We start from the raw sequence: 230686 nt of genomic DNA, 5'->3' as shown, positions 1-230686 counted from the left end.
CCTTCTGTAGGCTGTCAAATTTCTGGTTAAAATCCTGTTGCAAGGTATCAAATTTCTGGTTAAAATCCTTCTGTAGGCTGTCAAATTTCTGGTTAACATCCTGTTGGAAGGTATCGATTTTTTGGTTAACTTCCTTGATGCTGTCTTTGATTTCCTTGAGGACGGATTCAAGACTATAAGTAACGGTTTCGTTAGACATTTTGGTAAAATCCCTGGGAGTAATGATAGTACAATAATTTTATTTTAATCCTAAATCCGGTTATTAAAGACTGATTACCTAGCATTTAGTATTATGGCAATATTTCTAAGGATTACCAGAAAAGAAAGAGCGCCACGCTGCCGTGCCGATGGCCCCTCCTAAAAGAATAATTAACGTCCAAACTTGATTTTTTTGGGTTCCTTCCACCTTTTCTAGTCTTCTATCCATCCCATCGACTTTCTCAGTTAGTTTTGCCTGTCCTACCTCTAGCTTAGTTAGCCGTTCGTCGATTTTGTCAAATTTCTGGTTAAAATCCTTCTGTAGGCTGTCAAATTTCTGGTTAACATCTTTCTGTAGGCTGTCTTTGATTTCCTTGAGGACAGATTCAAGACTATAAGTAACGGTTTCGTTAGACATTTTGGTAAAATCCCTGGGAGTAATGATAGTACAATAATTTTATTTTAATCCTAAATCCGGTTATTAAAGACTGATTACCTAGCATTTAGTATTATGGCAATATTTCTAAGGATTACCAGAAAAGAAAGAGCGCCACGCTGCCGTGCCGATGGCCCCTCCTAAAAGAATAATTAACGTCCAAACTTGATTTTTTTGGGTTCCTTCCAGCTTTTCTAGTCTTCTATCCATCCCATCGACTTTCTCAGTTAGTTTTGCCTGTCCTACCTCTAGCTTAGTTAGCCGTTCGTCGATTTTGTCAAATTTCTGGTTAAAATCCTTCTGTAGGCTGTCAAATTTCTGGTTAACATCTTTCTGTAGGCTGTCAAATTTCTGGTTAAAATCCTTCTGTAGGCTGTCAAATTTCTGGTTAACATCCTGTTGGAAGGTATCGATTTTTTGGTTAACTTCCTTGATGCTGTCTTTGATTTCCTTGAGGACGGATTCAAGACTATAAGTAACGGTTTCGTTAGACATTTTGGTAACATCCCTGGGAGTAATGATAGTACAATAATTTTATTTTAATCCTAAATCTGGTTATTAAAAACTGATTATCTATTGCCTCTCCTGATATGTAGCCTATACTCAACGGATTTAGTATAACTATCTCTGCCATTACTTTTGAAAAATGCTATAAATTTCCTCGGCAATATTTCTGCTACCTCCGGACTCTCCCACTCTAATTTTGCCATTTTCTAAACATCTGTGTAAATAACGAGAATCTACCAAAATATCAATAATTTTAACCGCGGCATTTTTAAATAAATTTACCTCCGTGGGTTTCTGTCCAATAGTTATCACCGATTCCCCTAATAAGCGCATTTGTGCCTCGGCAAAAGGGTAGGTAAATTGGGGACCAAATCCAGGTATTTGTAGGACGGGTTTTCCTAATCCCACCGCTTGTTCTACTGCTGTACCCGCCATGGCTAAACAAGCGTCACAATGGTGTAGAATATCGGCAAAAGCATCACGATAACAGCACAATAAAGCCCCATTTTTCTCTAATTTTCCCGCTCCTAAATAATGCCATCCCTCTTGTTTAGCTAAATTTTCTAAGTCGGTTTCTCTGATACTAGGAACGATGGCAGCCCGAAACTGCATCGGTTTAATTTTAACTATTTCCTCACAGACTTGTAACTGTAAAGCCAAATTACTCAAAGCTTCGGGTAAACGACTCCCCGCTAATAAAGCAATCATGGGAATTTGACGATCTAATTCTAAATCTTTACCCGTTGGTGTTAAGACATCCATAATCGGATAACCGGCAAAAATCGCTTTTTTAATACCCCGATTTTCTAGGTCTATTGCTGTATATTTATCCCTGGTAAAAACTCTTAAACAATTCTTCGATCTTAAACATAATTCCGTGAGTAAAGGTAATTTAATTGTGCCTTCGTAATAACTGGAAGTAGAAACAATAAAAGCCACAAAAGGACGACCGGTTAAACTAGCGATCGCAATCGGCACGATATCCCCCACTGCTATCAATAAATCACAATCCTTGCTAACTTTAAAAGCTGCCTGAATTTGTTTAATAGTTAGACTAATTAATCCCGCACCAATATCCTTAATCCAATTCAAAGGATTGGTATAAATAATTCCCCCCGATGGCATAGTGGCAGTGGGGGCAATAATTGGTACTGACAATTTTTGATAAGCTTTTCCCTCTCCCACTAAAGGCAAAGCAGCTATAGATAATTGGGGCTGAATTTTTTGTAATTCCCCCAGAATTAAACTAGCATTTAAATCCTCACCATGACCATTACTAAGAAATAAAACCTGTTTAAGCATCGATTTGTTATCCTCTATATTCCCTTGCTGCCAAAGAAACCGCCACCGTCACCGATTTTGCTTCTATTTGCTTGCTGACTAGCAAAGTATCGCCCATTTTTAAAGCGGCAGCTTCAGCGACGCTAGGGGTTCCTTCTTTCTTGTTGACAATAGCCGAGGGATTGGGGACATTAATATCTCTCAACTCCTCGGCAGTAAAGGTTTTTAGTGGCAATCCCTTCTCCTGACAGTAGGCAATTAAACCCTGTTCATCAGCTTTGATGTCAAGGGTGGCGATACCGGCAATAGCGGCTAAAGAGAGGTGATAACGCTTAAAAACAGCCCTAATTGCCCTATCTATGACTGCTTTCTCCGTCCCACGGATGCAACCTATTCCTAACCATAATAATCGTCCATGGCACTGCACTTTTGCCAGGGAAGGATCGGGGGAAAAACGAGGTTGGCTAAAACCTGTCCACAGGGGACCTATCCCGATTAAATCGATTGCGGGTGAGTGGAAAGCGGGGGAAGCGCTAGTCATACAAGACTATAATATTTTTACCGGTTGAAATTGTTCGCCTTCGTCCAGTTGCCAAGCTTGTAAATCGATCGCTTGTCCTGAAACTACGGAGACAATTAAATAAGTATATCCTGACCAGGCTAATTGGCGATCAATTTCCGAGGGAATGGCGGCATGATCGGGATGGGAATGATAGATACCAATAATTTCTAGCTGGTTTTCCCGCGCCGATTTTTGAGCTTGTAAAAGCACTTCTGGAGCAATACTAAAGCGGTTTTTCCTATTACCTGACCAGTTATTTTCTGTGGTTTGCACGGTGATCACTTGGGCTGCTGTTTCGGTAATTTTTCCCAAGAGTAACCCACAACATTCTTCGGGATAGGTGGATTCTGCGTGGGTGAAAATACGCTGGGAAATTTGGTCTGTAATCAGGATCATAAGGGAAAATTTTCAAAACCTATTGATGTTAGTTTGCTTTGGCTATAGGGAACTTGAAAACTGGGTGCATCTCAATTTGGTCGAAATATCTATAGGACATTTTGTCCGTACGCGATGCGCCCTTACCATTGGCGCAATAATATTATTGTAGGGACTAATTGCCTTCGCTCTCTTTTAGTAACTTCTGCATCGCTGACTTAGGAATAACTTATTCTTGGCCGGTTCCAGCCAATGTTAAATTTATCTTATTGTTCCCTAACCTTTGCACTGAACTGATAAATGTCGATCGATTTTCGCAATCTTAATACACTTTGGGGTTCTATTTTAGTCGAAACATTGGCCCGTTTGGGATTGAAGATAGGGGTGGTTTCTCCCGGATCGCGATCGACTCCTTTAACGATAGCCTTGGCAAGACATCCCCAGATTGAAGCTATTCCCATCTTAGACGAGCGCTCGGCCGCTTTTTTTGCCCTGGGATTAGCCAAACAATTATATCAACCGGTGGTTTTAGTCTGCACTTCCGGGACCGCCACGGCTAATTTTTATCCCGCAGTCATTGAAGCAAAAGAAAGTCATGTCCCTTTATTAATTCTAACCGCCGATCGCCCCCCAGAATTGCGTCATGCTCACGCCGGTCAGACTATCGATCAAGTCAAACTCTACGGTAATTATCCAAATTGGCAAGCGGAAATTAGCTGTCCTAGTGCCAATATCGAGCGTTTACGCTATCTCCGTCAAACTATCATCCACGCGTGGTGGCGCTGTCTCGATCCTGTCCCCGGAGTGGTGCATCTGAACTTACCATTTCGGGATCCCCTCGCACCAACTCCCGATCTAGAAATTAACAATTTAGAGGCTAATTTTGACCAAGAGGCTTTTTTTAGCCATATATCTCGGCAAAATATCGCCATTAACCACTCAATTCTCCAAATTAATTCTTTACCCTCCAAAGGAATTATCATCGCGGGATTAGCTTCCCCGCAAAACCCTGAAAGTTACTGTCAGGCGATCGCTGATTTAGCCCGATCGCAACAATATCCCATCTTAGCGGAAGCTTTATCTCCTCTGCGAAACTATGCAGGGTTAAATCCCCATCTCATCACCACCTATGATTTATTATTGCGGAATCCTGCCCTTAGAACCCAATTAACCCCCGATGTTGTCCTGCAAATTGGCGAATTACCCACCAGCAAAGAATTACGGACCTGGTTAGAAGAAATCGACTGTCCGCGCTGGATTATCGATCCCCATCCCGATAATTACGATCCTCTACAGGGAAAAACCGGACATCTCAGGGTAAATATCGAGCAATTAGGGGATTTATTCCCAGATAAAACCGATAATAATCGAGAATATCGGCAATTATGGCAAAAATTCGACCAGCAAGCTCGATTAACCATCGATCGCCTTTTGGCAGCAGAAACTAAACTGATTGAAGGTAAAATCCCTTGGCTGCTCTCCCAATACCTCCCCCCCCGCACCCCGATCTTTATCTCTAATAGTATGCCTGTTCGCTATGCCGAGTTTTTTAACCCGCCTAGCGATCGCCAAATTCGTCCTTATTTTAACCGCGGGGCCAATGGCATCGACGGCAACCTCTCCACTGCGATAGGAATAGCTTATAAAAATGTCCCTAGTCTGCTATTAACGGGAGATTTAGCCCTATTACACGACACAAATGGTTTTTTAATCAAAAAATATTTTGTTGGCTCCTTGACCATAATTTTAATCAATAACAAGGGGGGAGGCATTTTCCAGATGTTGCCGATCGCCAAATTTGACCCTCCCTTTGAAGAATTTTTTGCCACTCCCCAAAATATCGACTTTTGCCAACTCTGTCGCACCTACGGTATTGATTACCATTTAATCAGCGATTGGACTGATTTTGAGCAAAAAATCGCAGTTTTGCCGGAATCAGGCATAAGATTACTAGAAATATCCTGCGATCGAGCTTTTAATACCCAATGGTTCCTCAGTAATTATGTGTAGGGTGTGGGGTGTGGGGTGTGGGGTGTGGGGAAGTGGGGAGAATAAAGCTGCCTATTGCAAGAGTGCCTATCCTGATAGGTAGCATATACTCAACGGATTTAGTATTAATTCCCTTTTTCGAGAAAGTCAATACAATGGGTGGAAAGAGTTAAGTAGTCGGACATAAATTCTGTTGTCTATCTTAAGAAATGTAAATTGCCGCAATTCTTACTGACGACCGACTCCTTACCCTACAGTTAACTTTACTTTTGTCCAACTACTTAAAAGAGTCCGATGAATCGACAAAGACGGCAAAAATCAAGACAATTTTCTCCCCCCAGATATTCTATCTTTCCCCCGGAACAATGGCGATGGGGAGTGACTTCTCTGGTGATTAGCTTGGTCTTGTCCCTACTGATTTTAAAACTGAATACCTCTAGTCTCTCCACTGCCACCATAAATATTTTTAATCCCTCCACTGTGGGGGAGAATTTAGCCGGTAAGAGCCTAGATGAGTTAGAAAAGCAGAAAATCGCCGAATTTTTGCAAATTGCCCCGCCAGAAACCGAATTAACCCTCGATCGCACCCCTTTGTTTATTCTCCACGATACAGCTTGGAGTATGACTGCGGGTAACATCGAAGAACAGAAAAAATATGCTCGCGGTCCGATGAAATTGGGTCCCAATGTTTACATCCCCCGCAAACAGAATTCTAGGGATAGAGACATTTTAGACTCGATCGCCCGGCCTTTTTTTGAACGTCACCGTCCCACGGCCACTTTTTATGAACAAGCGGCCGAAATGCTGCCCGCAGACACCAGAGATCAATTAGTGCGTCAACTGTGGCAACTTACCCCAGAAACTATCCGCGTCAAGGGTTTTGCACTTGCTTTAGAGGGTGTTCCTTTGAGTACGCGATCGGCTCCTGAGTTAGAAAAAAGAGCAAGAATTTGGTTAAATACGCCTTCAGAAGCCGTCTTTAGGCGTTTAGTCAAAGAATATCCCACAAATTACTTTGATGGGGCAAAAAGCACCGCATTATGGGCAACAGAAGCGATTTGTCAGCAGCTATCTCACCCTAATTGCGATCGCTTGCGACCAGTTTTTGCCGAAAGAAATCGTCGGGTTATCTCCAGCGTTAACATTGAACTGGTACAAGCGCCGGGATCCCACTGTTTGACCAAAGGACGCTTGCAACCCCTCCCCGGTTACAGCGATTTTCAATACCAACAAACGGCGAAATATTATCTCCTAGCAGCCTTACAAACGGGACAATTACCGCAAATTGTCAGCCATTTTGCCGTGGATAGTTTTCTGATTAATCAAGGAAAATATCCCCATTGTGACCCCCGGGGTTTTGATCTACAACGTCTCTACAATCTCATCAGTCAAGCTTTGGATTATGACCCCGGCACTGTTTATGGTATCGTTCCCCGTTACGGCACAAATATTATAGCTGGTGATAATATTTGGTGGCATAATCGAGTTTTTGACCAAGCAAATTTACCCACAACTTTAAATTAGACCTGATCATTTAGAAATGTCCACTTCTCCCAAAGCTTCTAGATAGGTGATCGCCGCTTCTAAAGGAGAATCGTAGCTATATGAAAACTCCTCAAACCAGCGTCCTTCCTCCGATTTAGCATCCAATTTATCTAACCATTGCTTCGCCTTTCTAGTTAAAGCTTCTCGCTTACGCTGCTGTTTTAATGCCGCTGCTTTTTCTTTTTCCGCTGCCTCCTGTTGTTGCCTTTCTTGGTTTTCTAAGGCTAAAGCTTTTAAAAGCGCATCGGTAGCAGAATCGCTGGTATAATTAACCTTAAATTCGTCTGGGTAACGATCTTTTTCTTGGCGAGAAGAAGGGGACGGCATCGGTTTTTCCTGATCCCGTTTCTGGTATTCTGCCTTCATTTGTGCCAGTAAATCTTCTATTTCTCCCATAATGATCAAGTTAGAAAGTAAAAAGTTAAAAAGATAATTGCTCTGATTGCCTCTGCCTTAATAACTAAGTAACTGGTTATAATTAAATTGAAGATGGATCCCCCCTTAATCCCCCCTTGATAAGGGGGGTGTCTGACAGTTTTTAACACCTAACTACTGAATAACGGGTTTCCTTATTTTTCCAAACGGACCACATACCATTGTAGATAACCCTCCTCACCCAGGTCTAACTCGCAGTAATTATCGCGCAGATAGAGAGATTTTTCCTCAAAACTAGAGAATTTCGCCAATTGTCGGGGACAAATCTCTGGTTTTGCGGTGATTAAATCTTTTAACTTATCCCGCAACTGGTCGGGAGTCTGGAATTGTTCAGGTTGATCGGCCTCAAGGACAAGAAAATAGTCCCCTTGATACATAATAGAATCGGGCATCGCTGTTTGATAGTCTCAGTAGAAAAATTTTTTGGCTATCTTTATCACTTTATCGCCTCAACGCTCGATCGACACCACCACTATGACAGACCATCTCACCAATCCCTTTCTCAGTCTCCCTTACGAAAGCGCCATGCAGGACTTGGGGGACCAATACTACGATCAAGTTGCGGCTGCGGATTTTCCCAGTCATATCCTTCGTTTTCGCAATGATGCTTTATTACCTTTGGTGGGAATTCAGCCAGAATTAACCTTAGATGAGCATTTTATCGAGGCTTTTGGTAAATTTCAATCCCTGAACCCCTTTTTGTCCCTGCGTTACCACGGTTATCAATTTGGCGAGTATAATCCTTTCTTGGGAGATGGTCGCGGTTTTCTCTACGGTCAAGTTAGGGGTATTGATGGCAAATTATACGATTTTGGTACGAAAGGATCGGGACGGACCCCCTATTCCCGTCATGCGGACGGTAGGTTAACTCTCAAGGGTGGAGTTAGAGAAGTCTTAGCCGGGGAAGCTTTACGGGGTTTAGGGGTGAATACCTCTCGCTGTTTGAGTTTGGTGGAAACGGGGGAAGCTCTCTGGCGCGGCGATGAACCTTCCCCGACGCGATCTTCGGTGATGATTCGAGTTAGTAATTCTCATATTCGTTTTGGGACTTTTGAGCGTTTATTTCATATTAAACGTAGCGATTTAATTAAAAGACTCCTCGATCATGTGATTATTTATTATTATCCTGAAATCGATCCCCAAGATAGCGATCGCTATTTAAAATTTTACGCCGCTTTGATTGAAAGAACCGCTAAATTAGCAGCCCAATGGATGGCCGCCGGTTTTTGTCATGGGGTTCTCAATACCGATAATATGTCAATTACCGGGGAAAGTTTCGATTATGGTCCCTACGCTTTTATTCCTTCCTATAACCCCCAATTTACGGCGGCCTATTTCGACTACGGTGGTCGTTATAGTTATGGCAATCAGCCTTTTATCTGTCGCTTAAATCTAGAGTTACTGCAATCTCCCCTGGCCATGGTCGTCTCCTTGTTAGAGTTAGATCTGGCTTTGGCTAACTATGACCAGCATTACAATTTTTATTATCAAAAAATGATGCTCAAAAAGTTAGGTTTTGAGGATATTTTTACTCCCGAATCCGCTTTACTGGTCAGCAAAACCGTGGAAGTTCTCCAAGAAACTGGCCTCGGTTATCACGAATTTTTCTATCAATTAAGTGAACAATTTAATTACGGTTGGCGAGAAAATAGTTCTCTAATTCTTGAAAATATGGATTTACCCAAAGCTGATTGGCAACGTTGGCGAGAATTATATAGTTTGGTCTTAAATCAATTACCCCTAGATTCCTTAGCTCAAATTGGGGACACCTTAACGCATTATAATCCTAAAACCGCTTTACTTAGACCGCTAATCGAATCGGTCTGGGAAGCCATTACCTCTAAAGACGATTGGCAACCTTTCCAAGAATTAGTGATAAAATTACAGAATAAACAGTAATTAAGTAATAAGTAGTGGTGCAAAATTAATTTCTTGGTTAGAATAGGCAACAGGTGGTTAAATATGTGTAATTAATTATGTCTAGCTACTTATTTAGGTCATTTCCTGAAATGCGTTGGACAAAAATTGACCAGACTTGGCGTTCAACGTGTCCCTTCTAACCATTAAGAGTGTCAAAATAATAGTGAAATTTTGTGACAAAGTGCAGTCAGATATAAGAATCTTTGCTAGAATTCTAGAAAGATTCTGTGATCAGTCTCCTTAAAGGAGGTTGTTTGCAGTAAGCTAATCTGGCTAACACGCTTTTGGGCGTAATATAGGGAAAGTTTCTTGCGATCACGCCTAAATGGAGTGATATACAGAAAGTTGACCCATATCGTTACTCTGGAGAGTGTTGTGCAGAAAGTTTCCGTATAATCAATAGTTATACGGAAATTGTCGTGAAATAAATAAACAACACCCGTTTTTACCATGAAGATTCGCAGGGGGCCTTACTCCTTTCTATCTACTGGGATTTTACTATTCTTCGTTTTGCATCCAGTCGTTGCTCAGGCAGACGACGTGTTCACCCGCGAAGATGAAGAATGGTTCTGGCATGACCGAATGATGGAACAACTGCGACAGCCGCAGCAGCAGCCTGTTCGTTCCGCACAACAAGAGTTTCAAGAATGTTTCAATAATGTAACCAATGAACTCCCTAATTGGCGAGCTTTGGGTTTGGGAGAAATTGTCTCAGCCCTATGTAAGGCTCTTGCAAAGGGTGACTATAATACTGTATGGATTCTCACCAAAAGGTTTGCTGACGTTTTATATTCCAACAACTATTTTGATGGAGAGGCTGGACGTAAGAAGTATTTGGACTCACAAGCCGCAAGTATGATTCAACTATTTGGATGGACACCTCCTGAGTACAGATAGTTTAACCTGAAAAACCATGAAAAACGTAAAACTTTTTTTGATCGCAATGACCTTTATTCCCGCATGGGCAGGAATTGTTCCCGCTAATGCACTACCGCCATGCGGACTTAACGCGAGTGCGCTTCTATGCGATCGCTCAACCATTCCACAAAAACCAGAAGGGCAAAAGCCTCCAATCAATTTGCCAACGATGCAGTTCGATGGGTATATCTGTCCAGAAAATTATCCAGCCATGAATGCAAGATGCACCGAATTAAATTTCCAGCAAGGTAACTCTTGGATGCCACCTTGTGGAGATTACCGCTTCTATAACCAAGTAAACAATTTATTCCCAGCAGGGAGAGTGCATGATGCGGTTGCCTGCCAAGCTGCTCAAAGGGGAGATACACAAAAAATGTATGAAAAGGCTGCTGAAGCTTATGACGCAATTTTAGATAAACAAGGAGGGCAAGCTGCTTACCAGTACATGAAGTTTCGTTCAGGTTTCGGATTTTTCGATTTTCTCATTAAACGCAGATAATTTTAGGCCACGTTGCCTTTGTCGTTAGTGGGTTGAGTCTCGTAGTCTCGTAGGTTGGGTTGAGCGAAACAATACTGGGTCGAAAATAGCTCAACTCACTTGAAAAAGCGAAACCCAACCACCCCAAAGGTTACTCTTTGTTGGGCTTCCTTGCGTCAACCCAACCTACAATAATTGCTGCTCTCGTAGTGGTATCGCCGTCGCCCTAGGGTGCGTTCCCTAATGCAACTTCTACCGCTCCACCGATCGATTTTGGGGAACGCACCATGCCCATGGATTGAAACTGTGAGTTTAAGTGCGATGCCGATCTTGTAGGGTGCGAAAACGCGCGTGTAACGCACCTTTTTCAAGTCAGCTATAATGTCGGTTAGACAATGCTCTTATGAAGCGTTTAACCATCAGATATACATTCATGAGCATATTGTTCCACCAGTAATTCGATTATTTTTTCCTAAGGAATTTGCTTTCGAGCTGCTTGAGATTTAAAGAAGGTTACACTTTCTTCTGTTAATTCTAATGTTACTTGAGTAGTTTTGGTTTTACCTTTAGGAACTAACTGGTCTGGAGGCGGTAAAAAATCTTTAACGACTTGTCCCAGTTCCATTGGTTCATCAGTATAAGTTATTTTGCTGTTCATATAGTTTACGTCCTTTTCGCCAATAACCAGCTCCAAAAATTCTAACTTTTCCTTCCCGGTAAGTAAAGCGTACTGTGATAATTCCTTCATTGACTTGCCCCATACAGTAAAATCGATTTTCTTCTTGACTGTGAGCCAGATCTTGTACGATAACTCTTTTGGGGTCAAAAAATGCGTATTGGGCTAATTCAAAGGAAACATCGTGTTTCTGTTGGTTTAAACGATTTTTATCTTCATCCCATTCAAAGCTTTCATCCATAGGCGGAGTTGATAAGCCTAACCACTATGATTTTAACATAGGCTTTAAAGAACATGAGTTGAATCAAATTGATAGGCTGGTGATAGAACATCAAACAACATTACTCGATACATGGCATGACTACTTTGACACTTGAGCCGCTCTTGTAGGGTGCGTTCCCTAATAAGGGTCTTACTGCTCCACCGAGCGATTTTTGGGAACGCACCATGCCCATGTATTAAAGCTGTGAATTTAAGTGCGATGCCGCTCTGGTGGGCCCGGTTGAGGAATGTTAGGGAAGATTCCCAATGTTTGGTTAAAATAGAGGGGCAAAAGTTGCCACAGGGTCGCTTCAATGACAGTTCGACAACCCCGCTACAGTAAAGAAGAATTTGCTCGACGTGGTAATGAGATTTATCAATCTCAGGTGCGTCCCCAAGTCGAGGAGGGAAATCAGGGGAGAATTGTGGCGATCGATATTGAGACAGGGGCTTTTGAAGTAGCGGATGATTTGGTAAGCGCAGCGAAGCAACTTTCTGCACGAGTGCCTGATACTCAGACATGGTTTGTTCGCATTGGGCATTCAGCCGTTGATCACTTTGGCGCAAGGAGCCTGAGAACAAAGCCATGATGCAACCCACATTCCGCACCCTCAACTGTCACATAAGCTGTCCCCCTCCAGAGACTTGAGTAAAAATACCTAGCTGGTGAAGGTTTTCTCGGTGGCCGTTAGGGGGAGCTTGAGACCCCTAATTATGAAAAAATAGGAATTGTTGGAAAACTTAGGCAGTGGGCTGTTCGACCATGAATCAATCAACAGAAATTGAAGTCAAAAATCTAGACCATCTGGGATTAGTAGCCGGAATTATCGATGAAATAGGAATCGTTGAAATTATCAACGAACAAGTCTCAATTGAGCGAGGAGAAATTGTCACAGCGGGGCAAGTAGTGAAAGCAATTATCCTGAATGGATTGGGATTTGTCTCCCGAGCCTTGTATTTATTTCCTCAATTTTTTGAAGATAAAGCAACCGAACATCTGCTGGGAGAGGGCATCGAACCCAAGCACTTGAATGATGATAAAATTGGTCGAGTAATGGACAAACTTTATCAACTTAATGTTTCGGTCATTTTCCTACTCATCAGTTTAGCCGCCGTGAAAAAATTTGGTGTAGCAACCGAGAACTCCCATTTAGATTCGACTTCTCTATCAGTAGAAGGAGAATATAAAAAGGAATACCCAACAGTAGAAATCCTGAAATCAGGAGCAGTGGGAGAAGAAATTGAAACCAGACAACAGCCAATAAAAATTACCTACGGATACTCCCGCGACCGAAGACCTGACTTAAAACAATTTATGATTGACTTAATCGTAAGTGGGGATGGAGATGTACCTTTATTCCTGAAAGTAGGGGACGGAAATGAAGCGGACAAAGCGGTTTTTGGTCAAATCGCCCGAGAATTTAAAAAACAAGTTGACTTTGACAGTTTAATAGTCGGCGATAGCGCCCTCTATAGCAAAGAGAATTTAAAACTAATGAAAGAAATGCGTTGGTTGTCTCGAGTACCATTAAGCATTAAAGAGGCTCAAGAGTTAGTCGATAGCATCTCAGAAAAAGAGTTAACCGATTCAGAAATACCGGGTTATTCCTGGCGGGAAACAAGCTCTAACTAGGGAGCATCTCACCTTTGCAATAAGTAGAAATGCTTAATGAGATCAATAAAAAAGTTAAAAAAGGCAACCATTTAGATAAGCACAGCGATGACGAAGGACTTGCGGTACATTACCAGATTCCCAACTTGCACCAGTAATTTTAAGACGATGAGCAATTTGTTTAATTTTTGATTCAACAGAGCCAGAGCCAATCGAAATGCCCTCTGCCTGCAAATAACCATAATTGACAATTCGATGTTTATGCTTGTTCAAATAAATAATAAAATTCTCCACTTGCGGCTCTGACCATCCCTCAAAACAGGAGATAGCAGCATCCACTTCCCCCTTCCATAGAAAACATTTTACCTCATCAATCCGCTGGAATGACCCGCCAACTTTATAGAGGTTTTCGATTAAATGATACCAATCCAATATTTCAATTCTTTCCTGTTTCTCTCCTATCTGACCAAATAAATTCCAGATAAGCTAAAACGCACTTAAACCACCTAAAATAGAAATAGTAATTTTAGAAAAATCCTACTTATGCCAGCAAAAGATTTCCTAGACTTAGAAGAAAAGAAAAACTTACAAAAAGCTCTTAAAGAAGAAGAAAGAGCAGAGGTTAGGGAAAGAATTTTAATGTTTCTCTTGCTAAACGACGGAAAAACTCAACGAGAAATAGCTGACTTTATTGGCTGTTCACTCAAAACGGTCGCCCCTTGGTGTGTTCACGGTGATCCTAACAATTTAGAAAGTCTAGAAGATGGGAGAAAAAATGGAAATCATAAAAAAGCCACAGAGGAATATATTAATTTACTATTAAAAATAGTTGATGAAGACCCGAAGGAATTTGGATATGAATTCGGGAGATGGACAGCGGCAAGATTAGCAGAGCATCTAGAAAAGGAAACAAGAATTAAACTGAGTGGCTCGCAAGTGAGAAGAATATTGAGAAGAAAAAAGTATGTGTATATCTGGGCGAAATATAGTCTAGAAGATAAGCAAGACAAGAAATTAAGAAAAGCATTTAAAGAAAAATTAGATGAATATTTAAGGTTGGCTAAAGAAAAGCCAGAGTCAATCCAGGTATGGTTTTGGGACGGGGCTTTCAAGGTGGCGACGCAGGTTCGCCACACAGCCCCTCATGAGTGTGGATTTAGTTTGAGAGTAATAAGAAGGAGAGCTTGGACAAAAAAAGGAAAGCGAAAAAAAGTGAATGGACAAAGAAAAAGAGGAAGGGTGAATGTGATGGGAGCCTTAAGATATAATGACAAAAAACGAGTCTGTTTTATGATCAAAAAAGGAAATTCAGAAACTTTCCATGAACAATTAAAGAAACTTCATGAAGAGATTCGTCAAGAATGGATAAACTTGGGAAATCTGCCCGAAGATTTTCGAGAAAAAGGACCGAAAATTATCATCATATTAGACAATGCTAGTTATCACAAAAAGAAAGATGTTATTGAGCAGGTGGAAAAAGAGTTGCCCAATATTAGGCTAGAGTTTTTACCAGCTTATAGTCCAGATTACAACCTAATAGAATTAGTGTGGCATTCCGCTAAAGAGTACATAGCTAATCGAGAATTTGAAAATAAAGAAGAACTGGAAAAAGTAGTCAATCAGCTTTTAAATGAAGGGGGATTGATTATTAAATGGAGTAGAAAACTTAAAAATAAGGGTAATGCTGTCAATGTAACTTAAATGCGTAAAAGCTTACCATCATGTCCATCTCCTAAACAAATTAAAGGTTCAGCCAAAACTTGAGAATTAACCAAATCTAATAAAGCCGAGTTATCTTGAAAAAAGGCCGCTACCCCCAGTTGATGAAAACTCACTGCTTTATAATCACGCCAAATCAAGGCTTTTCCCTTGGCAGTTCTTAGTCGTACCTTACCGCCATCTATGCTCATTTCTTCCACTTCGACTTCTGGGTTAGACGGTAATTCTTCAAAAGCATAGCGATGCACGAGGCGTTGTTGGGTACTGTGAGAAACAGCAATCCCTGTCAATGATTTGATTTTCTGCGCCGATTTCTCGTAGGATTCATCGCCACTTAATAACAAACAGTTCTTCTCTAACATTGGACTCATCTGAGTCCGAGGCTTTACTTCTAACTTCTTCGCTTGTTTTTCTGTAATTGGTAATTCCCCCAAAATACTTTTCACTTTTCTCGTCCGACCGGCGGTTTCTTCTGTGCTTGTTTTGACAAAAAAATACCGATTTCTGGGTTGACATAATGAATCATTAAATCTCTGACTGTCTCCTCTATCTCTCCCAAGTTATTAAATTTCTTAATTGGGGATTGCTCATAGAGACATTGCCCTAACTCTTGACATAACTCTTTAATTCTTTTTTCATTTTCTGATAACATTGAATTATTCCTCCTATCGAGCCATATTCTGAATTGTAAGCTATAACTATTATAATCTCATTTCTCTTTGTGATCAAGTTGAAGATTTTCTAGTTGTTGACGGCTATAAGCATTAATACTCATTGCATAAGTGAGATGCTCCCTCTAACTATGGGGGTATAGAACAAAGATGGTTGCTAGTTGAAAGTCAAGCTAGACAAGAATCAGACTTGAAAAAATTAGAGAAAAAAATCGAGCAGGAAAAGAATTCTGCCCAAGAAAAAATCCGGCAACTATCCCGAAGAGAATTTGAGAATAGAGCGGTGGCGTTGGCGATAGCCAAAGGATTATCTGACTCCTTAAAATCTCATCAGTTAACGGAGATTAAAGTCAATCTCATTCCGCCTGAGTCCCAGGGGTCAAAACTCAAATCAAAAGACGATTTACCCTCTCAAAGCTATCAAGTTCAAGCCGAATTAGAGTTGAATTTGGCAGCGATTGAGAGGCTAAAGAAACGAGCAGGACGATTCGTTTTAGCAACTAACGATTTGGAGAAAAAACGATTGAGCAGTGAGGATATACTCAAAAAATATAAGGGGCAACAAGCTCCAGAAAGAGGATTTTCTTTTCTCAAAGACCCCTGCTTTTTTGCTGACAGTGTCTTTCTCAAATCTCCCCATAGAATCGAGGTCATGGCCATGCTCATGGGCTTGTGCCTGCTGGTTTATACTATTGGTCAAAGACAACTTCGTTTAAGTTTAAAACAGCAGGAGACGGGACTGAAAAATCAGTTGGGTAAGTTAACTGACCGACCGACGTTACGCTGGATATTTCAGGGCTTTCAAGGGATTCATCTCGTCCGTATTCAAGACAATCAAAAGATTAGCAACTTAACGGATGAGAGGCGCAACATTTTGAGATTTTTCCCCAAACCTTGCCAGGAATATTATCTCTTATCTTGACCAGATGGATTGACTTCAAGGGGTGACAAAACAAAGCGAGCAACTGGAACATCTCCCCCTAGATGTTAAGTCTGATTGCCTAGTCATTCTCAACAAGCACTGTTTATTGAGAATGACCGGGGGAACTCTGAAATTTTCGGCTTAGTTGCCGGCAGCTTGCCGCCAACTCACTCCTCTAGATAAGTATTTTGACTCACGCCCCTTCCTCTTTTGAGACGTTGTGACACTTAGGGTGCGGAATGTGGGATAAAAGATATGAAGGAGTTTGCCTGGTTTGTTTATCTTCTCGCAGTTTGATGAACTTTTTCTGCACGGACTGCATAACTGACTCCAGATCTGGAGGCCAAACCTCTGTATCTTTTAATGAGTTCAATTCATTTAATAGTTCTCGTGAAAATATACCCGTTTGTTCGTCGCCTTTATTAATCGCATATTCTCCCGGATTAGCCGCCAGCATGACCATTTGTTGTTGACTTGGCAAATGTTTACCGATAGGGGGAAGATCGTCAGGTGGAGTTATCTTTAATAATTGGGAATTAGCGCAAGCATCGAAGATTAGTAACTGCTGAGGTAAATTTTTATATAAATCGGTCTGCATAGCATTAAGCTGGGCAGTTAAATTAAGGTTCTTCAAGTCCTCAATTGTCGCATCGGCATAAATCAATCGACGATCGCCTTGAGGGACGATCCAACCGTGTCCCGACCAAAACAAGAAAAACAAGCTTGCTGTTTTTTTTCTCGCTTCCTCGCGCAGAGCTTTATTGACTATATCTTTGGTCGCTTCTAAGGGTTTACTGTTGATCAGACTGGTAATCTCGTCAACGATTCCAGTATTGCGATCGAGTGGAGATGCGAAAACCGAAATATTTTCAGGAGGCACATTGCGATATCGTAACCATTGACAGAACCGATAAACATCATTGACCGGACCGTTCAAATCCGGAATAGCATTAGAATCGGCATACCTTTCAATGCCGACCAGAATAGCTTGCGTTGTCGATGGTTCAGCCATTAACTATCTTCTCCATCTTCTGCCAAACGGCATCCCAAACCTTGTCATTATTCCAATATGCACCGTGAGACTCGGGGAACGGTTGTTTACTGTCGATTTCCACATCTTCTATCTTTCCAGGGAATATTTTCTCATCCACATAACTGAGGAAATCGTTGCGATCATAAATATTTAACCAATCGGGGAAAGTATCCGGCAGCTTGGCATTGGGATTATATTCCATCCCCACCAAAGCATTCAGTTCATAAAGAATAGGAGATTGAGAACCGATCGTCACCAACAAAGCCACTTGTGGTAATTGTTGTTCTAATAGCAAATCGACGGCAATAATACCACCCAAACTATGGGCGATTAATACGGTGGGATATTCCAGACGTTCAACGGTTGTGCGAACAAAGTCTCTAAGCTTTTGTCCCCTTGCTTGATACATCAAAATATCTCCCAAAGTGCCACTATATTCTTCCGTGAATCCATTTCGCTTTCTTTGGAGATTATTCTGAATAATACGCCTGATCGTACCAGAAATCATCTCTTTTATGCCGGACAAAACTCCTTTTTCCGTACCCCCTAATTCCGCCGCTATTTGCTCGACAATTTGATCTCGTAATCCCCCATTAACCGATAAGGCGAATTCGCCATAGTTATCCCTTACCAAAATAGCACTCTGGGCTACCAGCGCACGGGCGATCGCTATGCGGTATTCTCCTAATGGTTCCGTGGCGGATTCGATCGCTTTTTGATAATCGCTTTCGTTGACGATAATGGATTGGGATTGACTAAAAAACTGGCCAATGCCAGCCTGATCGAGCATTTCTTGCAGATTAGAGGATGGATTTAAGGCTCGAACCCGATTATCCAAATCCTCGCCTAGCTTTTCCCCAAAAACAGCCCCTTTGTCCTCGGAACTTATGGTTAGGATTTGCAGTTCGATGAGTGGATCCTGATATAGTAACTCCCATAAACCCAGAACGTAGTCTTCATCAGTTAAATCGGTTTCTGAGGCTTTTTTTTGATCCGACACTGGAATAGATAGTCCCCCAGCATTTAACGTTGTGCCGAGGGAACCACCCCAGTAACACTTTTGAAAACGCAAATTTTCATTGCGTTCTTTCAATTTTCGGATAATGATACTAAAAGTTTTGCGGGAGCATCTCACTTACGCGATAAGTAATTATACTTAGCCTAAAAGCCACTCTTAATCGTGTCTTGGAACGAAATAGAGGCTTTTAAAGACTGCGTACATGGAGAATTAAAACAAGAATTACCCTCGAAAAGCCTATTTTTCCACTAAGTATTTATGCTCATTGCAAAGGTGAGATGCTCCCAGTTTTGCTATAGGCAGGTTCTCGTACCCCAGTACCGTGGATAAAAACTAGGTTCCAATCCCATTGTCTCATCGACTTACCCCATCAAACCGACTCATTTCTTCACTCAAGATACTCAATTTCTTCACTCTTCTCTATCCTCTGACTCAAAACAAGGTCTTCACGTCCCCACCTGACCATCGACCTACCGATTGGATACGGAGACCATCAGACCCCTACCCAATATTATCTCAAGACTAAAAGGTTTTCTGGTGGAGAAATCGACCCAATTGACATCCTCGCCGCCGGGGCCGGACGGTGATGACCGGCAATTCAAATAGCCTTAACTGATAAACTTTGACATCCTCGCCGCCGTAAAACGGACGGCGATTCCCAAACCTCACGATTTGGGTTTCTGCTTCTTTCCCTTGCGGGGTTCCGCACCTGCCTTAACAGATTTACTCTGTTCTGGTCTTATGGTCGCTCTACAGACTGACACCGCAAGCCCTGCGGCCAAAATATTTTTACTGGCGTTAATATCTCGGTCATGGTGAGTCCCACAGTCTGGACAGTCCCATTCTCGAACATTTAACGGCATTTTCAAGGGCAATATACCCGCAATTACTACACCTTTTAGAGCTAGGAAACCATCTATCTATTTCGATGTAGTTTCTCCCATACCAACGGCATTTATAGGCTAATTGTCGGGTTATTTCTCCCCAGCTAACATCAGATATTGCCTGAGATAATTTCGGGTTTTTGACCATATTCTTGACAGCTAAATTCTCAACCACAATCGTTTGGTTTTCACGAACTAATTGAGTGGTTAGCTTGTGTAAATGGTCTTTTCTGTTATCGGTGATTCGAGCGTGAATCCTGGCTACTTTGATTCTCGCTTTTTCCCGATTTTTTGACCCTTTCTGTTTTCTAGAAAGATTTTTTTGTGCTTTTCGCAGTCTCCGATAATGCTTGTTAAAATGCTTGGGATTAGACACTTTATCGCCATCGCTGGTAATCACGAGGCTACTAATTCCTAAGTCAATTCCGATGGCTTTATCTGTTACTGGTAATGGCTTAATCGTTGGGTCATCAAATCTAATTGAGATATGCCAACGTCCAGAAGGATGTAATCTGACTGTTACTGTACTTGGGTCACAAGCTTCTGGTATTTGTCTTGACCATCGAATAGGTAAAGGTTCTGTGCATTTGGCTAAATAGATTTGTTTGTCTTTAAATTTAAAGGCTGATTTGGTAAATTCGGCACTTCCTCCTTGATGTTTTTTCTTAAAGTTAGGATACTTAGTCCGACCAGCAAAGAAGTTAGTAAAAGCTGTTTGTAAATGTCTTAACCCTTGTTGTAAAGGTACACAGCTAACTTCGTTTAAAAAGTCTAATTCTTCTTGTTTTTTCCAATCGGTCAACACTGAAGAAGTTTGATCGTAGCCTACTCTTTCTTGCTTTTCGTACCAAGCTTGTGTTCTGAGATGGAGAGCTTTATTGTAAACCAATCTTACACAGCCCAAAGTGCGCCGCAATAGCGACTCTTGTTCGGGTGTGGGGTAAAATCGAAACGAATAGGCTTTTTCCATGTCCTTTCACACTAGCATATATTTCGTAAACGATGCTCATATTTAACAGTAAAGCCGTCGTAGAACGACGGGGTTTCAGACCCAAAATTTTCGATGAATTGACTAATTTAGGGCTTTTAAGCGGTAAAAATGGCCCACAGGACCGGTTCCTTGACCGATAGCGAGGGAATGCTCAAGGGCGTTAGTAACGTAATCCTTGGCTTTTTTCACCGCTATTTTCAGGTCATCCCCCAAAGCGAGGTTAGCAGCGATCGCTGCCGATAGAGTACAACCAGTCCCGTGAGTGTTATTGGTTTCGACGCTTCTGGTCTTAAAAGTTTCCCATTCCTCCCCATCAAAGCAGATATCAACCCCGCGCAGCCGGCCTTTCATGCCTCCCCCCTTCACTAATACGGGTGTGGCCGACTTCTGGAAAATAATTTCGGCGGCCGCTTTCATCGTCTCAAAATCATTGATCTCAATGCCACTTAAAAGCTGTGCTTCGTAACGATTAGGGGTAACAATCGAAGCTAGGGGAATTAAACTATCAAAAAGACTATCTATAGCCCGATCATCAATTAATTTGGCTCCTACCCGCGAAACCATGACCGGATCCACCACTAAACTGATTAAACGCCAGCGCTCGATCGCCTCGGCCACTGCTTCGATAATCTCGCTGCTAAACAGCATTCCCGTCTTGACCGCTTGCACACCGAAATCCCTGACCACGGCATCGATTTGGGCCGTTACCATTTCTGGACTTAAGGACTCGACGCGCTCGACCCCCAGGGTATTTTGGGCGGTAACGCAGGTAAGGGCGCTGGTGCCGTGAACTCGGTGGAAGGCGAAGGTTTTCAAATCAGCTTGAATTCCCGCGCCGCCACCACTATCGGAACCGGCGATGGTGAGGGCAATGGCAGTCATAGGAGGTTAGCGATCAAAAGGACGACGACGTTGCAGAAATTCGGGGATATCTAATCCCGCCGGTTTTGGTGGTTCGGGAGTCGGGGCCGGACTGGGTGCGGGGGCATTGATCACCACCTTGCTACTGGTGGGACGAGAGGGGGAATCGCCGGAAAAACCGGTGGCAATGACGGTAATTCTGACTTCTCCCTGCATTTTCTCGTCAATTACTGCCCCGAAGATGATATTAGCGTTGGGATCCACCACTTCATAGATAATTTCGGCGGCGGCATTGACTTCGTGTAGGGTTAGATCTTGACCACCAGTGATGTTAAAGACTACGCCTTTCGCACCTTCGATCGAGGATTCCAGTAACGGCGAGGAAATAGCAGCGATCGCTCCTTCCTTCGCCCGAGATTTTCCGGAACCGATGCCGATGCCCATTAGGGCCGAACCCGCATCGGCCATCACTGCCCGCACATCGGCGAAATCCACATTCACCAGACCGGGGATAGTGATAATGTCCGAGATCCCCTGTACCCCTTGTCGCAGCACATCATCAGCGACGCGAAAAGCCTCCTGTAGGGGAGTGTCGGCGGGTATTACCTGTAATAACTGGTTATTGGGGATAATAATCAGGGTATCGACCCGACTTTGTAAACCACCCACCCCTTCATCGGCCTGATTAGTGCGACGACGACCCTCGAAGGTAAAGGGACGAGTCACAACTCCCACGGTCAAACAGCCGATTTCTTTGGCAATTTCGGCCACAATTGGAGCGGCCCCCGTTCCCGTGCCGCCGCCCATCCCAGCGGTAATAAAGACTAGATCGGTTCCTTCCAATGCTTGGGCGATTTCATCCCTGGACTCTTCCGCCGCTTTCTGTCCGATCGCCGGATTGCCGCCCGCCCCTAGGCCGCGGGTTAATTTTGTCCCGATTTGTAACCTCTGGGGGGCGGAGGAGTGGGCCAGGGCCTGGGCATCGGTGTTAATTGCCCAAAATTCGATTCCGGTCACGCCGCTGGCGATCATGCGGTTAACGGCGTTACAGCCCCCACCGCCGACCCCGATCACCTTGATCTTGGCGACATTGCTCGGCACGATGCGATTACTACGACTTTCTTCTCGGGGTGTCATCTGTGATTCATGGGGACGAGTAAATAATACTCCAGCATTATTCTGAGAGTAATGATTATCTTCGCTCATAGCTGAACTGGTATAATCGTTACTGTTCAGATTGGGATAGGTAGGAACGATTTCATTAATCGATGTCATTGGAATTGGAACACTCTTAGTACAAGATTCTGTTATTGATTTGATGAATTAGAGATGCAATGTTAACACTATCACTAATATTATGTCGGTTCCAGTATCTACATTATCAGTTTCTGGTTCAGAAAATCATAATTTGGGGTTTTTGGCAATACATAAAGGGAATAATTGCGGTTATTTGCTGATCAATTCCAGTTAATCCCTACCAGTTGCCGTTACTTTGGCAACGATAGGGGCTGGCTGCGGTTTTAATTGTACAGTGGGAGCATCGGGATTGCTCAGGTCAATGTAGAGAATTCGCGCTAGAGGTATCTTGGATGACAATTGCCGCGATTGTACGAGAGCGGTTAATTTTTCGGGCAATCTATCTTTATAAAAACCTAAATAGACCTGTCCCAGTTCAGTTTTTAGTACAAGATTACTAGGATTGCGCCAATCGATGGCGGTAACTTTAATCGATAAGTTATCAACTAAGGGATAAATTTTTTGCCACTGTTGTTGATATTGTCGGTCGTAACCAAGCACTTCTAGGCTAGGTAATTGGGTTTTGGGCAGAGTTCGACCATAATAGTTTTGAGGAATTATCGTTCCGGTGGCATCTAAAAAACCTTGCTGTTGATGAGAACGCCAACGGGCAACAGGTTTTCTTTCTTGAATAGAAACAATCACTTTCGGGGGTAATAATTGCCGCTCGATCTTAACGTCGGCAATAGCGGGAATAGCTGCTAATTTTTCTCGCAATTGATGGGTAGGTAATTCCCAGAGAGACAGAGGATAGCTTAATTTTAGCCAAGCACGAATCGACTCGGACGACATTAATTCCGTGCCTGCGATTTCCACCTGTCCGGCCTTGGTAATTGTCCAATAGGGCGAAGTCATCCCCCAAGCTAATCCCGTCGCTAAACCACTAACCACCAGAAAGCGACCCAAGGCTTGCCACACCTTCGATCGCCTTTGGTGGCGCAGGTTTTGTCGTTTTTGTTCCAGGGAGAGGGAAGAAAGGATTTGATCACTCATAGGGAAAATCTCGGGCAGTTTTGCTGTTATCTTAGGTCGCAAGGTGGGCTGCTGGCAACTCGATCGCTACTCAAATAACCAGTTTGACAAAGAAAGAGATAATAAATGTTATAACAGTAGTAGTCTACAGGCGTTCTTTTGTCTGTCTCCAGGAAACCTAAACGCTCCTTTTTGCCAAGATATTTCGACGGTCAGCCAGAAAGAGCGTTCTGGCAAGAACAGCCTAATTTATCCGAAAATTACCTATGGTTATCAACAAACGCGGACTTGTTCTCGGTGCTACAGCAGTGGTCCTGTCTACCGTCGCCGTCACGGGGGCGGGATTCCGTCTCTCCCAAAGTCAAGCTTTTTTTCAGGAAAGTCCCAAGGAAACCGTTGATGAGGTTTGGCAAATCATCAACCGCACTTATTTAGATGGCACTTTTAATCAATCGGACTGGAACGCCATCCGCAATCAGTATTTAAATCGTTCCTACAAAAATCAAGAGGAAGCATACACCGCTATCCGCGAGATGTTGAAAACTCTCAATGATCCCTATACCCGTTTTATGGATCCCAAAGAGTTTAACAATATGAAGATCGATACATCGGGAGAATTGACCGGGGTAGGGATTCAACTGACCAAAGATGAGAAAACTAAGCAGTTAGTCGTGGTTTCACCCATTGAAGATACTCCCGCTTCTAAAGCTGGTGTGCTGCCCAAAGATGTGATTATCTCTATCGATGGTAAATCTACCGAAGGTATGGAACTGGAGCAAGCGGTGAGCATGATCCGCGGCAAAGTGGGGACAAGTGTTAAGATCACCATTCAACGGGGTGAGGAGAAGAAAGAATTGACTCTTACCCGGGCGAAAATTGAAATTCACCCAGTGCGGGCCCGCACGGAAAACACCCCGATCGGTAAAATCGGTTATATCCGTCTCAATCAATTTAGCGCCCAAGCTAGTGGCGATATGAGTCAAGCGATTCGCGAATTGGAAGCTGAACAGGTGAAGGGTTATATTCTCGATCTGCGTTCTAACCCCGGCGGTTTACTCTACGCCAGCATCGAAATCGCTCGGATGTGGATACCCGATGGTTTAATTGTCTCTACGGTCGATCGCAAAGGGGTGACGGAACGTCAACGGGCCAACAATCAAGCTTTGACTAATAAACCTCTAGTTGTTCTCGTCGATGGTGGTTCCGCTAGTGCCAGTGAAATTCTCTCCGGAGCTTTACAGGATCATGATCGGGCGGTTATTGTCGGTACGAAAACCTTTGGTAAGGGATTAGTGCAATCGGTACGCAGTCTTAGTGACGGTTCCGGATTAGCAGTGACAATTGCCAAGTATCTTACCCCCGACGGACGGGACATCAATAAAGATGGTATTCATCCGGATGTGGAGTCGGAACTGAGCGAGGAAGATCGCAAAAATCTTCAACAGGAACGGGAGCAGGTGGGAACCTTCCAGGATCCTCAATTCAAGAAGGGTTTTGAAATCTTGGAAAAAGAAATCACTGAAGGCAAGAAAACGCCCACCAATACCGCTAAACAATAGGTTGACATTTGCCCGCTCGAATTAAACCCACCCGACGGGCGATCGCTTCTCCCCGCTCGGCAAAAGGACCCCAGTATTGACCATTGACTGGGGTTTTTCCGTTTTCTAGGGCTATAATCTGACAAATTCCCGTATTTTCCTGGACAATGTACCAGTTTTGTCGGCTATTATCCATAGATTTTTCTCCTTATACCCCAAACCCTAGGGTTGATTCATAGTAGGGTTGATTCATGAATCAACCCTACCCCACACCCCAAACCCCACACCCCACACCCCAAACCCCACACCCCACACCCCAAACCCGTTACAGTAGAGCAGGAAGTCGCCTTCCCACCCCCTGCTTCAAAACCGGACTTACGACTTTCGCCGTATCCGGCTCCTGAGTAACTAGGCTACTGTCATTAGTAGAATAATAATGGGAATTATTATTTCCTTGTCTATTCAACCCTCTTGGCTGTATCCCCACCAGACAAGATTGTTGGTTTTAGGGCGTATATGACCGTTGATTGTTGCTTAGACTTCCTAGTTACCCGTCCTTTGTCAGCATATCTTTGATATTACTCAAAGCCTTGGCTTTTAAGGACATCCTCTCCCTCTATTGACTTGCGGATGGTTTCCTACTGCCCCGAACGGGCAGAGTCAATCAGGGTTACTTCGTTCCCTATAACCATTGGTTGAACCCTTAGGATGATACTGTCCACAACAGAGTAACGGGAATGCCTTACTGATAGTGGTATGAGCTATCAGCCCCAACTCTGTTAACTTTTGTTTCGAGCCTGTCAGCCTTTTGGCTCGTGGGTGTTGACGATGGTTAATTCGTATCTTCGCCCCAGGGCTATCCATAGGTTCTGGCTCAACGGGTTTCTGATTTAGGCTATCAGATACCGCTTTTTTTTCCTCGCTCACTACCTCAGATGTACCAAGTCTAAAGCAGCAGGAAATGCCGTCACTCTAGGCATCTAGAGGACAGGACTAAGGTTATTACTAACCCGCACCTGTAGGGTTATAAAGTTATCAAGGTACTACATTTACCAAGCGGCTAATCCTCTAAACGTCTTACTGTCTAGTTTCTAGCCAACGAATCGCACCACACCCCACACCCTACACCCCACACCCCACACCCCACACCCCACACCCTGCCCCCACGAAAAACTTTTTGCCGCAAACCCTAAGTAAAAAATTTTTATAAACTTCTTGACAAAACCGGGGAGATAAATGCTAATATTAAAAAGGTCTGTCCAATGGGGATTAGCCAAGCGGTAAGGCAGCGGGTTTTGGTCCCGCCATTTCCTAGGTTCGAATCCTAGATCCCCAGTTTAGGATTTTTTATCCCCAATCCGCCAATGATCGAGAATATCCTCGATCAAAGCTTCCTTTAGCCAAATACGACCGATAAGCGCCAGGGGAACCGCCAGAAATAGCCCTAAAAAGCCAAAAATCGAGGCGAAAAACAACTGGGCTAACAGGGTAAAAGCGGGTAAGAGCCTGAGCGACCGCACTGTTAAAATGGGCAGCGGTGAATGACGGTCGAAATATTGAATTAACAGATAAATACTGCTGTAGAGTAGTAAAACCGCCCAGGGTTGCCAGGGAGTTTCCAGAAGGGCGATAGAAAAGGGTAAAATCGTGCTTAAAACTGGCCCGAGGTTGGGGATAAAGGTGAGAAATCCCGCGAGAATAGATTGGGAAAAAGCGAGGGGAATGCCGATCAGGGATAGACCCAGGCAACTGCCCAAGGTCATAATCAACATATGACAGAAAATCCCTTTCAGCCAAGCTTTTAAATCTCGATCGCACTGTTCTAGGATCGATCGTACCCTAGAACGGTAGAAAGCAGGAAATAAACGCAGAAAACAACGGTAGTAAGCGGCAGGATCGGCGAGAATCATCAAGCCCAGGGCAACAATTAGCAGTAAGCTGAGGATAATGCCGAAAGTACCGTAAAAAATGCTTAAACCCCGCCCAGCAATTTGGTTAATCAGGGGTTGTAATTGAGCGAGCAGTGTTTTAAAGTCCGGTAAGACACTGGCCAGACTAGGATCGAGATAATCCTCAAGACTATGGACTTGTCCCCAGAGTCTTTCTATAGCTTGGGGTAATAAACTAAATAATTGGCGAAATTGTTGGACTAAAGCGGGTATAATCCCCACAAAAATACCGATAATACCAATAAAGAAGCCAAAAAGAGTGATAATTAGGGCGTAGGAACGCTTGAGGTGATGACGCTGCCACCAAGTCACAGCCAAATTTAAAATCTGAGCCAGAAGAATCGCCATCAATAATAATAAGAGAATCTGTCGAATCTGCCAGAGAATCAACAGACAAAAGACTAACAGAACTAAACCGAGGCTGCTGCCAAAAGTCATGATGAGTAAGGAGAAAAATTCCTAATCAGTTATTGTCCGTCTCCAGAGGGCAAAAACCGTGAGCAGAAAAGGAGTAAAAACCAGAATTAAAGTGTTAAGAGGACTGGGAGCGATCGATAATAAAGGGGCAAGATATTTAATTCCCAGGGAAATCAAAGCCGATATCAAGATTATTTTTATAATCAAGCCGCTCATAGATCAATGTTTAGGTGACACAAGCACTATCTTATCCCTGAACAGGTTAAAAATTGCTGAAAATGTGGAAATCATACCCCATCAGTTTTATTAATACTAGGGCGAAGTGGCTAGATTTTCTGGGGGAGGTCGGTTCAGAGGGAACAGGAAAGTGTGAGACAATAGAAAGAAAAGGCTTAGTCAAGTAACTAGAGATTTTCATTGCTAGGACTTAAGACTTAATGGCAAGGATGAATCTTGACAGCAAATAAGATTTACCCTGTCCACCGCCCCTATCGTGCCGCCAATAGTCACCGTGATCACTTTAACTCTTTTACACCCCAGTCAAGCCACGTCCCTACAACATTGGCAATTTGACAATGATCAATCAACCATTCTCATCGGCAGGGCGCTGGATAATCATGTAGTTCTCTATAGTGCTGTGGTTTCGAGGCGGCACTTAGAAATCCGCCATAATGATGATCACGATGATTGGGAATTGGAAAATTTAGGGGCAAATGGGACGTTTGTCAATGGCAAACCGATCGAGAAAACCGCCGTCGTCGATGGTATGGTGGTTCGTTTAGCCACCTCTGGCCCGCAAATTCAAATTCGTCTCATCGATGAGGACGAGCAACCAAAATTAATCCTCAAACCCCTAGAGGCTCCTTTGGTGGGCGACCAAATCCAGCCAGAAAAGGATACTATCGCCAGCTAGAAAATATTAAATTTTTATAAAGTTTTTTCAATTTCCCTAACAAAATGTAAAAATAGATACAGAATAATAAATAAGATCTTTTCATTTGTTGTCCCTATATAGGGACGACAAGGGGGATTAAAGTCACTTTAAAGCATTGCAGGGAGTCGGTGATATGACGTTAGCCTATCGAGGAGTTAAGTACGAAAGGGATTCTCTCCCCTTGGAGATGAAGACCGGAGATATCGGGGGTAAATACCGAGGTCAACACTGGAATCACCATTATCCTCGCCATATGCTCCAATTAGAGCCGAAACTGCATCGTCAGTATCGTGGAGTTGCCTACAGCACCCGTCCTCATCTTGCTGGGCAAGTCACCCCAAACACTTGTCCGTTGCCCGTTGTCAAACCCCCTGTTGTTGTCCAAGAGGAAACCCTTTCTAGCATCCATCTGAACAATATTCGTCTTCGTCTGGAACGTCGGTTACAAATCGCTCAAGAGAATGGTGATGAAACCCTCGTTAATCTCTTGAAAAAAGAATCCCAAGACTTAGCCTTAAACTGCTAGATTAGCGGTTTTTCTCCACTTTCCCCTCGGTTCTGCCGGGGGGAATATTTTTGGGCGCAAAAATGCCTAAATCTTCCCCCCGCTCACTCCCAAGGCCGGCACTTTTTGATTTTAAAAAAGCCTCAAGATATTATCCAACAAGATTTTTAGATTTTTTCAGCCAACCCCAATTAGATTTGCGTAAAATTTACGCAAAAAATCTTTTTTTTCTTTGTCCAAAGTCCAAAAATGTTAAGAATTGTGTGCGATGGCCCTGTAGTCCATCCCGAAACAAGCTATAGTCATGGAAAGGTCAAATTTGAAAAATTTGGCTTTAAACCCTATCTGCGTAAGAACTTCAGGAGTTTGCATTCAGTAGTATTTTTGTATTACACGGCTTTAACTCAGGCTCTGTAAGACTTTTAGTTATAGCTAGTACAGATATACATAGAAGTCCAGTCATAAATTTGCCGAAAATTCCTCCCAATAGTTCCTTCAACTTTCCTACACTTTTAAAGAATTATCTTTCTTTTCTGTCTTTCGATGTTTGCTAATATCAGTGATAGTAACAAATTAATGGCTGATTTGGCTGATTCTAATGTGCAAACAAAAATCGGTCAATGGACGATAGTTTGGAGTCCTGTTATTTATGATCACGATCCCAAAAGTCAAGTCTGGGACAATATTATGTGCGTCGCTAAAGGTCAAAATCTAACAACAAATAATCCTCAATATGTAGTGGCGATTGCAGCGACAAATCCTCAGTCTGTATTTGACTGGTTACAGGAGGATGTTAATACCCACAATATGGTTCTCTGGTCTAGCACAAACCCAGAACAAGGTCATATTTCTGAGGGAACAAATACGGGATAAAAATTTTGCAAGGAATGAAAAATTCAAGCAATTTATCCCTCTTATAATTCCTGACTCAGGAAATACAAAAACAGCCCAAACAACCAAGATCACCATCGGAAAATCTGAACTGGAAAATAAACACCATGAAATTAGAAGACATCATTCAACAAAACCTCGTTAAACCCATTGATTCCTTAGCAGGAGACTCCGAACTTTGCCGAGAAGTTCAGACCCGTTTGCAAGTTCTCGGATTGCTTCCTGCTAATGGTGTTGATGGCATTTATGGACCCCAAACAAAACAAGCCTTTGAGCAATTCAAACAAAAAATCAAAGAAGGCGAATTGGATACCTTGGGAGCATCTTCGGCGAAATTTTTACTAGAACTTAAAGAATTACCAGGGGGTAATAATTTAATCTCCAAAGCTCAAGCCGAATCTATCTACAGTAATGTCATTAGCGATGGACAATTAGCAGACCTCAATTCTTGCTTAAATCGCTTTGAAATTAACACTCACCCCCGAATGTGTCATTTCTTAAGCCAAACTGCCCATGAAAGTGGAGGCTTGAAATGGATGAAAGAACTCGGTAGCGGTGAGGAGTATAACGGACGGAAAGACCTAGGAAATATTTATCCAGGAGATGGTCCCAAATATAAGGGAGCAGGCGTTATTCAACTAACGGGACGCAGTAACTATCAAGCTTTTGCGAATTATATTCATGATCCGAAAGTGATGGATGGAGTTGACTATGTTAGTACCACCTATCCTTTTACCAGTGGCGGTTTTTGGTGGCATAACAATAACATGAATGCTCTTTGTGATCGCGGTGCAACGGTGGAAGAAATCACCCGACGAGTCAATGGTGGTCTTAACGGACTAGCTGATCGTCAGGCTTACTACGAAAAAGCGATCAAAGTTTTTCCTGTTTAGCAATGCTTGTCCTACAGGTTTATCCTCAAATAGCTGTTCTGGTGCTAATTTTTACACCTCTAATGATAGGGTAAATTCGGGTCAACTTAATCAAGTTAAAAAGAGCGGTCATCCCTTTTTTGTGAAATTTGTGTTGTGACAATTACCTAGATTTATCTAAGATACGCCTAATCAATTGACAATTGGAGAAAATTTCAATGCCTACTTACGATCAACAACAAACGCTTTTCTGTCTTTCCATGTTCGCTAATATCAGTAATAGCGAGAAAGTTATTACAGATTTAGCCAATCCTACGGTTCAAGGAAAAATTGGTCAATGGACAATTCTTTGGGGTCCTGTTATTTATTATCATGATCCTAAAAATCAGAACTGGGATAATATTATGTATGTGGCGAAGGGAGAAAATGCCGAAACCAATAACCCTCAATAGGTAGTTGCGATCGCTGCTACGAATCCGAAATCAGTTTTTGACTGGTTACAGGAGGATGCTGCTACCCATAACATGGTTTCCTGGTCAACGCAATTCCCCGAACGCGGAAAAATTTCGGAAGGAACAAATACCGGAATTACTATTCTGCAAAACCTGAAAGATACCTCTAACCGCTCCCTGTTAGAATTTTTGACCCAGGAAATTCCCAGCCAATCTGACCAACCTATTGAAATCATTACCACCGGCCATAGTTTAGGTGGTGCATTATCTCCAGTAATGGCATTATGGCTGTACGAAAATCAAGCAACTTGGAACCCTACTGGTAAACAAATCACCGTCAATACCCAATTTTCTGCCGGAGCAACCCCAGGGGATAAAACCTTTTCTGATTACTACGGAAATACGGAGCCAGGTCTCAATCAAAGCAGCCGACTATGGAATAGTTTGGATATTGTTCCCCATGCTTGGAATATTGAGCAATTACAGCAGATTCCTACCCTGTATCAATCTTGTAATATTCCTAAATCTTCGAGAATTGCACTATTAGTTAATAGTCAAATTCAGAAAGTGAAAAACTGCAATTATCTCGCCTTAAATCCCAGCACTTTTGCCATGAAAGGTGAATGTGGCGTTTTTCCTCAACCGCAAACAACTCCCCTGAAGCAATTTCTGCAAGAAGCCTATTTTCAGCATATCCAAGCTTATTTCAATCTTCTGGAAATTGACTGGCCGCTGACAGAAAATGTGGCTAATGCTCTCACGCTAACGGATCAAGATTTAGATGATATTGCCACTAAGTTAAGCTAATTATTCTATACTACGAACAGATTACCAAGCTTTAGGCTGAAATTGAGGATCGTTTAAAATAATTACATTGTCTCCTGACTGAGCTAAGACAAATAATCCTTGACGATAAGCATAAAGAGCAATATCGTCGGGGACAACCATTCCGGCTACCGCTCCTAATGCTTTCAGATTCTGGTAACGAGGCATTAATCTTTTGAATTTTTCTAGTCGCTCTAAATGTTCGTCAACATCGCTTTGAGTCAGTTTACTTTTCACTTCAATTAAGACGGCTTCGGTATTATTAACTACTAATAAATCTATTTCGAGTCCCCCTTCGGGGCGTTGGGCTGACACTCCTGAGTATAATTCATGAACATCAAGCCCTCTTTCTTTAAATAATCTTACCGCGGCGGGACGAATTTGCCATTCGACAAATTCTCCCAAGCGATTTCCGAGTTTTCCTAGCTGTTTATCAACTCTCTGGCTTTGCTCTTTTAAAAGTCTTTCTGTTTCTTGAAAACGGCGATCGCTTTCTTGACGTTGTTCTCGCATTAAACGTTCTGTTTCTTGAAAACGGCGATCAGTTTCTTTTTGAGCTTCGACTAATTCCCCTAATAAACGCCAGACATCATCAGCGGTTGTGGCCATCAGATTTTCCCCTTAGATTTTTATTTCAATTATTATTCTACCAAGCTTTAGTCCGACATTGTGTGCTTAGGATTTCTTGGTCTTAAAATTATTTTTTTGAGACTTTCTTCTGGCTTGTGACAACTAGGTTAAATAAAGTCAACATTCCCACTGGATAAATTTGTAGAAGAACAAAGAAGAGGATTAATTGCCTAAGAAGGGCAATGTAAAGATTGGTTAAATTTTTTACATCGGCCACTTGACAGGGGGGGGATTGTGTATTCCGTTATTATCAACTATTGGAGTTATCGCAGGCAATAGGGAAAAAAAGCTTAAGCTTTGTGGGAATTTGCCGCACCCTACTTATCCTTAACAATAGGTTTACTGCTATAAGTTTTGACCCAACAGGAACTAATTTCCTGTTCAATCGTTCTTAATAAATGAATCCTCAATTGAGTCACGTTTGTTATTGAAGATAATCGATGATTCAATTACCCAGGATTGTTCAATATCTGCTCAATATAGCAGGTGACAAGGGGAAAAAAGCTTAAGCTTTGTGGGAATTTGCCGCCTCCTAGTTGTCCTAGCTGCCTTGGCGGTTGCCAAGTAGAGAAAAGCCAGATTATTTAATTTCAACTCAATCCGTATTAGGAGAATTTTTGCCATGGCTGCGCTTGCAAATATGAATCTTATTGGCGTTCCTCATGCCGTTGAATTAATCAGCGGTATCGGCGTTGGTTTTAATTGTTTTACTGGCAAGCAGATGACGAATGCTTTGGCAGCCAATCCAACAATTCAAAACTTAGGCACTAATTCCCAAAGTTTTTTTAAGATTTGTTATTCGGCTGAAGATTTTAATAATACCGTTACCAATTCCTTAGGCGTTTCGGCGCAGATTAGCTTAAAAAAAGCCAGCAATGATTCCAGTTCTGGTTCCGATTCTAGTTCTGGTTCCGATTCTGGTTCTGGTTCTGGTTCCAGTTCCGATTCTAGTTCTACCTTTAGCGACCCTTCAGTAAGTTCAACTCTGAGCCTATCTAATGCCTTGTCTATCAATGATACTTCCGTCAGTGTTATTGTTTATGCACGGGTTGAGAACATTCATCAGGCGCTGAGTCAATGCCAGTTAAACAGTAGCATTACTGTACCGACAACGCCAAGTGAATGCTTGAACTTTTATCAACAGTATGGCGATAGTTTTGTGTCTGAATTGACGGAAGGGGCGGAGTATGTGGCAGTTTTTGTTTTTTCTTGCCAAACCAAAGAAGACCAGCGCAGTTTACAGGCGGCATTGACAGCACAGGTGACAGTGAATGTTTGTGATCATATTTCGCCAACGCTGGGCGCTAATTTGACTGCTGGCATAACAGAAACCCTGAACAATACCACCGTGCGTTGTCAGATTTATCAATCTTTAGTTGGTAGCAGCGCTAGTTTGCCGACCTTTGCCAATAGTTCAGATGTGAGTCAATTTGTCTCTAATATAGTTTCAACTGCACAAAACTTGAACGCCAATACGCCAGTGGTGTTTGATTTTGCGGTAACTGGCTATGAAACCCTGTTTGGCAGCAGTTTAAGCGCCTCGTTTATGAATATTGCGGCTAACCGACAGATTTATCTTGATTGTATTGCTCCGACCCTGACAAGTTTAGGGTATCTTGCCAGCAAATATCAGTGGATTGCTACTGCGTATCAGGCTTATAAATATAGCGGCGATACCACGTTTAGCACCAACCAAAAGCAGTTAAATAGCGATATAAGTAACGTCAATAGCTGGATTAGCAGTATTGCGGCGAACCCAACACAAACGCCGAGCATTGCTAGTTCAATTAATCCGCCACTGAGTTTAATGAACGGCATACCGGTATTTAATTATTTAGTACCGACGCAACCGCTGTTTGGGGATACCAGTAACGAGCCGTTTCAGGATATTGATGTCGGCTCTGAGGTGAGTACCTCGAGCAGCACCAGTACCAGCACAACAGCGCTAAATGCAGGGATTAATGGCTCAATTTATGGTCATAACAGCCCAACCGCTTCGGGTACTTATTCGCAAGCCACCAGCCAAACTACGGGCATAGCGACGGCGATATCGAATATTCCGGTGCTTTATATGATTACCGTTTGGGGCAATAACAATGTCGCCCAGTTTTATGCCTCTTACAACACACTAAACTATACTAATCCATTTGCTCATGGCGCTGCTAATGTGTCTTCATGTAGTGGCGCAACCCTGTTTTTAACTGCTACTAATCAGGATGATGGTGTCGATAGCTTGAAGAATCAGGTGTATATCGACAAGATGAGCGGTCAAATCTCCAACGGCGTGATTACTCAGTTGAGTTTTACCGACAGTGCTAGTCACAGCATCACCCAACCGACAAGCACCAGTGGTAGCAGTTTTAGCTGGAGTTTGCCAGCAGCAGCGACGCTGATTGGCTTTCAGGGTTATTGCAACAGCAGTAATCTCCTCGGCTTGCAGCCAATTTGCATTATCGTACAGCCAGCAAAATGGTTAGCGCCATCGATTGAGACGCAACCGTTTGTCAATACGCTGCCAGTCAGCACCTTGGGCGTGGGCTATAATTCTTTTCTTGGCAGTGCTTTGCCGAATTCCGCACTAAACAGCAGCGCCTGTACCAGCGTTGACCAGGGGGCGCAAAGCGAAGTCATTATGAAAATTTGCGCCAGTCGCCAGTCATTATCGGAAACTTTGAGCAAAACCAGGGGATTTTCCATTGGCATACCAGGCTTTAAATTGAGCCACACCAAAACCAAAACCAAAACCATTCAAGTAACCGATACCGATGTGACGCTGGTGCTGATTACCCGTGTGGTGACATCGAGTCCGGTTTATACGCAATGCAACCTATCTCCCACGTTGGCTAATTTAACCACAGAGCAATTGTTCACTGAATATGGCGATTCATTTGTCTGCGCTACGGTTAACGGCGGATTGTATGTGGCGGTATTTGTGTTTCAATGCGATAGTAGCGCCGTACAGGAAACGGTGCAAAAAACCCTGAGTGCCAGTGCGTCGATTAAATCGGCCTCTCTCGATGCCAGTTTAAGTTCCGATGTGAGCAATGCCCAAAGTTCCAAAGGTGTTAATCTGATCTGTTACCAACAGGTTATCGGTAGCAGTAGTTTCTCTTTACCAAGTATGACTGGCAATGCCGAAACCGATGCGGAGGCTTTGGTGCAGACGGCCAGCCAGTTTTCTGCCAGCCATGTAGATACGCCTTGGCTGCTGTCATTTACCACGATGGGCTATGAAGGGCTGTTACCCGCCTCGGCTTTGAGCAGCTTCCAACCGATAGTTACCAACCGCCAGACTTATCAACTACAAGTCGCGCCTACTCTGACGCAGCTTTATGGCATTTGGTCTGAGATTGAGAACATCCTCCAGATTTATACGACTTACAATTACTACGCAGACCCTAATATTGGCTTTCCCATCAGGGGACAGCAACAAATGGTCTATAACGCGATCCAAGAATTGACCGCCTGGCTGACTGATGTTGCCGCCAATCCGCAACAGGCCGCTACCTCCCCTACTGACGGTTCCTGCGATCCCCTTGACATTATTGCCAAAGGGACTCCCAGCCTTAATTACAGCATAACCATCACCCCCTGTAACAGCAGCAGCAATCGATTATCGCCGCTGTGGGGCAACAATAATTCGGTGTCCTTTCAGGATATTTGCGCCGGACAGCCATTTTTCAACAGTAATACAGCCTTTAATGGCAATTATCCAGGGAACAGTACGCCGACACCACTTTGTTTAAAAGACTTGCCCAAGATCGCTGCTGTTCAGTTACATGGCGGCGATTATGTTGATCAGCTATCAACCATTTACAGTTATCAGGCTGGGGCCCAAACCTTTAGCCATGGCGGAAGTGGTGGCGGACCTTGTTTTAATCTGAATCTAGCCGTTGATGAATTTATCAGCAGCGTTAGTGGGACTTGCGGCGATTATATCAATCAACTCACATTCCAAACCACAAGCTCCCAAGACTATACGTTCCCGCTATCACCCTCCAGCACTGGTAACACAATTAGCTGGACTGCGGCAGATAATCAAATTTTGCTAGGTTTTCAAGGTTCCTCCGGCGATTATCTCAATCAGTTGCAATTGATTGTCCTGAGTCTCAGTCCAGCCAAATGGGCAGCCCCCCTACTGGATGACCTCTCCTCCCCCTTGCCTTGTCTTCCCATCACAACCGTGGGAATTGGCTTTAACAGCTTTAGCAACAGCGCTATGCCCAATGGTGCCTTGGATTTATCATCCCTGACTATCGGCGATCAAAACGCTACTGGCAAGCAGTGGTATCAAGTCTGTTCCTCTGGTGAAAGTTTGTCAAAGACGCTGAAATATGCGATCGGCGGCGGTGCTGACGATGATTCCTTCCATCGTAAAGTTACGCGCACGGCGAAGGTGAGCAATCTATCCGTAACGGTGGTGATCTATGCCTCCCATGAAAAAACCAGCCCGATCATTAATGGCACACCGCAATTAAGCAGTAGCGCACAAAGCTTGTTTAGCAGTTCACCGACGCAGTTTTATAGTGCCTATGGCGATAGCTATGTCTCTTCGGCAGTGTTGGGTATGGAATATATTGCCCTGTTTGTTTTTGAGTGCAGCACTGTTTCGGAACAGCAATCAGTCCTCAACAGTTTAAGCGCTCAGGGAGTGGTGCCAAGTGATCCGCCCATCACTTTAAGCGCTAATCTTGCCAAAAATATTACTCAGGCGGTGTCTTCACTAACCCTTGATTTCTACGCTTACCAGGTGATACGCGGCAGTGATACGCCCCTGCCCAATCCATTTAACAGCACCGGCAGTTCCAGCAGTTCCAGCAGTTCCAGCCAAGGCGCAGCACCGTTAATGAAGGCCTTGAATCCTGAAATCAGTAAGTTATCCCTTCCCTACGCCACCAGCAGCACCTCGACCAGCGATCCTGCTAACAGCGTCACTGTAACCAATGTAATCCAAAGTCTCCTGGCATTTGCCAATGGCTTGAGTGCCAATAACGTTACTGGTTCAGGCATCGCCCTCAGTTATACCACCGCTGGTTATGAGAATCTGGTTAGTGAAACCAGTAACTGGCAATTTCTCGCCAGTAATCGCCCAGTCGCTGATGCCATTAACAGCTATCTGGGTACTCTGGCCACTATCAATAACCAGATGCAGATTGTTGACGATTTGTATCAACGTTATAACTACACTGGCGATGCCACTTTTGCCGCAAACTGTGGGCAGTTGAAAAGTGATTATCAGGCGTTGCGATCGCAACAGATTAGTTTGTTTCAAAATCCGTTTACTGCCTCCTCCTACCCAACACAACCTCAAAGTATTACTAATGGTGTACCTACGGCTAACTGGTCAATCGTTACCGGACCAATCTGGGGTAATGATGCAAGCGCCGATTTCTGGGATATTAACAGTTCAATCGCGATCGGCTGCGAAACCATCAATGGCAGTACTGTAACCACAGCAACGAGCAGCAACAACAGCAGTAACCCGACACCACTCCCGTTGAGCCAACTACCGCTGTTGATTTCTGTTTCAATTTGGGGTGGTGATTATGTCAACCAAATTGGCACAACTTACCAATCCCTCAACGGGACCCAACAGTTTGCCCATGGCAAAGGCACTGTGAATGCCTGGCCAGCACTCAACTTGAGCAAAGGAGAATTTATTACCGAAATCACTGTCATCTATGGTGATTATGTGAACGCAGTTCAATTCAGCACCAACTATGGCCAAACCTCCTTGCTTGCACCTGCCAGTTGTGATTCAGCTTCCGTTGCCACTTGGAGTGTTCCTGGGAACTGCACTCTCATCGGCTTTCAAGGCAGCAGCGGCGATTATCTGAATCAATTGCAACCGGTGTGTCTGAGTTTTTCGCCTGCTAGTTGGTCGTCCATTTCGGCGGACCCAGTGCAATGGGTCGGAAATTATACGCAAACTACCTATTCGAAGTGGGCAACCCCGCCGAATTTAACGATCAGCCTAAATACGGAATCGTCTAGTGTTCAAGTATATCTTAGTGGTTCTCTGATTAATGGTTGGACTTTTGATCCTTCTACTAACGTGCTAAGTTGGACTGCCACAGGGGGAAATATCTCATCGGCAAGCTTAACTTTTTCCACTAATAGTAACGGTCAGCAGAGCTTTACCGGAACTTTGCAATGGGTTGCCCCAGAAACCCCTTGTTCGGGTCCTTATTCGGGAGTAGCGGTTGCTTAATTAAGTTTAAGACTGCGAGAATATCTCGTTATCTCGTTCCAGGGTTCTACCTGGGAACGCTCCCGTCAGGTTCTACCTGAACACAATATTTAAAGCCGAGCCTGGAAACGAGAAAGATATTGCTATATGTTTTGAGGGAACAGCAACTAATTTCTTGCTCGATCGTCATTCATAAATAAGTCATCAATTTAGTTGAATTTTGCTCAAGGAGACATCAACTATGACTCAATTACCCGGAATTATTCAAAGTGCGCCCAATCAATCTTTGGGGTTTGATGCTGATTCTGTAATTACCAAAGCTACCGCCCAAAAATTTGCCAGTCAGGGTTATAAATTTTGTCTCCGTTATCTTTCCTTGGGTGCAGGAGAAGCACCGGGGGATTTAACCTACGAAGAAGCTCTTAGCATTTTACAAGGAGGACTGGCGTTAATGCCTGTGCAGCACGTTTCTTCCCCTGGTTGGGTTCCTTCCGCCCAATTGGGAACAACCTACGGCGATAATGCGGCAAATAATGCAATTTCAGTGGGTTTTCCCAGGAAAGTAAATGTTTGGTTAGATCTGGAAGGAATTAGTTCTGAAGTTTCAGCCGAAGCGGTAATTCAATACTGCACAAGTTGGTATAATGCTGTCGCAGGCGCGGGTTATTTACCCGGGTTATATGTGGGGGCTAATTCGATTTTGAATAGTCAGCAACTCTATGATTTGCCTTTTCAACATTATTGGCAATCAGAAAGTACCGTTCCCCCGGTGGCGGTTCGTAGTTATCAAATGGTACAGTCTTACGTTGGTGAACCAGTTAATGGCATTGGCATTGACCAAGATATTACCTACATTGATAAGGAAGGCGGTGTGCCTCAATGGTTAATTTTAACCTAAGTTTAATCTTTGGATAATTGACTTGACGGGCGGGTATCTATACATTGATGTTATGCCCTATACTATATAGGGTTTGCTGAAAAAGCTTTTCCTGGGGGCAGGGTGTGGGGTGTGGGGTGTGGGGTTTTACCAGTTTTGAGGTGGTCAACTACCTAATTTTCAGGGAAAAAGTACCTGAATTTTCCCCCGATCCCCGCAATGGCTGGCACTTTTTGAGGGGAAAAAAGTCCAAAAGTCTTATCGGGAGCATCTCACCTTTGTAACCCCTAAATCAGGTTTTTATGTCAAGCTATTTTGAAAGCCTTGCTAGAAACCAGTTTTATGGATAAGTATAATTACTCACTTGCATAAATGAGATGCTCCCAGTCTTATCCAACAAGGTTTTTAGATTTATTCAGCAGACCCTATATAAATTTTGCTCTAGGAATATCAACCACTTTACTTTTTGACAAGGAGAGAAAATCTATCATGGCAAAGAATAAAATTGTTGTCTTAAGTGACGTACATATTGGCACGAATGTCCCTACTAATTGGTATCAAAAAAGTTTTCATGAACCGTATTTGTCAGCGATTCTAGATTATGTGATTGATAACGCTGACTCTATTCAGGAGTTCAGGAGCTAATTTTACTTGGTGATCTGTTCGACTTTTGGACTTATCCGCCTAATTTTACTCCTCCGGCTACCGTTGATATAATTAACGCCAATCCTAATATTTTTGGAGCAACGGGAAAGTTAAGTCAAGCTTTAACTGCTCTCCAAGGGAATGTAACTTATGTCAATGGAAACCATGACATGAATGTCACTCAAACTGACTTAAATAACATTCAAAACTCAGCTAATTACAAGATCAAATATTGTTCAGATACGATTTATTATGTCACCTCTAGCAATGGACAAAAAATGGCTTTTACTCATGGTAACATTTTTACCATGTTTAATGCTCCCGATCTTCAATCTTCCCTGAGTCCTTTACCTGTTGGTCATTTTGTTACCCGAGCTATAGGTTATATGTTAAACAACACCCTTACTCCGGGACAAACTGTTGCTGATTTATCGGGACAAGGTAATCCTAACGGAATCGATTTAAGTGGTTTGGTTTCCTCGGTTGGTTCTCTCATTACTTCAGGTAACTTAGTCAGTGCCGTGCTTGATTACATAATTAAAGTAACTGGAATACCAGAAAATGAGCCGATTATTTTAGCGAATGGCCAAACAAAAACTATGGCAGATGCTAAACAGATATATAGTGGTTTACAAGATCAGTGGATTGCTGATTGGGGAGGAGGTACTAATGGTGAAATGATTACGGGCAAATCGGCGATCGCTGATTTAAGTGGAACTTATATTGCTTGGTTTGCTCAACAATCCGCTTTAGAATCTAACTCAAATTTAATCGTTTTAGGACATACCCACGCTCCGAAATTAGGTATAACTAATGGCTTTGTTCAATATGTTAATGATGGGTTTGAGTGTCCTTCCAGTCCCGATGTTCCCCCACAAACCTTTACTTTTGCTGTGATTGATACAGATACCTGCCAAAGTAATGTTTGTCAAGTAATAAAGCAGAATAATTCTTATCAAATTGTTCCTTTTGCTGCCCCGCCGGACTCAGTAATTTCCTCGATGTCAATGGATTATTCCTGTTATGTTAGCATTGATAACACTCAAGGAAAGTCAACCTTAACCTTAACTAAACCTGCAACTAATGAACACGGTTATTATGTTGTCAGTCCTCCTCAACAGATTAACCCCGGAGAACAGGTCAAGTTCTGGTTACAAGATGCTCCCGGACTATATGGCACTCAAGGGAGTGCAGTCTATTCCCAAGTAGGGGGTAACTCTCTTACTTTTGACTATGCTTGTCCTACAGGTTTATCCTCAAATAGCTGTTCTGGTGCTAATTTTTACACCTCTAATGATGGGGTAAATTGGGGTCAACTTAATCAAGTTAAAAAGAGCGGTCATCCCTTTTTTGTGAAATTTGTGTTGTGACAATTACCTAGATTTGTCTAAGATACGACAAATCAATTCACAATTGGAGAAAATTTCAATGCCTACTTACGATCAACAACAAACGCTTTTCTGTCTTTCCATGTTCGCTAATATCAGTAATAGCGAGAAAGTTATTTCCGATTTAGCCAATCCTACGGTGCAAGGAAAAATTGGTCAATGGACAATTCTTTGGGGTCCTGTTATTTATTATCATGATCCTAAAAATCAGAACTGGGATAATATTATGTATGTGGCAAAGGGAGAAAATGCCGAAACCAATAACCCTCAATATGTAGTTGCGATCGCCGCTACGAATCCCCAATCAGTTTTTGATTGGTTACAGGAGGATGCTGCTACCCATAACATGGTTTCCTGGTCAACGCAATTCGCCGAACGCGGAAAAATTTCCGAAGGAACAAACACCGGAATTACTATTCTGCAAAACCTGAAAGATTCCTCTAACCGCTCCCTGTTAGAATTTTTGACCCAGGAAATTCCCAGCCAATCTGACCAACCTATTGAAATCATTACCACCGGCCATAGTTTAGGTGGTGCATTATCTCCAGTAATGGCATTATGGCTGTACGAAAATCAAGCAACTTGGAACCCTACCGGTAAACAAATCACCGTCAATACCCAATTTTCTGCCGGAGCAACTCCAGGGGATAAAACCTTTTCTGATTACTACGGAAATACGGAGCCAGGTCTCAATCAAAGCAGCCGACTATGGAATAGTTTGGATATTGTTCCCCATGCTTGGAATATTGAGCAATTACAGCAGATTCCTACCCTGTATCAATCTTGTAATATTCCTAAATCTTCGAGAATTGCACTATTAGTTAATAGTCAAATTCAGAAAGTGAAAAACTGCAATTATCTCGCCTTAAATCCCAGCACTTTTGCCATGAAAGGTGAATGTGGCGTTTTTCCTCAACCGCAAACAACTCCCCTGAAGCAATTTCTGCAAGAAGCCTATTTTCAGCACATTCAAGCTTATTTCAATCTTCTGGAAATTGACTGGCCGCTGACGGAAAATGTGGCTGATTCTCTCACGCTAACAGAGCAAGATTTAGATGATATTGCCACTAAGTTAAGCTAATTATTCTATCGCTAAACAGTCGGCAGTGGGAATCGGCACGACTGTAAATGGGGAGGAACAGAAAGGGAAAATAATTAAATTATTCACTTCTGACCTCTTAAGTAATTCCCTTTAATTTCAACTCAAAAGGAGATAATCATGTCTTTTCCCTACACTCAATGTATTTCGGCAATCACTATTCCTGCTGGTGAATATAAGAACTATACTTTTGTCGTCGCTGCTTACCAAAGTGGGATCTCGGTTGGGCAATTTTCACCGAATCCAACCCCACCAAGTTATACTTTAGGGGGGGTGAGTAATCTTGATAATAATGGTGCCAGTACCACTGCTATTGAGTTTCTGCTTGATTACAGCAACACTGACTATTCACCACCTTACTATTTTGTTTACGGATCTGAAGACGAGAATATTTGGCTTAATAGCATTAATCCCGCTACTGGAGGCAGCCACTTCACAAGTAGTAATGTCACGACTCAGATCGCTTCGGAAAAACAACCCGATGCGCCAATTGCCGGACTTTTCTATTATTTCCCCGAAAGCCTTCTTTACGTGGCAGCGTCTAATGGCAACCTCTACTGGTATTCAGTCACTTGGTCTAACGGCGTGCCGAGCTTGTCTTATGTGGGTTCAAACACATCTTATAGCCAGACGGATGGAGCGTCCGTATCTCTGACCTTTTTCCCTGCGGGGAAGCTAACTAACTACGATTGTCTGCTACTCGGCGGGTGTGCGGCCACGGGGGTTATTTTCAATGCCAAAAACCCATCTTCAACTCCTACCCTTTACGGGTATCACGGTGGATGTAATGCAACTGACGTTTGTCAAGGACCAAAAGGCATTTACTGGGCAACCCCGGCTGGCGGTTTACACTATCAGCCCTATAGTGGGTTCAATGCCTCGTTAAGTCCTATTTGGACAGTACCCAGTGGACAGGTCATTTTATCTTTGGCCTATTCACCCAACGCCGGTAATGCAGATCCGGGAAATTATCCAGAGGGAGCAATCTTTATTGCCACGGCTCCGTCCAACCCCTCTAATTCCTCTATGGGCAGTATCTATGTTTGCGATGCCAGCACTAACACGGTGGGCAATGCCGCCCAACAGGATGCAACCATCTCAGGGAGCCCCTGGGGCATCATTGCCGATGCCAATCTGACTTATATGTGTGCAACTGGTTCATGTGGTGTTTTCCTAAGTACCTTGGCAGCTTATAATCCAGAATCAACTATTCCTGAGAATGGAATGTTAGTACCAAATAAGGGGACTAGCGGTGTTGGGCATACCTGGATCAGTGATCTTGTTTCCGCCGCCGCGTTGGTTTTTGGCGTGGTGACAGAGGATCCCGTTGCTGTCGGTTGGGCAGTTGCAGGTATTGATGCTGGGGCAATCGATGCCCAAACGGGTTATTAAGCGAATAGGACGCTATAGTACCAGTTGGTTGGTGTGAGAAAAAAAAAACAAACTTTCCTCAACCAACCTAACAATCTCTTGAATCAACAAAACTTAATCAAATATTCAAGGAGGTCATCAATTTATGGTTTTATACCGATGCAAAGAAAGCTATACTATCACCGTCAAAGATGAGGATGGATCTTTTTTATGGAATTTTAATAACTTTCCCTGCGATTTTGTCGGAGACAGACGGGGTGAAGCCGATATGGGAGCTATTCCTTTTGAGTTTAAACCCTACAATATACCTCTAGTGGTTGCCAATGCTAGATTATTTTCTGTCTTTGGTTTTGATGATCCCTCTTGGTTGGGAAGTCCCTTAGATATTCGTCTCTGCTTTGCCGCTGATAATGGGATGCAGTCGATTACTTTAATACCGAATAAAGCGGCGGATTTTGAAGTGATTGAAGACAGCGAACGTTGTAACATCCTTCGTCATGTCTATGATAGTCGTTCCTATTTTGAAATTTTGTTAGGGAGTACACAAGAAAACGCGGATACGGATACCATTTGGCTACATACTATGAATGTCTATCAAGACTAACCATTAAAGCGGATTCGCTAACTATCAACTTGAATTGGCTTATTCATCCAGTGGAAGTCGAGATATTAAGCGATCGCCTAGCTCAAGACTAATAAAAACGCTGAAAAAATTAACAACAGGAGAAACAACGATGACTGGTACTAATTCCACTAGCCCAAATTATGTAATCGTCACCGATCAATATTGGGATGGTTTGGCTGATAATCCCCTTGGTGCCACGGAAATTCGCGTCGAAAATGGGAATATCACTGCGATCGCTACAACAGTTGATCACAGCAACGCTGAAATTATTGAACTAAAAGGACACACCGTTACCCCTGGTTTCATTGATTGTCATGTTCATATCACCTTCTGTGAAGGGGATCCTACAATTCCAGAAAATCCTTATATGGTGACAGTGCCATTAATGACCCTTTATAGCTTAAATCCCCTGAAAATACTGTTAATGAACGGTTTTACTACTGTACGGGAAGTGGGTTGTCCCGATCCAGAATTTATTACCGTCGATCTCAAAAAAGCGATCGCCAAGGGCTGGATTATTGGACCAGATCTATTGGTAGCACCTCACCTGATTTCAGCCCAAGGAGGACATGGTGATTTTACCTCTTTAGTTGCTTTTCAGTTCAGACCAGAAAAATTTGAAGTAGCAGACGGAACAGCAGAAATTATCCGCATAGTACGGGAAGAAATTCGCTCAGGAGCAGATTGGATTAAATTCTGTGCTACAGGGGGTTTTAGCTCTCCTACGGATGATCCGAGTCAAACCACCTATTCCCAAGAGGAGATGAATATTCTGGTTAGTACCGCCAAAGATTTCGGTATTTCTGCTTGTCCTCACGCTTATGGAGGGGAAGGGGTTCAACGTGCTGTTAATGCGGGGGTACGTTCCATTGAACATGGTAATCTTGCCAGTTCCGAGACTTTGCAATTGATGGAGCAGAAGGGAGTTTATCTGGTACCAACTCAATACACTGTTTTAGAAAAAGCTCGCAATGCCAATAATCCTGAATATTGGCAAAATCGTTCTCCTTGGCAACACGCTAAATATCAAAAATATGCCTCTCAACTGATTGCTTGTGCTGATAATTTAGCTAAAAGTAACGTTAAGATTGCTTTTGGTACTGATGCGGGAACTTTTCCTCATATAGATAACTGGAAAGAGTTTCCAGCGATGGTTCAAAATGGTATTACTCCTTTACGCGCTTTAAAAGCAGCAACTACTGTAGCGGCTGAATTATTAATGCAGCCGAATATTGGTGCGTTAGCGGTGGGGAAATTTGCTGATATTATCGCTATGCCGGGTAATCCTTTTGAGGATATTAATGTTACTGGTAAAGTTGATTTTGTGATGAAACGGGGAGTCATCTATAAACAACCATCGGGAGGACAAGTATAATGGTTTTGTCATCAAATCTCTGGAAGACACCAGTAACACTGCTGACGGGTTTTTTAGGTGCGGGTAAAACTACTTTACTTAACTCCATTCTTAAGGGTAAAAGTGATCGCCGTTTCGGCATACTGGTCAATGATTTTGGTAGTCTTAATATTGATCAGATGTTAATTAAAAATAGAGACGATGATCTAATCACTCTTGAGGGAGGTTGTGTTTGTTGTAGTTTACAAAATAATCTGGTTAATTCCCTTCCCAAAATCCTATCTCTCCGTCCAGATCAGATCTTAATTGAAGCCAGTGGAATTGCTAACCCTTATACCCTGTTACAAACCCTAAAGCGTCCAGTTTTAAGTAGAATAATTCGCTTGGAAAGCATTATTACCCTAGTTGATGCGACCTATCTACCCCAAATTTGTGAACCATCTGGAAAAATTAACTATCAAGATTTGCTAATTGATCAAATTTCGGCTGCTGATATTGTGGTTCTCAATAAAATTGATTTGATTGATGAAAAAGCACAAATTAATGCTAGTCAAATTATCCAAAAAATAGCACCTTGGGTGCGTTTGTTAAAAGGGAGTTATGGGGATGTTTCCCTAGATTTATTATTAGGATTTAGGGACTCATTTCCCGTTCGTTCTGTATCTAGTCAATTAAAATCTAATCACTCTGATAACTTTCATACTTGGAGTTATGAAAGTGTTCGCCCTTTTCAGTTATTAACCCTGGGAAAAATATTAGGGAAATTACCCGTAACTGTATGGCGAGCCAAGGGTATTTTATCTACTGTTGAACATCCCAATAGAGGAGTAATTTTGCAACAAGTGGGGCCGAGAATTACCTTAGAAATAGGCGAAGAATGGGGTAATAATCCACCCTTTACCCAATTGGTATTAATTAGCACGGAGGCAATGAATACAAAAATATTACAGCAGCAATTAGATAGCTGTTTAAGAGTAGAGGATTTTGAGGTAAATTCAAAAACTCAAACCAAAGATAATTTTATTTTAAGTAACGAAATGTAACAAATATATCACAATTATCCAGGGTGAAACGTTTTATCAAAAAACTGGGTTTAAAACCTCCTCCTTCTAGGGGGACTTTATGTTAGAATTTTAGTAATCTAGAAAACCCGCCCTATCATAGAGAAAATCCGGCAACGGATTGACCCTGAGCGTAGCCGAAGGGTCAACGTCGAGTAAGGGGAAGCTGGAGAGATAGCCTTTTCATTCTATTAATCAATCTAAAAAGTCCCCAAAAATATGATAACTTCCACTCCAGTCAAAAAAAATGACGATGTTAACGCCTTAAATGCGGATATTAGGGAAGTTTTATTAGAGGTTTTGCCGATAATTTCTCCTGAATTACAACTAGAACTCACTAAGTTAGTTCAACAGATTCATCACCTGAATTATTTGATTTATAAAAAAAGTAATAGCTGGAAAATTGGTTGGTTTATTTTTAACAATGATCCAACTAAATTGATTTTGTTATTAGAGGAAATTAAATATATATTGCTCATGGCAAAAACTAATAAAGTCGGAGTTGATGCTATTCGAGAATTCAGAATTAATCTAGAAAAGGAAATTAATAATAGTCGCTATTTTTTATGGGGACATATTTTAAATGGATTTAGTTCTATCTATTCTACAAGATCAGTCCCATTCAAAATATTTTTAGGTTTATCTATTACAACTTTTTTATCTATGATTGCACTCAAATTTTCTGCTCAAGAAATTTACATATTTGATGATAATTTACACCAGAAACACTCTCAAGAGGAGGCACTTATTTCAAAACCATTACCTCAAGCAAACTCCCCAGCCCCCATTCCTTCTAGTAGTTATTCAGAACATTTAACATCATCGAGTGATACGGTAAATCCTGATCGGCATATAATTTATGCTTTAGTTTATGCGGCAACAGCAGGAGTGTTGGGAAGTGTTGCTAGTATTTTACTCAGAATTATCGACTTTACAGACCAAAAATATGACGACCCTCTCATTCCTTTTTTTATTGGTTTGTTTAGACCGTTAATTGGTCTAATTTTAGGTATTTTTATCTTTAGTTTAATTAGCTCAGATACGTTGATTAAAATTGATTTTATGATTACCCAGGATAAAAATTCTTCTAGTTTAATAACAAACAAAGCCCGTCAGGATTTATTTATCTTTTCCTGTGCTTTTTTAGTGGGATTTAGTGAAAGATTTGCCTCAGATTTACTTAAAAAAACTGAATCTGGATTAATTGAAAAATAATTTTATTGGCTAAATTATACAGACCTTTGCGGATTCAAGACATACAATAACAGCAGTGGTCAAAGGGATTTATTTTCAGTTAGGAAAAGATGGGGGGCAATCTGTTTAGAGTGGGTTCCTGCATAATACTCTTTCACTAGCTTTGTTAATTCTTGTTTAGCCGAGTTAAGCTGGTCTGGTTCTCTGTATTTACTTTTATTTTGTTTTTGGCCGAGACTATTTAAATTATACGCCTTGGCCACCGCTGCTAAATCTCCCAGAAACCAAGATTCTAATTCATGACAAATAATCCGAATTAAGACTTGAGCATCACTGGCATTTTGACAAATTTCCCCTAGGTCTTTTTTGAGTTTTTGACAGTCGTGGGAATCCTGATCGTGAACAATAATAAATTTGGTATTGGGACTAGAGTTCTTGAAAGCTTTGAGTTTTCTAGGAATAGATTTGGCTAGGTCTTGTTTACCTTGATGACTAATACATTTATAGCTGATTTCTGGGGGAATAAGCTTAGGCAAAAGTTCTTCTAACACATTTTTTATAGATGACTCTTCTAGCAAAAATACGATATCATAGTTCATTAGGGTTCTACTCCTTTAAACCAGCCTTGATTCCAAAGATAGCCGGGTAAATCGCCTGCCGCTACTAAGTTTTTGAGGATTTCGCTATCGGTAGCCCTATGGATTTGGGTGATACCTTGGGATTTAATTAGCCAGAAAATACTAGCTAGTGGAACCGCATTGATAAAATCGGGGGAGTGGCTAGAAACAAATACCTGACCCCCCTGATCGCTATAGTGGGCGAATTCTTCGGCTAGTTCTTTTAATAAAGTAGGATAAAGTTGGTTTTCTGGTTCTTCGACACAGAGTAGGGGATGAGGATTGGGATCGAATAGTAATATTAAATAAGCGAACATTTTCATAGTCCCGTCAGAAACATAGCGATCAATAAAAGGGTCTTTAAAGGCCTGATCTTGAAAACGTAAAATCAAGCGACCGTCTTCGGTTTCTTTGGCTTCCACAGAGGAAATACCCGGAACTCGTTGTTTCATTTTTTCGAGAATTTGCTGAAAAATTTTGGGATATTGTTGATAAATATATTGAGCAACTGTAGCTATATTGTCGCCAGTGGGGGATAAGTGTTCAGCATAAGATATTTCTTTACTTCCTCTAGCTTCGCTAATATGAAAGTCAGAAACGTGCCAATTTTCAATCAGAGAACGAAAGGCTGTAGCGGCTTTAAAACGTTGAAATTGTCCTAATCCTTTGATTGCTAGTATATCGTTAGATTCTAGCTGTTGTTCTTCTCGATCGAGTTCTTTATCCGGTTTACTAAAATCTTCTTCGTTGGTGATAGCATATCCTTGACCAAGTTGAAAATCTAAAAAATGAAAAGGTTTACCGTGTTCACCCCGTTTATAGCGAAGTATTTCGCGTTTGATAACGGGGCGATTATTGTTTTGTCCAATTATGATTTGATAAGTAACCAGACGTTCTGTATCTAAGATTTTCATGGGAAATTGCAGCTCGATTTCAATATCTTCCTGTTCTTGACCTCTAGTGATAATTTCTCTATAACCGCCGCGAATTTGTAAAGCTTGGCGAATGTTGTTTTTAAGGGCATCTCGCAGAAACCCAAAAATATCAAATAGAGTAGATTTTCCCGTGCCGTTAGCTCCAATAATCACACAAAAAGGAGGAATATCTCTTATGTGTATGTTTTTAAACATACGATAGTTTTTTATTTTAATAGAAACAATTTTCATGATATAATCAAGCAGTTATAGTTTTTTTGATTATACGATTGATCATGTGAAGATTGATCAATTAGTCAAAAAAGCCAGAGATTAGGTTCTCTTGGACATGGGGGGATAAATCAACTAGAAACTAGAGAGGCAAGCTCAACAATGACAGAATCCCCTCTGAGCGTCACCAGACTCAACACAAGTTGGACAAAATAGCGTAAATTGTCTATAAATTTGTTCAACAACTTAAATTAGTACAAATGTTTGACTGTATTATCATCGGTGCGGGACCAGCAGGAGCGACGGCGGGTTATCATCTAGCTAAAAAGGGGCGAACGATCCTGATCCTCGATAAAGCGAAATTACCCCGTTATAAACCCTGTGGTGGTGGGGTATCCCCAGCAATTAAGCAGTGGTTTGATTTTGACTTTACCCCCGTGATTGAGAATACCGTCACCCAAGTGGAGTTTACTTGGAAACAGGGGGATGCCGCCACCACTAAGTTAAATATGCTAGAACCGATGTGGATGGTACAAAGGGATCGTTTCGATGATTTTTTAGGTCAACAGGCGATCGCAGTCGGGGCAACCATCCAAGATAACAGCGAAGTTACCCAGATCAAATTCGTTCAAGATCACTGGCAAGTTACCACATCCCAAGGAACATTTTCAGGTAAATATCTGATTGCTGCCGATGGTGTTAAGGGTAATACCAGTCGCTGGTTGGGATTACCGGCGAAAAACCAAGCGATCGGGGCTACTCTGGAAATTACTAACGCAGAAGCGACTATTCCACCCCAAAAAGCTTTTTTTGATTTTGGTTCCCTAAAAAATGGTTATATCTGGGCTTTTCCCAAGTCTAATGGTTACACAATTAGCGGTGGTTGTTTTAAGGGCAGCATCAAATCCGAGGAGCTGAAAAAACAACTGTTAAATTATGCCCGTCAAAAGGGCTGGAATTTAGAGGATTATCGCTATAGTGAGTATGCTTTAGCCCTTTGGAACGGAAATAAACCGCTACACGCCCAAAATGCCCTAATTACAGGAGAAGCGGCGGGTATTCTCGATCCTCTCATCGGTGAGGGTATCCGTCCGGCAATTTTGACGGGAGTTAAGGCAGCCGAGGCGATCGATCGAGCTTTAGCCGGAGATAATCAGGCTTTAGCAGGCTATAGTCGGATAATTCGGGAAGAATGGGGGGAAGATATGGCTTTAGCGGCCAAATTAGCCGGTTTATTCTATCAATTTACCCAAATCGCCTACAATATCGCCGTTAAACGCCCGATCGCCGGTCAACTGATGGGACGTATTCTCGTGGGAGATTTAAAATACCGGGATGTTACGGAACAAGCGATGCAACAATTGAAAAAGCTTTTACTGCCCGGATTCGGTTGGTGATAACACCTCGCGCACCAGGGTGGGGGTGACTCGATCGCTAATGGTGACTTGGCCGATCGCCGTTGGTAAAATAAATCTAACTTGGCCATCTTTAACCTTTTTATCGGCAGTGAGAGCATTTACCATCTCATCGGCATTTAAAGGCGGCATACGGGTTTCTAAGGCGGCTTTTTCGATTAGATCGGTTTGACGTTGATTTTCCCCGGCGGTCCACATTCCCAGTTTAACAGCGATCGCTCCTGCCGCCACCATCCCCAGGGCCACCGCTTCCCCGTGGTTAACGCTAGTATATCCCGTTAAACTTTCAATGCCGTGGGCGATCGTGTGACCATAGTTTAAGATCGCCCGCAAACCCGCTTCTTTTTCGTCTTTGCTTACCACATCTGCTTTAGCTTGGCAAGACTTTGTAATAATTGTTTGCAATAGCTCGCCATCGATCTGAGAAAAACTAGCTAAATTGTCCGAGTCTTCTAACTGTTGAAATAACTCAGCATCCCAAATTACACCGTATTTAATCACTTCTGCCATTCCAGCCCGAAATTCTCGCACGGGTAGGGTTTTAAGCACGTCAGGATCGATCAGAACTAATTTCGGTTGATAAAACGCCCCGATCAGATTTTTGCCCTGGGGATGATTGACACCAGTTTTACCCCCGATGGAAGCGTCCACCATCGCTAACAGGGTGGTGGGAACTTGGACAAAATTAACGCCCCGTAACCATGTGGCTGCCGCAAATCCCGTCATATCCCCGATTACACCACCACCGAGGGCAACCATAGTCGAGGAACGTTCCAACCGGTGAGCGAGGGCGCTATCATAAACTTGGGCGATCGCATCGAGGGTTTTATAATTTTCGCCGGCGGGGATCAGATGAGTAAAAACGGCAAATCCCGCTTTTTCTAGGGAATTAACGGCTATCTGCCCGTAATAGTCAAAAATTTCGGGATTAGAAACCAATAAAACCTTTTTACCTAAGCTTAACTGGCTCATTTCTCCACCGAGATTAGCTAAACTGCCCTTCTCGATCAGAATATTATAGGAGCGATCGGGTAAATTAACGGGAATACAAATAGCCATAGGGTGTGGGGTGTGGGGAAGTGGGGAAGTGGGGAAGTGGGGAAGTGGGGAAGTGGGGTGTGGGGTGTGGGGTGTGGGGTGTGGGGTGTGGGGAAGTGGGGTGTGGGGTGTGGGGTGTGGGGTGTGGGGAGAATAAATAAAATAATCTCCTGTCTCCTGACTCCTATCTCCTGACTCCTATCTCCTGACTCCTATCTCCTGACTCCTGACGACCGACTCCTATCTCCCGATAGCCAAAAAGATGATTGGTTATGGGCGCAGCTTAGTCAACTCTAACAGCAGACGAGAGGATAAAAAACAGATAAAGCTCTCTCCCAGAAAGAGACTTAATTGCCCACTGTCAGCGATCAAGTCTGTGGATAATTGTAGGGGAACTAGGCCGCGGACTAGGGCAAAAGCTGCTACTGTACCATCTTTGAGATGGGGATTATCATCGTTACGGACGACATAACGATAGGTGACACCGAAGAGAAATCCGCTAATTATCGCCCCGGATATCTTGACAAAAGCGCCAATTAATGTGATCGATTCCCCTAACAATAGTCGCTCAACAGTTAAAAATAGCAGATAGGGAACCAGGAAAGCCAGAGCCGAGATACTCCCCACCTGTATGGATTCGATTCTTTCCTTGAGCGTAATTTGCATGATCGCCTCTCTAAAACGGAGTCACTGATGAAGTATTATAAATTGAGTAGTTATCTCCTAAGTATTTCGTTTAACAAAGGCAATTATGGATATTTTGACACTTGGTTGGGTTAGCATTCTCGCCCTGTTCACTTGGTCGATCGCCATGGTGGTTTGGGGTCGTAACGGTTTCTAGGTAATCTATAGATACCATGGAAACATCCTTGATTCTCAACACTCTCTTTCTAGTCGCCTTAATTCTCCTCGTTATCGTCAGTGGTGGCATTCTCTACCTGACGACTACAGAATGGCGCGATCGCCGTCGTCAAGATGGCGATAAAAAATTAGGAAAATAATCCTGAACAGGTGTACTTAATTGCGCCTGTTTTTCCTTTACTATAGATTTCCTGCAAAAATCAAAAATCTTCCGTTAGGTGAGGAGACGGTCGATAGGATAATCCGAGACAGGAGGATAAAAAAGACAAGAAACAACTATGCTATCCACAAAACCTAAGATTATGTCAGATTTATCTGAGTTTTTAGATATTTTGACTAGATAGCGGTTCGAGAACTTACTTTTTCAGGAGGTCTTAAGTAGCTAGACGCAATTAATTAGACATATCTCACCACCTCTTGCCTTTTGCCTCTTGCCTTTTGCCTACTACTTATGATTAAAATACTGCACTTATCGGATATTCACATGGGGAGCGGTTTTTCCCATGGACGTTTAAATCCAAAAACGGGATTAAACACGCGTTTAGAGGATTTTATGGGCAGTTTAAGCCTCTGTATCGATCGGGCTATTGCCTCCCCTGTGGATCTAGTGCTTTTTGGGGGAGATGCCTTTCCCGATGCCACTCCCCCTCCTTTTGTCCACGAAGCTTTTGCCAGTCAATTCCGTCGTCTTGCCGATGCTAAGATCCCGACGGTGTTATTAGTGGGTAATCACGATCAACATTCTCAGGGTAATGGCGGTGTCAGTCTCTCCATCTATCGTACCCTAGCGGTGCCAGGGTTTATTGTTGGCGATCGCCTGACCACCCATCGCATCACCACTCGCAACGGCGATATCCAAGTAATTACTTTACCTTGGTTAACCCGCGCCACTCTCTTAACCCGTCCCGAAACCGAGGGTTTATCCTTGAGTGGGGTAAATGAATTGTTAATTAACCGTTTAGAACCGGTTTTAGAAGGAGAAATTCGCCAATTAGATACAAGTGTACCAACAGTTTTATTAGCCCATTTAATGGCCGATCGAGCTAGTTTAGGAGCAGAAAGATTTTTAGCGGTTGGTAAAGGTTTTACTGTGCCTTTATCGTTGCTAAATCGTCCACAATTCGAGTATGTTGCCCTTGGTCATGTTCACAAACACCAAAATCTTAATCCTAGCAATGATCCGCCTATTGTCTATCCGGGCAGCATCGATCGAGTGGATTTTAGCGAGGAAAAAGAAGATAAGGGCTATGTTTTAATAGAAGTGGCTAAAGGAGAGGTTAAATGGGAATTTTGTCCTTTACCCGTGCGTCCTTTCCGTTCCATCGAAGTGGATGTTTCCGAGGCAGAAAACCCCCAAAAAGAATTGCTGAAAGCTCTCAAAAAACACGATATTCAGGAAGCAGTTATCCGCTTAGTTTATAAAATTCGCAGTGAACAATTAGAACTAATCAACACCAATCAGCTTGACGAGGCATTAAAAACTGCCCATAGTTATAGTATTCGGGCGGAATTAATTAGTCAATTAACCCGTCCCCGTTTACCGGAATTAGGGGTGGGTAATCAATTAGATCCGATGGAGGCGTTAAAAGCTTATATCGATAATAAGACAGATTTGCGGGATATTGTCGATGATATGTTAGAGGCAGCCCAGCTTTTATTAAATCAACAGCCAGAAATTTGGCTAGAGGAAGAAACCTCGATTTAGCTATCAGTTATCAGTTATCAGTTATCAGTTATCAGTTTACTGCTCACTGAAACATCTTCCCTATCCCTGTTTAAACAAGCCATGAGTTTATGTCTTAATCCCGATTGTCTATATAACAATGATCCTACAGATAAATTCTGTCAAAAATGTCGCTTTCAATTATTACTAAAAGATCGTTATCGTGCTATAAAATTAATTGGTCAAGGAGGTTTCGGTAAAACTTTTCAAGCAATTGATGAGGATAAACCTTCTAAACCTTATTGTGTGATTAAACAATTTTTTCCTAGCGCTCAAGGCAGTAATGCTCTCAAGAAAGCGGCGGAATTATTTAAAGAAGAAGCGATTAGTTTAGATAATCTCGGTCAACACCCACAAATTCCCTCCCTCTATGCCTATTTTACCAGCAATGATGGGCGACAATATCTTGTTCAAGAATATATTGAGGGAGAAAATCTAGAACAAGAATTACAAAGCGAGGGAGTTTTCAATGAGGAAAAGATCAAACATCTTTTATTAGAAATTTTGCCAATTCTTGATTTTATCCATGCTAAAAGAGTCATTCATCGGGATATTAAACCAGCTAATATAATTAGGAGACGCAGCGATAATAAAATAATTTTAGTTGATTTCGGTGCCTCTAAATTCATGACCATTGCTAACCTTTCCCTGACAGGAACAGTGATCGGTTCGGCGGGATATATCGCCCCAGAACAAAGCAATGGCAAAGCGATTAATAGCAGTGATTTATATAGTTTGGGAGTCACTTGTATCTATTTATTAACGGGAATATCTCCCTTTGAATTATTCGATGTGAGTGAACATGAATGGGTATGGAGACAGCACCTGATTAATAATCCTGTTAGTGTTGAATTAGGTAAAATTTTAGATAAATTAATTGAATTTGGCACCAAAAAACGTTATCAATCAGCCGGGGAATTCCTACAAGAGTTAGCAGTAAAATTAGCCGTAGTGATTCCGCCAAAACCCCGATCACAGAATACAATTCAAGAAACGGTTTTGCCAGTTTTTCCAGCCGCCACCAGGGGGGAAATTAACCTCAAAAGTGCCAAGGAAATTGATTACACTAACCTACGGGATTTCTTAGCGCAAGAAAAATGGCAAGAGGCAGATCAAGAAACGGCTAATCTCTTCTTAAAAGTTGCCGATCGAACTAAAGAAAAATATCTTAAGATAGAAGACATAGATAACTTTCCCTGTGAAGATTTAGCCACTATCAATCAACTCTGGTTAAAATATAGTCAGGGAAAATTCGGTATATCTGTTCAGAAAAGAATCTATGAAAGTTTGGGAGGAAGCGGCAATTATGACCAACAAAAATGGAACGCTTTTGGGTCAAAAGTCGGTTGGCGAGTTAATAACAAGTGGTTATACTACGATCAAATTACTTTCTCTCTCAAAGCACCTTCCGGACATCTTCCCACCCTTGTCTGGGGTGTGGGGGGTGGGATAATTCTTTTTTCTCGTCTGGAAACCTGTACCATTGACGTAGTTTCTAGCAGAGGATAAATTGACTTAAAAACTTTTCTGGAGAATTAAACAGTTTCTCCCTTCGCCAGTGCGGATATATTAGACCTCTTGCATAATTTTTTTATGGTATAATATAAGGTTTTGCTTTTTTCTCAATTCTTAGATTGAAGTGGAAAAAAGAATAAAATGTGATCTTAGGTCAGGAAATCATCTATAATTTTGCTATGTTTATTAGCAAAATTATGGATTATCAAAACTTATCAGATGAACAATTCAAACGCCGTTTCGGTGTGTACAAACAAACATATAGAAAGATGGTAGAATCAGTAAAAAGTGTTGAAGCCGACTCTAATTCACCATCTAAAAGGGGACCGAAACCTAAACTATCTATAGAAGAACAAGTTTTAGTAACGTTAGAATATTGGCGAGAATATAGAACATATTTTCACATTGGTACAAGCTGGGAACTATCAGAATCAACTATATGTCGGATTGTAAATAAGACGGAAAAAATGCTTTTACAATCGGGAAACTTCCGTTTAAAAGGAAAAAAAGCTTTACTCAATCAAGCAGAGATACCGGTCATAACGGTAATGGATGTAACGGAAACTCCCATTGAACGCCCCCAAAAGAAACAGAAAGATTTTTTTTCGGGTAAAAGAGGTTATCATACTTTAAAATCCCAATTAGTAGCTGATCAAAATACAGAGGAAATTATCTGTGTCTTCTGTGGGAAAGGTAGAGGTCATGATTTTAGTTTATTTAAAAAAAGTCGAGTTCGTTTTCATCCTTTAACTACCAGCATAGAAGACAGTGGTTATCAGGGAATAGCTGCATACCATAGTAATAGTTATACACCGAAAAAGAAATCGAAAAATAGAAAATTAACAGAGTTAGAAAAAGAGTATAACAAGGCTTTAGCTAAAGAAAGGATTATCATTGAACATATAAATAGGAAACTCAAAATCTTTAAAATCTTATCCTGTAAATATCGGAATCGTCGTCGAAGATATAGTTTAAGAGTTAACTTGTTGGCGGCTATTTATAACTGTGAGTTAGGGATAGGTATAGCAGCTTCTTAAAAGTTGCCTAAAGATTAATCAAGTCAAGGAGAATTTATTCTCAATTATAAAAATTGAGATAGTTTGTGCCGCTTAAATAAAGAGGTTTTGATAACCAAATTAAAGCAGCTCTAAAGAGTTTTGAGTTAAAAGTTAAACTTCAAGTTTTCATTCAGGACGAATGTACTGATTAACTAATTTTTTGGGGAAAATTAGTTAACCCATCATTATAACATATAATTAATTTGCAAGAGTTCTATTGTAAACTATCAGTAAGAGAACGCATGAAAAGTAATCCTCGATCGCTTTCCATTTCCAAAGGTGCGAGGGGATGTTGTTGTAGAGAATCGAGTTTGGCTTGCAGATCAAAAGGTTGACCGTGATCCCATATTCTTATTTCTAGAGAATGGGACTTTAAAGTTAATTCTAGATCGATCGGTGTGGTCGGTGGTAAATGTTGGTGAGCGTAACGGACAGTATTAGTAAATCCTTCTGCTAAAGCCACCTTACACTGCCAAAGCACCGAGTCAGGTAAAAAAGAGCGGCCGTGAGATTCAAACCATTGTAGGACTGGGATTAAAGCTGCCAATTCCGTCTGGACTTGTAGATGGAATTGGAGGGGGAAAGAAGGGGAATTTAAGACTTCAGAAGGCACCACTGTTTTTTTGAAAGAGAATCAAAATTGTTTTAAAAATCAGTTGTAGATCGTAGCCTAAACTCCAATTTTCCTGATAGCGCAAATCTAGTTGAATTACTTCTTCAAAATTACGCACCTGAGAGCGACCATTCACCTGCCATTCCCCCGTCATACCGGGTTTTACATCTAAACGTTGCCATTGGGGAACATCGTAGCGTTCCACCTCATCCGGTGTGGGGGGACGAGTGCCGACAAGACTCATTTCACCGGTGATCACATTCCAAAACTGGGGCAATTCGTCTAAGCTGGTACGACGTAAAAATTTTCCTACCCGGGTAATCCTGGGATCATTTTTATTCTTAAAAAAAGCTCCCTCCGCTTGATTGGGGATTTTATCCTTGAGTGTTTCTGCATCCACACACATGGAACGAAACTTAAGAATCGTAAATTGCTTTCCCAACCAACCGCAGCGGGTTTGACTGAAAAAAATTGGACCTGGACTGTCTAACTTAATAGCGATAGCAATGGGGACAAAAATAACCCCCGTGATTAATAAACCCACGATGCCACCAAGAATGTCAAGACCGCGCTTTAACCAACTGCGAATCGAGGGATGGGTTTCCGGTAGATGGTTTTCAGTGGGAGTAAAGCCGTTTTCTTGGGCTGCTAGGGGAGGGGTTTGGAAAGTGAATAATTGATCTAGTCCCGTAATCGATAAAACCCCCATCACTGGGGGATGGACGTTAGCCAGCACTAACTCGATATTTTTTTCCCTAGCCGCTTTGAGATTATGGACTAAAGCACCGACACCACTACTATCCATAAATTGAGTGGCATTTAGATCAAGAATGACTTTTTCGGGAGTGGGTGTTTGGGCGATGAGATGGTGAAACAAATCCTTGAACTGTACTGCTTCCAGAACAGTCAAGCGATCGGGCATCCGCAAAACCGGATACTCCATCGGAATGATTAGAAAACGTGTTTCAGGAATTTGGGAAGTCATCGACACAACGAGGTGGTTTGATAGATGAACAAGGCCTGATGACCTACTTAATGTTTACTACACTTTTCCCCAAATACCAATGGGTAATGTCACAGATTACCTGTAATTATCGGCTAACGAATCTCACCTAGGGGCGGACGGCCTTGGGTTTGGGCTTTCGCTTTGGCTGCACTCTTTCTTAGGGCATCTAAACGGGTCTCATAACGCTTACGCAGACGACGGTTGGGCGTTTGTTCAATTAGGGTTTTAAAGGCACTGCCTAGGCTCTTGTAGGCGTTGGGGAGAGAATAACCGAAACGGGTGGCCAAGGCGATCGCTTTTTCATCGGCTTCGATCGCTTCTTTGAGAATTTTATCGCCATTATTTTTGCGCCAGAGACGATAACCGGAAATCCCACATAATCCCATAGCCAAAAGCAATAATAACCCGTCCTGTACCCATAATTCCCCCACCGCACCACCTAAGCCAATAGCGAGGGCGGCCATTTCCCAGCCTTCCCGGGGAATACTATCATTTTGAATCCTGGCGACTTCATGCCAAAAGAGCAAATTACGCTGATCGATGGCTAAATTTTCCCATTTGGCTAAATCTATCTGAATTTCTACCTCATCTCTGCCAATTTCTTCACAACGGATCAGGGGGGGATTAACCTCTGTGGAACCTTCTACCGTTACCCAACTTTGTAACTCTGGAGGTAGTAGGGTTTTTAGGCGCCGAAGTTCGCTCATTTCGGCTCGTGCAGAGGAGGCCGCATAAGATGTCATAGATTTTTTACCTATTCTCTACCAATGACGATGATTTCTATTTTCGATCATAGCGGTCTTTTTTGTGATCTTGGCAGCTTTTGGCCCTAGAGAGCATTTTCAGTGATCAGTAAACAGTGATGGAAGTGGGGAAGTGGGGAAGTGGGGAAGTGGGGAAGTGGGAAGAAACCATCCATAACTGGGTTTTTAAAGTTCGATTGGGAGTCAATCATACTAAGTAGGTGGGTGTTAAAAATTGTCAGATACCCCCCTTATTAAGGGGGGATTAAGGGGGGATCAGCACCCCCCTTATCAAGGGGGGATTAAGGGGGGATCAAAGACAAAATCTCTCTTCTATTTACTTATTAAATAGACTGTAACTTTTGCTGACTAATGCTCAAATATATCTTTGTATTGCTGTAAATCTAAAGCGGTGAAGATGGGGATACAACTAAAGCACTTTTGGGCTAATTCCCATCTTTCTTCTCTTTGCAGCATCACAATTAATTTATCTCGCACTGACAGTAAATAGCGCACATCGTTAGCAGCATAACTCAGTTGTTGTGGGGTGAGATTAGCGGCATTTCCCCAATCAGAACTCTGAGCGGTTTTGTCTAATTCTATGCCTTCCAATTCCTGCACGAGACTTTTTAAACCGTGACTGCTGGTATAAGTCCGAGCCAGTTTACTGGCGATTTTGGTACAGAAAATCGGTTTAGTGGCAATGCCAAAAGTTTGGGACAATTGAGCCACATCAAAACGGGCGAAATGAAAGACTTTTTCTATCCGCTCATCTTCCATGACCTTTTTGAGATTAGGAGCCTCTGTTTGCCCCCTAAAAACCCGAATGGCAGTGACAAAACCACTGGGATCACAGAGTTGAATTAAACACAGTCGATCGCGCCCCGGTATTAATCCCATAGTTTCTGTATCTACAGCGATCGAATTAACCCCTAGATAACGGGATAATAGGTCATCGCTTAAATCTCGATCGCACACTTGAAAATTGTCTAAGTTCATATAGTTAGCAGATAGGAGACAGGAGACAGGAGACAGGAGACAGGAGGGAAATTTGTAATGCTTTTGCCTATTGCACGAGTGCCTTTATTTCCCTGATAACTGATCACTGATAACTGATAACTGATAACTGATAACTGATAACTGATCACCGAAAAGGCTGATAGCTAAAGACTGGTAATTAATTTTAGGTATCATCGGGGTAATTTTGTCAACGCTTTTTAACAAAAAGTTGTGTAAAATAATATTCACCAGCATTATTTTTAGCGATACCGATACCGGTGAGATTATAATCACCAACCATATTTTTTTGATGGCCGGGGCTATTAATCCAACCCTTGACGGCAACGCTAACGGGGTCAGGATATCCCTTCATAAAAGCCAAATTTTCGCCCATTTTTTCTAAAGGAATCTTCCTTTGTACTGCCTTGACTCTTCCCTCAAAACCATCATGACTAAAAGGAGCCTGTTTATGGGCCATTTTTTGACTAAATAAGCGAGCTTCATGACTAATACGAGCATCGAGACGTAGGGGCGGTAAATTTTGAGAAATTCGGTAGCGATTAACTTGATAATTAGTGTTTTCTTCGAGGGGGATTAAAAAAGATTTATTCTCGATAGAATCGTAGCTAAGGGAATTAGTAGAAACAGGATCGGATTGACGTTTTAGAAATATTTGAGTAAAGTACAATTTCCCTTGATTATCCGTCGCTACTCCAATCCCGGTACTATCAAAATCTCCCTCCATATTTTCCCGATGACCTTGACTTTTAATCCAACCATCCACCGCAATCATTACCGGGTCATCATAACCTTGATTAACTGCCACATTTTCCCCCACCGCTTGATAGGGAACCGAAACACCAATAGTTTGCGCTCTTTTGTCAAAATCTTGATGACTAAAAGGAACTAAACCCGCGGCCATACGTTGGCTATGTAATCTTGCCTGTTGCGAAATTGCTCGATTTAACAGTAGGGGAGATAAATTACGAGATTGACGATAGCGATTGACCTGTTGATAGATTTTATTCTCTAAAATAAGTAAAGTTGCCGCATCTAAAGGAGAGGGAGAAGGAGCGGGAGAGAAAGATGGCACGAGTTCCGTAAAAGAGCTATAGTTTAAGGCACTACAGGCCATTAAACTTGTCGATACAAGCATCAAAATTCCTAACCGATAAGGTTTCTTAAAAAAACTTTTCATCAAAAAAATTGGGTCTGAAACCCCGCCGTTCTAGGTTGGATTTACTGTTAAATACTAGCGCATTTACAGGATATATGCCAGAACGTCAGGTATGGGGAAAGCCGATCGCTACCGATTTTACCCAACACCAGAACAAGAGTCGCTATTGCGGCGCACCTTGGGCGGTGTAAGATTAGTTGACAATAAAGCTCTTCATGTCAGAACACAGAGAAATCACAGCGAAGGGGTTTTAGTTGAATTTCCCCATTTCCCCATTTTCCCAGTCCTGGTGGCGACCTGATGACCAGAGGGGGGTAAATCTGTTAAGGCAGCCGCGAAACCGGGTAAGGGACCCCAAACAGAAACCCAAATCGTCAGGTTTGGAAATCACCGTCCGGCCCCGGCGGTGAGGATGTCAACTTTTTGGTGCCAGGGTCAAGACTTGTTAAGATCGATCAAGCCGCTCGCTCAAATTTATCACTCCTGTGGCTCTCATTTATGGTAATCGACTTTCTGCCCTTCACTATCAATATTTCCCCGGCCTTTATTGCCGGTAGCTGTCTCTGGTCTTTAGCATTGTATCTGGGGTTAGCTGGGGTGCGAAATTGGTTTATAGAAATTTTCTATGGCTGGTTTAATTTTGCCGAGCGTTTCCTCTATACTTCCCTAGAGGAGTTTGAAAAAACTCGCCTCGCCAGAGAATCCCAAAATGCTTTTTATGCCTCTATCTTTAGTATTATTCCCTTTCTCATTCTCGGCGGTTTCTCCGATTGGTTAATCGAGATTAGTTTAGGAAAAAGTTGGCCGATTAGTGTCGGTATTCTCGCCTGTGTTGCCTGTGGTGTCTATGAATTAGGACGGCAGGACGGCAGCGGTAATCAGTAAACAACAACCAATTAAGCTGTTAACTATCTCAATTACTCCTTAAGACGCTACTGGAGTGGCAAGTTAGTCGATTTTAACCCTTGACTAGCGCTCAATCTTTTGCTTCCAGACGATTTTTATGTTTATTAAGGGTCTTTTGTAGTAAATTCAAAACCTCATTAGCAATCTCAATAACTTGATGGGTTCCAAAACCGGCCTGAGTCAATTCTTTAAAAAAAGCCTTAGCGACAATTTTGGCTAATTTTGGGGGATAAGGAGGGACAGCGATCAAATGTTCGGACTGAATTTCTGCTATTTCCCTAGTCACTGCCATCGCCACAAAACGAGATTTTAACATCCCTTGCAAATGAAAAATTTGCAGGGATTGGGCAGCCTGTTGAGCGAATAACTGCAAGATTTCTAAATCTAATGGTTCAAAATGTTTTTTGTCTAGGGGAAAACTGAGATTAATTACTCCGATTACCTGCTCGTTTAGGATAATCGGTACGGATATAAAACTATTATTATTTGCTCTTTTGGGATAAGGGGCTGCACTGGAAAATGGCGATCGAGTGATATCCTTAATTAGTAAAGGTTTTCCTGTGGCCGCTACACTGTCGGCAATAACTTGATCGAGTTTAATTATTTCTTGATCAGCCAAGGGTGATAGATCATCATAATGGGCAAAAACTTCTAGATAATCGGTAATTTCCCCTTTTAATTCCTGTGGAGAGCTTAACATAATTGAACAGTGCCGCGCTCGCAATTGATGAGCGCTCATACTAGCTATTTTCCGAAAAATATCTTCGAGATTTTCCTCGACATTCAAGACAAGAGCCAGAGCCGTTAATTTGGGGTTAAAATTATCCATGTATTCAATCACTTATTCAGTCCGAGTTTAGGCTTTCAGGGTGAGGGTGACATTCCCCATCTCCCTGTTTGTCTGAGTCTATAGCTTGCCATAGCATCTCACGGAAGGGCTTTTTTACTCGCTAACTGATCTATTGTAGATGTAGCCAAAACTTCTGTATGTCTCTTGTGTTTTGTCTTCCCTCTAGCTACTCTGATCTAGTAGGTCAGAGGAGTTTAACCTGACTGGAGTGAAAGATGGTGCGTTTTCTCTGGGCAATTTTGGCCGGTGTGGGGATGGGGTTAACAGTAGCACCGGTTTCTTGGTGGTTACTCGCTTGGATTTCTCTCGTCCCCCTGTGGATTGTTGTGAGATTAGCGGAAAAATCCCTAAAAAAACCGCTTTTATACGGTTTTGGCTGGGGTTTTGCCTACCATGGCCTCGCTTTATTCTGGATCACGGGAATTCACCCGATGACGTGGATGGGTGTCCCCTGGTTAGCGAGTTTGTTAATTGCCCTGTTTTGTTGGTTGTTTATTACTTTTTGGGGAACGGCGATCGTGCTAACTTGGACGTTAGTCATGTTTTATGTCAACAAAAGTGTTAATCAGTCATCTTTTCGGGATGCCCTCCTACGGGTTTTCATCGGTACTGCCCTCTGGTGTGGGTTAGAATCTCTCTGGAGTCAATCCCCTCTCTGGTGGACTACCCTTGCTTATAGTCAAAGTCCCCATAATTTATTGATTCTGCAATTGGGCAAATTATCGGGTTTTACGACGGTAACGGCGGCAATTGTGGCAGTTAACGGTTTAATCGCCGAAAGCTTGCTCCTAATCCGTCAATCGCGGCAAAATCTCGCTTTTCTCTCTTTACCCCTCCTCATTTGTTTTAGCCTCCATCTCTGGGGATGGAATGTTTACCATAAACCGATCGAAAAGTCAAGGGATTTAGGGATAAAAATTGGCGTCATTCAGGGCAATATTGCCAACACGATTAAACTTTCGCCCCTGGGATTTCAAAAGGCGCTCGAAGGTTACACCTCTGGTTATCAAATTCTCGCCGATCGAGGAGTAGATGCCGTCTTAACTCCTGAAACGGCCTTACCCTACTATTGGGAGAACTTAGTCAATAATAGCTCGATTTATTCGGCAATTTTAGCCAAAAAAACGCCGATCTGGTTAGGTGCATTTGGCAAGGTGGACAAGGGTTATAACAATAGTCTCTTGACCATTGATGGCGAGGGACAGGTGATTAGTCGGTATGATAAAGTAATTCTCGTGCCTTTAGGCGAATACGTTCCTTTTCAGGAAATTTTGGGCGGAATTGTTGATCGCCTTTCTCCCTTGCAAGCGCATTTAATCCAGGGAAATCCTGATCAAATTATTGACAGCCCTTTCGGTCAAATAATTGTGGGCATTTGTTACGAGTCGGCTTTTTCCGAACATTTTCGCCGTCAAACTGCTAGGGGAGGCGAATTTATTATTACTGCTTCTAATAACGCCCATTATAGCCACGCCATGCCCGCTCAACACCATGCTCAGGATACCATGCGAGCGATCGAAACCGATCGATGGATGGCCCGGGCCACCAATACAGGTTATTCTGCTTTTGTCGATCCCCACGGTAATCACCTTTGGCTATCGGATTTAGATAAATATCAAATCCATAGCGAAACAATTTATCGACGGGATACGAGAACTTTATATGTGCGCTGGGGAGATTGGTTAACTAAAGTTTTAATCATTACTGCCGGACTCGCTTGGCTCTGGAGAGCTTGGGATTAAGGTGACAGTGCTATACTTTTTCGTGAATAAACTGTTAAATAACCTAAGTTTTTAAGGCAATGAAAGAGCAATTTGTCAAGTGGTTGAATAGAATCTTAATATTTGATGTGTTTTTAGTAATAGCGGGCTTTCTCTGGTTTGCCGTGGCTGTTATCGGTGAATCCACGGGAATTCCCCTAGGATTTAAACTTTTTCAGCGTCTTTGGCTGCCCCTATTCAATCCTGCTATTAGTATTTTAATTGCGGGGGCGATTTTAAGCTGGGCGATTAATCAAATTCAAGAACGCTGGTTCCCTAAATAGTAGGGTTGATTCATGAATCAACCCTACCTTATCAAGGAGGGCAGGGGGGATCGAACCTAAAATCCATTTTTAATTTAATTATAACCAGCTACTTAGATGATAAAAATCGGGGTTGAAAATGTTTCAACCCCGAAAAAAGCAATTTTTGAGGGGATTAACCCACTGGTTGTAACTGTAATTGCGAGAGAATATCGCTTTGCTCAGAGCGCTGATGACTAGAGACTGTCACCACAGCTTCAGCAGTTACATCTAATATCGCATGGTCTCCAGAATTGACTTTTCCCGATAACATCGCGACCGCTAAACTATCCTCTAAGCGTCGAGTTAAAGCACGACGTAAAGGCCGCGCACCGTAGCTAGGATCATAACCCTCATTGATGACCAAATCCTTAAAAGCGGCGGTAACTTCCACAGAAATGCCTTTTTCTGTCAATTGTTTGGCTAGATCCGCGATCAGAATATCGGCAATCTGGGTAACTTCTTCGCGAGTTAACTGTCGGAAAACAATGATTTCATCGAGACGGTTGAGAAATTCGGGACGGAAATATTGTTTTAACTCCTCTGTCACCCGATTAGAAATCTGTTGGTAGCGCGATTGAGCAAAATCGTCAGCAATCTCGAATCCTAAGCTATTACCGCCTTTTTCGATGACTTTTGAGCCAATATTCGAGGTCATGATAATTAGGGTATTCTTAAAGTCCACCCGACGACCTTGGGAATCGGTCAAATGACCATCTTCTAACAGTTGCAGGAGAAGATTAAAAACATCGGGATGTGCTTTCTCGATTTCGTCAAACAAGACCACTCTATAGGGTTGACGACGCACTGCTTCCGTTAACTGACCGCCTTCATTGTAACCGATGTATCCGGGAGGCGCACCAATTAATTTAGAAACCGTGTGGGATTCCATAAATTCCGACATATCTAGGCGAATCATACTGGATTCCGAGCCAAAGAGCAACTTAGCTAAGGCTTTCGTTAATTCAGTTTTACCGACTCCCGTGGGACCGGCAAAAATAAACGAGGCAATCGGACGGTTAGGATTCTTTAAATTTACTCGCGCTCGACGAATAGCACGAGAAACGGCATTCACTGCCTCCTGTTGGCCAATAATCCGCTCGTGCAGTTGACATTCCAGATTTAAGAGCGATTCCGACTCAGTTTCAGTTAATTGGGTAACGGGAATACCTGTCCAAGCGGCGACAATTTGGGCGATTTCCTCCGCATCCACCACTGGAATTAAAGATTCGGGGTTAATTAGGGGTGATTCTTCCCTAACCTCCGCAGGACTTGTACTTTGCAGGGAATAGCGTAGATGGGTGCGGGATCCCGCTTCATCGAGAAGATCGATCGCTTTGTCCGGTAAAAAGCGATCATTGATATAGCGCGAGGATAGATTAACGGCAGCTTCGATCGCTTTTTGATCGTATTTTACCTGATGGAAATCCTCGTAGGTGGCTTTTAAACCGCGTAAAATCTCGATCGCCTGCTCTTTAGTTGGTTCTCCCACCATAACTGGCTGAAAACGTCTTTCTAGAGCCGCATCTCGCTCAATATGCCGTTTATACTCATCGAGAGTTGTTGCCCCTAAACACTGTAACTCCCCGCGAGCTAAAGCAGGTTTAAGCAAGTTAGAAGCATCCATGGCTCCTCCCATGCTACCAGCACCCACAAGAGTGTGAATTTCATCGATAAACAGGATAATATTGCCCGATTTGCGAACTTCCTCCACGATACCCTTTAAACGTTCCTCAAAATCGCCGCGAAAACGGGTTCCCGCCAGTAAAGACCCCATATCGAGGGCAATTACCTGTTTATCCTGCAAAAGTTCGGGAATATCGCCATTATGGATGCGTTGTGCTAACCCTTCAGCGATCGCTGTTTTGCCCACCCCCGGCTCACCCAGTAAAATCGGGTTACTTTTGGTACGACGGCCTAAAATTTGGACAACTCGCTCGATTTCTGGCTCTCTACCGATTACAGGGTCAATTTTGCCATTTTTGACCTCTTGGTTTAAATTGCGACCATATTGGGCTAAAATCCCGCCTTGGGGAGCATTTTTCTGGTCTTCATAGTCACTCTTGGCCGTGAAGCGACCACTAGCGACTTTTTCCCCGGCATTTTTAATTAAAAGGCCGCGAAGTTTGATCAAATCAACACCCTGCATAATTAAAATTTTAGCGGCTAGGGATTCGGGATCGCTGGTGATAGCGAGTAATAGATGTTCAGTTGCGATCGCATTTTCCCCTAATTGTCGAGCTTCCTGAAATGCTTGCTCGAACATCTTTTTCGCTTTCGGGGTAAAAGGGATATTAACGGGACTGTAACCGGTGCCGCGGCCGGTCATTCCTTCAATCAGGCGGCGACTTTCGTGCAGGGTAACTTTTAAATCCTTGAGAATTAAGGCTGCGGTGGCGGTGGCTTCTCCTATCAATCCTAACAGTAAATGCTCCGTACCGACGACACTGTGACCGGTACGACGGGCTTCCTCTTGGGCGAACATCACCGCTTTGATAGCTTTCTGGTTAAAGTATTCAAACATGATCGACGGCTTCCTGGCTACTGGGCTTTACTTGTTACTGTAACGTTTTCTTTACATTAGCCGGAAGGGGGATATCCGTATCAGTAGGGTGGGTTAGGGGACAGGAGTGGGGAGTGGGAATGATGAATTATGAATTATGAATTATGAAGTGGGGTGATGGGGGAGTGGGGAGACCACTTCGTGCGCGTTGCGGGGGGAGACCACTTCGTGCGCGTTGCGGGGGGAGACCACTTCGTGCGCCTTGCGGGGGGAGATGATCGTAACGAATTTGCAGGTTCAGCCGGAAATATGGGGAAACTTGCCAATATTTCGCCAATCGAAGGGCGGTACTCCCAGTGATTTCTGGGCGACCGTTGACGATCTCGTTAATCCGATTGATGTACCATTTGACATCCTCGCCGCCGTAAAACGGACGGCGATTCCTCACCACGCCACTTTTTTAGGGTGGTCGCGTCAACGGGGTTGACGCAGATAGCGAAAAACGCTTAATTGCTTAAGTCTGACTCTTTCGACCCGTCCGTTTTGAGTGTCCGAATGCCGGACGGCCACTTTGAACAAGTCGAAAAAATCTCATGTTCAACCTTATTTCCTAGAAAGTTTTACTCGTTCAAGGCCGAATTTGAATTCTTTTCTGAACAAAACCCCCTACTATCTGTGGTCAAGGTTCAGTTTTTAGCTTGGTTATCGCTTTTTCCATTGTAGCTTAAAGCCGTCCTAAAAGGACGGGGTTTTAACCCAAATTTTCGATAACTGAGAAGGTAAGGATTGAAAAGGCTGCCAGCCAAGTTTTTTCGAGCCGAAGGTGGGTCGGAGCCAGTCAAAGATTGGTGGAAAACCCTCGGCCGTGAAGATTGCCGGATTATTGGCAGCGATATCAAGGACGTAGAGTTTAGCTTTCCCATCGGCTGCCCCTGTGCCGTTCACTTTCCGGTTATCAAGACTTATGGGAGGTGCGGAGTAGGGGCAATTCATGAATTGCCCCTACGGGCAGACGCATCACGCGGGTCATCTTTTACATCAGCCGAGGGGAGATGATTCTGCCGCACGGCAACATCGGCGAAGTCCCAAAAACCCCAAAACGGGAAATCTAGTAGGGGCGAACGGCCGTTCGCCCCTACTAGCGCAAGAAGGAACAGCAAAAATATGACCGCTAACCCCCATACTGGCTCCGATTTCGATGCTTTTCTCAAAGAAGAAGGTCTTGAGGAGGACTGTAGTGCGGTGGCACTCAAACGGTTACTGGCGCGGCAGTTGGCTGAGGAGATGAAACGGATCTCTCTGACGAAAACGGAGATGGCGGCGCGGATGCAGACCAGTCGAGCGCAACTTGACCGCCTCCTCGACCCGGAAAAGACGGGCGTTTCTCTCGATACTATCCAACGGGCGGCTTCTGTGGTGGGCCGCCAATTGCGAATCGAGTTGCTCTGAGGGAAGTCAGAAAGTTCGGAGTGCCGCAGATGAAATTACCCAACGGGGAACTGGCAGAAATCTCGATGGAAAAACTGATTGGCTATTGCTTAAATCCAGAACATTCCAGAGGAAAAAATCAAGCCAGAGTCTTTCGCTCTCGTCTGGGAATAACTGCCGAGAACGCTGAGGTTTTGCGATCGCTCATCTCACAGGCTGCCCTGGAGGGGGAAGTTGTGCAACAAGCGGTCACGGAATTCGGCCAGCAGTTTAGAGTGGATTGGACGATACCAGAACGGGAAGAAACACAACTGCGAACTATCTGGGAAATCAGCTTAATTAATCCCAACCCTCGCCTAATTTCTGCCTTTATCAAGTGAAGTACCATGAAAGACATCAAACTTTTAGATACGGTTGCCATCCTCAACTCCGTCCCTCGGGAGCGATTGACTTTAGTTGAGCCAGATTATGAAGCTGTCCCCAGCTTGCCAAGCGGACAGGTGGGAACGGTGGTTGAGGTGTATGAAAAAGGTTCGCGCTATCAATATTTAGTGGAATTTTCTGACAGTCAGGGGAGGGAATATGCGATGGCTATTCTGCCAGGCGATGAGCTTCTGGTATTGCATTATGAACTGGAGGCGGCGTGAATTCTGCTTAAGGGAAAACGCTATGGCTCAAGTAGCGGTTAGCGAAATTTTGAACCCTATTATCGAATCTGACACACCGCGCCACAATCCCTCACGGAAGGCGATAGGTCGCTTGAGAAGCAGTAAAACAGGGGAAAATACCTGAAACTCTTTCCCCTGTGAATCCCTAAGCTAGGGAGAAGAATATAAAGATTTATTAAATTGTAGCTTTTGATACAGTTATGGGGGGGGAGTGTGTATTCTTCTGCTATCTCCCTTTGGTGTTGGGTTGGGGTGTTGCTTAACTTGGCTGCGAAGAAGCGATCGCAATACCCGCAATTTCAACAATGGCATGGGCAAGGATGCGCGAGTCTATCTCGATTCGATAGAAACACTACTAAAAAGATTAATATTCATTATGGGTTGGAGAAATTCACTTTTACTAACATTGTTGATTTTGGTTGTTGGCATTGGTCTTGGAGCGATTACAGGAGGTCCTATAATGCGTGGAATTGTCTTCTGGACAGCACTTTGGGCAGCAAGTGATTCCCATAGAATAGAAATTCATAAGTATAAAATTACAGGATCATTCGTACCATCATTTGGTAATTCATGGTCAGTTTTTTTGTTTGTATTGCTCCTTTGGGTGTATTGTTTTCCTGCCTATTTGATTATTAGAGGAAAGATTCTTAAAGGAATTATACCTTTAAGAAACGAAGACGAATAAGGCTACCAATGAATCCAGACTAACTCCCCTTTCCTGCTCCCAGAGGGGTTGGGGGAGAGGTCAAATCATCAAACCATTATCTATCAACGAGTTGCTCATCGCCAAGAAATTTATAAAATTTTCCCTTAGTGCGATCACATGATCTTGTATGGTATTTTCTTCAAACGCAAACTGAAGTCCTCTAAATCCACCAAAAAAGAAACCACAAAAGTTGGCTAAATTGCTTCTAAAAATACCATAAATGCCCCCTTGATTCAGTCAGACCAAGTTTAGAGTAAAACTCGTAGGTTGGGTTGACCCAAGGAAACCCAACAACTTCCCGGAATATTTTCACAATCTTGGTTGGGTTTCGCCTTTTGAGCCGATTGGTAATACCTGCTCAATAATGATAGCTCAATCCAACCCACGGCTAGAGCGTCTGAGGGAATGCTAGATTTGACCATGACAGTAACTCAGCAGACAAACTACCATCAGGATTTTGGCATGAAAATTCATGGCTTGAGCGGACTAAAACTTTAATCTTTTCTCAATCTTTCTAACAGTTCAGAGCGGGATAAATTCACTAAAGAAAGAAGTAACCCGGTGCGTTCTGAGATGGGAAGTTGGGCAATCTGTTCAACTAGACCAGACAATTCCGAATCTAGGGTTCCAAACCGCCCTTCCAGAAGACTAGCTATCAGCGAGAGTTGTCCCTCTAAAGTGCCTTCCTGTTTTCCTTCTATTTTCCAATCTTCTCGCTGTTTTAGATAGGCTGGTGATAGGTTCATGATGTCCTCCTGTTCCTCGCTACTTAAATTATCTCTCAATTCCAAATTCTTACGCCAGTTGGCTAGAATTTCTAACAAATTTTCTTTAAAAGAGTTATCTTCTGGCAATTGAACTAACTCTTCTACGGCTCTTTTTTGTGTTTCTCCTTTTCCTAAAACCCTCAACCATAAAGTGTCTTCACTCACTGGTAACTGGTGGATGGCAACGATTGCCACTTTGAGGAAGTCAGCTAAAAAGTAAACCCCTTTTAACCAATTCCTCTCATCGCTGTCAGCCCTGAATCCTTGAATCATTCTAGCTGAAAAGGTGGGGGTGAGAATCCATAAAACTGGCAATTCTGCGACCGTCAGAGTTTTGTTTGCCCGTTTCGCCTTTCTTAACAGGTCATTATGAACAGTATATAACTTTGATATACAACTGCGAATCTCTATTTCTGAGGGCGGGTTACGGAAAGGTTCAAACAAACAGGAAGTCGCCGCCATTTTTCCGAGTAAACCTAAAGGGAGTTCGGTCCTTAATGGTGAACTGGCCGGTTCAAACCAGACATCTATTTCTTGAACCTCACTTTTCACTTTCTTACTCTTTTTTATGGTTCCTAGAGGCGCTAACAGTTCCTCTAAATATTCCTTGGCAAATTGGTCGTGAATTTGGCGGGTCATTCTCGGAGATGACTGAGAATATAAAGGGGGATAAACTATCCTATTATATCATTAATTAAAAAGGAATCCAATCGACAACATTGATCCATGACTAGGAATCAAATTGACTAAGAGAGGAACGTCTTTTAAAAGGAATTAGTTTTTTGATTAATTCAGGTGTAATTAAGCCTTGGGGATAAAAAATTGTTCCCAAAACGATTAAAATTCCAAAAATAATCAAACGACCATCGCGCAAGAAATTCCCTAACCAAATTGGTAAACCATTCATGCCGCCGAGGGCGCGTAAAACTTCGGGCAAAGCAGTTAAAACAATGCCGCCCACCACGGGCCCGACAAAAGTTCTTGAACCACCAATTAAAACGAAAGCCAGGAAAATAATACTGGCATCAAAAGTTCCCTGACGGGAATTCCAAGTATTGAGAAAATGGGCGCTTACCGCTCCCACCACTGCCGCTAAAACTGCCCCGAAAGTGAAGGATAAAACTTTGTGATAGGTGGGATTAATTCCCATAGATGCAGCTGCCAATTCATCGGCACGAATGGCATTAAATGCCCGACCAATTTTGATGTTTTCTAACCGGTAGAGAAACAGCATAGTTAGGAATAAGAGGGGCAAGGCCAGCCAAAGGTAGGCTAATTGAGTGGTGAAAGGTTGGGGAATGGCGAAAATACCGACCGCACCGCCAGTTATCTCGAGATTAAGGGCAATAATTCTCAAAATTTCTACCCAGGCGATTGTGGCAATAGCTAAATAAATCCCTCGCAAACGGAGAACAGGAATACCTAAAACTATGGCTAATATTCCTGCAATAATGCCAGCAATTAACATTTCTAAAAAGACCAAATTAAGGGGATAATTGCTACCAGTATTAGTAAAAACTTTCGTGGAAAGAATGGCGGCAACATAACCACCTAAAGCGTAAAAACCGGGGGTTGCTAAGGATAATTGACCGGCCATTAAGGGCAGATAAATTGAAATGCCTAATATGGCTCCAAATATCATTGAAACAATTAAAAAACCATAGGTGTTAAAAAAATCAGCCATATTTTCAGTGAGCGGTTATTGAGTGCTTAAGTTAGGGGAGTCAATTAGCTAATTTTATCACCGTTCTCTCCCACCTCATTCTCCGGTAATTCTCGAAATTATCATAATTTTTTACTTGGCACTTTTCCTATATGGTAGCGTTCGCCACCTTAAAAGCAGACGGGATGATCGATGATGGGAAAAGGTATCTTCCTCAACTTTGTCCTGGAAAAAATTCGGGGGAATTTATGAAACAGTAGCATTGGTTACTCGGACTCCTACGGCTGAATTTCCCGATAAAATCGCAGTAGCGGCTGAAAAAGTCCTAGAAGCTGAGTATATTATCGGTTTTACCCCAGAAGCGATCCATCAGGTGCAGGCGATCGGTTAGAAACCAGTAATGTGGTTTTAAACGTTTTCAATTCGATCCTCTCACTAATTAAGTAGCTGGTTATAATTAAATTAAAAATGGATTTTAGGTTCGATCCCCCCTGCCCCCGTTGATAAGGGGGGTGCCGATCCCCCCTTAGTCCCCCCTTTAATCCCCCCTTGATAAGGGGGGCATCTGACAACTTTTAACGCCTACCTACTTAGGTTAGAGAAATGATAGATAAATGAGAGGATCATGAGAGAAATATGAAAGTTTTCTGGGTAAAAATTAGTTAAGATAGGGGGAAATTAAAGGATAAACAACTATAGATGTTTACTTCACTCGAACTTTTAACCACTTCCTTTGTGGCCGTGGGATTAGCCGCCGATGCCGTGGCCGTTTCTCTGACCAGTGGCCTGATGATTCGTCATATTCATGTTAATAAGGCTTTGAAAATTGCTTTGTTTTTTGGCGGATTTCAAGCGATTATGCCGATGATCGGTTGGGGTATTGGTCTAACTTGTCGCGATTTTCTTGCTTCTTTTGACCACTGGATCGCTTTTATTATTTTAGGGGCGATCGGCAGTAAAATGATCTACGAAGCTGTTCAAAATGATGACGAGGAAAAAAAATTTAATCCTCTAGATTCCTATACTTTAATCGGATTAGCGATCGCTACTAGCATCGATGCTTTAGTAGTTGGTTTGGGTCTATCGATGATTAAAACTCCCTTACTTTTAGCTTGCACTGTCATCGGTTCTATTACCTTTGCTCTATGTTTTATAGCTGTTTTTATCGGGCATAAATTCGGTAATTTATTTAGTCAAAAGGTGGAAATTCTCGGCGGTTTAGTTTTAATATTAATCGGCAGTAAAATCCTCATTGAACATTTAATCGCCTAGATTATCTCCATTTTTCACTATCCTCCCTATTTTCCCCGGCTGTTTTTCAACAGGGGAGTGGCTAATTCGGGATAACCGGCCTCAATTAAAGCCTGATCTCTGATGCGACAGGAATCGCATAAACCGCAGGGTTCAACTTCTCCTTGATAACAAGACCAAGTATCAGCAATGGGAACCCCTAAACTAACGGCACGACGGACGATATCTACCTTACTATCCATCACCAAAGGGGCAATTAATTGGGGTGCTTTCCCTTCTAAACCCGCTTTCGATGATAAATTAGCTAAAGTTTGAAAGGCATCTAAATACTCGGGACGACAATCGGGATAACCGGAATAATCCACCGCATTAATTCCTAAATATATCGCCTCCGCTTCCCTTGCTTCCGCTAAAGAAAGAGCGATCGAAATAAAAACTGTATTTCTCCCCGGCACATAGGTAATCGGGATAATATCTGGGTTAATTCCCTCTTGGGGAATAGCTATAGATTGATCCGTTAAAGCGGAACCTCCCCACAAAGATAGATTGACTTCGATCAGATGATGTTCTTTAATATTGAGGAAATTAGCAATTTTTTTCGCCGCCGCTAATTCACGTTCGTGTCTTTGTCCATAACGAAAGGAAAGGGCAATTAATTGATAACCAGCAGCTAGAGCGATCGCTGCTGTTGTCGCTGAATCTAATCCCCCGGAAAGTAAAATAATCGCCTTTTTTGTCATTATCCTAATGTCACCTGTGTTTGTTGATAATTAGCTACTAAGATAAATTGTTTTAGCCACCGCGAACCTAACAAAATCTCCTTAATTGCCTCCCCTGCAAAGACGGGAATTTCGTATTCCTGACCATCAATTCTTACTCTGCCTAAATATATATCAAAAAATGCTTCTCCTTGAGCGGTTATCAATTTATTTTGTCGCAAAAAACGCCAATCAAGACTGTCAGCATCTTGACTATTTATGGCTAAAAACTCGGTAAAACCCGTATCCAGCACAACTTCTGCGGGTAGAATCAATCCATCATCGCCAACTAAATCGATATCAAAATAAATTTGTCCTTTGGTTCCAAATCTCCCTTCAATCATATTCTGCCACTAACTCCAGTTTCATTAATGCCAAAGATGTGATGAATTTTGTCGGGATATTTTGCCCTGGCTTTTTTACTGGCCACTTCTTGATCGGGATCGATAAAATAATCGCCGCTATCGGGTTCGATCGCAATGTACCAACCATAATAATGTTTCATTAACCGGGGCTGTAAACTCTGAAAAATCGGCCAACAACGATGATAAAATTCTAATTGTCGGGCGCGATGTTTGGCCTTTTCTTCCTCTGTAGATTGCATCTCCGGAAAAACTCGACCACGACGCACTACTCGTTCAGAATTGTTGTTAGACATAGTATTTAACCTCTTGTTAGTAAATTAGGGATTGGGAATTATGAATTATGAATTATGAATTATGAATTGGGGAGATGGGGAAGTGGGGAGACCACTTCGTGCGCGTTGCGGGGGGAGATGGGGAGATGGGGAAGTGGGGAAGTGGGGAGATGGGGAGATGGGGAAGTGGGGAGATGGGGAAGTGGGGAGATGGGGAAGTGGGGAGATGGGGAAGTGGGGAGAATAAATAAAAAGTAGTCTCCTGACTCCTGACTCCTGACTCCTGATAACTGACTCCTGATAACTGACTCCTGATAACTGACTCCTGATAACTGATAACTGATAACTGATAACTGATAACTGATAACTGACTAGCGGACTCCTAAAAACTTATGGGTTTGGAGACTGAGACGCCATTGGGGATGCCGAAGAACATAATTAAAGACTAACTCTTTGCTTTCTGCTGTATTCCATTCGGGTTGTAGATATTTAATCACCCCTTCCGATAACTTACTTTCCTGCATAGATGCCCAGTCTAAATCCTCTGGATGAGCCACGACAATTTTTAACTCATTTACCCGTGCATAAATACTAGGATCGGGCATTTTATAAGTTTTAGGAGAAAAAGTCACCCAATCGAAAACCCCGGTAAAAGGATGAGCGCCAGAAGTTTCTAAATGTACCCGTAAACCCTGATTTTTTAATTCCTTGGTCAAAGGATCAAGATTGTGCATCAAAGGTTCACCCCCGGTAATCACCACCATAGCGGGGTTAGCCCCTTTTGCCATCTCAACCAATTCCCGCAGGGATTGTTGTGGATAACGGTGGGCATTCCAAGACTCTTTTTGGTCGCACCAAGGGCAATAGACATCGCAACCTCCCAAACGGAGGAAAAAAGCATTGCTTCCCGTCCAAAAGCCTTCGCCCTGGACAGAATGGAAAGTTTCGACAACAGGATAGGTACAATGGTTTATGCTAACCGTTTTCATAGAATCAGTATTATAGAAAATATGGACATTCCCCTGAACTTTGCCAAATACATCCAATGGTCTGGTATTGCCACGCTGGTTTTTTTGGTACTCACGATTATCGCTTTTCTCGTCGGTTGGGGAATCCGCTTTCGTCTCGTCGGTGTCACTAGCTTTATGGCCGTGTTGACGGTGGGGATTTTCGGTCTTGGGTTGGGACTGTTTACCCGTACCGAAATTCCGGGAGCGGTGAGATTCTCCCTTGTCTATGATAACGGAGCTAATCAAGCTGTTATCTCCCTGCCCAATACTGTTACTCCCGAGCAAGTGGAAGCAACCCTAAAACAAGCCGCTAGTGACTTGTTTTCCTCCGGTCGCGCCGGTGCTGGCGGTAATAATCAATTTATCATTAGCGCTCGCACTCTGGTTCACCCTCAGCCCGGTTTATCTGCTCCTTTGTACTTAGGACAGATTAAAAAATCCTTCACCGCCCCGGGGGATAATACACCTGAACTACAGCTTTTTCCCGAAAGTTTCGCTAAAATTAGCCAATAATCCTTGAGGTTGTCAAAAAATGTCCAATGCTGTCGCTGTTTTGCCCCTGTTAATCGCCCCCGCACAAGTGATTCGGGGTGACAATGCCCTAGAAGAATCCACCGGCAAATTAGCGGATTTGGGTAAACGTCCCCTGGTGGTGGGCGGCGATCGCAATTTAGCTTTTTTGTCATCTCCCCTGAAAAATCTCACTCCTAGCTATCACAGTTACGCCCCCGATTGTTCGGAAAATTCCTTAGCATATTTAAAGGCATCTGTCAAGAGTCATGAGGCAGATTTTATCATCGGTGTGGGTGGCGGCAAGGCCCTCGATACGGCCAAATTACTCGCCCATCAGTGCCATTTGCCGATCGCCACGATTCCCACCTCCGCGGCCACTTGTGCCGCTTGGACGGCCCTATCTAACGTTTATTCCGATGCGGGGGCGTTTCTTTACGATCTGTCCCTAGCCCGTTGCCCGGATTTATTAATTCTCGATTACGGTATTATCCAAACTGCCCCGAAAAGAACCTTAATCGCCGGTATTGGCGATGCGATCGCTAAATGGTACGAAGCTTCCGTCAGTAGCGGTCATTGCACAGAAACCCTGATCATTGCCGCTGTCCAACAGGCCCGGGTTTTGCGGGATATTCTTTTCCAAAAATCCCCGGCAGCCCTGGAAAATATCGGCGGGGAGGACTGGAAACAGGTGGTAGATGCCACCGTTTTATTAGCCGGAGTAATTGGTGGTTTGGGGGGCGCTAATTGTCGTACCGTGGCCGCCCATGCAATTCATAATGGTTTAACCCATATTCCCGCTTGCCATCATGCCCTGCACGGGGAAAAAGTCGCCTACGGCATCCTCGCCCAATTGCGTCTAGAGGAAATAGTTTTGGGTAATCAATTGGCAGTATCGGCCCGGGGGCAACTAATCCAGTTTTATGAACAAATTGGTTTACCGAAATCCCTAGAGGATTTAGGATTAAGAGATGTTTCCCTGGCCCAGTTGCGCCACGCGGCCGCAATTGCCTGTCAGCCTAATTCGGACATTCATCGTCTGCCTTTTACGGTTTCCCCCGAACAAGTTATGGCGGCCATGGTTTCCACTACCACTGCCGATACGATCGGGCAGAAAGTTAAAGCTAATTAAGGGCAATATTTTCGGGATTTATTAATAAAATGCACGTTATCAGTCGGAGGAAATTAAATGAATTTGCCGAAAGGTATCCCGAAACCAAATCAGCATTAAAAGAATGGTATCAAAAAATGAAGACAGGACAATTTCAGTCCATAGCAGCATTAAGAACCATTTTCCCCAGTGCTGACAAAGTAGGAAAAATGACTGTCTTTAACATAGGCGGAAATAAGATTAGACTCATAGCGGCGATTCATTACAATCGACAAAAAATTTATATTCGAGAAGTTTTAACTCATGCTGAATACGACAAAAATAAATGGAAGGAGTAAAAAAATGCCGACGATAGATCTAGAGAAAACACGGCAAGCCTGGACAAACTTAAAGCCAATACTCTTTATACCCCGTAGCGAATCAGAATATGAACAATTAGTAATTATGTTAGATAATTTGATAGATGAAATAGGAGAAAATGAAAATCATCCTCTTGCTTCTTTAATGGAAATTTTGGGAATATTAATAGAAAATTATGAACAGGAAAATGTTCCCGAATTATAAATGGTAGGGGTGGTGCATTCCCAAATATTGGTTAACCTTGAAATTGTCATGTTTTCAGGGAACACACCCTAGGAAGCGATGCGAGCGCACTTTCCGCACAATTCCTATTTCTCTTCTGCCTAGAGTCCTATCTTGTTCGGGTGTTGGGTAAAATCGGTAGCGATAGGCTTTCTCCATGGCTCAGGTTCTAGCATATATCGTGTAAATGCGCTAATATTCAAACTAAAGCCGTCCTCAAAAGACGGGGTTTGGAACTCAATTTTTCGATGACGACAATAATCGACGAGTTAAGGCAACAATGGCAAGATCGCCTCTCTCAAACAGAGGATTCCTTAACCGATCGCCAACGGGATACCATTATCAATTGGTTACTCGGTGAAGATAGCCAACGTTGGGAAAATTTAGATGAGAGAGATTTAGAAATCGCTAAACGGGGATTAGTCTATCTTTGGCAAATTTTACGGCAACGCTATCTCAAAGTTAGTCCCACCCGCGGCTATCGTAACCTGATCGATCGTCTCGGCGCTTGTGTCACTCTCCGGCAAAAAATTCGCACTTGGGTTTCCTTAAGTCGCGATCGTCGGCAAGCGGTGGCCGATGTCTTGCAAGAAATTATTCAAGAGATGTTAAATAGCGATCGCTATCTGCAATCCCAGTTAGCATGGATCGCTCGTTGTACCAACGATCAAACTACTCGCGATCGGCTGCTGTTAGCCACCCTAGAGGAATACGCCCTGCGTCCGATCCGCAATCAACCCCTGTTAGCCTATCGTTTTGTTAATTATCTCCGTCGTCAATCGAGAAGCGGTATTACTAACGTGCCGCGGCAAGAAATGATCCGGATTCTCTCCGATGAAATTAGTGACGATGAGGGGGAAACTAGCTTAAGTTTACTGGATCAAAATGCGATCGCTACCTACGAAGATGAACGCACTTGCCAAGAAGCGCAAATTCTCCGGGCAAAAGTTCAAGAGAGTTTTGCTAAGTATCTAGAGGAAAATGTTAGTCCGGAGGCGGTGACTTGGTTTAACCTCTATCTAGGGGGCGAAAGCCAAGATGAGATCGCCAAAGAGATGAATATTCCCATTCAACGGATTTATCGTCTCCGGGAAAAAGTTGGCTATCATGCGATTAAGGTTTTTGCCCTCAAGGAAGGGACAGAATTAATCAGTGAATGGTTAGAAATCAGCCCGAAAGAGCATAATTTTGGCTTAACTCTCAGTCAATGGCAAAGTTTCTATGCTGGCCTTTCTCCCAGGGGTAAAAGCGTTATCGATGGCTTAAAAGCGGGTAAAACCCTTGAGGAAATCGCCGGCGAATTAAACTGTAAACGCACGCAAGTGGTCAAAGAATGGACGCAACTTTATCTAAGCGCCCAAAGTCTCAGGACAAAAACCTAATCAGGAGTCAGTTATCAGTTATCAGTTATCAGTTATCAGTTATCAGTTATCAGTTCACTGAGAAAACACCCCACACCCCACACCCCACACCCCACACCCCACACCCCACACCCCACACCCCACACCCCACTTCCCATCCCCTTTTTGATTTTTTACTTCAAGAAATATGTGGATTATTAGCAAAAAAGTCGGGGTATTTACCCATTATTTAACCCCTACGGGGACATTTACCCCCAGCATCGACAAAGCCAGTAAATTTTCTGCTCGGGAAATGGCGGATATTATGGCTAAAAAATACGGGGGAATAGTCGAGGCAATGAGATAATTATGACCATTGGTATTTGGATTTTAGGGGATCAATTATGGACAGGACAAGCGGCCTTAGCTAATCGTCAAGCCTATGCACAGGAAACGCCGGTTATTTTAATTGAATCCCACAATCATATTCGACAAAGACCCTATCATCAGCAAAAATTAGTTTTCATCTGGTCGGCGATGCGTCATTTTGCCGAAGAATTAAAAACTTTAGGATGGTCTGTCACCTACGAAGTTGCAGAAGATTTTGAGCCGATTTTATCTGCTTGGATTAAACGATTAGGCATTAAAGAATTACAGATTATGATGCCTAATGATTTACCTTTTCTTAGATTAATCAAAAATCTTAATTTAGACTGTCCTATAACCCTAATTGATAATAATCACTTTCTCTGGACTAGGACAGATTTTAATAATTGGGCTAAATCTCGTAAAAGACTATTACTAGAGGATTTCTATCGAGAAAGTCGCAAAAAATGGCAGATTTTAATGGAGAATAATCAACCCATAGGAGGACAATGGAACTTTGATAAACAAAACCGCAAACCGCCCAAGGATGGATTAAAAACTGCTGCTCCTCTTTGGTTTGAACCCGATGAAATTACCCTTCAGGTTATCGCTGATGTGGAAGCTTTAGATATTCCTAAATATGGAAAAATCAAACCTTTTCGCTGGGCAGTAACCCGCAGACAAGCTTTACAGGTTTTGGAGCATTTTATTACTAATTGTCTGCCCAACTTTGGACCCTACCAAGATGCGATGATAACGGGAGAAGAAACCCTCTGGCATTCCCTATTATCTCCCTATCTTAATCTAGGATTACTAACGCCGTTGGAAGTGATTCAGGGGGCAGAAATTGCCTATAAAAAAGATAATTTAGCCCTAAATAGCATCGAAGGATTTATCCGTCAGGTGTTGGGATGGCGGGAATATATGCAGGGAATTTATCATTATTTGGGAGAAGATTACGCTAATCGTAATTGGTTTGAGCATCAACAACCCTTACCGGCTTTCTTTTGGGATAGTAATCAAACCGAGATGAATTGCCTCAAACAAGTATTATCACAGGTGGAAAATACTGGTTATGCCCATCATATTCAAAGATTAATGATTTTGAGCAATTTTGCCTTAATTTTTGGTTGCTCTCCCCAAGAGATTGAAAACTGGTTTCATAGTGTTTTTATCGATGCCTACGATTGGGTAATGCAGACTAATGTGTTGGGAATGGGACAATTTGCCGATGGGGGAATTCTCGCTTCCAAACCCTACGCCGCCTCGGCCAACTATATTGATAAAATGAGTGATTATTGTCGGGGTTGTCTGTATAAAAAAAATGAACGAGTCGGGGAGTTTGCCTGTCCTTTTAACTTTCTTTACTGGGATTTTTTGGCACGACATCGAGAAAAATTAAAATCCCAAGGTCGAGTTAATATGATTTTAGGTCATCTCGATCGAATGTCGGCAGCTGAACTTAATCAAATGCGCTGCCAGTCCAACCAATTAAGAGCTATCAGTAGTCAGGAGGAGATAGGGTGATAGGGTGATAGGGTGATAGGGTTTTGGGGTGATAGGGTGATGAGACAGCTTCCCCACTTCCCCACTTCCCCACTTCCCAACCCCCAAACCCCAACCCCCAAACCCAGTATGATAATTGCTATATGAGTAAATCAAAAGAAAAAAACCGGATTGCCTATCAGGAATTTGGAGATCAAAGTAATTCTCCAGCTTTTGAGCGTTCCATTCCTGAATTACCCCCAAATCAGCAGAATTTGCGAGTTCAAACCTCCCGCTCCGGTCGTGCGGGAAAAACCGTTACCATGGTTACAGGTTTTCAATGCCAAACCGAAACTCTGACGAAATTATTAAAACAGTTAAAAACTGCTTGCGGAACGGGTGGTACAGTGAAAGAAAATGCCATTGAGATCCAAGGAGATCATCGCCAAAAAATTGTACAAATTCTCATTGAATCGGGTTACAAAGCCAAAATTAGCGGAGGATAGCTTAAAATCATGATTCCCTCTTGGTTGCTTATCGGTGTCGTCGGATTTTTGGTAGCGTTAGCTGGGGGATTACTCAATTCTCGCGATGTACGTTGGTTTGCGCGATTGCGTCGTCCCGATTGGTTAACCTTTGAAAGATTAATCCCTCTTATCTGGACAATTATCTATATTTGTGGGGCAATTTCTGCTTATTTAGTCTGGGAAGCTCAACCGGCTAATCGCTGGTTTTTGATGGCTTTTTATCTGTTGGTGGAATTGACTATTACTGCCTATACTCCCGTCACCTGTAAACTACGCAGTCTCAAAGCGGGAACGATTATCGGAGGTACGGGTTTTTTCTTGGGTTGTCTTCTGGCGCTATTGGTTTTCCCTGTTTCTTCTTGGGCGGGCATCCTACTCCTACCCTACCTGATTTGGAGTCCGATCGGTACCTATGTGACTTGGGAAATGATCCATCTCAATCCTCGGGATGTATAGATAGGTAAAGTGGGATGGGTTAAAAATTAACACATCCCACAGGTCTTATTGCCATCTACCAACTTGAAAATCTAGACTGTTTTTTCCGCTCTAACTCGCTCTACCCTGCGAGGAATGGAGCAATCAAGGAAGTTAGGAACCTCCTGACGACAGTGAGGACAATACCAGTAGGCACGACTAGCCACAAGGTGACGAAGGGTAATTCCCGAACATATAGGGCAGTTGTGCATGGATTGTTAGACTAATTTTAAAAGCTTTTAAAATTGTCCTACCTCCTGAAATAATCTTAAACAAAATCGCCGCTCTTTAACTCTAACTTTAGGTAGAAACCTAGTGTTTCTTTCGATAGACTTCCCAGAAAATACCTAAGGATGAGGACGGAAAAGATGGGAATGTTGCGGGTGATAAAGTTGCGATCGAGTTCCTGTAATCTGGTTTAAAGCGGGACTAATTAGATAAAGGGTAGTTCTAGTTAAATTTTCCCGATGGGTTAATTGGGCCATCTCTGACAGGGGGACAACCCAGATTTTTTCGTCAGGCCAACCGAGACGGAAACAAACGGCCACCTGTTGCTCTGGCTGGTAGTATTTTAGGAGTTTTTCCTGGGCTTTGTCAACGTGACGGGCGGCTAAATATAGGCATAAACTGGCTTTATGGGCGGCTAAAGAGGCTAATTCTTCACTTTCTGGCATGGGAGAGGCTTTTCCTTCCACCCGGGTTAGAATAATTGTCTGGACTAATTCCGGAATCGTTAATTCTAGGGCCAATTTGGCCGCTAATCCTTGAAAGGCACTAATTCCGGGGATTAGCTGAAAGGGGATATCTGCTGCTGTCAAAAGATGAATTTGTTCTTGGATGGCACTATAGAGACTTAAATCCCCCGATTGCAGTCGCACCACCGCTAAACCCCGACGCACGCGATCGATCATTAAAGGGATAATTTCCTCTAGGGTGATGCTACTGGTGGGAATTAACTCGGCATCTTGACGAGTATCCTCAAGAATCTGTTTAGGGACGAGGGAATTAGCAAAGAGGATAACATCGGCTTTTTGGAGAATTTTATAGGCTTTTACCGTCAATAATTCCGGATCTCCGGGTCCCGCACCAATAAAATAGACGGCCGGGGAGAGCGCCGAGGAGTCAATTAAAGTCATACTAAATCCTCTTTACAAGGGATGTGGGATGTGGGGAAGTGGGGTGTGGGGTGTGGGGTGTGGGGAAGTGGGGAAGTGGGGAAATTTCAACTAAAACCCCAAAACCCTAAAACCCCAAAACCCAACCCCGATCATTAACCTGAACATTTGTATTTAATTACGGTGAAACTGACTATACAATATTAATGATAAAGCACGGTCAGCATTGACAATGATTAGCGATCAGTCCCTCCCCCCCCAAAATATTGAAGCGGAAGAATCTATCTTAGGTGGTATTTTACTAGATCCAAAAGCGTTAGGTAGAATCAGTGATTTTTTAATTCCAGAAGCTTTCTATGTGAAAACCCATCAAGATATTTATCGTGCGGCGCTTGCTTTACAAGGGAAGGGAAAACCGACGGATTTAATGACGGTTAGCAGCTGGTTACAGGATAACTATCTGCTGGAAGAAATCGGGGGAATGCCGCGATTGTTACAATTAATTGAGCGCACTGTCTCGGCTGCCAACATCGATCGCTATGCTGAATTAGTGATGGATAAATATATGCGTCGTCAGTTAATTTCCACCGGGGGAGAAATTATTGAGTTAGCCAGGGATACGACGCTAGAATTAGAAAATGTTTTCGATGAATCGGAACAAAAGATTTTTCGTCTCACCCAAAAACGACCCCAGGAGGGTTTAATTTTTCTGGGGGATACTTTAATTGAAACTTTTAACGAAATTGAGAAAATGCAGGAGACGACCACTCTACCTGGTATCGAAACTCAATTTTATGATCTCGATGCGATGACCAGTGGTTTACAACCCTCGGATTTAGTTATTATCGCGGGTAGGCCTTCCATGGGAAAAACTTCTTTTGCTCTTAATATTGCCTATAATATCGCTCAACAGAATTTACCTGTGGCTGTCTTTAGTTTGGAGATGTCCAAGGAACAATTAGCCCAACGTTTGTTATCAAATGAGGCTAAAATCGAAAGTAATCGGATTCGCTCGGGCCGTTTGGGACAAAATGATTTAGAGAAGGTTCTTGGGGGACTAGAAAAGTTATTAAATTTGCCCATATATATCGATGATAGTGCCAATTTAAGTGTAATTCAAATGCGTTCCCAAGTGCGGCGTTTACAGGCAGAAAAAAAGGGGCAAATGGGATTAGTTTTAATCGATTATCTGCAATTAATGGAAGGGGGAGGTGATAATCGTGTTCAGGAACTTTCTAAAATTACCCGCAGTCTTAAGGGTTTAGCGAGAGAAATTCATGCTCCGGTAATTGCTCTTTCTCAGTTAAGTCGCGCCGTGGAATCTCGCAATAATAAAAGACCGATGATGTCCGATTTACGCGAGTCGGGATGTTTAGCGGGTGATAGTTTAGTTGAGTTAGCCGCTCCTCGTGCTAAAGTGCCAATTTGTCAGTTAGTGAATTGCTCTAATTTTACGGTTTTTGCTCTTAATGAGGAAACAATGAAATTAGAAAAAGCACTGGTAACTAAGGTCTTTTCCACAGGATTTAAGCCAGTTTTTCGATTAACAACTCGTTTAGGTCGCACGATTAGAGCTACAGCCAATCATAAATTTTTGACTGTCCACGGTTGGCAAAGATTAGATGAATTAAATATCGGTAATTATATCGCTTTACCTCGCTCTCTGAGTAATTCAGACCTAAGGTTTAATTGGGATGAAGTTATGGCAATTCAAGCGGATGGAGAGACAGAAGTGTATGATTTAACAGTAGATAAATTGCATAATTTTATTGCCAATAATATCATCGTCCATAATAGTATCGAACAGGATGCGGATTTAATTATGATGTTATACCGAGATGAATATTATAACCCCGATAGTCCCGATCGAGGTGTGGCCGAAGTAATTATTACTAAACACCGTAACGGTCCCACCGGCACAATTAAGCTACTTTTTCAACCAGAATTTACCAAGTTTCTTAATCTTAAACAAAGTCGCTCTAATTATTAAAATGAAAGCAAATATTAATTATAAAACTCCCAATTGGCTCTTAATACTTTTGGCAATTATCCTAACTCTCGGTGTGGTTTTTCGTTTCGCAAATATCGATAAAAAAATCTATTGGCATGATGAATCCTACACCACCATTAGAACCACTGGTTATCAAGCAAAGGAAATCGCTGATACTATCTTTCAAAATCGTCTTTTATCTACCACAGAATTAGGAAAATTTCAACAACTGAAACCCGAAAGTAATGTTTTTGATACAATAAAATCTCTCGCTAAAGAAGACCCTCAACACCCACCTTTATACTTTATTATCTCTCGCTATTGGGAAAAAATATTCGGTCTTTCTCCCGTTTCTTCCCGCAGTTTAGCGATTGTTTTTAGTCTTCTCTCTCTCCCATTTATTTACTATCTATCCCTAGAATTATTTGCAGCAAAGTTAACGGCAATTTTAGCAGTAATTTTATTAGGACTGTCTCCAGTTGATATAATATTTGCTCAAATGTCCCGTCAGTATAGTCTTTTGGTTTTGTTAACGATAATCAGTCAATTACTACTGTTAAAATGCCTCAAGAAAAGAACTCTTGTTAATTGGTCTTTATACACCGTCGCTAATACTCTCGGACTCTACACCCATCTCTTTTTTATTCTCAACTTATTTGCTCAAGCAGCCTTTATACTTTGGTATCTTGTTATGAAACCAGAGCGAAAAAATAACTTGATATTTTTCCTGTTATCTGGGTTAACAATGATGATTTTATATATACCCTGGTTACAGTTTTTTTTAACTAACTCTCAAAGGGCCTTTAACTCCACCAGTTGGGCTGCCGTTAACTATCTCGATTGGGGATTTATCAGTAAATTATGGCTCTTAACTTTTACTTCTCCATTTAGCGATAGCGATTTTGTTTTTAATAACATCTTCACCTATATATATAGAATGATTTTTTTAATCTTAATTATCTATGCTTTTTATCGAGTTTATCGCTACAATAACCCGATAGTTTTTACTTTTCTGATTACCTCAACCCTAGTACCTTTACTAGCTTTAGTCATTCCCGATCTAATTTTGACTACCACTAGATCGACTGTCACCCGTTATCTAATTGCGACCTTTCCTACTATCTATATAACTGCGGCTTTTTTCTTGTCACAATTGCTTAATCAAGGCAAAATTTTAGGTAAAAATATCTTGACTTTTTTGTTAAGTGCTAGTATAATACCGAACTTCAATAATGCTCTTTCCGAAACTACTTGGGCAAAAGTTCCTAGTTATTGGAATGGCGAAGTTGCCAGAAAAATCAATGCTGTACCCAATGCCATTATTATCAGCGACGAAGGTAATGACTGGACTAACTTAGGTGATTTGCTTTCCCTTAATTATCGTCTTAATGCTGATGTACAATACTTTCTGACTACCACTAACCCCGATACCGATAAGTTAAAAGAAGTCCTAGAAATTCCCTGCGTCAACTTATTTCTTTTTCGTCCTTCCAATCGGTTATTACTGGCCCTAGATCAATTCGATATTCGTCTTGATTATTTCTATCCTCAAGGTCAATTGTGGCGAGGGAAGAAATAGGCAAATATATATTTTGGGTCAATCTAGCCTGAAAGAGTTGAGCAAAGCTGTTATCATAACCAGTTAAAAGCGTTAATCTTCACCTTTAACGAAATGACTTTTCTAATTCCGACCAGCATTTGGCGGCAAATTCTTAAAAAGCTACCCATACTACTATTCTTAGCATCTTTTCTAATAGTCCTACTATTAGGCTATTTTTCTGCTGCTTTCTCTCAAAGTCGGGATGGCGATATCCGCGGTGTTTGGATCACTACCAACGATACTGCGATGCTGATGGATAGGGATAAACGACAACAGGCGATCGAGCAATTAGTTAATCTTAATTTTAATGCTATCTATCCCGTGGTTTGGAATTCCGGTTATGCTCTCTATCCTAGTGCGATCGCTCAACGGGAAGGAATACAGCCTTTTGTGCCTACGGGAGCGCAGGGACAAGATATCTTGGCAGAATTGGTGGAACAAACCCGTGGCAGGGGATTATTGGTCATTCCTTGGTTTGAATTCGGATTTATGGCTCCTCCCACCTCCGAATTAGCCTTAAAACATCAGGACTGGTTAACCCAAAAACGCGACGGAGGGACCACTTGGGTAGGGGCAGCCGGTGAGGTGGTGTGGTTGAATCCTTTCCGTCCCGAGGTGCAGAATTTTCTGCGGGAGTTAGTCTTGGAAGTGGTGGGACAATACGATATTAACGGCATCCAATTCGACGATCATCTGAGTTTACCCAACGAATTCGGCTATGATCCCTATACTATCGCCCTTTATCAACAGGAAACCGAAAAAACGCCCCCGGCTAACCCCCGGGATCCCGAATGGACAAAATGGCGGGCCGATAAAATCACCGCTTTTCTGGCTAATCTCAAAGAATCAATTGAGGCAATTAAACCGAATATACTGCTTTCGATCGCCCCTAATCCCTACGAATTCGCCTATAATGGTCATTTACAGGATTGGCTCGGTTGGGTGCGGCAAGGATTAGTCGACGAGTTAATTGTACAGGTTTATCGTCCCGATCTGCCCAGTTTTCTCAAGCAAATAGAGCGTCCCGAAATTCAGGAAACCCAGCAAACTATCCCCACCGGTGTGGGAGTTTTAACCGGTTTACGCAATCGACCGATTGCCCTACCCTTTATTGAAGAAAAGGTATTGGCTGCTCGTCAACGGGGTTTAGGGGTGATTTTCTTCTTTTATGAAAGTCTCTGGCAGCAAGCTTTGGAACCTCCAGAAACCAGAAAAGCGGCAATTCAAGCGATGTTTTCCCAACCCATCACTCCCCGTCTTCCCGTGCTGGAAAATATTCCCTTAGTTAGTACACCTGAACCTGTTTACCAGCCAAGACTAACTCCCACACCTCCCCCCTTAGCGCCGGACGGGATCGAAATTCCTGTAATTCCCCCTCCGGGTAGTTAATAGCAATTTTTGCCCACAGAGACGTTGCTGAATCAAGGTATGAATGCCAACTGTGCATCGTATCCAGGGGTTGGTTTGGGTCTAGGTTTTAAAAATCCCACAAGAGAAGATTCATATCTCAAATCAGCAACGCCAAGTTTTGGGTTGGGAGAGTGGATAAATTGTCAGGATATTCTGACAAAGTTTGGGCTTAAGTTGGTAAAGTTGGGAATTTTTCCCAAGTTAAGGATTTTTGCGGGAGGGGTGAGGGACTGGAAGTTAGGCAGGATAAGGGATTGGGGGAATTTTACTAACTTTTTCCTTAAGTTGCTAAACTTCGGTTGCGTTGGGTGTTGAGATAAGACATAAAATAAACTATCCTTTTTATCTCGAAATAGAGAAACAACCACATGGAAACTGAGAAGTACGACAAGAATTCCAATCCGAGCTTAGGGTACTATCCTGAACCTGGATGGGAATGGCAAAAACCCGAACCAAAGACCTATCTCGTCGAGCACGACCTAGCCAAATATGCCCGTGCTTGGATACTGAATCTTGTTGAGTTTGTTCACTGGCTTCCGTTCGTTCCTACTTTTATTCTATCTTTTATTATCTTTCAACATTCCAGCAATTTACATTTGCTACTAGGTAGCGATATTCAAGTATTTTTGGTCTTGCTTAGTCCCCTAGTGCAAACTTTTGGGGGATTAATGGGGATAACAATGCATGAATATGAAGGTTGGCAAGTTGTATTTTTTCAGAATCCCCTCGATACAGACTTTAAGATTAAGGACTGCAATAATGAGTGGCTGCGGGAAGTGGCATACAAGCTCCTATTCTTCCTACAGGGCGCAGGGCTTTTAGCCTTTTCTTTAGGTGTATTCGGCATTAACAAAATCACTTTGGCTTTCGCTGCTATCAGTGCAATCATTGCATTCATTGGTCCTCAAAATCCTAAAGCTACATTTTACGTCAACGAGCAGCCTGTATTTCCCCTTTCTGTATCGATGTCAATAGTGTTCATTGTTAACGCTGTTGTCAACTTTTTTGCTTACTTCCATCTTTTTGATACTGCTCTTGCAACAGCTAACTTACCTATTGTTCTAGCAGGAGTAGCTCCAGCTCTACTAATGTTAGGCGGAGTGATTGAAGGAGTTATCGCTGAATCAACCTTTAACCAATGGTGGCATTTTATCGCTGTGATCTTTCTTAATCTTGGCATGATTGTTCAGATTTACTTCTTTGGTTTGCTATGGTGAGGCTGTTTTCATGCTTAAAGATAAACTGGCGAAAATCACCCAAAGCTACTGGCTTCTAGGGTTGGCTCAGGTCATTCACAGCATGGAAGAGACCTATACTGAGCTTTATCTTAAACTCAATTTGATGATTGAAGTGTTGCATCAACTTTTGCCCTGGTTCCCTTTGGTTGAAATCAGTGCAGATATGTTTGCAATATTTAACTATCTCATGATTGCCTTGATTTTAGGGTCAGTTCCTGTAACTGAACAAGGTAAGAGATTAGGTTTTGTCCTGATGTGGGGTTGGGCGGTGATTGAAATCTTGAATGGAGCTTTTCATATTAGTACTTGGGTGTTTTTGCACACCTATTTCCCTGGTGGGGTATCAGGTCCGATATTATTTGTCTTGAGTATTTTCTTTATTCAGCAACTTCAAGCGACTCCCAAGCAAGTCACACAAGAAGTCAAGTAATAAAAACATTGGTGTAGGGTGCGTACCACGCACCTTTTACTTTTTCAAAACACCTTAATCAATATTGCGATGCGTTACATTACGCTAACATATCCTGCATTCTTTATTGCCAATACTGTCGAGAATTGTTGTCTCGTCCCAATCAGACGGATAAAAAACTTCAGCAATAAACCGATAGATACTGAAAAACGGCCAATCCTGCGGTTTTAAACAAAACTCATACCGCATAGGATTATAATGAATATAATTGAAAGTTGTAACAGTCGTTCAGTTATGGAATACCGATGGGATGAAGCAAAACGACTTACTAATCTTCGTAAACACGGTATAGATTTTGCCGATGTTCCCGCCGTTTTCGATGGGGACATTTTAACGGTTGAAGATGATCGTCTCGATTATGGAGAGCAGCGTTTTGTTACATTGGGTTTACTAAAAGGGCGAATTATTGCCGTTGTCCATACTGAACGTGAGGATTACACTCGTATTATTTCTGCAAGAAAGGCAACGAAATATGAACAACGAACCTACTTTAAGCAACTCTCAAACTGATTGGCAACGATTAGACGCAATGAGCGATGAAGATATTGATTTGTCAGACTGTCCAGAAATTACACCTGAAATGTTTGCTAAATCCGTAGTGCGGCGAAGTGTCCCCGTAACCAAGGACAAAGCTCAAGTTACTCTCTCCATTGATAATGATGTATTCGAGTGGTTTCAATCTCAGGGAAAAGGCTATCAAACACAGATCAATGAGTTGCTCCGAGCCTATATGGAAGCGCACCAATAACCATTAAATCTATGGTTTGATTATTATTTCTAATTGACCCAAATTCTTGATCAGTAGTTCCATATTATTTTTACCAATCACACCGAGAGAATAACTAATTTTTAAAGGTGGACAAAATGCCCACCTTAGCAACTATTGTAAACTGCTAGTTAACTGACTTTTGGCCTTAGCTAAAGCTTCGCTTAACTTACTAGCATCCCGTCCCCCAGCTTGAGCTAAATTGGGACGACCACCACCACCACCAGCGCAGATTTTAGCGATCGCACCGATAAATTTACCCGCTTGTAAACCCTTATCTTTAATCACCCGGGGACTAAAAGCGGCCACTAAACTCACTTTATCAGCTGCGGGAGTCGAGGCCAAAATCACCGCCCCTTCCCCTAATTTTTGCTGTAGTCTTTCGGCTGCAGCCATCAAAGCATTAGCATCAATATCGCCCAAAGAAGCGACTAAAAGCTTAAATTCGCCGATAGATTCGGCTTGAGATAGCAAAGCATCCGATTTATTTAGGGCCAACTCCTGTTTAACCGCTTCTAACTGCTTTTGTGTCCCCTTTAACTCCGATTGTAGGGCCGTAATGCGATCGGGAATTTCCAGAGGTTTGACCTTAAAGCGATCGCACAGAGCCCGCACCACCTGATCCCGTTCATTCAGGTATGCTAACACGGCAGGGCCAGCCACCGCTTCGATGCGACGAATTCCCGCGGCGATTCCCGTCTCGGAGATGATTTTAAATAAACCGATCTCGGCGGTATTTTTAACGTGAGTTCCCCCGCATAATTCCATAGAAACGCTAGGAATATCGATAACTCGCACTTCTGAGCCGTATTTCTCGCCAAACATGGCAATAGCTCCCTTCTGCTTCGCTTCTTCCAATCCCATCACCGCTATCTGGGTGTCATGCGCTTCGGCAATCCAAGTGTTAATCTGTTCTTCCACCTGTTGCAATTCAGAGCTAGTCAGGGGACGAGGACAGTTAAAATCAAAACGGAGGCGATCGAAACTGACGAGGGAACCTGCTTGGGAAATCCCCCCATCGACAAGCTTTTTCAGGGCCGATTGTAGCAGATGGGTGGCGGTATGATTAGCTTGAGCGCGACGACGACAGGAGCGATCGATCTGAGCATTAATTGTATCGCCGGTGGTGACAATTCCCCGCTCAATCCGACCAAAATGGATAAAAATCCCCGATTCTTTCTGCACATCCTCAATGCGGATAAGCAGATTATCGCCGGTTAAATAACCCTTATCACCGATTTGTCCACCCGATTCGGCATAAAAAGGGGTTCGATCGAGAACTACCTGCACCTCAGTGCCTGCTGCGGCCGATTCCACCGTTTTACCGGCGACTAAAACCGCCGTTACTGTTGCGGTTGCTTGCAAATCCGTATAACCGAGAAATTCCGTCGGGTGAATATGTTCTGCCAGCTTATCTAAACTGCCCTGTACCGTCAAATCTATGGTTTCGTGGGCGGCTTTTGATCTTTGCTGCTGTTTTTTCATTTCCTGCTCAAAGCCCGCCGTATCGACGCTTAAACCCTGCTCCTCGGCGATTTCTTGAGTGAGTTCCAGGGGGAAGCCATAGGTATCATAAAGGGTAAAAGCATCGACTCCCGAAATCTGGCTTTTTTCTTTTTCTAGAATCGATTCGAGCAGTTTCTCGCCTCTTTCTAGGGTTTCTAAAAATCTCGCTTCCTCTCGCTCTAATTCTGCCTTGATCACCGTTTCTCGTTCCCGAACATTGCCATAGACGGACTCGGAAAGAGCGATCGCAACTTCCGCCACTTTGGTGATAAATTGACCTTCAATACCGATTAAACGCCCGTGCCGTACTACTCTCCGAATCAGACGACGCAGGACGTAACCTCTGTCAGTATTCGATGCTGAGATACCATCCGCTATCATGTGTACTACCGAACGCACATGATCGCCGATGACTTTTAGGGAAACTTTCGTTTTTTCGTCCGCTTTCTGGTAGTCTATCGCTGCTAACCGGGCCGCTTCGGCGACAATCGGGAAAATTAGGTCAGTTTCGTAGTTATTGGCGACTTTTTGCAGGATTTGCGCCATCCGTTCCAAACCCATCCCCGTATCGATATTTTTATTCGCTAGGGGTGTCAGATTGCCGTCCGCGTCGCGGTTATACTGCATGAAGACGAGGTTATAAAACTCGATAAAACGGCTATCATCCTCTAAATCGATGGTTTTATCCCCTAATTCGGGGTGAAAATCGTAGTAAATTTCCGAACAGGGACCACAGGGACCCGTGGGACCCGATACCCAAAAGTTATCCTCTTCGCCCATTTTTTGGATACGATGGGCAGGAATACCGATTTTATCGCGCCAGATAGCGAAAGCTTCCTCATCCTCTTTAAAGACACTAACGACTAATCTTTCGGGGGGAAGGTTAAAAACTTCTGTGGACAATTCCCAGGCCCAGGCGATCGCTTGTTCTTTAAAATAATCACCAAAGCTAAAATTGCCCAACATCTCAAAAAAAGTATGATGTCTAGCAGTCCGGCCGACATTTTCGATATCGTTGGTGCGAATACATTTTTGAGAAGTGGTAGCGCGGGGAAATTCTGGGGTCTTTTGCCCTAAGAAAATCGGTTTAAAAGGGAGCATTCCCGCAATAGTCAGCAAAACGGTGGGGTCTTCTGGGACTAGGGAGGCACTAGGGAGAATTTTATGGTTTCTGGCCGCAAAAAAGTCTAAAAATCGCTGGCGAATCTCGCTTCCGCTTAGGTGGTTACTCATAGAAGATGTCAGTTAGTCAGAAAATGCCTATTTTATCCATTGTGGCATTTTTGCGTTTTAACTCTCCACCTTTACTCTCGCGCCGCTTGTCGGACCTGCTCTAAGTCTAAATCCAAAGCTTGAGCGATTTGTTCCACACTTAAACCCAAAGCCAGCAAACGGGGAATAGATTCCAGTTTTCCTTCTAGTTTTCCTTCTAGTTTTCCTTCCAGTTTTCCTTCCTGTCGTCCTTCCCGTTTAGTTGCTTCCTTCCATTCCTGATAGGTTTGAGATAAAGTCATAAACACCTCTCTATCCTCAGTTTCTAGGATGTTATTTATTTCCATACTAACCCGCCAACTAATCAATAATTCCAGCACATTTTCCCGGAAAGCATTACCTTGAGGTAATTCTAACAATTCTCGCACCGCTTGGTTTTGCGTTTTTCCCCGTCCCAATAATCTTAACCAAAGAGTCTCAGCAGTCACAGGCAATTGATTAATAGCGATAATTGCCGTGCGATAAAGCAAGGGAAGAAAATAGACTCCTTCTGGCCACTCTGGGTCTAATTTTGCCCCAAATCCTTCTAAAACAGTGATACCAGCGGAAGGGGATAAAATCCACAAACGAGGGGCATTCTTTTCATTGTAGCTCTGATTTTCCCGTTTAGCTTGTCTTTGCAGTTCGGCTAAAATCGCCAAAAGTTTCGCTAAACAATTACGAATCTCGCTACGGTTGGGAGGATTGCGATAGGGTTCAATTAAGACAGTATTAAGGACAATTCTGCCTAATAATCCCAGATAATCGGGGTTGGGTTCGGGATTGGGGGAAAAAAATACATCTATCTGTCGGGTTTCATCGCTGACTTCTTTGCTGATTTCGACGGTTCCCAAGGGAGAAAGTAATTGTTCAAGGTAATTTTTGGCAAATTGGTCATGGGGTTTCATGGGGTTTCTTGAATAGCTCGTCGGACCTGTTCTAAGTCTAAATCCAAAGCTTGAGCGATTTGTTCCACACTTAAACCCAAAGCAAGCAAACGGGGAATAGATTCCAGTTTAGCCTCTAGTTTTCCTTGTTCGAGTCCTCGCTCTAGTCCTCGCTCTAGTCCTTGTTCGAGTCCTCGCTCTAGTCCTTCCTGTCGTCCTTCCCGTTTAGTTGCTTCCTTCCATTCCTGATAGGTTTGAGATAAAGTCATAAACACCTCTCTATCCTCAGTTTCTAGGATGTTATTTATTTCCATACTAACCCGCCAACTAATCAATAATTCCAGCACATTTTCCCGGAAAGCATTACCTTGAGGTAATTCTAACAATTCTCGCACCGCTTGGTTTTGCGTTTTTCCCCTTCCCAATAATCTTAACCAGAGAGTCTCAGCAGTCACAGGCAATTGATTAATAGCGATAATTGCAGTGCGATAAAGCGAGGGAAGAAAATAGACGCCTTCTGGCCAATCTGGGTCTAATTTTGCCCCAAGACTCTCTAAAAGAGTCAGACTAGCCGAAGGGGATAAAATCCACAAACGAGGGGCATTGTCTTCATTGTAGCTCTGATTTTCCCGTTTAGCTTGTCTTTGCAGTTCGGCTAAAATTGTCAAAAGTTTCGCTAAACAATTACGAATCTCGCTACGGTTGGGAGGATTGCGATAGGGTTCAATTAAGACAGTATTAAGGACAATTCTGCCGAATAATCCCAGATAATTGGGGTTGGGTTCGGGATTGGGGGAAAAAAATAAATCTATCTGTCGAGTTTCGTCGCTGACTTCTTTGCTGATTTCGACGGTTCCCAGGGGAGAAAGTAATTGTTCAAGGTAATTTTTGGCAAATTGGTCATGGGGTTTCATGGACTGAGCAGTTAATCGATAATTCTCAATTGTATCGAGCGATTTTTGAATGGTTTTATAAACTTATGTTAACAAAAATGTCAGATATTTCAGAAATCCCTTGACAAATAAAAATCAGTTTTGTTAACTTACAATTGTCTTCGATAAATTCCCTTGAGCATCATGACATTAGCAACAATTATGAAAAATGGGGGGGGGGAGAAGAAAAGCTTATGCAATTCTCTCCTTCAGGTCTTTTCTCTAGTAGCAACTACAGCGATCGGATATACTGCTATAGCGACCAGTGCCACAGCCGAAATTAGTGAGCAAGATCACCTTATTATCGCTCAATTTGCTCCTCGTGGTCGTGAATTTGTTTGTCAGTTTAATGGCTCGGGTACTACGATTGCACCTAATATATCAGGGTCTTTTATTCATGATATATATTGCTACATTCCTGCCCAAGGAAGACAATGTGTAGCTGTATATGATGGTATATTTGGATCAGTAACTGGATCTGATTGGAAGCCTTGCGATAACAATAACATGAAGATAGTTACCGATCCGAATACAGGAAAAAAATATTATGAACTTAATTCAGTCCATAAAAGATTTATTTTCTCAAAATAATCTATGAGCTAAAAACTTGACAATAAAAGCGATCTAGTTTTGAGGCTATTTATATCTAACCTCTTTTTCTCTGATCGCTTCACTTGCATCTTCTGGAGTCAAAAGTCGTTGCTGTTTTTCACTAAAGTAAAATATTTGATAATTGGGTGATAATTCCTCTTGTAATTGCCGCCAAATATTGACACCTTCCCTCTCAAAATTGTCTTGACTTACTGCATCAAAAAAATGTGAATCGGCGGGATTATCCCAATTTATAATTTGATTATAAATCTCTGCCCAATTACTTAACTTCTGTTGGATAGAACTCGATAAAGGTAACTCATCTAAGTTAAGGTTATCAGCAGTTTCCATATCCCAAAGAGGCGAATAGTTATATTCTGCCATTAGTTTAATTTTTCTTTTCATCAAGGTCTTCTCCTAAGAAACGTTGGATGAGTTTTCGGGGAGTGAGATTCGCACTAACTACATAACCATTACTACCAATATCGATAGAAATGTATTGAATTTCTCCTTGATAATCAACTTTATAAATACTTCTGCTCGTTCCTTGAGTGCCGATTAATTGACCCATTGTAATTGCTTTCATCAAGAAATCAATAATATTATTAATCGCAATGCCTCGACGCTGAAAATCTTCTCCATGTTTATTAAGAATATGTTCCAAACCCGATGAAGAATTACCGATTTCTAAAAAGATTATCCGCCCGTTGTCTAATTGAGTAATGGCAATAATATCTTGGGAATTGTGTTTAATATTTCTAAGCTTTAGTTCGTTAATTAACTCCTCAAAACTATTTTCATCGGGCATTGGTTTTTTCAAGGACAAAAATGCTTAAATCGGCGTTTTAACCAGAATCTTGATTGATTTTGACTCAGATTATAGTTAAATCCCACATTCCGCACTTTATGATTAAGTTGCCATAACACCACCGAGAAAAACTGATTAAACCGACAAAATTTGTTGAGATTATAGAATTTTGACATCCGATTTCACAAAGAACAATTTGAGGGAAGCAAGGGTCGCTCAAGTTAGACATAGTTAAACTAAAGTGACCTAATTTATCGGACACTTTTCGAGGAAAAAGGTTTTTCTTGGATTGGCTTAAACTCAATTTGCTCAATTTGATGTCTCAACTTACTCGGTAGTAATTTTGGCAATAAATTGAAAAGTATTGAAGAATATCAAGAATCTCCTCAGTTAAGTTACTGAGATGGCTTTGACCATGAATCCTGACTAAATGAATCCCCTGTAAAACCTGAAATATCCATCTTAAAGTTGGTTTGTCTGTGGCTTTGCCGAGTTGATTTTTGACTTTCTCACCTCTTTTTTGCAATTCTCTTCTTAACATTCTTTGTCCCAGACTATACACCAATAAGCATACTCCCATTAAAAACCCCATTGTTTCTATCCTTTTGGGGTTTTTTACAAAGACAGTATCTGCGAGAAATAAGGGGTCTTTGATAAATCTAAATCCTCGTTCACAAGATTGTTGTGCTTTATATTCATGAAGCATTTCCGCGGCAGATAGTTGTTCGCTGTCGAGAACATTAGTGGCGAGAATAAATCTCCCTGCTCTTTCTGTTTCGGCTTTAATGATTTCGGCTTTTTCTTCAATTGTTCCTTGACAGCTATAGACTTTCTCTTTCTTGTTATTAAGGTTTTCTTGATATTTTAATTCTTCTAACTGATAATATTTTAAGCTTTCATTAAATTTCTTTACTTCCAGTTTTAATTCATTTAGGTCGAGCTTTTTTCTCTGCTGCCAATTTTTTAATTGTTTTTCCATCTTTTCTCTTTCCTTTGTTAACTTATCAGCCAACTGCTCTAAGTCTGAATCTTTTCTAGCTGCACTCTCTACAATGAGCCATCTTTGCTTAATTCCCTGATAGTTTACTGGTTTCTCTTGGTATTTATAGCCTTTTTTTTCACTTGACTGAAACTCAGCTTCTTTAGCTTTTTCTGCGATTTCTTTCGCCTTTTTTAGGCTAAAAGGAACTCTAGTTAACCATTTTGTTCCTCCTAAACTATGAAGATTTTTGGCGGTGTACAAGGCACTATCGGTTACATATATTGTCGACAAATTTAGATTTTTTTCATAAGCTTTTATGATTGAGGGAAAAATGTTTTTATCCGATTCATTCCCGGAACCTGTTCTCATTAGTAAAGGAACATCCCCATCACTACTTACCATCAAATCCAGCATAAATTGCTTTAAATCAGGTCTTTTATCTCGCGAATATCCGTAAGTAATTTCGATGACATTTTCTCGGTTTTCTTCTAGGTTCTCTCCCTCTTGCTTTGGGTTGATTTTGTCTTCTCCGTGAACAGACACGGAGCTAGAGTCTAGATGGCTATATTTAGTTTTTATTTCATATTTGTTGCTCGTATTTATTGCTAAACTTGTCCAAAGACTTTCCAGAGAATATTCATATAAATCATCCATAACCCTGCCGATTTTATCGTCATTAATCTCTTCAGCTTTTATTCCTTCCCCTAATAAGTGTTCTATCGGTTTATCTGCAAAAAATTGGGGGAATAAATATAAAGGTTTGGCGACAAATCCCAACCCATTTAGGATGATAGCTTTGACAATTATGCCAGCACTAATTTTCTCTCTCTTATCTGTTCCTAATGCTTGATTGACTAAATCTTCGATTCCTAATTCATCAATAATTCCCGCAACTATCCCTAAGTGATCTAAGTTTTTTACCTCGATTTCTTGTTTCATGTTTTTTCTCTAGCTATTAGCGGTTGACTTCAATTATTATCTCATCTTTTTCGTCTTAGATGTCTGAGTATTTATACTTAGCTCTCTCAAGACTTTCTTGAGTATTTATGCTTAGTGGATTGCTCAACTTTCTCTGTCTTTTCCTTGGTGTTTTTCAACCTGCGGAATGTGGGTTAAATCAATTCTCTACCCTTGCGTAGCTTGTCGGACTTGTTCTAAGTCTAAATCCAAAGCTTGAGCGATTTGTTCCACACTTAAACCCAAAGCAAGCAAACGGGGAATAGATTCCAGTTTTCCTTCCCGTCGTCCTTCCCGTTTAGTTGCTTCCTTCCATTCCTGATAGGTTTGAGATAAGGTCATAAACACCTCTCTATCTTCAGTTTCTAGGATGTTATTTATTTCCATACTAACCCGCCAACTAATTAATAATTCCAGGACATTTTCCCGGAAAGCATTACCTTGAGGTAATTCTAACAATTCTCGCACCGCTTGGTCTTGAGTTTTTCCCCTTCCTAATAATCTTAACCAAAGAGTCTCAGCAGTCACAGGCAATTGATTAATAGCGATAATTGCCGTGCGATAAAGCGAGGGAAGAAAATAGACTCCTTCTGGCCAATCTGGGTCTAATTTTGCCCCAATACTCTCTACAAGAGTCAGACTAGCCGAAGGGGATAAAATCCACAAACGAGGGGCATTGTCTTCATTGTAGCTCTGATTTTCCCGTTTAGCTTGTCTTTGCAGTTCGGCTAAAATCGTCAAAAGTTTCGCTAAACAATTACGAATCTCGCTACGGTTGGGAGGATTGCGATAGGGTTCAATTAAGACAGTATTAAGGACAATTCTGCCTAATAATCCCAGATAATTGGGGTTGGGTTCGGGATTGGGGGAAAAAAATAAATCTATCTGTCGAGTTTCGTCGCTGACTTCTTTGCTGATTTCGACGACTCCCAGGGGAGAAAGTAATTGTTCAAGGTAATTTTTGGCAAATTGGTCATGGGGTTTCATGGAGTTTCTTGAATAGCTTGTCGGACTTGTTCTAAGTCTAAATCCAAAGCTTGAGCGATTTGTTCCACACTTAAACCCAAAGCAAGCAAACGGGGAATAGATTCCAGTTTAGCCTCTAGTTTTCCTCGCTCTAGTCCTCGCTCTAGTCCTTGTTCGAGTCCTTCCCGTTTAGTTGCTTCCTTCCATTCCTGATAGGTTTGAGATAAGGTCATAAACACCTCTCTATCTTCAGTTTCTAGGATGTTATTTATTTCCATACTAACCCGCCAACTAATTAATAATTCCAGGACATTTTCCCGGAAAGCATTACCTTGAGGTAATTCTAACAATTCTCGCACCGCTTGGTCTTGAGTTTTTCCCCTTCCTAATAATCTTAACCAAAGAGTCTCAGCAGTCACAGGCAATTGATTAATAGCGATAATTGCCGTGCGATAAAGCGAGGGAAGAAAATAGACTCCTTCTGGCCAATCTGGGTCTAATTTTGCCCCAATACTCTCTACAAGAGTCAGACTAGCCGAAGGGGATAAAATCCACAAACGAGGGGCATTGTCTTCATTGTAGCTCTGATTTTCCCGTTTAGCTTGTCTTTGCAGTTCGGCTAAAATTGTCAAAAGTTTCGCTAAACAATTACGAATCTCGCTACGGTTGGGAGGATTGCGATAGGGTTCAATTAAGACAGTATTAAGGACAATTCTGCCTAATAATCCCAGATAATTGGGGTTGGGTTCGGGATTGGGGGAAAAAAATAAATCTATCTGTCGAGTTTCGTCGCTGACTTCTTTGCTGATTTCGACGATTCCCAGGGGAGAAAGTAATTGTTCAAGGTAATTTTTGGCAAATTGGTCATGGGGTTTCATGGAGTTTCTTGAATAGCTTGTCGGACTTGTTCTAAGTCTAAATCCAAAGCTTGAGCGATTTGTTCCACACTTATAGTCATTTCAAATAAGTGTGAGACGAGGGAAAAATAAGGTAAAATCAAGAGAAACGAGCAACCCATACAGAAAAATGTCTTATAGCCTAGACTTGAGAAAAAAAGTAATCGATTATGTAGAGAATGGGGGAAGCATAACCAAAGCCGCCGCTCTATTTAATATAGGAAGAGCGACGATATATAGATGGCTAGGTAGGGAAAAACTGGAAGCAACAAAGGTAAAACACCGTCAGAGAAAGCTGGACTGGAAAGCACTGTCAAAAGATGTCCAAGAAAATCCCGAGGCAAGATTAAGAGACAGAGCCGAGAAATTTGGAGTGAGACCAAGTGCCATTTGCTATGCCTTAAAAAAAATGAAAGTTACCAGAAAAAAGAAGGAACTTCGTTATAGAGAAAGAAACCGAGAAGAAAGAATGAAATACTACAGAGTGCTGAGAGAATTGATTAAAATATATGGAAGTGAAAGCCTTGTATTTATTGATGAGTCAGGGTTTGAAGAATTTCAAGCCTGTTTTTATGCTTGGTCAAAAAAAGGGAAGAAAGTCTTTGGAGATAGACAAGGAAAACGAGGAAAAAGAGAGAACCTTGTCGCTGGTAGAAGAAAGGGAAAAAAAGACTTTATTGCACCGATGGTATTTACGAGAAGCCTGAATGCCGAAGGTTTTGAAGGGTGGTTATCTTTATATTTGTTGCCCTCTCTAACCATAACATCAGTATTAATTATGGATAATGCACCAATTCATCGGAAGACAGTCATTAAACAACTGGTAGAGGAAGCAGGTCATCAGGTCGTGTTTTTGCCAAAATACTCTCCTGATTTAAATGATATCGAACATGATTTTAGTGCATTAAAGAGGGCAAGAATGTATGCTCCTGTGGGGACACCCCTTGATGAAATTATTCGTACTTATTGTGTCGCCTAGTGTCTCGTTCTTATTTGAAATAACTATAAACCCAAAGCAAGCAAACGGGGAATAGATTCCAGTTTAGCCTCTAGTTTTCCTCGCTCTAGTCCTCGCTCTAGTCCTTGTTCGAGTCCTTCCCGTTTAGTTGCTTCCTTCCATTCCTGATAGGTTTGAGATAAGGTCATAAACACCTCTCTATCTTCAGTTTCTAGGATGTTATTTATTTCCATACTAACCCGCCAACTAATTAATAATTCCAGGACATTTTCCCGGAAAGCATTACCTTGAGGTAATTCTAACAATTCTCGCACCGCTTGGTCTTGAGTTTTTCCCCTTCCTAATAATCTTAACCAAAGAGTCTCAGCAGTCACAGGCAATTGATTAATAGCGATAATTGCCGTGCGATAAAGCGAGGGAAGAAAATAGACTCCTTCTGGCCAATCTGGGTCTAATTTTGCCCCAATACTCTCTACAAGAGTCAGACTAGCCGAAGGGGATAAAATCCACAAACGAGGGGCATTGTCTTCATTGTAGCTCTGATTTTCCCGTTTAGCTTGTCTTTGCAGTTCGGCTAAAATTGTCAAAAGTTTCGCTAAACAATTACGAATCTCGCTACGGTTGGGAGGATTGCGATAGGGTTCAATTAAGACAGTATTAAGGACAATTCTGCCTAATAATCCCAGATAATTGGGGTTGGGTTCGGGATTGGGGGAAAAAAATAAATCTATCTGTCGAGTTTCGTCGCTGACTTCTTTGCTGATTTCGACGATTCCCAGGGGAGAAAGTAATTGTTCAAGGTAATTTTTGGCAAATTGGTCATGGGGTTTCATGGAGTTTCTTGAATAGCTTGTCGGACTTGTTCTAAGTCTAAATCCAAAGCTTGAGCGATTTGTTCCACACTTAAACCCAAAGCAAGCAAACGGGGAATAGATTCCAGTTTAGCCTCTAGTTTTCCTCGCTCTAGTCCTCGCTCTAGTCCTTGTTCGAGTCCTTGTTCGAGTCCTTCCCGTTTAGTTGCTTCCTTCCATTCCTGATAGGTTTGAGATAAAGTCATAAACACCTCTCTATCCTCAGTTTCTAGGATGTTATTTATTTCCATACTAACCCGCCAACTAATTAATAATTCCAGGACATTTTCCCGGAAAGCATTACCTTGAGGTAATTCTAACAATTCTCGCACCGCTTGGTTTTGCGTTTTTCCCCGTCCCAATAATCTTAACCAAAGAGTCTCAGCAGTCACAGGCAATTGATTAATAGCGATAATTGCCGTGCGATAAAGCAAGGGAAGAAAATAGACTCCTTCTGGCCACTCTGGGTCTAATTTTGCCCCAAATCCTTCTAAAACAGTGATACCAGCGGAAGGGGATAAAATCCACAAACGAGGGGCATTCTTTTCATTGTAGCTCTGATTTTCCCGTTTAGCTTGTCTTTGCAGTTCGGCTAAAATCGCCAAAAGTTTCGCTAAACAATTACGAATCTCGCTACGGTTGGGAGGATTGCGATAGGGTTCAATTAAGACAGTATTAAGGACAATTCTGCCTAATAATCCCAGATAATCGGGGTTGGGTTCGGGATTGGGGGAAAAAAATACATCTATCTGTCGGGTTTCATCGCTGACTTCTTTGCTGATTTCGACGGTTCCCAAGGGAGAAAGTAATTGTTCAAGGTAATTTTTGGCAAATTGGTCATGGGGTTTCATGGGGTTTCTTGAATAGCTCGTCGGACCTGTTCTAAGTCTAAATCCAAAGCTTGAGCGATTTGTTCCACACTTAAACCCAAAGCAAGCAAACGGGGAATAGATTCCAGTTTAGCCTCTAGTTTTCCTCGCTCTAGTCCTCGCTCTAGTCCTTGTTCGAGTCCTTGTTCGAGTCCTTGTTCGAGTCCTTCCCGTTTAGTTGCTTCCTTCCATTCCTGATAGGTTTGAGATAAGGTCATAAACACCTCTCTATCTTCAGTTTCTAGGATGTTATTTATTTCCATACTAACCCGCCAACTAATTAATAATTCCAGCACATTTTCCCGGAAAGCATTACCTTGAGGTAATTCTAACAATTCTCGCACCGCTTGGTCTTGAGTTTTTCCCCGTCCTAATAATCTTAACCAGAGAGTCTCAGCAGTCACAGGCAATTGATTAATAGCGATAATTGCCGTGCGATAAAGCGAGGGAAGAAAATAGACTCCTTCTGGCCAATCTGGGTCTAATTTTGCCCCAATACTCTCTACAAGAGTCAGACTAGCCGAAGGGGATAAAATCCACAAACGAGGGGCATTGTCTTCATTGTAGCTCTGATTTTCCCGTTTAGCTTGTCTTTGCAGTTCGGCTAAAATTGTCAAAAGTTTCGCTAAACAATTACGAATCTCGCTACGGTTGGGAGGATTGCGATAGGGTTCAATTAAGACAGTATTAAGGACAATTCTGCCTAATAATCCCAGATAATTGGGGTTGGGTTCGGGATTGGGGGAAAAAAATAAATCTATCTGTCGAGTTTCGTCGCTGACTTCTTTGCTGATTTCGACGATTCCCAGGGGAGAAAGTAATTGTTCAAGGTAATTTTTGGCAAATTGGTCATGGGGTTTCATGGACTGAGCAGTTAATCGATAATTCTCAATTGTATAGTTATTAAAAAAGTGGGTTTAAATAACCCACTTCTCAAGTGATGATTGGTAGTTTTTGGGATCGGAATTTTCAAACTGTGCCAGAAACTATGAGCAGCCATGGCAATTATTCTCCTTGTCAATAGTGAGCAATTGCAAGATTATACTACCTCTTCGAGAAAATCATAAATTTTGTCTAATTGTTCCAAGGTCACTAAACCGTACTGCCAGAGAATCATCGGTAAATGAATTTTATCAGATTGGATCGAGCGCTCGGCCATAGCGATCGATTCTTGGGGAAGGGACAATTCCTCTTGTAGAAATCGTCGGAATTGGGAATAGGCAATCGTGGACATAGGGGGTTTTTTTTCCTCAATAGTATAGTAGATCTCGTGATTTTAACAAAACACTACCTGATCGGTTTCAAGGACAGTTAGTCTCGCGACCGTTTTTTCTGTATCTAAGCTATCCCGATGATAGAGAGCGCTTTCCTAAAAATCGCTGGCTCTCTTAAGATAGTCCCGTTAGATCGAGCAGAATTTTGTCTCTGTTTAATCTATCTATATCAAGGGTAAAGATTATTCAATCTATGACTTGATAGACTATAAAAATCTTAATCGATATGGTTATATCTTAAACAGTATAAATGCGTAATAGCTTCTAAAAGCCATACTTATATTTCCAGACAAGGGACACCTTCTATAAGAAAGTTAACACCATTTTCAAAAATCAAGGTCTTGAGATAGACTCAATCTTAATTTTATCTCCTTCTTTCACTCCTAATTCTTTGGCTCGGCCCCCGGCTAGTTCGATCACTTGATTAACCATGGTGTTTGGCCCATAGACAGGACAAGGATCGACGGCACAAGGAGGGACATTCAGCAAAACTGCTTTTACTATACCATCTTTTAGAAAAATCATGTCTAGAGGAATCGAGACATTTTTCATCCAAAACCGGGCCATCAGAGGTTGTGCAAAGGGAAATAGCATACCGCGATTTTTCTCCAAAGATGAGCGATACATTAAACCCTTGGCTTGTTGTTCGGGGGTTTGAGCCACTTCTAACTCAATCATCTCACCATTAATATCTGCTTTGGCCGTGATCGGTAATATTTGCCCTTGATTCTCAGTCGTAATCTGAGCCATTGAACTATTATTACCATTGAGATTAGTCGATTGACAACTCAGCAGCAACAAACCTAAAAATAGTATTAACTTGATCTTGAGCATAAATGATTTTTTACCAGTCATCACCAATAGTTATCAATACTTAATTTTTCTAGTATAAGTGGAGAATTAAGCAGATAAGACACTAACACAAAGTGGTGACGGCAAATATAAAGATAGTATTAAAAATATCTAGCATGGGGGTGAGCATCCTTCCTTGAGGAGAGGGGCAGGATTGCTAGAACGTATATACTAGGAAAATTCTCAAAGTTATTGGCCGATTTTCCCCCTCAATTTTGCCCTAGTCCGGCTGCAGTCGATCGCCTTCGTAGGTTAAAATACCATTGATCTATTGATCGATTATTGTAGGCTCAGGAGCAATCACCATGACCGCAGAAAGTATGTTATTTAATGGGGCGATCGTGGCGATCGTTCTCGTCCTCGTCGGATTAGCTTGGGGTTTTCTCCTCCTCAAAATCCAAGGTGGAGAAGCGGAATAGCTTGTTTTTCCGTTCATGGTTACTTTATTAGTAATCATGAACTAATTTTTCCCCATCAAAAGTAATTAAGAGAAAATCAATAACTAAAATTTTATAGCTATACCTATGACCACTCCCACGATCGAGTTTTTTGTTGGTTTATCAGAAGAATTAAGCGGTGTTAGTCTCCGCAAAAATAAAAGTACCGGGATTCGCAATGTCCTGATGACTTTTAAAACCCTGAAAGCGATCGAACGTTTCCAAAGTTTCACCACCCGCACCTACGGTGATCTTCGTCTCACCGATGAGGAAGGAGTGATTATAGTTATTCCCAACTCGACTAAGTTTATTTTTGGAGGAGATGAAGGAGATGAAATTCAACGGGTAGAATGTGGTTTTGAAATCACCGATGAACACTGGGAGCGTTTTCTGCGCTTTATGAATCGTTATGCGGCAGCCAACGGGATGGGGTATCAGGATAAGTGAGAAGTGGGAAGTGGGGTGTAGGGTGTGGGGTGTAGGGTGTGGGGAGAACAAATAAAAATAATCTCCTGACTACCGACTTGAAAGAGGGTGTAGGGTGTGGGGTGTGGGGTGTAGGGAAAGAAACATCTTTCATCTGTGGGGGTGAAAATTTTTTCATCGGGACTGACTCCTGAACTCTGATAGCCAAAAACCAGCTAAAATAAGGATAAATTTAGTCAAGAAACCATGAAAATAGCGATTACTGGGGCGACGGGATTTGTGGGTAGTCGATTGGTGGTCAAACTCTATGATCGCGGCGATGACATCCTAATTTTGACTCGCAATCCCGATAAAGCCGGGAGAATTTACCCAAAGTCAATCTATCCTAAGATAGAGATTATTCCCTATATCGCCACAGAATCGGGGGATTGGCAAAAAGAGATTTCTGGATGTGATGCGGTGATTAATCTAGCGGGAGAACCGATTTCGGAACGCTGGACCGGGGAAGCAAAACGAGCAATCGTCGCTAGTCGGGAAATCGGCACCGAGAAAATTGTCGAGGCGATCGCACTGGCCGACCAGAAACCGAAAGTTTTAATTAACTCCTCGGCGATCGGTTACTATGGAACCAGTGAAACCGCTAGTTTTGACGAAAATAGCCCTCCCGGTGACGATTTTCTGGCAGATGTCTGTAAAAAGTGGGAAACAGCCGCCCAAAAAGTTAAAGATTACGGCACTCGTTTAGTCATTCTTCGCACGGGTATTGTTTTAGGCAATGGGGGTGCTTTAGGGAAAATGATCCCACCCTTCAAACTATTTGCCGGCGGACCGATTGGCAGCGGTCGTCAGTGGTTTTCTTGGATTCATCGGGATGATTTAATTAATTTAATTATCTATTGTCTCGATCGCCAGGGAATTAGCGGTACTTTCAACGCTACTGCACCCAATCCCGTCCGGATGAAAGAATTCTGTCAGATTTTAGGGGAAGTAATGAATCGTCCTTCTTGGTTGCCAGTGCCAGATTTTGCCCTCGAAATTCTCTTGGGAGAAGGAGCAAAAATCGTCTTAGAAGGTCAAGAAGTGCTGCCAAAAGCCACTCAAGCGATCGGTTTTGACTATCGTTATCCTAATCTAGAAGCGGCCTTACAAGAAATCGTCCCGAAAATGTAGAAAGCTGATACAATACCCGAGTTCAAATGATCTCAATCTATTTTTCACTCCAGACGGGATGGGAGAATAAAGAGGCGGCCACTCTCACCCCGCGCAGTTGATTTAACAGGGGTAAATGGCCCACGGGAGCGCTTAAATCCCAGATAAATTCCTGCGGGTATTTCGTCCAATTATTGCCATTTTTCCAGCCAATTTTCGGCCAGAGTTTCGGGAAATCTTGTCCCACACCTATCCATAATTTGCGCTGCACCGACCAACCGAATTTCCCTTCCGAATGAACTAACCAAAGATGATCAATAGTCTGAATATCTACACCGGGAAAAGCTTCTACTTCCGTAAAATAGACCCATTTCCTCTGTATTGCTGCTTCTCCTGCTAATTCACAGAGTTTTTGACGGGTGAGACTATCGGCAGTTTGAAAATCCTGTTTAGCCAATAATTCCTGTAAAAGTCGATAATCGATACCCTTAGCACTATCGAGGGGAACAACACCCGTGGGGAAATAATTAGCTAAAAATTCCTTGCTCTGAGCGCTATTATCTTGGTATAGCAATTGATAGGCCTTACCTGTCACCAGATTAACAGGAGTGGGCTGCTGGGCCAACAAAAAATCTCTCAATACAGTTAGGCCACCTTCTCCGGCCCCGGCTAATTGTGTCAGGATTTGTAATTGATTTTTCGGCGACTCGGTGGCTAATTGACTCATCTTGCGGGTAATATCCTCGCTCTGTTCTTCTACTAACACGCCATTCTGGTCAGTCATATCATCACTTTTAAGACCACTCCTTCAATACTATTACCACTATTTCGGGGTCGCTGCTCGATTTTTTCCCGACAAAAAAGGGATTTTTAGCGGGTGGTTGATCGTACACTGAAAGAGAGAACTATTTTGGCTATCTAGATCACCGACGGTCAAAATTCCCTTGACTGAATCGGTGATGGGCAGAGATTGTAACAAAAATTATCGATTGCTTGACAAAAAACTCCGATTATGCTATCAACTGAACCTAAAATCAACAATTCCGGACAAAAATATTTAGCCTATCAAGATTGTCTATCCCCGAATCAAACCCTGTTCCCCCTGACAGCCAAGGTTAATAACCGCGATTGTCTAGAAATCGGTGGTTGTGATGTCACCACCCTAGTGGAACGTTTCGGTTCACCCTTGTATATTGTCGATGAAGTCACCCTCCGCACTGCCTGTCGTCAATACCTGCAAGGTTTCCAGACTCATTATCCCGGAGAATCTAGGGTAATTTATGCCTCGAAAGCGTGGAATTGCCTGGCCCTATCGGCCGTGGTCGCTAGGGAGGGATTAGGTTTTGATGTGGTGTCGGCCGGAGAAATTCACACGGTGTTAACCGCTTTAGACCAGATCAAGAAAACCGATGTGCCGATATACTTTCATGGTAATAACAAATCGATCGCCGAGTTAGAGTATGCGATCGAGCATAACTGCATTATTATCGTTGATAACTGGCTAGAGTTAGAAAATCTGGTTAAATTAGGCGAAAATCGTCCTGATACCCCTATTCCGATCCTGTTGCGGTTAACCCCCGGTATCGAGTGCCACACCCACGAATATATTCGCACGGGTCACTTAGACAGTAAATTTGGTTTTGACCCCCATCAAATCGAAGCGGTATTTGACTATGTTTTAGCTCATCCGCTGCTGAATTGTCTGGGTTTACACGCTCACATCGGTTCCCAGATTTTTGAACGTCAACCCCACCAAGACTTAGCCGCTGTGCTGGCAGATTGGTTTAAATTAGGTTTAGAACGGGGTTTACCCCTAGAGCAATTAAATGTGGGTGGTGGTTTAGGGATTCGCTACCTCGAAAGTGATGACCCCCCAAGTATCGAGGAATGGGTGCAAGCAGTGTCCTTAGCAGTGGCCAAAGCTTGTCAGGAAAGAGGTATCGCTTATCCGCTGCTCATTGCCGAACCGGGACGCTCTCTGATTGCCACCGCTTGCGTAACGGCCTATACAGTGGGTAATCGCAAGGAAATCCCCGAAATCCGCACCTATATCGCCGTTGATGGCGGAATGTCTGATAATCCCCGACCGATTACCTATCAATCGGTTTACCGGGCCGTGGTCGCCAATAAAATGAGTCAAGAATGTCAGGAAGTGGTGACAATAGCTGGAAAGCATTGTGAATCTGGCGATATTCTAATTAAGGATATTACGCTACCGAAAACCAACCCGGGGGATATTTTAGTGGTTTTAGCCACGGGGGCCTATAACTACAGCATGGCTTCTAATTACAACCGCTTACCCCGTCCGGCGGCGGTAATTGTCCAAAATGGAGAAGCTAATCTGATCCTTGAACGGGAAAATCTGGCGGATTTGCTGCGTCAAGACCGCTTACCCAATCGACTCTCCTTGATATAAACCTCATCGCTATCGTCCCCCATGTCGGGTTTTTTTCTGGACCCTCGCCGGTTATTGTCCTGGATTCTCAGCCATGGTCTGTCAGTCCTAGACTTTGGGTTAGTTCTCCTCCTTACCTATATGCTGCTGCTAATTATCGGCGAGCGGCGTACCTTTTGGATGGTGCGAGGACTAATCTACTTAATGCTGGCCTCGGTGATTAGCGATGCCCTAGGATTGCGCTTGCTGGGGTTAGTCCTAGAAAAATTGATTTTGGGGGCAGCAGTGGCGATTGCTGTGATTTTTCAGTCGGAATTCCGCCGTTTTTTAGAATTATTGGGCAAAGGTCAAGTGTGGGAATTATTTAAAAAAAGTTCCCCCACTCCCAAGACCGATAATGTCATTGATGAGTTAGTGGACGCGGTGAAGGATCTATCTCAAAATCGCACCGGTGCGCTGATGGTATTAGAAACCAGTGGCAATCTCGACACCAAAGTGTTTGTCAATCCGGGGGTGACGCTCAATGGCCAAGTATCTAAGGAATTAATTCAAACTATTTTTCAAACTAAAACTTTACTGCACGATGGGGCCGTATTTATTCGGGGCGATCGAGTGGTGGCCGCGGGTGTTATTCTACCCTTATCGGAGCGCAGTACCTCTAGGCAATTAGGCACCCGTCATCGGGCGGCCATGGGCATTACCGAAAGGCTAGATAATTGTATCTGTATTGTGGTTTCTGAGGAAACCGGCTCGATTTCCCTCGCGTCGGGGGGTAATTTGGATCGGCCTTTAACCAGTAGTAAACTAAAAGAGCTTCTCGAAGCGAAGTTTTCTCCGTCGGGAGAGGGGGAAGTGGTCGCACCGAGTTGGGGACGTTTAGGGCGTACAATTGGCTTAAAAGGTCGTCTAATCTTAGAAAAATTCTCCCGTTCGCCCAGAGCAACCCCCAAAGATAGAAAATGACTCTTAAACCGAGCTTGTCACCAGAATTACCTACGGATTTAGATAAAAACCGTTTGCCTCAGCACGTCGCAGTGATTATGGATGGGAACGGTCGTTGGGCGAAAAATCGTGGTTTACCGCGGATTATGGGCCATCAACGGGGAGTAGATGCACTAAAAGACTTGCTGCGCTGTTGTCGTGACTGGGGGATTCCCGCTTTAACCGCTTATGCTTTTTCTACAGAAAATTGGGGTCGTCCCCTCGAGGAAGTAGAGTTTTTAATGACTCTATTCGAGCGGGTTTTGCGGCGCGAATTAGAAGAAATGATGCAGCAAAATGTCAAAATTCGCTTTATTGGTAATTTATCAGCCTTGCCAGAGTCTTTAAGACGGGAAATTGCTAAATCTCAAGCAGAAACTAGCAAAAATTCCGGTATTCAATTTACGGTGGCTACTAATTATGGTGGCCGAGAGGAGATCGTGCAAGCTTGTCAGGCGATCGCTCGTCAGGTGCAACAGGGTTTAGTCTCCCCGGAAGCGATCGATGAATCTCTCTTTGAACAGTATCTTTATACTGCCGGGATTCCTAACCCAGACCTGTTAATTCGCAGTAGTGGGGAAATGCGAATTAGTAATTTTTTACTCTGGCAAATGGCCTACGCGGAAATCTACGTTACTGACACCCTCTGGCCCGATTTCGATCGAGTGCAATTTCACCGCGCTTTAAAAGATTATCAGGGTCGTCATCGTCGTTTTGGCAAATTATAAGGGCTGCAGCCCAAATTTAGCGAAATAGCCACTGTGGGGCAGTTAAAGGACAATTTTTGATTTTTACAAGAGGTCTGATCACTTTTAATCTTAAACTCCCTGGGGCAACGGTTAAACCGGGACGGGGGTCGTTTGTGATCTTCTCGATTTCCCCAATACGGTAATCCGTAAATCGGCTGGAGCTAGACTTTTTCCCAGGCTAAAATAAAATAGGGGAGAGAATAACTATCGACGATAAGCAGTTTTAAGATTATGGGATTCTTTGACTCAGAAGTGGTTCAACAGGAAGCTAGACAGCTATTTGAAGATTACCAGTCTCTCACACAACTAGGCAGCGAGTACGGTAAATTCGATCGAGAGGGTAAAATAATCTTTATCGATAGGATGGAGGAGTTAATGGAACGCTACAAGATATTTATGAAGCGTTTTGAGTTATCTGAGGATTTTTCCGCCCAAATGACCGTAGAACAGCTAAAAACCCAATTAGGTCAATTTGGTATGACTCCCCAAATGATGTTCGACCAAATGCAGCAAACCCTTGAACGGATGAAGGCAGAGATTCGCTAAAATTGCCGATATTTATCGGGTATTGGCTGCCTTTTGCCCGATAATGTCCTCTCCAGATTACTGCTCGGAAAATTGGGGTTTCTGCGGTTTTTTGAGAACAATGATCTAATAATTTTAAGTAGGTTAACTGATGAACTCCAGGCCAGATTCACAAGAGAATATTGAGCCACCTCAGTATAGTGAAAAAACTAACCGCATTCAGGCAATCAGTCAACTGATTAAGGCAATAACCCCGTTAATTTGGGCTATAGTTGTTCTAGTGGTTATCTTGCCTCTTTTAGGGAAAATTTGGCTAGGAACTGCCGGCAATGAACCGTTAAAAACTAGGGTTGCTACCGAAACTAACCTAGAGATTCCCATCACTATACCCGAAAAATCTAACAGTCAAATCGATCGGGAGATTAGCCAAGCTTTACAGACAGCGAGAGCAAATTCTCAAAGCTTCGCCCTAGGAGAAATTGAGGGATGGGTGGAGGAGTTGATGACACGAGTAGATCAGGGTTTTCTGCCTTGGTATTTTAACTATTTCAATCAAAAACAATTTGAGGGCAAGGCCTTTTTAAGCGGATTATACTCCTCGATCGCTCACTGGGTCAATACAGATAATCCACTCCCGGAACAGGTGGTGGCAGAAAATTTGACCAAAACTATTCAAACCGAGTTTACTAAACGGGTAATTCGTCCCCAAGAGGCTCAATTGCGTCTAGAGAGAATTACTAGGGATGCTGTTAATTTATATGTCAATAATTTAAGCAATGAATTGGCAAATATACAGGCTAGTTATCAAATTCCCCAAGGCAAATGGGACCGTTATCTTAGTGATATAGCCGTAACAATTAAAGATACCGAGGGCAATATTTCTAACACATCAATTAAACTTTTAGTCGGTGGCACCACTGCTTTAGGAGTTAAATCTCTGGTCCCAGTGATGAAAGTGGGCAGTACAGTTTATTTGTCCCTAGCGGGAAAAACGGGGGCGAAAATTGCCACTAAAACCGGTGGGGCAGTAGCGAGTAGTTTTGGGGCAGAATTAATCGATCCAATCGTGGGAATTGGTTTGATAGTTTGGGATTTATGGGACTATCAGCACCGGGTAAACATTGAAAAACCGATTCTGCGGGATGCCATTTTTAATTATTTACAAGAAGTCAAATACGATCTGGTCAATAATCATCAAGGTAGCGTCCTTTCATCTATTTATCAAATTGAAGCCACTGTCAATAAATCCTTAGTGAGAACCTAAGTAGGGTTGGCTGAAAAAGTTTGTTGGTTGGGTTAGGAGTCAGGAGTACAATTGCATGAATGGGGCTATTATATAGAAATATATTTATGAATCTATTCTTTCTATTAAGAGTAAATTAGATACTGGAGTAAAGTTGAAAAAAAACTGAGAAAATACACAAAATCCAGATACGCTAAAAAAGTATCTCTTCACTTTCAAAGGGTTATGAACACAAGTTTAGATAGTTTAAAAATGAAACGTAGAGTAATACTAAATCCGGTTATTAAAGACTGATTATTTATTCTCCCTTTTGCATGAGTGCCTCTCCTGATATGTAGCCTATACTCAACGGATTTAGTATGAGGTGGCTTTACCGATTGTGGAATCAATTTGAAAATGGCTTATTTCGTTTTTGTAAATATAATATTCGAGACCTAATTTTTTTGATTGATTTATTAATAACTTTAATTTATATTCCCTTTCTTGTTGTTTTTTTACCTATTAGTATAGTCGTTGCTATTTGGGAAGAAATGACTGAGGACAAAGATTAAAAGGAGTATCCCCCATTTCTTGTTATCAAATGGCCTTAGCTCATCATAAAGGTCAAAGGTATTAAAGGTGTAAAGGTTACTGCCAACCGCGCAAATTAAAATAACCCACACAAAAATCAGCCCCTTTTCTGTAAAATTGGCAATAAATGGGACTCAATATTATCAAAAATGCGCGGCATATTTTTAATCCGTAGGGTGCGCTCTTCGATAGCGTAACGCACCGACAATTGTGGTGGGTGATTTTGGTTATGGTGGTGGGTTACGCGTTGCTAACCCACCCTACTGGACTGTTTCAACTAAAATAGGGCAATAGATTTCGGCTTAAAATCTTAGATTATAGAATTTATAGCATTTTTCTAATACACCAAATTAGCTGAAACAGTCCACTACTGATTTACTTAGGGTTAGCTGAATAAATCTAAAAACCTTGTTGGGTAAGACTTTTAGACTTTTTGTCAATCAAAAAGTACCAGATATGGGAGTGGTCGGGGGGAAAATCCCTGGACTTTTTCCCTGAAAATTAGGTAATTTACCCGATGAAAATGGGTAAAACCCCACACCCCACACCCTACACCCTACACCCTGCCCCTAGGAAAAACTTTTTCAGCAGACCCTACTTAATCCAAACAGTTTTAACGTTGACAAATTCGCGAATACCTTCGACACTTAATTCCCGTCCAAAACCAGAACGTTTAATACCCCCAAAGGGCAAGCGAGGATCGGATTTAACCATACCGTTAATAAACACACAACCGGCCTCAATTTCGGTAATTAAACGCTCAATTTCTGCGGGGTTATTCGTCCAAGCACTAGAACCTAAACCAAAGGGACTATCATTAGCTAAAGCGATCGCTTCATCGATATTTTTGACTCGAAATAGTAAAGCCACCGGTCCAAAAAATTCCTCTTTTTCCCCCGGAGAACCGACAGGAATATCGGTTAAAATCGTTGGTAGATAAAAGTTACCTTTTCCCTCTAAACGTTGACCCCCCACAAGGACTTTACCACCCATAGCGACGGTTTTTTCGACTTGATGGGCAATTTCCGAGACGATCGATACCGTGGCCAAAGGACCGATATCAACAGTTTCATCGAGGGGATCACCCACTCTTAAAGCTTGGAATTTCGCCACTAATAACTGTTCAAATTGATCGGCGACAGTTTCCATAACAATAAACCGTTTAGCGGCGATACAAGTCTGACCATTATTTAACAATCGCGCCGTCACTGCCGTAGCCGCTGCCGCCTCGATATCGGCAGTATCTAAAACGATAAAAGGATCACTACCTCCCAACTCCAAAACCACTTTTTTGATCTGTTTTCCCGCGGCGGCTGCTAAACTCATCCCCGCCGGTTCACTACCGGTTAAAGTGGCGGCTTTTACCCGTTCATCGTTAATTAAATCACTAACGCGATCGGCCCCGATCAAAAGAGTTTGAAAAGCACCTTCGGGAAAACCGGCTTCTAATAAAATTCTTTCCACCGCTAAAGCTGATTGGGGGACATTAGAAGCGTGTTTGAGTAGGCCGACATTTCCCGCCATTAAAGCGGGGGCAGCAAAGCGAAATACTTGCCATAAAGGGAAATTCCAGGGCATAACCGCTAAAATTACCCCTAACGGTTGATAACGGACAAAACTGCGACTAGCATCGGTGGCAATCAGCACATCTTCCAGATAACCGGCGGCATTATCGGCATAAAAACGACAAACCAAGGCACATTTGAGGACTTCCGCGATCGCTGATTTGATTGGTTTCCCCATTTCTAAAGTCATGGTTTTAGCCAATGCTACTTGATCCCGTTCCAAAATATCCGCCGCTTGCCGTAACCACTGTCCCCGTTCACTGATGGCGGTCCGGCGATACTGCTGAAAAGTGGCCTCAGCTAGGGCCAATTTCGCCGCCAATTCCTCCGAGGTTAGAGGGGTAAAAGTCTTGAGAATTTCTCCAGTGGCAGGGTTAACTGAAGCGATACCCATATCCCAATTGTCTCCTATCGAGCGCTATATCTCTAGTTTAGTTCTCCGGCTGTCCCGCTGCTGACATAATTCGATCGCTAATTGGATCGCCGCTTGCATACTCTGGGGTCTAGCGATGCCAAGACCGGCGATATCAAAAGCCGTCCCGTGGTCTGGAGAGGTGCGAACAAAAGGCAAACCGATGGTAGTATTAACAGCACAGTCAAAAGCCATTAATTTCACGGGAATTAAGCCCTGATCGTGGTATAATGCCAGATATGCGTCGGCGGGTTGCCCTTGACCGCTAAACCAAGCGCGCCCCGGTTCCACCCAAAGCGTATCGGGGGGGACAAGGCCGATTAATTGGGTTTGCGGGTATTTTTGCCCCATTGACTCTAGCCAAGGCTGTAACCAGTCCTTTTCTTCCCTTCCCAGTTTTCCCGCTTCGCCACTGTGGGGATTAAGGCCGGATATGGCGATTTTTGGGCGATCGATGCCGAAATCTAGCTTTAAAGACTCGATCAATAGATCTAGTTTTCGGGTCATCAGATCGGGGTTAAGGGCATCGGGAACTTCTCGCAGGGGGATGTGGGTAGTGGCGAGGAGAGTGCGTAAGTTATAGCCGGTGTGAGGGGATTTAGCGACGAATAGCATCCCATAACGGTTAATTCCCGCCATGGTAGCCAAAACCTCCGTTTGACCGGGGAAATCATAACCAGCCAACTGCCAACAGGATTTAGCGATCGGACCGGTGACAATACCGTCAAATTCGCCCTTGAGGGTGCGTTTTATGGCTTCTTGCAGGTAAAGAAAGCTAATTTCACCACTGTGGGCATCCCCACGCCCGCAAACGATTTTTTCTTGATTGTAGGGCAAATCGATCAGAGAAAAGCGATCGAGAAGATGGGGATCGTGATAGGCTTTTTCGAGAAGCGTTCTTGTGCCGATTAGAGTAATCTGACAACTGCACGAGATTGGGGAATCGGCGATCGCTTTTAACACCACTTCAGGGCCGATCCCGGCGGGATCACCGACGGGGATAACTAGACGGGGAATAAAAGAGGCGGATTCCATAAATTTTGGCCGTCAAGATGGCTAATTCTCCCGATTAATCTGATCGTTGACAATCATCAGGAGGGAATAAATCAGTAAACAATCTTCAGTTTACTGTAATCTCATGGCGATAGATAGTAACTTTAGGCAAATTAAATTTTTTAACTTCTCTGTTTTCTGATTGCCCAAATTAGCCAGATTGTTGTAAGCTTATGACCCAACTACAACCCGATATATTCGTCAACAATCGTCCCGATACCGATGGAGACGAGGAAGAAGACTACTTCGATTATTTTTATGATGAACCGGGTAGTGAACCAGGGACATTAATTATCGAACCGGATGCCAAACCCTCGCGGATTATTTTAATCGACTACGATGAAGATAACGCCATTCGCAAGGTGGATATTACTCCCAATGCTTGCGCCCCCTATATTGGCACAAATACCGTGTCTTGGATGGATATTCAAGGGTTAGGTAGTGAGACGGTTTTAAAACAGGTGGGAGAAATTTTTAATCTGCATCCTTTGTTATTAGAAGATGTGGTTAATGTGCCGCAGCGACCGAAGTTAGAGGACTATAACAATCAATTGTTAGTGATTTCTCAGATGGTGCGACTGAAAGAAGATGAAAGCGGTTTTGATACGGAACAGGTGAGTTTTGTCTTGGGAAAACGCTATCTTTTAAGTTTTCAAGAGGAGGAATTACAGGACTGTTTTGAGATAGTGAGAGATCGAATTCGCACTTCCCAGGGACGAGTACGGAAATCGGGGGCGGATTATTTAACCTATTTATTATTAGACACGATTATCGATGGTTATTTTCCCGTGGTAGAACACTACGAAGATCGGATTGAAGCGTTGGAAGATATGATCATTAGTAATCCCGATCGAGATACAATGCAGGAAATCTATGATGTCCGTCGGGAATTATTGGCACTGCGTCGCTTAATTTGGCCGATGCGAAATGTCCTACATCTACTCATGCGTGACCATCATGGTATAGTCAGCGATGAAGTACAAATTTATTTTCGGGATTCCTACGACCACGTCATTCAAATTCTGGAAATTATCGAAGCTTATCGAGAATTAGCGGCGAGTTTGATGGATGTTTATATGTCCACTATGGGCAATAAATTAAACGAAATTATGAAGTTTTTAACCGTAATTTCGACGATTTTTATTCCCTTAACTTTTATCGTTGGTGTCTATGGCATGAACTTCGAGAATATGCCAGAATTAAAAGGAGAATGGAGTTATTTCATGGTCTGGTTAGTCATGTTAGCCGTAGCGGGAGGCTTGATTTTCTACTTCTGGCGCAAAGGTTGGTTTAAACCAATTTATTCCCTTAAAGAGGAAGCAAAAAGTTAGTTAACGAAGGCAGGAGACAGGAGTCAGGAGTCAGGAGGCAGGAGTCAGGAGTCAGGAGACAGGAGATTATTTTTATTTATTCTTCCCACACCCCACACCCCACACCCCACACCCCACACCCCACACCCCAAAACCCCAACACCCCAAAACCCCAACACCCCACACCCCACACCCCACACCCTGCCCCGACGACAAACTTTTTCAGCCAACCCTAATTATTCGACCACAAATGCGAGGATTTGGCCTTGGTAACTGCCGAAGCGAATCTGTAAACCGGACTCTAGGGGAACTTCTTGGTTATGTACCTGCTTCCACTGGCCATCTTGGTAGATAAAAGTACCAAAACGGGAGAAATCTTCGAGAAAGTATTGATAGTCTGAATCATCGGGTTTTTTACGGCAAATGATCCGACAATGGTTTTTACTAACCCATTTTTCAGTAATCTGTAGATCATTTTCCATGTCCCGTCCTATATTCATGCCACCACCACGGATTGACCATTTTCTTTCGGGACGATCGAGATAGTATAAGAAAGCGGCGGGCATGGTTCCGGAGACATTGGGCATAACCGTCGGTGATTGAGTCTCATCAAGGGTTTGCAGCAATTGCCCGTCGAATTCCGGGTGCATATAGAGAATCGGCAAAGTCCAAGCGGGTTGATTGTACTTGTAGAGGGTTAATAATTGCTGCCTGGCGATACGAACGGCCTGATCAATAGGGACTCTTGGAGCGGGAAACAACTTGGACATCTGCGCTTCTTTGTCTTTGAACCCGAAGAGGGTGCGGGTAAAAACTTCGATAAAACTCAAGGCCTCTCGATCAGCGATCGCATCTCGCATGGCCAAAACTGCGGGAACGCCATGGTGAATCAAGACTTCCGCCAGACTGCTGCGGGGAATCATCTCCTGACCCGATTTAGCGGGATAAGCACCCCAGCAAGCATTAAAAACGGTTAAAATGACTTGATTTCTCACCAAAGCTTGGGCCAACTCCGTCCCGTTTAGCTGTTCCCCTGTCCGCAGAAATAGGGAACCGCCATTGGGGGCGGCGATTCCGTGGCCAGCGTAGAAAAAAGCTTGATATTTACCCGTATCCAAGGCCTCGGTCAGTTCTTTCGCCCCCGGTCGAATTAGGGTATCGACTTTGATTTTCACTCCCAAATTCTCAGGGGGGGAACCACTGGGGGAGATGGCCCGGATAAGATTGGCGGCTTCGGATTCCAGTGCCTGGTCGGGATTAGTTTCTCCACCGGTATTAATGGCGGTGAGGTTGAGGGAACTAGCGGCGGTTTTAATCTGTTTTTCGCCGATAACTAAGAGAATATTGAGACTATTACTCGGTTTTATCGGTGGTAGTGGTTCCACATCGCTGGTGGTCCGGCTAAAGAGTATATTCGGATGCAGAGATATGGCCTGTTTACCTGCTTGCTGCATAATTTCCCAGGGCAGCAGAATTAAATGGGGATTGCGACATTCCAAGCGAATTCGCAGGGGCTGATTTTTGCCGAGGGCGATTCCCTGACTTTGGGCGAAACTTTGACCAATTGATGCTTGAAATAACCATTGCCAGAGACTAATACCTAGTTTCTGCATTAATTGACCGCCATAACTGCCGCCTTCTCCCGAAAGAGTCAGTTTAGGTCGAGAATTTGCTTCTAATTGCTCTAACATCGGCAAGGTCGGCATTTTTTGCAGACAGAACATTTCCTGCCATGCCATCCATTCCGTGGTTAGACTCTCGGTCCATTCACAGTCATGATGCACATATCCCCCCGGTAGGGGTGCTTTCGTCACCCAACGGGCGAAATTATTACTCGTGGCTAAACTAGAGATGGCTAAATTTAGACTAGGGATGGCATCATCGGTCATTGTGGTTCTTGAGAAGTCTATAGAATCTTATTCTAGAGGATTTCTGAAAGGTAAGGAAGAGTATTAAGTAGCTGGTTATAATTAAATCAAAAATAGATTTTAGGTTCGATCCCCCCTGCCCCCCTTGATCTATCCATTAGTCGGATCTTTCTTAACAAAAAGAGAAGAAACTTAAAAAAAGGGGAAACGATTGATAGGTATAGTTTTGAAAGAAGGAATTAAGGTGGAGGTAAGCAAAAAAATGGAGAAATGGGCAGCCCAAGAATTACAGTATGCAGACCTAGGGGACACCAGAAGAAAGAAAAGGTTAATCAGTATCGTAGAAAACTTGGCCAGCCAACCTAGTACAAGTGTGCCACAAGCCTCGGGAAATCTAGCCGCAGCGAGTGCCACCTACGACTTTTGGAATTCCCCCTATTTTCACCCGTCAGATATAATTGCCGCCCAAGCTAAAAGTACAGTAGAAAGAATCAAAGAACATCCAATAGTTTTGGCAGTGCAAGACACAACAAGTTTAGACTTTACGACCCAAAAAGCCAAAAAAGGAATGGGTTATCTAGATTATAAAAAATCCTTTGGTCTCAAAGTTCATACCACATTAGGAGTGTCAGCGCAAGGAATACCTTTAGGACTGATTAATCAATATGTCTGGGCAAGAGAAGAAAAGAATTTAGGGATTGCCAAGCAAAGAAAAAAAAGAGAAACCGAAGAAAAAGAAAGTCAAAGATGGTTAGATTCTTTATCAGAAACACAACAACAAATACCCGAAGATATTCAAGTAGTAACAATCGGAGATTGTGAGGCAGACATATTTGATTTATTTGCCCAATCAAGAAGTCCTAACTCTCATTTATTAATCCGAGGAACTCATAACCGAAAAGTTAACTATCTCGAAGACAAGCAAAGGTCAGGGCATCCAGAGCCTAAATATTTACATCAATCCATCAGAGAAGTTAAAGCCTGTGGTAGCCTAGATGTGCAAGTAAAACGCAATCCTAATCACGAGGCTAGACTAGCTAAACTAACAGTTAGATTTGCCAGTTTTGAAATACAAGTACCTAAGCATCACTCGAAAGCGAACCCTCGTCAACCGGTCAAATTACAGGTAATTTTAGCTGAAGAAGAAAAGCCGCGTCCCGGAGTTAATCCTATCAGTTGGCTCCTCTTAACTAGCCTAGACATTAGTAGCTTTGAATCGGCGATAACCTGTGTGCGCTGGTATAGTTATCGCTGGTTAATAGAACGCTATCATTTTGTTTTAAAAAGTGGTTGTGGATTAGAAAAACTGCAATTAGAAACGGGTCGTAGAATTGAGATGGCCTTAGCTACCTATTCAATTGTAGCTTGGAGATTACTTTGGTTAACCTATCAAGCACGCTTACACGGAGAGGAGAGTTGTGAAAGTTTTTTGGAAGAACATGAATGGCAATCTTTGTGTGCCACTATTCATAAAAAGAGTCCGCCACCTGAAAAGCCGCCCTCCTTTCGAGAAGCGGTCAGAATGATTGCTTCTCTTGGGGGGTTTTTAGGTAGAAAAGGTGACGGTGAACCAGGTGTTAAAACTATTTGGTTGGGACTGCGAAGGTTACATGATATCAGCCAGACTTGGAAACTATCTCATCAAATTAGTCCCCCCATAGAACCCCCTTGAGCCATCTTGCACACTTTTCTCTTTTTGTCAAATTTTATGTTAAGAAAGATGTGACTAATGGATAGCTTGATAAGGGGGGTGCCGATAGGCGGGGGGATCTGAAAGTTTTTAATACCTACCTACTTAAGTCACCAATAAACAACAAAGTTCAATAATTTTGGTTTGCAAAGTTGCCAAAGGTTCTGCACCCCGCTTGAGACGATATTCTAATTCCAGAAGTATGGGCAAGGTGGCGAGAAGTTGCTTAGAAGAAAAGGATTGTATCTCTTTGCGAATGAAATACAGTCGCTTGGGATTGGCAATTTCGGCGGCGGCGGCGATATTTTTCTCGTCTTTTTCTCCTTCTTCAATTTTTAATTTCACTATTGCCCAAGTGCGAAATTGACCCCCTAGGGTGGCGGTGATAGCCAAGGGGTTCTCGTTACGATTTAATAATTCATTGACTAATTCGAGGGCCTTGCCTGTCTCCCGTTTTAAAATCGCACTGGCTAACTGTAGGCTGCTTTGATTGCTGGCGTTGACTAAGCTTAAAATGTCCTTTTTGTCAATAGTTCCCGCCGAATTATTTTTAAATAAACGCAGTTTTTCTAACTCCATCCACAGCAAGCGGCTGTTATTTCCCACCGCTTCCGCTAAGAGTTCGATCGCATCGGGAGTTAATTTTACTCCCACTTCTTTGGCAATTTCCCTAACTCTTTGGGCAATTTCCTCGACTTTCCAAGGCGGAATTAGTTCAAATTCTTTAACCTCCGCCTGATTTTGGATAAACTTGCTCGATTTTAAGCGGGAGTCGGGTTTTTTGGCACTGGTTAATAACAGATAGGAATTTTCGGGTAAATTGGGCAAAGTGCGCTGTAATTCCTTGAAAATATCCTCGGAACATTGTTGACAAATAACCGTATCAGCTAACCAAACCAAACGATTTCCCATGCCGAAAACTGGAGTCATCGCTTGATTGAGGGCCTCGATAATTGCCTCATTGCGATCACCATTAATTTTATCATAATTGAACTGTATCCAATTGGGATCGAGAAGTTTTACTTGCAGATTTTTCACCGCTTGGTTAATAGCAAATTCATCTTCTCCCCAATAAAATATTGTCGGCATGAGTTTCTAATTATAGCAGTTAAGTAGGTAGGTGTTAAAAGTTGTCAGACACCCCTCTGATCAAGGGGGGACTAAGGGGGAATCGGCACCCCCCTTATTAAGGGGGGCAGGGGGGATCAGAAGCGAAATTTATCTTCAATTTAATTATAACTACTTACTTATCTTGAGGTGTCACTATTACCCATTTTGCCAAATTTTTACATTTTTGTCAGCACTACCACTAATTAAATATTTCTCATCGGCACTAATTGCTAAAGATAACAGTTTGTCTGTGGGTTGATCAAGGGTTGCTAATTCCTCTTTGCTTGTTCAAGACCAAAACTTAATCGTTTGATCCGAAAGCTTGTTTAATCTGACCAGCACAAGCAGCAGAGGATAAACCCAGAATTTCCTAATGTTAACGATGGCTATTCATAAACAGAGGTAAAGAATATCTGACTCGATAATTTCCCAAATTAATCAAAAAATAGACTCGATCGACCCCAAATAACGCACAATAAAAAAGGAAATGTCAAAGGAGAATCGCAAATGTTGCCCTATATCCTAGCGGTCGTGGTGGGATTAAGTAGTCTCTACCTCCTCACCACCGCTTTTATCGCCCCTGATCGCCACCGTCAAGATGATTTTCTCTGGAGTGCGGTAGGATTATTCTATGCCCTTGTCCTCTGGTTGTGCGCGGGAAGGATTACAGGCGCTATCCTCCTGGGACAAGCTGCCGCAGCCATTTTATTTATTGCTTTCGCTTGGCAAACTCTCAAACTCAGACAAGCACTTTTTTATCCCGACAAACCGGTTAAATTATTTACTATTGTCGGTTGGTTAGGCAATCGTCTGGGGAAAGTTACTCCCTCTCAATCCCCTAAAACTAAAGCTAAAGCTGAGAAAGTAGCGGCAAAAGTTAAAGAAACGGTTAAAGAAACGGTGGACCCCGTTATAGAAAAAGCCGCGGCTATCGGGGAAACTATTACAGAATCAGTGACAGAAATTGCGGAAAAAGCTCAAGAAACGGTGGATCCCGTTATAGAAACAGCGGCGGCTATCGGGGAAACTATTACAGAATCAGTGACAGAAATTGGGGAAAAAGCCGCAGAAATTATTGATGATGGGGAAACTTTCGATGATTTCGATGATTTCGATGATTTTGATTTGGCAACGGAAGAGATCAACTCTTCCGAAAATCCCCCAGAAATTCCCCCGACTGAACCTGTCGCAAATGTTGAAGTCGAAACTATTGCTGTTAGCGAAACGGTGATTATTGAAGTTACCGAGGAAGATTTGCCCCCAGAAGAAACTATCGGAGAAGATACTCCCCCAGAAACTCGATCGCCAAGCGCAGAAAATCCCCCCTCATCGGATTAAGAATTAAGATTATTTAGCGGGTGGCTTAGGCAATAATTAATCAAGAAATTAACTAATTAATTTAACCTTTGCCCCCACCCAGTCAAACCAAGTTTAAAATGTGAATGGTTTTATTTTCCTAGTACACAGGGATAGAGCTTCTCGTTTTTCGGGACGATTCCCGAGATAATCTTCTAACCAAAGACAACCTCGATCGAGCAATTTTTGTAAATAATTATATTCCGTTTCTAAGGGCCATCGATGCTTTTGACCATCCCTAGCAATAATCACAATCTCTCGACTATCAGGACTAAAAGTGATCCCATAGACGATATCTTCTTCTATTTTAAACTCGGAGCGCAAATTTCCGTCCCTGTCCCAGCGTCTAGCTGTACCATCCCTTGAAATAGCGGCGATTTTTTCACCATCGGGACTAAAACTAACTCCATAAACGGGAAAAGAATCAGTTTTAATCTCCTCGAAAAGATTGCCCTGTAAATCCCAAATTTTAATCTTTCCCCGAGTAGCAGTAGCAATTTTTTGATGATCGGGAGAAAACACCAAATCATAGATAATATTATCATCGGCTGTCCAGGAATTAATTAATTGAGGCCGATAATTACTTAAATGCCAGTATTGAACTTTTCCCTCGCTTGTTCCCGTGATTATTGCTGTTCCCTCTCCATTAAAAGCAAGACTATAAATCGGTACTTGACTAGCAGTAAATTCTTGAAGCATTGTTCCTTTTTGACTCCAGATTTGTACTTTTCCATTTCTTCCTGTAATCGCCATCTGATTACTATCGGGATGAAAAGCTATACTATAGATTGAGCGCATTTTTGTGGCAAATTCTCTAATGTTTTTTCCCTGGGAATCGAGTAAAGTAATCTGACCATCTTTGTTAGCAATAGCGATAATATTGCCCTGGGAATTAATGCTAACACTGGTATTATCGACCCTAGCTTGATTTAAATTGTTCAGCTGCCAAATTTTAGCCGTTTCATCACTCGATCCAGTTACCACCTCTTTTCCATCTTGACTAAATACAGCAGTAAAAACCGATTCTTGATGTCCTCTAAGAGTAGTTATTTCTTCCCCTTGCAGTCCCCAAATTTTAGCACTACCGTCACTAGATGCAGTAATTATAAACTGTCCATCAGGACTAAAATTAACACTGTTGACAAAATCTTGATGTCCCCGGAAAGTAGCTATTAAATTTCCCTGTAAATCCCAGATTTTAGCAGTTTTATCGGCCGCTGCCCCGGCAATTTTTTGACCGTCGGGACTAAAATTAACACTATAAAAAGTCTCAATATTTTCTTGACCTAAACTCAAGATAATTTTACCTGATAAATCCCAGATTTTAATCGTACCATCCCGGGAAGCGGTGGCAATTTTTTGACCATCGGGACTAAAACTAGCTGCATCTATCGATCTTTTATGTCCCTTAAATACCTGTAAAGTTTGACCTGATAAATTCCATAATCTAGCGGTTTTATCCCTGGAAGTGGTGACAATTTTTTGACCATCGGGACTAAAACTAACACTATAAACTGATTCTTGATGGTCAGGATAGGTGACTAAATTTTGCCCTTGCAAGTTCCAAATTTTGGCGGTTTTATCTTCGGAAGCAGTGGCGATTTTTTGACCATCGGGACTAAAACTAACACTATAAACTGCTCCTTGATGACCTGTCAAAGTTTGAATATTCTCACCTTTTTGATTCCAAATTTTTACCGTCCCATCTTGAGAAGCAGTGGCAATTTTTTGACGATCAGGACTAATACTAACACTATAAATAGTCCCCCGGTGTCCTTGCAGTTGGTTTTTTTCTTGAATACGATCTAAAATTTGTTGCAGGGTAATAATTGGACTGGTAGCAGGATATTTACTCAAGGTTTGGTCATCAGTAACGATATTTTTTAAACTATTTACTGCTTGCATGGATGCAATTAAAGATTCTAATTGTTCAAATTGAAATTGTTGCCAATAACTATCACCATTGCGCTGTAATTGAATACCTAATTGAGCGCTTTCTACTTGCTTCCATGCTTGTTTTACCTGAATAAAGGCTAAGAGAGAACCCAAGAGAGAAGCAATTAAAATTACCGAGCCAATTTGAATTCTTTTCGTAGCTTTTTGGTGAGCGATTGCTAGAATTTTATTAGCTTGCTTCTGAGTTTCTAGGCTAATTTCTGCCTCTCTTTTATCGAGATTTTGACTAGCAGTTAAAAACTGATAATCAAGATTACTTAAGCTTTTCCCCTGAGACCAATCGAGGGCATTATTTAAAGCTTTTCCGCGTAAAAGCCGCGATTCATCGGTATAATTAGACTGTTGCCAGGCGGCAAGTGCTTCTGAGTAGGGACGCAATTGCTCTAATTGTTTTTCCACCCAATTGAGATTAAATATTTCTCGATAAATAGGATTATAAACTACTAATTGATTATCCTTTTTTACCACTAATCCCGATAACCTTAATTCCCCTTGTTCTGGACTATCATCGCACAGGATTGCACCTTTTTCTAAAATTTGTTGATAGATGCCTAACAAACGACCCGCTTTGTCTTGATTTCTTAACAAGCGATCGGCAATAGTTCGCAGATGAACTGGTTCATCATGAGATTCCCAATTATTAATAATTCTCTCTTTGATCAGCGTCTCAATATCTAAATTACTTTCCAGCAATAGCTGACAGATTTTCTGGGTTAAAAATGGCTGTCCTCCCGTCCAAAAAATAATTTTTTCTAAGCAGTCGGGTTGATAATTACTTTGACTGGATAATCCCGCAGCTAGAGGAGCAATTTCTGCAAGATTAAATCCCGTTAATTCGATCGCTTGGCCGATATTAAAAGATGTTTGGGTCTTTTCGCGAATTAAATCTGCTGGGGTAGCAACACCGAATAAAGCGAAAGTAATTCTTTCATACTGGGCATTTTCCGCTCTTTGGTTATAACAATAACGAATCAGGGAAAAAAAGTCATCTAGAGAAAACTGTAAACTGAGAATTTTATCGATCTCGTCGATAAAAATATATATTTTCTCTCCCCGACAATAAACTAATAAAATTTCCTCGATAAATTGTCCCAAACGCTGCACGGGAGGTAAATCCTCTCGCTCGCGCAACCAGGATTTAAGATTAATTTTTCCCGTCAGATTAAATCCTAAAAACAAACGGGTAATCACCCCGTTATACCATTGGGATAAATTATCATTACTGCCAAGACTGGTTATATCTACGGACGCGCAATCCATGCCCAATTGCTGTAAAATATGAGTCACTCGTACCCTTAAACTGGATTTACCCATCTGACGACAGTTAAAAACGTAGCAAAATTGACCATTTTTCAACGCCGTTAACAGTTCTCGATCGGCATTTCTCTCGATATAGGTAGGATGGTTATAGGCAAGACTACCCCCGACACGATATTGATAATTCATTATCCTTAAACAAAATTATTTCAATGTCACCAACGGAAATAAAATAGACAATTGTGATGGAGATATCTATAATGCAAGGATAATCGCTATTGACAACCTATCCCCAAGGCAATTATGAAGAAAACTTTTTTCACCTCCATCGCCGTTAGTGCTACCCTCGTCAGTGGCATTGTTTTAGGTACTCTTGATGCTGGCAGCGCCTCCGCTTGTGCTTTCGCTAAAGGTAAAAGCATTTTTGGCAGCAATACCACCCTCCCTGTCGATGCTAACAAACTTATTTTAGGGGTTGCCGCTGCTACAGGAGCAATCACCGTAGCGGGTGTTTTAAGCTACCGTCGTTTTCACTCTGCGCAGCCTCCTGAAGATGCCACCGCTAATCTGCCGGCGGTATTTCCTATCCCCATTCCCCCCGCAGCTTTAAACGTGGCAGTGGTGACGGAAGAAGCGGCAGAAACCAGCAAAATCTCCTAAAAATCCGCTAGATTCCCTCAAAAAAGGTGTTGGCATCCCCGCAGATTTCCCGCTAGGCAACACCTTTTTCTGCCTAATTGTGTCCCAGTTATCAGAATTTTCAGCGATTTTTAAGTTATGTTAAAAGGTGCAACCCTACCACGAGAGGTAAAGATGGGCAACTCTAGCACATTTTCCGACACCCCACTTCACAAAGATCATCATACTTGGGAGCATTTAAAACAAGCCATCGCCGCTAGTTCCGGTTTTCGGCGTTGGCAGCAAGAACAACTAGAATCAGGTAAAAATAGAGACGATGCTGATGCTCGCATTTGTTCCTATCTACGGGAAACTTTAGAAACTTTAGCCTACTAGATTGATGCTCCCCAGCTATGACGGCATGGGGACTTTTTTTGTCCGTTTAAGCTAATTTGCGGGCATTATTTTCTGCGCGCCTCGTAACCCAACAACCAGACAAAAGCGACAATTAAAGGCAGGAAATAATAAATAGCTCGATAGGCGATTAAAGAGCCTAAAAGCTCGGCATTAGATACATATTCGGGGCGTAATCTCAGCATGATAAACTCAAAAACCCCTATTCCCCCCGGCACATTGCTTAATACCCCTGCCGTCATGGCAAATACATAGAGACCGAAAAATCCTAAAAACGAAGTATTGTAGCTGCCCGGGAGAAGAAGATAGAGAACTCTAGCGGCTAATATCCAATCAATAAAAGTCAACAAAATCAAAGCCAGGAAAAGAGTCCAAGAGGGTAAATAGATATTTTCTTGGCCGATTCTTATTGGTTTTTTATAGGTGAGAGTCAAGAAAAAATATCCCGTAACCAGCAATAAAAAAATTATTCCTAAAGGTTTAGTAGTTAAAAAAGGTAATTTTAAAAGTTGAGGAATCCGTTGGGGATCGAGGAGGAAACTTAAACCACCAATCCCTAACATTCCTAACCAAAAGCTTAAATGGGTAAAAGTAATAACTTTGGCAATATCCACCACCCCCACCCCCGCAGGAGTATAGAAACGATAACGGATTGCTGTCCCGGAAAATAAGGTCAAACCAATGGTATTACCAAGAGCATAACTGATAAAAGCAGTGCGGATAATAGTGCCTAAAGCTAAGGGATGCTTGATATAATAAAAACCTAGGCGATCATAACCCGTCATCGACAAATAACCCAAAGCCATCCAAAAAATAGCTTCTAGCTGACGACTTGTGGTAATATGATCCAAACTAGCCAAGAGTTGGGCAAAAGTGTAGTGTTTAAATTCTTGACTAATTGCCCAGACCGCTAGAATAAATAAACTCAAGGACAGGATAATCGGAGCAAAACGCTGGATTTTTTTATACATCTTACTTTTTACGAATTACTTTTGACTCATTAAAATTTATGAAAAAATCAAAGTTAGATTTAGCTAAACGTTTAAATCGATCCCGAAAAAGGAAATATGATAAGTTCCTGACTTCCTCCTTATATTTAACAATTATTCTGGGTTTATTTTATCTACTCTACCTCAATCTTCCTTGGTCTTTTCATCTTTTTATGCATTGGGTGACTAAAGGGGGTGATTTAGACAAAATTCCTGCCAAATTTTATGCAGAACTTAATCAATTATGTTTGAGGGCAGATAGTAGGGGGGAAGTAAGAACGAGAAACTATACAGAACATACAGAAATTGCCGAATCTCTTGGTACATTTAGATGTACTTTAGTTAATGGTGGTCAAGAATGGTTAATAGAAGATTATAAATCTTTTAGTTCTGCCGATGAAGCGATTTTAGGCACTCAGTTAGCGGTTTTGATCGCCGAGATTTTGGGAACGGATTATAGTTATAACATTCGCGCTTATATTCCCAATACTAAGTATCAAATAGCTCCCAAAACCAAATCCTAGACTAGGGATGGGTTTCTCACCCATCCTTAGAAAAAAATTAGTTTTCCGATACGGGTTTTGGTCGGGAAGGCCGAGGGATAGGGGATTGTCCGGGGGTAAAAGGTCGTTTTTCTCCTTCCCCCGAAAGATGACGATTTTTATCAAAAGGCTTTTTAAAACCTCCCTTACCCATCGGTTTTTTCTTGCTGGCAAAACCGAGGTCTAAACCTTCCAAAATGGTTAAGGCATCTCCTTTAAGTTGTACCTGAAAATCCCAAAAACGACTGATCGGTTTACCAGGTAAAGTGCCGCGCAATTTTAGTTTAAAAAACTTGGGTTTGTCCGCTTCAGTTTTGGGCATTTGTCGGATTTTGACCACTACCGCTTGATTTTCCCGTTCGGTAAAGATGACTTCGCCTCGAATCGAGAAATAACCCGGGGTAGAAGCGAGGAGAGGCTCTATCTCCTGATCATCCTCCTTTTTCAGGGTTTCTGGTTCCCAAACACCGACAATCTGAACATGAAGGGCATCATTTTCCTGACGGGTGCGCGGATAAACCACCCAAAGATGGGGTTTTTCCAGATCGAGATGATTTTTAACCAAACTGATCACCCGACCGAGAATCACAGAATCGATCAGAGTACCATCGGCAGTTAAAATATTGCCTTTAGTTAATTGTTCCTCCGATCGCTGATAATGGCCATAGACGAGACCGATCGCCCGATACTGCCGCAGATGACTGGGAGGGGGGATCGGTTGTTGACGTTTGACTTCTGCGGGGGTGGCTGACTCTACGGCTAAATCAGCCTCGGTATGGGGGGATTCAAGGGGGACTTCCTGAATTTCCACTTCAGGGGTCGGGGGGGTTTTCGGTGATTCGGTAAACCGATTCCCAGGACGATTCATATCACACTCCTAGCGGCGGAGACACATAGTAAATTAGTAATCAAGCAAGTCAAAAGCGCGATCTGGGGGGTTACAATAACCCTCTAGGGCGACTCTACTGGCATCTAATATATTAAGAACCATGATCTTTTGACTGTCAACCCAGTCAAAACCCTTTTGAGTCTTGACCGTTTGCCCATTGTACTTAATAAAGAGCGGCCAATTCGATCGATCCCCTCATCAAATCTCCAGATTTCCATAACATTTTCTTGTCTGTCCCCTCGCACCCCAGTCTATGAAAGCTTCTCTCTCTCACCGTCGTTGGCTGTCCATCGGTCTCGTGCTGATGTTATTTGCCTTGCTGTCTTTCTCGATGATGCCGCTATTGACTTCTATTCTCCAGAGTGAGCGGCACTCGGGCCAGAGTCATCTGTCCGCAGTCAAACAAGAGGAATTAGCCAGTCAAGCACTGGGTTATCAGATGGTTTTAGAGCGCGAACCCGATAATCAGACGGCTTTGCGGGGATTATTAGATACTCGCTTACAGCAGGGCGATTTAAAGCAAGCGATCGAACCTTTAGAAAAATTAGCGCAACTTAACCCCCAACAATCCGATTATCTACTACTTTTGGCAGAAGCGAAACAGCAAATAGAGGACTATGCAGGAGCCACAGCCAGTTATCGCGCTCTTTTAGCCTCCCATCCCCAAGAGCTGCGGGCCTTGACCGGATTAACTAATTTATTTCTTAGCCAAAACCGCCCGATCGAGGCGATTAGTCTGGTCAAAGATACGCTTGATCGCGCTTTAAAAGCTGCTGCCGATCCCAATAATCCTGCTAGTTTAATCGATATCGTTTCCGTTCAGTTACTTTTAGGCAAAATCTATTTCGAGCAGCAAAATTATCCGGAAGCTTTAAACGCCTATAAACAAGCTCAACAGATGGATGTTAACGATTTCCGACCGATTTTGGCAGCGGCGATCGTACTGAAAGAACAGGGCAAAAATCAAGAGGCTCAACCCCTCTTTCAAGATGCTCTCAGTCGCGCTCCTTTTGCTTACAGACAGGAGATTCAGACCCTAGCCGACGAAAATAACAAAATTGAAGCCACAGCCCCTAATCAGTGATCAGCTTTTTCTCCCTTCTCCCCTTGAGACTTGACACTGGGGACAAAAATGAGCCGAGCGCCCACTTAATTTAATTCTGGCAATAGTTGCACCGCAAAGGCGACAATTTTCGCCATTACGACCGTAAACCCAGGCCATCGCCCCATAATTGCCATTAACTCCCGTAACGTGGAGAAAATCGCTAAAACTGGTTCCGCCTTCAGCGATCGCTGTTTCCAATACAGAAATAATGTTTTTTGTCAATAAGTCTATTTGCTCAATTTTCAAGAGATTAGCGGCAGTTTGGGGATGGATGCCACTTTTAAAAAGAACTTCATCTGCGTAGATATTGCCAATTCCTGCGACTACATTTTGATCGAGGAGAAAAGTTTTAATCGGACGACGACTTTTTTGACAGTGACTATAGAGGTAATCGGCGGTAAAATTGCGATCGAAGGGTTCCAATCCCAGTTTTTTGAGACCAGTAATCACGCTTTCTGGGGTTTTATCGGCGGCAATCCACCAAATTTTCCCGAAAGTGCGGGTATCGACGAAGCGCAATTCTTGCTGATTGGCAAAAAAGAAGCGTAAGCGCGTATGAATCGGCAGGGGAGTGGTATCTTTTACCCAGAGCAATTGTCCAGTCATACGCAGATGAACCCCGATACTGCTACCATTATCTAAATTGGCGAGGAGATATTTGCCTCGGCGCTGCCAATTGGTAATCGTGGTCTGAGCAATTCCTTGCAGAAAAGTTGCCTCGCAATTAGGATAGGCTAGGGTACGCTGTAATAATACTTCCCCACCGATAATTTTTTGGCCCTGGGTAACTTGATTTAATCCGCGACGCACCGTTTCTACTTCTGGCAATTCTGGCATATAAGTAATTGGGGTTTACTGAAAAAGTTTGTTGGTGGAGTTAGGAGTCAGGAGTCAGGAGTCAGTAGATAAACAGAACTTTTCATCGGGAAACGACACCAGATTAAGGTCAATTCTACTTTAACTTTAGCCTTTCAATGGTATCAATTATTTCCCGTTCAAAACTGACTTGAGCGCGATTAGTTTTACCACCAATATAAAAGCGATCGCCCGATTGTAAAGCCCAAATTTGCGAATGGGAAAAGTAACTCATTACCACTCCCATCATCAATAAAGCAAAACCTAAATAGACGATAGGTACTCCCGGATCTGCCTTAATTTGTAAACCTGTACTGCCCACTAATTCGACTATTTTTAGATTAACTCCATTGATGGGAATCGTCATTCCTTCTCGTACAGCAGAGGTTAAATCTCCCTGAGCATCATAGACAATTACCGTACCTTGTAAATCTCTGGTTAAAAGAGAAACTCCCTCACTAAGATCGGTTTTAGTCGGAATCCAAGTTCCCCAGATTTGTCCATTACCTTTGGTGTCTAAACTAGCCATCGGTAGCTGTAGGATCGGACTATTATTCACCTGTACTTTTACCCCAGCAATCCCCCAACTGGTTTGATAAAAAGTCACCCCTTTATGGTGCAAAGGTTGATTAACTTGAATAGTTTTGCGATCGATCTCCTGTCCTTGATTATCGATCACCGACAAATCAGAATAAAATTGTTCTATATCACCTTTAGGACTATAATCAATCCAAAAACGATTAACTTTAATCCCCCAATCCTTAGGGAGAGAATTTTTAGATAAGGGTCCAGCTTCAATAATATTTTTAACCTGAAAACTATCGCCACTAGCTACCATTTCTTGAGCGAAAAACCCCGTTAACGCTCCCCAGATCGCTCCTGCTAAAATAATTAACATGGCTGCATGAACGATAATCGGACCGATTTTACCAATCAGACCTTTACGAGCATAAAGACTGTTATTTTCTAGAAAAACTTTGTAGCCTTTTTTTTCTAACAAGGGGGTGAGAGATTCTAGGGAACCAGTTTCTAATTCGGCACTTAAAGCTAGTTTTTGAAATTGGCGAGATTGTTGATAAAATTGCCAGTTTCTGGCCGCCTTTAAAGCGGGTAATTGTCGTCGGAAGGTGCAAGCGGTTAAACTGGAACCGAAGAGAATTAATAATGATAGATACCACCAAGTGCTATAAACATGATTTAATCCCAATAGTAATAAAACTTTCCAAGTCAGAAAGCCAAATAAAGCGGGTTTTTCAGGATAATTAGCTTGGTAGAAAGATAGAGATTGACCCTGTTCGATTACCGTCCCAGAAATGCTAAAAATAGCGATTAAAAGTAAGAGGATAATTGCCAATCGTAGATCGGCAATAGTCTGGATAAATTTCCGTCCCCATTGAGGCGGTGTATTCTTTAAATTTGAGGAAGTTTCCGATATAGTCATAGTTAAAAGTTTTGCAATTCTAGCCAATTATCTATCATAACTCTCCACCATCACAGCAGACGGGATAATAAAGAAAAAACTCCAAAACCGATTAATAAAACCCCACTGACAGGATTAATCCACCCGGACCATTGACGCAGAGAAAGAAAGCTTTTCAGCGAGGCAGTAAAAGAACCGACGATAATTAGGGGTAAAACATAACCGCCAGTGTAGGATAACAATAATCCCCCTCCTAAGCTTAAATCTCCCGTATTTGCCACCCATGCCAATAGAGTTGCTAGAACAGGTGTACTGCAAGGAGAGGCGATTAAACCAAATGTTAAACCGAGAAGATAGGACCGCAAAATCGGGGGAAAATCGCCGGTAATCCAATCGGTAGCGCCAAGGGAGGGGAAGCGCAGGGGTAATAATTCCAAGAGGTTTAACCCCATCAAAATAGCGATCGCACTGACGATAATTGGTAAACCGATCCCCACCTGTCCATAGACTTTTCCTAAAGTAGCGGCAATTAGTCCCAATCCCGCTAAGGTGGTGGCTAATCCCAGGGAAAACCATGTGGACTGCCAAAAAGCCGCTAAACGACCTTGATTTTCGTAACCCCCGATATAAGCGACGGTAATCGGCAACATCGACAGCATACAGGGGGTAAGACTGGTAAGTAAACCGGCTAGAAAAATCACGGCAATACTGACAAAACTAAGGTGAGTTAGTTGGGAAGTCACTAAGCGATCGGCGTATTGTTCAAGGTGATAGAGTTGAGTCTGTAATTGGTCTAACATATTGGGGAATTTTTCAGGCTAAATTTGGCTCATTTCTAGGATATTACCATCGGGATCACTGACAAATAAGGCCTTTCTACCCGATGCACTCATTTGAATTGTATAACCTTGACTTTCTAGATACTTACCCATGGCCGTCACGTCATCAATAGCGAAGGCAATATGAGGATTGCGTCCCCATTTTTGGGGATTGGGACGGTAGTTTTGATAATTGGTATCGACAATTAAATGAATTTGATAATCTCCCACTTGATACCAAACCCCATCGTATTGAAAAGGGCGATCAATTCTAGTCAATCCTAGAACATTTTCGTAAAAGTTAACAGCTTTTTCTAGATCGGTGACTAAAATCGCCGTGTGTAAGGATTCTGTAATGTTCATAGTTAATATCTGACTCGCGGATCGAGCCAACTATAGGTTAAATCGGCAATTAAGTTAAAGATAACAATTAAAATCCCATAGATAAAGGTAATCGCCATCACTACGGGGGTATCACTGCGGGAAATAGAATCGATTAATAAAGCACCGATACCCGGCACACGAAACACTTGTTCTGTAACTAAAGCACCGGTAAAAATTGAGGGAATATCGAGAGCAATCAGGGTGACAACGGGGATTAAAGCATTGCGAACTATATGCTTAGTGAGGACAGAAAAATTAGTTAGTCCCTTCGCTAAGGCAGTTTTAACGTACTCTTGGTGAATTTCTTCAGTTACGGAAGAACGCACAAAACGCATCAACATCGCCCCTTGATATAAGCTTAATACAGTTACGGGCATAATTGACTGTTTAACCTGCTCGATCAAACTATTAAAATCACTGATTTTTAGGGTACTGTTATAAAAAGATGGTAGCCAGTTTAACTGCACACTAAAGATAATAATTAATAATAATCCCGTTACAAAGGTGGGTAAAGAAAAGCCAAGCATCGAAAAAGTAGAGATGATTTTGTCTAACCAAGAATAGCGCTTGACTGCTGAAATTACGCCTAAAGGAAAAGCAATTAAAACCCCAAAAATATAGGCAATACCGACAATCCAGAGGGTTGTGGGTAAACGCTGCCAAATGAGGGTAAAAACTGGGCTGCGACTGGTGAAAGAATAGCCCATATCTCCTTGAAGAAATGCTAACAACCACTTGACATAACGCACGGGAAGGGGTTGATCTAATCCGAGACTTTTGCGAATATTTTCTCGCACCGCTTCCGTAATAGCAGGATTAGCGGCAAATTCTCCCATCGGATCCCCCGGCGCTAGGGCCAAAATGCCAAAAACCACCATACTAATAGCTAAAAGAGTGGGAATCGAAAATAATAATCTTTTCAGAAAGTATTTCAGCATTTATTTACTACGCTTCCAGTCTTTGATCTTCCAAGTATTTCTATCCCAGGGAGTTAATTCAAACCCTGACAAACTATTGCTAATTGCCACCACATCGGCACGATGAACTAGGGGAATAATCACAAAATCATTAATTAACATATCATTCATTTTAATCACTATTTCTCGACGTTTTTCTGGGTTTAATTCTTGACTAAAAGCTTGCCATAATTTATCGTATTCAGGATTACAATAACGAGCATAATTATCCCCAGCCCAACCATCAGCTTTTTGGGGAATTTCACTACAGGTAAAGGTTTTAAAATAGGCTTTCGGATCGGGACTATTATTACCAGTAGTGTACATTTGTAGGTCAGCATAAAACTTTTCTACCGTGTCATCGTTAGCAGGATCGCTGGAAAAGAAAATACTGGCATCAATAGTTTTTAATTCTACTCCTACCCCGATCGCTTGTAAACTTTGTTTGATAATTTCTTGGGTTTTCTGACGAAGAGGATTGACAGTGGTTTGAAAAACTAATTTCATTTCTACCCCATTTTTATCCCTAGTACCATCACCATTACTATCTTTCCATCCCGCATCATCTAGTAATTTCTTAGCCTTTTCTAGATTAAATTCATAGCGAGTATTGGGCGAATTATATTCTGATGGCATCACAATAAAATTAGGAGTTGTTTTCCCAGTAATACCATAAAGTTGCGTGGCAATAGTATCTCTATCAACGGCTAACGACAAAGCTTCTCTTACTTTCACATCACTCAAAAAAGGATGGGGAAACTTAATACTAGACCTCTCACCTTCAGGAGTAGCTTGATTAGGATCGCTCAAATTAAATAAAACTCGTTCAATCAAAGAACCGAAACTAGATATTAACTGACCCCGACCCACTTTTTCTAAATCACTTAAAACCCTTGCCTCTACTTGCAAATTATAGGCATAATCCGCCTCCTGTGTCTGTAAAACCGCTCTTGCCGCCGAAGTTGCATCACCTCCTCCTTTTAATTCTATTCTTTGAAAACCTAATTTATCCGCTTCTCGAAAGAAAGAATTTGGTTCATAAACCGCCGTATCTCCCGGTTTAAATTCTACCACTTTATAGGGACCCGTTCCCACCGGTAATAAATTAGCAGGGGCTTGACGTGCCGTTTCATTGCTATACTTTTCATAGAGATGAGCGGGTAAAATCATCCCTTCTGTTCCCACAAAAACTAATGACCAAGCGGGATTAACTTGCTTAAAAGTTATTTTAACTGTATGGGGATCGATCGCTTCCACAGTTTTAACTATTTCATAATTGCCAGCGCTAGTAGAACCAGTTTTCGGATTGGTAATAAAATTATAGGTAGCGATGACATCTTTGGCAGTAAAAGGAGTACCATCTGACCATTTAATATCTTTTTTTAGCTTCCATGTCACCGATTTACCATCCCGGGCAACTCCCCCATTTTCAATAGTAGGAATTTCTGCCGCTAAAAAAGGAACTAATTCCCCTTTTTCATCGAAACTAGCCAAAGGTTCTAAGGTAATGCGACTCGCTTCTGAGTCTTTAAATCCCGTGGAGAGATGGGGATTTAAAATCGTCGGTGCTTGCCAATATAAAAGTTTTAAAGTTTCTGTGTTACTATTGGTCGTTGCTGGGGGATTATTAGCTGTTTGTTGATGACAAGCACTAAAAAGCAGCGTACAACTAAGGGATAAAATTAACAGGGGCAAGAAAAGCGATCGCTTAAACATTTTTAATGACAATCAATAATTCAACAGGGTGACTTAGGTGATTCCCTACCCCACCAATAACAAGTTATCAGACATTGAGTCTTGATCTCGATCGATTAATTGATTATTTGCCTTTATCCATTCCCAGTCAAGTTAAATCGATCGTGCTATGGTAGCGATGCTGTACTAGACAATAAAATTCTAGGCACGGCGACGAAAATGGGTTCTTCGGTTTGTGTTATGCAATCTACGGGGGTTATAAGGGACGGAACCCTTATAGAGAAAAACGTTTGGCGATTTTTGTCAATTGTTTTTGATCTAGAGCGAACTAATCAATTAAATCTCTTGCCAGATAAGGATTTAGTTTATTTATGCCACCCTATCGAACCATAACAAGTAACGAAGAGCCAGAAAATCTGTATTTGGGGTGTTGTATGGAAAAAATCCGTCTAGTATATAAATTGGTGTGGTAGCCATCGCCGTGGGGTGCGTTCCCTAATGTGGCTCCTACCGCTCCACTAGCCGTAGGCTAATCTGGCTAACACGCTTTTGGGCGTGATATACGGAAAAGTTCTGGAGATCGCGCCTAAATGGGGTGATATGCCGAAAGTTGACCCATATCATTACTTTCAGGAGTGTTATACGGAAATTTTCCGTATATTATGTAGTTAGACCGCCAATTCTCGGTTGAGACAGTATGCAAAAGTTGTTTGTGGGGAAGTCATGCTTTTTTTGGACGAGCGTGAACAGAACTGTTTAGATTCAATCCGCCTATCATAAAGTTTCCCTCATCAGTCATCTCTGGCCATGCAGAATGTTTTGTGTCAGTTAAGCGAATTGGAATCTCAACAGTCTCTTCTAGCTTGAGATCACGATAGGTTGTTAATTCGTCGAGCCCTTCATATTGTTCTAAATTGCAAACCACGTAAGCTACTGGAAAATATTTAAGGATGCCGCTAAAGGTTCCAAGTTCACTAAATTCACTGAAGTTTCCTCTGACCGCAGGCATAATGACATCACGAACAACCACAATTTCTTCCTATGGATAAATCCAGTAAAAAATTTTAATTTCTTCAGGGATCTGAGCTTGATCATCAAACAGAAATTCGCGTATTTTCTGATCAACAACATTATGGTCTATAACTCCCTTCGCTGCAACTAAATGACCAAGAATAGCTCTAATCAATATTGCTGGTTGCGTCTTGTAATGAATCATTGGTGGAACTTCCACAATTGATTTAAGAATCCTGCCTACTCCAAGAGCAAAGCTATTAAGAACTGGGTCGTAGCGATGCCCCAAGCGTTCATTACAGTGTTTGCAAAGGGTTCGATACTTCACACCATTCTGTGAAATACGAGGTTTCTGTTCTTCAGGGTTGCCAGCCAAACGTTGTAAAATCGTGATCTGCTCAACAGGCTTCAAATCAATACCTCCCTTTGGTGGGACGTGATCCCAGCTTAGAGAAGCTGATTGTTTACAAATATTGCAAAGACCTTTTTTTCCACGCTTTCCTTGATTAATGTAATGAATATCCATTAGACGATTCTAGAATTAGAAGGGTTAGTTTTTACAGCAATTCTAACTCTTAATAAGAATGCATTGCCGTAGCAGCGCGGTCTAACAACCCCAATGCACACCGACCGACGAAAGGTTATCGGTTAGAGTTCAAGGTTATCTGCGGCGGGTGATGGGCAACGTTAGCTGTAGGGTGCGTTCCCTAATGTGGCTCCTACCGCTCCACTAGCAGTAGGCTAATCTGGCTAACACGCTTTTGGGCGTGATATTCTGTGTTTGTATTCCAACACTTCGTTAATCGATAAGCTAAACGGCATTTAACCTGCATGATCCAATAGCTATAACCCTTTTGGAGTCTATATCAGTGATCCGAAGTAAAAGCCGTTTAGCTTAGCTATATAGAACCCAGCCAATGAGTATGAGTGAATCCAACGAGTTTGACATCACAACGCCAGAAAAACGGCTTAAAGCGCTTACCTTCTTGTCGCAGAATAGTTGGCTTGCAATGGTGCCTTTGGCGCTTCCAGTAGCACTTGTTTTGGACGGTATTTCCCTTCTTACATCAGGTGCTAACGAAAAAGAGATTGCAGAACAAAGAAAAGTAGCGATCGACATTATTCGAGCAGGAAAAGAAAATGGTGTTGATGAAATAGAGATTACAATGTCTCAGAAAGCTGGTGTTGGTCTATCTTCAGACGTTGATGGTGTCCCAATTGAGTTTATGTTGGTGCTTCAGGTACAATGAAGCTAAAGGTAAAATACAAGTAGTGGGTGATGGCGAAACTCTACTATCGTGGCATGGCAGAGCAAAACGACAGACCCAAAATTGGTCGTAGTGCCAGATTATTAGGGGTTAGACCTAATATCGATATAAACATTCAGCAAATGCCAGTAGGTTGCCTAGATGAACAAAGCTATTTGTTACCAGAGCCACAGCGTAAGTTGCATGGCGATCTTGTAACGGTTGCCATTAGGGACACAAAGGGAATGTCTGTTGCCCTATCCATTGAAGGTTTACCAGCATTTCGCAAACCTGCCAGTTTTGGTGGAACTGGCAAAGACCCTTTATGGCAAATTGACGATAGCCATATCACAGGGGATTTACAGGCTGTCCAAGATAGCCCGACTCACGTTAGCATCATGCCAAGAGTTACAATGGCTCTAGAAAAGTACGAGGCAGCATTGGCAAACACCCAAAAATATTGGGAAAAGGTTGATTAGTGGCATACACACAATGGGAGGCTATCAAAATGGCATGGATATTTAGTCTATCGGCAGAATGTGGTTCGGATGAGAGCAACGCCCATAAATTTGCTCAGCATTTTGAGGGAGTATCATGGTTGCTGTCAACTGGTCGCCATTGCCAGTGTCACACAGATATATTCCAAGACATAGAAGAAAATTGGTGGTGTCGTGTTTCACCAAGTAATCTTAGCGAAGTGGGAATAGACAGCCCTGAAAGTGCATATTCAATGACAGAGTTAGGTATCTTACTATATCAGTCCCTACGATTTGCTCCCCCATTCCGTTATGCACTGGTTGGTGTTGAAGTCGATGAATTTAGAACTTACAGCGAGCTTCTCGAAGAATCATCTAACTTATCTATCCCAGGACTGGTTTTAGCAAAACCACTCGAACAAGAGCTAGGAATATTGCCAGTATTGCGCCCCTTTAGTTCTAGTTATGTTTGGCAACCCTACGCAGGAGAAGTTTACAATCCGCTTATGGCATCCCAAAACTTAAAAAATAAGCTTAATGAACTGCTTAAGTTAACCTCACAAGCGAAGACGGCATAACTAGACCGTTACACTGCTCCCACTGTCAGTACGATCCCCATCGCTGTAGGGTGCGTTCCCTAATGCAAGTTCTACTGCTCCACCAATAGATTTTTGGGGAACGCACCATGCTAGAGGATTATAAAAATATTTGCCGTCGCACTCCAGCCTATCGCGGCTGAGTTCAACCGTTATCGAGAAAAATAATTAAATACCGTCAAATTCCCCTAAAACTTTCACCTCTGGTTCTAACCAGAGGGACCAGCGATCGAACACTTGTTCCTGCACATGACGAATTAAACGCAGAATATCCGAGGCTTTTGCTGAACCAATATTCAGGATAAAATTAGCGTGTAATTCTGATACTTGCGCCCCACCAATTTGATAACCTTTTAATCCCATTCCCTCAATTAAAGCCCCGGCAAATTGCGGTTTAGGATTGCGGAAAACACTACCACAACTAGGACGATCATAGGGTTGGGTATTTTTGCGATGGCGTAAATTATGGGTAGTAATTGCCATTATTTCCTCGTGATTATCGGTAGCTTCTAACTGAAATGTGGCTTCGACAACTAAACGTTGATCCCCTTGCAGAGAAGAACTGCGATAACTATAATTTAAATCTTCTTTGCTTAAAGTTTCTAACTGACCATCGGGATTTAATACCAGCGCCCGCACTAATCGATCCGCCACACAGGAGGTATGTGCGCCCGCATTCATCACCACAGCCCCCCCCACCGTACCGGGGATACCCACCGCCCATTCTAAGCCCCTCCAGCCCCGTTTTGCCGCTCTCCAAGCTATTTTTGGCAGGGGTTCCCCCGCCGCTGCTGTAATCGTAGCAGTTTCGGCATCAAAACAACTCGATCGCAGATGGCGAGTATTGAGGACAAGTCCGGGTAAACCTCGATCGCTGATTAGTAAATTTGAACCAGCCCCCAAAACAGTCAAGGGCAACCCTTGCGATCGCACCCAAGCGAACAATTCTCTTAATTCCTCTAGATTAACTGGTTCGGCATACCATTGCGCTCTTCCCCCCACCCGGTAGGAAGTGAACTCAGCTAGAGAAACAGAGGATTTAATCATAGGGTTTTAGGGGGTTGGGAATTATAAATTATGAATTATAAATTATGAATTGGGGATATGAGGAGCAGAACGTAGGTTGGGCTTCGGCCGTGAGCTTTTGCCGAACGGTTGAAGCATGAAACCCAACGATCATGTTACTTATTTAGGGTCTGCTGAAAAAGTACGGGCGAAGCATTCGGATAGAAAATCTGCGGTTTCACCGATAGGTTATTGCCCGAATGCTTCGCCCCTACAGGACGCGGGCCGATGAAGACGCAAGGTTTTGAACGACGATTCTCTCAAAATCTTACACCTGTTTCGCAAGAAAAGCCACAAAACCCCTACCTTGCCTACATTTCACATTTATTCAGCAAACCCTATTTAATACTGCTCACTTAAAAACTCAAATCTGATAACTGATAACTGATAACTGATAACTGACTCCTATACTCTAACTGCTAATTGTTCGCGGTAAAGAGAGAGCATTTCGGGGATAACTTGATTGAGATTGCCAGCGCCGAGGAACAGAGCTAGATCCCCTGGTTGGAGAATTTCTAGCAGGAATTGACCTAAAGAACTCAATTCGGGGTGATAGTAGGCATTTTTATGGTGTTTTCTCACCTGTTCGGCCACTTGCTGCCCGGTGACGTGATTGATATTCACTTCCCCGGCACTATAAATATCCGTTAAGACTACCACATCGGCGGAACTGAAAGCGGAGCCGAATTCCTCCAAAAAGGCAGTGGTGCGACTGTAGCGATGGGGTTGGAAAATAGCGATCGAACGTTGGTACTGTTTGCCTTCTACCTTCAATTTTGCCGCCGCTAAAGTGGCTAACAATTCGCTAGGATGGTGGGCATAATCATCGATAAAAGTAATGCCGTTTGCCTCTCCCTTGTGTTCAAAACGGCGTTTTGCCCCGGCAAAAGTAGCGATCGCATCGGCAATAACGGCAAATTCTAAACCGAGATAACGTCCGATGGCCACCACTGCCAAAGCATTACTAATATTATGTTGCCCGGGGATTTTCACTTCCATTTGTCCCAAATAACTGCCTTTTTCCCAGACGGAAGCTTTCATCATTCCCTGTTCATAGATAATCTCGCTGACGGTGTAATCGGCACCTTTTTCGGGATCGAGACTATAACTAATCGTGGGACGGAAATGCTCGGCGATCGTGTCACAATCTAAACAAGCGACTAAAATCTGGCACTGATGGGCGAATTCATGGAAAGTATCGATAACTTCGCTTAAATTCTGGTAATGATCGGGGTGATCTAGCTCAATATTAGTGATTACGCCGATTTTCGGGGCGTGCTTGGTTAGGGAACCATCGGACTCATCGGCCTCTGCCACTAAAAAACGACCTTGACCAAGACGAGCGTTACCTTCCCAAGCATCCACCTCACCACCGACAATGATCGTGGGGTCTAATCCCGCTTCTAACAAAACGTAACCGATTAGGCTGCTAGTGGTGGTTTTTCCGTGGGTGCCGGCGACGGCGATACTGTCGTAATCAGCGATTAAAGCAGCTAAAACGTCGCTACGGTGAAAAATTGGGTATCCTAAGTCTCTGGCCGCTTGATATTCCTTGTTATGGTCATTAATCGCCGTGGAGCAGATTACTTGCGGAACTGTTTGGCTACTGTTTTGAGGGCCCGGAGAATGAAATAAAGCTAAATTATTTGCCTCTTGACGGTGGAAAATGTGCGCTCCCGCTCCCTGTAGCCGTTGGGTGATATGAGTAGGACGTAAATCCGAGCCAGACACAGGTAAATTGCGCTCGGCTAAGATATAAGCGAGGGCTGACATCCCAATACCGCCAATACCGATAAAATGGAAAGGTTGGCCGTTAAAATTAACTTTTTTCACTGTTTTCACTCCTCAGAGCCACGATTATATAAGTTTTAAACTCGATCGGTAGTAAAGTCAACTTCATGATAGGGGCATTTGAGCAGAATTCCCAAATGTTGCCCAGTTGCCTTGCAAAATCCTTGACGCAGAATTAAAATTTTTTCTCCCAATTCCTTTTTTTTGGGGTGTGGGTGTGGGGTGTGGGGTGTGGGTGTGGGTGTGGGGTTTGGGGTGTGGGGAGAATCAATAAAAATAGTCTCGGAGTCTCGGAGTCTCGGAGTCTCGGAGTCTCGGAGTCTCGGAGTCTCCTGAATGGTGATGTAATAAATTATTTTCGATCGGGATCGTAAAGTTCAACCTTTAAGGTATGATTGGGAACATTAATTATTTTTTTATGTATTGCACTAAAACGTAGAGGGCAAGCAGCAGTGATTAGAGTAGCGATCAATGGTTTCGGACGGATTGGACGTAATTTCCTAAGATGTTGGTTAGGACGGACTAATAGTGGCTTGGAGGTAGTGGGGATCAATGATACATCCGATCCCCGGAGTAACGCTCACCTGCTCAAATATGATTCGATGTTAGGCAAACTTAACGCTAATATCGATGCCGATGATAATTCTTTAATTGTTAACGGTAAAACCATTAAATGTTATTCCGATCGCAATCCCCTCAATCTGCCCTGGGCAGAATGGGGTGTAGATCTAGTGATCGAAGCTACTGGTGTTTTCGTCGATGAAGAGGGCGCTTCTAAGCATATTGTCGCAGGAGCTAAAAAAGTCCTCATTACCGCACCGGGTAAAGGTTCGGGTGTGGGAACCTATGTCGTCGGTGTCAACGCTCACGAATACGAACACGATAAATACAATGTCATCAGCAATGCCAGTTGTACCACCAACTGTCTTGCTCCTGTCGTCAAAGTGATTCACGAAAACTTCGGCATCATCAAAGGGACGATGACCACCACCCACAGTTACACTGGTGATCAACGCATTCTTGATGCTAGTCACCGGGATCTCCGTCGCGCTCGCGCCGCTGCCGTTAACATCGTTCCCACCTCCACCGGTGCCGCTAAAGCTGTAGCCTTAGTTATCCCCGAAATGAAAGGGAAACTTAACGGGATCGCCCTGCGTGTACCCACTCCTAACGTTTCTGTGGTGGATTTAGTCGCACAAGTGGAAAAAAGCACGATCGCGGAACAGGTAAACGAAGTCCTCAAAGAAGCTGCGGAAAATTCTTTGAAAGGAATTCTCGAATATAATGATTTACCCCTCGTTTCCTCTGATTATCGCGGTGTTGATGCCTCCTCGATCATCGATGCTAGTCTAACGATGGTGATGGGTGGCGATATGGTGAAAGTTATCGCTTGGTACGATAATGAATGGGGTTACTCTCAACGCGTGGTTGATCTCGCTGAAGTCGTTGCCAGCAAGTGGAAAGGCTAAATCAGTTATCAGTAAACAGTAATCAGTGAACAGTGGGCGTTAATTAGGAGTCAGGAGTGGTTAGTGGCCAGTGATAACTAATAACTAATAACTGATAACTGTTAACTGATAACTGTTAACTGATCAGTGATAAATTCTCACCGAAAAAGCGCCGATAGATTCCCTCTGTCACCAATTGAGCGGTGATTAGGTTAGCTAGGGCAATCATAAACAGGATCAGTATCTGGTAGGAAGCGGCGTTTAAAGGTTCACTTCCTGCCAATACCTGTCCGGTGAACATTCCGGGTAAACTGACTAAACCCACTACCATCATCTGATTGAGGGTGGGGATTAAACTAGCTCGAATCGCTTCTTTTTGGTAAGCTGTGATCGCTTGTTGCGGGGTTGCCCCCAAACAAAGATGGGTTTCGATTTCCAAACGGTGACTTTTAATCGTACTGCTTAATCTTTCCCCGGCTAAAGAGGCACTATTCATCGCTTGCCCTAACACCATCCCCGTCAAGGGAATCAAGTATTGGGGTGAGTACCATTGTTCTGGTTGAATAATTAAGGCGATCGCATAACCTAAAGTTAGACAGCTACTAATCAATAAAGAGCCGAAAACTAGGGGTAATAAGCCTTGATCTCGGCTATCAATGCGATTTTTAGCAACAATAGTCGCGATAGTCATCATTACTGCCAAAATCCCCAGCACAGCTAGAGGATTATCAAGGGAAAAAATAACGGCGATAACGTAGCCTACCACTAATAATTGCAGGATCGATCGACCGGTCGCTAATAATAATTGTCCCTCTAGAGCTAAATTTGACCAACGGGAGAGGAGTAAACAAATGCCCATCATCCCCAAAGCCCAACCCAAATCCACCAGATTTAGTTCTACTAATCCATCCATAAAAATAAAAGAAACAAATTACAAGGATACTTCATCTATAAATAGCAAGTTTATAATTATTTTTGACTAATTATCAAAAAAATCGGCTCTAAAACCTCGCCTTAAGGCGAAAAGTTTTTGTAAAGGGGATTTATGCCCCGTTACAAAAACTGCCTCCTGCCTCCTGCCTTCGTTATTCCTTCTTTTCGCCGACAAATCCCGATTAGTCTCTAATTTGAGTGAAAGCGCGTGAGTAAAATTCCCCCCGTCGATTTATCCCGTCAATACCAAGTCATCAGCGAAGAAGCTAACCATGCCGTTTTAGAAATCCTCCGTTCTGGGCGCTATATTGGTGGCGAAGCTGTGAGCGAATTAGAACGACAATTTGCCCTCTATCACGGTGTTAGCGATTGTGTCGCCTGTAATTCGGGAACCGATGCCCTTTATCTGGCACTGCGCTCCCTCGGTATTCAAGCGGGGGATGAAGTAATTACTTCTACTTTTTCGTTTATTGCCACCGCCGAAGCGATTAATTTAGTCGGGGCAGCACCGGTTTTTGTCGATATCGATATCAATACTTTTAACCTCGATGTGGCACTGTTGGAAAAAGCGATTACTCCCCAGACTAAAGCGATTATCCCAGTACACCTTTTTGGGCAATCTGTCAATATGTCTGAGGTGGTAAATTTCGCTCGTTCCCATAATTTATTGGTGATTGAGGATTGCGCTCAAGCAACGGGAGCAGAATGGCATGGGCAGAAAGTGGGGAGTATCGGCGATATTGGCTGTTTTAGCTTCTTTCCCACCAAAAATTTAGGCGGTTGTGGCGATGGTGGCGCAATTACCACCAATAACCCCGAGTTAGCGGCACAAATTCGCATGATTAAAGAACACGGCAGCAAGGAGCGTTATCTCCATGAGGTAATCGGTGTCAATAGCCGCTTAGATGCCATTCAAGCGGTTATTTTGCAAATTAAGCTGAAATATCTCGATTTTTGGAATAATCAACGGATCGAGATTGCCCAACGTTATCGGGAATTACTGCAACCTTTGCCTAATATCACTTTACCTGCCGCTTTAGCCGGAGGTAAGCACGTTTGGAATCAGTACACAATCCTAACGGAAAATCGTGACCAAATTCGGGCGGCTTTGCAGGAAAAAGATGTCCTATCCATGGTTTATTATCCGATTCCTCTGCATTTACAGCCGGTTTATCAGTATTTAGGCTATAAAAAAGGCGATTTACCCGTGGCTGAATTGGCCAGTGAAAAAGTGTTATCTTTACCTATGTTCCCCGATTTAAGCTGCGAGGAACAACAACAGGTAGCCTATGCGCTGAAAGATTGTTTGCATAGTTTTTAAATTGATGATTTAGCCGAGGATTGAACTAATGAGTCAGATAAATGAGCGTTCAAAACCAGCCAAGTATTCACTATATAACTTAAGAAAAGTCAAGCGTGATTTAGTCTATGATGCCTGGGATTTCTGGCGTACTCTAACTCAAAAAGATCAACTAGAAAAAGTCATCAATCAAAGAGAAATTCGTTTTATCGGTTTGAAACGTAGTGGTAATCATGCGGTGTTAAATTGGATTAGAGCGCAAGAACAAGACCATTATTTTCTGAATAGTGTCAATGTTAGTACCAGTCCTTTTAGGCATTTTCATCTACACTTCCCCCACAAAGGTTTTCGAGAGGAAGCTTGGGGTAATTTCAAGACTAAAAACTGTTTTTTGTATAGCTACGAAGATCATAGTATTGCCAAAATAACTGAGCCAAAATATGAAAAAAAACATGATCTTTATGTAGGGAAAACCAGTCATAGGTATGATGTACTTTTACTCAGAGATCCGTTTAATCTGATTGCCAGTCGTTTGAAAAAGGGATTTTTATCTGTCAAGACAAAAGGAATGTCTCTGACTGATATGTGGATTGAATACGCCAAAGAATTCCTTGAAGAAACTAGCTATCTAAGCAATAACAAGGTTGTGATTAATTACAATCTATGGTTTTCTGATATTAGTTATCGCCAGAAAATTTCCGCCGCTCTTAATCTAGAGTTTTCTGATGCTGGCTTAAATTATGTTAGTAGTTATGGTGGTGGCAGTTCCTTTGAACAGCAGAACTTTACTGGCAATGCTCAACAGATGGATGTGACTAATCGCTGGAAACTATTTCTTGACAATGACGAGTTTTTGAAGTTAATCAAAAATGATGAGCTTTTACACTATTCCGAAAAAATCTTTGGTAAGCTTCCCGATACCGAGTTAATTTATCTTGGCGCTAATAGATGATAGTTATAATAATAATAAATCCGGTTATTAAAAACTGATTATTTATTCCCCCTTTTGCCTTTTGCCTCTTGCCTTTTGCCTGTCCTCACAAGTAGCCTATACTCAACAGATTTAGTATAACTGAATAACTGATACAAAATCCTGTTTAAAAGGTATGGGAGAGTGGGAAGTGGGAATTAGGAATTAGGAATTAGGAAGTGGGAATTAGGAAGTGGGAAGAATAAATAAAAATAATCTCCTGAATACTGACTCCTAACTCCTGTGTCCTGTCTCCTGAATACTGACAGCTTACTGCTATACTTAAGCGGTTAAATCGATTAACTTTTGTTTTAAAGTTTCCAATCCTAGCCGACGAATAGCCGAGATAAAAACAGCTTGGGGGTATTTTTCCTTAGCTATTTCCAAATCCTCGCTTTTTACCTGATCCAACTTATTAAACACCATTAACATCGGACCGGTTTGAATCGGCATCTCCGAGAGGATTTTTAATACCGAGGCAATCTGACTTTCCCAAGCTGGATGGGACAGATCCACCAGATGGAGTAATGCTTCTGCTTCCGTTACTTCCTCTAAAGTTGCCCGAAAAGCATCCACCAGCGAGGGGGGTAATTCATGGATAAAACCCACCGTATCAGTTAGTAAAAGGGTGTGAGAGACTTGGCTGAGGGGATCGGTAATAGTTAAGCGTCGGGTGGTGGGATCGAGGGTAGCAAACAGTTGATCGGCGGTATAAACTTCGGCAGCGGTGAGAGCATTAATTAAAGTAGATTTTCCCGCATTGGTGTAACCGACGATCGCCACACTGGCTACATCTTGTTTTTGCCGTTGTTTGCGTAAACGGGAACGATGAGCTTGCAGTTGATCCACCTCATCCTGGAGACGGGATAAACGACGTTGAATAGTTCGGCGTTCTGTTTCTAATTTTGTCTCCCCCGGTCCGCGAGTGCCAATTCCTCCCCCTAATCTCGACATGGCTAATCCGCGCCCGGTGAGACGGGGTAAAGTGTATTCTAATTGGGCTAATTCTACCTGTAGTTTACCCGCTTGGGATTGGGCCCGTTGGGCGAAAATATCCAGGATCACCTCGGTGCGATCGACCACTCTCACCCCGATTTGGTTCTCTAGATTGCGAATTTGGGCGGGAGAAAGGTCGCGATTGAATACAACTAAATTAGCCCCCGAAGTTTGCACCTGTAGGGCGATTTCTGCCACTTTTCCCGAACCGATCACTGTTTGAGGATGGGGATGATCCCGTTTTTGTCGGGTGACTTGCAAAACTTTGCCCCCGGCGGTATCAACTAAACGTTCTAATTCGCTTAAACCGTCCTCGAACTGGCGATCGCTCATACCGTCGGTGATTAAACCAACCAATAGCACCCGATCTTCGGCTGTATCAACGGTTATAGCGGTAAATTCTCGCTGAAACTCCGCCTCTAGTCCTTCCACTAACTCTAAAAAGTCCTGTTTGCTTAAATCCTCTAGATTTAAGGGAGGGGAGACAGACCAGTATATATTACTATTGACATTTGTTTGACTTTGTGGTATAAGATGCGCCAGATAGACTTGCTCCACATAACCGGTCGCCCCACCACCGCGACGGATCATGCCTGTACCGGTTAATGTTAAGATCACCAGTGCGTCTAATCTTTGCAAAGCCATGGCGGTTAAACTGGATTCTTTTGGCGGTTCCTGCTTGATTTCCGTGGCGATGCAACGAATTCCGCAAAGACGTTCGGAACCGTAGCGGGGTAGTTCCAAGAGAGAAAACTGGGTTTGTCGGGGGGTTCCCACTCCCACACGAATTACCTGGCCGCGACGGTTGATATAGGTGCAGAGGGGTTGATGGATATCGGTACTGATAGCCGCCAGTCTTTGGGCGAATTCTGGGGTGGTGAGAGTATCAATAGGCAAGCGTTCATGGTACAGCCTTTGTAGCTGTTTCATCTGACTGGCTTTCAGTCCCTGGGTATTGCCGAAGATGGTATCGATAGGCTTTCCTCGCAATTAGGATATTAGGGGTCGAGAAGGTCGTCACCGACCTCCCCTCCCATTCAGAACCGTGCATGAGACTTTCACCTCACACGGCTCCTAGTTCGACTGTTCCCTTGTTAAGGATACAGCTTGACTTCTTTTGGTTGACCCTGTATCATCTAGATTGACAAATTCCGCCAAAGATGTCAAATCAGATGATTCTAGGCTTCCATTAGATGCCGATTTTTCATCGTGACAGTGGCGGTGTAGTAATTGAAGGTTTTTATATTCATCCTTTCCGCCTAAGCTTAGAGGGTGAATGTGGTCAACTTCAATTAAATCCGATGGGGTGAAATACTGCCCACATCGGTTACACTTGCCTTGTTGCTTCTTAAGTAGTTTGGCTACTCTCGTCAGTGTGTCGATTGCTTGTCCTCGTCTGCTCGCCCAGTAAGTCCAATTTCCGTCATAAGGTGAAGCGTCGGGGCGTACTAGGGTATGTCTGACGATTGGAGTCCAGTTGTGTTTCCATAATTGAAACCCATCTTTGGTTTTAAATAACCAAGTCTCTCGTCTTTCTTTCCCGTTGCGGTGCTGATTCAGAAGTAGTGATGACGGCTTAACCTTTACCTAAAATGTCGGATGAATGCCCCCGCTAAATTTTTCGACAAGACATCAACCTTTGCGGGGGATGAAATCCGACCAGGATATTAACTGCGAAGCACGATTTTAATACTACCATCTATGGGTAAACTGTGTTATCATTAAACTATCCAATGGTCGAGGATTAATCAATGCTAGTCGTAGAAGCCAAGTTAAAAAACGGAACACCAGAGCAATATCACCAGCTTGATGAAGCTATCAAAACTTCTCAGTTTGTGCGTAATTCTTGTGTTCGTTATTGGCGGTCCAATCAAGGAACAACCCGTAATGACCTCCAAAAGCTTTGTGCGGTACTAGCTATACTTTAGACGTTCATAATCTGAGATTTATTAAACTTCTGAAATCGTAGAGTGAGCAAGGAATCCAGTTCTTTTTTATGTTTCAGATGGGCATCATTCAGACATTCATAAATAGCTGAAGAAAAGTCGGAAAAGTTTTCATAATATTTACCATACAAACATTTCTTTTTGACAAATTTCCACAGCCTTTCAATTAAATTTAGATTAGGCGAATAAGACGGCAAATAGAGTAGCTCTATTGACAAAGAAAGAGCCAATTCTTCAACAATTTTACATTTTTGATAGCGGGCATTATCTAATACTAGAGTGATGGGAATAGTTAGGGACTTCCAGAGAATAAAATACCCAACAAAAAAATAGAAAAGTGTTTTTTTGAAAAAGTAATTATTTTTGTCTAGGAAAACAAAGAGTCTCCCATTACAACCTATTTTTCCGAAAAAATAGGCAGCACAAACTCTTATACTTCCGAGCTTTTTCGAGTATAACAAGGACAAGTTAAAGAATCAAAGACAGTTTTTAGCTAACCATCTTAGTTAACTACAAACTAGGTCTTATCATAATAGATATCAATAAACCATTGTCCCAAATCGGGAAAGTCTTGATTCGTTGATTCTGTGAGACGTTCGATTTTTTCTTCGATTTTTTCCATGGCTTTTTTAGTAAGCTTTACTCCTTTTTCATAAGTTTCAGTAATCAACTTAACAATCGGGTGTTTTCCTTTCCAAGTCATAGTTTGGGCGAATTTCAAAGCCGTTTCGATTTCATCTAAAATACTCCCATTCCAAGGGTTTTCTAACACAGCCCAGGTTCGTTCAATAGGATTATATTTACTATGGTAAGGGGGATAGTAAGCTAAACGTATATTAACTTGATATTTTTGGGAAAACTCAACTATACGTTTCATGAACTGAGTTCGTCTCGAATTATTTTCTGGTCCATTATCTTGATTAATTATCAAAGTTTTAATTTTCTCAAAACGAGATTTTTCCGACTCCCAGAAATCTTCTAATATATCAACAATAAAGTCACTGGTGACTGTGGAGGCAGTGAAATACAAAAACAACTCATCAAATTCTGGAATAAATATTCCGTAAGGGGTTAGGGTTGTTTTCGGATTAAAATCATGATCGTTTGTTTCGACAGTTATTCTATTCTTACCTCCTCGATCAAATAGTCCAATATTAACACGGGCTTTGGCATCCAAACTAAGACGTAACATCGTAGGGTCTTCATCCGCTTCCCGATTAATGTTAGCTAATTCCTCAAAGATTGCCTCGGTTTCTGGAATTTTTTTTGAGGTAAAACTTTAGCGACTCTTTTCAGACGATAACCTAAGTTATTTAATTTAACCCGAATAGTTTCCTCGCTCGGTAAATCCTCATCACTGTACCCATATTTAGAGATTAATTGCTTTCGGACTTCGGCCGCACTCAGTCTCACATAAAGCCTTTGGCTTTTAAAACTTGGGTCAGTTTGGCTTTGAGAATCCACTAAACTTTTGATGTTTTCCAATAGAAAAGGTAAATGTTCTTCTGCTTTTTTCCGCCCCTTAGCTGAATGATTATCAACACAAATAATACCTCTTTTTAGTTCTTTAATTCCTTTACGAATAGTAGTTCGATTCCAGCCTAACTCCTGTGCAGCAAGGGTTTGTCCCCCATAGCCTAATTCTAAGACTGTTTGGGCCATGAATCTTCTTTTAGCTGCACCTTTTAATTGAAGTGCAGTTTCACTGAGCAATTTCTTGAGGGAATCAGTTAATTCCATATACACTTACAAAGAAAAACTTGATTAATAATGTACAGGATTAATTCTACTACAAAATTGGAAGGAGGAGGCAACCATCGACCCCTACCTCCTACACTCCGAGAATGATTATTATTCTTGAGCATGAATAGTTTATTTTTTGGAAGTCCCTTATTCCTAAAGCAGCTATTTTTTTAAGAAGTTCACAGACTTGAGCTGCTGTAATATAAGTGTCATATGTTACCATAATAACTTCATGAGTTATCGCATTTAATGCTCCTAAAACATTGAAGCGTTTACGCCCGCTCGGTGACTTAACGAAAAGTCTCTCAAAACACCAAACAAAACCGAGAAAAGCTCCCATAACAAAGTGAGCGGCATCAACAAAAAAAAACAGCCCTTTTTCCTTCTTTCGCCTCATTTAGTCTTGGTTCTAGCTTTTTTTCTTTGTAGTCTTCTTGTTCATCCCGGTCAGCTTTAGAAGGAAGAGAACCTACTTTTATACATTTCATTCCCATTGATTTCAAGAATTTCCTTACTTGGGTGGGACTTCTTTTTATTCCTGTCAATTCTTCTCTTCTGTATACAGCTTCATTTATTGTGGCTGGTGGATTTTTATCGAAATATTTTTTGAGCGTTTCTCTTTGAGACTCTCATTCACTTTTAGGGCGATAGAAGTTGATTTCTTTTTATTTTTCTATTCCGCCTTCTTGATAATCTCGAAGATAAGTTAATAAGGTATTTGGCGAGATTCCTGCTAACTGACAAATTTTTTGGTGCGGTATCTTTTGACTCTTTAACCAAAGAACTTCCATTTTAAGTTGAACCCGGGGATGAGGATGATGAAATCTTTCATAATACAGTGAGTTCTTTTCTTCTTCGGTGAATTCTAGGTTAATCATGTTTTCAATGAGTGCTTTGCTTCTAATTATGACTCTTAAACTATATTATTGTCTTTGAGGAAAAAATGCAAGTTATAGCCGTGCAAAGTATAGTTTTCGGTACTCGTTAGAGTCCATGCGTTTTTAAGAGGTTATCCGCACCTCTGTGCAAAGAAGCCCAACCACTAGCCTTTCCTACTTGTGTTTTTTATACCACTCACGGGCGGTTTAACTTAAAGGAGGTTGCCTTTGGTCTGCTGGCATTGTAGCCTATTTACAACACAGCAATGCTCTAAAGTTGATAAATATCAATCTAACAAAAACTTAAAGGCTTAGTGTACAAGCTTTACAAGCATAAGTTGTTGATAGTTTTACATGACAGGTTCGTTAGAGCCAAAAGTTAAAGTAATCAAGCCGCCCTCCGCTCCGCTAAAGGGCGGGGTTTTCAACCCAAATTTTCGATAAGGAACAGGCGCTCACCATCCTTGAATTAGCGAAGGAAATGCTGACAGCCTTTTTCTCATCAAGACGAAGTGTCACCTAATTTGCTATGGACGACCGACACCTCACACCCCACACCCTGCCCCCAGAAAAAATTTTTTCGGCGAACCCTATTTATCCGGTATTGACCTTGAATAGCCATCGTTGCCCCTTGTTTCCTGTCGAGCGGCGAATGATTAATAATTTCTTTGTAAATTGCAAAACAGATAAAAAATTTCTATGAAAAAACTGGCAAAAATTGGCAAGACGAAAAATGCTGATCAGCTTGGAACATCTGAGATAGAGCATCGTCAATCTGGACATTCAAAATGTCACCAACTTGCCGTGATCCCGATGCTAATAGTCAGAGGGAGACTTGCACAATTTCAAAATCTAAGTTAATCTCTCCTAAAAGTCACCTTTAGGTATTTTGACTAAAAAGAAAGTTGCCTAACTTCTACTCTAGCCTCAAGGCTAATGCTGAAAGCTAGAATCATCGGCTTAATCGACTGGCTCTGGCTAACTCTTTACACCACAGGAGGTCTGTTTGAAAGAGACTTTTATCCACAACCCCATGACATCCGCTACCCCGGAACAGAATTGCACTGCTGAGTCTAACCGAGTCCGTTACTCAGTTGCCCTGCTGGGATTAGCACTCTCTCTGGGAGTACCTAGCATTCTCAACTCCACCTCAGAATCAGCCCAGGCCGCCAATTCTGTACCCTTAGAATGGGAAGTAATTGACCTGTCCCAAAAAGCAAAAGGTGCGGGTAAAGAACTAAAAGAACCGCAAATAATCCAATCCCAAGCACTTGCTACCGTCAAATTCATCGCCACATCAGTGGTTGAGCATCAGGTAAAACCGGGAGAATCCCTCTGGAGTTTAGCCGACACCTATCAAACCACCCCCACAGCGATCGCTACCCGCAATAATCTCCCCCCCCAATCCGATCTGATTATCGGACAAACCTTAAAAATTCCCACTCCTGAGCAGTTGCCCCCGGCAGCCCCGGCAGCAACTCCTGAGCAGTTGGATAGTTCCTCTGCTAGTCTGCGTCAAACCCGTCAACGTCTCCAAGAAAGTTTGGCCGCCCTACGGACCGAGGAAATCCCCCATCAGTCCGATTCCGGGGAAACAGTAATCGTCACCGAAACTACCGCTCTCGTTCCCGATAATTCGCCAACTAGCGTCGAGATTCCCGTTATTGCTCCCGAAGAATCCCCCCGACCAACCAGCCAGGTGATCCCGATTCCCGTTCCCACCCCTGAAAGCGATCGCCCGATAGCCACAATTGCCGTTAATCCTCCCTTGACAAGCAGACCGGAAATTCCCAGCGTTGCCCTACGAAATCCGGCTCCTGTGACTGAAATTCCCGCCGTTCCCAATCCTCGGGTCATAGTTCCCCCAGAAAACCAAGTTTATCGGGTTCGGCCAGGGGATACCTTAAACACGATCGCTCGTGTTCTCGGCATCACCCCTTCCGAATTAGCCAGGGAAAACGGCATTGACAACCCCAACCAGATTAAAGTTAATCAAACCCTAGTAATTCCCGACCGTTCTGCCAACGCTAGAGTTAATCAAAATCTTACTCCCTTGGTCGGCGATCGCGCTAGACTCTCCTTTAACCCCAGCAATCGACCAAATTTGCCCCCGGAAACTGCCACCACGAGGACGGAAGACTTCCCCGAAAATATCACTGGCAGCTATCGGGAAAGATTGCGCCAAGAGGTGGCTAATCTGCGAGAAACTAATCTTTCGGAAACCCAGAAAAGTATCGCTATTCCCGTCGATAATCCCACAGAAACCCTCGATGAGCCGCAAATAACCCCTAATCCCCAATGGACTGCCATTCGTTCGCGTTCTAACCAAAGCACCCCCCCCCAGATTATCGGTTCGGCTCCTACTAATGTGGAAGAATATAATGATCGCCTACGAATCCCCGTCGGCGAAACTGTAGAACCTTCCCTTCCTCCCCTCACTAATCCCGATGAGTATTTACCCAATCCCGCCCCGATTTTTACCGGCTTTATCTGGCCCACTAGAGGTGTGTTAACCTCCGGTTTCGGTTGGCGCTGGGGCAGACCTCATCGCGGCATCGATATCGCCGGTCCAGTGGGTACACCAGTTGTGGCGGCGGCCGCCGGTGAAGTAATCGCCTCCGGTTGGAATTCGGGCGGTTATGGCAATCTGGTGAAACTGCGTCACCCCGATGGTAGCACCACTCTCTATGCCCATAACAGCCGTCTGCTGGTGCGTCGCGGCCAAACTGTTCAGCAAGGCGAGCCAATCGCCCAGATGGGTAGCACCGGTTTTAGCACCGGCCCCCACCTACATTTCGAGGTTCACCCCTCCGGCCAGGGCGCAGTTAATCCCATGGCTTTCCTGCCAGGCAGACGTTAAAGATGCCCGCAAAGGGAAGATTTTTTCTTCCCTTTTTTGCTCTTGTGCAATTGGGTGATTGTGTGTTATGATTGATAACTGTGTAAACAACGGCTTAGTAGCTCAGTTGGTCAGAGCAGGGGACTCATAAGCCCAAGGTCGGCAGTTCAAATCTGCCCTGAGCCATTTTCGGAAAACCTAAGTGTAGAATTTTAGAAATACAAAATTTTGCTTTTTATCTCGTTCCTAGGTAGAACCTGGGAACGCTCCCTTCGGGTTCTACCTGATCACTGTTCCCCACCAAAGCCCTTTTTTGATTCCTGAAAATTCGCACCCATAATTAGGGTTGGCTGAATAAATCTAAAAACCTTGTTGGGTAAGACTTTTAGACTTTTTGTCAATCAAAAAGTCCCTGGCATGGGAGTGATCAGGGGGAAAATTCCGGGACTTTTTCCCTGAAAATTAGGTAATTGGCCACCTCAAAACCGGTAAAACCCCACACCCCACACCCTGCCCCCAGGAAAAACTTTTTCAGCAGACCCTAATTAATGGGAAAGGACTTGACTTGGGCGGCGGTTTGCGCTATGCTTTTCTTATAATGGTAACCTGTGCGAATCAGCTTAAGTGCCAAGATTACCATTATGAATAAAATCTTTTAAAAATATTATCTCAAAATCTCCCGATAAAAGCAAGCAAAATTTTGCCAATAATTGTTAAGTTTTGTTAAAAAGAAATATATCTCGTTCCCTGAACCCAGCAAAAATCTCCCCAACACCAGACCCCACCAAAGCCCTTTTTTTGATTCCAGGAAATTCGCACCCATAAGTATGGGAAAGGACTTGACTTGGGCGGCGGTTTGCGCTATGCTTTTCTTATAATGGGAATCTGTGGAAATTGAGTTAAGTGCCAAGATTACCATTATGAATAAAATCTTTTAAAAATATTATCTCAAAATCTCCCGATAAAAGCAAGCAAAATTTTGCCAATAATTGTTAAGTTTTGTTAAAAGGAAATGGAGAGATCGGCCTTTATTTTTTCCCTTGCAGTAAGCCAAAACGAATTAAACCCGACTCGTAACCGCGCCGCATTAACCCTAAAGATAAAGCTCCTTGGATAGTAGTGTAACCGCTTGCTAACAAACCAGCGATCGCATCTGTGGTTAGGGCCGAGTCAATCACCACATCCCAAAAAGCGGCCACCGATAGGGACCAATCATCGGTTTTTAGGTCTTGAAAGCCAATTTCACGGGCAATATCGGCGTATTCTGGCAAAGAAATCACATAGGGGAGACAATAAACCTGATAAATCTCGTTTAATAGTTTAATCTCCCCTTCCGTTAGATTACCGGCCAGGGAAGTGGTGGGACGATGACACCAAGTGGCCATCAAAAAAGTGCCCCCGGGCTGCAAAACCCGATAACATTCCCGCAGAAATTGCCTTTTATCGGGCATATGTTCGCCACTTTCCAATGACCAGACCAGATCAAAATTATCGTCAGGAAAGGGGGTTTTTAGGGCATCAGCCACAAGAAAACTGACTTTTTCTTCTAAATTGAACTCTTGCGCTCTTTGGCTGGCTCTAGCGGCTTGTACCGGGGAAAGGGTAATCCCCACCCCTTGGCTGTGAAATTTTTCGGCCAGATAAAGACTACTGCCACCAATGCCACAACCGACATCGAGAATCTGATTAGCGCCGGTGACACCACCCCAAGTTAATAATTCTTCTATTAAATCAATTTGTGCCTGACGGCGATCGAGTTTAATCTTGCCGCCGCGACCGTAGTAACCATGGTGCATATGTTCGCCCCAAATCCTTTCCCACAGTCCACTAGAGGAGTCATAAAAATCGGCTATTCGTTGCTCAAGTTCCATGGTGATTTCCTAAGTAAGTGGGTGGAATTAAAGATAAGAGGTTTCCGACATAAGAAGTTTCTCCAGTATTGAGTTCCGATGTTTCTAGTTTAAAAGATTTAGGCGGACAAAGTACACACAAAAGAAGAGGAGGAAATCATCAGTCTTTAGAGAGAGTTGACAGAAAGGTAGCCAGTGGCATAATATTCCCGAAGATGTGGTTCGTCGTCGTTATGAGCGGGGACGTAAGCTGTTCGTAATTTAAATTGCTTGTTGAGACGAGGCAAAAGGCAAGAGGCAAAAGGCAACAGTAAAGGGATTGGGGGAGGTTCGGCTAATCTAAGAATAAGCGGTTTAAATGCGTCTTAGCTTATTAACGTGACCCAGTTGTATTTACCCTTATGCGATACTTGGATTATCTATCTGTAACTCAAATGACTGAATCCACCTTAACAGAACTGCATCAGAAAATCGATGCTGGTGTGAGAATAGCGATCTAGGAGAGTCTATCAGCATTTTAAAAGATGGCTAAATTGTCACCTTAACGGCCGGGCAAATTCCCCCAAAATCACAATAATAAATGCTTTCAGTATCAAGATTTGGTAGTATTAAATAGGTAGGGAAATTTTATGACTAGAATTAAGCGTAGGCAATTACTATCCCTGACTGGTTCTTTATTAGCAACTTTAGGATTGAGCCAGTTGGAATTGAAACAGCGAGCCATTCTTTATCGTAGCGTACTGGCAGAGAATACACCTCGTAAACGGGCATTATTAGTGGGTGTTAATAATTACCCCGATACTAGATGGATAGCCCTTGAAGGCGCAGTCAATGATGTCAAACTACAACAGGAATTACTCATTCACCGTTTTGGATTTCAGTCCGATCAAATCTTGCTTTTAACTGATCATGAAGCAACTCGTGAGAATATCCTACAAGCGTTTGAAGAGCATTTAATTCAATGGGCGCAACCCGGTGATGTGGTAGTTTTTCACTTTTCTGGTCATGGTTCTCAAGTTTTTGATCCCGATCAAATTTTTCAAGATGGGCAAGTTAGCACGATTGTTCCTGTTGATAGCATTCTGCCTCCAGGTTATCCCAATAAAGGAGGAAAAGTTAATGATATTACAGGTCATACTTTGTGGTTGTTAATGCAAGCAATTAATACAGAAAATGTCACTTTTATTCTGGATAGTTGTCACTCTGGAGGGGCAAGAAAAGGCATCTTAACAGTGCGATCTCGCCCTGGAAATCGGGAGTTAAAGGAGTTAAACCGGACTGAAAACTCTAACATCCAACTGTTAGCAAGTCCCCAGGAACAGGAATATCAAAAACAACTGATGTCCAGACTCAACTTGACCGCTTCAGACTTGGCCACAGAGCGAAAAAAAGGCGTTCCCAAAGGCATAATGCTCGCGGCTGCTAGAAATGACCAAGCGGCGATCGATGCTTCCTTTGGCGATACGGCTGCCGGTATCTTTACATATACCTTGACTCGCTATCTCTGGCAGCAAACCGGAGGCGATTCAGTTAGTCAAGTAATGATAAGTGCGACGGCTACTACCGATCGCATTTTACGGGAATATTTCCCGACGGCTGGTTTATTACAGCAACCGGAATTTAATACTAGGGAGGGAAGTAACAACAGCCAGCAAGCGGTTTATTTTCTCAAACCAGATCAGAAAATCCCTGCTGAAGCTGTGGTCACTCAAGTGCAGGGAAATCGGGTGGATCTGTTTTTGGGAGGGATCGATCCGCGTACCTTAGCAGCATTCGGTCGGGGGGCAATTTTAACTTTAGTGGATGGGGAAGGAAAAGAACGAGGTCAAGTTCAGATAGAGTCCCGTCAAGAGTTGACAGCTAAGGGGAAACTGATGCGGACAAGAGATAATATTGCTTCCGGAACTCTACTTCAAGAGCGATCGCGGGCAATTCCCGGTAATTTAACTCTCCGAATTGGTTTAGATGCTTCTTTACAGCAAGCTAAACAAGCTTTAGAAGCGATTAAACGCATTGAAGTGGTATCTTTAGAGCAAACCAACTTTCACTATATTCTAGGGCGAATTTCCCCCATTTATCATCAGCAATTACAGCAATTAAAAGTTAAAAAATTGCCAGAAGTCGGCAGCATTGCTTTATTTTCTCCTGCATTGGATTTGATTCCCGATTCGTCTGGAATTGCCGAGGAAAAAGTAACAGATGCCGTTGAGCGATTACGCCCTAAGTTAAAATCATTATTAGCAGCAAGATTAGTCAAGTTAACCCTTAAGTAGTCGTGCAAAATTAATTTCCTAGTCGAGACAGGAGACTCTGAGACAGGAGACTCCGAGACGGGAGACTCCGAGACGGGAGACAGCTATTAGGGATCGGATTTGAGTTTTCAGTTCACTGTTTCCTCACACCAGAAGTCTGACGGAGTAGTGGCTTAGATGTGTAATTAATTTTGCTTAGGTACTTAATAATACTTCTTCCCTTCTGAGTGTAGCTGCGGCAATGGAAACGGTAGATGGTAGTCAATTAGTAGCAGAATCTTTTACTGTACGAGGTGCGACAATAACCCCCATCAGTCAAACCAGAGGAGTGAGGGGATTAACTACCAATGCTCAAAAAATTAAACTAGGAACATTAATTCGACTCATTGTTCAAAATAATGAATCTTTTCCCCTTTATATCTGTGTATTACTTGTTAGTGTAGATGGTGGTTTAATGGTTCTTTCTCCATCCCAGGGAAATGAAGATTTACCTCCACTTGCTCCTCAAGAAACTATTAATATTCCTGATGTTGATAGAGGGGATCATTATCGGTTTTTTAAAGTTGTCGGTGATCTAGGGTTGGCTGAAGTTTTAGTTATTGCTAGTACAACTCCTCTTAAAAAAGCAATTGATTTGTTGAGAACTTTAGCAGCAGATAGAGGAGAAAGTGCTAGAGGTACGCCGATTAATTCACCCCAACTAGATGAGGCAATTTTTAGTCTTCTGGATGATTTAGATGAGGGAAGTCGGGGAAGTGGGACAACTTCTTTTGCGGAGGTGCGTCAGATTGATACCCGACAGATGGCGGCTATGTCGATTACCTTTGAGGTGGTTGGGATGTAGTTAAATCTTGCATCAAAAACTAAGTTGTTAGGGAAGAACAGTAAGAAATGGAGTCGTTAAGGGCGTATAATAACATTAAAGTAAATGCCATTGTCTTGTATGTTATTGCCCCTATCCTTCAAATTGACGAAAGGAAGGGCAAAATCTAAGCGTACTGCTACTTGTTTCACCGGATTCCACAGTAAGCCGACTCCAATAGCTGCTAAAAACGTCTGGGAAGGAAGCGTAACAGGATTGTCAGGATTATTCCAGACCTGACCAATGTCTGCAAAGGGAGCAATCTGAAAGACTGCATTGCCAACTTCATTTTTTACCAGTGCAATGCGATCTTCAATACTGAAACGAAAACCATTATCCCCAAAGCGGACATTTTGCCGATATCCTCGCAGGGATTGTCCACCACCGATGACGAACTGTTCTGAAGCTAACAGACTATTGGGGGTTAACTGAATATCCACAGAAATTAGCAGTAAATTGTCTTCTCCTAAGCGATGAATACGCTGCATCTGCAATAACCAACTAAAAAAAAGACCGTCGGGTAAGGGACTTGGTCTAATGGTTGCATCAAATAATCCTGTCCCAAAATTAAACTGCGATCGCAATGCCCAAACCCCTGACTGATCACGGGTGATATAATCGACTCCTAGTGCAAAAACGCTAGTTTTGTCTTGATTCAAGTCAGGGCTTAACAATCCTAAATCCTGTAATCCCTGTTCTACCCCCACTTGATTGAGAAAGTCTGTTAAGATTGCCGGAAGATTGACAGCTTCTAAGGCTTCTAAAGGAAACCCATTGCGATAGCTAAAACCAAGGGATAATGCTAATTCCTTCCTTGGTGTACGAATAATCGGTTGACGGAAACTAGCCTGATAGAAGTCGTAATCAGAACTCAGGGTTAAATCGAAGGTTTCTTGGGTAATTTGACCTTGGTTGATTAAATTAAAGGTTTGACTGCTGGTAAATTCACTGCGACTCAGGAAAGCTCGCAATTCAACTGCACCATCCATCGGATTTAAGGGAATATGATACCTAAAATCCCAGAGATTTGTCCTACCAGAGGTGTGTTTGTAGGACGCAAAAATGCGATCACCTAATCCTGTAAGATTGCCATAACCTACACCAATCCCATATTGCTCTCCTCCTAAAATTGGGGGAGAATAATTATCGGCAGTCAATTCTGCATTAAAAGAAGGGGCAGGATTAACAGTAACAACAAGAATGCTTTCTCCAATTTTAACTCCTGGTTGTAAAGAAGCATTAATCCCTTTGATTAAAGGATCACTTTGTAGGAGTAACAGTTGATCCTCAATACGGTTGGGACGCAAGGGAGGTTTTGCTCCTAATTCTAGCCGCAATCGCACATAATTTTCTAATCGCGGAGCCCCTTCAATTTTAATCTCGCTCAAACGACCTTCGATGACTTGAATTTGCACTACACCATCGACAATTTCCTGTTCTCCTAATACTGCTCTAGACGTGATATAACCGTTTTCAACATAGAGTTGGGTAATTTTATCGGCGGCTTCTTGTAATTGCGCTAGAGTAACTGTTCTTCCTGCCAACGGTTCAATAATTGGATTCCAGTCTTTTGGAGTAAAAATCGTGCTGCCAACGACTTCTATTTGACGTACAGAAATTGTGAGATCAGGAGTTTCTAACCCACATTCCGCACCCTCAACTGTCACATAAGCTGTCCCCCTCCAGAGACTTGAGTAAAAATACTTATCTGGTGAAGGTTTTCTCGGTGGCCGTTAGGGGGAGCTTGAGACCCCTAATTATGAAAAAATAGGAATTGTTGGAAAACTTAGGCAGTGGGCTGTTCGACCATGAATCAATCAACAGAAATTGAAGTCAAAAATCTAGACCATCTGGGATTAGTAGCCGGAATTATCGATGAAATAGGAATCGTTGAAATTATCAACGAACAAGTCTCAATTGAGCGAGGAGAAATTGTCACAGCGGGGCAAGTCGTGAAAGCAATTATCCTGAACGGATTGGGATTTGTCTCCCGGGCCTTGTATTTATTTCCTCAATTTTTTGAAGATAAAGCAACCGAACATCTGCTGGGAGAAGGCATCGAAGCAAAACACCTGAATGATGATAAAATTGGTCGAGTAATGGACAAACTTTATCAACTGGATGTTTCGGGTATTTTCCTACTCATTAGTTTAGCCGCCGTGAAAAAATTTGGTGTAGCAACCGAGAACTCCCATTTAGATTCGACTTCTCTATCAGTAGAAGGAGAATATAAAAAGGAATACCCAACAGTAGAAATCCTGAAATCAGGAGCAGTGGGAGAAGAAATTGAAACCAGACAACAGCCAATAAAAATTACCTACGGATACTCCCGCGACCGACGACCTGACTTAAAACAATTTATGATTGACTTAATCGTAAGTGGGGATGGAGATGTACCTTTATTCCTGAAAGTAGGGGACGGAAATGAAGCGGACAAAGCGGTTTTTGGTCAAATCGCCCGAGAATTTCAAAAACAAGTTGACTTTGACAGTTTAATAGTCGGCGATAGCGCCCTCTATAGCAAAGAGAATTTAAAACTAATGAAAGAAATGCGTTGGTTGTCTCGAGTCCCCTTCAGCATTAAAGAGGCTCAAGAGTTAGTCGATAGCATCTCAGAAAAAGAGTTAACCGATTCAGAAATACCGGGTTATTCCTGGCGGGAAACAAGCTCTAACTATGGGGGTATAGAACAAAGATGGTTGCTAGTTGAAAGTCAAGCTAGACAAGAATCAGACTTGAAAAAATTAGAGAAAAAAATCGAGCAGGAAAAGAATTCTGCCCAAGAAAAAATCCGGCAACTATCCCGAAGAGAATTTGAGAATAGAGCGGTGGCGTTGGCGATAGCCAAAGGATTATCTGACTCCTTAAAATCTCATCAGTTAACGGAGATTAAAGTCAATCTCATTCCGCCTGAGTCCCAGGGGTCAAAACTCAAATCAAAAGACGATTTACCCTCTCAAAGCTATCAAGTTCAAGCCAAATTAGAGTTGAATTTGACCGCCATTGAGAGGCTAAAGAAACGAGCAGGACGATTCGTTTTAGCAACTAACGATTTGGAGAAACAACGATTAAGCAGTGAGGATATACTCAAAAAATATAAAGGGCAACAAGCTCCGGAAAGAGGATTTTCTTTTCTCAAAGACCCCTGCTTTTTTGCTGACAGTGTCTTTCTCAAATCTCCCCATAGAATCGAGGTCATGGCCATGCTCATGGGCTTGTGCCTGCTGGTTTATACTATTGGTCAAAGACAACTTCGTCTGAATTTAAAACAGCAGGAGACGGGACTGAAAAATCCGTTGGGTAAGTTAACTGACCGACCGACGTTACGCTGGATATTTCAGTGCTTTCAAGGGATTCATCTCCTACGTATTCAAGACAATCAAAAGATTAGCAACTTAACGGATGAGAGGCGCAACATTTTGAGATTTTTTCCCAAACCTTGCCAGGAATATTATCTCTTATCTTGACCAGATGGATTGACTTCAAGGGGTGACAAAACAAAGCGAGCAACTGGAACATCTCCCCCTAGATGTTAAGTCTGATTGCCTAGTCATTCTCAACAAGCACTGTTTATTGAGAATGACCGGGGGAACTCTGAAATTTTCGGCTTAGTTGCCGGCAGCTTGCCGCCAACTCACTCCTCTAGATAAGTATTTTGACTCGCGCCCCTTCCTCTTTTGAGACGTTGTGACACTTAGGGTGCGGAATGTGGGTTCTAATGGGGGTGACGGTTGAGTTTCGGTAGGCGTAATAACGGGTTTTCTCTCTTCGGGAAGGGGTTGAATCGGTTCGGATTCGGGTGGCAAAAAGCGATCGCTTGGTTGTGTTTGCTGAACAAGTTCTAAAACATCAAAATCTCCTGCCCATGCCTTATTCGTTTCCCTATTACTGTCTAGAATTAGGGAGGGCAAGACTAACCCCAAAGTTATAAAGACACTCCTAACACACCATTTCATTGTTTTAAAATCTCCTCAAATGATTCAGATATGCTCCATTTGTAGGGATAAATTTCTAACTCGATCAGCTTTTGAACAAAAAATTTACATAAATTTACATAAATAAGCTTAATTGTCAAGATTTGTGTCGTTAATGTTTCCCTTTGAAGGAGTTTTAGCAGAATTGAAGGCAAAGCATTTACAGTGAGGAGTCCTGTGAAACCAATCCATTATCTTTGGTCTTCCTTAATCTTAGTGGCAACCTGTGGCGTTTCCCCTGTTAAGTCCCAGATTACTGCTACGCCAGATGGAACGGGAACAGTGATTATTATTAATAACAACCAATTTGATATTAGTGGTGGGAAACAAGCGGGAAGCAATCTCTTTCACAGCTTCGATCAATTTGGACTTTCTCAAGGTCAGACAGCAAACTTTCAATCAAATCCTAGCATTTCTAATATCTTAGGTCGAGTCGTTGGGGGTAATGCCTCAGTTATCAATGGGTTAATTCAAGTCTCAGGGGCTAATTCTAATCTCTATCTCGTCAATCCTGCGGGAATTATCTTCGGTCCTAATGCCAGTTTAAACGTTCCTGGTTCCTTTACTGCCACAACCGCTACGGGGATACAGGTAGGGGATTATTGGTTTAAGGCAATGGGCAGCAACAATTATGCTGACTTAATTGGAACTCCCAACGCCTTTGCTTTTACAGATAGCCATGCAGGGGCAATTATTAATGCAGGTAATTTAGCCGTTCCTCAAGGAAATAATATCACTCTGTTGGGGGGAACGGTCATCAATACAGGAACCCTGAAAGCCCCAGAAGGGAATATTACCATTGCTGCTGTCAAAGGGGAACAACTGATACGCGTTACCCCTCAAGGAAGTCTGCTGAGTTTGGATTTACCTGTTGCGGTCAAAACTTCCCTCAACGCAGATAGGCAAAGTTTTACCCCTCTATCTTTGCCTCAACTACTGACAGGTGGCAACCTCACCCATGCAACAGGAGTTGAAGTAACAGGAGATGGCCGAGTTCGCCTGACTCATTCTCAAACGGAAATTCCCCAACAAGCAGGGACAGTGATTGCATCGGGAATTTTAGATGCGTCAGGAACGACTGGGGGTGAAGTGCAGGTATTAGGGGATAAGGTTGGTGTGATTAGTGGCAAGATTGATGTGTCGGGGATTAATGGCGGTGGAGTTGCGTTAATTGGTGGTGATTACCAGGGAAAAGGAACGATTCCTAATGCAACGCAGACATATATCAGTCAGGATTCCATCATTGATGCCGATGCTTTGATGAACGGGGATGGTGGGAAAGTCATTGCTTGGGCAAATAATACAACGAGATTTGATGGCAATATTACTGCACGGGGTGGAACGGAATCAGGAAATGGTGGTTTTGTTGAGGTTTCGGGAAAAAAGAATTTAAGTTTTCGAGGAAATGTAGATGTTGGTGCAGTTAATGGTCAATCGGGAAGCATATTTTTAGATCCAGAAAATATTATTATTAGCAATAGTTCTAATGCCACGATTTCAGAAGAAACTCTTGAAAACATGAAAGGGGATATTACTTTAGAAGCGAGTAATAACATTACTGTCGAAGATTTGGCAAATAATATTTTAGAGTTTAAAGATACCTCAACTACTTCGATCACATTTACGGCAGGTGGCAACTTTGTGATGAATCCTAATGATACTATTTTCGCACCTGGAAAAGTAGTCACCATAACAGCCAAAAACATTGTAGCAGGTAATATTAATACGGCTGATAAAAATATTCCTCTATCGGGGACAACCTTCACCGATTTTATGACAGGTGGTGAGATAAATTTAACGGCAACTAATGGAGATATTAACGCAGGAAGGCTCAGTGCGACTAACAATATAAACCTGAACGCTCAGCAAAACCAATTGATAATTACTGGCTCTCAAGGCAATGTGTTTATAGACCTTGATCGAGGTGATATTATTGCAAAGGGAATTGAGATTATTTTTGTGGGTGAAAATGTAAATGATTTTGGTTTTACGGCTGATGCTTCTGGTGTTTTTCGTGTAACTGAGGTAATAACAAGAAAATTTACTAATACTGATAATCTTGGAAGTATTCTTTTGATAGATGGATTAAAAGGGGGTTCGATTACACCGAATAATCCATTTCCTCAACGACCTATTCTTTCGATTTCTCACGGAGGGTTAACTGTTCAATTAGGTAGCGGCTTAGTTATTAATGGGGGTAACAGTAGTTTTGGTTTTATTGCAGGTAGTGAGGTAATTCCTCAGGGAATTAGCGGCACTGGTGGAGATATTAAATCATTTACAAGAACTGATCATCGAGGCCAAACAGGAGGTATGGTAATGTTTACTACTAATACAAGCCTAGCAAGTGGTGGCGATCCAGGTAATACAAATCGCGATTCTAATTCTAATAATACTAATCCTAATAGCAATACACAACAACTACAAGGTACAAGCACAGTTTGTGACACCAATGATACCGAGAATAATGCAACTATTAGCCAAAAGCCTGTAGAAGAACCTAACCAACCTACTACTGATAAAAAAGTAGGAGAATCCACTGAAGGCTCAGGTAGATGCCAAGTTCCAACAACCCCACCCAGAAGTCTTTTGCAAATTGAAGGATATTGATGAAACTCAAGGCGATTGGAGTCACTTTAATTATTGCTTGTTTTGTCGTGACATTGGCAGAGAAATTATGCTCAGAACCTCTTATATCTCAGCAATTTCTATTAGCACAATCGCCCAATTCTCAAGAAAATGAAGTAAGACAACTACTCAAACAGGGCAATCAAGCTTTTGAGACAGGTCAACTAAAAGAAGCCTTACAACTCTGGAAGCAAGGGTTATTACTGGCTGAATCTTTGTCTAACTCATTTTTAAAAGGTTCACTGTTGATCAATTTGGGTGTTGTCCATCGAGAATTAGGAGAATTAGGAAAATCTTTTGAATATTTCGACCAAGCACAACCCATCTATCAAAACCATAACAATCCTGAAGAAACAACGCTATTAGAAAATATAGGCATTAATTATTTGAGGCTGGCAGATTATGACACTGCACTTGATTATTTCCAAAAAACTTTGAAAATTGCTCGAGAAACAAATGATCTATCAAGTCAAGCATCTGCATTATCACATATTGCCCTTGTTTATACTCAATTAAATAATTACGATAAAGCTATAGAAACTTACAATCAGAGTTTAGAATTGGCAGAAAAAGCTTACAATCAGAGTTCAGAATTAGCAGAAAAGTTAAATATAAAAGCTATCATAGGAAACATTTTACATAATCGAGGAATTGTTTATCAAACTTTAGGTCAAGATACCGGAAATAAGCAATATATCCAACAAGCATTTCATGACTATCAACGAAGCTTAACTATTGCTAGAGAAAACAGCAATAAAGTATTAGAGCGTTCCGTATTAGGCACTTTGGGATTATTTCATCGAGATCAAGAGAAAGATTATCTCAAAGCGATTCAATACTATCAGCAAAGTTTAGCCATTGCTAGAGGGCTAGGCAATCCTGAACCAATTGCCATGGCACTCAATAATTTAGGCAACAATCAATTAGATGCTAAACAATTTTCAGAAGCCGAAAAAAGTTTGCGAGAAGCTATCGATATTTGGGATAAATTTCGCTCTGATTTACCCGATCGCTTGCAGGTTTCTCAATTCGATACCCTCGTTACTTATATTCTCCTACAACGAGTATTAGTTGCGCAAAAACGCTATGATGAAGCACTGGAAACTGCTGAACATGGTCGCGCTCGTGCCTTTGTTAACTTGCTCGTCAAGAAACTTTCTGCAAATCCCCAATTTATTTCTAAGTTAAAACTAAGTCTCCAAGAAATCAAAAAAATTGCTCAAACCCAAAATGCAACCTTAGTTGAATATTCAATTATCCCCGAAGAAAACGATCAACTGCGTCACGGGAGAAAACAATCTCAAGGAACCCCTGGAGAACTCTACATTTGGGTTGTACAACCGACAGGCAAAATAGAATTTCGTCAAGTCGATCTTAAGTCAAAAAAAATTGCTCTCGACGAACTCGTTAAAAGTGGGCGAGAATCGTTAGGTGTAAGAGGACGAGGTGCAAGTATTGAACTTGTTACTATTAATGGAAGTGCATCGGGACAAACACAACGTCTTCAACAACTCTATCAAATCCTGATTCAACCTATTGCCGAACTTCTGCCAACTAATCCCGAAGCAAAGGTTATTTTTATTCCTCACCGCTCTCTTTATTTAGTCCCTTTTCCCGCACTGCAAGATCCCCAAAATAACTATTTAATTTCTCAGCATACTATCATTACTTCTCCAGCCATTCAAATACTCGATTTCACCCATCAAATTAAGCAACAACACGCTCATCTTTCCCCAGAAGCTATTAACAAAATATTAATTGTTGGCAATCCCGTAATGCCAAGTTTAGGCAATCCTCCTAAACAATTACCCTCTTTACCCGGTGCAGAACAAGAAGCGATCGCTATTGCTAAATTACTCCAGGTTAAACCTCTTCTCAACCAAGAGGCAACAGAAACCGCTATTATTGCTCAATTACCTAATGCTAGAATTATTCATTTAGCAACTCATGGATTGTTAGATAATACCGATGCTACAGGGGAAAATGCTAGGGGAACAACCCTAGTAAGTTGGCTCAATAAAGCAGAACTAGCTAAACTAAGAAATGGTGCGATCGCCTTAGCACCGAATCCCTCTGCCAATGATGACGGATTTTTAACCTACGATGAAATACTCCAACTCAAGCTCAATGCTGAATTAGTCGTTTTAAGTGCTTGCGATACAGGAAGAGGCGATATTACAGGTGATGGGGTGATTGGTTTATCTCGTTCGTTGATTTTAGCGGGAACGCCCAGCGTTATAGTCTCTTTGTGGTCAGTTCCTGATGCACCTACTGCAAGTTTAATGACTGAATTTTATCGCAATTGGCAAGAGAAAAAGCTCGATAAAGCGCAGGCGTTGCGACAGGCAATGTTAACCACCATGAAAAACCATCCTAATCCGAAAGATTGGGCGGCATTTACTCTGATTGGAGAAGCAGAATAAGACCCAATACTACTCGGTTAAGCCCGAAAACGACTTGCTGAGGTTCAGCATTTACTAAGCTTGCTGAACTATACTGTAATCTCGATTGAACTAATGGGACTTAAACGCCAAATAAAGATCAAATCGAGTATAATCGTTAAAGAGTAAGCACTTTACGTTGAAAGATCAGCGATGAAAGAGACAACCCCAGCCGCGATGCCCCCATGCTTTGACCGATGGTGTCGGCGGTTTGACAATTGCTTCAAAAACGAAGCGCAAAAAAACGGCTTCAGACAATATTTAGGAGGATTATTAGGGGAAAGTGAGCGGAAAAACCTCACTCAAATGGCCAATAATGCCGTCGGAGTAGTTTATAACCGATTACATCACTTTTTGACCGAATCTCCCTGGTCAGACCGTCAGGTGAATGAATGTCGGTTGCAAGTGATGAACCAATGCCGCCAGACGCAAATCCCCCGAGGATTTTCCCTGATTGTCGATGACTCAGGACATCGAAAAAGTGGCAATCTGACCGCCGGAGTTGGCAGGCAGTACCTAGGAGAAATTGGCAAGACAGACAACGGAATAGTCGCCGTCACTACCCATCTCTACGACGGCAAAAAAAGTGTCCCCCTAGACATTGAAATTTATCAACCGGCTAGTTCCTTAGCCGAGGGGAAAGAAGACAAAGAATTTAAGAAGAAACCGGAGATAGCGATAGATTTAATTGACCGGAGCTTAACCAGAGGCTATCGACCGAAAATCGTCTTAATAGATGCTGGTTATGGCAACAACACAAATTTTCTCAAAGCCCTGGAAGAAAGAAAGCTAAAATACTTAGGAGGATTGGCAAAAAATCGAAAAGTAATTATTGAAAAAGAAGGGGGTGTGGAAGAAACAATCCAGCTTGAGCAACTAGCAAAAAGCCTATCAGAAAAGGATTGGGAGAAAATCACCCTAAATCTAGATAAAGAGAAAACGGTTTGGGTAGCGGTATTCAGAGCGAAAATATCTCAACTAGAAGGAGAAAGGAACTTGGCGATCGTCATGAATGCAAGTTCAATGGAAAAAGCAACAGAGGTTGACTATTTCATCACCAATGTAGTTGAGGCAGATACAGTAACAGCTTCGTGGATAGTGAGGACTTACACCGAAAGAAATTGGGTGGAAGTATTCTACCGAGAAGCCAAAGGATGGTTAGGGTTAAGGGAATATCAAGTCAGGGATAAACGAAGCTTACTTCGTCATTTTATCTTGGTGTTTTGTGCCTATACATTTATCCTGTGGCATCAGTTAACTGGGGGATTGCAAAGGCGGTGGGCGAATCGACCTTTAAACACTTTTGTGGAAGCCTTGGAAGCTTTTCGGACAGCGATGTCTTTCCGTTTCTTTGAGTGGCTGACCGAGAATCGGGATGTGTTTGCCGCTTACAAAGCCAGTTTAGGCTTTGTTTGGGCTTGAAATTTGTTTAAGTCCCACTAACAGCGTCATTTTGATGATTTATTTCTGGCATTTTTGGAGCGACTGTTATCGTTAATCTCAATCCTAAAGCTTGGAGCCAAGAGGTTAGTTGATTCATGGCTTCAGGGGCAGGTTTTTGCATTAATTCTTCCAATTGCTTCGCCTGAATTTTGATTTGTTCTGGTGTTAGATTTTGGGAGCCAAGGGCTTCTAGGACGTGATTGAAGGAGAGTCTGAGTAATTCTGATTCAAATCCATATTCATCTCCCTCTAGATGAGTTTCCAAATAAACTGCTGCATAATGGGTATCTTTAACCCGCATTTCTCACAAACTGAATTAAGAACCTAATTTGGAGGTTAAAAGTTGGTGTTTTTCAAAAATAAGAGAAACCCGCTTAGTTATCAAGGAATAATCTGACTAAACTAATCAAAAAATTCCTGAATTACTGGAAAAATTCCGTCAATTAGGGAAAATGTTCACGACAAAGTTAGCTGAATTTATAAGCAGCCATTTTTAAGACTATTTAATGATCTTTGAAAACTCTTCAACTTATCCAGTTCCCGCTATCGCTTGAATTCTAGAGTAAGCTATCGCTAAAATATCTTGATAGGGACAAGAACTGGCAATTGCGATTAAAATTCTTCTGACACTAACAGTAATTCTAGCTCCTAATTTAAGGAAATTAAGGCGAATTGTTCCCACTGTCGCTTTGGCAAAAGAAGTTTTAGCCAAACAATTTTGACGAAAAGCTTGCATTAAAACATAAGCCATTGATGACAACCAAAGTCTTAATTGATTACTCTCAAATGTCTGTGTCGAATTCCGGTCAGCAAATAAGTCTAATTGTTGCTCTTTAATTCGATTTGACCTCTCACCTCTGGGGCAATATTTTTCAGTGTAAAGTTTAGATGGGGGAATCTTTGATGCAGGTAAAGAAGTCACAACGTGGCGAATTTTTACGCCCTCACTACCAGGACAAACTTTTGTCACCACTCTTCTTGAACGGCTCCAGGATTTTTGGGTTTGATAACATAGGGAACGATACCAAGTCGATTCTGGTACCAATTTCGCCAATTCTCCTAACTCTTCATCGGGAGAAAATAACGTCTCCATTAATTCAGTAACTGGCTGAAGTCTTTGCTCGTAATCTGCCTTAGCTTTCTCAATTACATCGGTCGCTCGTAATTTTAATTGACTATTCGTTGCCATTGCTAAAACATAATCAACTCCTGCTTGACTTTCGCAAAATTTCATGATATCTTCACGGGAATAGGCACTATCTCCTCGTACTAATATCTGCGTATCTGACCATTTTTCTCGAATTATACCGATTATTCGCTGCAATTCTTCTAATGCTCCTCCAGCAGTATCTACATGAGAAGACCGGAGTTTAGCTACTAATAAATGATGCTCACAGAAAATATACAAAGGAGCATAACACACTCCTTTATAATAAGTATTGAAAAACGCTCCCTCTTGATTTCCATGCACTTGGTCATCGGTGACATCCATGTCTAAAATAATTGGTTTCGGTGGCTTTTTGTAGGATTCTAGAAAGATGTCCACAAAAGCTTTTTCAATTTCTTTGGGGTTAGGCTCGATTTTATGGTAACGACTGTTCTCTTGATTGATGACTGTTTCCGGACAATATTCTAGTCGATTAATTGTACTTTTTCCCGCTAAATTTGCTTGGGCTGAGTCAATAAAATTTAGTTTTTTCAATGCTATTGCTAAAGCTGGAGCATGACGTAATTTATCATGATCATTGACATCCTCATATCCCAAAACTATCCCATAAACTCTTTGTGCGAGTAGTTCATGAACTGAATAATCTAGATAGGATGAATTTCGATAATCTCGAAAACATTCGGCAAACCGAGCCGTTATTTTTAGCTTTTGGTCTAACTCTGCCATCAAAATAATTCCTGCATCTGAGGTGATTTTTCCTCCCTCAAAATTAGCGATTACTTGTCTTCCATTGAGGTTTCCAAAATTTAATTGATTGAGTCGAGACTGGTCTGAACTAGGAGTCATAAACTTGACATACTTTAAATAGTTTTAATGATTAAATTATAGCAAGCTTTTGACTTCATTCTCTACTTAAAATTGAGACTTTATCAACTAATTAACCTAAAAATACGCATTTTAAATTTGTTCTTTTTTCAAGGTCTAATTGATGATGAGCTTAAGTTGAATCCTAACAACACACTGTCGTTTTTGCTACAAGGCGATCACCCAGTCAAAACCCAGATTTTGTAAGGCTTCGGGGGTTGGTGATCGTACTTTTTGTGAGAAATGCGGGTTTAAGGGATTCGATCAGGGAATCATGATAACTATCACTGACTGGCATTTTCTCGCCTCCTATAATCTTGCCAATATTTTTGGGCTATTTCAATGTCTTTAGCTTGCGTTTTTTTATCTCCTCCACACAGGAGTAAGATAATCGTTGTCCCGATTTGTCCAAAGTAAATGCGATAACCGGAACCATAGAGCCGCCATGTTTTAACTATAGCAGTTAGTCAGATTTAACGGTTTTATTGTAAAATAGGAGAGCCTCGGTTTAGGCGATTTCTCTAAGACTATATGGGGAAGATCCCCTGCATCCCAAGTTTGGGGGTTCTGAATTGAAAGCTCTCTTATGCGGCATAATAAAGAAAAAATGACTGAAACTGTCACCCTAGAACTGCCTGAAGCCTTAGCCGAACAAGCTAAACAAATTGCAGCACTTACTCATCGACGATTAGAAGAAATCTTAGTCGAATGGATTGACTACGCTATCAGCGAACTCTCCATCGAATCTTTGCCAGATAACCAAATTTTAGCCCTCTGTGACCTGCAAATGGAAGCTGAACAGCAAGAGTTATTCAGTAGTCTTTTAGCCCAGAATCAAGAAGGAGAACTTAATCAAGCTGGAGTCAACCAACTAGATACACTGATGCAGGTTTACCGGCGCGGTTTAATTTATAAAGCTCGTGCTTTAAAAGTAGCAGTTGAACGAGGTTTGCGCCCTCCTCTAAGGGAATAGATGGCACGTCCCTACATCCCTATCGAAGTTGAACGTCGGGTTCGAGTTACTGCGCGTAACCGTTGCGGTTATTGCTTGAGTCCTCAGCATTTAGTGATGGCTCGTTTGGAGATCGAACACATCATTCCCCTTGCTAAAAAAGGTAGTAATAATGAGTCTAACTTATGGTTAGCTTGTCCCCTGTACAATCGCTACAAAAGCGACAAAACGACAGGTATTGACCCAGAAACAGGCGAAACAGTCCTACTATTTAATCCATCTACTCAAATTTGGTCGGAACATTTCCGATGGGCTGAAGATGGTATAGTAATTGTAGGACTTACACCGATTGGTAGAGCAACTGTTAGTGTACTTCATCTCAGTGACGATCCAGATGCTTTGGTAGTTCGTAGCTATTGGGTACAAGCAGGCTGGCATCCTCCCAATGATTGAGAAAAAATGGCAGGCTTTCCCTTCCTAAATTCTGACTTCATAAGACTATGGCTTCTTTCTCTAAACAAGATAAAGCACAAGGGTGAGCGCCAATTTTAGAGGGGGAGATATTGGACACAATTCATGCAGTCTTGAGGTTCACAAACTTGAGCAATCAATTCTAAGTCGCGGATACAATTTCCTACAGTAACATCTTGCTGATGAGCAAAAATAACGCCAGTAAAATAGATTCCTTGAGCTTGAAAGCGGTTTGCAAGCACTAAGAAATCCTCATCTTGAGTGAAGATAACTCGTTGAAGTTCAGTCGCCCGTTCTAAAATAATGGGATCGGCTTTTCCTGTATAATTGTCTTCTTGTACAGTTATAACGTCTATACCCCGCTGGCGCAATCCAATGGTAATCGATTTATGAATATGTTCGTCCATGTAGAAAGCGAGCGTCATGGCAACAATCCCATTGCCGCTAGTTTTTTAGCAATAGGAGATTCCCCTGCTTCTCGGCGTAGTTGTTCCGCCAATTGATAGCGCCGTTCCAAATCCCCATCCAATTCCTCTTTATGATCCCAATAATAAGCTAAGGCGGAATAAATTTGACCCATAGTTAAATAGGGATGTTGTTCGTGGAAATTTTCGGGAGACCATCCGTAAGCTTTCATAGGTGTTATTAATTCCACAACTTTCATGGTTGTTCCCGCAATAAAAGGGACGTTGTATTCATCGATTTGGATGTACTTATATTCAGTAGCAGTAAGAGACATAGTTTCTAAGTTAAGGTTTAGTACCTTTGAGTGGACGTTGTCTGCTCCTACGGTAACGGATTTTTGCGCCAAAATACTGAAATCTGCGCCCTACTACCATTAAAAATACACTATCATAAGGCCATAGTGCTGCTGTGTCCTTACTCTCCAGAAGGCTTCCATGTCCCGCATCCCCAAATCCCTCAACCTCGCTACCCTACTGCTGCTACTCGCCTCCGGCGTGTCTATCTTGCCCATTTCTCAACCCGGAATAGTGCCACCTGTCCAAGCGCAAATCAATGAGACGAAAAAAGCTGAAGCGGAAAGGCTATTTAACGAGGGGATGCAACTATTCCAACAAGGTACAGCCGAATCCTAGTTAAAATTATGTCTAAAAGTATTAGCTACCACCCTTTTTTGCTGGACAATCTTGGGAGCATCTCACTTACGTGATAAGTAATTATACTTAGCCTAAAAGCCACTCTTAATCGTGTCTTGGAACGAAATAGAGGCTTTTAAAGACTGCGTACATGGAGAATTAAAACAAGAATTACCCTCGAAAAGCCTATTTTTCCACTAAGTATTTATGCTCATTGCAAAGGTGAGATGCTCCCTGACAATCTTAAAGATCCAAACTATGCGGCTCTTTATCTCGAAACTCACTTAGAAGAAGACGAGTTTGAATGGCTCTTCGGGAATTGTTATGCAAATAATTAACTTAAAATAAAATTCGATGAGAGCGCCTACGCTCAAAAGTAGCTGAAATCCATACAGGGAAGGACTTAAGGCACAAACAGGTTAATACCAAAAGATAGACAATCGAGTTAAGATTTGATATAATAGCCAAAAACGAGATTATTTTACTTATGATACTTGACAAATTTTTGAACCTAGAAGGAACCTGTATTCAAGGCTATCGACACCTAGAAAATATCGGTATAGTTTGACCAGTCGAATCGAAAAATAAAAAAGCAACCTGTCCTCGTTGTGGGTTAGAGAGCGATAAACTCCACCAAAATCATCGACATTTAGTCAAAGATTTACCAATCTCAGGACAACCAGTGTACCTACAGGTTAATCGTCGTCAATTTAAGTGCGGTAATTGTCAGAGACCCTTTAGCGAAGAGTTAGATTTTGTCGCCAAGAAACGAACCTATACGAAAAGACTAGCCGAGAATATACTCGAACAATTAAAAGAAGGAGATATTTTAAATGTTAGCCGAAGAAATAACGTAACGGAAGAAGAGATTCAAAGAATGGTAGAGGACATCGCCGAAGAAATTACAGAGCCAGATTTATCGAAATTAAAAAGGCTAGGAATTGATGAAATCGCTCTAGTCAAAGGACAAAAAAATTACTGTGCGGTTTTAGTAAATTTAGATACGGGAAAACTAATAGCTATTCTAGAGAAGCGAACACAAGAAGAGTTGAGGGAAACGCTTACTGGGTGGGGAAAAGAGGTGTTAGAGCAAATTGAAGAAGTGAGCATAGACCTTTGGTTGCCCTATAAAAATTTGGTGAAAGAATTGATGCCATCGGCCGAGGTAGTCGCCGATAGATTCCATGTAATGAAACAAATTAATCAAGAGTTAGACGAACAGAGAAGAGCGGAAAAAAGAGCCGTAGAAGCGCAGAAAAATAAAAAACAGAAAGCGGAAAAAGAAGCGAAGCTAGAAGTTTTAAAGCGAAGTAAATATAGCCTGTTAAAAAATGAAGAAGATTTAACGGAACCCCAAAAAATTAAACTAGAAGCTATCAAAGAAAAATTCCCAAATTTGAAAAAGATGCAGAAATTAAAGGAAGAATTCAGAAAGATTTATGAAACCTCAAAGAATCCGACAGAGGGACTGCTATCCATCTCGGAATGGTTGGCAAAATCCTCCAGTGTTTTTACCAAGAGTTGTCAAACAATCCGAAACTGGTTTGGAGAAATCATTAGTTATTTCGAGCGAAGGACAACGAATGGGGTGGTCGAGGGAATCAACAATAAACTTAAACTAATAAAACGGAGAGGCTATGGCTTGAGAAACTTTCGGAATTTTTGGGTTAGAAGTATGTTATCTTGGCATCTTGTATGTTGATTTAGCATAAAGGGTAACGAAGAGCCGTTTGAATTCGACCCCGAATTACTGAAAATGGCTTTGAGGAATGTTCTGGAAGCTCTTGGGGATTCTCATTTAACCGCAGAACAAATTAAAATTTATGAGCAATTTCTCGATAAATTATTAACAATGCCAGCAGGAATAGGAATTTATAATTTAGGGCTTTGGCTGAAGGCTTTGGGATTAAAACTAGCTGTAACAGTTGATAAAGAGGGGAAGAATGTTGTTGAAAACTTGCCTAGTTTGAATGGAGATAACAAAGAAAAATATGAGGGAGTTTTAACGAAAGTCCCAGATGTAGAAACAGAAAACAGTAGGGGCGAAGCATTCGGGCAATAACCTATCGCTGAAACCGTAGATTTATTATCCGAATGCTTCGCCCTTACCCCGAATTTTTCTCTATCACCCTCAATCCTAAGTAGTCGTGCAAAATAAATTTCCTAGTGAAGAAAGGCAAAAGGCAAAAGGCAAAAGGCAAGGGGGGGGTTAGATATGTGTAATTAATTTTGCTTAGGTACTTATACTAAATCCGTTGAGTACAGGCTAGTTATGAGGAGAGGCAAAAGGCAAGAGGCAAAAGGCAAAGGGGAATAAATAATCAGTTTTTAATAACCAGATTTAGTATTATTGCTGTTTAAATAGAGATAACAAAGAAAAATATGAGGGAGTTTTAACAAAAGTCCCAGATCTATAACCAGAAAGTAGAATAAACGGCTCTTCTGGTTTCTGTGTGGAAACGAGGTATATACTGATAGAATATCCGCAAAATAGTCTTAAAAGTCTTGTCCAGTAAGCATTTCACGATTCCATAAGCAAAAATTATCACACAAAGCCGAGAAGAGCCAATAAACTAAATATCCTTTCTTAAACCATGCTCAAATCCCTCAACCTCGCTACCCTACTGCTGCTACTCGCCTCCGGCGTGTCTATCTTGCCCATTTCTCAACCCGGAATAGTGCCACCTGTCCAAGCGCAAACCAATGAGACGAAAAAAGCTGAAGCGGAAAGGCTATTTAACGAGGGGATGCAACTATTCCAACAAGGGACAGCCGAATCCTATCAACAGGCAATAATTAAATGGGAACAAGCTTTACCTCTGTGGCGTAATCTGGGAGATAAAGCACAGGAAGCTTTGATAAACTTGCAATTGGGTAGAGTTTATAGTCGTTTAGGATTCAAACCCAAAGCCCTGGAATACTTTAACCAAGCCTTACCTATCTATCAATCCCTAAAAGACCGCAAGGGGGAAGCCACTACTCTCAATAATATTGGTGCTGTCTATGATGCTTTAGGGGAGAAACAAAAGGCTTTAGACTATTACCAACAGGCTTTACCCTTAAGGCGGGCGGTGGGAGATCGCGCAGGGGAAGCCACTACTCTCAATAATATTGGTGGTGTCTATGATGATTTAGGGGAGAAACAAAAGGCATTAGACTATTACCAACAGGCATTACCCTTATCGCGGGCGGTGGGCGATCGCGCAGGGGAAGCCACTACTCTCAATAATATTGGTGGTGTCTATTCAGATTTAGGGGAGAAACAAAAGGCATTAGACTATTACCAACAGGCATTACCCTTATTGCGAGCGGTGGGCGATCGCGCAGGGGAAGCCACTACTCTCAATAATATTGGTGGTGTCTATTCAGATTTAGGGGAGAAACAAAAGGCATTAGACTATTACCAACAGGCATTACCCTTATCCCGGGCGGTGGGCGATCGCGCAGGGGAAGCCACTACTCTCAATAATATTGGTCCTGTCTATTCTGCTTTAGGGGAGAAACAAAAGGCATTAGACTATTACCAACAGGCTTTACCCTTATCGCGGGCGGTGGGAGATCGCGCAGGGGAAGCAGTAACCTTAGACAATATTGGTTACTTATTGCAACAACAAAACCAACCCCAACTAGGGATTATCTTCTACAAACAATCGGTTAACGTCTATGAAACTCTCAGGGGCGATATTAAAGGACTCCCCAAAGAATTGCAACAAACCTACACCGAAACTGTTGCTGATACCTACCGCCGTTTAGCTGACTTGCTGCTGCAACAAGACCGCATTCTGGAAGCGCAACGGGTGTTAGATTTGTTAAAAGTACAGGAATTAGACGATTATTTGCGGGGAGTGCGCGGTAATACAAATACAGAACAGGGAGTTCCTAAACTACCGCCAGAACAAAAAATAGACGAGGGAATTGAGGCAATTCTTAATAAAGCAGTAGAAATTGGCCAAGAAATCAGCCGACTGCAAGAACGACAAAAACTCAACGGCAAACTAACTCCCTCAGAAGAACAACGCCTCCTCCAACTCTGGAAACAACAGGAACAAATTGTCGCTGAGTTTAATAAATTTATCGAAAGTCCAGAAGTTTTAGCCTTAATTAACCAACTCAAACCCCAAACCCGTTCCGCCGATCTCCTGAATAATTTAGACAATTTAATTGGCTTATCTGATAATCTCAAAAAACTCCAACAAAATGCCGTCCTTATCTACCCAATTATCTTTGATGACCGCTTAGAAATCATCCTCACCACTGCTGATTCTACTCCCGTCCGCCACACCGTAAAAGTCAGCAAAAAAGAACTAAACGAAACTATTCGCGCTTTCCGGGAAGCCTTACAATATCCTAATCTGGATGCCAAAAAGCCAGCCCAACAGCTTTATGAATGGCTGATTAAACCCCTAGAAAATAACCTAAAAACTGCCGATGCAAAAACGATTATTTATGCTCCTGACGGACAACTGCGCTACATTCCTCTGTCGGCTTTATACGACGGCAAACAGTGGTTAATTGAACGCTACCGCATTAATAATATTACGGCAGCATCTCTGACTGATTTTAATACCAAACCCGAACCGAAAATGCAAATTTTAGCGGCGGCTTTTGTCAAGGGCAGCTATCAGTTTCGACATGAAGGACAAGACTTCAGATTTAATGGGTTGCCTTTTGCGGGTATAGAGGTAGATAAATTAGCACAGACCGTTTCTCCTACTACTAAATACTTCGATAAAGACTTCAATCAAACAATTATTCCCCTACTGGATAGCTATACTGTCGTCCATTTTGCCACCCATGCAGCCTTTGTGGTGGGAACCCCAGAACAGTCTTTTGTTCTTTTTGGAGATGGGACAGTTGTGACTCTACAAACAATGAAAAACTGGCGGTTTAAAAATATTGATTTAATTGTTTTGAGTGCTTGCGAGACAGGTTTAGGGGGTAATTACGGCACAGGAATCGAAATTTTAGGGTTAGGATATCGACTACAAACCGCAGGCGCAAGGGCAGTTATTGCCTCTTTATGGAGTGTTGACGATGGCGGTACACAAGCTTTGATGAATGCTTTTTATGCTGCTTTGAGGACGGGTAAATTGAGTAAAGCAGCGGCATTACAACAGGCACAAATTGCCTTGATTACCAGTAATAACCCAACCAATGAGCAGCGGCGTGGTAGTATTAGAATAGAACCTATTGAAGGAGTGCCATCGGACGTAGCAAACCGCCTCAGCCATCCCCGTTACTGGGCGCCTTTTATTCTCATTGGCAATGGATTATAATCAGTTAAGTAAGTAGGCGTTAAAAATTATCATATACCCCCCTTATCAAGGGTAGATCCCCCCGCCTATCGGCACCCCCCTTATCAAGGGTAGATCCCCCCGCCTATCGGCACCCCCCTTATCAAGGGTAGATCCCCCCGCCTATCGGCACCCCCCTTATCAAGGGGGGCAGGGGGGATCAAACCTAAAATCCATTTTTAATTTAATTATAACCAGCTACTTATCAGTTAAATCCTGCTCAAAAATGCTATGATCAGTTTGTAGTTGCGCTTTAGTACCCCACTCTCAAGAACAATTCTCAATCATGACAGTCCAAGATATTACAATTGCCAAAATTCGTCAACTTCCAGAGTCATTAGTTGAAGAAGTGAATGACTTTATTGATTTCCTTACCTTAAAGTACAATCAGCAGTTTTCTGATTTCGTAGAAATCGCAGAATCTGATTTTTCAGATTATTTGTCAAATCTAGAAGATTATGAGGAAAAATTAGCTCGTGGCGAAATCAAATGGTAGCGTTATTCGTGGTGATGTGGTTTTGTGCGACCTCAACCCCGTCATTGGCACAGAACAGTCAGGAATTAGACCTGTAATCATCATACAAATTGATCGAGCTAATGGCGTAAGTCCTCATACTATTATTGTGCCATTAACCACTAAAATCCGGCGCAAACTACTTGATTCTCATGTTTTTATTCCAGAAGGTATAGCAGGTTTAAGTCAAGATTCAGTAGCACTGTGCGAGCAAATTAGAGTCATAGATAAGTCAAGAATTATTCGAGTTATGGGACATTTAGACAATCCTTATCTCGAAGAATTAGAAACAGCGTTAAGAACAATTCTAGGTTTACTTTAAGAAAATCACTATTCTAAGTATTCTAAGCCTATGTCTAATTCATCTCTAGAACAAGACCTAAAAACTTATAGTTATTTCAAATAAGAACGAGACACTAGGCGACACAATAAGTACGAATAATTTCATCAAGGGGTGTCCCCACAGGAGCATACATTCTTGCCCTCTTTAATGCACTAAAATCATGTTCGATATCATTTAAATCAGGAGAGTATTTTGGCAAAAACACGACCTGATGACCTGCTTCCTCTACCAGTTGTTTAATGACTGTCTTCCGATGAATTGGTGCATTATCCATAATTAATACTGATGTTATGGTTAGAGAGGGCAACAAATATAAAGATAACCACCCTTCAAAACCTTCGGCATTCAGGCTTCTCGTAAATACCATCGGTGCAATAAAGTCTTTTTTTCCCTTTCTTCTACCAGCGACAAGGTTCTCTCTTTTTCCTCGTTTTCCTTGTCTATCTCCAAAGACTTTCTTCCCTTTTTTTGACCAAGCATAAAAACAGGCTTGAAATTCTTCAAACCCTGACTCATCAATAAATACAAGGCTTTCACTTCCATATATTTTAATCAATTCTCTCAGCACTCTGTAGTATTTCATTCTTTCTTCTCGGTTTCTTTCTCTATAACGAAGTTCCTTCTTTTTTCTGGTAACTTTCATGTTTTTTAAGGCATAGCAAATGGCACTTGGTCTCACTCCAAATTTCTCGGCTCTGTCTCTTAATCTTGCCTCGGGATTTTCTTGGACATCTTTTGACAGTGCTTTCCAGTCCAGCTTTCTCTGACGGTGTTTTACCTTTGTTGCTTCCAGTTTTTCCCTACCTAGCCATCTATATATCGTCGCTCTTCCTATATTAAATAGAGCGGCGGCTTTGGTTATGCTTCCCCCATTCTCTACATAATCGATTACTTTTTTTCTCAAGTCTAGGCTATAAGACATTTTTCTGTATGGGTTGCTCGTTTCTCTTGATTTTACCTTATTTTTCCCTCGTCTCACACTTATTTGAAATGACTATATCAAGATTTGATCGCCATTCTCCAAGAGCATACTACACCAACAGAAGCCGAAATTCTTAATATTTTACTAGCCCGCGATCGCATTCAAACTAAGCTAACAGAAATCTATTTAATTACTGATAATATCCTAAATATTCTCCAAGAATTAGACAACATTCTTAGGAAAAAACAAGCCACAATCGCCCCAACAATCGCCCAATTACGTCCCAATTTTAATCCCGATACTAAAAATTGGTGGTGGCTACTTGAAGTCCCTAAAATTGATTCTCCTTGGCATAAATACGATTTATTGGCAAATGGAGCTTCTGTTACTTTCTTGACAATTTCTTTAGGATTAATTGGTGAAATTGGCTCGCGGTTTCTTTCAGGGGGAAGCGATATTTTGGGAGGTGTTTTAGTCAGTTTTCAAAGTATATTAACCTTACTTGCCGCAGGAGGAATCTTAACTAAAACTGGACAAGAAACTGGAAAAAACTTACTGACACGCTTTGGGATTCAAGAACAATACTGGCAGGAAATTGGCGCTGGTTTATCTTTTTTATTAATGCTGAGTATTTGGGGATTAAGACTCTCTTTACCAACTGTAGCCACCTGGTATAATCATTGGGGTTGGAGTCATTATGAAAAGGGAGATTTGAGCAGTGCAGAAGAAGATTATCAACGAGCTTTGTCTTTAAATCCAGATGACGCTGAGGCACATTTTAACGGCTCTTCGTTACTTGGTATGGTTCGATAGGGGGGCATAAATTGACTAAATCCTTATCTGGCAAAAGACTTAATTGATGAGTTCGCTTTAGATCAAAAACAATTGACAAAAATCGCTAAACGCCTTTCTATATAAGGGTTCCATCCCTTATAACCCCCGTCCATTGCATAACAATTACCGAAGAGCCATTTTAACTTAGGATTACTCTACGAAGAATTACAGGATTTTGCTTCAGCTAGAAAAGAATATATATTAGCTATACAAGGGGGTAACACTACCGCTATTAATAATCTAGCTCGATTACATATTCTCAATAAAAATTATCCTGCTGCTGTTCACCTCTTACTTAAAGCCCAATCTGAGGCAAAATTAGATCAAGAAACCCAATTTGCTATCTGGAAAAATTTAGGTTGGGCAAGGCTAAAACAAGGAGATATTCCAGGGGCAGAAACAGCTTTATCAGAAGCGATTAAATTAGATAAAAATAGTGCTGCCCCTCATTGTTTACTAGCGCAGGTAAGAGAAGCCCAAAATAACCAAACAGAGGCCTTAAAAGAATGGGAAACCTGTAATCAATACACTAACAGCTTAAATCCTGACGAAGATAGCTGGAGAATACAAGCACAACAATGTCTAGCAAACCGGGAGAAACAAAAATGCTCACCAAAACCCAACTCATCCTATTAGGATTAACCACAGGAATGCTGACCCTATTTTTAGAAAGTGCTAAAGGGATAGCCTTGCCTGCTAGAATTGAATCAACAACTGGTATCGTCAAGCTAAAAAGACAAAATTGGACTGAATTTAAACCCGTTTCTATTAATACAGAATTAAACAAAGGCGATCAAATTTTTCCTCTTCAGGGTGTTAGGGTGACAGTATTATGTCCCGATTTACAACAACGCCCAGTTAGTTCAGGTGTACCCTCTGGACTAAAGACAATTTGCCCCATCTGGGAAGCGTTAAAAGCCAAAAATCCCCCACCCCCGGGTTCTTTAGGGGGAACAAATGCACTCATTCCCTATCTCATTTCACCCCGTCACACCCTGATACTGACAGATACCCCCATTTTGCGCTGGAATGAAGTTTCCCGAACGAGATATTACACAATAAAAGTTATGGATTCACAGGGGATTATCTGGGAAAAGCAAGTTTCTCAAACCCAAATTTCCTATCCCGGAACACCAGTTTTTCAGCCTGGTATTCCTTATTCTGTGACAATTCAAACCGATGGGGGACAGTCTTCCGAGCAAGATAAAGCTTCTAAAATAGAATTCATCAGGTTACATTCCTCAGAAGTTGCAACTATACAGGCCGAAGTTAATAAAATAGAACAATTAAATATAAATAAGCAAACTAAAGCATTAATATTAGCCGATTTTTATGGAACTTATACCCTACCGACTTCAACTTTTAATAACTATGTTTTATCCTCCAAATCCCTAGCAACTTATCATCTTACCAGTGAAGCGATCACTATTCTAGAAACTACCATCAAACAGGGTCAAAATTCAGCCATTATCGAGAGAAACTTAGCTGACTTGTACTGGCAAATTGGCCTAGCTAATCTAGCTACCAATCATTATCTGAAGGCGATAAAATTAGCTCAGATACCAGAACAATTAGAAGAAAAAACCTTGGCTCAATTTGGTTTAGGAGAAGTTTATGCCGCTTTAGGAGATAATAATCAAGCCAAGATTTGGTATAGTAAAGCTAGAGAAGGTTATCTAGCTTTAGGCGATTCTGCAAGGGCTAACTTTGTGATTCAATTAATAGAAAGCTTGCCTTAAGTTAAAAAAAGAGTAGTCTAGCTGTTGCGGGTTTTGTCTTGAGCCAACTTCTCGGGTTGTCGCCCCAAGTCGGGGTATCCAAGAAGACTGGCACCCCAGGAGCATCAGCTAACAGAGCTTGTAAGTAGGTAGGCGTTAAAAATTATCAGATGACTCCCTTATTAAGGGGGATCCCCCCGCCTATCGGCACCCCCCTTATCAAGGGGGGCAGGGGGGATCGGCACCCCCCTTATTAAGGGGGGCAGGGGGGGATCGAACCTAAAATCCATTTTTAATTTAATTATAACCAGCTACTTAGCCGCTTGTTATCACCCTTCCAGAAGTCCAGGAAGAGCGATAACCCGAAACTCTCGGCAACGGACAAAACCCTTTCAAGTCGATCAATGGCTAGGTGGGGTGAAGACAATCAAACCCGACAGCAACCCCGAAAATCGTGTCAGAATAGATCAGTGTAGTCACTGATTATCTTTGAGAAAAATATTTATATGTTAGGACGGGACAGCTACGATTTAATCATTGTCGGGGGCGGCATAGTCGGAACCACCCTAGCGGTGGCCTTAAAAAATACAGGATTAAATATCGCTATGATCGAGGAACGTCCCCTAGAGGTGGCCGCCTCCCGTCGTCAAGCTTATGCCCTCTCGCTGATGTCCAGCCGGATTTTTACAGGCTTGGGTATCTGGGATAAAATCTCGCCCAGTATCGGTAAATTTCGTCATATTCGCCTTTCTGATGCCGATTTTCCGATTTTTGTCCCCTTTGTGGTCGATGAGCTAAAAACCGATTATTTGGGCTATGTGGGCGAACATCAAGTGATTTTAACCGCCCTGCACAATGCCAGCCAAGATTGCGATCGCATTGACTGGTTATCCCCTGCCAAAGTGTTAGAAGTGGAGTACGGAGCAGAAACAGCCACTGTCACCCTGGAAGAAGCCGGTCAAACCCGAAAAATCACCACAAAATTAGTCATCGGGGCCGATGGAGCCAGATCCGCTATCCGGCAAGGGGCGCAAATTCAAACCAAAGGTTGGAAATATTGGCAATCCTGTGTCGCTTTCACCATTAAACATCAACTCGATCGCAACGATACCGCCTTTGAAAGATTTTGGCCCACCGGTCCGATGGGCATTTTACCGCTCCAGGGTAATCGCTGTCAGATCGTTTGGACAAATCCCCATGGGGAAGCGAAAAAACTGCAAGAAATGCCCGAAGCGGAATTTATCAAGAAATTAGAGGCATATACGGGGGGATTACTGGGAAAAATAGCATTAGTTAGCCCCCGCACTCTCTTTCCCGTACAGTTAATGCAGAGCGATACCTATGTTAAACCACGACTGGCTTTAATTGGTGATGCCGCTCACTGTTGTCATCCCGTCGGTGGTCAAGGTTTAAATTTAGGCATTCGCGACGCAGCCGCTTTAGCGCAGGTATTAAAGGAAGCAGTAGAAAAGCAAGAAGATATAGGAGCGCTTTCTACCCTAAAATCCTACGAAAAATGGCGTAGATCGGAGAATTTAGCGATTTTAGGCTTCACAGATTTTCTAGATCGCCTGTTCTCCAATAACTGGCCACCTATCGTTGTCATCCGTCGTCTCGGATTGGCAATTATGCGCGGTTTCCCCCCGTTGAAATTGTTTGCCCTGCAATTAATGACGGGATTAAAAGGACGTATTCCCCAATTAGCTAGGACTTGCTGAATAAATCTAAAAACCTTATTGGGTAAGACCTTTAGACTTTTTGTCAATCAAAAAGTACCAGATATGGGAGTGATCGGGGGGAAATTTAGGCACTTTTTCCCTGAAAATTAGGTAATTGGCCACGGCGGTTCGACAAGCTCACCGTCCACTCGACTGAGCTTCGCCGAACGTCCTCAAAACTGGTAAAACTCTACACCCTACACCCCACACCCCACACCCCACACCCCACACCCCACACCCTGTCCCCACGAACAACTTTTTGCCGCAAACCCTAGCTAGATAGCTGGCCGCTAATTCCGGGGATGGGGGAGAAAGGAAGAAAAAAAAGCTTGCAAAATGCTGCGATTATCGCTATGATAGTTAAGGTTCAATATCGGGGCGTAGCGCAGCTTGGTAGCGCACTACTTTGGGGTAGTAGGGGTCGTGGGTTCGAATCCCGCCGCTCCGATTGCAGAAAAACAGAGAGTCAGGTAGGGATGCGGCCAATCCCTACTTTGTTCTGTTTACTCGGAATTTTCTTAATTTATCAGCGTTTCTGATCAAGTTAGTTCACCATTAAGATCACTGCTTTAGTAGAAAATGTCTTATCAAGTATCAGCTTACGGTTCCTGGAAATCACCGATTACCTCCGATCTAATTGTGGCAGAATCGATTAGTCTTGGTGGTGTAACTGTAGATGGAGAAGATATTTATTGGTTAGAAGGCAGACCACAGGAAAAGGGGCGAAATGTTTTAGTTAAATTAAACCCCGACGGCACAACCACAGACATCACCCCAGCACCTTTTAATGTGCGAACTCGTGTCCATGAATACGGGGGAGGTTCCTATCTAATTGTTGCCGGAATTATCTATTTTTGTAATTTTGCTGACCAAAGAATTTATCGCCAAACTGCCGATAGTTTACCCCAACCTCTGACCCCAGAAAATTCCTGTCGTTATGCGGATTTAATTCTCGATGAATTTCGCAATCGTTTAATCTGTGTTTGTGAAGATCATAGCCAAAAAGATCGAGAACCAGTTAATAGTATTGTCAGCATCGATGTGGATACAGGAAACATAGAAACTTTAGTATCAGGCGATGATTTTTATACCTCTCCTCGCTTGAGTGCCGACGGTTCTCGATTAGCTTGGATTAGTTGGAATCATCCTAATATGCCCTGGGATAGTTCTTTTCTCTGGGTGGCCGATATTAATCATCTTTATTTGAGTAATATTCGGGTCATTGCTGGTGGTGAAAATGAGTCAGTATGTGAACCGCGCTGGTCCGCCGATCAACAGTTATATTTTACCAGCGATCGCAATGATTTCTGGAACTTTTATTGCTTTAAACACGATGAACAAATCGAACCAGTTATCGAACCAATTGATGCTGAATTTGCCTACCCTCATTGGGTTTTTGGTTTATCTAACTACGGCTTTGCTGGGGAATCCCAGATTATTTGTAGCTATACAAAAAATGGTCGTTGGTATTTAGGAAGTATCGATACTGTTAATCGAGAATTCCAAGAAATTATCACTGCTGATACTAACATTTCTTCCCTACAAGTTAGCGATAACAAAATAGTTTTTATTGGCGGTTCTTTCAGGGAAGTAACGGCGGTTGTCTCAATGGATTTAGCCACAGGAACGAGAGAAATTCTCAAATCTTCCAGTAATTTAACTATTTCTAGCGATTATTTCTCGATTCCGGAAATGCTCGCTTTTCCCACCAGTAAGGGACTAACGGCCTATGCTTGGTATTATCCCCCCAAAAACCCCGATTATACCGCCCCCAATGGCGAATTACCGCCCCTTTTAGTCAAAAGTCACGGTGGACCGACGGCTGCGGCCACCTCTAGTTTAAGTCTGCGGGTGCAATACTGGACCAGTCGCGGCTTTGGCTATCTAGATGTCAATTATGGCGGTAGTACGGGTTATGGTCGTCAATATCGTCAGCGTTTGCAGGGAAATTGGGGAATTGTCGATGTGGAAGACTGCATCAACGGGGCAAAATATTTGGTTAATCAGGGATTAGTCGATGGGGAAAGATTGGCAATTTCTGGAGGCAGCGCCGGTGGTTATACAACTTTAGCGGCCTTAACTTTTCATGATACTTTTAAAGCAGGAGCTAGTTATTACGGAGTTAGTGATTTAGAGGTTTTAGCCAACGATACCCATAAATTCGAGTCGAGATATTTAGATAAATTGGTGGGACTTTATCCTCAAGAAAAGGAAATTTACTATCAGCGATCGCCTATTCATTTTACCGCTCAGTTATCCTGTCCAGTGATCTTTTTCCAAGGTTTAGAAGACCGAGTGGTTCCACCCAATCAAGCGGAAATGATGGTACAAGCTTTAAAAGCAAAAGGTTTACCCGTCGCTTACGTTCCCTTTGCGGGAGAACAACACGGATTTCGTCAAGCTGAATCGATAAAACGAGCATTAGATGCAGAATTTTATTTTTATTCCCGTCTCTTTGGTTTTACTCCTGCTGATAATTTAGAACCCGTAGAAATTAAGTAATCATGCCAAATTAATTTCCTAGGTTCGAGAGGCGCTGAGGCCAATTCAAGTCTGAATTGCATCACTGTCTGAGGCGAATTACCATTGTTGCACAAGTAATTATATTTTCTAGATTGTTATAGTTAGGACTTGCTGAATAAATCTAAAAACCTTGCTGGATAAGACTTTTAGACTTTTTGTCAATCCAAAAGTACCGGCCGTGGGAGTGAGCGGGGGGAAAATTCAGGTACTTTTTCCCTGAAAATTAGGTAATTGAGCAGATGAAAATCGGTAAAACCCTACACCCCACACCCCACACCCCACACCCTGCCCCCACCGAAAAACTTTTTGCCGCAAACCCTAAATATCTACAGATTTGACCGTTGGGCGGGTCTAGGCTTAACCATAGTCTCTGTCTCGGTTTCAGGCTTTTCTTCTCATTTTAACTCTCTTAGATTGATGAAAGAGAGATAAGTTGTGTTGAGAAATGTGTAGAGTTGCGGCCGACCCTTGACTGGAACCTAAGCTCTCGTGATAACTTGTATAGGAGTTATCGACAAGACACCATCAGCTAGACAGACCCTTCCAGTTTCTCTATGTTTCATCCTAACCAATCGGAAACCCGTGAAGATATCCGCGAGTATGTAGCTCAACTACAGCTTCACATGGCTTTACAAGCTCGTAATCTCGTGCCTAGTCTGACTAATACTAGCGATAGTCGCGAGAAACTGCTGCAGGATACCCAAGCAACCATCGAAAAAATCGTTTCCCGTCATTTCTAGTTGACCGATTTTACGCAAGTAATCTCTTTGAACCAAGAATCCCCGTCGCTTTAGTGCGGGGATTGTCAACGCCCTAGTATTAAGGGGGGATCAAGGTAGGGTTGATTCATGAATCAACCCTACTATGAATCAACCCCCCGACGTCGGGGGGGTTGCCTTTTGCCTCTCCTCATAACTAGCCTTTACTCAAGGGATTTAGTATAATATCATTGGTAATGGTAACGATAATTCTTTGCAGCTTCGCACCTTGAAACTCGTAAGGAATCTCGTGTTTATATTGAGTTAGGAAGTTAGGAGTATGATTTGATAAAGTTCTTATAATATCGACATTTTGTTCGATGTTATTAATATACAGTTTCATCTTATCTATTGTGCTGTTACCCAACTTTTCATCGGAAGGGGCGATTATCTTTGGTTTGGCAAATTCAACTTTGAGTGTCACCTCGCTACTAAGACGAGGAAGATCACAAGTGATCTTCTGTTGTTGTCCTAACCAGTTATAGACATAACATAGTTTTCCCTGATAGATGTAGAAACTATGTCCACCAAAACATCCGCCGTGCGCCATCAGAACACCTTGTAAGTCCCCTTTAGCGTTGGAGAAATCAATAGTTGCTTCGATGGCATAGAAACGAGTGCTAATATTAGGGGCAACAGCTTCGGAAATTTCTGATCCCCCTGGATGATAGGTATAGCTAAATGTGGTATATTGTGGGTGATCAGAAAATGCTGGGGGACGTAATTGCGGAATTTCTCCACCCAATACCGCAGACCCAGAGCAATCTTCAAGTGGCATATATTGTTTAGCCATCGAAATCTCCTTAGTAATTGATAACGGAAAAAAGTGAGAGATTTAGCTGGAATTACACTGATGGACAAAATTAACAAACCAACTCTGCTTTAACTCATACTACTCAGTCTTCTATGCTAAGATGATCCAAAAAACGCAAGTTTTTAAATTGATGGGCAAAAAAATTTTAACTTTACTCAATAACCAAATAGTTATATATAGATGTTTATTTTTGACAATAAAACCAATATTTTAATTAATTCTCAGGAATTAACCTTTAAAAGTGAATATGTTTGTGACTTTTCTCGCTATTTTCAGAATCGAGAATTTCTCAACGTAGATGCTTTACAACTCAGTGGTGATCATTTTGAAGGGTATCTTTCAAGGATCATCATCGATGAAGTGATGTTAGAATTATCGCAACGTAATTGTTTAACGAATGTTGCGGGAGTAATCCATTCTAAAATGTGGGTTTTTGCGATTCCTGTTCAGGTGAATTCTGTCTTCTTCCAAAATTTGTATCCATTAGAAAATAACTATCTGGGGATTATCCCCCCTAAATCAGAAATTTCCGTTTTTCAACATCCTTTTTCCAATCGTTTTCAGCTTTACGTTCATGATAATTATCTGCAACAATTGTGCCAAACTTTAGAGCTACCAGAAGCGAAAAAGTTTTTAAATTCTTCCGCTTCTTCTATTGTGATTTGCCCATCGGAAAAAATTCGTCATCTCCAACAATCTTGTCATCAACTTTATCAAATGCTATTTAATTTAGATCGTCAACAAATATCTGGGCAAAGAAAAGCATTAAGATTAAATTTTGTCAAGCAAAAATTAAAAGAAGAAATTGTCAAAGATTTTCTTTTGACTTTAGCAGTAACCAAAGATATTAAAACTCCTAAAAACACTATCAGACGCACCTCTATTCTCAAAAAAGCAGAAGAAATGATGAGAAAAAATCTGCGTTCTGATCTTACTATTCCAGCGATTTGTCAAGACTTAAAAGTAAGTCAACGCACCTTAGAATATATATTTAAAGACTTCTATCAAATGTCTCCTTACAATTATTTTAAATTGCTTCGTCTTAATGCTCTACATCAATCTCTTAACCAAAATAATCAGACAAAATTAATTTATGAAATTGCTGAAGAATTAGGTTTTTTTCACCGAGGATATCTGGCCTCTGATTATAAAAAACTGTTTGGTTACTTCCCCTCTAAAACCTAAAAAAATAGTAGGTGTAGGAATTAGGATTATTGTTAGATTTATCTGCCTTATTTTACCATTTTTTACGTCCTTCCCCTTGGATGATCAGCTACTCTTGATAATTAAGCTTCTTGCTTAAGTTGCCACCTATGAAAGCTTCCGTGCATAATGTGACGTGGTGAACATTTTTCACCCAAAGACTCAGAGAGCCATCTTTTCTTGATTAGGTAAAAATTTCCCGACTGTCTCCTCAATTCTAGTCTCAACTTTACCATCGCTCTTGGGAATCTTATCTTTAGAATGACTGCCTAGCTAAACGGCTGCAGCTCTCTTCGGTTTGGTGGGTAAAATGTATTCTAAGATACAGTCCTGCTGGGGAGGGAGTGGAAGGAACCACTCCAGACACAGAGGACACAAAGATTGATCGCTTCTATAGTAAGTTAAACTGATCACACAGAACCTAGAAGAGCCACGGCTGCCCATTTATTGACTTAAATCTATAATATGCCAGCAATTTTTTTTATGATTAACCACTTGATAAAGTGGCCACTGCTGTGGTATTAATTTAGGATAGGAAGTTTTCGGGAGTCAGTCGTCGGTCGTTCATACCAAATTAGCCTACACTTCATCTTGATAAGAAAGGCTAGATTTTTTGCAGCTTCTTAGGGAAATTATGACCACTAATCCTCTTAACTCGCTCATTTTAGAGCAGATTAGTCATATCTGTGAGCAATACTCGATCGAAAGTCGTATTCTCGAAGATTTTGCCGATTTTGTCATCAAAAACCACCGTAAAAAGTCTCCCAAACCATCGTTAACTAAATCAAAAACTACAGCCACCACCACCACAAGCTCAAAAGTTAAACCTTTAACTCTAACGCAACTTAAACAGGCAGTTTATGCCTATTTTGAGGTTAACAATACCACAGAACTAAAAAAATCGAGTATGTTTCAAATGGCTACTAGAGCCTTTGATAACATCAATTTATCTCAGCGAGAAAGTTGGGAGGTTATCTACAGGAAATATATCGGTATTCTTCCCGAAGAAGATTACGAACAGGGGAAAGATTGTATCAACGGTATCAATATTTTTAAATATTTTCGTCCCTATCGTGTTTTCGATCTTGATCCAAATACTGCCAGCAAGGAAGACATTAAAAATGCCTATTATCGTCTTTCTAAGATCTATCATCCCGATAACCAAGAAACAGGAAACTCTCACATCTTTGATCGTTTGACTGTGATGTATAAATCTATCACCACGGAGATAAAATAATCATGCCTCAGAAAGCAAATACCTTCCTGATCCGGGATACCGAATTAGCTCAATGGTTTTCTATTACTCTTGAAAAACTAGAAAAAATTGTTGATATTTTTGATGCTGATCCTAATGATGATTGGGATTTAGTTGAAGGTGTCGATTATCAATTTGTCAATAAAAAAGATAAAGTTAGAGTGTTTTCTTTTGAAGGTGCTTTAAAAATTGCTTCCTATATCGAGAAGAATGAAAAGCGAGGAATTATATACAGATTTAGAGAATTTTTTACTAAGCACGATCAAAAAATTCGTCGCTCCTTAGCACGAAAATTAATTTTTGCTGAACTCACTGACTCCGGCGAAATTCAAGTTTATAAAGGACGGCCTATGATTCATAAACAGAGTTTGCGGCGAATTTTAAAAACTAATGGAACCAAGCTAAATAAAACCGTGAATCATCTTCAGCAAAGAACTGATAAACCTCTAGAATTAGGAGTAGATTTTTACGAAGATGAAAAAAGAGAGTTTTGGTTCTCTGAAAGTGGAATAGTGATGATTTCTAAATCCATGAGTGAAACTTTGACGAATAAATCGCGCCAAGAAATGTGTAAAATGATTGCAATGGAGTTTCCTCTTGCCTTTAAAGAAATTCAGGAACATCTAGATGACGATACCAAACAAAAAATCGAGATTGAAAAGGCTAAAAAACGAGCTAAAACTAGAGATAAAAACACTTGTCAGGTGACAGGGCAAAAACCGGATAGAAATAATAGATTTAATCTCGCTGTCCATCATCTTTACTCTGTCCAAAAATATCCCCATCTAGCGACATTAGATCTGAATTTGGTGACTATTAAAGAAGAAATTCACCAAGAATTCCACGGTAATTTAGGGGGATTTCATCAACCTTGTACCATCGAGGATTTTATCGAATTCTTGCACGTTTACTATCCCGAACATCATGGTAATTTAGCCTTAAAACTTCAGAAAACTAAGAAAAAACTGGAAAAATTAGCTAAATAATCATTCAATTTCGGGGGGTGAATAGCTCCAAAGTGATTATCCATTTTTTTAGGGAAAGAACGACCACATCTCATCATGAGCGATAATTAATTTATCTTGAGGTTTTGCCAAAACCTCGATCTGACGAGGAACAGCTGCATCTAAATCATTGGCAACTATTGTAAACTCCGCCCATAGTATATATGATAGTTGAACTCTAATTTAGGATCTAGCTGGGTCTAGAGAGGATAATATGGATAAGATCAAGGTAGGATTGTTGTTTGGTGGTCGATCGGGAGAACACGAGGTATCTATCAATTCGGCTCGATCGATCCTGCAAGCTTTTAATTATCCCGAAAATCTTGACAAATACGCCGTTATCCCCTTCTATATCGATAAAAATGGCTGTTGGCATTCGGCAGCAACTGCTAGACAAATTTTAACCTCTGGGCAACCCCTAGCTATTGAGAGTAATATAAAAGTCAATATCTGGCAATTTCCCCCAGAAGTGAGGGAAATGGAGGTTTGGTTTCCAATTCTCCACGGACCGAATGGGGAAGATGGCACTTTACAAGGATTACTCACTCTCATGCGGGTTGCTTTTGTGGGTAGTGGGGTCCTGGGTTCATGCTTGGGAATGGATAAAATTGCCATGAAAACTGCTTTTGCAGCCGCTGGATTACCCCAAGTTAAGTATAAGGCTATAACCCGCTCGCAAGTGTGGTCAAATCCCTGTGTTTTTCCGCAATTGTGCGATCAAATCGCCGAGGAAATAGGTTATCCCTGTTTTATTAAACCGGCTAATTTAGGTTCTTCGGTGGGTATTAGTAAAGCACGCAACCGGCAAGAATTAGAGGCTGCTTTAGATAGTGCTGCTAGTTATGATCGACGGATTATTGTTGAAGCAGGAGTAACCGCAAGAGAAATCGAATGTGCGGTTTTAGGTAATGATAATCCCCAAGCTTCTTTGGTGGGAGAAATTACTTTTGATAGTGATTTTTATGACTATGAAACTAAATATACTGACGGGCGATCGAGTATGGTGATTCCCGCTAATATTCCTGATAAAATTGCTAATCAAGTGCGAGAAATGGCTGTAGAAGCATTTAAAGCTGTGGATGCTGCGGGATTGTCGCGGGTGGATTTTTTCTATGTAGAAAATACTGGGGAAGTGTTGATCAATGAAATTAATACTCTGCCGGGGTTTACTAATTTTAGTATGTATCCCCAACTCTGGAAAGCCACCGGTTTAGAGTTTGATAAATTGGTCGATAAGTTAGTACAATTAGCTTTAGAAAGACAGGAAAAATAAGGTTAAATTACCACCATTTCTAGGATAGGAATTACCTAGCTTAGAGATATTGATCAATTAGATAGTTTCAGGATCAATGCCCAATTCTCGTAATTTTTGGGCTAATCTTTCCCTTTCCAAGATAGCTTGTTCTTTTTCGAGGATAGCCTGTTCCTTCGCTTGTCGTTCCTGTTCCCTTTCTAAAAGAATCTGTTCCCTTTCTAAAAGAATCTGTTCCTTTGCTTGTCTTTGCTCTAATTCAGCTTCTTGGGGAGTGGGAACCAATTGACCATCGGTGGTAAAATAACGCAGTTTACGGTCAAAAATGCCTAAATAGAGTTCTAATTGTTCACTCCATAAATAGCCGTTTTCATTAGCAGCAATAGCCTGATATTGTCCCGCAATTAATCTAAATCCTTGCAATTCTAAGGTATTAGGATCAAACCAAAAATAATTAGGAGTGCGAAAGGTATTTTGATAGAGAATTTTCTTTTTAGTGCGGTCAATATTGGCCGTAGAATCGGAAAGAATCTCCACGATTACATTGGGATATTTACCCCCTTCTCCCCAGACTACCCAACTTTTGCGGGGACGTTTTTCCGTATCTAAAACCACAAAAAAATCAGGACCACAGAAATCGCGCTTTTTCAGTTGTTCTTCGTTATAGTAGATAGTCAGATTACCGGAAGCGTAGTAATCGTTTTTCTCTTGCCATAACCTTTCCAAACAACCGATCAGAATTGTAATTTGTTGCAGATGTAGATCACTTTCCAAAGGTGGTTCATCACTCCATAAATCGGTGGGGGGACAGGTAACTTCCGGTAAAATGTCGAGAGTTGTCATGGTTTTTCCCCGTTACACTAGCTTTATTTAATTATAACTGTTAAGCTGTTAAATATTTAAATTGCTTGTTGAGATGAGGCAAGAGGCAACAGTATGGTCATAGAAAACTAATTTTTGGCTGAATCACGAGTAAAACTGTAGATAATTTGGGTAGCTAATTGTGGTAATTGTGAGAAATCTTCATCGGACATTTTTTGACGATCGAGTTTCATTTGTAATCCCGTCATCGAATCGTCTCCGTCGGAAATTAAAAATTCTAAGCGTTCAATTTCCGACCAATCTTTAATGTCATTTAATATCTTGTCAATAACCAGAAGATAAGGATGGGAAGGATTTTTATACCAATTACTGCTGACACCCTGACGAATATCTAAACCTAAATGTACGATCAAAGGGGCGCGATCAAAAAGGGCATTGGCTACCGGTCGGGTTTCTTCTTGGAGAGATAATTGATTAGCGCGACTTAACTGCCGTAATTTCTCTAATTGATGATATCTTTGCGAAATTGACGGCGGATTTTCCCCCCAACTGAGAGCGATGGTGACTAGATAGGTTTGTAGGAATAGATGTCCTAACTTTTCCGCTTTTGTGGCCAGATAATTGGAATTATAATCATTAGCCTCGATCAGCAAAGGTACTCGCTCGACTATTTCCAAACCATAGCCTTTTAATCCGGCAATTTTACGGGGATTATTGGTAATTAAACGAATATTTCTCACCCCCAAATCGTTGAGCATTTGCGCTCCCATGCCGTAATCGCGCAAATCGGCGGGAAATCCTAACCTTTCGTTGGCTTCCACCGTATCTAGTCCCATATCCTGTAAAGAATAGGCTTTTAGCTTATTAATTAAGCCAATTCCCCGTCCTTCCTGTCGCAGGTAAACCACCACCCCTAAACCGTTGTTTTCAATCATTTTTAGGGCAGCTTGTAACTGTTGCCGACAATCGCAACGCAAGGATCCCAAAGCATCCCCGGTCAGACATTCCGAGTGCATTCGTACCATTACAGGGCGATCGCCAAAGAGAGCGGGATCGCCTTTCACAATAGCGATGTGTTCGGTTTGATCTAATAAATTTCGGTAGGCATAAAGCTGAAAAGTACCGAATTGACTGGGAAAATTACAGACCGTTTCCCGATGGACAAAGCGATCGTGTTTTAAGCGATAACCGATCAGATCGGCAATGCTAATTAACCTGAGATTATGTTGACGAGCGTATTCAAATAGTTGCGGTAAACGGGCCATGGAACCATCGGGATTTTGGATCTCACAGATAACTCCCGCCGGATACAACCCGGCTAACCGAGCTAGATCCACGGCCGCCTCCGTATGACCGGCACGTTTTAAGACCCCACCGGCTTTAGCACGAATCGGGAAGACATGACCGGGACGGGTGAGATCGTCGGGACGAGTGACCGGATTAATGGCAACTTGCACGGTTTTCGCCCGATCTTCTGCCGAAATGCCAGTTTTAACCCCTAAATGGGGAGCGGCATCGATGCTAACGGTAAAAGCGGTTTGATTGCTATCGGTGTTTTTTGTCACCATCAAGGGTAATTCGAGAGCATCAAGACGCTCTCCCGTCATTGCCAGACAGATTAAACCGCGAGCTTGCACTGCCATGAAGTTAATCAGATCGGGGGTGGCAAATTGGGCTGCACAGATTAGATCTCCTTCATTTTCGCGATTCTCATCATCAACTACGACAATGGCACGTCCGGCTTTGATTTCCGCTAAGGCAGTATCGATAGAGTCAAAAGCGATCGAAGTGACAGTCACAGGCATTAAAACGAGGGAATTATTTTCATTCTACAGGTTTGCCCGATCTGCTGAGGGTCAATTTCTGCCAGTTCCCTAGAAAAAAGTCTCCCGGTGAACCTGACGGCTGCCCGGGAGACTTTTAGCTATCTTAAGCTAGAAAATTAGTTCAAACTAGCGGGGGTGATGCTGGCAACTTTGCCACCGAGACGGTTGATCTGTTGCAGGGTGTTATTTAACTGTTCAAAGGGGACGATAACCGCTTTGCTACTGCGACGGACACTGGGATAACCCGGTTTGCTGATGGCGGCAATTTCCACGCGATAGAGCTTACCCACATCACCATAGGCCACACTACCACCAAGAGCTTTACTGGGGGTGTTGCGTTGAGCAGAGGGACGATAGGCCCAACCATCGCTGCCACCGGACGGACCGACTACTGCCGAAGCACCGTTTTGAGCTAATTCCACCGCTAAACGGGAGGTTTTGCCGGCAATCTGAGAGCGATCGCTGTTGGCATAACCGCGATAGAGTTGGAACATCCGCGTAAATCCCACGGTTTTTTGACCGGGTTGGCTGGCAAAACCGCGATAGTAGGGAACGATGCTATCACCGAAGTTTTCGGTATATTCGGCGGAATCGATGTAGGAGTCGATATCGGCCTCGAATCCTTTGTTTTCGTAGAGATCGAGGTGATAGACCACTTCCGACTCATCGTAGGGAGCGCGACCTAAAAGATGTTTGATATTAAGTTCGATGACGCGGGTTTGGAAGTTACCGTAGAAGAATTTGTTCTTATACAGTTCCGATTTGGCCACGGCGCGGACGAATTCCCGCGCGGTGATCGAACCATTGCAGAGTAAGGATTCGGCACTGGTAAGGCGCTCGGAACGCATGATATAGTCATTGCCTAGCACCTGACGATAGACGGCGCGAATAACCGCCTGTGCGTCGTCACGGGACCAATCGGGACGTAATTCCACGGGAGCAACTTCGCTAAAAGCGGTTGTCCCTAAACGGGAAGCTGAGGTAGTAATTGCCACTAAAGTTCTCCTACAAAAAAATGATCATTTTCTGACCGCTCAAAGCTAGGCGAGGATCAGTTCGATTACCTGGCCGCCTTGACGGTTGATTTCTTGCAATTTGTTCGATAGTTGCTCGTAGGCAACGAGATACTCGCTCACACTGCGACGCACACGGGTTTGTCGTCCCGCTTTTGCGCCACTCACCACGCGCAAGCGATAGAATTTGCCCCGATCGCCCCCAGCTAATCCGGTTAAGGATTGACCAGTTCCGTTAATATAAACGGGGGAAGCACTGTTATAGGCTAGTTCCCTGGTCAGTTTTCCCTCTTTTAACGGCGCCCGATCGCTGGTCGCATAACCGCGATAGACTTGGAACAGCCGACTAAAACCGACGGTTTTCTGACCCGTCTGGGTAGCGAAACCGCGATAGTAGGGGACAATGTTCTCACCGAAATGTTGGTTGTATTCGGGGGAATCGAAATAGGAATTAATTTCTGCTTCGTAACCCTGTTGATTGTAGAGATCGCTATGGACAGCGATCTCGGCTTGATCGTAGGGAGCGCGACCGAGCAGGTGTTTATAATTCAACTCGATAAAGCGATTTTGGGGATTGCTGTGGAAAAATTTCTGCCGATATAGTTCTGATTGAGCGATCGCCCGAACAAAATCCCTGACGCTAATGGAACGATTGCGTAAGAGGGATTCTAGGCTGATCAGGCGCTCGCTGGACATCAGATGCTCGTTGCCCAAGATCTGTCGATAGGCCCCGCGGATCACCACTTCTACCTGTTCATCACTGTCGGTGGAGCGTAATTCCAAGCGGGGGGAACCGTTGTAGGGTTCAAATCCCAGTCTTTGGGCCGCTATCAAGCTAGTCATCGTCGATCCTCCTGAAACTAACCTTTAATGGATATAACAAGGTCTGGAAGAACAGGTGATTGCTAACCCTTTTGCTAACAACCTCCTGTCTTTCCAGACCAGCAGTTTTTTCGATCGGACTAGCTGAGAGCGTTGATAGCGTAGTCGATATAGGAGTTGGCTTCTACCGCAGGGTCGCCACTTAAACCATGGTTGGCTTTGATATATTTGAGAGCTTCGATGTACCAGCTAGGAGACAGGTCGAAGGTGCGGTTGATTTCGTCGATACCAGCGATGAGGTACTCGTCCATCGGACCGGTTCCACCAGCAACTAAGCAGTAGGTCACCATGCGGAGGTAGTAACCGATGTCACGAGCGCATTTTTCTTTACCGCGTTGGTCCGCCGCAAAGTTAGCCCCTTGCATTTGGGTGGTGTAGGGGTACTTGTTGTACACAGCTTGAGCAGCGCCAGAGATCAAAGAATTGGCTTTTTCGGTCAACACTTTAGCGGCGCTGAGTCCAGCAGAAGCTTGACGAAAACGACCGAAAGCAGTTTGGATTTCGGTGCTGCTTAAGAAACGACCTTGAGAATCAGCGGCTGCTACGGCTTCGGTAAGGGGGGTTTTCATTGTTTGGTATCTCCCAATAATCTTGCAATAAGTTTCCTACGGTTTAATTGAGACTAGCCCCAGGGACTAGGCGACAGCAGCGGCGGCGCGGTCGAAGTAGCTGGCAATTTCAGACATTAAAGCACTGCAATCGCCGGGGGTGATACCGTTGCGATCGTTAGCAATGGATAAAGCCGCTTCTTTCATTTTGCTTACGCCAGCAGCTACGGAAGCTCCTGGTACTCCTAAAGCTACATAGGTTTCGCGCAGACCATTTAAGCAACGATCATCGAGAACACTGCCGTCGCCAGAGAAGGTAGCGTAGGTAACATAACGCAAGATGATTTCCATGTCGCGTAAGCAAGCGGCCATACGACGGCTGGTGTAGGCATTACCACCGGGGGTGATCAGTTGGGGCTGTTCAGCGAACAGGCTACGAGCGGCGTTGGCAACGATGGTGGAAGCGTTACTGGTGATCCGGTTAACAGAGTCCATCCGTTTGTTGCTGTCGGCAACCATGGCGCTCAGAGCGTCTAGTTGGGAAGAGCTTAAATATTCGCCGCGAGCATCAGCTTGGGATACTACCCGGGTGAATGCGTCAAACATTGTGACAATCTCCTAAATTTAAATGGGATTTGCTTGCAATTAAAATTTTCCCTCTTAAGGGATTTCACGGTGAGTCTGGACGAGCCTTGACCGTGATTGTTGCGATTTACTTTAAGAAACCTGAAAAAACTTCACTGCTCTCTCATAAATCACCTAAGGAGGTTAAACAAGTATCCAGCTTAACTTTTGTCTGTTATCTTGGCCCCTCAAGTTAAATTTATACACTGCTGTCGAAACTTTGTTTGTTACATATTATTAAGTTTTTTGCTGTCTTTTTGTAACGGTCACTTAACAATGACTCGATCGAGTTGGTCATCAATTCCTGACCATGGCTCAAAGCCTCTCACCGTCGGGAAATCAGAGACAGCAAGGCTTTAAGGGTATAAAGGGCAGCAAGATAAAAATTTTAAGTTTTTTTTAATATTTCCCCGCTTTCCCTTCCCCTATTGCCCAAGGATTGCCCTTTCCAGCCCTCCAATTACGATGAAGTTTTGTAAAGAAGGGAGTGGGGGAGTGGGGGAGTGGGGTGTGGGGAGTGGGGTGTGGGGTGTGGGGTGTGGGGTGTGGGGTGTGGGGTGTGGGGTGTGGGGTGTGGGGTGTGGGGTGTGGGGTGTGGGGTGTGGGGTGTGGGGTGTGGGGTGTGGGGTGTGGGGTGTGGGGTGTGGGGTGTGGGGTGTGGGGTGTGGGGTGTGGGGTGTGGGGTGTGGGGTGTGGGGTGTGGGGTGTGGGGTGTGGGGTGTGGGGTGTGGGGTGTGGGGTGTGGGGTGTGGGGTGTGGGGTGTGGGGTGTGGGGTGTGGGGTGTGGGGTGTGGGGTGTGGGGTGTGGGGTGTGGGGTGTGGGGTGTGGGGTGTGGGGTGTGGGGTGTGGGGTGTGGGGTGTGGGGTGTGGGGTGTGGGGTGTGGGGTGTGGGGTGTGGGGTGTGGGGTGTGGGGTGTGGGGTGTGGGGAGAAGGGAGAATAAATAAAGGCAATCTCCTGAATCCTGTCTCCTGACGACCGACGACCGACGACCGACTCCTGCCTCCTGACGTTAAACTAGAAATCGGTGCTCAAAAAATCTAGCCGTCCGAACCCGATGATTTCCTCCTTTCCCGTTCCTAATAGCTTAAATTGCCCTCAAATTCGCCTTGCCATTCGTTGCCTGCAGCCGCAATTAGTCCACTGGCGCCGACAAATACACCAAAAACCAGAACTAGGCTTTCAAGAACATCTCACCGCCTCCTTAATCAGTCAAACCCTGACTAAATACGGAATTGAGCATCAAACCGGCATCGCCGGCACCGGAATTGTCGCCACCATCGAAGGCAGTCAACCGGGGCCGGTTTTAGCCCTGCGGGCCGATATGGATGCACTACCGATCGCCGAAGAAAACCAAGTCCCCTATCGTTCCCAACATCCGGGCCAAATGCACGCCTGTGGTCACGATGGCCACACAGCGATCGCCCTCGGCACGGCAGTTTACATAGCACAAAACCGTCACGATGTCAAGGGGACAGTAAAAATTATTTTCCAACCCGCCGAAGAGGGGCCAGGGGGGGCGAAACCGATGATCGAAGCGGGAGTGCTGAAAAATCCCGACGTGGACGGAATTATCGGGCTGCATCTCTGGAATAATCTGCCTTTAGGGACAGTGGGCGTGAAAAATGGTCCCTTAATGGCGGCGGTGGAATGTTTCGATCTCCAGATTCAAGGCCGGGGCGGCCACGGGGCAATTCCCCATCAAACCGTCGATTCACTACTGGTGGCGGCCCAAATCGTCAACGCCTTGCAAACCATCGTCGCCCGCAACCTTAACCCCCTCGATGCTGCCGTGGTGACTGTGGGCAAATTAGCGGCGGGAACCGCTAGAAACGTGATCGCCGATAGTGCTAATCTCAGTGGGACGGTGCGCTATTTCAATCCCCAGTTAGGGGGCTATTTCCGACAACGGATGGAAGAAATTATCGCGGGCATCTGCCAAAGTCAGGGGGCTAGTTATCAATTCGATTACTGGCAATTGTATCCCCCGGTAATCAATCATGATCAGATGGCGGAATTAGTGCGCTCAATCGCCGCACAAGTGGTGGAAACCCCGGCCGGAATCGTTCCCGAATGTCAAACCATGGGAGGGGAAGATATGTCATTCTTTTTACAGGAAGTACCGGGCTGTTATTTCTTCTTGGGGTCTGCCAATCCCGAATTAGGATTAGCCTATCCCCACCATCATCCCCGCTTTGATTTTGATGAATCGGTGTTAGCGATGGGAGTCGAGATTTTTGTCCGTTGCGTCGAAAAATTCTGCAACTCTAGGACTTTCTAGAAATCCGTTCAAGGTGAACAGTTTTTGTCAAACCCGAAACCGCTAAACTGGTCACTGAATCAGACGAGTAAAAAAACCCATGAATAATAATATCCAGCAAAACGATGCCCAACGGGTGAAAATCCTCAGCGAGGCCCTACCCTATATACAAGAATTTCGCGGTCGTACCGTAGTGGTTAAATACGGTGGTGCGGCCATGAATAACAGCGATATCAAAGACACGGTCATGCGAGATATCGTTTTTCTCTCCTGTGTGGGGGTTCGTCCCGTTATTGTCCACGGCGGCGGTCCAGAAATCAATAGTTGGCTGGATAAATTAGGCATTGAACCCCAATTTAAAGACGGTTTACGCGTCACCGATGCCGACACCATGGATGTGGTAGAAATGGTGCTGGTGGGACGCGTCAATAAAGAAATTGTTGCCCTGATCAATCAAGCCGGCGGTAAAGCGGTAGGATTATGCGGTAAGGATGGCAATCTGATCACTGCTCGTCCCGTGGGTAAAGAGGGCATTGGTTTTGTTGGAGAAGTCAGCAGTGTCGATACTAGCGTCGTCGAATCCTTGGTCAATAGTGGCTATATTCCCGTGATTTCCAGTGTGGCCGCCGATGAAACCGGCCAAGCTCATAATATCAATGCCGATACGGTAGCCGGAGAAATAGCGGCGGCTTTAGGGGCAGCTAAACTGATTTTGATGACCGATACAGCCGGAATTTTACAGAATTACAAGGATCCTTCCACTTTATTGGCTAAATTAGATATCCAACAGGCCCGGGAGTTGATTCAAAAAGGCATCGTTGCCGGCGGGATGATTCCCAAAGTTGGCTGCTGCGTGCGATCGCTAGCCCAGGGAGTTCAGGCCGCTCATATTATCGATGGTCGTCTTCCCCACGCCCTTTTACTGGAAATTTTCACCGATCGAGGCATCGGTTCCATGATTGTGGCCTCCGGTTATACTAATCTATAGTAGTAATTACCGTACTTTTGGTTAAAAAGACTTGCCCAAAACCACAGATATGGTGTAAAAGTAAGTTAATAAACGCGCTTCTCGCTCCTTTGTAATGGCAAAAGTCTTAGTCTTGAGTTAGTTTAGTCGGGAAGCGCAAAATCCGAAGTATTCATAGCAATTGAATTTATGACCAAACAAGCTGTAGCTCACCCGATGGTGAAGTTTCAACGCAAGGCTAGCAAGTGGATAGATGCAAAAGTAGTCAAACCTAGCGATAGTATCTGGAAACTGGCTCTTTTATACGGAGATGAGTGGGCATACTGGAAGCAGGAGTTGCTCGATTTCGGTTTCTCCATGCAAGACCCTCTCAGCGAAGTGGTAGCGGTAGAAGCTTGGGACGAAGAATAAGCGACCATCGACTCAAAAGCAGCTTTCTACCAAGATTATCGCCATGGGATCGACTCCGATTATCCTTTCCGCTCTGGTTATCTTATCCTTAAGCGCGAGTTGTTCTCCCAGGACCGAAACCCAACCACCGCCACCAGCGGCCCGTACTACTACCGTCAACGTCACCACCGCTAAACTGGCAACCATCGGACGCAATCTTGATTACACGGGAACTACCCGACCTTTGAAAGTGGTTTCTCTGCGATCGCAAGCCACCGGTCAGTTACTTAATCTCGTCGTCGATGTGGGAGATGAGGTGCAATTAGGACAAATCCTCGCTCATGTTGATGATCGTCTCCTTGCCACCGTTGTCCGGCAAGAAAAATCCGCCCTGTCGGCCCTAGAAGCGGAATTAGCCCGGGCGAGAATTGAAGTCAGTAACGCTGAAATTGAAGTGGAGCGCCTACAACTACAATACCAACAGGCCAAAAATGATGGCGAGCGCCTGCAAAAATTAGCCCTAGAAGGGGCGATTCCCCTACAACAGGGTGAAACAGCCCAAACTGCGGCGGCAGTGGCTTTAAAAGCCGTTAATAGCGCCAGATCGAGAATTAAAGTCGAGGAGCAGGTAGTGGCGGCAATTATCGGGAGAATTGCCGCCCAAAAATCGGTCATCGCTCAGGAACAACAACGTCAGGCCTACGCTATTCTTAAATCACCAGCGACGGGGATAGTGATCGAAAAACTGAAAGAGCCGGGGGATTTAGTCAGTATCGGCGATGAAGTCCTCAAAATTGGCGATTTTCAACAGGTCAAGGTGGTAGTATTATTATCGGAATTGGATTTAAAAACGATTAATTTAGGACAAAAGGTTAATGTCAGCCTTGATGCTTTCGGTGAGAGAAATTTTTCCGGTCGCATCACCAGGATTTTTCCCCTCAGCCAAGGCACGGCCCGGCGGATTCCCGTGGAGATTGCTCTACCCAATGGGGATGGTTTAATCAAAGGGGGATTATTGGCCCGGGTACGGTTTAATAATAATTCTGCCCCTCAGGTGATTGTTCCCGAAACAGCAATTGTCAGTCAAGGGGAATCCTCGGCAATTTTCGTCCTTTCCGAGTCTAACTCGCAAGTGGAAAAACGTCCCGTTCGTCTCGGTCAAGCGCTTGACGGTCAAGTAGAAATTATCACTGGACTCGAACCGGGGGAGCGTTTCGTCGTTAATAGTAGTAAACCTTTGCAAAATGGTGAAAAAGTCCGGGTCAGTATCCTAAGTAATCCTTGAGTAAACCAGGGGCAGGCAGCTTTGATCCCATCGCCCCAGGGATCAAAGTTTTGATGCTGTTAGGTTTGAGATATAGCGTTTCTGATTCACAAGAGGTACATTCCCGATCCTGAACAGCTTAATCAGCAAAGGTTTAAGTGTGCCGCACAGATGCGAGAACCGCTATAGGTCGGTTAGTGACTCACCGTTCGCTCATTTCTCGAACCGAAAATTTGATAAATTGTCTCATTATTATAAGTAGCCACAATACCCTTGATAATCTACAATCAAGTACCCGATGGGCGGAGACAAGGGAGGGGATGATTGAAAGTTCGTGATGTACTCAAACGATTAGAAGCTGATGGTTGGTATCAGATCCGAATGCGCGGGAGCCATCGTATCCTTGCCCATGAAACAAAGCCAGGAATCGTGGTTGTTCCTGGCAAGTCTGGGGACGACATACCGAAAGGAACATTAGCATCGATTTGGAAACAAGCTCAATTGGAGGATAAACGATGAAAGAGTATGCCGTCATTTACGAACAAGGCGAAACAAACTGGGGAGCAATGGTTCCCGACTTGCCCGGTTGCGTGAGTATTGGAGATACCTTTGAAGAGGTTCAGGAAAATATTAAAGAAGCGATTGAACTTTACCTTGAAGTTTTGCAAGAACGCGGGGAAACCATTCCAGAACCCACAACTAAAGTCGGATTGGTTGGAGTCGCTGCAGGAGGGTTCTTGCCGACTACCCAAAAACTGCTGGGGTTTCACTGACGAAGAACAAGGGCGACCTGATCAGCTACGATTGACAGGGCAATCGCACGGGTTGTCTTGCTCTTTTTTCTCACAAATTTAATTTTCGCACAGGTCTAAGTAGGGAGGCACAATTATTTGTAGGATGGGTTAGCGGTAGCGTAACATGAGCAGGCGTTGGGTTTCATGCTTCAACCCAACCTACGTTCATCTTATATTTAATTCCACCCACCCACTTAATTGGTCTATAGTAGTGATTGTGGCTGTCCTTCTAGGTTGAGCCAAAATGGGGGGGTTCTTTTTGGCGCCAAAAATGTCCTTAAAGATGATAACCATCTCCCTTGATCTTTAGGGTCAATTATTGCCAGAAATAACCAAAATAAAGTAATTTCTTGCCATCCCCTTGCATATTTTCTCGATCGAGCGGCTTTTCAGTCCCGAAAATCCTTACAATAGGAGATGAAGATAGCCTGAAAAGTTGGAGAATATGAATTATCTCATTGCCGTGTTAGCTGATCGCATAGAAGCAGAAGAAGCTGCCGTTGCCCTCGAAAAAGCGGGAATTCCCCAATCTCAAGTGACCATTCTCGGTCGCGGCTATAAAAGTGCCGATGAGTTCGGTTTGATCGATCCCTTCCAACAGGCCAAAAAACGGGCTACTCTCATGGCTTTTTGGCTAATTCCCTTCGGTTTTGCCGGTGGCTACCTTTTTAACCTGATTACGGGATTGCATACCTTTGATTGGGCCGGAGAACCGGGCAATCATATTGTTGGCGGCATTGCTGGGGCGATTGGGGGGGCGATGGGCAGTATTTTCGTCGGTGGTGGCGTGGGTTTATCGTCCGGCAGTGGCGATGCACTTCCCTATCGCAATCGTCTCGGTGCCGGAAAATATATTATTGTCGTGCAGGGTTCCGAAAACTTGAAAAATCAAGCGACTCTTATCCTCCGTCAATTTAACCCCGAAAATCTGCAAGGATACGCCCTAGAACAGTGAACGGTTATTAGGAATAAGTTATGGAGCATTTGATTTTTTCCTAAGAATTTTTGATTAATTACCAGAAAACAATGTTACCGAGAGAAGAATTACTAAAGGGTGTCGAAAATCGCGAGGAGATAGCGAAAGTTATTGATAAAGCCGAACAAGCGATCAAGACTTGGGAAGTGACGGTGACAGACTTTCTTTCTCCCGCGGTTTTAGCGGAAGTAGAACGGGTTTTTCAGCGTTTAACCGATGTGTCAATGCAAAAATGGGGCGGTTATCCCCAAGCAGAAAGACAGCGCCTCGGTATTGCTAGAGTTGATCTACCTTTGACAGTAACAGATATTCCCCTATCTGCCCTTGATATTGCCGGTAATTTTCTTTTTGATACCGCTAACCACCGGGATTTTTTAGGGGCGATGTTGGGGACGGGTATCGTCCGGGAAAAAGTCGGCGATATAATCGTTTTAGGTGAGCGAGGAGCGCAGGCGATTGTAGTACCTGAATTGGCAGATTTTTTATCTGCTAATTTACTACAAGTGCGTTCGGTTCCCGTGAAAACTAGCCCGATTCCTTTGACGGAATTAAAAGTTAGACCACCGCAAAAAAAAGAAATTAATACTGTGGAAGCTTCCTTGCGTTTAGATGCGATCGCATCGGCGGGTTTTGGCATTTCTCGCAGTAAAATGGCCGAGGCAATTAGCGCCGGGGATGTGCGAGTTAACTGGAAAGATATCAGTCAATCTAGTTATAACGTTAAAACCGGTGATTTGATTTCTTTTCGGGGAAAAGGTCGTTTAGAAGTGGGTGAGGTTACTGTGACAAAAAAAGAGCGCTATCGGGTTCATTTAACTAGATTTATTTAGTTTTTTCTGTCTCTAGAATTTGTGATTAGACAGATTAATTGCCATGGCTGAGAATTTCGCCGTAATCGTGCAACTGTGTCAAGTTAGTCCCATCGGTAAACTATTACCGGGGGCGCTTTATGTTCATCGAGAAGCATTACATCAACTGGATCCTATCCTCCAGAATTACGAACAACAAGCAAGAATTAATCAGCATTTATCCGAGGCAACAATAATTAAATTTAGCACCGATAAACCGAAAATATCCTATCTTTTTTATCCCGATTTTGATCGGGAACCTCACCCAGCTTTAACTAAAAGTTTAGTGGTAGATCTGGGGACATTAATCTTAAGTGAATGGAATTATCAAAATGCCGATAATCCGCCCATTTTACACCGAAAAGAAACTTTTGTTACTAGGGACTATCCCCTTTATCAAGAATTCGAGCATCTCACAAAAATCGAGAGTGCTTTAGGACTTTTAAACAGTTCTTATCCCATCGGTACTAAACAGGAATGGCAACGGCTTTTAAGAAAGCATAACCTTGATTTTGCTGGAGATTATTTAGTTTGTAATCTAGAGGGACAAAAGGAAAAATCGATAATAATTGATCGCCACAAGGCTGCTCTTGTTCGCAAAACCCTTTCTCGTCCAGCAAGATTAGCATTAGCGGCGGGATTATTCCTTCCTGAAACCACTTTTTTTGATTACGGTTGTGGTTATGGAGGTGATATAGAACGCATAGCTGAACAGGGTTATCAAAGTGAAGGTTGGGATCCTTATTATCGTCCCGATAGTCCTTTAATTGAATCTGATATTGTTAATTTAGGCTATGTAATTAATGTTATTGAATCCGCCGAAGAACGGCAGGAAGCCTTATTAAAAGCTTGGCAACTAACCCGTCAAGTTTTAATTGTTTCAGCACAGATTCTAATTGATGATAGCGAACGGGGTTTAATGGCCTATGAAGATGGAATTATAACCCGTCGTAATACCTTTCAAAAATACTATCAACAGGAAGAACTAAAACAGTATATTGATAGCACTTTGGGGGTTGATTCTATTCCGATAACTTTGGGAGTTTATCTAGTTTTTCGAGAGGAAGAAAAAGCGGAAGCTTTTCGTTTATCCAGATGGCGTTCCCGCGCTACCACTCCTAAAATTAAAACCCATCTCAAATGCTTTGAAGATTACGAAGATTTATTGACTCCCCTGATGGAATTTTACACCCAGCAGGGACGTTTACCCGTCGCGGGAGAATTATTACAAGAGGAAGAAATTAAGGCAGAATTTGGCACTTTTAGACGCGCTTTTCAAGTTATTTTACAAGTAACAGAAGCGGAAGAATGGGAGATAATTGCTGATAAAAGACGCGCCGATCTTTTACTTTATTTAGCTTTAAGTCAATTTAGCCACTGTCCGAAAGTACGGGAATTATCCCCCGCTACCCGTGCCGATTTTAAAGCTTTATTTGGCAGTTATCGCAATGCTTGCGCTTTAGCAGAAGAAGTGTTAATAAGTGCGGGAAATCTGCCAGCGATCGCTTGTACTTGTGAAAATAGTTCTTTAGGCAAACTTTCCCGTTATTCCCTAACTATTCATATTAGCATTCTGGAAAAATTACCGATGTTATTACGCTTATATGAAGGTTGTGCTAGTCAAACTATCGGACGGTTAGAAAATGCTAATGTTATTCGTTTATCCTTTCGTCAACCCAAAATTTCCTATCTCTATTACCCCAATTTTGATACAGAAATTCATCCGATTTTAGCTACTAGCATGGATGTATATTTAGGTTCGGCTGATTTTAGTTTTCGTGATTATCGGGATAGTCCTAATCCGCCAATTTTACACGAAAAAGAGCTTTTAGTAACGGCTGATTATCCCAACTATGATAAATTGCTTCGCTTAACTCAATTAGAAAAGGATTGGGGATTGTTAGAAGATAGAAAAGCGATCGAACGTTTACAGGGTTGGCAAAAATGTTTAGAGGAGCATTGTGCTACAATCAAAGGCTATCAGATTCTGTGGCGAAAAGATGCCGATCCCTATAAAGTTAGGATTTTACGCGCTAAAATTCAGACCAGAAGAAATCAAAATAAGTCTTCCTGAGTAATTAAGTAAAATAGACGAGGTAATTAATTTTATGATGACTACGATTCGGTTACAAGGATTAGAAGATTTCGAGTTAAAAGCTAATGATCCTGAACAAAGAATGTTTATTTCTGGGGTTAATTGGCAACAGTACGAAACCCTCTTAAAACATTTAGAAGATAGTTCCAGTTATCGCATTACTTACTTAGATGGAATGGTAGAAATTATGGCTCCTAGTCGTCGTCACGAAGTTAGCAAAAAAAATATCGGTAGATTGGTAGAAGTTTATTTAGAATATGCTGAAATTGATTTCTGGGGATTAGGTTCCACCACTTTGCGAAAACAGGAAAAAGAAGCGGGAAAAGAACCAGATGAATGTTTTTGTTTATTCACAGAAAAAGAGTTTCCTGATTTGGCGATAGAAATAATCTTAACCAGTGGCAGCCTGAAAGTTTTAGAAGTTTATCAAAGATTGGGAACTCAAGAGGTTTGGTTTTGGCAAGATAATCAGTTAAAAATCTATTCTTTACAAGAGAATGGCGAATATATTTTAATCCCTAAAAGTGCTTTATTACCGGATTTAAATTTAGAATTATTAGCCGAATACGTCAACCATCCTAATCCCCGTCTTGCTGTCAAAGAATTTCGCTTGCGTTTAACAGAAAATTCCCAGTTATCATAACTATTATCTTTCCATGAGTTCTCAAGTAAAATTTAACCTATCTATCCTAGGGATATTTGTATTTTCTCTAGGAATAAGATTCTGGAATCTCAGTCAGTTTAATACTCTTGTTTTCGATGAAGTTTATTATGCTAAATACGGCAATGAATATCTAATCGGTAAAGAATTTTTCCAGTCTCACCCACCATTAAGTCAATATTTAATTGCTATTAGTATCTGGATTGGCTCCCATTTTCCTGCCGATCCTGAAACCATTAATAATTTAACAGGTTCCCTGCGCTCAACTTTTAGTTATCGCTGGTTAAATGCTTTCACTGGTTCTTTTATTCCCCTAATTATTGGCGCAATTGCTTATCAATTAACTCGGAGAACAACTGTATTTTTAATCACAACTTTCCTCGCCAGTTTAGACGGATTATTTCTGGTGGAATCCCGCTACGCTCTCAATAATATTTACTTAATTTTATTCGGTTTGTCTGGACAATTATTTTTTTTATTAGCACTCCAGAAAAATCAGAAACTCAATTGGTTATTATTATCGGGGGTTTGTTTCGGTTTAGCGGCAAATATTAAATGGAATGGCTTAGGATTTTTACTGGGAATATTTATTTTTATCGGTATTGCTTGGTTAATAAAAATATTGAATCAAGAGCAGTCAAAAGATAATCTTTGGACAAAGGCAACTAACCTGAGATTAGAGGACATTTTTATCGCCTTAATTATCTTTCCCCTAGTTACCTATAGTTTACTGTGGATACCGCATCTTCTCGTCAACCATCAATATAATTTTTGGCAAGTACATCAAGAAATTTTGTCATTTCATCAGAGAATAAAAGGTAATCAATCTGATGTTCATCCCTATTGTTCTCCCTGGTATAGTTGGTTAGTAATGGGGCGACCTGTGGCTTATTATTTTAAGAGAGTAGATGATAAAATTTATGATGTTCACGCTATGGGAAATCCGTTTTTGTGGTGGTTTTCTACGGGAGCAATTCTAGTAGTTTTTAGTCGATTATTTAACCGAAAAGAGCGAGTAATTTCCGCCTATCTTATCTGTAACTATATTGCTAATCTGCTGCCTTGGTTAAAAATTAGTCGCTGCACCTTTCTCTATCATTATATGGCTGCCTATAGCTTCACTTGGATTGCTCTAGCTTGGCTCTTAGCCGATGGTTTAGAAAGTTCCAGTCCTATTTATAAAAATGGCTCGCGCTCACTCATAATTTTGATAATTTTTGCTTTTATCTATTGGCTACCAATTTATTTAGGCATTCCCCTGTCAGTGCGGGATTATTATCTGAGAATGATTTTTCCCAATTGGATTTAGGATGAAATTACCCGCAAAAACTGATACAATGAAATCATGATAAAAAGCGATCGCAAGAGTTATGGGTAAACAAAGAATCTTATCTGGTGTGCAACCAACCGGCAATTTACATTTAGGCAATTATCTCGGTGCGATCCGCAATTGGGTGGAGGGACAAAAAGACTACGATAATTTCTTTTGTGTGGTCGATTTACACGCGATCACCGTTCCCCATAATCCCGCCACTCTTGCGGAGGATACTTTAGCAATTGCCGCTTTATATTTAGCCTGCGGAATTGATTTAGAATACGCGACTATCTTTGTCCAATCCCACGTTAAGGCCCATACGGAATTAACTTGGTTATTGAATTGTATCACCCCTTTAAATTGGTTAACCGATATGATTCAATTTAAAGAAAAAGCGATTAAACAGGGGGAAAATGTTGGCACAGGTTTACTCGATTATCCCGTGCTGATGGCTGCCGATATCCTACTCTACGATGCCGATAAAGTACCCGTGGGAGAAGATCAAAAACAACATTTAGAATTAACCCGCGATATAGCCGTTAGAATTAATCATCTTTTTGGGCAACCGAAACAACCAATTTTAAAACTTCCTGATCCGATGATCCGCAAGGAAGGAGCGCGGGTGATGAGTTTAACCGATGGCCGGAATAAAATGTCTAAATCCGATCCTTCCGAGATGAGTCGGATTAATATTCTCGATAGTCCTGATGTCATTGCCAAGAAAATTAAACGCTGTAAAACCGATCTAGTTAAGGGTTTAACTTTCGATGATCCAGAACGTCCCGAATGCCATAATTTATTAACTCTCTATAGCATTTTATCGGGAAAAAGTAAAGAGGTAGTCGGGGGAGAATGTGCCGATTTAGGTTGGGGACAATTTAAACCGATGTTAACAGAAGTCACCATAGAATCTCTGAAACCTATTCGGGAAAAATACGCTCAAATTAGAGAGGATAAAGATTATTTAGCCACAGTTTTGCGGCAAGGTCGTCTCAAAGCAGAAGCGGTGGCCAATCAAACTCTCGATCGAGTCAAAAATGCCATGGGTTATTTACCACCATTTTAGGGATAATTTTCGGGTGCATCTCCTAATTATCCAATCTACTCAGTTGAGATTTTTCAAGGAAAACTCGCTGCTTTATCAGTCAATCTTTAACTCTTGGTGGGGTTTTACCCCCCCCATCCAGGGTAAGGGAAGGAGAATGATTACAAAAGTTATTAAATTAAGCACAACTCCAGTGATATTTTGGTAAAATAAGGGCATAATTAAAACTATCAAAATACTTACCTGTCCTTTGAGATTATGGTTGTAGAGTCCCAGCGGAAACAAAAAAAACTATCGTCTAGGGAAGATGAGTCTCGTCCAATTGCCAGCAAGGAACAAAACTCTTATCTAGCAGAGGGAATTGTTGATCATCAATCAACTCAGATTGCTCCTTCCTCCTTACTACAGCCATTTTCTCCAGAGTTAGAAAAAGATAGAGCCAACAAATTTAATTTTCTTAAAGAAATTCTGGTTAGTCATCTTGGTCAACCTTTTTACTCGGACAACGGCTTTATTCTTTATCAAGGAGATGCCACAGACTTTTTGTCTAAACTATCTCATAGTGACATAAAAATTGACCTCACTGTTACATCACCACCTTATAATATTGGCAAAGAATATGAACGAGTTCTTTCAATCAATGACTATGTTGATTGGTGTGCTAATTGGCTGCGGCAAATTTATCAGATTACTCAAGATAACGGTGCTTTGTGGCTAAATGTTGGTTATTTAGAAGTACCAGAAAAGGGATTATGTGTTCCGATTCCCTATCTTCTTTGGGATAAGTCTCCCTTTTATCTTTTACAAGAAATTGTCTGGAAATATGGGGCAGGTGTTTCTACAAAAAATCGTCTTAGTCCTCGCAATGAAAAATGGCTTTTTTATCTCAAAAATTGCCAAGAATATACTTTTAACTTAGACAATATTCGTGACCCTAACGTTAAGTATCCCAATCAAAAGAAAAATGGTAAATATCGTTGTAATCCCCTCGGTAAAAATCCTTCTGATGTGTGGGAAGTTCCTAAAGTCACTACAGGAGAAAAGCGCAGTTCTAAGGAAAGAACTGGACATCCCGCACAATTTCCTTTAGCAATTGTCGAGAGAATTATACAAGCTTCATCTAATCCGGTAGAAATAATTCTTGATCCCTTTGCTGGTTCTTGTTCCACGGGAATAGCGGCCTTGGGATTAGGAAGAATTTTTGTGGGTTTTGAAATTCGACCAGACTATTGCGAGATAGCTGCAGAGAGATTTAAAAGATTTAAAAAAGAAAGAAGCAATACTTATATTCAAGGCTCGTTATTCTAGTATTAAGTAGTCGGACATAAATTCTGTTGTCTATCTTAAGAAATGTAAATTGCCGCAATTCTTACTGACGACCGACTCCTGACGACCGACTCCTTACCCCACAGTTAACTTTACTTTTGTCCAACTACTTAAAAACGGATTTAGTATGATTGACTTTTTTTAACTTGTTTTCGCAGTTGCAATCCTTGGCAATGCGATCGCCAATAAAAGTAGCAGAGTCCGGCAGTTACCCCCAGACTAAGAATTGTTATCCCCGTGAGAATTTCCCACATCCCCGACTCGGTTACTAATATGTTGTAGTATTGTAATAAGAGGATTTTTTTCCTGAAAAATTGTCATATTTGAGGTTTTGATTATGCCTTATACAAACGAAGAAGGTGGACGCTTAAATAATTTCGCCGCCGAACCGAAAGTTTATCAAGCGGCTCCCCCCACTAAATCGCAACAACGTAATTATCTTGTCTGGGGCGTTGCTGCGATCACACTTGTCGGTGGACTGTTAGCCGTCGCTTTTTACGCATCCCAAGCTGGCTAAAATTTAGTCCCTCGTAGTTGCGATTTAGCCCCTTTCACTCCTCTTTACCGCTAATATCACAACTACTCCCTATTTTAAGGCTTTTGACCCTGAATTAATGCCACTGCTGACTGAGACTTAGCCGCAGTCCCCTGTTTACCCTGAGATAACGCTAGACGGGCCGCTTCCTCTAAATCAGCGATCGCTTTTTCCCTGTTTCCCAATTTATAATAGGTCAAACCCCGATTGTGGTACGCTTCGGCAAAATTAGCATTAATTTTCAGACTCTCATTATAGTCCCTTAAAGCCATTTCCTGCTGTCCGGCTCGGTTATGGGCTAGAGCGCGATTATAGAAAATGCGATCCTGTCCTCTAGTTCCCTGTAAACTCAAAGCTTTTGTGTAATCCTCGATCGCTTCTAGGTGTCTTCCCAAGTCATCCTTAGCATTACCGCGATAAATAAAGAAATCAGCAAAATTTCCGTTTAAAGCGATCGCTTTTGTGCAATCTTCCACCGCTGCCTCGTATTTTTTCGTCAGATAATGCACATAACAACGATTACCGAGAGCATTAACATAATTAGAGTTGATTGTCAAGGCCTGGGTATAATCTGCGATCGCTCGCTCGTACTGGCCGAGAACTAATTCCGCATAGCCGCGATTATAGTAAGCATCGGCATCCTTCGGCTCTAATTGTAGAGCTTGAGTAAAATCAGCGATCGCCCCTGAGTAATCCCCTGCGGTTAAACGATCCACCCCCCGATTATAAAATTCTACAGCCTTCACGGGGTTAGCGGTAGTTTGAGCGCTTAGGGGAGAGATAGTCAGTAAAAAAGTCGCTATAGCTATAATAATTGTCAATTTTTTCTTAATTTTCATAATCCGTTCACCTAAACAATTCAAGGTAAAATTAAACAGCCCTACTCACAGGTCAAAATATCATGATTAAATCTCTTTTGGCGACTTTCCTCCTAATTACCACCCTCCTCTTAACCGGTTGTGCAACTCCCATCGCTGGACTGCAAGGATACACCAGTGGCAGCCAAGGCTATCAATTTTTATATCCTAAGGGTTGGACGCAGGTGGATGTGAAAAAAGTTGCAGGAGTAGATGTGGTTTTTCATGACCTGATCGAAACGAGCGAAAATTTAAGCGTTATTATCAATCCCATCCCCGACAATAAAACCTTAACAGATTTAGGGACACCCTCGGAAGTGGGCTATCGTCTCCTGAAAAATAACAGTCTTAACCCCAATCTCGATAAGGAAGTAGAATTAATTCGCTCAGAATCTCATCAAATCGACGGTCAAGATTATTATATCCTCGAATATCAAGTTAAATTAGCCAACGGCCAAGAACGTCATAATCTGGCCAGCGTCACGGTTAATAATAATAAACTCTATTCTTTTAATCTTTCCACTTCCCAAAAACGTTGGACGCAAATTCAAGAACTCTTTGAAACTATCGTTGATTCTTTCTCGGTTAGTTAGGGAAATAGGCCACAGGCAATAGTAAAATGTAGGGTGCGTTAGACGGCAAAAATTCCTGTTTTGACTTCAAGGTAACAATCCGTCGTAACGCACCACCTATCATCAACTAGGTAGCCGGTTTACAATTAAAGATAACAGACAAAGAACCAGAAGCCTGTCCCACTATCTAACAATTATCTAACAATTAATTGAGATTACTTACTGAGTCAGTAATCAGTGGGGAAGTGGTAACTGGTAACTGATAACTGATAACTGATAACCGGTAACTGAATATGAGTAACTCGGAAGAAAATAGACTAGATAGACTCGAATCTCTTGCTGAAAATACCCTAACAGAACTACGGGAGATTAAATCAGGACTACAGGAGATTAGATTAGGATTACAGGAGATTAAATTAGGATTACAGGAAACCAATCAGGGATTAAAAGAAACTAGAGTGATCGCTAATTCTAACGCCAAATCGATCGAAGCGTTAACTAATAGTCTTGCTGAGTCTAAAAAAGAATGGGAAAAAGACAGACGGGGACTTTATCAACTGCTAGGACAATTAACTCGATCGATGTCGGATTTTTATGAGGTTCAGTCAGATTTTTACAATCGATTTGACAAGGAAGAAAGACAATCGCGCATGGTTGAGATTTTAGATCGTTATTTTCCCCCCGAAAATCCTGCCAATTCCTAGCAGGTTTTGCCATAGCATTGTTAGGTTTTACAGGTTGGGGAGATTTTTCATTTATCAGTTACTCCTGTCTCCTGTCTCCTGTCTCCTGTCTCCTATCTCCTGTCTTCTATCTCCTATCTCTTTTTACTGAAAAAACTATGTCCATTCCCTTGATTCTTGCTTCCGCTTCTCCTGCGCGCAAAAAACTATTACAAATGGTGGGAATCGATCCGATTGTGCGGGTGAGTAACTTTGATGAATCGACAATTAATGCTGATGATACTCTCCATCTTGTCCAAACTTTAGCCCAATGTAAAGCGCAAACGATCGCCCCTAAATTTGATACAGGATTGATTCTTGGTTGCGATTCCGTCTTAGAAGTAGCGGGGGAAGTCTATGGCAAACCCAAGGATAAATCAGAAGCGATCGAGCGTTGGCAAAAAATGCGCGGTCAGGTGGGTACACTCTATACAGGTCATGCTTTAATCGATCGAGTTAATAATCAAACTTTGACTCGTTGTGGGATCACTAAAGTTCACTTTGCCAATATCAGCGATGAAACAATTATTGCCTACGTTGACACCGAAGAACCCCTCAAATGTGCCGGCTGTTTTGCCCTAGAAGGAAAGGGGGGTCTATTCGTGGAAAGATTAGAGGGATGTCACAGTAATGTTATCGGTTTAAGTTTGCCCCTATTTAGGCAGATGTTAACGGATTTTGGCTACCAAATCACTGACTTTTGGTGATCTTTTTGTCGATGATTTCCCCAAATTTATTGACAAAAAGGCTTGACAAATTCTCAGATTTGCGTTAACCTTTTATTATAATGGGAATCCGTGTCGCCCTGCGAACCCCTCTTTTTTCTATCGGATAGCCCCAAAATTTTTAACCCTTTCCTTTTCACTTTTTCCCGAAAAAACTATGTCTTGCTTGCGCGTGGGAATTGCCGGTCCGGTGGGTTCAGGAAAAACAGCCCTGCTCGATGCCCTGTGTAAAAATTTGCGGGATCAATATCCGATCGCCGTAGTCACCAATGACATTTATACTCAAGAAGATGCCCAATTTTTAGTGCGATCGCAAGCTTTAGCTCCGGAAAGAATTTTAGGAGTAGAAACGGGAGGATGTCCCCATACAGCTATTCGCGAGGATGCCTCAATTAACTTAGTTGCCATTGAACAGTTAGAGAGAAAATTTGCTAACTTAAAGCTAATTTTTCTGGAAAGTGGTGGTGACAACTTAGCGGCAACCTTTAGCCCCGAATTAGTAGATTTAACCATCTATGTGATTGACGTGGCAGCCGGAGATAAAATCCCTCGCAAGGGGGGACCGGGTATCACAAAATCGGATTTATTGGTAATCAATAAAATAGATTTAGCCCCGATGGTGGGGGCAGATTTAGGAGTGATGGATAGAGATGCCAAAAAGATGCGCGGGGATAAACCCTTTATCTTCACCAACTTAAAAACACGGGAAGGATTAGATCGAGTGATTGCCTTTATCGAAAAGAATTTATAATAACTATTACTAGGAATAAAAAAGAGAGCGCCAGAAAAATTTAGGTAAAGCTAACATTCTTTTCCAGCGCCAAGGTTCCTGATAGAGTCGATACAACCACTCTAAATTATTGTCACAGAAAAAGCGAGGGGCGCGGATTTTTGTCCCGGACCAGATATCAAAACTGCCCCCCACACCTACCCAGATAGCTTGGGGACAGAGATATCGATGTTCCCTAATCCAATATTCTTGTCGGGGTACTCCCAAACCAACTAAAATTAACCGCGGTTGTTGATCTTTTAACACCTCGATCCAATCGGACATTTCCTGGGAGGATAGATAACCGTGGTTAGACAGAATACGGATATTAGGTATCTTTTTTTGCCAATTACTTGCCGCTTTTTCCGTAATCCCCGGTTGACCACCAAAAAAAGCAATAGGAAAACTCTCTCCCTGCATTCCTAACTCAGTAATTAAGGATTCTGATAATTCAATACCGGGGCAGCGGGTTTGTTTTTTACCCCTTAATTTTAAGTAAATAACAATCCCCGCGCCGTCGGGAATAACTAAATCTGCTTCCCGAATAACTTGGGCTACTTTGGCATCATTTTCCCCTAACATTGCCATTTCTGCATTAAGAGTGACAACGTGGGAACCAAAACCTTGATAGAGGCGATCGATTAACCAACGACTGTAGTTATCGAGGAGATGAACCGGTAAACCAAGAACAGAATATTTAGGGGGAGTTTCTAACATAAGTAGGTAGGTGTTAAAAGTTCTCAGACACCCCCCTTATTAAGGGGGGATTAAGGGGGGATCGGCACCCCCCTTATTAAGGGGGGATTAAGGGGGGATCAGAGGCAAAATCTATCTTCAATTTAATTATAACTACTTACTTATAATTCATCTTGATTTAGTTGTCATTTTATCGAGAAATTGGCACAAAATCTACCCCAAAACTAGAACGAGAACCGGGTTTAACTACCACTAATTGCACGGATTGATTGCGATCGCCAGACGGTAAAAATCGCACTGGATTAGTCGCCCCGGGAACAGAAAAATCACTGCTTCTTAACGCCTGTTGAACTCCCTCTCGGCTAGATTCTGCCTTAATGCCAGCAATTAAAGCCTGGGTAGCGTCATAAGCGGTGACGGTGCGCCAATTTACGTCTCCTTGCCACAATTGGCGGGAATTATTCACAAAAGGACTATTTGGATTAGCCGCCAAATGCCAAGCGACAGCAACAATCATGCCAAGGGCATTTTTTCCGCCTACATCCAGAGTTTTGGGGCTATAAACGTCATCACCCGCCACAATCGGTAATTTTTGACCATTGATTTGAACCACCTGCAAAGCCTTATCTAGGGTTCCACTATCCCCAAGAAGGGCGATTAGATTTGCTCCCTCCTGTTGAGCTTGTTGGAGGCTTTTAGAAGGGGTAAAAGTGAGGGAAGATAGATCAAATTCACTCACCACTTGACCTCCTCCTAATCCTAAAGCGGTGGTAAATTCAGATTTTAGGGATTGACTATAATTACTTTGGGAGTTAAAAAATACCACTGCCTTGACGTTAGGAATTTTTTGCAAGCTAGATTCGGCTAATGCCCGTGCCGCCACAAAATCACTGGGAACAGAACGAAAGATATAGTCACCAAAATTGGAGAGTTTAACTGAGGTACTGATGGGGGAAATCATTACTAATCCCCCTTTTTGATAGATAGCCGCCGCCGCTAAAGAGGTGTCACTGCTAGTGTGTCCTACTACTCCTAAAATGCTGTTATCAGCCGCTAATTTTTGGGCAATTTGAGCGGCAATTTCGGGATTATCAGCATCATCAGCAATGAGAACTTTTAAAGGAGTGCCATTAATTCCTCCGGTTTGATTGATTTGATTTTGAGATTGGGCAACTCCTCGTAAAACTTCTAGGGCGGTGTTGACATTGCTACCAATTGGCACGGAAACGGCGATAGTATAGGACTTAGCTTCACCAATACGGGCGTTATTTAAGTAGATGAGAGCTTCCGGATCATTTTGATTAGCTCGCAGGGATTTTTCTAGGAGGTAAACTGCTTGCTGAAAGTCTCCTTTCCCGATTGCCTGTATGGCAGCTTGTTTGTCCGAAGAAGCCCCTTCAACTATTAATAAGTTTTCCCCTTGACTAAATTTTGCTTGTGCCGATACCGATTTTTGCTCCGGTGATATTTTCTCGATTTCAGAAAGATTGGTTGGGTTATTTTTTCCTTGAAAACGATTGTATAACCACCAACCACCTGCCCCAAAAAATACTAGGGTAATCACCAAGGCTAAAAGCAGGGTAACGGTCTCATTTTTCTTGCTCATGGGTTGATCAACTAAGATTAAATTAATGGTTTAATCGAGATTTATAGTTAATAAAAGTAACATTTTTTTGTTTTTAATAGGGCTAATTCAAGTCTGAATGTCACCACTATCTGATCTACCTTGATAGAATACCTCATGTGGGGTCTGATAGTCAAGACATTGTTGAAATGCGTCTTAGCTTATTAGCGATACTTTACCTTTTTGTTTGGGAATCTTCTAAATGTTTTACCAAAACATTTGAGGATAAAGGACCGTGTAAATGACTCCAGGGTAAAACCTGTTCTAAACGCCATTGCTGATGGACGTAATAATCTAGAGGGGGAATTTGTCCTTTTAGTTCCTTAAAAGCCCGTTTATAACTGCCTAAAGAATCACCGTAGCCACGGGTTAATTCTAACAGGGAAGTCAAGCGGCGATCGCCTCTAGATAATAGGGCTTGAATCACCGACCAATTATAACTTTCTGGGCGAAATTCTATGCCCTGTTTACCTAATTGTTTCTCTAGATATTTTAATCTTTTTTCGGCCATTTTATTAACGCCAAACCACTGAAAAGGAGTATGGGATTTAGGCACAAAGGTGCTGCAACCGAAAGAAATTCGCAGTCCAGAGGCGGCTTTTTTTAATGCTATTAACATTTCCACAGTCGCCGCTATATCTTCGGTTTCTTCTCCCGGTATTCCCACCATACCATAGAGTTTTATCCCTTTTAAACCGCCCGCTTTAGCATTAATAGCAGCTTGGATAATTTCATCATTGGCTAACTTTTTGTTGATAATTTCCCGTAGGCGATCGGAACCACTTTCTACGGCAATAGTAATTGATTTGGTGTCTCTTTGGGATAAAATTCTGGCTAATTTTTCCGTGACGGTATTAGTTCTAACTGAAGCGATCGAGAGTCTAACCCCCTCAAATTTTGGTTGAAAAAGATAATCGAGTAAGGTTTCAAATTCAGGATGTTGGCTGACGGAAGCACCTAATAAACCAAGGCGATCAGTCACTTTTAAACCTTTTTCAATGGCGGGAATTAAAGATTCTAAACTAGCGGTACGAAAGGGTAAAGTTAGATAACTAGCTAAACAAAAACGGCACATTTCTGGACAACTTCGCACCACCTCTACCATATAAATATTCTCCCATGCCGCTTGTTTTGTCACCACCGTAGAAGCAGAAAGGGTATTACTGCGATAGGTTTGTTTACTAACAAAGGCGGGAACATTATTATCTATGGGTAGAATTGCTGTAATTTCACCTTCTGGACTGTCATAATTAACGGTATATAAACTAGGAACATACACCCCTGGAACCTGGGACAAATGACGGAGTTTTGTCGGGCGATCAGCGTTTCTAACCTCTTGATAGGCATTAATAAAATCAGCAATTAAATTTTCACCATCTCCCAATAAAATTACATCAAAAAAAGCGGCAAAAGGTTCGGGATTAGCGGTTAAAACTGGTCCACCTCCAAAAATTATCGCCTGTCGATCTTGCCGTTGATGACTGTGACAAGGAATTTCTAAAGATTCTAACAGCGAGAGGATATTAACATAGTCTAATTCCCAGGAAAAGGAAAAGCCGACTAATTCGGGATAACGGGGTAAAGATTCTTGAAAATCCGTAAATAAACGACTAACTTGTATATCCGATCGCAGGGCTAAAGTTGCCCAAACAATTTGATAACCTAAACTGGTTATACCCACAGAATACTGATTAGGAAAGGCAAAAATAGTTCTAAGGGCATCACTGTGGGGTATTGCGGGAGTAAAGAGGAGTTTTTCGTCTTGTAAGATGGTCATTTCAGTTATCAGTTATCAGTTATCAGTTATCAGTTATTAGTTATCAGTTATCAGTTATCAGTTATCAGTGACTACCAGTAGTCTTCAGTAGCTTTTAATTTTCATTCTCTTGAAAGGGGAGGCTTGTTACCTCTTGTTTTTGGTCATATATAAGTTTAATTTAATCGGGGGGTGAAGGGGAGGAAAATATCTCAATATACAGTTCTAGGATCATATCTAAGGTTATGATCCTAGGGAGTCGGTGGTCAAGAACAAATTTAAGTTATACTTCCTCCCTAGGGATAGCTATTGTATTTACAGGAGATTTTCTCTTATATCCTAGCAATTTTCACAGCTTAACTAGGTGTCGATTTTATTCCTGAGCGCTGCTTTCAAGCAAATCTTGATATCCTTAACCCCAACCAGAACGAAATCTATGAATAATCCAGAAGAATACGTTATAATCATGGCGAAAATCCTAGATTTAACCATTCCCGATCGCTATTTAAATTCTGTGGTTGAAAACTGGCAACGCTTGCAAGAAATCGCCAGTTTAGTGACAGAATTTCCCTTAGAGGATGACGGGGAAAGCGCCCTCAGCTTTGAACCATGACTATTTCTGTGTGCAATTTAGCTCGATCGATCCAAAATCGTCAAACTAGCGCCTTAGAAGTTATTAATCGGACTTTAGCGGAGATAGAGGCGAAAAATCGCCATTTAAATTGCTTTACCGACATTTTACACCCTAGAGCGCTCGCTCAAGCCCAAAAAATCGATCTAGCGATCGCTAATGGGGAACCCGTCGGTGTCTTAGCAGGAGTCCCCTTCGCCGTCAAAAATCTCTTTGATATCGAGGGTATTGTCACCCTTGCCGGTTCCAAAATCAATCGAGATCACCCTGTCGCCGGACAAGATGCGATCGCTATACAAACCCTAGAAGCAGCCGGGGCGGTTTTGGTGGGGGCGACCAATATGGATGAGTACGCCTACGGTTTTGTCACCGAAAATGCCCATTATGGAGCCACTGCCAACCCCCGCGATCCTAGTCGCGTCTCGGGGGGATCCTCCGGCGGTTCCGCCGCTGCCGTTGCCGCTAATTTAGTGCCTCTCGCCCTCGGTTCCGATACTAATGGTTCCGTGAGGGTTCCCGCCGCTTGTTGTGGCGTAGTGGGGCTAAAACCCACCTTTGGGCGCGTATCCCGTCAGGGCCTATTTTTGTTCGTTAGTAGTTTGGATCATCTGGGATTTTTTAGCGGCAATGTGGCGGATATGGCGGCTATTTGGGGTCTTTTTGCCAAAAATAACCTTAAAGCCCCTTTAAATGGCTTAGAGGGCGTAAAAATAGCCCTTGCCGATGATTATTTTCAGCAGGGAGCCGAACCAGAAGTAATCGAGTCGGTGATAGCGATCGCCGAACGTTTAGGAGTTACCAAAAAAATCACCATTCCCGAAACCGTCCGCGCCAGGGCAGCCGCCTATATAATTACCGCTTCCGAGGGAGCAAATTGGCATTTACCGCGTTTACAGACCAGATTAGAGGATTTTGACCCCGCAACCCGGGATCGCTTCTTGGCGGGGGCATTAATTCCCTCTAGCTGGTATTTACAGGCTCAACGTTTTCGCCGTTGGTATCGCGATCGTCTGCGAGAGATTTTCAGCGAAGTCGATATTATCCTCACCCCGACAATTCCCTGTATTGCGCCGCCGTTAGGAGTAGAAAAAATGATTATTGACGGGCAAGAGCTATTAATTAGACCCAATTTAGGCAGATTCACCCAACCTTTTTCTTTTATCGGTTTACCTGCCCTTTCTTTGCCGATTAAACGCCCATCCCAGCTACCTTTAGGTTTACAAATCATCGCCGCTCCTGATCGCGAAGAGTTAATCCTAAGGGTAGCCAGGGTTTTAGAAGAAATGCTTGCGTAAAGACCGGATTTTGCTAGAATCTTAAACTAATGTCAGGTATCAATGATCATGAATAACCCTCTAAGCAAAAAAATCGCTATCTACTACCCTTGTTTTTTGGGTGGTGGTGCGGAAGCGGTTGCTCTCTGGATGATGGAAGCTTTGAAAGATAAGTATGATCTGACTTTAATAACTTTTGCTGACCTCGATTGGCAATGGTTGAATTTAATGTATGGAACAACTTTAAATGCTCAATCAATCAAAGTTGATTCTTTACTACCAAAGAGCTTCTATCGTGTCAATAATGCCTTAGCTTCTAATAATAAACACTTTCGACAATTAGCTATTCATCTCAGTTTAAGATATTGTAAACAAAAGCAGCAAGATTACGATTTAGTAATTTCTGCTTATAACGCTGCCGATTTGGGTAGGCCAGGTATGCAGTACATTCACTGGATTAAGGTTTTAGAAGGTGGAGAGTTAGCCCAGAAATATTATAATCGTATCTCTAATTTTTCTGTGGATAATTTGAAAAAAAACTTCTCTTTAGCCAATTCAGGGGCAGTGGCAGCAGCCATTAAAGACTATTATGGAATTGACGCTAAAGTTGTCTATCCTCCCGTGGTAATTAAACCGGCAGACATTGCTTGGCAAGATAAGGAAAATGCCTTTATCTGTAGCGGTCGTTTGGTAGAGGCAAAACAACCCCATCGGGTAATTCAATGTTTGGAAAAAGTTCGTCAAAAAGGCATTGATGTTAAACTCTATATTACTGGGGGCGGTGGCGGTAACGCTGAGGCTAAATATAAACGTTATTTGGATCAGTTAATTCGAGATAATTCTGATTGGATTGAGCTATGTGAAAACCTTAGTTATGAACAATATTCCCAAGTTTTATACCGTTGTAAGTATGGTATTCATTTTAAACCTGAACCCTTTGGCATTTCTATCGCCGAGATGGTAAAAGCGGGGATCATTCCCTTCACCCGTGAAGGAGGGGGACCAGCAGAAATTATTGGTCAAGAAAACACCGATTTGTTTTTTGATAATCTTGAGGATGCGGTAGAAAAAATTGCCCATGTGATCCAAAATGAGGATAGGCAATATCAATTACTTTCCTCTCTAGAGAAACAAAAATTTCTGTTTTCTACCGATAAGTTTATGACAGATATTAATAATGTAGTTACTAGCCATCTACAAGGAAATCTATGAAAATTGTCATCCCGATCGTGTTTTATCGCAAAGGAGGAGTAGAAAGAGTCATTATCTCTTTAATACCTAGCTTATTAGAATACGTCGAAAAAATTATTATCGTTATTCCTCGTAATGACATTGAATATTTTAAGTTTTTAATGCCTGATTCCGATAAACTTATCTATGAGGAACTTGATTTTTCCCCCAAGAGTTTTGAGACAAGTTTAATCTATTTTTATGGTCCTCTAGCGAATTTTTACAAAACCCTAAGACTGACTTCGATTCATCGTCTTTTCTCTCGTAGAATTGACCTTTTACGCATCGAAGCAAGAATTAATCAGATTATCAAGCGTTACCAAGCTGATCACTGTTTGTATGGAATGACTAATCGGATTTCTCCCCCCAATGTCAAGGTTACTTTAAGTGGCATTATTTATGATGTCTTTTGGCAATTTGCTCCCTTAACTTACTCAGAATCCTATCAAG

227 protein-coding genes, 3 tRNA genes and 12 pseudogenes (2 of these 242 running past the window's edge) are annotated in these 230686 nt (G+C 42.3%); 139 read left to right on the top strand and 103 right to left on the bottom strand.

Translation table 11 applies throughout. The features are described 5' to 3' along the window. From MAE_RS11685 to MAE_RS11660, 6 genes are all read right to left on the bottom strand, one after another. Nucleotides 1-199, bottom strand: partial view of a hypothetical protein gene (locus MAE_RS11685; RefSeq protein WP_012265760.1) — the 5' portion only. It extends 242 nt beyond the left edge of the window; the window shows 199 of its 441 coding nt (coding positions 1-199); the start codon lies at nucleotides 197-199; its stop codon lies off the left edge, out of view. A gap of 105 nt (nucleotides 200-304) precedes the next feature. Continuing rightward, on the bottom strand, nucleotides 305-616 hold the full coding sequence (locus tag MAE_RS11680; protein WP_012265759.1) for a hypothetical protein: 312 nt from the start codon (nucleotides 614-616) through the stop codon (nucleotides 305-307). Between the two features lie 105 nt (nucleotides 617-721). Next, nucleotides 722-1129, bottom strand: coding sequence for a DUF4164 family protein (locus MAE_RS11675; RefSeq protein ID WP_012265758.1), 408 nt, complete (start codon nucleotides 1127-1129; stop codon nucleotides 722-724). Nucleotides 1130-1267: 138 nt separating this feature from the next. Next, nucleotides 1268-2443, bottom strand: coding sequence for a lipid-A-disaccharide synthase-related protein (locus tag MAE_RS11670; RefSeq protein WP_012265757.1), 1176 nt, complete (start codon nucleotides 2441-2443; stop codon nucleotides 1268-1270). A gap of 7 nt (nucleotides 2444-2450) precedes the next feature. Next, nucleotides 2451-2963, bottom strand: a complete 513-nt coding sequence (locus tag MAE_RS11665) for a cobalamin biosynthesis protein (protein WP_012265756.1) — start codon at nucleotides 2961-2963, stop codon at nucleotides 2451-2453. Between the two features lie 6 nt (nucleotides 2964-2969). Next, entirely contained in the window at nucleotides 2970-3380 is a 411-nt protein-coding gene (locus MAE_RS11660) for a Mov34/MPN/PAD-1 family protein (protein ID WP_012265755.1), read from the bottom strand. Between the two features lie 279 nt (nucleotides 3381-3659). Between MAE_RS11660 and menD the strand changes: the two genes are divergently transcribed. After that, the gene (menD, locus tag MAE_RS11655; protein WP_012265754.1) at nucleotides 3660-5369 is read left to right on the top strand and encodes a 2-succinyl-5-enolpyruvyl-6-hydroxy-3-cyclohexene-1-carboxylic-acid synthase; all 1710 of its coding nucleotides are present in this window, start codon (nucleotides 3660-3662) and stop codon (nucleotides 5367-5369) included. Nucleotides 5370-5642: 273 nt separating this feature from the next. Then, entirely contained in the window at nucleotides 5643-6872 is a 1230-nt protein-coding gene (locus tag MAE_RS11650; protein WP_041804064.1) for a hypothetical protein, read from the top strand. A gap of 6 nt (nucleotides 6873-6878) precedes the next feature. Here the strand turns inward: MAE_RS11650 and MAE_RS11645 are convergent, their stop codons facing one another. After that, nucleotides 6879-7289, bottom strand: coding sequence for a salt stress protein, Slr1339 family (locus MAE_RS11645; RefSeq protein WP_041804707.1), 411 nt, complete (start codon nucleotides 7287-7289; stop codon nucleotides 6879-6881). A 173-nt stretch (nucleotides 7290-7462) separates the two neighbouring features. Continuing rightward, nucleotides 7463-7720, bottom strand: coding sequence for a chlororespiratory reduction protein 7 (locus MAE_RS11640; RefSeq protein WP_002756891.1), 258 nt, complete (start codon nucleotides 7718-7720; stop codon nucleotides 7463-7465). Nucleotides 7721-7802: 82 nt separating this feature from the next. On the opposite strand from MAE_RS11640, the gene MAE_RS11635 reads away from it, so the two are divergent. The 3 genes from MAE_RS11635 to MAE_RS11625 all read left to right on the top strand — a co-directional run bounded on the left by MAE_RS11635 (nucleotide 7803) and on the right by MAE_RS11625 (nucleotide 10665). Then, nucleotides 7803-9227 carry a protein adenylyltransferase SelO gene (locus MAE_RS11635; RefSeq protein WP_012265750.1) on the top strand — a complete coding sequence of 475 codons (1425 nt, stop codon included), beginning with the start codon at nucleotides 7803-7805 and terminating at the stop codon, nucleotides 9225-9227. 471 nt (nucleotides 9228-9698) lie between these two features. Then, nucleotides 9699-10145, top strand: coding sequence for a hypothetical protein (locus MAE_RS11630; RefSeq protein WP_012265749.1), 447 nt, complete (start codon nucleotides 9699-9701; stop codon nucleotides 10143-10145). Between the two features lie 16 nt (nucleotides 10146-10161). After that, the gene (locus MAE_RS11625; RefSeq protein WP_041804061.1) at nucleotides 10162-10665 is read left to right on the top strand and encodes a hypothetical protein; all 504 of its coding nucleotides are present in this window, start codon (nucleotides 10162-10164) and stop codon (nucleotides 10663-10665) included. A 451-nt stretch (nucleotides 10666-11116) separates the two neighbouring features. Here MAE_RS11625 and MAE_RS11620 read toward each other — a convergent pair whose 3' ends face one another. Next, nucleotides 11117-11302: a hypothetical protein gene (locus MAE_RS11620; protein ID WP_041804059.1), complete on the bottom strand. Its 186-nt coding sequence runs from the start codon at nucleotides 11300-11302 to the stop codon at nucleotides 11117-11119. Then, on the bottom strand, nucleotides 11277-11561 hold the full coding sequence (locus MAE_RS11615; protein ID WP_041804056.1) for a BrnT family toxin: 285 nt from the start codon (nucleotides 11559-11561) through the stop codon (nucleotides 11277-11279). Before MAE_RS11615 ends, MAE_RS11620 begins: the two co-directional genes overlap by 26 nt. 334 nt (nucleotides 11562-11895) lie before the next feature. Between MAE_RS11615 and MAE_RS11610 the strand changes: the two genes are divergently transcribed. Both MAE_RS11610 and MAE_RS11605 read left to right on the top strand, forming a co-directional pair. Then, nucleotides 11896-12171 (top strand): hypothetical protein, encoded by a 276-nt coding sequence (locus MAE_RS11610; RefSeq protein WP_002737737.1) that lies wholly within the window; start codon nucleotides 11896-11898, stop codon nucleotides 12169-12171. Between the two features lie 173 nt (nucleotides 12172-12344). Then, nucleotides 12345-13211 (top strand): annotated as a pseudogene (locus MAE_RS11605) (IS1634-like element ISMae10 family transposase); the annotation flags it as partial. A gap of 57 nt (nucleotides 13212-13268) precedes the next feature. Here the strand turns inward: MAE_RS11605 and MAE_RS11600 are convergent. After that, nucleotides 13269-13676, bottom strand: a pseudogene (locus tag MAE_RS11600) (ISKra4 family transposase); the annotation flags it as partial. A gap of 60 nt (nucleotides 13677-13736) precedes the next feature. Here MAE_RS11600 and MAE_RS11595 point away from each other — a divergent pair. Then, entirely contained in the window at nucleotides 13737-14894 is a 1158-nt protein-coding gene (locus MAE_RS11595; RefSeq protein ID WP_012264998.1) for an IS630-like element ISMae23 family transposase, read from the top strand. A gap of 14 nt (nucleotides 14895-14908) precedes the next feature. Here the strand turns inward: MAE_RS11595 and MAE_RS29415 are convergent. Continuing rightward, a pseudogene (locus MAE_RS29415) lies at nucleotides 14909-15564 on the bottom strand (ISKra4 family transposase); the annotation flags it as partial. A gap of 143 nt (nucleotides 15565-15707) precedes the next feature. Between MAE_RS29415 and MAE_RS11580 the strand changes: the two are divergent. Then, nucleotides 15708-16505: pseudogene (locus tag MAE_RS11580) on the top strand (IS1634 family transposase); the annotation flags it as partial. A gap of 193 nt (nucleotides 16506-16698) precedes the next feature. Here MAE_RS11580 and MAE_RS11575 read toward each other — a convergent pair. The 6 genes and pseudogenes from MAE_RS11575 to MAE_RS11550 all read right to left on the bottom strand — a co-directional run bounded on the left by MAE_RS11575 (nucleotide 16699) and on the right by MAE_RS11550 (nucleotide 23581). Beyond that, nucleotides 16699-17517 carry a caspase family protein gene (locus MAE_RS11575; protein WP_012265739.1) on the bottom strand — a complete coding sequence of 273 codons (819 nt, stop codon included), beginning with the start codon at nucleotides 17515-17517 and terminating at the stop codon, nucleotides 16699-16701. Beyond that, nucleotides 17510-18631: a hypothetical protein gene (locus MAE_RS11570; protein WP_193763621.1), complete on the bottom strand. Its 1122-nt coding sequence runs from the start codon at nucleotides 18629-18631 to the stop codon at nucleotides 17510-17512. Before MAE_RS11570 ends, MAE_RS11575 begins: the two co-directional genes overlap by 8 nt. A gap of 590 nt (nucleotides 18632-19221) precedes the next feature. Continuing rightward, nucleotides 19222-20410 (bottom strand): annotated as a pseudogene (locus MAE_RS11565) (RNA-guided endonuclease InsQ/TnpB family protein). Between the two features lie 102 nt (nucleotides 20411-20512). Then, on the bottom strand, nucleotides 20513-21313 hold the full coding sequence (thiD, locus tag MAE_RS11560; RefSeq protein ID WP_012265735.1) for a bifunctional hydroxymethylpyrimidine kinase/phosphomethylpyrimidine kinase: 801 nt from the start codon (nucleotides 21311-21313) through the stop codon (nucleotides 20513-20515). Nucleotides 21314-21319: 6 nt separating this feature from the next. Continuing rightward, nucleotides 21320-22567, bottom strand: a complete 1248-nt coding sequence (gene ftsZ, locus MAE_RS11555; RefSeq protein ID WP_012265734.1) for a cell division protein FtsZ — start codon at nucleotides 22565-22567, stop codon at nucleotides 21320-21322. 192 nt (nucleotides 22568-22759) lie between these two features. Continuing rightward, the gene (locus MAE_RS11550; RefSeq protein WP_012265733.1) at nucleotides 22760-23581 is read right to left on the bottom strand and encodes a cell division protein FtsQ/DivIB; all 822 of its coding nucleotides are present in this window, start codon (nucleotides 23579-23581) and stop codon (nucleotides 22760-22762) included. A gap of 245 nt (nucleotides 23582-23826) precedes the next feature. Between MAE_RS11550 and ctpC the strand changes: the two genes are divergently transcribed. Further along, nucleotides 23827-25119 (top strand): carboxyl-terminal processing protease CtpC, encoded by a 1293-nt coding sequence (gene ctpC / locus MAE_RS11545; RefSeq protein ID WP_012265732.1) that lies wholly within the window; start codon nucleotides 23827-23829, stop codon nucleotides 25117-25119. On the opposite strand, the gene MAE_RS11540 is transcribed toward ctpC, so the two are convergent. Continuing rightward, nucleotides 25109-25294 carry a hypothetical protein gene (locus tag MAE_RS11540; RefSeq protein ID WP_002799168.1) on the bottom strand — a complete coding sequence of 62 codons (186 nt, stop codon included), beginning with the start codon at nucleotides 25292-25294 and terminating at the stop codon, nucleotides 25109-25111. The genes ctpC and MAE_RS11540 overlap by 11 nt on opposite strands. Before the next feature lie 55 nt (nucleotides 25295-25349). On the opposite strand from MAE_RS11540, the gene MAE_RS33785 reads away from it, so the two are divergent. Together MAE_RS33785 and MAE_RS11535 are read left to right on the top strand one after the other, a co-directional pair. Further along, nucleotides 25350-25502 (top strand): hypothetical protein, encoded by a 153-nt coding sequence (locus tag MAE_RS33785; RefSeq protein ID WP_162467761.1) that lies wholly within the window; start codon nucleotides 25350-25352, stop codon nucleotides 25500-25502. 859 nt (nucleotides 25503-26361) lie between these two features. Further along, a tRNA-Gln gene (locus tag MAE_RS11535) sits at nucleotides 26362-26434 on the top strand. 1 nt (nucleotide 26435) lies between these two features. Here MAE_RS11535 and MAE_RS11530 read toward each other — a convergent pair. Continuing rightward, the gene (locus MAE_RS11530) at nucleotides 26436-27485 is read right to left on the bottom strand and encodes an AI-2E family transporter (RefSeq protein ID WP_012265731.1); all 1050 of its coding nucleotides are present in this window, start codon (nucleotides 27483-27485) and stop codon (nucleotides 26436-26438) included. 21 nt (nucleotides 27486-27506) lie between these two features. Beyond that, nucleotides 27507-27680 (bottom strand): hypothetical protein, encoded by a 174-nt coding sequence (locus MAE_RS32055; protein WP_002799164.1) that lies wholly within the window; start codon nucleotides 27678-27680, stop codon nucleotides 27507-27509. A 295-nt stretch (nucleotides 27681-27975) separates the two neighbouring features. Between MAE_RS32055 and MAE_RS11520 the strand changes: the two genes are divergently transcribed. From MAE_RS11520 to MAE_RS11495, 6 genes are all read left to right on the top strand, one after another. Continuing rightward, complete coding sequence (locus MAE_RS11520; RefSeq protein ID WP_012265729.1) at nucleotides 27976-28377, top strand: FHA domain-containing protein; 402 nt, start codon at nucleotides 27976-27978, stop codon at nucleotides 28375-28377. 154 nt (nucleotides 28378-28531) lie between these two features. Next, on the top strand, nucleotides 28532-28924 hold the full coding sequence (locus MAE_RS11515) for a DUF4278 domain-containing protein (RefSeq protein WP_012265728.1): 393 nt from the start codon (nucleotides 28532-28534) through the stop codon (nucleotides 28922-28924). A 522-nt stretch (nucleotides 28925-29446) separates the two neighbouring features. After that, on the top strand, nucleotides 29447-29776 hold the full coding sequence (locus MAE_RS11510; protein WP_012265726.1) for a hypothetical protein: 330 nt from the start codon (nucleotides 29447-29449) through the stop codon (nucleotides 29774-29776). A 125-nt stretch (nucleotides 29777-29901) separates the two neighbouring features. Then, the gene (locus MAE_RS11505; protein ID WP_012265725.1) at nucleotides 29902-30687 is read left to right on the top strand and encodes a hypothetical protein; all 786 of its coding nucleotides are present in this window, start codon (nucleotides 29902-29904) and stop codon (nucleotides 30685-30687) included. Between the two features lie 197 nt (nucleotides 30688-30884). Further along, nucleotides 30885-31118 carry a lipase gene (locus tag MAE_RS29405; RefSeq protein ID WP_125730241.1) on the top strand — a complete coding sequence of 78 codons (234 nt, stop codon included), beginning with the start codon at nucleotides 30885-30887 and terminating at the stop codon, nucleotides 31116-31118. A 9-nt stretch (nucleotides 31119-31127) separates the two neighbouring features. Continuing rightward, on the top strand, nucleotides 31128-31925 hold the full coding sequence (locus MAE_RS11495; protein ID WP_331448724.1) for a lipase family protein: 798 nt from the start codon (nucleotides 31128-31130) through the stop codon (nucleotides 31923-31925). A gap of 21 nt (nucleotides 31926-31946) precedes the next feature. Here the strand turns inward: MAE_RS11495 and MAE_RS11490 are convergent, their stop codons facing one another. Then, nucleotides 31947-32552, bottom strand: a complete 606-nt coding sequence (locus tag MAE_RS11490; RefSeq protein WP_002759942.1) for a hypothetical protein — start codon at nucleotides 32550-32552, stop codon at nucleotides 31947-31949. Nucleotides 32553-33195: 643 nt separating this feature from the next. On the opposite strand from MAE_RS11490, the gene MAE_RS11485 reads away from it, so the two are divergent. From MAE_RS11485 to MAE_RS11445, 9 genes are all read left to right on the top strand, one after another. After that, the gene (locus MAE_RS11485) at nucleotides 33196-38784 is read left to right on the top strand and encodes a jacalin-like lectin (protein ID WP_231859768.1); all 5589 of its coding nucleotides are present in this window, start codon (nucleotides 33196-33198) and stop codon (nucleotides 38782-38784) included. 220 nt (nucleotides 38785-39004) lie between these two features. After that, nucleotides 39005-39661, top strand: a complete 657-nt coding sequence (locus MAE_RS11480; RefSeq protein WP_002759945.1) for a DUF1906 domain-containing protein — start codon at nucleotides 39005-39007, stop codon at nucleotides 39659-39661. A 794-nt stretch (nucleotides 39662-40455) separates the two neighbouring features. Continuing rightward, nucleotides 40456-41655, top strand: coding sequence for a hypothetical protein (locus MAE_RS11475; protein ID WP_012265719.1), 1200 nt, complete (start codon nucleotides 40456-40458; stop codon nucleotides 41653-41655). A 58-nt stretch (nucleotides 41656-41713) separates the two neighbouring features. After that, nucleotides 41714-42754 carry a lipase family protein gene (locus MAE_RS11470; RefSeq protein ID WP_012265718.1) on the top strand — a complete coding sequence of 347 codons (1041 nt, stop codon included), beginning with the start codon at nucleotides 41714-41716 and terminating at the stop codon, nucleotides 42752-42754. 138 nt (nucleotides 42755-42892) lie between these two features. After that, complete coding sequence (locus tag MAE_RS11465) at nucleotides 42893-44164, top strand: hypothetical protein (protein WP_012265717.1); 1272 nt, start codon at nucleotides 42893-42895, stop codon at nucleotides 44162-44164. Nucleotides 44165-44288: 124 nt separating this feature from the next. Further along, complete coding sequence (locus MAE_RS11460) at nucleotides 44289-44747, top strand: hypothetical protein (protein WP_012265716.1); 459 nt, start codon at nucleotides 44289-44291, stop codon at nucleotides 44745-44747. A gap of 130 nt (nucleotides 44748-44877) precedes the next feature. Next, on the top strand, nucleotides 44878-46143 hold the full coding sequence (locus MAE_RS11455) for a metal-dependent hydrolase family protein (protein WP_012265715.1): 1266 nt from the start codon (nucleotides 44878-44880) through the stop codon (nucleotides 46141-46143). Further along, nucleotides 46143-47165 (top strand): CobW family GTP-binding protein, encoded by a 1023-nt coding sequence (locus MAE_RS11450; protein WP_002795432.1) that lies wholly within the window; start codon nucleotides 46143-46145, stop codon nucleotides 47163-47165. Before MAE_RS11455 ends, MAE_RS11450 begins: the two co-directional genes overlap by 1 nt. A gap of 237 nt (nucleotides 47166-47402) precedes the next feature. Further along, complete coding sequence (locus tag MAE_RS11445; RefSeq protein ID WP_012265714.1) at nucleotides 47403-48398, top strand: hypothetical protein; 996 nt, start codon at nucleotides 47403-47405, stop codon at nucleotides 48396-48398. Between the two features lie 59 nt (nucleotides 48399-48457). On the opposite strand, the gene MAE_RS11440 is transcribed toward MAE_RS11445, so the two are convergent. Both MAE_RS11440 and MAE_RS11435 read right to left on the bottom strand, forming a co-directional pair. Next, entirely contained in the window at nucleotides 48458-48976 is a 519-nt protein-coding gene (locus MAE_RS11440) for a DUF4276 family protein (RefSeq protein ID WP_012265713.1), read from the bottom strand. Further along, nucleotides 48976-50160 (bottom strand): AAA family ATPase, encoded by a 1185-nt coding sequence (locus MAE_RS11435; protein ID WP_012265712.1) that lies wholly within the window; start codon nucleotides 50158-50160, stop codon nucleotides 48976-48978. The genes MAE_RS11440 and MAE_RS11435 overlap by 1 nt, the downstream gene beginning before the upstream one ends. Nucleotides 50161-50399: 239 nt before the next feature. Here MAE_RS11435 and MAE_RS11430 point away from each other — a divergent pair, with 239 nt between their 5' ends. Continuing rightward, nucleotides 50400-51536: a geranylgeranyl reductase family protein gene (locus MAE_RS11430; protein WP_012265711.1), complete on the top strand. Its 1137-nt coding sequence runs from the start codon at nucleotides 50400-50402 to the stop codon at nucleotides 51534-51536. Here MAE_RS11430 and aroB read toward each other — a convergent pair. Continuing rightward, a complete protein-coding gene (aroB, locus tag MAE_RS11425; RefSeq protein WP_012265710.1) occupies nucleotides 51513-52613 on the bottom strand; it encodes a 3-dehydroquinate synthase in 1101 nt (366 codons plus the stop codon). The genes MAE_RS11430 and aroB overlap by 24 nt on opposite strands. A gap of 36 nt (nucleotides 52614-52649) precedes the next feature. Between aroB and MAE_RS33330 the strand changes: the two genes are divergently transcribed. Then, nucleotides 52650-52787 (top strand): hypothetical protein, encoded by a 138-nt coding sequence (locus MAE_RS33330; protein WP_158303516.1) that lies wholly within the window; start codon nucleotides 52650-52652, stop codon nucleotides 52785-52787. A 75-nt stretch (nucleotides 52788-52862) separates the two neighbouring features. Here MAE_RS33330 and MAE_RS11420 read toward each other — a convergent pair whose 3' ends face one another. Further along, nucleotides 52863-53258 (bottom strand): hypothetical protein, encoded by a 396-nt coding sequence (locus MAE_RS11420; RefSeq protein ID WP_012265709.1) that lies wholly within the window; start codon nucleotides 53256-53258, stop codon nucleotides 52863-52865. A gap of 85 nt (nucleotides 53259-53343) precedes the next feature. On the opposite strand from MAE_RS11420, the gene petN reads away from it, so the two are divergent. From petN to MAE_RS11405, 5 genes are all read left to right on the top strand, one after another. Continuing rightward, complete coding sequence (gene petN / locus MAE_RS29395; protein ID WP_012265708.1) at nucleotides 53344-53433, top strand: cytochrome b6-f complex subunit PetN; 90 nt, start codon at nucleotides 53344-53346, stop codon at nucleotides 53431-53433. Nucleotides 53434-53449: 16 nt separating this feature from the next. After that, nucleotides 53450-53593: a hypothetical protein gene (locus MAE_RS34070; protein WP_002736416.1), complete on the top strand. Its 144-nt coding sequence runs from the start codon at nucleotides 53450-53452 to the stop codon at nucleotides 53591-53593. Between the two features lie 311 nt (nucleotides 53594-53904). Beyond that, nucleotides 53905-55158: an exonuclease subunit SbcD gene (gene sbcD / locus MAE_RS11415; RefSeq protein WP_012265707.1), complete on the top strand. Its 1254-nt coding sequence runs from the start codon at nucleotides 53905-53907 to the stop codon at nucleotides 55156-55158. Nucleotides 55159-55239: 81 nt separating this feature from the next. Further along, nucleotides 55240-56685 (top strand): serine/threonine-protein kinase, encoded by a 1446-nt coding sequence (locus MAE_RS11410; protein WP_012265706.1) that lies wholly within the window; start codon nucleotides 55240-55242, stop codon nucleotides 56683-56685. Nucleotides 56686-56870: 185 nt separating this feature from the next. Then, on the top strand, nucleotides 56871-57728 hold the full coding sequence (locus MAE_RS11405) for an IS5-like element ISMae4 family transposase (RefSeq protein WP_002732125.1): 858 nt from the start codon (nucleotides 56871-56873) through the stop codon (nucleotides 57726-57728). A 235-nt stretch (nucleotides 57729-57963) separates the two neighbouring features. Here the strand turns inward: MAE_RS11405 and MAE_RS11400 are convergent, their stop codons facing one another. The 5 genes from MAE_RS11400 to MAE_RS11380 form a co-directional block, all read right to left on the bottom strand. Next, complete coding sequence (locus tag MAE_RS11400) at nucleotides 57964-58365, bottom strand: ATP-binding protein (protein ID WP_041804695.1); 402 nt, start codon at nucleotides 58363-58365, stop codon at nucleotides 57964-57966. Further along, the gene (locus tag MAE_RS11395) at nucleotides 58352-59347 is read right to left on the bottom strand and encodes an anti-sigma factor antagonist (RefSeq protein WP_012265704.1); all 996 of its coding nucleotides are present in this window, start codon (nucleotides 59345-59347) and stop codon (nucleotides 58352-58354) included. Before MAE_RS11395 ends, MAE_RS11400 begins: the two co-directional genes overlap by 14 nt. A gap of 113 nt (nucleotides 59348-59460) precedes the next feature. Further along, a complete protein-coding gene (locus tag MAE_RS11390; RefSeq protein WP_002756971.1) occupies nucleotides 59461-60111 on the bottom strand; it encodes a DUF3318 domain-containing protein in 651 nt (216 codons plus the stop codon). 369 nt (nucleotides 60112-60480) lie between these two features. Next, nucleotides 60481-61110: a ribonuclease D gene (locus MAE_RS11385; RefSeq protein ID WP_002799135.1), complete on the bottom strand. Its 630-nt coding sequence runs from the start codon at nucleotides 61108-61110 to the stop codon at nucleotides 60481-60483. A 208-nt stretch (nucleotides 61111-61318) separates the two neighbouring features. Continuing rightward, nucleotides 61319-62308, bottom strand: coding sequence for a CAP domain-containing protein (locus tag MAE_RS11380; protein WP_012265702.1), 990 nt, complete (start codon nucleotides 62306-62308; stop codon nucleotides 61319-61321). A 91-nt stretch (nucleotides 62309-62399) separates the two neighbouring features. Here MAE_RS11380 and MAE_RS36060 point away from each other — a divergent pair. Continuing rightward, nucleotides 62400-62516: pseudogene (locus MAE_RS36060) on the top strand (helix-turn-helix domain-containing protein); the annotation flags it as partial. A gap of 269 nt (nucleotides 62517-62785) precedes the next feature. Further along, nucleotides 62786-63172 (top strand): hypothetical protein, encoded by a 387-nt coding sequence (locus tag MAE_RS11370; RefSeq protein WP_012265700.1) that lies wholly within the window; start codon nucleotides 62786-62788, stop codon nucleotides 63170-63172. Between the two features lie 91 nt (nucleotides 63173-63263). Here the strand turns inward: MAE_RS11370 and MAE_RS11365 are convergent, their stop codons facing one another. After that, nucleotides 63264-64022, bottom strand: coding sequence for a GAF domain-containing protein (locus tag MAE_RS11365; RefSeq protein WP_012265699.1), 759 nt, complete (start codon nucleotides 64020-64022; stop codon nucleotides 63264-63266). A gap of 236 nt (nucleotides 64023-64258) precedes the next feature. Here MAE_RS11365 and lnt point away from each other — a divergent pair, with 236 nt between their 5' ends. Together lnt and MAE_RS11355 are read left to right on the top strand one after the other, a co-directional pair. Then, complete coding sequence (lnt, locus tag MAE_RS11360) at nucleotides 64259-65785, top strand: apolipoprotein N-acyltransferase (protein ID WP_012265698.1); 1527 nt, start codon at nucleotides 64259-64261, stop codon at nucleotides 65783-65785. 59 nt (nucleotides 65786-65844) lie between these two features. Then, complete coding sequence (locus tag MAE_RS11355; RefSeq protein ID WP_012265697.1) at nucleotides 65845-66087, top strand: hypothetical protein; 243 nt, start codon at nucleotides 65845-65847, stop codon at nucleotides 66085-66087. Nucleotides 66088-66241: 154 nt separating this feature from the next. On the opposite strand, the gene MAE_RS11350 is transcribed toward MAE_RS11355, so the two are convergent. Then, nucleotides 66242-68629 (bottom strand): ATP-dependent Clp protease ATP-binding subunit, encoded by a 2388-nt coding sequence (locus tag MAE_RS11350; RefSeq protein ID WP_012265696.1) that lies wholly within the window; start codon nucleotides 68627-68629, stop codon nucleotides 66242-66244. 253 nt (nucleotides 68630-68882) lie between these two features. Here MAE_RS11350 and MAE_RS33325 point away from each other — a divergent pair, with 253 nt between their 5' ends. Then, the gene (locus MAE_RS33325) at nucleotides 68883-69095 is read left to right on the top strand and encodes a hypothetical protein (RefSeq protein WP_158303515.1); all 213 of its coding nucleotides are present in this window, start codon (nucleotides 68883-68885) and stop codon (nucleotides 69093-69095) included. 248 nt (nucleotides 69096-69343) lie between these two features. Here the strand turns inward: MAE_RS33325 and MAE_RS33320 are convergent, their stop codons facing one another. Further along, nucleotides 69344-69601, bottom strand: coding sequence for a hypothetical protein (locus MAE_RS33320; RefSeq protein WP_041804050.1), 258 nt, complete (start codon nucleotides 69599-69601; stop codon nucleotides 69344-69346). Here MAE_RS33320 and MAE_RS33315 point away from each other — a divergent pair. From MAE_RS33315 to MAE_RS11320, 5 genes are all read left to right on the top strand, one after another. Continuing rightward, a complete protein-coding gene (locus tag MAE_RS33315) occupies nucleotides 69600-69776 on the top strand; it encodes a hypothetical protein (RefSeq protein WP_158303514.1) in 177 nt (58 codons plus the stop codon). The genes MAE_RS33320 and MAE_RS33315 overlap by 2 nt on opposite strands. Next, nucleotides 69773-70057 carry a helix-turn-helix domain-containing protein gene (locus tag MAE_RS11335; protein ID WP_002799128.1) on the top strand — a complete coding sequence of 95 codons (285 nt, stop codon included), beginning with the start codon at nucleotides 69773-69775 and terminating at the stop codon, nucleotides 70055-70057. The genes MAE_RS33315 and MAE_RS11335 overlap by 4 nt, the downstream gene beginning before the upstream one ends. Nucleotides 70058-70086: 29 nt before the next feature. After that, nucleotides 70087-70416: a DUF6883 domain-containing protein gene (locus MAE_RS11330; RefSeq protein ID WP_012265692.1), complete on the top strand. Its 330-nt coding sequence runs from the start codon at nucleotides 70087-70089 to the stop codon at nucleotides 70414-70416. Between the two features lie 6 nt (nucleotides 70417-70422). Next, nucleotides 70423-70683 carry a DUF4926 domain-containing protein gene (locus MAE_RS11325; protein ID WP_002794897.1) on the top strand — a complete coding sequence of 87 codons (261 nt, stop codon included), beginning with the start codon at nucleotides 70423-70425 and terminating at the stop codon, nucleotides 70681-70683. Between the two features lie 427 nt (nucleotides 70684-71110). Continuing rightward, nucleotides 71111-71389: a hypothetical protein gene (locus tag MAE_RS11320; RefSeq protein ID WP_231859767.1), complete on the top strand. Its 279-nt coding sequence runs from the start codon at nucleotides 71111-71113 to the stop codon at nucleotides 71387-71389. Nucleotides 71390-71904: 515 nt separating this feature from the next. Here MAE_RS11320 and MAE_RS11315 read toward each other — a convergent pair. Both MAE_RS11315 and MAE_RS11310 read right to left on the bottom strand, forming a co-directional pair. After that, nucleotides 71905-72816, bottom strand: coding sequence for a hypothetical protein (locus tag MAE_RS11315; RefSeq protein WP_012265689.1), 912 nt, complete (start codon nucleotides 72814-72816; stop codon nucleotides 71905-71907). A gap of 91 nt (nucleotides 72817-72907) precedes the next feature. Then, nucleotides 72908-73861 (bottom strand): branched-chain amino acid ABC transporter permease, encoded by a 954-nt coding sequence (locus MAE_RS11310; protein ID WP_012265688.1) that lies wholly within the window; start codon nucleotides 73859-73861, stop codon nucleotides 72908-72910. Nucleotides 73862-74060: 199 nt separating this feature from the next. Here MAE_RS11310 and MAE_RS33780 point away from each other — a divergent pair, with 199 nt between their 5' ends. Both MAE_RS33780 and MAE_RS11305 read left to right on the top strand, forming a co-directional pair. Continuing rightward, complete coding sequence (locus tag MAE_RS33780) at nucleotides 74061-74231, top strand: alpha-ketoglutarate-dependent dioxygenase AlkB (protein ID WP_148204743.1); 171 nt, start codon at nucleotides 74061-74063, stop codon at nucleotides 74229-74231. Between the two features lie 308 nt (nucleotides 74232-74539). Continuing rightward, complete coding sequence (locus MAE_RS11305) at nucleotides 74540-75112, top strand: manganese efflux pump MntP (protein ID WP_012265686.1); 573 nt, start codon at nucleotides 74540-74542, stop codon at nucleotides 75110-75112. A gap of 26 nt (nucleotides 75113-75138) precedes the next feature. On the opposite strand, the gene queC is transcribed toward MAE_RS11305, so the two are convergent. Genes queC through MAE_RS11290 form a run of 3 tightly spaced genes read right to left on the bottom strand, consistent with a single transcriptional unit; the run spans nucleotide 75139 to nucleotide 76507 of the window. Further along, nucleotides 75139-75831 carry a 7-cyano-7-deazaguanine synthase QueC gene (queC, locus tag MAE_RS11300; protein ID WP_002799117.1) on the bottom strand — a complete coding sequence of 231 codons (693 nt, stop codon included), beginning with the start codon at nucleotides 75829-75831 and terminating at the stop codon, nucleotides 75139-75141. Then, nucleotides 75831-76193 (bottom strand): hypothetical protein, encoded by a 363-nt coding sequence (locus tag MAE_RS11295; RefSeq protein WP_012265685.1) that lies wholly within the window; start codon nucleotides 76191-76193, stop codon nucleotides 75831-75833. The genes queC and MAE_RS11295 overlap by 1 nt, the downstream gene beginning before the upstream one ends. Beyond that, nucleotides 76190-76507 carry a hypothetical protein gene (locus MAE_RS11290; RefSeq protein ID WP_002799114.1) on the bottom strand — a complete coding sequence of 106 codons (318 nt, stop codon included), beginning with the start codon at nucleotides 76505-76507 and terminating at the stop codon, nucleotides 76190-76192. Before MAE_RS11290 ends, MAE_RS11295 begins: the two co-directional genes overlap by 4 nt. Before the next feature lie 61 nt (nucleotides 76508-76568). Here MAE_RS11290 and MAE_RS29365 point away from each other — a divergent pair, with 61 nt between their 5' ends. Further along, complete coding sequence (locus tag MAE_RS29365) at nucleotides 76569-76733, top strand: hypothetical protein (protein WP_158303513.1); 165 nt, start codon at nucleotides 76569-76571, stop codon at nucleotides 76731-76733. A gap of 124 nt (nucleotides 76734-76857) precedes the next feature. Here MAE_RS29365 and MAE_RS11285 read toward each other — a convergent pair whose 3' ends face one another. Further along, nucleotides 76858-77475, bottom strand: a complete 618-nt coding sequence (locus tag MAE_RS11285; RefSeq protein ID WP_002799113.1) for a 7-carboxy-7-deazaguanine synthase QueE — start codon at nucleotides 77473-77475, stop codon at nucleotides 76858-76860. Between MAE_RS11285 and MAE_RS11280 the strand changes: the two genes are divergently transcribed. From MAE_RS11280 to MAE_RS11265, 4 genes are read left to right on the top strand one after another with little or no spacing between them, the layout of a single operon-like run. Continuing rightward, the gene (locus MAE_RS11280; RefSeq protein ID WP_080506966.1) at nucleotides 77452-78009 is read left to right on the top strand and encodes a Ycf51 family protein; all 558 of its coding nucleotides are present in this window, start codon (nucleotides 77452-77454) and stop codon (nucleotides 78007-78009) included. The genes MAE_RS11285 and MAE_RS11280 overlap by 24 nt on opposite strands. A 19-nt stretch (nucleotides 78010-78028) precedes the next feature. Then, nucleotides 78029-79138, top strand: a complete 1110-nt coding sequence (locus MAE_RS11275) for an iron-containing alcohol dehydrogenase family protein (RefSeq protein ID WP_012265683.1) — start codon at nucleotides 78029-78031, stop codon at nucleotides 79136-79138. Between the two features lie 29 nt (nucleotides 79139-79167). Beyond that, on the top strand, nucleotides 79168-79455 hold the full coding sequence (locus MAE_RS11270) for a type II toxin-antitoxin system HigB family toxin (RefSeq protein WP_012265682.1): 288 nt from the start codon (nucleotides 79168-79170) through the stop codon (nucleotides 79453-79455). A gap of 4 nt (nucleotides 79456-79459) precedes the next feature. After that, on the top strand, nucleotides 79460-79681 hold the full coding sequence (locus MAE_RS11265) for a hypothetical protein (RefSeq protein WP_002799107.1): 222 nt from the start codon (nucleotides 79460-79462) through the stop codon (nucleotides 79679-79681). 87 nt (nucleotides 79682-79768) lie between these two features. Here the strand turns inward: MAE_RS11265 and MAE_RS29360 are convergent. Then, nucleotides 79769-79858, bottom strand: a pseudogene (locus MAE_RS29360) (helix-turn-helix domain-containing protein); the annotation flags it as partial. An 89-nt stretch (nucleotides 79859-79947) separates the two neighbouring features. Here MAE_RS29360 and MAE_RS11260 point away from each other — a divergent pair. After that, nucleotides 79948-81081, top strand: a complete 1134-nt coding sequence (locus MAE_RS11260) for a HetZ-related protein 2 (RefSeq protein WP_012265681.1) — start codon at nucleotides 79948-79950, stop codon at nucleotides 81079-81081. 54 nt (nucleotides 81082-81135) lie between these two features. On the opposite strand, the gene MAE_RS35710 is transcribed toward MAE_RS11260, so the two are convergent. Beyond that, nucleotides 81136-81264, bottom strand: a complete 129-nt coding sequence (locus MAE_RS35710) for a hypothetical protein (protein WP_269453986.1) — start codon at nucleotides 81262-81264, stop codon at nucleotides 81136-81138. Between MAE_RS35710 and MAE_RS34065 the strand changes: the two genes are divergently transcribed. From MAE_RS34065 to MAE_RS11245, 4 genes are all read left to right on the top strand, one after another. After that, the gene (locus tag MAE_RS34065; RefSeq protein ID WP_002739601.1) at nucleotides 81248-81406 is read left to right on the top strand and encodes a hypothetical protein; all 159 of its coding nucleotides are present in this window, start codon (nucleotides 81248-81250) and stop codon (nucleotides 81404-81406) included. The two genes, MAE_RS35710 and MAE_RS34065, sit on opposite strands and share 17 nt — an antisense overlap. Before the next feature lie 2 nt (nucleotides 81407-81408). Beyond that, nucleotides 81409-82932, top strand: a complete 1524-nt coding sequence (locus MAE_RS11255; RefSeq protein ID WP_012265680.1) for a cryptochrome/photolyase family protein — start codon at nucleotides 81409-81411, stop codon at nucleotides 82930-82932. Nucleotides 82933-83054: 122 nt separating this feature from the next. Continuing rightward, a complete protein-coding gene (locus tag MAE_RS11250; protein WP_012265679.1) occupies nucleotides 83055-83396 on the top strand; it encodes a translation initiation factor in 342 nt (113 codons plus the stop codon). Between the two features lie 9 nt (nucleotides 83397-83405). Then, nucleotides 83406-83873, top strand: a complete 468-nt coding sequence (locus MAE_RS11245) for a TspO/MBR family protein (protein ID WP_002757008.1) — start codon at nucleotides 83406-83408, stop codon at nucleotides 83871-83873. Nucleotides 83874-84238: 365 nt separating this feature from the next. Here the strand turns inward: MAE_RS11245 and cobM are convergent, their stop codons facing one another. Further along, the gene (gene cobM, locus MAE_RS11240) at nucleotides 84239-85027 is read right to left on the bottom strand and encodes a precorrin-4 C(11)-methyltransferase (protein WP_012265678.1); all 789 of its coding nucleotides are present in this window, start codon (nucleotides 85025-85027) and stop codon (nucleotides 84239-84241) included. A 211-nt stretch (nucleotides 85028-85238) separates the two neighbouring features. Here cobM and dnaB point away from each other — a divergent pair, with 211 nt between their 5' ends. The 7 genes from dnaB to MAE_RS11200 all read left to right on the top strand — a co-directional run bounded on the left by dnaB (nucleotide 85239) and on the right by MAE_RS11200 (nucleotide 92461). Further along, complete coding sequence (dnaB, locus tag MAE_RS11235; RefSeq protein ID WP_012265677.1) at nucleotides 85239-86996, top strand: replicative DNA helicase; 1758 nt, start codon at nucleotides 85239-85241, stop codon at nucleotides 86994-86996. A 1-nt stretch (nucleotide 86997) separates the two neighbouring features. Next, nucleotides 86998-88575, top strand: coding sequence for a glycosyltransferase family 39 protein (locus tag MAE_RS11230; protein ID WP_012265676.1), 1578 nt, complete (start codon nucleotides 86998-87000; stop codon nucleotides 88573-88575). Between the two features lie 93 nt (nucleotides 88576-88668). Beyond that, nucleotides 88669-89985: a family 10 glycosylhydrolase gene (locus tag MAE_RS11225; protein WP_012265675.1), complete on the top strand. Its 1317-nt coding sequence runs from the start codon at nucleotides 88669-88671 to the stop codon at nucleotides 89983-89985. Nucleotides 89986-90374: 389 nt separating this feature from the next. Then, the gene (locus tag MAE_RS11215) at nucleotides 90375-91223 is read left to right on the top strand and encodes a hypothetical protein (protein ID WP_012265673.1); all 849 of its coding nucleotides are present in this window, start codon (nucleotides 90375-90377) and stop codon (nucleotides 91221-91223) included. A 10-nt stretch (nucleotides 91224-91233) separates the two neighbouring features. Next, entirely contained in the window at nucleotides 91234-91674 is a 441-nt protein-coding gene (locus tag MAE_RS11210; protein ID WP_012265672.1) for an HXXEE domain-containing protein, read from the top strand. Nucleotides 91675-91947: 273 nt separating this feature from the next. Beyond that, on the top strand, nucleotides 91948-92223 hold the full coding sequence (locus tag MAE_RS11205) for a BrnT family toxin (protein WP_012265670.1): 276 nt from the start codon (nucleotides 91948-91950) through the stop codon (nucleotides 92221-92223). Next, nucleotides 92186-92461, top strand: coding sequence for a BrnA antitoxin family protein (locus MAE_RS11200; protein ID WP_041804046.1), 276 nt, complete (start codon nucleotides 92186-92188; stop codon nucleotides 92459-92461). The genes MAE_RS11205 and MAE_RS11200 overlap by 38 nt, the downstream gene beginning before the upstream one ends. A gap of 132 nt (nucleotides 92462-92593) precedes the next feature. Here the strand turns inward: MAE_RS11200 and alaS are convergent, their stop codons facing one another. From alaS to MAE_RS11185, 3 genes are all read right to left on the bottom strand, one after another. Beyond that, on the bottom strand, nucleotides 92594-95218 hold the full coding sequence (gene alaS / locus MAE_RS11195) for an alanine--tRNA ligase (protein WP_012265669.1): 2625 nt from the start codon (nucleotides 95216-95218) through the stop codon (nucleotides 92594-92596). A gap of 71 nt (nucleotides 95219-95289) precedes the next feature. Further along, complete coding sequence (locus MAE_RS11190) at nucleotides 95290-96144, bottom strand: hypothetical protein (protein ID WP_012265668.1); 855 nt, start codon at nucleotides 96142-96144, stop codon at nucleotides 95290-95292. Next, nucleotides 96141-97037 (bottom strand): hypothetical protein, encoded by an 897-nt coding sequence (locus MAE_RS11185; protein WP_012265667.1) that lies wholly within the window; start codon nucleotides 97035-97037, stop codon nucleotides 96141-96143. The genes MAE_RS11190 and MAE_RS11185 overlap by 4 nt, the downstream gene beginning before the upstream one ends. Nucleotides 97038-97199: 162 nt before the next feature. Here MAE_RS11185 and MAE_RS11180 point away from each other — a divergent pair, with 162 nt between their 5' ends. Next, the gene (locus tag MAE_RS11180) at nucleotides 97200-97646 is read left to right on the top strand and encodes a hypothetical protein (protein WP_231859766.1); all 447 of its coding nucleotides are present in this window, start codon (nucleotides 97200-97202) and stop codon (nucleotides 97644-97646) included. A gap of 45 nt (nucleotides 97647-97691) precedes the next feature. On the opposite strand, the gene MAE_RS11175 is transcribed toward MAE_RS11180, so the two are convergent. The 6 genes from MAE_RS11175 to MAE_RS11155 form a co-directional block, all read right to left on the bottom strand. Next, nucleotides 97692-98051: a hypothetical protein gene (locus MAE_RS11175; RefSeq protein WP_012265665.1), complete on the bottom strand. Its 360-nt coding sequence runs from the start codon at nucleotides 98049-98051 to the stop codon at nucleotides 97692-97694. Beyond that, the gene (locus tag MAE_RS11170) at nucleotides 98035-98466 is read right to left on the bottom strand and encodes a hypothetical protein (RefSeq protein ID WP_231859765.1); all 432 of its coding nucleotides are present in this window, start codon (nucleotides 98464-98466) and stop codon (nucleotides 98035-98037) included. The genes MAE_RS11175 and MAE_RS11170 overlap by 17 nt, the downstream gene beginning before the upstream one ends. Then, nucleotides 98463-98630, bottom strand: coding sequence for a hypothetical protein (locus MAE_RS33310; RefSeq protein WP_012265663.1), 168 nt, complete (start codon nucleotides 98628-98630; stop codon nucleotides 98463-98465). Before MAE_RS33310 ends, MAE_RS11170 begins: the two co-directional genes overlap by 4 nt. A 146-nt stretch (nucleotides 98631-98776) precedes the next feature. Continuing rightward, entirely contained in the window at nucleotides 98777-100375 is a 1599-nt protein-coding gene (locus MAE_RS11165) for an IS1634 family transposase (RefSeq protein ID WP_012265662.1), read from the bottom strand. Between the two features lie 186 nt (nucleotides 100376-100561). Continuing rightward, entirely contained in the window at nucleotides 100562-101380 is an 819-nt protein-coding gene (locus tag MAE_RS11160) for a hypothetical protein (protein WP_012265661.1), read from the bottom strand. Then, a complete protein-coding gene (locus MAE_RS11155; RefSeq protein WP_012265660.1) occupies nucleotides 101377-102237 on the bottom strand; it encodes a hypothetical protein in 861 nt (286 codons plus the stop codon). Before MAE_RS11155 ends, MAE_RS11160 begins: the two co-directional genes overlap by 4 nt. A 148-nt stretch (nucleotides 102238-102385) precedes the next feature. Between MAE_RS11155 and MAE_RS29355 the strand changes: the two genes are divergently transcribed. Beyond that, nucleotides 102386-103234 (top strand): IS630-like element ISMae21 family transposase, encoded by an 849-nt coding sequence (locus MAE_RS29355; protein WP_002760038.1) that lies wholly within the window; start codon nucleotides 102386-102388, stop codon nucleotides 103232-103234. A gap of 23 nt (nucleotides 103235-103257) precedes the next feature. Here the strand turns inward: MAE_RS29355 and MAE_RS11145 are convergent, their stop codons facing one another. From MAE_RS11145 to MAE_RS11125, 5 genes are all read right to left on the bottom strand, one after another. Beyond that, the gene (locus tag MAE_RS11145) at nucleotides 103258-104046 is read right to left on the bottom strand and encodes a hypothetical protein (RefSeq protein ID WP_012265659.1); all 789 of its coding nucleotides are present in this window, start codon (nucleotides 104044-104046) and stop codon (nucleotides 103258-103260) included. Then, nucleotides 104043-104915 carry a hypothetical protein gene (locus MAE_RS11140; RefSeq protein ID WP_012265658.1) on the bottom strand — a complete coding sequence of 291 codons (873 nt, stop codon included), beginning with the start codon at nucleotides 104913-104915 and terminating at the stop codon, nucleotides 104043-104045. The genes MAE_RS11145 and MAE_RS11140 overlap by 4 nt, the downstream gene beginning before the upstream one ends. Then, nucleotides 104912-105796 (bottom strand): hypothetical protein, encoded by an 885-nt coding sequence (locus MAE_RS11135; protein WP_012265657.1) that lies wholly within the window; start codon nucleotides 105794-105796, stop codon nucleotides 104912-104914. Before MAE_RS11135 ends, MAE_RS11140 begins: the two co-directional genes overlap by 4 nt. A 176-nt stretch (nucleotides 105797-105972) precedes the next feature. Further along, nucleotides 105973-106167, bottom strand: coding sequence for a DUF2949 domain-containing protein (locus tag MAE_RS11130; protein ID WP_002757016.1), 195 nt, complete (start codon nucleotides 106165-106167; stop codon nucleotides 105973-105975). Nucleotides 106168-106540: 373 nt separating this feature from the next. Then, nucleotides 106541-107062, bottom strand: a complete 522-nt coding sequence (locus MAE_RS11125; protein WP_002757019.1) for a DUF192 domain-containing protein — start codon at nucleotides 107060-107062, stop codon at nucleotides 106541-106543. A 302-nt stretch (nucleotides 107063-107364) separates the two neighbouring features. Here MAE_RS11125 and MAE_RS11120 point away from each other — a divergent pair, with 302 nt between their 5' ends. From MAE_RS11120 to MAE_RS11110, 4 genes are all read left to right on the top strand, one after another. Further along, nucleotides 107365-107478 carry a cytochrome b6-f complex subunit PetM gene (locus MAE_RS11120; RefSeq protein ID WP_012265655.1) on the top strand — a complete coding sequence of 38 codons (114 nt, stop codon included), beginning with the start codon at nucleotides 107365-107367 and terminating at the stop codon, nucleotides 107476-107478. A gap of 105 nt (nucleotides 107479-107583) precedes the next feature. Continuing rightward, entirely contained in the window at nucleotides 107584-107943 is a 360-nt protein-coding gene (gene psb28, locus MAE_RS11115; protein WP_002757021.1) for a photosystem II reaction center protein Psb28, read from the top strand. Between the two features lie 38 nt (nucleotides 107944-107981). Next, complete coding sequence (locus MAE_RS35705; RefSeq protein ID WP_269453985.1) at nucleotides 107982-108116, top strand: hypothetical protein; 135 nt, start codon at nucleotides 107982-107984, stop codon at nucleotides 108114-108116. Between the two features lie 52 nt (nucleotides 108117-108168). Then, the gene (locus tag MAE_RS11110; RefSeq protein WP_012265654.1) at nucleotides 108169-109092 is read left to right on the top strand and encodes a thylakoid membrane protein ThyD; all 924 of its coding nucleotides are present in this window, start codon (nucleotides 108169-108171) and stop codon (nucleotides 109090-109092) included. A gap of 37 nt (nucleotides 109093-109129) precedes the next feature. Here the strand turns inward: MAE_RS11110 and MAE_RS11105 are convergent, their stop codons facing one another. Together MAE_RS11105 and MAE_RS33305 are read right to left on the bottom strand one after the other, a co-directional pair. Next, nucleotides 109130-109855, bottom strand: a complete 726-nt coding sequence (locus MAE_RS11105; RefSeq protein WP_012265653.1) for a GUN4 domain-containing protein — start codon at nucleotides 109853-109855, stop codon at nucleotides 109130-109132. A gap of 39 nt (nucleotides 109856-109894) precedes the next feature. Next, a complete protein-coding gene (locus MAE_RS33305) occupies nucleotides 109895-110050 on the bottom strand; it encodes a hypothetical protein (RefSeq protein WP_158303512.1) in 156 nt (51 codons plus the stop codon). Between the two features lie 33 nt (nucleotides 110051-110083). Here MAE_RS33305 and lysA point away from each other — a divergent pair, with 33 nt between their 5' ends. From lysA to MAE_RS11080, 5 genes are all read left to right on the top strand, one after another. Further along, complete coding sequence (gene lysA, locus MAE_RS11100) at nucleotides 110084-111487, top strand: diaminopimelate decarboxylase (RefSeq protein WP_012265652.1); 1404 nt, start codon at nucleotides 110084-110086, stop codon at nucleotides 111485-111487. Between the two features lie 21 nt (nucleotides 111488-111508). Continuing rightward, nucleotides 111509-112429, top strand: coding sequence for a diadenylate cyclase CdaA (gene cdaA / locus MAE_RS11095; protein WP_002799082.1), 921 nt, complete (start codon nucleotides 111509-111511; stop codon nucleotides 112427-112429). After that, complete coding sequence (gene uppS / locus MAE_RS11090; protein WP_002799081.1) at nucleotides 112426-113175, top strand: polyprenyl diphosphate synthase; 750 nt, start codon at nucleotides 112426-112428, stop codon at nucleotides 113173-113175. The genes cdaA and uppS overlap by 4 nt, the downstream gene beginning before the upstream one ends. Nucleotides 113176-113427: 252 nt before the next feature. Continuing rightward, the gene (locus tag MAE_RS11085; protein WP_002738222.1) at nucleotides 113428-113742 is read left to right on the top strand and encodes a DUF1825 family protein; all 315 of its coding nucleotides are present in this window, start codon (nucleotides 113428-113430) and stop codon (nucleotides 113740-113742) included. Nucleotides 113743-113872: 130 nt separating this feature from the next. Further along, the gene (locus MAE_RS11080) at nucleotides 113873-114985 is read left to right on the top strand and encodes a hypothetical protein (RefSeq protein ID WP_002799079.1); all 1113 of its coding nucleotides are present in this window, start codon (nucleotides 113873-113875) and stop codon (nucleotides 114983-114985) included. Between the two features lie 1143 nt (nucleotides 114986-116128). Here the strand turns inward: MAE_RS11080 and MAE_RS11070 are convergent. Continuing rightward, the gene (locus MAE_RS11070) at nucleotides 116129-117493 is read right to left on the bottom strand and encodes an NAD-dependent succinate-semialdehyde dehydrogenase (protein ID WP_002799077.1); all 1365 of its coding nucleotides are present in this window, start codon (nucleotides 117491-117493) and stop codon (nucleotides 116129-116131) included. Between the two features lie 24 nt (nucleotides 117494-117517). Continuing rightward, on the bottom strand, nucleotides 117518-118546 hold the full coding sequence (gene pdxA / locus MAE_RS11065; protein WP_012265651.1) for a 4-hydroxythreonine-4-phosphate dehydrogenase PdxA: 1029 nt from the start codon (nucleotides 118544-118546) through the stop codon (nucleotides 117518-117520). Nucleotides 118547-118737: 191 nt separating this feature from the next. Here pdxA and corA point away from each other — a divergent pair, with 191 nt between their 5' ends. Continuing rightward, complete coding sequence (gene corA, locus MAE_RS11060) at nucleotides 118738-119895, top strand: magnesium/cobalt transporter CorA (RefSeq protein ID WP_012265650.1); 1158 nt, start codon at nucleotides 118738-118740, stop codon at nucleotides 119893-119895. Between the two features lie 44 nt (nucleotides 119896-119939). Here the strand turns inward: corA and MAE_RS33300 are convergent, their stop codons facing one another. Continuing rightward, entirely contained in the window at nucleotides 119940-120104 is a 165-nt protein-coding gene (locus MAE_RS33300) for a hypothetical protein (RefSeq protein WP_158303511.1), read from the bottom strand. Nucleotides 120105-120110: 6 nt separating this feature from the next. Then, nucleotides 120111-121763 carry a CHAT domain-containing protein gene (locus MAE_RS11055; RefSeq protein ID WP_012265649.1) on the bottom strand — a complete coding sequence of 551 codons (1653 nt, stop codon included), beginning with the start codon at nucleotides 121761-121763 and terminating at the stop codon, nucleotides 120111-120113. Between the two features lie 241 nt (nucleotides 121764-122004). Here MAE_RS11055 and MAE_RS11050 point away from each other — a divergent pair, with 241 nt between their 5' ends. Next, nucleotides 122005-123414, top strand: coding sequence for an IS4-like element ISMae7 family transposase (locus tag MAE_RS11050; RefSeq protein ID WP_080507082.1), 1410 nt, complete (start codon nucleotides 122005-122007; stop codon nucleotides 123412-123414). A 123-nt stretch (nucleotides 123415-123537) separates the two neighbouring features. Here MAE_RS11050 and holA read toward each other — a convergent pair whose 3' ends face one another. Both holA and MAE_RS36055 read right to left on the bottom strand, forming a co-directional pair. After that, nucleotides 123538-124521: a DNA polymerase III subunit delta gene (gene holA, locus MAE_RS11045; protein WP_012265648.1), complete on the bottom strand. Its 984-nt coding sequence runs from the start codon at nucleotides 124519-124521 to the stop codon at nucleotides 123538-123540. Nucleotides 124522-124698: 177 nt separating this feature from the next. Next, nucleotides 124699-124884: pseudogene (locus tag MAE_RS36055) on the bottom strand (WD40 repeat domain-containing protein). A gap of 165 nt (nucleotides 124885-125049) precedes the next feature. Here MAE_RS36055 and MAE_RS11040 point away from each other — a divergent pair. Continuing rightward, on the top strand, nucleotides 125050-125880 hold the full coding sequence (locus MAE_RS11040) for a Ycf66 family protein (protein ID WP_012265646.1): 831 nt from the start codon (nucleotides 125050-125052) through the stop codon (nucleotides 125878-125880). Nucleotides 125881-125973: 93 nt separating this feature from the next. Here the strand turns inward: MAE_RS11040 and MAE_RS11035 are convergent, their stop codons facing one another. After that, a complete protein-coding gene (locus MAE_RS11035) occupies nucleotides 125974-129300 on the bottom strand; it encodes an AAA-like domain-containing protein (protein ID WP_012265645.1) in 3327 nt (1108 codons plus the stop codon). 114 nt (nucleotides 129301-129414) lie between these two features. Between MAE_RS11035 and MAE_RS11030 the strand changes: the two genes are divergently transcribed. Beyond that, nucleotides 129415-129771 (top strand): hypothetical protein, encoded by a 357-nt coding sequence (locus MAE_RS11030; protein ID WP_012265644.1) that lies wholly within the window; start codon nucleotides 129415-129417, stop codon nucleotides 129769-129771. Nucleotides 129772-129888: 117 nt separating this feature from the next. Next, nucleotides 129889-130125 carry a hypothetical protein gene (locus tag MAE_RS11025; RefSeq protein ID WP_012265643.1) on the top strand — a complete coding sequence of 79 codons (237 nt, stop codon included), beginning with the start codon at nucleotides 129889-129891 and terminating at the stop codon, nucleotides 130123-130125. Between the two features lie 65 nt (nucleotides 130126-130190). On the opposite strand, the gene MAE_RS11020 is transcribed toward MAE_RS11025, so the two are convergent. Beyond that, a complete protein-coding gene (locus tag MAE_RS11020; RefSeq protein ID WP_012265642.1) occupies nucleotides 130191-131114 on the bottom strand; it encodes a lysylphosphatidylglycerol synthase domain-containing protein in 924 nt (307 codons plus the stop codon). A gap of 38 nt (nucleotides 131115-131152) precedes the next feature. On the opposite strand from MAE_RS11020, the gene MAE_RS11015 reads away from it, so the two are divergent. Further along, the gene (locus MAE_RS11015) at nucleotides 131153-131656 is read left to right on the top strand and encodes a hypothetical protein (RefSeq protein WP_012265641.1); all 504 of its coding nucleotides are present in this window, start codon (nucleotides 131153-131155) and stop codon (nucleotides 131654-131656) included. A 37-nt stretch (nucleotides 131657-131693) separates the two neighbouring features. Here MAE_RS11015 and MAE_RS11010 read toward each other — a convergent pair whose 3' ends face one another. Then, nucleotides 131694-132542 (bottom strand): hypothetical protein, encoded by an 849-nt coding sequence (locus MAE_RS11010; RefSeq protein WP_012265640.1) that lies wholly within the window; start codon nucleotides 132540-132542, stop codon nucleotides 131694-131696. Between the two features lie 274 nt (nucleotides 132543-132816). Here MAE_RS11010 and MAE_RS11005 point away from each other — a divergent pair, with 274 nt between their 5' ends. Continuing rightward, nucleotides 132817-133647, top strand: coding sequence for a tetratricopeptide repeat protein (locus tag MAE_RS11005; protein WP_012265638.1), 831 nt, complete (start codon nucleotides 132817-132819; stop codon nucleotides 133645-133647). Here the strand turns inward: MAE_RS11005 and MAE_RS11000 are convergent, their stop codons facing one another. From MAE_RS11000 to MAE_RS34910, 8 genes are all read right to left on the bottom strand, one after another. Then, complete coding sequence (locus tag MAE_RS11000; protein ID WP_012265637.1) at nucleotides 133648-134505, bottom strand: DNA-formamidopyrimidine glycosylase; 858 nt, start codon at nucleotides 134503-134505, stop codon at nucleotides 133648-133650. 115 nt (nucleotides 134506-134620) lie between these two features. Next, entirely contained in the window at nucleotides 134621-135964 is a 1344-nt protein-coding gene (locus MAE_RS10995; RefSeq protein ID WP_012265636.1) for a cytochrome c biogenesis protein, read from the bottom strand. Nucleotides 135965-136014: 50 nt separating this feature from the next. After that, complete coding sequence (locus MAE_RS10990; protein WP_002799052.1) at nucleotides 136015-136743, bottom strand: cytochrome c biogenesis protein CcdA; 729 nt, start codon at nucleotides 136741-136743, stop codon at nucleotides 136015-136017. A gap of 18 nt (nucleotides 136744-136761) precedes the next feature. Continuing rightward, entirely contained in the window at nucleotides 136762-137124 is a 363-nt protein-coding gene (locus MAE_RS10985; RefSeq protein ID WP_012265635.1) for a VOC family protein, read from the bottom strand. Nucleotides 137125-137126: 2 nt separating this feature from the next. Beyond that, the gene (locus MAE_RS10980; RefSeq protein ID WP_012265634.1) at nucleotides 137127-138083 is read right to left on the bottom strand and encodes an ABC transporter permease; all 957 of its coding nucleotides are present in this window, start codon (nucleotides 138081-138083) and stop codon (nucleotides 137127-137129) included. After that, on the bottom strand, nucleotides 138084-139817 hold the full coding sequence (locus MAE_RS10975; RefSeq protein ID WP_012265633.1) for a peptide ABC transporter substrate-binding protein: 1734 nt from the start codon (nucleotides 139815-139817) through the stop codon (nucleotides 138084-138086). A gap of 700 nt (nucleotides 139818-140517) precedes the next feature. After that, the gene (locus tag MAE_RS34915) at nucleotides 140518-140826 is read right to left on the bottom strand and encodes a hypothetical protein (protein ID WP_231859764.1); all 309 of its coding nucleotides are present in this window, start codon (nucleotides 140824-140826) and stop codon (nucleotides 140518-140520) included. 9 nt (nucleotides 140827-140835) lie between these two features. Further along, nucleotides 140836-141333, bottom strand: a complete 498-nt coding sequence (locus tag MAE_RS34910; protein ID WP_012265630.1) for a hypothetical protein — start codon at nucleotides 141331-141333, stop codon at nucleotides 140836-140838. Between the two features lie 397 nt (nucleotides 141334-141730). On the opposite strand from MAE_RS34910, the gene MAE_RS10965 reads away from it, so the two are divergent. Genes MAE_RS10965 through MAE_RS10955 form a run of 3 tightly spaced genes read left to right on the top strand, consistent with a single transcriptional unit; the run spans nucleotide 141731 to nucleotide 143108 of the window. Next, a complete protein-coding gene (locus MAE_RS10965) occupies nucleotides 141731-142057 on the top strand; it encodes a hypothetical protein (RefSeq protein ID WP_012265629.1) in 327 nt (108 codons plus the stop codon). A gap of 29 nt (nucleotides 142058-142086) precedes the next feature. Then, nucleotides 142087-142533: a hypothetical protein gene (locus tag MAE_RS29335; RefSeq protein ID WP_002799046.1), complete on the top strand. Its 447-nt coding sequence runs from the start codon at nucleotides 142087-142089 to the stop codon at nucleotides 142531-142533. 29 nt (nucleotides 142534-142562) lie between these two features. After that, nucleotides 142563-143108 carry a hypothetical protein gene (locus tag MAE_RS10955; RefSeq protein ID WP_012265628.1) on the top strand — a complete coding sequence of 182 codons (546 nt, stop codon included), beginning with the start codon at nucleotides 142563-142565 and terminating at the stop codon, nucleotides 143106-143108. 186 nt (nucleotides 143109-143294) lie between these two features. Here MAE_RS10955 and murB read toward each other — a convergent pair whose 3' ends face one another. Further along, nucleotides 143295-144173 (bottom strand): UDP-N-acetylmuramate dehydrogenase, encoded by an 879-nt coding sequence (murB, locus tag MAE_RS10950; protein ID WP_002799044.1) that lies wholly within the window; start codon nucleotides 144171-144173, stop codon nucleotides 143295-143297. A 423-nt stretch (nucleotides 144174-144596) separates the two neighbouring features. Then, entirely contained in the window at nucleotides 144597-146024 is a 1428-nt protein-coding gene (gene murC, locus MAE_RS10945; RefSeq protein ID WP_041804039.1) for a UDP-N-acetylmuramate--L-alanine ligase, read from the bottom strand. 106 nt (nucleotides 146025-146130) lie between these two features. Between murC and MAE_RS35700 the strand changes: the two genes are divergently transcribed. Beyond that, nucleotides 146131-146256 (top strand): hypothetical protein, encoded by a 126-nt coding sequence (locus tag MAE_RS35700; RefSeq protein ID WP_269453984.1) that lies wholly within the window; start codon nucleotides 146131-146133, stop codon nucleotides 146254-146256. 178 nt (nucleotides 146257-146434) lie between these two features. Continuing rightward, a complete protein-coding gene (locus tag MAE_RS10940) occupies nucleotides 146435-147451 on the top strand; it encodes a type I glyceraldehyde-3-phosphate dehydrogenase (protein WP_012265625.1) in 1017 nt (338 codons plus the stop codon). A 115-nt stretch (nucleotides 147452-147566) separates the two neighbouring features. Here MAE_RS10940 and MAE_RS10935 read toward each other — a convergent pair whose 3' ends face one another. Next, on the bottom strand, nucleotides 147567-148343 hold the full coding sequence (locus MAE_RS10935) for an ABC transporter permease (protein WP_012265624.1): 777 nt from the start codon (nucleotides 148341-148343) through the stop codon (nucleotides 147567-147569). 228 nt (nucleotides 148344-148571) lie between these two features. Here MAE_RS10935 and MAE_RS10930 point away from each other — a divergent pair, with 228 nt between their 5' ends. Together MAE_RS10930 and MAE_RS10925 are read left to right on the top strand one after the other, a co-directional pair. Continuing rightward, the gene (locus MAE_RS10930) at nucleotides 148572-149684 is read left to right on the top strand and encodes a DegT/DnrJ/EryC1/StrS family aminotransferase (RefSeq protein ID WP_002799037.1); all 1113 of its coding nucleotides are present in this window, start codon (nucleotides 148572-148574) and stop codon (nucleotides 149682-149684) included. A gap of 28 nt (nucleotides 149685-149712) precedes the next feature. After that, a complete protein-coding gene (locus MAE_RS10925; protein ID WP_002799035.1) occupies nucleotides 149713-150615 on the top strand; it encodes a hypothetical protein in 903 nt (300 codons plus the stop codon). Between the two features lie 300 nt (nucleotides 150616-150915). Here MAE_RS10925 and hflX read toward each other — a convergent pair whose 3' ends face one another. Both hflX and MAE_RS36050 read right to left on the bottom strand, forming a co-directional pair. Beyond that, nucleotides 150916-152619 carry a GTPase HflX gene (gene hflX, locus MAE_RS10920; protein WP_041804036.1) on the bottom strand — a complete coding sequence of 568 codons (1704 nt, stop codon included), beginning with the start codon at nucleotides 152617-152619 and terminating at the stop codon, nucleotides 150916-150918. Nucleotides 152620-152703: 84 nt separating this feature from the next. Further along, nucleotides 152704-153174, bottom strand: a pseudogene (locus MAE_RS36050) (HNH endonuclease); the annotation flags it as partial. A gap of 206 nt (nucleotides 153175-153380) precedes the next feature. Here MAE_RS36050 and MAE_RS10915 point away from each other — a divergent pair. Beyond that, on the top strand, nucleotides 153381-153557 hold the full coding sequence (locus MAE_RS10915) for a hypothetical protein (RefSeq protein WP_012265622.1): 177 nt from the start codon (nucleotides 153381-153383) through the stop codon (nucleotides 153555-153557). Here MAE_RS10915 and MAE_RS34325 read toward each other — a convergent pair. From MAE_RS34325 to MAE_RS29315, 3 genes and pseudogenes are all read right to left on the bottom strand, one after another. Further along, nucleotides 153554-153871, bottom strand: a pseudogene (locus MAE_RS34325) (transposase); the annotation flags it as partial. The gene MAE_RS10915 and the pseudogene MAE_RS34325 sit on opposite strands and share 4 nt — an antisense overlap. A gap of 221 nt (nucleotides 153872-154092) precedes the next feature. Then, a protein-coding gene (locus MAE_RS29320; protein ID WP_125730310.1) for an ISAzo13-like element ISMae28 family transposase occupies nucleotides 154093-155315 on the bottom strand; the annotation gives its coding sequence in 2 pieces (ribosomal slippage) (nucleotides 154093-154835 and nucleotides 154835-155315; 1224 coding nt in all). Between the two features lie 151 nt (nucleotides 155316-155466). Further along, nucleotides 155467-156196 (bottom strand): annotated as a pseudogene (locus tag MAE_RS29315) (IS630 family transposase); the annotation flags it as partial. 1033 nt (nucleotides 156197-157229) lie between these two features. On the opposite strand from MAE_RS29315, the gene MAE_RS10885 reads away from it, so the two are divergent. Together MAE_RS10885 and MAE_RS10880 are read left to right on the top strand one after the other, a co-directional pair. After that, nucleotides 157230-159056: a peptidoglycan DD-metalloendopeptidase family protein gene (locus MAE_RS10885; protein ID WP_012265616.1), complete on the top strand. Its 1827-nt coding sequence runs from the start codon at nucleotides 157230-157232 to the stop codon at nucleotides 159054-159056. A 91-nt stretch (nucleotides 159057-159147) separates the two neighbouring features. Further along, nucleotides 159148-159221 (top strand) — tRNA-Met (locus tag MAE_RS10880). A gap of 842 nt (nucleotides 159222-160063) precedes the next feature. Here the strand turns inward: MAE_RS10880 and MAE_RS10870 are convergent. Further along, nucleotides 160064-160906 (bottom strand): methyltransferase domain-containing protein, encoded by an 843-nt coding sequence (locus tag MAE_RS10870; RefSeq protein ID WP_012265614.1) that lies wholly within the window; start codon nucleotides 160904-160906, stop codon nucleotides 160064-160066. Nucleotides 160907-161514: 608 nt separating this feature from the next. Here MAE_RS10870 and MAE_RS10865 point away from each other — a divergent pair. After that, nucleotides 161515-163158, top strand: coding sequence for a caspase family protein (locus MAE_RS10865; protein ID WP_012265613.1), 1644 nt, complete (start codon nucleotides 161515-161517; stop codon nucleotides 163156-163158). Nucleotides 163159-163378: 220 nt separating this feature from the next. Continuing rightward, on the top strand, nucleotides 163379-163981 hold the full coding sequence (locus MAE_RS10860; protein ID WP_148204742.1) for a DUF4384 domain-containing protein: 603 nt from the start codon (nucleotides 163379-163381) through the stop codon (nucleotides 163979-163981). Nucleotides 163982-164037: 56 nt separating this feature from the next. On the opposite strand, the gene MAE_RS10855 is transcribed toward MAE_RS10860, so the two are convergent. Continuing rightward, nucleotides 164038-165666 carry a ShlB/FhaC/HecB family hemolysin secretion/activation protein gene (locus tag MAE_RS10855; protein WP_012265611.1) on the bottom strand — a complete coding sequence of 543 codons (1629 nt, stop codon included), beginning with the start codon at nucleotides 165664-165666 and terminating at the stop codon, nucleotides 164038-164040. A 141-nt stretch (nucleotides 165667-165807) separates the two neighbouring features. Here MAE_RS10855 and MAE_RS10850 point away from each other — a divergent pair, with 141 nt between their 5' ends. Further along, on the top strand, nucleotides 165808-167466 hold the full coding sequence (locus tag MAE_RS10850; RefSeq protein ID WP_012265610.1) for an IS1634 family transposase: 1659 nt from the start codon (nucleotides 165808-165810) through the stop codon (nucleotides 167464-167466). A gap of 141 nt (nucleotides 167467-167607) precedes the next feature. Here MAE_RS10850 and MAE_RS33285 read toward each other — a convergent pair whose 3' ends face one another. Beyond that, nucleotides 167608-167955, bottom strand: coding sequence for a hypothetical protein (locus tag MAE_RS33285; protein ID WP_012265609.1), 348 nt, complete (start codon nucleotides 167953-167955; stop codon nucleotides 167608-167610). 234 nt (nucleotides 167956-168189) lie between these two features. On the opposite strand from MAE_RS33285, the gene MAE_RS27695 reads away from it, so the two are divergent. The 3 genes from MAE_RS27695 (at nucleotide 168190) to MAE_RS10830 (ending at nucleotide 174464) form a co-directional block, all read left to right on the top strand. Further along, on the top strand, nucleotides 168190-170583 hold the full coding sequence (locus MAE_RS27695) for a filamentous hemagglutinin N-terminal domain-containing protein (protein ID WP_158303509.1): 2394 nt from the start codon (nucleotides 168190-168192) through the stop codon (nucleotides 170581-170583). Next, complete coding sequence (locus MAE_RS10835; protein ID WP_012265607.1) at nucleotides 170583-173024, top strand: CHAT domain-containing protein; 2442 nt, start codon at nucleotides 170583-170585, stop codon at nucleotides 173022-173024. Before MAE_RS27695 ends, MAE_RS10835 begins: the two co-directional genes overlap by 1 nt. A 171-nt stretch (nucleotides 173025-173195) precedes the next feature. Next, nucleotides 173196-174464: an IS701-like element ISMae34 family transposase gene (locus tag MAE_RS10830; RefSeq protein ID WP_012265606.1), complete on the top strand. Its 1269-nt coding sequence runs from the start codon at nucleotides 173196-173198 to the stop codon at nucleotides 174462-174464. A 7-nt stretch (nucleotides 174465-174471) separates the two neighbouring features. On the opposite strand, the gene MAE_RS10825 is transcribed toward MAE_RS10830, so the two are convergent. Next, entirely contained in the window at nucleotides 174472-174786 is a 315-nt protein-coding gene (locus tag MAE_RS10825) for a hypothetical protein (protein WP_012265605.1), read from the bottom strand. 228 nt (nucleotides 174787-175014) lie between these two features. Next, the gene (locus tag MAE_RS10820) at nucleotides 175015-176499 is read right to left on the bottom strand and encodes an IS1380-like element ISMae9 family transposase (RefSeq protein ID WP_012264152.1); all 1485 of its coding nucleotides are present in this window, start codon (nucleotides 176497-176499) and stop codon (nucleotides 175015-175017) included. Between the two features lie 604 nt (nucleotides 176500-177103). Between MAE_RS10820 and MAE_RS10815 the strand changes: the two genes are divergently transcribed. Both MAE_RS10815 and MAE_RS10810 read left to right on the top strand, forming a co-directional pair. Then, nucleotides 177104-177490 carry a hypothetical protein gene (locus tag MAE_RS10815; protein WP_012265604.1) on the top strand — a complete coding sequence of 129 codons (387 nt, stop codon included), beginning with the start codon at nucleotides 177104-177106 and terminating at the stop codon, nucleotides 177488-177490. Beyond that, nucleotides 177491-177922, top strand: a complete 432-nt coding sequence (locus MAE_RS10810) for an HNH endonuclease (RefSeq protein WP_012265603.1) — start codon at nucleotides 177491-177493, stop codon at nucleotides 177920-177922. A gap of 95 nt (nucleotides 177923-178017) precedes the next feature. Here the strand turns inward: MAE_RS10810 and MAE_RS10805 are convergent, their stop codons facing one another. Together MAE_RS10805 and MAE_RS10800 are read right to left on the bottom strand one after the other, a co-directional pair. Beyond that, entirely contained in the window at nucleotides 178018-178347 is a 330-nt protein-coding gene (locus tag MAE_RS10805; RefSeq protein WP_231859763.1) for a DUF5615 family PIN-like protein, read from the bottom strand. A 14-nt stretch (nucleotides 178348-178361) separates the two neighbouring features. Continuing rightward, entirely contained in the window at nucleotides 178362-178679 is a 318-nt protein-coding gene (locus tag MAE_RS10800) for a DUF433 domain-containing protein (protein WP_012265601.1), read from the bottom strand. A 160-nt stretch (nucleotides 178680-178839) separates the two neighbouring features. Between MAE_RS10800 and MAE_RS10795 the strand changes: the two genes are divergently transcribed. The 6 genes and pseudogenes from MAE_RS10795 (at nucleotide 178840) to MAE_RS10770 (ending at nucleotide 185167) form a co-directional block, all read left to right on the top strand. After that, the gene (locus tag MAE_RS10795; RefSeq protein ID WP_012265600.1) at nucleotides 178840-179037 is read left to right on the top strand and encodes a hypothetical protein; all 198 of its coding nucleotides are present in this window, start codon (nucleotides 178840-178842) and stop codon (nucleotides 179035-179037) included. A gap of 487 nt (nucleotides 179038-179524) precedes the next feature. After that, nucleotides 179525-180739 (top strand): annotated as a pseudogene (locus tag MAE_RS10790) (ISL3 family transposase). 54 nt (nucleotides 180740-180793) lie between these two features. Continuing rightward, nucleotides 180794-181099 (top strand): hypothetical protein, encoded by a 306-nt coding sequence (locus MAE_RS10785; RefSeq protein ID WP_012265597.1) that lies wholly within the window; start codon nucleotides 180794-180796, stop codon nucleotides 181097-181099. 532 nt (nucleotides 181100-181631) lie between these two features. Next, a complete protein-coding gene (locus MAE_RS10780) occupies nucleotides 181632-184313 on the top strand; it encodes a CHAT domain-containing protein (protein ID WP_012265596.1) in 2682 nt (893 codons plus the stop codon). 304 nt (nucleotides 184314-184617) lie between these two features. Then, nucleotides 184618-184827, top strand: coding sequence for a DUF2281 domain-containing protein (locus MAE_RS10775; RefSeq protein WP_002789196.1), 210 nt, complete (start codon nucleotides 184618-184620; stop codon nucleotides 184825-184827). Next, a complete protein-coding gene (locus MAE_RS10770; RefSeq protein WP_041804033.1) occupies nucleotides 184808-185167 on the top strand; it encodes a type II toxin-antitoxin system PemK/MazF family toxin in 360 nt (119 codons plus the stop codon). The genes MAE_RS10775 and MAE_RS10770 overlap by 20 nt, the downstream gene beginning before the upstream one ends. Before the next feature lie 94 nt (nucleotides 185168-185261). Here MAE_RS10770 and MAE_RS29305 read toward each other — a convergent pair whose 3' ends face one another. After that, nucleotides 185262-186110 carry an IS630-like element ISMae21 family transposase gene (locus MAE_RS29305; protein ID WP_012264307.1) on the bottom strand — a complete coding sequence of 283 codons (849 nt, stop codon included), beginning with the start codon at nucleotides 186108-186110 and terminating at the stop codon, nucleotides 185262-185264. Between the two features lie 84 nt (nucleotides 186111-186194). Here MAE_RS29305 and MAE_RS10760 point away from each other — a divergent pair, with 84 nt between their 5' ends. The 7 genes from MAE_RS10760 (at nucleotide 186195) to MAE_RS10730 (ending at nucleotide 193643) form a co-directional block, all read left to right on the top strand. Next, nucleotides 186195-186923, top strand: coding sequence for a tetratricopeptide repeat protein (locus MAE_RS10760; protein WP_041804031.1), 729 nt, complete (start codon nucleotides 186195-186197; stop codon nucleotides 186921-186923). 219 nt (nucleotides 186924-187142) lie between these two features. Then, nucleotides 187143-187580 carry a tetratricopeptide repeat protein gene (locus MAE_RS36400; protein ID WP_080507086.1) on the top strand — a complete coding sequence of 146 codons (438 nt, stop codon included), beginning with the start codon at nucleotides 187143-187145 and terminating at the stop codon, nucleotides 187578-187580. Continuing rightward, entirely contained in the window at nucleotides 187550-188683 is a 1134-nt protein-coding gene (locus tag MAE_RS10750) for a tetratricopeptide repeat protein (protein ID WP_148204741.1), read from the top strand. Before MAE_RS36400 ends, MAE_RS10750 begins: the two co-directional genes overlap by 31 nt. A 485-nt stretch (nucleotides 188684-189168) precedes the next feature. Next, nucleotides 189169-190380 carry an FAD-dependent hydroxylase gene (locus MAE_RS10745; protein ID WP_012265591.1) on the top strand — a complete coding sequence of 404 codons (1212 nt, stop codon included), beginning with the start codon at nucleotides 189169-189171 and terminating at the stop codon, nucleotides 190378-190380. Nucleotides 190381-190754: 374 nt separating this feature from the next. Then, nucleotides 190755-190828: transfer RNA gene (locus tag MAE_RS10740), tRNA-Pro, on the top strand. Between the two features lie 131 nt (nucleotides 190829-190959). Then, nucleotides 190960-192882 carry a S9 family peptidase gene (locus MAE_RS10735; RefSeq protein WP_012265590.1) on the top strand — a complete coding sequence of 641 codons (1923 nt, stop codon included), beginning with the start codon at nucleotides 190960-190962 and terminating at the stop codon, nucleotides 192880-192882. A gap of 575 nt (nucleotides 192883-193457) precedes the next feature. Further along, nucleotides 193458-193643 (top strand): hypothetical protein, encoded by a 186-nt coding sequence (locus MAE_RS10730; protein WP_002759041.1) that lies wholly within the window; start codon nucleotides 193458-193460, stop codon nucleotides 193641-193643. 175 nt (nucleotides 193644-193818) lie between these two features. On the opposite strand, the gene MAE_RS10725 is transcribed toward MAE_RS10730, so the two are convergent. Continuing rightward, nucleotides 193819-194454, bottom strand: a complete 636-nt coding sequence (locus tag MAE_RS10725; RefSeq protein ID WP_041804027.1) for a hypothetical protein — start codon at nucleotides 194452-194454, stop codon at nucleotides 193819-193821. 201 nt (nucleotides 194455-194655) lie between these two features. On the opposite strand from MAE_RS10725, the gene MAE_RS10720 reads away from it, so the two are divergent. The 4 genes from MAE_RS10720 (at nucleotide 194656) to MAE_RS10705 (ending at nucleotide 199210) form a co-directional block, all read left to right on the top strand. After that, on the top strand, nucleotides 194656-195660 hold the full coding sequence (locus MAE_RS10720) for a helix-turn-helix domain-containing protein (RefSeq protein WP_012265587.1): 1005 nt from the start codon (nucleotides 194656-194658) through the stop codon (nucleotides 195658-195660). A 652-nt stretch (nucleotides 195661-196312) separates the two neighbouring features. Next, a complete protein-coding gene (locus MAE_RS36040) occupies nucleotides 196313-196915 on the top strand; it encodes a J domain-containing protein (protein ID WP_012265584.1) in 603 nt (200 codons plus the stop codon). 2 nt (nucleotides 196916-196917) lie between these two features. Continuing rightward, complete coding sequence (locus tag MAE_RS10710) at nucleotides 196918-197919, top strand: hypothetical protein (protein ID WP_012265583.1); 1002 nt, start codon at nucleotides 196918-196920, stop codon at nucleotides 197917-197919. A gap of 232 nt (nucleotides 197920-198151) precedes the next feature. Further along, nucleotides 198152-199210 carry a D-alanine--D-alanine ligase family protein gene (locus MAE_RS10705; protein WP_012265582.1) on the top strand — a complete coding sequence of 353 codons (1059 nt, stop codon included), beginning with the start codon at nucleotides 198152-198154 and terminating at the stop codon, nucleotides 199208-199210. A gap of 57 nt (nucleotides 199211-199267) precedes the next feature. Here MAE_RS10705 and MAE_RS10700 read toward each other — a convergent pair whose 3' ends face one another. The 6 genes from MAE_RS10700 to MAE_RS10675 form a co-directional block, all read right to left on the bottom strand. Next, nucleotides 199268-200032, bottom strand: coding sequence for a Uma2 family endonuclease (locus MAE_RS10700; protein WP_012265581.1), 765 nt, complete (start codon nucleotides 200030-200032; stop codon nucleotides 199268-199270). Nucleotides 200033-200139: 107 nt separating this feature from the next. Continuing rightward, nucleotides 200140-201816, bottom strand: a complete 1677-nt coding sequence (ribBA, locus tag MAE_RS10695; RefSeq protein WP_012265580.1) for a bifunctional 3,4-dihydroxy-2-butanone-4-phosphate synthase/GTP cyclohydrolase II — start codon at nucleotides 201814-201816, stop codon at nucleotides 200140-200142. Nucleotides 201817-201953: 137 nt separating this feature from the next. Beyond that, the gene (locus tag MAE_RS10690) at nucleotides 201954-202832 is read right to left on the bottom strand and encodes a phycobilisome linker polypeptide (protein WP_002796675.1); all 879 of its coding nucleotides are present in this window, start codon (nucleotides 202830-202832) and stop codon (nucleotides 201954-201956) included. Nucleotides 202833-202877: 45 nt separating this feature from the next. After that, the gene (locus MAE_RS10685; protein WP_002796676.1) at nucleotides 202878-203693 is read right to left on the bottom strand and encodes a phycobilisome linker polypeptide; all 816 of its coding nucleotides are present in this window, start codon (nucleotides 203691-203693) and stop codon (nucleotides 202878-202880) included. Nucleotides 203694-203812: 119 nt separating this feature from the next. Beyond that, nucleotides 203813-204301 (bottom strand): phycocyanin subunit alpha, encoded by a 489-nt coding sequence (cpcA, locus tag MAE_RS10680; protein ID WP_002736555.1) that lies wholly within the window; start codon nucleotides 204299-204301, stop codon nucleotides 203813-203815. Nucleotides 204302-204367: 66 nt separating this feature from the next. Further along, nucleotides 204368-204886: a phycocyanin subunit beta gene (locus tag MAE_RS10675; protein WP_002735500.1), complete on the bottom strand. Its 519-nt coding sequence runs from the start codon at nucleotides 204884-204886 to the stop codon at nucleotides 204368-204370. Nucleotides 204887-205399: 513 nt separating this feature from the next. On the opposite strand from MAE_RS10675, the gene MAE_RS33775 reads away from it, so the two are divergent. The 15 genes from MAE_RS33775 (at nucleotide 205400) to psb34 (ending at nucleotide 219362) form a co-directional block, all read left to right on the top strand. Further along, a complete protein-coding gene (locus MAE_RS33775; protein WP_162467772.1) occupies nucleotides 205400-205879 on the top strand; it encodes a hypothetical protein in 480 nt (159 codons plus the stop codon). An 82-nt stretch (nucleotides 205880-205961) separates the two neighbouring features. Continuing rightward, nucleotides 205962-207185 (top strand): M20 metallopeptidase family protein, encoded by a 1224-nt coding sequence (locus MAE_RS10665; protein WP_012265578.1) that lies wholly within the window; start codon nucleotides 205962-205964, stop codon nucleotides 207183-207185. 79 nt (nucleotides 207186-207264) lie between these two features. After that, entirely contained in the window at nucleotides 207265-208152 is an 888-nt protein-coding gene (gene argB, locus MAE_RS10660; protein WP_012265577.1) for an acetylglutamate kinase, read from the top strand. 168 nt (nucleotides 208153-208320) lie between these two features. Further along, on the top strand, nucleotides 208321-208542 hold the full coding sequence (locus MAE_RS10655; protein WP_002737463.1) for a DUF4327 family protein: 222 nt from the start codon (nucleotides 208321-208323) through the stop codon (nucleotides 208540-208542). Between the two features lie 43 nt (nucleotides 208543-208585). Beyond that, nucleotides 208586-209806, top strand: a complete 1221-nt coding sequence (locus tag MAE_RS10650; protein ID WP_002796679.1) for an efflux RND transporter periplasmic adaptor subunit — start codon at nucleotides 208586-208588, stop codon at nucleotides 209804-209806. Between the two features lie 303 nt (nucleotides 209807-210109). Continuing rightward, entirely contained in the window at nucleotides 210110-210304 is a 195-nt protein-coding gene (locus tag MAE_RS10645; RefSeq protein ID WP_012265576.1) for a type II toxin-antitoxin system HicA family toxin, read from the top strand. Next, entirely contained in the window at nucleotides 210301-210558 is a 258-nt protein-coding gene (locus MAE_RS10640) for a type II toxin-antitoxin system HicB family antitoxin (RefSeq protein WP_002771759.1), read from the top strand. Before MAE_RS10645 ends, MAE_RS10640 begins: the two co-directional genes overlap by 4 nt. A gap of 466 nt (nucleotides 210559-211024) precedes the next feature. Then, nucleotides 211025-211534, top strand: coding sequence for a hypothetical protein (locus MAE_RS10635; RefSeq protein WP_002796683.1), 510 nt, complete (start codon nucleotides 211025-211027; stop codon nucleotides 211532-211534). 71 nt (nucleotides 211535-211605) lie between these two features. Then, nucleotides 211606-212385, top strand: coding sequence for a photosystem II S4 domain protein (locus tag MAE_RS10630; protein WP_002796685.1), 780 nt, complete (start codon nucleotides 211606-211608; stop codon nucleotides 212383-212385). 43 nt (nucleotides 212386-212428) lie between these two features. After that, nucleotides 212429-214477, top strand: a complete 2049-nt coding sequence (locus tag MAE_RS10625; protein ID WP_012265575.1) for a DNA phosphorothioation-associated putative methyltransferase — start codon at nucleotides 212429-212431, stop codon at nucleotides 214475-214477. A gap of 34 nt (nucleotides 214478-214511) precedes the next feature. Then, the gene (locus MAE_RS10620) at nucleotides 214512-215141 is read left to right on the top strand and encodes a Uma2 family endonuclease (protein WP_041804020.1); all 630 of its coding nucleotides are present in this window, start codon (nucleotides 214512-214514) and stop codon (nucleotides 215139-215141) included. A 13-nt stretch (nucleotides 215142-215154) separates the two neighbouring features. Then, nucleotides 215155-216468: a dolichyl-phosphate-mannose--protein mannosyltransferase gene (locus tag MAE_RS10615; protein ID WP_012265573.1), complete on the top strand. Its 1314-nt coding sequence runs from the start codon at nucleotides 215155-215157 to the stop codon at nucleotides 216466-216468. Nucleotides 216469-216529: 61 nt separating this feature from the next. Next, nucleotides 216530-217540, top strand: coding sequence for a tryptophan--tRNA ligase (trpS, locus tag MAE_RS10610; RefSeq protein ID WP_012265572.1), 1011 nt, complete (start codon nucleotides 216530-216532; stop codon nucleotides 217538-217540). A gap of 237 nt (nucleotides 217541-217777) precedes the next feature. Then, nucleotides 217778-218827: a DNA-methyltransferase gene (locus MAE_RS10605; RefSeq protein WP_012265570.1), complete on the top strand. Its 1050-nt coding sequence runs from the start codon at nucleotides 217778-217780 to the stop codon at nucleotides 218825-218827. Between the two features lie 355 nt (nucleotides 218828-219182). After that, a complete protein-coding gene (psb34, locus tag MAE_RS10600; RefSeq protein ID WP_002759001.1) occupies nucleotides 219183-219362 on the top strand; it encodes a photosystem II assembly protein Psb34 in 180 nt (59 codons plus the stop codon). Nucleotides 219363-219436: 74 nt separating this feature from the next. On the opposite strand, the gene MAE_RS10595 is transcribed toward psb34, so the two are convergent. Next, nucleotides 219437-220219, bottom strand: coding sequence for a tetratricopeptide repeat protein (locus MAE_RS10595; RefSeq protein ID WP_002796692.1), 783 nt, complete (start codon nucleotides 220217-220219; stop codon nucleotides 219437-219439). A 62-nt stretch (nucleotides 220220-220281) separates the two neighbouring features. Between MAE_RS10595 and psbP the strand changes: the two genes are divergently transcribed. The 4 genes from psbP (at nucleotide 220282) to ureG (ending at nucleotide 223007) form a co-directional block, all read left to right on the top strand. Then, a complete protein-coding gene (gene psbP / locus MAE_RS10590; RefSeq protein ID WP_012265569.1) occupies nucleotides 220282-220830 on the top strand; it encodes a photosystem II reaction center PsbP in 549 nt (182 codons plus the stop codon). A 272-nt stretch (nucleotides 220831-221102) separates the two neighbouring features. After that, entirely contained in the window at nucleotides 221103-221513 is a 411-nt protein-coding gene (locus MAE_RS10585) for a hypothetical protein (RefSeq protein ID WP_012265568.1), read from the top strand. A gap of 137 nt (nucleotides 221514-221650) precedes the next feature. After that, a complete protein-coding gene (locus tag MAE_RS10580; protein WP_012265567.1) occupies nucleotides 221651-222238 on the top strand; it encodes a Maf family protein in 588 nt (195 codons plus the stop codon). 175 nt (nucleotides 222239-222413) lie between these two features. Next, a complete protein-coding gene (gene ureG, locus MAE_RS10575) occupies nucleotides 222414-223007 on the top strand; it encodes an urease accessory protein UreG (RefSeq protein ID WP_012265566.1) in 594 nt (197 codons plus the stop codon). Between the two features lie 9 nt (nucleotides 223008-223016). On the opposite strand, the gene MAE_RS10570 is transcribed toward ureG, so the two are convergent. The 3 genes from MAE_RS10570 to MAE_RS10560 all read right to left on the bottom strand — a co-directional run bounded on the left by MAE_RS10570 (nucleotide 223017) and on the right by MAE_RS10560 (nucleotide 227122). Next, a complete protein-coding gene (locus tag MAE_RS10570; protein ID WP_012265565.1) occupies nucleotides 223017-223742 on the bottom strand; it encodes a WecB/TagA/CpsF family glycosyltransferase in 726 nt (241 codons plus the stop codon). Nucleotides 223743-223911: 169 nt separating this feature from the next. Beyond that, nucleotides 223912-225327, bottom strand: a complete 1416-nt coding sequence (locus MAE_RS10565; RefSeq protein WP_012265564.1) for an ABC transporter substrate-binding protein — start codon at nucleotides 225325-225327, stop codon at nucleotides 223912-223914. Nucleotides 225328-225520: 193 nt separating this feature from the next. Beyond that, nucleotides 225521-227122 carry a B12-binding domain-containing radical SAM protein gene (locus MAE_RS10560; protein ID WP_012265563.1) on the bottom strand — a complete coding sequence of 534 codons (1602 nt, stop codon included), beginning with the start codon at nucleotides 227120-227122 and terminating at the stop codon, nucleotides 225521-225523. A gap of 415 nt (nucleotides 227123-227537) precedes the next feature. On the opposite strand from MAE_RS10560, the gene MAE_RS27920 reads away from it, so the two are divergent. The 4 genes in view from MAE_RS27920 to MAE_RS10545 are tightly spaced (at most 48 nt apart) and all read left to right on the top strand, a layout consistent with a single transcriptional unit that may run on beyond the window. Beyond that, nucleotides 227538-227714: a DUF4089 domain-containing protein gene (locus MAE_RS27920; protein ID WP_002740449.1), complete on the top strand. Its 177-nt coding sequence runs from the start codon at nucleotides 227538-227540 to the stop codon at nucleotides 227712-227714. Then, a complete protein-coding gene (locus MAE_RS10555; protein ID WP_012265562.1) occupies nucleotides 227711-229027 on the top strand; it encodes an AtzE family amidohydrolase in 1317 nt (438 codons plus the stop codon). Before MAE_RS27920 ends, MAE_RS10555 begins: the two co-directional genes overlap by 4 nt. Nucleotides 229028-229075: 48 nt before the next feature. Next, nucleotides 229076-230218, top strand: coding sequence for a glycosyltransferase family 4 protein (locus MAE_RS10550; RefSeq protein WP_041804017.1), 1143 nt, complete (start codon nucleotides 229076-229078; stop codon nucleotides 230216-230218). After that, nucleotides 230215-230686 carry the 5' portion of a glycosyltransferase gene (locus MAE_RS10545; RefSeq protein WP_012265560.1) on the top strand. It continues 806 nt past the right edge of the window, so 472 of the gene's 1278 nt are visible here — the first part of the coding sequence; its start codon is at nucleotides 230215-230217; the stop codon falls past the right edge of the window. The genes MAE_RS10550 and MAE_RS10545 overlap by 4 nt, the downstream gene beginning before the upstream one ends.

The sequence above is a fragment of the Microcystis aeruginosa NIES-843 genome (assembly GCF_000010625.1).
Lineage (GTDB): Bacteria > Cyanobacteriota > Cyanobacteriia > Cyanobacteriales > Microcystaceae > Microcystis > Microcystis aeruginosa.
Note: the sequence above shows the minus strand (reverse complement) of the source record. Positions and strands in the feature narration are given on the sequence as shown.

Excerpts from the sequence above, each read along its gene's own strand:
- MAE_RS11680 (WP_012265759.1), bottom strand. The coding sequence starts at position 616 with ATGTCTAACGAAACCGTTACTTATAGTCTTGAATCTGTCCTCAAGGAA.
- MAE_RS11675 (WP_012265758.1), bottom strand. The coding sequence starts at position 1,129 with ATGTCTAACGAAACCGTTACTTATAGTCTTGAATCCGTCCTCAAGGAA.
- MAE_RS11670 (WP_012265757.1), bottom strand. The coding sequence starts at position 2,443 with ATGCTTAAACAGGTTTTATTTCTTAGTAATGGTCATGGTGAGGATTTA.
- MAE_RS11665 (WP_012265756.1), bottom strand. The coding sequence starts at position 2,963 with ATGACTAGCGCTTCCCCCGCTTTCCACTCACCCGCAATCGATTTAATC.
- MAE_RS11660 (WP_012265755.1), bottom strand. The coding sequence starts at position 3,380 with ATGATCCTGATTACAGACCAAATTTCCCAGCGTATTTTCACCCACGCA.
- menD (WP_012265754.1), top strand. The coding sequence starts at position 3,660 with ATGTCGATCGATTTTCGCAATCTTAATACACTTTGGGGTTCTATTTTA.
- MAE_RS11650 (WP_041804064.1), top strand. The coding sequence starts at position 5,643 with ATGAATCGACAAAGACGGCAAAAATCAAGACAATTTTCTCCCCCCAGA.
- MAE_RS11645 (WP_041804707.1), bottom strand. The coding sequence starts at position 7,289 with ATGGGAGAAATAGAAGATTTACTGGCACAAATGAAGGCAGAATACCAG.
- MAE_RS11640 (WP_002756891.1), bottom strand. The coding sequence starts at position 7,720 with ATGCCCGATTCTATTATGTATCAAGGGGACTATTTTCTTGTCCTTGAG.
- MAE_RS11635 (WP_012265750.1), top strand. The coding sequence starts at position 7,803 with ATGACAGACCATCTCACCAATCCCTTTCTCAGTCTCCCTTACGAAAGC.
- MAE_RS11630 (WP_012265749.1), top strand. The coding sequence starts at position 9,699 with ATGAAGATTCGCAGGGGGCCTTACTCCTTTCTATCTACTGGGATTTTA.
- MAE_RS11625 (WP_041804061.1), top strand. The coding sequence starts at position 10,162 with ATGAAAAACGTAAAACTTTTTTTGATCGCAATGACCTTTATTCCCGCA.
- MAE_RS11620 (WP_041804059.1), bottom strand. The coding sequence starts at position 11,302 with ATGAACAGCAAAATAACTTATACTGATGAACCAATGGAACTGGGACAA.
- MAE_RS11615 (WP_041804056.1), bottom strand. The coding sequence starts at position 11,561 with ATGGATGAAAGCTTTGAATGGGATGAAGATAAAAATCGTTTAAACCAA.
- MAE_RS11610 (WP_002737737.1), top strand. The coding sequence starts at position 11,896 with ATGACAGTTCGACAACCCCGCTACAGTAAAGAAGAATTTGCTCGACGT.
- MAE_RS11595 (WP_012264998.1), top strand. The coding sequence starts at position 13,737 with ATGCCAGCAAAAGATTTCCTAGACTTAGAAGAAAAGAAAAACTTACAA.
- MAE_RS11575 (WP_012265739.1), bottom strand. The coding sequence starts at position 17,517 with ATGGCTGAACCATCGACAACGCAAGCTATTCTGGTCGGCATTGAAAGG.
- thiD (WP_012265735.1), bottom strand. The coding sequence starts at position 21,313 with ATGACTGCCATTGCCCTCACCATCGCCGGTTCCGATAGTGGTGGCGGC.
- ftsZ (WP_012265734.1), bottom strand. The coding sequence starts at position 22,567 with ATGACATCGATTAATGAAATCGTTCCTACCTATCCCAATCTGAACAGT.
- MAE_RS11550 (WP_012265733.1), bottom strand. The coding sequence starts at position 23,581 with ATGAGTGATCAAATCCTTTCTTCCCTCTCCCTGGAACAAAAACGACAA.
- ctpC (WP_012265732.1), top strand. The coding sequence starts at position 23,827 with ATGGTTATCAACAAACGCGGACTTGTTCTCGGTGCTACAGCAGTGGTC.
- MAE_RS11540 (WP_002799168.1), bottom strand. The coding sequence starts at position 25,294 with ATGGATAATAGCCGACAAAACTGGTACATTGTCCAGGAAAATACGGGA.
- MAE_RS33785 (WP_162467761.1), top strand. The coding sequence starts at position 25,350 with ATGAATCAACCCTACCCCACACCCCAAACCCCACACCCCACACCCCAA.
- MAE_RS11530 (WP_012265731.1), bottom strand. The coding sequence starts at position 27,485 with ATGACTTTTGGCAGCAGCCTCGGTTTAGTTCTGTTAGTCTTTTGTCTG.
- MAE_RS32055 (WP_002799164.1), bottom strand. The coding sequence starts at position 27,680 with ATGAGCGGCTTGATTATAAAAATAATCTTGATATCGGCTTTGATTTCC.
- MAE_RS11515 (WP_012265728.1), top strand. The coding sequence starts at position 28,532 with ATGACGTTAGCCTATCGAGGAGTTAAGTACGAAAGGGATTCTCTCCCC.
- MAE_RS11510 (WP_012265726.1), top strand. The coding sequence starts at position 29,447 with ATGTTTGCTAATATCAGTGATAGTAACAAATTAATGGCTGATTTGGCT.
- MAE_RS11505 (WP_012265725.1), top strand. The coding sequence starts at position 29,902 with ATGAAATTAGAAGACATCATTCAACAAAACCTCGTTAAACCCATTGAT.
- MAE_RS29405 (WP_125730241.1), top strand. The coding sequence starts at position 30,885 with ATGCCTACTTACGATCAACAACAAACGCTTTTCTGTCTTTCCATGTTC.
- MAE_RS11490 (WP_002759942.1), bottom strand. The coding sequence starts at position 32,552 with ATGGCCACAACCGCTGATGATGTCTGGCGTTTATTAGGGGAATTAGTC.
- MAE_RS11485 (WP_231859768.1), top strand. The coding sequence starts at position 33,196 with ATGGCTGCGCTTGCAAATATGAATCTTATTGGCGTTCCTCATGCCGTT.
- MAE_RS11480 (WP_002759945.1), top strand. The coding sequence starts at position 39,005 with ATGACTCAATTACCCGGAATTATTCAAAGTGCGCCCAATCAATCTTTG.
- MAE_RS11475 (WP_012265719.1), top strand. The coding sequence starts at position 40,456 with ATGAATGTCACTCAAACTGACTTAAATAACATTCAAAACTCAGCTAAT.
- MAE_RS11470 (WP_012265718.1), top strand. The coding sequence starts at position 41,714 with ATGCCTACTTACGATCAACAACAAACGCTTTTCTGTCTTTCCATGTTC.
- MAE_RS11465 (WP_012265717.1), top strand. The coding sequence starts at position 42,893 with ATGTCTTTTCCCTACACTCAATGTATTTCGGCAATCACTATTCCTGCT.
- MAE_RS11460 (WP_012265716.1), top strand. The coding sequence starts at position 44,289 with ATGGTTTTATACCGATGCAAAGAAAGCTATACTATCACCGTCAAAGAT.
- MAE_RS11455 (WP_012265715.1), top strand. The coding sequence starts at position 44,878 with ATGACTGGTACTAATTCCACTAGCCCAAATTATGTAATCGTCACCGAT.
- MAE_RS11450 (WP_002795432.1), top strand. The coding sequence starts at position 46,143 with ATGGTTTTGTCATCAAATCTCTGGAAGACACCAGTAACACTGCTGACG.
- MAE_RS11445 (WP_012265714.1), top strand. The coding sequence starts at position 47,403 with ATGATAACTTCCACTCCAGTCAAAAAAAATGACGATGTTAACGCCTTA.
- MAE_RS11440 (WP_012265713.1), bottom strand. The coding sequence starts at position 48,976 with ATGAACTATGATATCGTATTTTTGCTAGAAGAGTCATCTATAAAAAAT.
- MAE_RS11435 (WP_012265712.1), bottom strand. The coding sequence starts at position 50,160 with ATGAAAATTGTTTCTATTAAAATAAAAAACTATCGTATGTTTAAAAAC.
- MAE_RS11430 (WP_012265711.1), top strand. The coding sequence starts at position 50,400 with ATGTTTGACTGTATTATCATCGGTGCGGGACCAGCAGGAGCGACGGCG.
- aroB (WP_012265710.1), bottom strand. The coding sequence starts at position 52,613 with ATGGCTATTTGTATTCCCGTTAATTTACCCGATCGCTCCTATAATATT.
- MAE_RS11420 (WP_012265709.1), bottom strand. The coding sequence starts at position 53,258 with ATGCAAATTACGCTCAAGGAAAGAATCGAATCCATACAGGTGGGGAGT.
- petN (WP_012265708.1), top strand. The coding sequence starts at position 53,344 with ATGGATATTTTGACACTTGGTTGGGTTAGCATTCTCGCCCTGTTCACT.
- MAE_RS34070 (WP_002736416.1), top strand. The coding sequence starts at position 53,450 with ATGGAAACATCCTTGATTCTCAACACTCTCTTTCTAGTCGCCTTAATT.
- sbcD (WP_012265707.1), top strand. The coding sequence starts at position 53,905 with ATGATTAAAATACTGCACTTATCGGATATTCACATGGGGAGCGGTTTT.
- MAE_RS11410 (WP_012265706.1), top strand. The coding sequence starts at position 55,240 with ATGAGTTTATGTCTTAATCCCGATTGTCTATATAACAATGATCCTACA.
- MAE_RS11405 (WP_002732125.1), top strand. The coding sequence starts at position 56,871 with ATGTTTATTAGCAAAATTATGGATTATCAAAACTTATCAGATGAACAA.
- MAE_RS11395 (WP_012265704.1), bottom strand. The coding sequence starts at position 59,347 with ATGACTTCCCAAATTCCTGAAACACGTTTTCTAATCATTCCGATGGAG.
- MAE_RS11390 (WP_002756971.1), bottom strand. The coding sequence starts at position 60,111 with ATGACATCTTATGCGGCCTCCTCTGCACGAGCCGAAATGAGCGAACTT.
- MAE_RS11385 (WP_002799135.1), bottom strand. The coding sequence starts at position 61,110 with ATGAACTTAGACAATTTTCAAGTGTGCGATCGAGATTTAAGCGATGAC.
- MAE_RS11380 (WP_012265702.1), bottom strand. The coding sequence starts at position 62,308 with ATGAAAAGTTTTTTTAAGAAACCTTATCGGTTAGGAATTTTGATGCTT.
- MAE_RS11370 (WP_012265700.1), top strand. The coding sequence starts at position 62,786 with ATGGTAATCGACTTTCTGCCCTTCACTATCAATATTTCCCCGGCCTTT.
- MAE_RS11365 (WP_012265699.1), bottom strand. The coding sequence starts at position 64,022 with ATGGATAATTTTAACCCCAAATTAACGGCTCTGGCTCTTGTCTTGAAT.
- lnt (WP_012265698.1), top strand. The coding sequence starts at position 64,259 with ATGGTGCGTTTTCTCTGGGCAATTTTGGCCGGTGTGGGGATGGGGTTA.
- MAE_RS11355 (WP_012265697.1), top strand. The coding sequence starts at position 65,845 with ATGAAAGAGCAATTTGTCAAGTGGTTGAATAGAATCTTAATATTTGAT.
- MAE_RS11350 (WP_012265696.1), bottom strand. The coding sequence starts at position 68,629 with ATGTTTGAATACTTTAACCAGAAAGCTATCAAAGCGGTGATGTTCGCC.
- MAE_RS33325 (WP_158303515.1), top strand. The coding sequence starts at position 68,883 with ATGATCGTAACGAATTTGCAGGTTCAGCCGGAAATATGGGGAAACTTG.
- MAE_RS33315 (WP_158303514.1), top strand. The coding sequence starts at position 69,600 with ATGAATTGCCCCTACGGGCAGACGCATCACGCGGGTCATCTTTTACAT.
- MAE_RS33320 (WP_041804050.1), bottom strand. The coding sequence starts at position 69,601 with ATGAATTGCCCCTACTCCGCACCTCCCATAAGTCTTGATAACCGGAAA.
- MAE_RS11335 (WP_002799128.1), top strand. The coding sequence starts at position 69,773 with ATGACCGCTAACCCCCATACTGGCTCCGATTTCGATGCTTTTCTCAAA.
- MAE_RS11330 (WP_012265692.1), top strand. The coding sequence starts at position 70,087 with ATGAAATTACCCAACGGGGAACTGGCAGAAATCTCGATGGAAAAACTG.
- MAE_RS11325 (WP_002794897.1), top strand. The coding sequence starts at position 70,423 with ATGAAAGACATCAAACTTTTAGATACGGTTGCCATCCTCAACTCCGTC.
- MAE_RS11315 (WP_012265689.1), bottom strand. The coding sequence starts at position 72,816 with ATGACCCGCCAAATTCACGACCAATTTGCCAAGGAATATTTAGAGGAA.
- MAE_RS11310 (WP_012265688.1), bottom strand. The coding sequence starts at position 73,861 with ATGGCTGATTTTTTTAACACCTATGGTTTTTTAATTGTTTCAATGATA.
- MAE_RS11305 (WP_012265686.1), top strand. The coding sequence starts at position 74,540 with ATGTTTACTTCACTCGAACTTTTAACCACTTCCTTTGTGGCCGTGGGA.
- queC (WP_002799117.1), bottom strand. The coding sequence starts at position 75,831 with ATGACAAAAAAGGCGATTATTTTACTTTCCGGGGGATTAGATTCAGCG.
- MAE_RS11295 (WP_012265685.1), bottom strand. The coding sequence starts at position 76,193 with ATGATTGAAGGGAGATTTGGAACCAAAGGACAAATTTATTTTGATATC.
- MAE_RS11290 (WP_002799114.1), bottom strand. The coding sequence starts at position 76,507 with ATGTCTAACAACAATTCTGAACGAGTAGTGCGTCGTGGTCGAGTTTTT.
- MAE_RS29365 (WP_158303513.1), top strand. The coding sequence starts at position 76,569 with ATGAATTGGGGAGATGGGGAAGTGGGGAGACCACTTCGTGCGCGTTGC.
- MAE_RS11280 (WP_080506966.1), top strand. The coding sequence starts at position 77,452 with ATGGTTTATGCTAACCGTTTTCATAGAATCAGTATTATAGAAAATATG.
- MAE_RS11285 (WP_002799113.1), bottom strand. The coding sequence starts at position 77,475 with ATGAAAACGGTTAGCATAAACCATTGTACCTATCCTGTTGTCGAAACT.
- MAE_RS11275 (WP_012265683.1), top strand. The coding sequence starts at position 78,029 with ATGTCCAATGCTGTCGCTGTTTTGCCCCTGTTAATCGCCCCCGCACAA.
- MAE_RS11270 (WP_012265682.1), top strand. The coding sequence starts at position 79,168 with ATGCACGTTATCAGTCGGAGGAAATTAAATGAATTTGCCGAAAGGTAT.
- MAE_RS11265 (WP_002799107.1), top strand. The coding sequence starts at position 79,460 with ATGCCGACGATAGATCTAGAGAAAACACGGCAAGCCTGGACAAACTTA.
- MAE_RS11260 (WP_012265681.1), top strand. The coding sequence starts at position 79,948 with ATGACGACAATAATCGACGAGTTAAGGCAACAATGGCAAGATCGCCTC.
- MAE_RS34065 (WP_002739601.1), top strand. The coding sequence starts at position 81,248 with ATGTGGATTATTAGCAAAAAAGTCGGGGTATTTACCCATTATTTAACC.
- MAE_RS11255 (WP_012265680.1), top strand. The coding sequence starts at position 81,409 with ATGACCATTGGTATTTGGATTTTAGGGGATCAATTATGGACAGGACAA.
- MAE_RS11250 (WP_012265679.1), top strand. The coding sequence starts at position 83,055 with ATGAGTAAATCAAAAGAAAAAAACCGGATTGCCTATCAGGAATTTGGA.
- MAE_RS11245 (WP_002757008.1), top strand. The coding sequence starts at position 83,406 with ATGATTCCCTCTTGGTTGCTTATCGGTGTCGTCGGATTTTTGGTAGCG.
- cobM (WP_012265678.1), bottom strand. The coding sequence starts at position 85,027 with ATGACTTTAATTGACTCCTCGGCGCTCTCCCCGGCCGTCTATTTTATT.
- dnaB (WP_012265677.1), top strand. The coding sequence starts at position 85,239 with ATGATTAGCGATCAGTCCCTCCCCCCCCAAAATATTGAAGCGGAAGAA.
- MAE_RS11230 (WP_012265676.1), top strand. The coding sequence starts at position 86,998 with ATGAAAGCAAATATTAATTATAAAACTCCCAATTGGCTCTTAATACTT.
- MAE_RS11225 (WP_012265675.1), top strand. The coding sequence starts at position 88,669 with ATGACTTTTCTAATTCCGACCAGCATTTGGCGGCAAATTCTTAAAAAG.
- MAE_RS11215 (WP_012265673.1), top strand. The coding sequence starts at position 90,375 with ATGGAAACTGAGAAGTACGACAAGAATTCCAATCCGAGCTTAGGGTAC.
- MAE_RS11210 (WP_012265672.1), top strand. The coding sequence starts at position 91,234 with ATGCTTAAAGATAAACTGGCGAAAATCACCCAAAGCTACTGGCTTCTA.
- MAE_RS11205 (WP_012265670.1), top strand. The coding sequence starts at position 91,948 with ATGGAATACCGATGGGATGAAGCAAAACGACTTACTAATCTTCGTAAA.
- MAE_RS11200 (WP_041804046.1), top strand. The coding sequence starts at position 92,186 with ATGAACAACGAACCTACTTTAAGCAACTCTCAAACTGATTGGCAACGA.
- alaS (WP_012265669.1), bottom strand. The coding sequence starts at position 95,218 with ATGAGTAACCACCTAAGCGGAAGCGAGATTCGCCAGCGATTTTTAGAC.
- MAE_RS11190 (WP_012265668.1), bottom strand. The coding sequence starts at position 96,144 with ATGAAACCCCATGACCAATTTGCCAAAAATTACCTTGAACAATTACTT.
- MAE_RS11185 (WP_012265667.1), bottom strand. The coding sequence starts at position 97,037 with ATGAAACCCCATGACCAATTTGCCAAAAATTACCTTGAACAATTACTT.
- MAE_RS11180 (WP_231859766.1), top strand. The coding sequence starts at position 97,200 with ATGACATTAGCAACAATTATGAAAAATGGGGGGGGGGAGAAGAAAAGC.
- MAE_RS11175 (WP_012265665.1), bottom strand. The coding sequence starts at position 98,051 with ATGAAAAGAAAAATTAAACTAATGGCAGAATATAACTATTCGCCTCTT.
- MAE_RS33310 (WP_012265663.1), bottom strand. The coding sequence starts at position 98,630 with ATGTCAAAATTCTATAATCTCAACAAATTTTGTCGGTTTAATCAGTTT.
- MAE_RS11165 (WP_012265662.1), bottom strand. The coding sequence starts at position 100,375 with ATGAAACAAGAAATCGAGGTAAAAAACTTAGATCACTTAGGGATAGTT.
- MAE_RS11160 (WP_012265661.1), bottom strand. The coding sequence starts at position 101,380 with ATGAAACCCCATGACCAATTTGCCAAAAATTACCTTGAACAATTACTT.
- MAE_RS11155 (WP_012265660.1), bottom strand. The coding sequence starts at position 102,237 with ATGAAACCCCATGACCAATTTGCCAAAAATTACCTTGAACAATTACTT.
- MAE_RS29355 (WP_002760038.1), top strand. The coding sequence starts at position 102,386 with ATGTCTTATAGCCTAGACTTGAGAAAAAAAGTAATCGATTATGTAGAG.
- MAE_RS11145 (WP_012265659.1), bottom strand. The coding sequence starts at position 104,046 with ATGAAACCCCATGACCAATTTGCCAAAAATTACCTTGAACAATTACTT.
- MAE_RS11140 (WP_012265658.1), bottom strand. The coding sequence starts at position 104,915 with ATGAAACCCCATGACCAATTTGCCAAAAATTACCTTGAACAATTACTT.
- MAE_RS11135 (WP_012265657.1), bottom strand. The coding sequence starts at position 105,796 with ATGAAACCCCATGACCAATTTGCCAAAAATTACCTTGAACAATTACTT.
- MAE_RS11130 (WP_002757016.1), bottom strand. The coding sequence starts at position 106,167 with ATGTCCACGATTGCCTATTCCCAATTCCGACGATTTCTACAAGAGGAA.
- MAE_RS11125 (WP_002757019.1), bottom strand. The coding sequence starts at position 107,062 with ATGACTGGTAAAAAATCATTTATGCTCAAGATCAAGTTAATACTATTT.
- MAE_RS11120 (WP_012265655.1), top strand. The coding sequence starts at position 107,365 with ATGACCGCAGAAAGTATGTTATTTAATGGGGCGATCGTGGCGATCGTT.
- psb28 (WP_002757021.1), top strand. The coding sequence starts at position 107,584 with ATGACCACTCCCACGATCGAGTTTTTTGTTGGTTTATCAGAAGAATTA.
- MAE_RS11110 (WP_012265654.1), top strand. The coding sequence starts at position 108,169 with ATGAAAATAGCGATTACTGGGGCGACGGGATTTGTGGGTAGTCGATTG.
- MAE_RS11105 (WP_012265653.1), bottom strand. The coding sequence starts at position 109,855 with ATGACTGACCAGAATGGCGTGTTAGTAGAAGAACAGAGCGAGGATATT.
- lysA (WP_012265652.1), top strand. The coding sequence starts at position 110,084 with ATGCTATCAACTGAACCTAAAATCAACAATTCCGGACAAAAATATTTA.
- cdaA (WP_002799082.1), top strand. The coding sequence starts at position 111,509 with ATGTCGGGTTTTTTTCTGGACCCTCGCCGGTTATTGTCCTGGATTCTC.
- uppS (WP_002799081.1), top strand. The coding sequence starts at position 112,426 with ATGACTCTTAAACCGAGCTTGTCACCAGAATTACCTACGGATTTAGAT.
- MAE_RS11085 (WP_002738222.1), top strand. The coding sequence starts at position 113,428 with ATGGGATTCTTTGACTCAGAAGTGGTTCAACAGGAAGCTAGACAGCTA.
- MAE_RS11080 (WP_002799079.1), top strand. The coding sequence starts at position 113,873 with ATGAACTCCAGGCCAGATTCACAAGAGAATATTGAGCCACCTCAGTAT.
- MAE_RS11070 (WP_002799077.1), bottom strand. The coding sequence starts at position 117,493 with ATGGGTATCGCTTCAGTTAACCCTGCCACTGGAGAAATTCTCAAGACT.
- pdxA (WP_012265651.1), bottom strand. The coding sequence starts at position 118,546 with ATGGAATCCGCCTCTTTTATTCCCCGTCTAGTTATCCCCGTCGGTGAT.
- corA (WP_012265650.1), top strand. The coding sequence starts at position 118,738 with ATGACCCAACTACAACCCGATATATTCGTCAACAATCGTCCCGATACC.
- MAE_RS11055 (WP_012265649.1), bottom strand. The coding sequence starts at position 121,763 with ATGACCGATGATGCCATCCCTAGTCTAAATTTAGCCATCTCTAGTTTA.
- MAE_RS11050 (WP_080507082.1), top strand. The coding sequence starts at position 122,005 with ATGGAGAAATGGGCAGCCCAAGAATTACAGTATGCAGACCTAGGGGAC.
- holA (WP_012265648.1), bottom strand. The coding sequence starts at position 124,521 with ATGCCGACAATATTTTATTGGGGAGAAGATGAATTTGCTATTAACCAA.
- MAE_RS11040 (WP_012265646.1), top strand. The coding sequence starts at position 125,050 with ATGTTGCCCTATATCCTAGCGGTCGTGGTGGGATTAAGTAGTCTCTAC.
- MAE_RS11035 (WP_012265645.1), bottom strand. The coding sequence starts at position 129,300 with ATGAATTATCAATATCGTGTCGGGGGTAGTCTTGCCTATAACCATCCT.
- MAE_RS11030 (WP_012265644.1), top strand. The coding sequence starts at position 129,415 with ATGAAGAAAACTTTTTTCACCTCCATCGCCGTTAGTGCTACCCTCGTC.
- MAE_RS11025 (WP_012265643.1), top strand. The coding sequence starts at position 129,889 with ATGTTAAAAGGTGCAACCCTACCACGAGAGGTAAAGATGGGCAACTCT.
- MAE_RS11020 (WP_012265642.1), bottom strand. The coding sequence starts at position 131,114 with ATGTATAAAAAAATCCAGCGTTTTGCTCCGATTATCCTGTCCTTGAGT.
- MAE_RS11015 (WP_012265641.1), top strand. The coding sequence starts at position 131,153 with ATGAAAAAATCAAAGTTAGATTTAGCTAAACGTTTAAATCGATCCCGA.
- MAE_RS11010 (WP_012265640.1), bottom strand. The coding sequence starts at position 132,542 with ATGAATCGTCCTGGGAATCGGTTTACCGAATCACCGAAAACCCCCCCG.
- MAE_RS11005 (WP_012265638.1), top strand. The coding sequence starts at position 132,817 with ATGAAAGCTTCTCTCTCTCACCGTCGTTGGCTGTCCATCGGTCTCGTG.
- MAE_RS11000 (WP_012265637.1), bottom strand. The coding sequence starts at position 134,505 with ATGCCAGAATTGCCAGAAGTAGAAACGGTGCGTCGCGGATTAAATCAA.
- MAE_RS10995 (WP_012265636.1), bottom strand. The coding sequence starts at position 135,964 with ATGACTATATCGGAAACTTCCTCAAATTTAAAGAATACACCGCCTCAA.
- MAE_RS10990 (WP_002799052.1), bottom strand. The coding sequence starts at position 136,743 with ATGTTAGACCAATTACAGACTCAACTCTATCACCTTGAACAATACGCC.
- MAE_RS10985 (WP_012265635.1), bottom strand. The coding sequence starts at position 137,124 with ATGAACATTACAGAATCCTTACACACGGCGATTTTAGTCACCGATCTA.
- MAE_RS10980 (WP_012265634.1), bottom strand. The coding sequence starts at position 138,083 with ATGCTGAAATACTTTCTGAAAAGATTATTATTTTCGATTCCCACTCTT.
- MAE_RS10975 (WP_012265633.1), bottom strand. The coding sequence starts at position 139,817 with ATGTTTAAGCGATCGCTTTTCTTGCCCCTGTTAATTTTATCCCTTAGT.
- MAE_RS34910 (WP_012265630.1), bottom strand. The coding sequence starts at position 141,333 with ATGGATATTCATTACATTAATCAAGGAAAGCGTGGAAAAAAAGGTCTT.
- MAE_RS10965 (WP_012265629.1), top strand. The coding sequence starts at position 141,731 with ATGAGTGAATCCAACGAGTTTGACATCACAACGCCAGAAAAACGGCTT.
- MAE_RS29335 (WP_002799046.1), top strand. The coding sequence starts at position 142,087 with ATGGCGAAACTCTACTATCGTGGCATGGCAGAGCAAAACGACAGACCC.
- MAE_RS10955 (WP_012265628.1), top strand. The coding sequence starts at position 142,563 with ATGGCATGGATATTTAGTCTATCGGCAGAATGTGGTTCGGATGAGAGC.
- murB (WP_002799044.1), bottom strand. The coding sequence starts at position 144,173 with ATGATTAAATCCTCTGTTTCTCTAGCTGAGTTCACTTCCTACCGGGTG.
- MAE_RS10935 (WP_012265624.1), bottom strand. The coding sequence starts at position 148,343 with ATGGATGGATTAGTAGAACTAAATCTGGTGGATTTGGGTTGGGCTTTG.
- MAE_RS10925 (WP_002799035.1), top strand. The coding sequence starts at position 149,713 with ATGAGTCAGATAAATGAGCGTTCAAAACCAGCCAAGTATTCACTATAT.
- MAE_RS10915 (WP_012265622.1), top strand. The coding sequence starts at position 153,381 with ATGCTAGTCGTAGAAGCCAAGTTAAAAAACGGAACACCAGAGCAATAT.
- MAE_RS10885 (WP_012265616.1), top strand. The coding sequence starts at position 157,230 with ATGACATCCGCTACCCCGGAACAGAATTGCACTGCTGAGTCTAACCGA.
- MAE_RS10870 (WP_012265614.1), bottom strand. The coding sequence starts at position 160,906 with ATGGAACTTGAGCAACGAATAGCCGATTTTTATGACTCCTCTAGTGGA.
- MAE_RS10865 (WP_012265613.1), top strand. The coding sequence starts at position 161,515 with ATGACTAGAATTAAGCGTAGGCAATTACTATCCCTGACTGGTTCTTTA.
- MAE_RS10860 (WP_148204742.1), top strand. The coding sequence starts at position 163,379 with ATGGAAACGGTAGATGGTAGTCAATTAGTAGCAGAATCTTTTACTGTA.
- MAE_RS10850 (WP_012265610.1), top strand. The coding sequence starts at position 165,808 with ATGAATCAATCAACAGAAATTGAAGTCAAAAATCTAGACCATCTGGGA.
- MAE_RS33285 (WP_012265609.1), bottom strand. The coding sequence starts at position 167,955 with ATGAAATGGTGTGTTAGGAGTGTCTTTATAACTTTGGGGTTAGTCTTG.
- MAE_RS10835 (WP_012265607.1), top strand. The coding sequence starts at position 170,583 with ATGAAACTCAAGGCGATTGGAGTCACTTTAATTATTGCTTGTTTTGTC.
- MAE_RS10830 (WP_012265606.1), top strand. The coding sequence starts at position 173,196 with ATGAAAGAGACAACCCCAGCCGCGATGCCCCCATGCTTTGACCGATGG.
- MAE_RS10825 (WP_012265605.1), bottom strand. The coding sequence starts at position 174,786 with ATGCGGGTTAAAGATACCCATTATGCAGCAGTTTATTTGGAAACTCAT.
- MAE_RS10820 (WP_012264152.1), bottom strand. The coding sequence starts at position 176,499 with ATGACTCCTAGTTCAGACCAGTCTCGACTCAATCAATTAAATTTTGGA.
- MAE_RS10815 (WP_012265604.1), top strand. The coding sequence starts at position 177,104 with ATGCGGCATAATAAAGAAAAAATGACTGAAACTGTCACCCTAGAACTG.
- MAE_RS10810 (WP_012265603.1), top strand. The coding sequence starts at position 177,491 with ATGGCACGTCCCTACATCCCTATCGAAGTTGAACGTCGGGTTCGAGTT.
- MAE_RS10805 (WP_231859763.1), bottom strand. The coding sequence starts at position 178,347 with ATGGACGAACATATTCATAAATCGATTACCATTGGATTGCGCCAGCGG.
- MAE_RS10800 (WP_012265601.1), bottom strand. The coding sequence starts at position 178,679 with ATGTCTCTTACTGCTACTGAATATAAGTACATCCAAATCGATGAATAC.
- MAE_RS10795 (WP_012265600.1), top strand. The coding sequence starts at position 178,840 with ATGTCCCGCATCCCCAAATCCCTCAACCTCGCTACCCTACTGCTGCTA.
- MAE_RS10785 (WP_012265597.1), top strand. The coding sequence starts at position 180,794 with ATGGCTTTGAGGAATGTTCTGGAAGCTCTTGGGGATTCTCATTTAACC.
- MAE_RS10780 (WP_012265596.1), top strand. The coding sequence starts at position 181,632 with ATGCTCAAATCCCTCAACCTCGCTACCCTACTGCTGCTACTCGCCTCC.
- MAE_RS10775 (WP_002789196.1), top strand. The coding sequence starts at position 184,618 with ATGACAGTCCAAGATATTACAATTGCCAAAATTCGTCAACTTCCAGAG.
- MAE_RS29305 (WP_012264307.1), bottom strand. The coding sequence starts at position 186,110 with ATGTCTTATAGCCTAGACTTGAGAAAAAAAGTAATCGATTATGTAGAG.
- MAE_RS10750 (WP_148204741.1), top strand. The coding sequence starts at position 187,550 with ATGCTCACCAAAACCCAACTCATCCTATTAGGATTAACCACAGGAATG.
- MAE_RS10745 (WP_012265591.1), top strand. The coding sequence starts at position 189,169 with ATGTTAGGACGGGACAGCTACGATTTAATCATTGTCGGGGGCGGCATA.
- MAE_RS10735 (WP_012265590.1), top strand. The coding sequence starts at position 190,960 with ATGTCTTATCAAGTATCAGCTTACGGTTCCTGGAAATCACCGATTACC.
- MAE_RS10730 (WP_002759041.1), top strand. The coding sequence starts at position 193,458 with ATGTTTCATCCTAACCAATCGGAAACCCGTGAAGATATCCGCGAGTAT.
- MAE_RS10725 (WP_041804027.1), bottom strand. The coding sequence starts at position 194,454 with ATGGCTAAACAATATATGCCACTTGAAGATTGCTCTGGGTCTGCGGTA.
- MAE_RS10720 (WP_012265587.1), top strand. The coding sequence starts at position 194,656 with ATGTTTATTTTTGACAATAAAACCAATATTTTAATTAATTCTCAGGAA.
- MAE_RS36040 (WP_012265584.1), top strand. The coding sequence starts at position 196,313 with ATGACCACTAATCCTCTTAACTCGCTCATTTTAGAGCAGATTAGTCAT.
- MAE_RS10710 (WP_012265583.1), top strand. The coding sequence starts at position 196,918 with ATGCCTCAGAAAGCAAATACCTTCCTGATCCGGGATACCGAATTAGCT.
- MAE_RS10705 (WP_012265582.1), top strand. The coding sequence starts at position 198,152 with ATGGATAAGATCAAGGTAGGATTGTTGTTTGGTGGTCGATCGGGAGAA.
- MAE_RS10700 (WP_012265581.1), bottom strand. The coding sequence starts at position 200,032 with ATGACAACTCTCGACATTTTACCGGAAGTTACCTGTCCCCCCACCGAT.
- ribBA (WP_012265580.1), bottom strand. The coding sequence starts at position 201,816 with ATGCCTGTGACTGTCACTTCGATCGCTTTTGACTCTATCGATACTGCC.
- MAE_RS10685 (WP_002796676.1), bottom strand. The coding sequence starts at position 203,693 with ATGACTAGCTTGATAGCGGCCCAAAGACTGGGATTTGAACCCTACAAC.
- cpcA (WP_002736555.1), bottom strand. The coding sequence starts at position 204,301 with ATGAAAACCCCCCTTACCGAAGCCGTAGCAGCCGCTGATTCTCAAGGT.
- MAE_RS10675 (WP_002735500.1), bottom strand. The coding sequence starts at position 204,886 with ATGTTTGACGCATTCACCCGGGTAGTATCCCAAGCTGATGCTCGCGGC.
- MAE_RS10665 (WP_012265578.1), top strand. The coding sequence starts at position 205,962 with ATGATTTCCTCCTTTCCCGTTCCTAATAGCTTAAATTGCCCTCAAATT.
- argB (WP_012265577.1), top strand. The coding sequence starts at position 207,265 with ATGAATAATAATATCCAGCAAAACGATGCCCAACGGGTGAAAATCCTC.
- MAE_RS10655 (WP_002737463.1), top strand. The coding sequence starts at position 208,321 with ATGACCAAACAAGCTGTAGCTCACCCGATGGTGAAGTTTCAACGCAAG.
- MAE_RS10650 (WP_002796679.1), top strand. The coding sequence starts at position 208,586 with ATGGGATCGACTCCGATTATCCTTTCCGCTCTGGTTATCTTATCCTTA.
- MAE_RS10640 (WP_002771759.1), top strand. The coding sequence starts at position 210,301 with ATGAAAGAGTATGCCGTCATTTACGAACAAGGCGAAACAAACTGGGGA.
- MAE_RS10635 (WP_002796683.1), top strand. The coding sequence starts at position 211,025 with ATGAATTATCTCATTGCCGTGTTAGCTGATCGCATAGAAGCAGAAGAA.
- MAE_RS10630 (WP_002796685.1), top strand. The coding sequence starts at position 211,606 with ATGTTACCGAGAGAAGAATTACTAAAGGGTGTCGAAAATCGCGAGGAG.
- MAE_RS10625 (WP_012265575.1), top strand. The coding sequence starts at position 212,429 with ATGGCTGAGAATTTCGCCGTAATCGTGCAACTGTGTCAAGTTAGTCCC.
- MAE_RS10620 (WP_041804020.1), top strand. The coding sequence starts at position 214,512 with ATGATGACTACGATTCGGTTACAAGGATTAGAAGATTTCGAGTTAAAA.
- MAE_RS10615 (WP_012265573.1), top strand. The coding sequence starts at position 215,155 with ATGAGTTCTCAAGTAAAATTTAACCTATCTATCCTAGGGATATTTGTA.
- trpS (WP_012265572.1), top strand. The coding sequence starts at position 216,530 with ATGGGTAAACAAAGAATCTTATCTGGTGTGCAACCAACCGGCAATTTA.
- MAE_RS10605 (WP_012265570.1), top strand. The coding sequence starts at position 217,778 with ATGGTTGTAGAGTCCCAGCGGAAACAAAAAAAACTATCGTCTAGGGAA.
- psb34 (WP_002759001.1), top strand. The coding sequence starts at position 219,183 with ATGCCTTATACAAACGAAGAAGGTGGACGCTTAAATAATTTCGCCGCC.
- MAE_RS10595 (WP_002796692.1), bottom strand. The coding sequence starts at position 220,219 with ATGAAAATTAAGAAAAAATTGACAATTATTATAGCTATAGCGACTTTT.
- psbP (WP_012265569.1), top strand. The coding sequence starts at position 220,282 with ATGATTAAATCTCTTTTGGCGACTTTCCTCCTAATTACCACCCTCCTC.
- MAE_RS10585 (WP_012265568.1), top strand. The coding sequence starts at position 221,103 with ATGAGTAACTCGGAAGAAAATAGACTAGATAGACTCGAATCTCTTGCT.
- MAE_RS10580 (WP_012265567.1), top strand. The coding sequence starts at position 221,651 with ATGTCCATTCCCTTGATTCTTGCTTCCGCTTCTCCTGCGCGCAAAAAA.
- ureG (WP_012265566.1), top strand. The coding sequence starts at position 222,414 with ATGTCTTGCTTGCGCGTGGGAATTGCCGGTCCGGTGGGTTCAGGAAAA.
- MAE_RS10570 (WP_012265565.1), bottom strand. The coding sequence starts at position 223,742 with ATGTTAGAAACTCCCCCTAAATATTCTGTTCTTGGTTTACCGGTTCAT.
- MAE_RS10565 (WP_012265564.1), bottom strand. The coding sequence starts at position 225,327 with ATGAGCAAGAAAAATGAGACCGTTACCCTGCTTTTAGCCTTGGTGATT.
- MAE_RS10560 (WP_012265563.1), bottom strand. The coding sequence starts at position 227,122 with ATGACCATCTTACAAGACGAAAAACTCCTCTTTACTCCCGCAATACCC.
- MAE_RS27920 (WP_002740449.1), top strand. The coding sequence starts at position 227,538 with ATGAATAATCCAGAAGAATACGTTATAATCATGGCGAAAATCCTAGAT.
- MAE_RS10555 (WP_012265562.1), top strand. The coding sequence starts at position 227,711 with ATGACTATTTCTGTGTGCAATTTAGCTCGATCGATCCAAAATCGTCAA.
- MAE_RS10550 (WP_041804017.1), top strand. The coding sequence starts at position 229,076 with ATGAATAACCCTCTAAGCAAAAAAATCGCTATCTACTACCCTTGTTTT.